A 228,271-nucleotide genomic window follows, 5' to 3' on the forward strand; every position below is an offset into this window, starting at 1 on the left:
GGTCGATCTGGTGGGCGAGGACGTACGGGGCGGTCGGGGTGAGGAAGGCCCGGTTCTTGAAGGTGAGCCAGCGCAGGTCGCCCTCGCCACCACCGGGCTGGGCGCCGCTGCCGGACCATTCGTAGCGGTGCCCGTTGAACGTCCAGTGGGTGTCCTCTCCGCTCCGGTACGGGGTGGGGCAGTAGCGGAGCTCGAACTCCATGTGCATCGGCAGCCAGGGCTGGCGCCACACTCCGGTGTACTCGGGGACGGGGCCGGCGGTGGCGTCCGGATCGGCCAGGGCGTCGGGCAGGTGCCCGGAGCGGGCGACCTGGTCGAGGAGGGCGAACTCGGCCAGGAGCGCGGTACAGGCCGCCGGAAGGTGGGTGAGGTCGGGCGTGGGCGGCGCGGTGGGCCGGTCGATCCACTGCCCGTCGGCCTTGATGCGGGTGAGCAGTGCGCCCGGGACGCGGCAGGGCAGCGGGGTGTCGCGGGTGAGCGGCTGGGTGGCGCCGGTGTTCCTGATCAGGACCACCGGGTCGGCCGGCCGGTAGTAGGACTCGCGGGCCGTGCGTTCGAGCACGTACTCGGGAGCCAGCCCGAGGGCGGCGGCGTACGCGTCGGCGGCGGCCTGGAGCTCCTCCGGCGTGCTGCCGGTGGGCAGTTCGCCGATGAGGGCTTCCCGCTTCCCCAGGAGTTCGTCGACGCGGGCGGCCAGGCTGCCGGCCCCGTCGGGGTCGAGTTCCGCGTCGGCCCGGGCGTCGAAGCCGTCGGGGCGCCCGGGAGTGAAGGGCGGGAGGGGCTTGTGGCGCAGCCACCAGATGTTCCAGAGCCGTTCCCTGGCCCGGAGCAGGGTGGGGGCGAGGTCGTCGTACTGCTGCTGGATGCGGTTGAGATCGGCCAGCCAGCCCGGCTCGGCGGGCGGCGGCGGAGCCTGCGCGTCGCCGTCGACGGGCCTGGCGGAGATTCGCCAGAGGTGGCCGCCGCTCGAACCGGAGAACCAGGAGTGGTGGGTGATCGCGTCGAGGTCCTCCTCCCCGTCGGCGGCGTCGAGCGTTTCCAGGGTGCCGTGGAAGAGCGAGCGGACGAGGTCGCCGGTGCGCGCGGAGCGGCTCTGGCGGGCCGCCAGTCGCCCGAGGGCCTCGGCGGTGCTGCTGCCGAGGGTCAGCATCTCGCTCAGCTCGATGTTGTCCGGCTTGTCGGAGGGCGGGGTCGCGCCCTCGCGTTCCCAGCACAGGCCGAGCGCGGTGCCGTGGTAGAAGGTCCGGCTCAGGTCGGCTTCCGTGCCCTCGGGGGCGGCCCAGCCGAGCGCGTCGAGCAGGTCCGCGATCCCGTCGGCCTCCGGGGGCAGCAGCCCGGGAATGTCCGCTGCGGCACGGAGGAACTCGGCGTCGCTCCCGTACCAGCCGACGACGAGGTAGCTGAGCGTGGCGTCGGGCGGGTAGTTGTCGAGTTCGCCTCTCAGGTCCTGGAGGGTGTCGTGGAGCGAGAACACGTCCTTGTTGTACGGCTGGTAGGCCGCGAAACCGGGGAGGCCCGGCCCGACCGCGGTCAGGTGCGGAGGCTGGGCGGGCGGTTCGCTCCACGGCCCGTCTGCGAGGTCGTGGCGTCGGCCCAGGAAGGTCAGGCGCAGCGGCTCGCCGGGCCGGGATTCGGGGTCCGGGTGGGGGTTGGTGCCGTACACCGGGTTGCCGTCGGCGTCCTCGACCGGGCGGCTCTCCAGGTAGTCGCTGTGCACGATCCAGCCCGCGACGGAGGGCTCCGCCGCCCCGGGAGCCGTGGCGTAGCGGACCACCAGCCAGCGGTCGGGGACCAACGGGAACGTGGTCTCACCGGTGTCCTGATCGACGTACCCGTCGGTCAGGACCTCGGGCAGCTGCCAGTGGACGTAGACGCCCTCGCTCTCCGGCCCCATCGTCTCGGTGCCGACGCCGGGCGGTGGTTCGGCGCCGGCGCCTTCGTCGGTCATGGCGGTGAAGTTCGGCGTCCAACGGTTGAAGGTCTCCGCCGTGCGGGTGAGCCGGTTGACGACGAGGGCGTTCACCTGGACAGGGACGACGAGGTCGGTGGTGGTCATCGGAGGGTCTCCGTCCGGGCGTGGTCGGCGGCGGGGCTGGTGATCTCCTGCTGCAGTGGCGCGTTGACGAGCTCGATGGCGAGCTGCCCCGGGTCGAGGTCGTCGCCGACCCCGAGCGTCCGGGCGAGCGGCGCGACGAGTCCGCCCTCGCCGAACAGCCGGAGCACGGCCGGGCCGTCCTCCGGGCCGGGGCGGAGGTGGAGTCCGGTGACCGTGCCCTCGCCGTCGGCCGGATAGAAGGTCTCCAGCGGCGTGCCGAGACCGGGGCCCGGGGTCAGGTCACGCAGGCTGATGCGGTCTCCCGCGTCGATCCCGTAGTGGATGCCCTGGCCCGGTTCGCGCAGGACGACCTTGTCGGGCACGCCGTCCCAGAGCACCATCATGATCCGGGGGCCGGGCCGGGCCCGGCGCAGCTCGGTCAGCGTCCGTTCGCCGAGACTGGCGGTGATCACGATGTCCGGCCAGGCGGGGATCAGAGCGGAGTGGATGAGCATCCCGGCCGCCGCCGTGGCGGCGGGGAACCGCCGGCGGGCGGCCCGGGCGAGCTCCGGGGCGAGCTGCGCGTCGAGGGAGGTGTGGACCGCCACGTCCGCGGCGCCCGCGACGAGGGCGTCGATCCAGCCCGGGTCGATGCGGAACATGCGCAGGGATTCGGGCGGCAGCATGCGCGGGTCGGGGACCAGGTGGTTGAACGGGACTCCCTGGAGCAGGCCGAGGCGGGCCTGCCAGGCGGCGATGGTCTCGGCATTGCGGTCCGCGGTCTCTCGCAGCACCGCAGCACTGCCCGCGTGACCCAGCAGCGCCCGCATCCCGCTCCTGGTACGAGGGGCGGCGGCGGCCCGGCGGCCTCCCCCGTCCGGGAGTTGCGCGCCGGCCAGGCCGTCCACGAGGGTGCGGCGGAAGTCGGCGGCGGCCAGCTCGCGCAGCGGGCCCAGTGCGGGCGGGCCGTCCTGGCGGCCGTCCGGCAGGGCCCGCGCACCGCACATCAGAGCCGAGGCCTGGTTGGCGAGTTCGCGGCGGGCCCGGGTGACCGCGGTGGTGTAGTCGGGGTCGGCCAGGCCGATGGTCCTGCCCAGGGTCCAGGCGGCGGCGTGGCTGACGTCGAAGAGACCGTGCTCCGGGTCGTAGATCAGGGCGTGGTCGGAAGTGGTGTGCGGGCCTTCGGGCCGGTCGGCGGACAGGTCGTGGGCCGTGACGGGGGTGCCCGGGCCGCGGTACCAGCCGTACGTCAGCTCACCGGACAGCAGGCGGTGCGGCACGGCGACGTACCCGAGCCGAAGTCGCTCGTACGCGGTGCGCGCGGCGGGGTCCGAACCGCTCGGAGGGGCGGCGGGGAGGCGCAGGGCCAGTCGCTCGGGGTCGGGGTCGGCCGGATCGTCCGGCCCGACGAGGTGCTGGAGCAGGGCCCCGGGGTCGGACGCGGGGCCGTCGCTGCTGGTGAACGTCCAATGGTGGAGGGAGGCGAGGCGGACGGCCGTGGTGCCGGGCGGCAGGGTGCCCGACAGGCGGCCCTCGAAGCCCTCGAAGGAGACGAGGTGGGCGACGTAGTCCCCGGGCGTACGGGGGAACCGGTTGGCGGTGACGACCGCGTACTCGCCGGGGGCGATCACCTCGCCGTCCGCGCGGGCCGCACTCGCCGCCGCGACCTTGCGGACGTGGGCGAGGTAGTACATCTCGTCGTCGTGCGGAGCGACGGCCGTGAAGAGCTCGGCCGGCACGTCGATCGTGGAGCACTGGCCCGCGGCCTCGGAGTCGGACACGCTGCCGTCGGGCAGGTCCGGGCCGATGACGCCCGGTTCGGCCGGGCGGCGGAGCTCGGCCACGGTGCGCAGGACGGTCGCGCCGGCCGCTCCGGGGTCGTCGGGCAGCTCGTCGGCGCCGAAGACCAGCAGGGCCACCCACGGCGGACGGGCCTCAGGCCCGCTGCGGGTGCCCGCCTGGTTGCGCTCCCACGGCAGCGTGGGCCGGTTGAAGGTGATGTGCGCCAGGGTCCGGCCGTACGAGGACCGGCTTCCGGGCGGCGGGTACAGCGCGTGCACGGTCGGCCGGGCGAGGACGAACCGGGCGGCCCGGATCTCGAAGGTCTCCTCGGTGGTGGGCAGCCGTTCCGGGGTGTCGAGCTCCCCGCCCGCGTCGGTGAGCGTGTGGTGCACCTTCACCCGGTATCGGCCCGGGGTGGCCCGGGGGATGAGGTGGTCGATGAAATTGACGCGGAGCGTGGGCTCGCTGGGCACGGTGGGCACGGTGGTGGTCACCTCGTCGCAGTGGTGGTCAGGGGCGGGCTGGTGAGACTGCGTCCGGCCAGCCCGGCGTAGCCGGTGAGCGGGCTGTCCGTGTCCGCGCCGGTTCCCGCGCCGAAACGGGCCAGGGCCTCCAGCACTCTGCTGCGTCGTTCGGCGGCATCCTGGTCCGCGACGGTGCGTTCGATGAGGGCGATGCTGTCCGGGTCGGCGGTGGGCTGCGGTCCGGCGGGGTCCGCGTCCCGCAGCGGCATGTCCCCGTCCGGGAGGCCTTCGTACGCCAGGGCTTCGGAGGTGACCGGTCCGGTGTCGGTGCCGGGGTCGGGCTTGGGCAGGGTGATCCGAAGGCCGGTGAACCGGCCTTCGAGCAGCCGGTCGCCCTTGAGGGCGTCACCGGGCTTGGCCAGCGGCTCGCCCCACAGGCCGGGGGCGACGGCGGCCGTGATCTCGGCGAGTTCCCACCAGTGGCCGGTCGGGTGGAAGGGCTCTTCGTCCTTGGTGAGGGTGACGTGGTGTTCGGAGCGGACACCGGTCCGGTCCATGGGGCGGATGTCGATCAGGCCGTGCTCCGACTCCTTCCACAGGACGCCGTTGACGTAGATGTGGGAGGCGGGGATCCCGGCCTCGGTGCTGAAGCTGAACCCGGAACACGAGACGAGCACCGGGGCCTTCGCGGCCGCCCGGAAGACCGCCTCCGCCTCGTCGACATCCGCGAGCAGCCCTTCGTGCGGGGTGATCTTGACGGGTGCGGGGATCTGCGTGCGGAACTCGGGCCAGTCCACGCTCGGGGCCTGGTCCCGGGTAGACCCGAATCCGAAGCTGAACGAGATGAACCAGAGTTTGACGGTGGCCCGGCCGCCGAAAGGCGGCAGCCACAGGTGCAGGCCCACGCCGACCTCGACCGAGATGCGCACCCTGAAGAACGCCACCTTGACGGTGGCGGCCACGCCGATGCTGATCCCGAGGGAGACGTCCATGTGGAAGGGCTTCCACTGGACCAGCACGTCGAGGTGGGCCGTGAACCAGGCCGAGAAGATCCCCCTGTCGTAGACGGCAGCCAGCCGGCCGCCGAACATGAGGGCCGCGGGGGTGACGGCCGCATACGCCTCGGCGCGCACGGTGATGTCGCTCGCCGGGGACCAGACGAATCCGAGCCGCTGGGGGCGCGGATAGTGGACGGGGACGTTGAAGTCGGGGTGGTAGCCGCCGAGGCTGACGACGAAGTCCCCGGCCCTGGAGCCGCCCGTCCACGCGTACACGGCGATGCCGCCGGTCAGCATGATGGACGGGTCGAGCACGTAGCTGCCGGGCAGGAGGGCCACGTCCATCGAGAGCCGGTGCTCGTCCGAGGCGTAGGCCAGGCTCAGCCCGATGTTGACCTTCGCGATGACGCGGGCGGCGGGGTTGGCCGTGCGGGGCAGGGTCACCGAGGTGCGGCCCAGCAGCATCACCTTGACCGAGTCGCCGAACTCGATCACCGCGAGGGCCTTGCTGTCGATGAAGCCGAAGCTGGTGAACTTCACCCCGGCGGCGATCCAGTGGTTCCCCTGGTCGGGGCGGATCCAGCCCGTGGGCCCCGTCAGTGCCTTGAGCGCGTCCTCCGGCGTGTACGGTTCGGGCGCCGGCATGCCGGGCAGCGCCTGCGCCGCGTCCAGCCGTGCCACCAGGGGGAATTCGGCGATTTCGGTGCCCGTGGGGACCTTCTTGAAGGAGCTGTTGACGCCGAATCCGGCGGAGAACCCGGTGACGGTGAACGGCGGCGGACCGAACAGCGCGGCTCCGCCGGCCAGGGAGGCCTCGCCGTAGAGGAATACGGAGTGCCAGCCCTCGGTGCTCCTTGCCCAGACGGCCTGGGCGCCGATCTCCACCGCCATCGCCCGGACCAGGACCAGTCCGGCGAGCTCGAAGTCGAGTGAGGGGTCGTCGGGTTGACGGTTGTGCAGGCCACCGCTGAGGGCGATCAGGCCGCTCGCGGCGGTGGCCTCGACGGTCATACCGTGGAGGAACGGCAGGAGCGGGAAGCCCCCGCTCATCCCGACGTAGAAGCCGAGCCCGGCGACGTCCCAGACCAGCGGGCCGACGGTGGCGGTGCCTTCGAACGAGACCAGCAGGCCCTTCTTGAAGTCGTAGGTGAGGACGATGCGCTGGATGTGGACCGGCCCGAGGGTCTTGTCCAGCTCGAAGGTGTGCTGGAGCTTCCACTTGCGCTGCTCGGACTCGTCCGCCGGCTTGTCCTTGGGCGGGACGCTGATGACCACGGCGGGAGCCGGCGCGCCCATGACCGAGAGGTACACGGAGGCGTTGACGCCCTTGGTCAGGGGCACCCCTGCCGCCTCGTTGGGGGCAGGGAGTTGCTGGACCGGGCCGAGGTTGTACTCGGTGATGACCTGGTTGATCTTCCGGGCGTCCTCGGCGGAGAGCTCGACGGAGACGTAGATGATCTGGAGGGCCGGCAGGGACACCAGTCCGGGCCCGATCATGGGACCGACCAGAGGCAGTCCCGATGAGCTCCAGTCGGTACGGGCGCGCAGCAGGGCGACCGTGCTGGCCTTCGGTTTCCCCTCCTCGTTCTGGTGCCCGAGCACGGTGGTGCGCAGCAGCAGTACCTCGACGGGCTCCGGGCCGGTTCCCCGGTCGATCGGGGCTACGGCGGTGACCATCATGTTGTCGGTCTTGCCCATGGGGTGGCGGTGCAGCCGGACTTCCTCCAGCCAGTCGACGAGCGGGCCGGGCAGCTCCACGCCGTGCTCGCCGAGTGCCTCCAGGAGCGGAGCCACCAGCGGACGCTGGCTCTCGACCGCCCCGGCCGCGCCGATGGAGTCCTTGCGGAGCTCCGCGCGGAACTCCACGGACTGCTCGACGGCGCTGCCGAGATGGAACGCCGCCCAGGGGCCCGGGTAGGGGCACTGTCCGGCCTGCGCGCCGTCCGGGCCCGCGGCCAGGAGGATGCGCAGGCCGCGCCCGCGCGCGGACAGTTCGGTGAGGTCGACGCGCGCCACCGCGGTCTGGAGCAGCCATGTGGCGGGGGTGGCCTCGAAGACCAGGCCTGTGACCGTACCTCCGGCGGCGATGAACCGTGCCGTGGCCGGCATCTCCTCCCCGGCCAGGGTCACCCTGCCGGTGACGGTGAGCGCGGACTGGTCCGCGGTGGCCCCGGTCAGGACCAGTTGCCGCTCGGGCAGATGCTCGAAGGTGGTCGACTCGTCGCTCCACCCGAGCCTTCCGGTGTCGAGCTCGAAGCCGCCCGACGCCCCGGTGGGGAAGAGAGCGCGCAGTTCATCGACTGTCAGTGCCATGGGTACCCCTGCATGTGGACACATCGTCACCGGCTGGTGAGGGTGACATTAGGGCCACTCAGAGTGACGAACGCCCGTTTGGTGGCGGATTGATCGATATCGGGTCACCTTGGCCGGAAGTTCACAGGATGGATCGATTCTTCCACCCCCTTTTTCCGCAATGCCCGAGATGTTCCGTCTTGTTCGAGCCTTTCCGGGATCACGCTGTCCGGGAGCGGGCCCGTGGGGCGGGGCGCCCCGCTCCCCGTGTCATGCGCGCCCGTCGGGCCATCTGGCCGAATTGCGCTGCGGCATCCGATAAGACCTGACTTGGGGTCGGTACGGGCCGTTGACGTGGTCGATCGAGCCGTAGCGGGCGGCGTTGGAGTCCGTGCGGGTGACCGCTCCGGGGTTGCCGTTCGGCTCACGCAGGATGTTGCGCGGGATGCCCTGGTAGGTCCAGGGAATGCCGCGCGTGGACATGACCGTGAGCGCCTGGTGTCAGGAACAACCGGAGGGTTCCCAACGGCCCCTTCGGCGTCAGCGTGCGAACTTTGCGATGGCCGCCGGGGTGACGGGGGTGAAGAAATTGACGAGGTTGCCGTCGGGGTCGCGGAACAGCAACGACCGGTTGCCCCAGGGCATCGTGGTGGGCTCGTTGACGAAGTCGGTGACGAAGCCGGCCAGGTTCTGGTGAACGCGGTCCACGTCGTCGACGAGGAACTCGGTGATCACGCTGTGGTTGTCCGCCGGCCGGGCAGAGCCCGGGGCGAACAGCGGGACGGTGCGGGTGCCGGCGATCGCGAGGGTGGCGCCCGCGGTCCGGAGTTCGGCGAAGTCCTCGGTGGCCCACGTCGCCCGCGCGCCGGTGGCTCGCTCGTAGAAGTCGACGAGGCGTGCGACGTCGCTGGTGATGATGCGGATCGAGACGAAGTCCATGGGAATCTCCTTGGCTGTACTGGAGGCGTGCTCGTCGCAGGCTAGGAGAAATAGAGGACAGAATCGGTCCTGTATTCGCGTTAGGCTGCCACCATGCCTCGACCGACCGGCCGCGTGCTGACACTCCTGGAGCTGCTGCAGTCGGGCGGCACCCGGACGGTGGCCGAACTCGCCGACCGGCTCGGCGTCGAAGGGCGCACCGTGCGCCGGTACGTGGACCAGCTGATCGACCTCGACGTGCCCGTGGAATCGGTGCGCGGCCGCTACGGCGGGTACCGGCTGGCTCCTGGGTCCGCCTTGCCTCCGCTCATGCTCAGCGACGACGAGGCGCTGGCCGTGCTCCTCGGCCTGGTCGCGGGCCGCCGAGCAGGATTGACGACGACGGAGCGCACGGCGAGCGAGACGGCGTCGGCGAAGATCCGGCGGGTGCTGCCCAAGCGCATCGCCCGTCGGCTCGACACCCTCCTGGAAGCTCTCGCCTTCACGGATCAGCCCGGCGAGTTCGACAGCCCGGACGCCGGGGTCCTGCTCACGATCGCCGATGCGGTGCGCCACCACCGGCCGGTCTCGATCCGGTACGCCGACCGTGACGGACGGCGCAGTGAACGCACGCTGCACGCGTACGGGATCGTCACCCATGCGGGCCGGTGGTACGTCACGGGCAAGGACGCCCGGATCGGCGAGGACCGGACCTTCCGGCTCGATCGCATCGCAGACGCGCGGACCCTGCCCGGCTCGTTCGAAGCGCCAGTGGGTCCCGGTCCGGCACAGCGCGTGGTGTCAGGGTTCGCCACGGCCGGATACCGGCATGAGGTGACCTTGCGGATCCACGGGACAGCCGAGCAGATCCGCGCCCACCTTCCGGCAAGCGTCGCGAGCCTGGAGGAGCACGAGTCCGCGGCCGGCGAGGACCGCGAGACCGAGCGCTGGTTGCGCGTCGAACTGCGGGCGGAGCGGCTCGACTGGTTGCCCCCGGTACTCGCCTCACTCGACCGGCCGTTCGTCATCGAGCGCCCCGGTGAACTCCGCGACCTCGTCATCGCGCTCGCCGATCGCCTCACGTCGTACGCCGCCGAGCCTGACCGCGAGGAACCGATGTCATGACGAGCTGCCCGAAGCGCCACGCGCACTGATCACATGTGCCGTGTGGCCGACTTCTTCCGGTCGATCGCCCGACGGCCTGCCGTCCCGGTCCCCGACCGGCGGGGCTCGCCTCCGCCAGGGGCGGCATTCGCGAACGACCACGGACGCTTGGAACTACTCGACGGCGCCAACCTGGTCCAGCTGTTCAAGACTGGGCTCAGCTGCTGATGGCCGCGCGCAGCGTGACGAGCGGGCCTTCGGCCGAACCGAGGCTGCTGTGGAGTGCCTCTGCTCGCCCTCGGGGCCCTGGTACTGGCTGCCGCCTCCGCGGTGCTGGTGTCCGCCCGCCACCGCTGACCGTGCTCTGCATGGCCGGGGCGTCCGGCAGCGGCCCCGTCCTTGCCTGTGCTGCCGGGGTCCGGCATGACCCACTGACGTCAGGGGCTGGGGTCGTAGTGGTAGCGGTTGGTTCCCCACCGGCTGCGTGTGAAGACCGGCTCGTCGTCGTAACCGCATGGTTGGTTCCTTCCGTCAGGTGGTTTACGCGAGGGAGAAGTAGCGGAGCCAGATGTAGAGGGCCGCGATCGCGGTGGTGACGGCGGTGACGATCAGGCCGTACTTGGTGAACTGCCAGAAGGTGATGGGCCGGCGGTTGCGTTCCGCGATGCCGAGGACGACGACGTTGGCGGAGGCGCCGATCGCGGTGGCGTTGCCCCCTAGGTCGGCTCCCAGGGCGAGGGCCCACCACATGACGTGGTCGCTGTCACCGCCCATGGACTGGACGAGGTCGCTGGTGATCGGGGCCATGGTCGCCACGTAGGGGATGTTGTCGACGACGCCGGAGAGCACGGTGGAGGCGCCGAGCATCAGCATCGAGCCGCCGAGCTCCTGGCCGCCGATCGCGCTCGCGAGCGCATGGGAGACCTCTTTGACGACACCGGTGTCGATGAGGCCGCCGATCATGATGAACAGGCCGGCGAAGAAGGCGAGGGTGGGCCACTCGACCTCGGCCAGGACCTCATTGGTCTCCACCGTCGAGATCGCGACGAGGAGGCCCGCCCCGAGGAGGGCGACGATGCTCGGCTCGTAGTGCAGGACCGGATGCAGGACGAACCCGGCGACGACCAGAGCCAGGACGGCCAGGCCCTGGACGAGCAGGCGCGGGTTCTTGATGGCCTCCTTCTCCTCCAGGGCCATGATCTCGGCGGCGCGGTCCTCGTCGTAGACGAAGGACTTGCGGAACATCCACCGGCACAGGCCGACGAGTACGGCCACCAGCACGACGCACAGCGGCGCGAGGTGGACGAGGAAGTCGTTGAAGGTCAGCCCCGCCCGGCTGGCGATGATGATGTTCGGCGGGTCCCCGACCAAGGTGGAGGCGCCGCCGATATTGGAGGCCAGCACCTCCGCGATCAGGAACGGGGCCGCGGGCAGGTTCAGGCGTTCGCAGACCAGCAGGGTCACCGGGGCGACGAGCAGCACGGTGGTCACGTTGTCGAGGAGCGCCGATGCGATCGAGGTGATGACGATGAGCATGACCATGACCCGGAACGGCCGGGCCCTGGCCTTCTTGACCGACCAGATGGCCAGGTACTCGAACATGCCGGTCTTCTTCAGCACGCCGACGATCATCATCATGCCCAGGAGCAGGAAGATGACGTTCCAGTCGATGCCGGAGTCCTCGGAGTAGAACGCCGAGATGTCGTCGGTCGCCCCGATCAGCAGCATCAGGCCGGCGCCGCCCAGGGCGGCGGCGACCCGGTGGATCCGCTCACTGATGATCAGGGCGTAGGTGCCGATGAAGACGGCGATCGCCGCCCAGCTGTGCCAGTCGCTCACGAGTCTCCAGTCAAAGGGGTCAGGGTGTCGGCGGGGTGACGTCGAGAAGCCGGTCCAGGAGATGGGCGGCGGTGATCACCCCGAGCAGGCGGGTGCCGCCAGGGTTCTGTTCGACGACCGCCACCAGGGGGCTTCGCCGCCCAGCCATGAGGGCCGCGACCTCCAGCGCGGTGTCGTCCGGGCTCGCGATCGGGGGCGGGGTCGCCTTGCTGGGGAGGCAGTCACCGACGGTCCGTCCGCGCAGGGCCGCGCAAAGCCGGTCGGCGTGCTTCTCGTCGATGACCGCCGCGAGGGTGGGGTCCTCCAGGACGTACTCGGGCACCAGCATCTTGATCATCTGGGAGGCGGGCAGGATAGCCGCCGGGACGCCGCCACCGTCCAGGACCAGCAGGCCGGGCAGACGGTGTTCGGCCATCAGCCGGGCCGCCGCGAGGGCCTCGGTGTCGGTGGTGACCGTCTCGTACTGGATGGCCAGGTCACGTGCGCGCATGAACGGTTCCGTTCGCCTCGGGAGTGGTGTGGTGCCCAGCCTGGTCCGCGTCCGGGATGCCGACCAGGTCATTGACATGGAACATACGGGCCACCGGAACATCCGTACTGCTGTGCGCGATGATCGAGAACCCGATGCACACCGCGATCAGCGTGTACGCCTGTTCGGCCTGCGGGATCCCCGACTGGAGCACCAGCAGCCCGTACACCACCGAGGCGAAGCCCTTCGGCCCGAACCAGGCCGCGGCCAGCTTCTCCCGGCGGTCGAAGTGCGTTCCGATGAGCGACAGCAGCAGCGACGCCGGCCGGATCAGGACGATCGCCAGCACCACGGCCGCGTAGCCGCCGAGCGACAGGTCACCGAACAGCTGCGGTGTGAGCAGCGCGCCGAAGACGAGCAGGGCCGCGAACTTCGCCAGCTCGGCGAGAGCCTCCCCGAGCGGCTCGAACGCCTGCTTGGACGCGGGCGATACGGAGGCCAGCACCGCGCCCGCCGAGAACGCGGCGAGATAGGGGTTGGCGTGGGTGAGGTGGCAGGCCGCGTAGAGGATCACGCCGGTCGCCAGCGGCAGCAGCGGCTGGAGCTTGGGCTCGGCGCCCAGCAGCCGGAACCGCACGAGGCCGCTGACCAGCAACGGCAGTACGACACCGAAGGCGAGGCCAAGAGCCAGCTCCAGCGCGATCTTCGACGCCGATGCCTCGGCCGAGCCCTTGGCCGGGCCGGCGGCCGCGATCAGGAGCAGGACGACGGGCAGGGCGAGGCCGTCGTTGATACCGCTCTCCACGTTCAGCAGCTGCCGCAGCCGGGCCGGCACCTCCTTCCGGCCGACGATCGCCGAGGCGAACACCGGGTCGGTGGGCGCGAGGACGGCACCGACGAGGAAGGAGGTCGTCCAGTCCAGCCCCACCAGGTAGTGGGTGACCAGCGCCATGAACACGAACGCCAGCGGCATCCCCAGCCCCAGAGCGCGCGCCGGGTTCTGCCAGGCGCGGCGCAGGGCGGGGAAAGAGACGTGCATACCGTCGGTGAACAGCACCGCGAACAGCGCGAGGTCGGCCGTGACGGCGACGATGTGGCTGTCCGGAGTGATGTGGATCAGACCGAGGAACCCGTCACTGACGAGCGCGCCACCGACGAGGAAGAGGAACGAGGTCGAGAGAACCGTGCGGGCAGCCAGCCCGGACAGCAGCACCGCGACCAGCAGTGCCACACCGAAAACCACGACGAGAACCATGGCGAACGCCCCCTGGTGGGAAAAGAGACTTGTCCCTTGTTCGCCGACCAGGCTTCCCGGCACACCGCAACCGACCTTATACGTTCTTGACACGCCATTGACAGGACGTTGATGCACGGAATCGGCGTCCCTTCCCTGCCGGTACCCGGCAACGGGACCCCCCGGAGCACGGCCGCTGGGGGCGTCACAGCTGTTTGTCGGGCCAGTCCAGCAGCCGGGCGCCGATGACGGCGGTCTGGAGGGTGTATCGGTGCACCGGTTCGGTGGGGCTCGCCCCGGTGAGCTGGTGGATGCGCTCCAGGCGGTAGGTGAAGGCCCGCACGCTCAGGCTCAGCCTGCGCGCTGCCTCCGCCGCGTTGCAGCCGGAGTCGAAGTACGCGATCAGCGTCTCCAGCATCGGCTGCGCGCCGCCCCGGGCCTGACGGAGCGGTCCCAGGGTGCTGAGGACGAGGTCGGCCATGGCCTGCCGGTCCCGGGTGAGGACGGGGAAGACCAGCAGGTCGGCCGCGCGCAGGACGGGATCGCCGAGGTTCATCCGCTCGGCCAGGTCGAGTGCGTTCAGCGCCTCCTCGTAGGAGTGGACGACACCGCCGGCGCCCGGCTGGGGGCGGCCGATGGCCACCCTTCCGCCCTGGGTCGCCGCGTGCGCCTGTTCGGCGAAGTACATGAGGACGTCGTCCTGTTCCGCCGGCGCGACGCAGATCAGCCGCCCGTCCTTGGTGGTGAGCAGGATCCGGCGGTTCCCGAAGCGGCCGACGAGCGCCCGCTCCACACTTTGTACTGCCGGGTGAGTGTCGTCGTAGGCCCGTGGTCCCTCGGCCACCGCGACCGTGTGGGCGTGGGACAGCAGCAGTCCGAACCGTTCGGCGCGCTCCGCGAGGTGTCCCGGGTCGCTGCGCCCGTGGAGGAGGTCGTCGATGAACTCACGGCGTGCTGCCTCCTCCTGGCGTACGGCGAGGAGCTGCGCCCGCTCGTACCCTTCGGCGAGGGCGTCGATGACCTGCTCGACGGCGGACAGCAGGCGGTCGAAGGAGGTGCGTGGCAGGTCGGGGCAGGCGGTTCGGGTCGTGGCCAGATGGGCGCGGACCAGGGCGCGCAGTCCGAATCCCGCCTCTGCGGCCCGCTCGCCGACGGCACGGCTCGACTGCAGTTCCTCACGGGTGAGCCGGCGCCCGGTGGCACAGACTTCGGCCAGGATCCGGTCGTAGCCGTCGAGATACTCCTCGGGTATGTCCCGGCCTGCCACGTGTTCTCCTGAATCTTGATGTGCTGATGGCGTCTTCTTGACGCACGGGCGTCAAGGGTGGCAGACGGGTGCCGTCAGCCGTTACCCGGCATCAAGAGCCCATAAAGATTGCCGCCTTCCGGCAATGCGAACAGGCGTGCCCTCTTGCCAGGATGGGTGCGGGGGGACACGGGGGATGGTCCCGGTGCCGGGAAGCGGAAACGCGCCCGGCGCCGTGACCCACCCGGCACCCCGGCCCGACAGGCGGCCGAGGACGAAGGGGGGGCACCAGTGGGCGAGTTCGTCGATGCCGCCCTGGGATTCCCCGCCGGGATGTTCACCGTCGCGCTGGCCGTGGTCGTCGTGTACTGGCTGATCGTCCTGTGCGGCTTCGTCGAGCACGACGCGTGGGAGTCCGACGCCGGGTCCTCCGCTCTCGGGACGCTGGGCGTCCCGCTCACCGTCTCCGCCTCGGTGCTGATCGCCGTCGCCTGGTTCACCAGCCTCGCCGGAACCGTGCTGTCCGACCGCCTGGGACTCGGCGGTGGCTCCGCCCTCGTCCTGCTCGCTCTCGCGCTGCTCGCCGCCCGTGCGGCCACGGGTCTGCTAGGACGTCCGCTACGCCGTGTGTTCGAGCCCGATGATCCGCCGCCTTCGCGACAGGACTTCATCGGACAGATCGCTGTGATCCGCACCGGCCGGGTGGACGCCCGCTTCGGGCAGGCCGAGGTGGCCGCCGCCGACGGCTCGACGGCCCTCGTGCAGGTCCGCCAGACCGGCTCCGATCCGCTCACCCACGGCAGTTCCGGCCTGCTCTACGCATACGACGAGAGCGGCGAGTTCTTCTGGGTCGCACCGTTCGACGCGGCGCTCGATCCCCGCGCCGCCGGCTGAACATCGGCCCGCTGCGCCCTCTTTCCGCACGTCAGTGCACCTTCATCGCAAGGAATTCACCATGGATGCCATCACTTTGGGCATCGGCGTGCTCATCGCCGTTGTCCTGCTCATCGCGGTCGCGTTGCTCTTCATCGTCAGCCGGCTCTTCCGCAAGGTCGAGCAGGGCAAAGCGTTGATCGTCTCGAAGATGCGGAAGGTCGATGTGACCTTCACCGGGCAGGTCGTGCTGCCCGTCCTGCACAAGGCCGAGATCATGGACATCTCGGTGAAGACCATCGACATCAGCCGGACCGGCCGTGACGGCCTGATCTGCCAGGACAACATCCGCGCCGACATCCGGATCTCGTTCTTCGTCCGCGTCAACAAGACCGTCGAGGACGTGATCAAGGTCGCCCAGGCGATCGGCACCCAGCGGGCCAGCGACAAGGCCACGCTCCAGGAGCTGTTCAACGCCAAGTTCTCCGAGGCGCTGAAAACCGTCGGCAAGCAGCTCGACTTCGCCGACCTGTACACCAAGCGCGACGAGTTCCGGGACCGGATCATCCAGGTCATCGGCACCGATCTGAACGGCTACAGCCTGGAGGACGCGGCGATCGACTACCTGGAGCAGACCCCGCTGAGCCAGCTGGACGCGGCGAACATCCTGGACGCGCAGGGCATCCGGAAGATCACCGAGCTGACGGCCATCGAGCACGTGCGCACCAACGAGTTCCAGCGCACGGAGGAGAAGGAGATCACCCGCCAGAACGTCGACGCCCGCGAGGCCATCCTGGAACTGGAGCGCCGGCAGGCCGACGCCGAGATCAAGCAGCGCCGGGAGATCGAGACCGTGCGGGCCAAGGAGGAGGCCGAGACGGCGCGCGTGCAGGAGGAGGAGCGGCTGCGCGCGCAGAGCGCCTTCCTCAAGACGGAGGAACAGCTCGGCATCCAGCGCGAGAACCAGGCCCGCGAGGTCGCGGTGGCGGAGAAGAACCGGGAGCGGGTCATCGCCATCGAGAGCGAGCGGATCGAGAAGGACCGCCAGCTGGAGGTGATCGCCCGGGAGAGGGAGACCGCGCTGACCCGGATCTCCGCCGAGAAGGAGGTCGAGGCCGAGCGCCGCGACATCGCCGAGGTCATCCGCGAACGGGTCGCGGTGGACCGTACGGTCGCCGAACAGGAGGAGTCGATCAAGCGGCTCCGCACCGTCGAGGAGGCCGAGCGCAGCCGGCAGGCGGTCGTCATCGCCGCCGAGGCGGAGGCGCAGGAGCGGCTCGTCAAGGACATCAAGGCCGCGGAAGCCGCCGAACAGGCCGCCGTCCACCGGGCGGCCGAGGAGGTCACCCTCGCCGAGGCCCGGGTCAAGGCCGCCGACCTCGACGCCCGCGCCAAGCTGAGGCTCGCCGAGGGCATCCAGGCCGAGACCGCGGCGCCCGGGCTGGCCGCGGTGCAGGTACGGGAGAAGGAGGCCGACGCCATCGAGAAGACCGGACGGGCGGAAGCCGGAGCCACCGAGGCGCGGCTGCGGGCGCAGGCCGAGGGCACGAAGGCCCGGGCGAGCGCCGAGGCGGCGATGATCGGCGAGAAGCTGAGGGCCGAGGCAGCGGGGCTCACCGAGAAGGCCGCCGCGATGGCCGCGCTGGACGAGGCCTCGCGCGGGCACGAGGAGTTCCGCCTGCGGCTGGAGGCGGAGAAGGAGATCCGGCTCGCCGCTCTGGACATGCGGCGGCAGGTCGCCGAGGCGCAGGCCACTGTGCTGGCAACGGGCCTGGAAAGCGCCGACATCAGCATCATCGGTGGCGAGTCGGCGTTCTTCGACCGGATCGTCGGGGCGATGTCGATGGGCCGTGCCGTGGACGGGTTCATGGACAACTCGCAGACCGCCCGGACCCTGGCCGGGCCCTGGATGGACGGCTCCGGCGCCTTCACGGAGGACCTCACGAAGGTCCTGGGCTCGGTGTCCACGTCCGACGTGCAGAACCTGACCGTCTCGGCCCTGCTGATGAAACTCATGCCGGCCGGATCGGGACAGCTGGACGAGCTGATGGCCAAGGCCCGCCGGCTCGGCCTGGCCGACCTTCCACTGAGCGAACTCGCCGGGCCCAAGGGCGCCGTCCTCAACGGCGCTGCCACGAACTGACCGCCACGGGGGTGCGGTCAACGGTTGCGGAGCCGCCGAGGAAGGGATGGCGGCTCCGCAACCGCACACCATCTCGTGCACGAGGGAGCTGGAGCAGATGACGACGGGCTTGGACGCGGGGACGTACGAGGTGCTGCGCGACCGGCTGGCGGCGCAGGCCGGCGAGCTGGCGCGGCGCGCGGAGGCCCTCAACACCGCCCGGGTCGCAGAGTTCGGCGGAGCCGGGCTCACGCTCTCGGGCTCCGAGCGCATCCGCACCGAGCACAGCCGTGTACCCCGCGACATCGTCGCCGTCGGGGACGTCGTGCTCTTCGGTTACAGCGGCGCGACCGGCCGGGGGCGCGAGTTGTGCGTCGGGGACGTGCTCGCCCTGTACGACCGCGACCTGAACCCGCTCCCGGACGGCGCAGTGCCGGGCCTCCTCGACGACCCCGGCTTCATCAGGGAGTTCGGGGCGCTGCACCGCTACTACCAGGGCGCGCGGCTGCTCCGGCTCCGCCGCGTCGACGGCAGGCTGCTGGCCGTCTTCCAGACCGGAGAGCAGGCCGAGGACATCCGCGTCCTGCGCTGGTCCCTCACCCCGGCCGGCGAGGCGCGGTTCCTGGACGCCCGGGGCGAGCGCGACCACGTCTTCCCGCCCGCTCACGACGTCGAGTGGCGAGAGACCACCCGGGACGACCACGTCCTGGGCCGCCACCCCCACACCTCCATCGACGGACGGCTCTTCGTCTCCACGGCCGGCGGCGCACTCACCGTCAAGACCGACAACGACACCGAGACCGGCGAGGGCATCCACCGCGAGCCGGTCGACGAGCCCCTCCAGTCCCTCGCCGACGCCGAGATCGCCCATGCCGGCGTGGGCGCGCTGATCCTGCTCCGGATCCGCCCCTACAAGGAGGAGACCAGGCGGCACCTGGTCTTCAACACCGTCACGAACACCGTCGTCCGCCTCGATGCCATCGGACAGTCCTGCCGGCGGCTCCCGGACGACGAGGGCATCGTCTTCCCCGGCGGCTACTGCCTCGCCTCGGGCACGCTCAAAACCTTCGACTCCATCGGCACGGACACGACGGACCTGGCATTCGAGAGGGCCGTGCGCTCTCCCAACGGAGAGGACGTCCTCTTCACCTTCCACGCCCGCACCGACGGGCGCCGCCTGCTGCTCTCCTACAACCTGATCCGCAAGGAGGTCGCCGCCCCGATCTCCTGCCACGGCCACGCCCTGTTCGACGACGGCACCCTGGTCGTCCTGCGCACCGAGGCCGCCGAGCCCGCCCGTACGCACCCCGTGCAGATCTGGCGCACCCCCTACACCTCCGACACCCATGTCTCCTCCTCGGGAAGCGGCCCGCTCGCCCGCATCGGCAACGCCGACCTGGTCAGGGGCATCGCCGACTGCCTGTCCATCGCCCGGCAGGCCAGAGAGACCGGAGCCGCGCCCTCCGGGGCGGTGTACGAGACGCTCCTCGCCGCCTGCGTCCGGGCCGCCGACCGGTTCCCCTGGCTCGGCGACGCCGAGACCGGTGATCTGCACGGCCCCCTGGACGAGGTCCGGTCCACCGCCGCGCAGGTGTTGGACGAATTCGAGAGTGTCCAAGACCTCACCCGGCAGGCTGCCGAAGCCCTCGCCGAATCCGCCCAGTCGATCGCCCGGATGATCCGTCGTATCCGCGGCGAGGCTCCGGCCACCGCAGAGGAGTGGATCGACCGCATCACCGAACTGCGCCGGGCACAGGGGCATTTGATCACTCTCAAGGAGATGCGGTACGCGGACACCGACGGGATCCAGGCACTGGCCGCGAACGTAGGGGGCGACATCGCCGCCGCGGCCCGGCGCGCCGTCGCCTTCCTGCACCGCGAGGACGCCTTCACCGCCTACCACGCCGAGGCCGAACAGCTCACCACCGACGCCGGGGCCATCACCACCGTCGCCGAGACCGCCCCCATCGAGAAGCGGCTGGATGAGCGGACCTTCGGTCTCCAGACCCTCGCCGAGATCGTCGCAGGCCTGGACATCGGTGACGCGACCGTACGCACCACCATCCTGGAGCGGACCGCCGAGGTCCTCGGGTCCGTGAACCGGGCCCGCGCCACGCTCGCCGCCCGGCGCCGAGAACTCCTCGACCGCGAAGGCCGGGCCGAGTTCGCGGCCGAGTTCGCGCTCCTGGGCCAGGCCGTCACAGGTGCCCTGGCCGCAGCCGCCACGCCCGAGGACTGCGAGGCCCAGCTCGCCCGGCTGCTGCTCCAACTGGAGAACATGGAGGCGCGTTTCGCCGAACATGACGGATTCCTCGCCGAGATCGGCGAGAAGCGGACCGAGGTCCACGACGCGTTCTCCTCGCGCCGGCAGACCCTCCGGGATGCCCGCGCCCGGCGCGCCGAAGCCCTGGCCGACTCCGCGCGCCGGGTCCTGGAGACGGTCACACGCCGGGCATCGGGGCTGGAGAGCCGGGACGCCATCAACACCTACTTCGCCTCCGACCCGATGGCGACCAAGGTCCGCCGCACCGCCGACGAGCTGCGGCAGCTCGGCGATCCGGTCCGGGCGGAGGAACTGGAAGGCCGCCTGTCGGCCGCCCGCCAGGAGGCCGGACGGGCCCTGCGCGACCGGGGCGAGCTGTTCGCGGACGGCGGCGACACGATCCGCCTGGGCCGCCACCGCTTCGCCGTCACCCGCCAGGCGCCCGAGCTGACCCTCGTACCGCACCAGGACGGCCTGGCCTTCGCCCTGACGGGCACCGACTACCGCCGCCCGGTCACCGACCCGGAGTTCGCCGCCACCCGGCCGTACTGGGACCGGCAGTTGCCGTCCGAGTCCCCGCAGGTGTACCGGGCCGAGTACCTGGCCGCACGGCTGCTGGCCCAGTACGGCGCCGATGCACTCGGCGCCGCCGACCTGCCCGCGCTCGTACGGCAGGCCGCCGGAGCCGCGTACGACGAAGGCTACGCGCGGGGAGTCCACGACCACGACGCCACCGCGATCCTGGGCGTGCTGCTGCGGCTCCGCGAGAGCGCCGGAATGCTGCGCTACCCACCCCGCGAGCGTGCGGCGGCCACCCTGTTCTGGGCACACGGCACGACGGAGGGCTTCCGTGACACGTTCGCCCGTCGGGCGGTGTCCCTGGCGACGGCCCGCGAGACCTTCGGGCTCGCCCCCGCCATCGACGGACTGCTGGCCGAACTCGCTTGCGAGGTCGGGCGGTTCACCGAAGGGGTGGTAGACGACGGCCGCGCCGCCGAGTACCTCTTCGAGGAATTGGTCTCCGGTCCCGCCGGATTCGCGGTGTCCGCCCCGGCCCGTACCCTTCTGGAGAAGTTCCACCGCAGCGTAGGAGCATCCCCGTACGACCAGGACCTGGCCGTTCTCCCCGACCTGGCCGTACGCCGGCACCTCGTCGAGGGCTGGCTCACCTCCTACGCGGCGGCCTGCGGCGAGGACGTCGACGCGGGCGACATCGCCGAGGCCGCCGCCGTCGAACTGTGCTCCTCCCTGGAGCGCTACGACGCCACCGGCGCAACCACGGCGACCGTCACCGGGCTGCTCGGCACCCATCCGCGGATCACCGGTCGCTCCCTGAACCTACGGCTGGACGAATTCCTCTCCCGCACCGCCGACTTCGCGGCCGGGGCCGTCCCGGGCTTCCGCACGTACCAGCAGCGCCGCGGCGCCCTCCTCGTGTCGATGCGCGCACAACTGCGCGTCGACGCGTACCGGCCCCGGGCCATGTCCTCCTTCGTCCGCAACCGGCTCGTCGACGAGGTCTACCTTCCGCTCATCGGTGACAACCTCGCCAAGCAGCTGGGTGTGGCCGGGGATGCCGAGCGAACCGACAGCAGCGGCTTGCTCCTGCTCCTCTCCCCGCCCGGCTACGGCAAGACCACACTCCTGGAATACGTCGCCGAGCGCCTGGGGTTGCTCCTGGTCAAGGTGGACGGACCGGCCCTCGGGCACCGCACCACCTCCCTCGACCCGGCCGAGGCCCCGGATGCCGCCGCCCGCCGCGAACTCGAGAAGATCGGCTTCGCACTCGCAGCCGGCAACAACGTCCTGCTCTGCCTCGACGACATCCAGCACACCTCGCCGGAGCTGCTCCAGAAGTTCGTCCCGCTGTGCGACGCCACCCGCACCCTGGACGGGCGCGACCTGCGCGGAAAGCGGTTCGCCGTCTGCATGGCAGGCAACCCGTACACCGAATCGGGGCAACGCTTCCGCATCCCCGACATGCTCGCGAACCGCGCCGACGTCTGGAACCTGGGCGACGTACTGACCGGCAAGGAGGACGCCTTCGCCCTCAGCTTCGTCGAGAACGCACTCACCTCCAACCCGGTCCTCGCCCCGCTCGCCGCACGGGACCGCGCCGACCTGGAGCTGCTCGTACGCCTCGCCGCCGGCGACCCCACTGCTCGCCGCGACCGTCTCACCCACCCGTACGCCACGGCCGAACTGGACCGGATCCTCACCGTCCTGCGCCACCTGCTCACCGTCCGGCAGACCGTCCTCGCGGTCAACGACTCCTACATGGCCTCCGCGGCCCGGACCGACGAGAGCCGTACCGAGCCGCCCTTCCGGCTCCAGGGCTCCTACCGGAACATGAACAAGATCGCGGCTCGCATCTCCCCGGCGATGAACGAAGCCGAACTGGCCGCGCTGGTCGACGACCACTACACGTCGGAGGCCCAGACCCTCACCACCGGAACCGAGGCCAACCTCCTCAAGCTCGCCTCCCTCCGCGGCACCCTCACCGACGTCCAGAAGAGCCGCTGGGCCGAGATCACCGCCTCGTACGTCCGTGCCCAGGCCCTCGGCGGCTCCGGAGACGACCCCCTGAGCCGGGCGGTGGCCGCCCTCGGCCTGCTCGCCGACCGGGTGGCCGCCGTGGAGAGCGCCATCACCCGCGCCACGGACCCCGGCCCCCTGCCCGTTCGCCCGAACGGCAGGCACGCGGCCCGCGAGGAGTGAGACGCATCGGGCGCCGGAGTGCACCGGCCGCCCGGTCGGCCACCAGGTTGTCTTCCGTGATGACCGGCTGCGGCCGGAAAGAGCAGGGCGACGGGTTCGGTCAGCGCGATCTGCAGGCCCGGCAGCGGACCGGTCCGTGACCGGTGGTCGTGCCGGGCTGGGGGCCGACCGTGAAGGCCGCACCGTCGACCGCTGGGTCCGGCTGCTCTGCGGACAGCGGGCGAGCGGGCGGTGATGGGGGGCTTCCCGTCAGCCTCGGCTGGGCCTACTCGAACGGAAGCGCCGTGACAACATCCCTCCGCTCAGCAGCGCGGCCAGGCTCGCGGCGGCGGCCCCCGATGTGCCCTCCGTGCCGGTGTGGGCGAGGGCGTCGTCGCCGTGCCGCGGGACGTTGGTGGAGACCGGCCTCGGCAGGGAGCGGAGCGTGGGAGGCACGTGTGGCCGGGAGCGGACGGGAGGCTTCGAGCGCACCGACGGAGTGGTCTGCGTGGGCGGCTGCTGGGTGGGCTGCTCGGCCGGTGCGGGTCGGCCAAGCTCCTCGGGATGGTCGCCAGGGTTGTTCGCGGTCTGATTTCCGAAGGCGGGACTACCCACACCCACCACACTCACGGTGTTCCCGCTGGCGTTCACGGGCAAATGGACCGGAAGCCGGATGCCGTTGCCGGTGACAACGCCCGGCGAGTCCGTCGCACTGCCGTCGGCCGTCGCCTGCCGCGGAGCCGGGGGCCGGTCGTTCCCGTGGGCATGGTCGCCAGCGTTGGCGCATCGGTTACCGATGGCGGGGTTGAGCAGCCCGACCACGTTCACGGTGTTCCCGCACGCGCTCACGGGGAGGTACACCGGCAACTGGATGCCGTCGCCGGAGATCAGCCCGGGGGAGTCGGCAGTCGAACCGTCCGTTGTGGAGTCGGCGTGCACCGACCCGGCCATGGCCATCACACCGGAGGCGGCTGCGACAGCGATCAGACTGTTTCGGTTGGCCCGTCTCATCGGTCTCCTGCTCTTTCAGACATGGTTGCGGGCGCCTGCCCGCACCTCGTGAAACGCAGGCCTGAGTTACTGGGTTACGGCACGTCAGCCTTTCGCCAGTTCGGGCCACGCTGGGTGACAGCTGACGAGTAGGGCGCTGCGAGTCCCCGTGTCAGAGCGGCGGATCTCCGGTGCCGCCGCCTGTCCGGTTGTTTGCGTGCGGGGCGACGCCTGCTGCCCGGGCGGTGCGAAGCTCCCGTTCACCAGCCCGGTTCCGAGGCCGGCCTGCTCCCCCTGCGAAGCGCCGTCCTGGCCTCTGGCCCGCACGTGATCCCCCAGGCAGCCGAGCATCCGGCCGTCCTGAAGACCTGCCTCACCCCGGGGCGGCTCCACGGCACGTGGCTGACCGTGCTGCCGGTCCAGGACAACGTGCTCGTCACCCGAAACTGGGGCCACCGCGTGCGTCGAGGACACCGCGCCGGTCCTTGGTGGCGTCCGGTCTCCCATCCGATCGCTCGCCCATGGCGCCGCCCCAAGTCGGTGGACCTCCCGGAGAGGACCGGTCGGCCGGGGCACTGCGGCGTCAGCCGACGGGGACCACGGCGACCGGTGCGGCGCAGTGGTGGATCACCGCGTGCGCGACGTGGCCGATATGCGGGCCGAGCGGTGCCTTGCGCTTCCGGCGTCCGACGACCAGGAGCTCCGCTCCCTTCGAGGCCTCCACGAGGTGGTGTCCGGCGGTGCCGACGAGGGCCTGCTCGGTGACGTGAACGTCTGGATACATGGCGCGCCAGGGCCGTACCGCCTGTGCCAGCTCATGGGCGACCCGCTGTCCCATCAGCTCGCCGATGCCCTGGTCGGCCACGGCCGCGTAGGCGTAGAAGCCCGGCAGAGTCCAGCAGTTCAGGACCCGGAGCATCCCGCCCCGGCGTGCTGCTTCGCCGAACGCGAAGGCGAGCACCGGCTCGTTCGGGTGGCCGAGGTCGACGCCGACGAGGACCTCGCCGAAGGAGGCCTCGGTGGTCCCCTCGGCGGTCCCCACGTCGTGGGCATCCGAGTCTTCGGCCCGTACGAGGACCACCGGTCGCCGGGACGTCCCGACGACGGCCAGCGACACCGAGCCGATCAGGAAGCCGACCACCCCGCCGAGGCCACGGGAGCCGAGCACCATCAGGTCCGAATCGTTCGCTGCCGCGCTCAGCAGGTCGGCGGCACGTCCCCGCTCGTGTTCGGTGGTCACCTCCAGCACTGGATGGTCCTTCCGTGCCTGCGCTGCGACGTCGCGGAGCAGGCCGGCGGACCGTTCGGCATGGTGGGCGGCGAACTCGTACGGGATCGCCGGTGCGACGGGCCATTCCTCCACGTGGATCAGCCGCAACGGCACCTCACGTCGTACGGCCTCCCGAGCGGCCCAGACGGCCGCCGCAAGGCTCTCCTGAGAGCCGTCGACGCCGACGGTGACCTGAGCAGTCATCGTATGCCTCCTCGATGCGCCGGTCGCGTCCACGAAAGACGCGTCTTCAAGCGTCGCGTTCCGCCTGTCGGGGGGTGAGGGGCCGACCGGGTCCGATCGGGGCCCGAAGGGCCCATGCCCCGGGCCGGCCGACGATCCACAGTGGCGGCAGTGAGCCGAAGGCGGATGCCGGGCCATGACGGCACGGCCCCCGGAACTGCCGGTGGGGCGCCTGGCCGGGCTTCTCGCAGTTGCCTCGTACTGCACGGTTCACGACACGCTCCACCGGCCGCCGGAGATCGGCATCGAGCTGGAGCCGTAAGCAGCCGACCGCCCACTGTCCGGCTTCGTCTGTGCGCTGTCGACGTGTTTCGGGAGGATCCATGAACCGGCATCCGGGGAAGGAAGCGCGCGGAGCACCGGCAGCGGGTCCACGGACAGCGGGTCCACGGCCGGGAGCCATGCTGGTCCTGGCCACCACCGGGTTCGGGCTCTGTTTCTGGGCATGGGCGCTGCTGTCACCACTGGGGCCCATGCTCCGGGAGGACCTGGGCCTCAGCGCCTTCCAGCAGGCCTTGGTCGTTGCGGTGCCGGTGATCGTCGGTTCGCTCGGCCGCATTCCGGTCGGGTCGCTCACCGACCGGTGGGGTGCCCGCATGATGTTCCCCGCGGTCGCGGCCCTGACCATCCTGCCCGTGCTCTACCTGGGCCACGCCGCCGACTCGCTGCCAGAGGTGCTGGCCGGCGGGTTCTTGCTGGGGCTGGGCGGGACGGCGTTCGCCGTCGGGGTGCCGTTCGTGAACGCCTGGTATCCGGCCGAGCGCCGCGGTGCGGCCCTCGGGCTCTTCGGAATCGGCACGGGCGGGACGGCCTTGTCCGCCTTCACGACGGTGCAGCTCGCCGATGCGGCGGGGCGGAGCATGCCCTTCGACGTGGTCGCCGGCTGTCTGGCGGTCTATGCCGTGGTGGCGCGCCTCCTGCTGCGCGACAGGCCCGACCGGCCGGTGGCGTCCGGCTCGCTGCTTTCACGGACCGCGCTGGCGCTGCGGACGACCGATACCTGGCAGCTGGCCTTCCTGTACGCCGTCTCGTTCGGCGGGTTCGTCGCGTTCAGCGTCTACCTCCCCACCTACCTGACCACCGCGTACGATCTCGGGCGCGCAGACGCTGCCGTTCGGACGGCGGGATTCGTGGTCCTCGCCGTGGCGATGCGCCCCGTCGGCGGCTGGCTCTCGGACCGGTGGCAGCCCGTGCCGGTGCTCATCGGCTCTTACACGTGCGTCTGCGCGTTCGCACTCGTCGCCGCCGCCGAATTCGGCCTGGTGCCGGTCGGGACGATCGCCTTCCTCGGGCTGGCGGCCGGACTGGGCGCCGGGTCGGGGGCGGTCTTCGCCCTCGTCGCCCGACTGGTGCGACCCGAGCGCGTCGGCTCCGTGACCGGCGTGGTCGGCGCCGCGGGCGGGCTCGGAGGGTTCTTCCCGCCCCTCGTGATGGGGCTGATCGCGGGCGCCGTCGGCGACTACACCTGGGGTTCGTGCTCCTCGCGGCCACCACCGCGACGGCCGGCGCCCTGACGGCCACCGTCGTCCGCCGGCGCGCCCGCGCGGAGGCGACCACTGACAAGAAGCGAACATGACCAAGCCGACATCTTCGCCGCGCCGGCCCCTGCGGCCGGCGGCTGCCGGCCTTCTGCGGCATGCGTGTCACCAAGTGCTCCTTGTTGCGAAGAGGGGAGTGCGCGCACCGCACGTCGAGCCCTCGCGTGGTCTGTCGCCGCTCCCCGCGCGACGCCTTGCCATGAGGTCGCCGCCGTCCCCTGGTCGGACGGCGATCCGCGCGGCAGGTATCTGGTCCGGGCCTCGACTTCCGACTCGGGGGGGCAGGCAGATGGTCAATCAACTCCAGGGCTCTCAGGCGCGGCTGATGTGTGATCACGGCCCGTCGGCCTTGCATGGTGCTGCCGGGATCGCGCCTGGCCGTACCGCAGGCAGGGTGCTCGAGCGGCGGTGGTCTTCTGTTCCTGGAACTCGCGGAAGGCGGCGAAGGTGCGCGGTCCGTAGACCGTGCCCGGCCCGCCGTTCATCAAGATGGCGACACCCATCGCCTCGGCTGTCTCCTGCTGGGCGGCACCGTGCCACGGCGGCCTGGGCGTGATGGGCGATGCAGCCGCCGCACTCCTTGCTCACCGAGATGGCCAGCGCGACCTGTGCGCCGTACGACACGGTGCATCTCCCTCATGGTGGCGGCCGGCACAGTTCCGTAACGGTTCCCGTACAGGGCCGACGGCCGGTCCGTGCCTCCACCGTTGCGCCGCATCCCGCCGGGAGCAGGTTCGACGCGGCTCCCAGGGGGCAGTCCGTCGTGGCGTTCCGTGCGGCGGGCCTCGGGTGCCGACGGCGGTCAGCTCTGCGCGGCATCCCCACGGCTCACGTACTGCCTTCTGCGACGGCGGCGAGTGCGGCGTCGAGGCGGCGCGCCGCCTCGTCCGCGACGGGGGCCATGGCCTCGAGGCCGGTGAGAGTGACCATGGTGGCGGGGTCGATCGCCTGCACGATCACCTGTCGCCGTCGGAGCGGACCACGACGTTGCAGGGCAGCAGCAGTCCGATCGAGCGGTCGGCGTCCAGTGCCTGACGGGCGAGTGGGGGGTTGCACGCTCCGAGGATCAGGTACGGCTCCATGTCGTGGCCGAGTTTCGCCTTGAGCGTGGCCTGGACGTCGATCTCGGTCAGGATGCCGAAGCCCTGGTCGGCGAGGGCGCGCCGGACGGTCTCCACCGTCCCGTCGAAGGTTCCGGCGACCTTGATGGTGCGGTCGTAGTGCATGTCTGGACCTCACTTCTCGGATGGCGACAGCGTCGGCACACGGCCGACCCGGTCGCCGCGGTGCTGCAGGTCGGCCCAAGGGCGGGCCGCGAACAGCATGATGTCCCGACGCGCCCGTCCGGAGGCGGACGACAGGCGCTGAGAGACCGTTCGGTCCTTCGGGCCGACCTCGTGATGACGCGCCGGGCGTCGGTTTCACTCTGCCGTTCGGGTGGCGGCCTGCCGGTGGAGGTCGTCCAGGGAATCCCAGTCCGGTTCACGTAGGGCACCGCGTCCAGCAACCACGGAGCGGGCGCGCGGACACCTCTACGGGTTCCACCAGCCGACCGGCACCGCAGCCTTCGAGCTCGGCGACGCGGTCAGGCGCCTGCGGGAGGCGGGGCACGAGGAACAGGCCGATCGGGCGGAGCGTGAAATCGTGGGCCGTCATCCCGGGCCACTGGACGTTCCAGATCGTCGAGGCCTGCAACTCCACCCATTACCAGCCCTTCGTTCGCGGTGGAACGGGACGTCGTCGACGAGGTCGGCGGTGGGCGGACCCACCTTCCTGGAGGCCCGCCTCAAAACGATCCGCCGAACTCCCCACCATCCGGACACCGCAACGCCCCCTCGTGAAGGACGGCCCGCCTCGGCTCAGGGTGTGGCGTGCGCTCCGACGGCCTGTCGGTAGGCCACGTGTCCGCCCAGCGCACCGCTGACGGCTACGGCAGCCATCCCACCCAGGGCCCACACCCGACCCCTCGCCGAGCGGCCGCGGAGCCGCGCGCCCAATGAGGCGGTGTAGCAGGCCACCGCAGCGACGTTGGAGGCCGCGTGGACCAGCCCGACCCGTGCCTGCTCGGGCGGCAGGTCCGCCCAATCCACCCAGCCGGTCACCGCTGCCGGGACGACGCCGGCCAGTCCGACGGCGGTCAGAGTGGTCGACGCGTGGTGCGTGCCGGGCACGTAGTCGAGTACCGAGGCCGACAGCCAGCAGCCGATGGGCACCTGGACGAGTACGGGGTGCACGGGGTGGCCCAGATGTCTGCCGCGCAGCAGATCGCGCATGCCACCCAGGGGGAGTGAGCGGATTCCCCGCTGCAGCACCCTGATGGCAGGGTCGGTCACCGTTGTCCGTTCGAGGCGGTCCAAGGTCTTCAGCCAGCATGCCGAGGCGGTGTCGAGGGCCGCGGCCGGCCCGGCCGCGGGCGGGGTGTCGGGGGTGTGTTGGTTCATACACGACGCCTACCCGCTGTCCCGCAGCTGTCCCGCCCTCGCCTCGACTGCACCCGAACGACAGGCCCCCCACATGGGGGAGTCGCGGTCTCCGTCACCGTCCTGATCCGGCTGGTCCGCAGTCCGGCACCAGCCTGCCCAGCGCTCTTCGTCATGAGCATGACGATCGAGCAGCAGAGGCGGGTCGTTGACGACTCGAGGATCCATTGGTCTCGCGCGCTTCGAAGGAGAGTGCGGAGCGGGTCCACGAGGAAAGGCTGTGGCGGCGTGCCGTGCCGTCTTCGCCCTGGCCCTGCCGGCGGGGGCGGCAGCCCTCCCTCTCACTGGCACTCCCGCTTCCGGGGCGTACACACCCGCACCGACGAAAGTCTCCAGGGTCGCCTACAGGCCCGTCGGGCTCACCCTGGCCTGCCGCCTGAGTGTTTCGACAGCAGTCACGCGCGGCTCCTACGCGCGGGACTGTAAATCGTTCGGCTCTGAACCCGGAGACGGTGGTGACGCCGAGCGGCCATCCATGATCACGGTCGGGCGATGGACGTCAACTGGTGGCTACGGTGTTTTCAGGTCTGTCCGCGGTGGTCATCGAGGATGTGACGGATGGCGGTTTGGCCCGCGCCTACATGCAACCCGAGACCCGCACCCGCCCGGCTCTCTCCTCACTCCTCCTGGACCGGTTGCTCGTCTTCACCCCGAAGAAGTGAGACACCGACCGTGGCCGTGGCCGCACCGGGCATGAGAACAGGGCCTCTTGGAAGCTCGAAGGGCATCAGCGCCAACGGGTCTTCCAGGAGGCGCTGTTGCCGCCCACGACCGGAATGGGACTGGCTGTCGGCACCCTGGTCGGCACGCGTCAGCGCTGATCGTAGCCATGGGCACCGTACAGGCGGACGAAGTGGGCCGGGGTGACCGTCGCGCGGTGCACCAGGCCGTGGGCCCGCCGCTCGTAGAGCTCGACGCGTTCCCGTCCGCCCGGGCCGATGGGCTGGACGAGCCGGCCGCCGGTCCGCAGCTGTGCGACCAGCGGCTCCGGCACCTCGGGGTAGGCCGCGCAGACGATGACGGCGTCATACGGAGCACGGGCCGGCACCCCGAGGGTCCCGTCGCCGAGGACGATCGCGGCGTTCTCCACACCGTGCAGGGCGAGTCGGCGACGGGCCTCCTCGACCAGATCCGGTCGGCGTTCGACGCTGACCACATACGCGGCGAGGCGGGTCAGCAGCGCGGTCTGCCAGCCGTAGCCGGTGCCGATCTCCAGGATGCGTTCGTCTCCGGTGAGGCCGAGTGCGGAGACCATCATGGCGACCAGCGAGGGCTGGGTGGTCACCTGGCCGTGCGGCAGCGGTACGGGAGTGTCCCTGTAGGCGGACGCCACGTGCTCGGCGGGGACGAACTCCGCCCGTGGTGTGACCCGGAAGGCTTGGAGCAGCCGTTCGTCCGTGACCCCTGCGGCCCGTGCCGCTCGGACCAGATCCTCGGGAGAGGACTCGTGCCCCATGACCCGGACCAGCGTCTAGGCGAGGCCGGCGATCAGCAGGAGCACGGCCGAGCCGGTCAACGGTACGGGGCAGATCTTGAACCAGACGACGCTCGTGCGGGCGCCGGGAAGAGCCGTCAGCACCGCGAGGACGAGCAACGCTCCCGCGACGACCCGGTAGGTCCGGTCGGCGGTGGACGTTCCGCCGCAGACCGCGGCGACGACGACCAACGCGGCGAAGGACCACATGGTCACCGCCTCGGCCAGCCATTCCTGGACCAGGTCCCCGAATCCGGCGACGACGGCCCGGGTCGGGATCGCATGCGAAACCCCCCACAGCCCGACCAGGCCCGCGGCGGTGTACGCGAGAACGCCTTCCATGCTCCCAGGGTCCGCTCGCGGCCCGGCCTGCGCCACTCACCCTGCGACCGGGCAGGCCCCGAAGGGTCCGTTCGTCCCGGCCTTGGACCGTTCGGGCCCAGCGGCGGCCCGCCCCGCAGGAGAAGACTGGTCGAGAGGGCCGAACCCGAGCCGGGGCACCCCCTGACCCGAGGCGCATTCGCAGGGAATCGGCACCCGGCGAGTGGCACGGCGGCCCGGATGAAACGAGTAACGATCACAGCGGAAGGGCCCGTCGGCGTCGGGGGACCGGCGTCACCGGGCCCGCCGACCACGGGAGTGCGTCATGGGAACCACGACGTCGGTCAGCGACGACACACTGAGGAGACTGTGCGAGACCCGCGGGCCGACGGCATCGGTGTATCTGCGGCTCGAGCCGCGTCCGCAGCGGGAGGACGACGCCAGGCTGCGCTGGCGCGCGCTTGCCCGCAGCCTGGCGGACCTCGGTGCCGACGAGGACACCATCGCCGTACTGACACGGAGCGTCGACGAGGCGCTCCCCGGAACCGGGACGCTGGCGGCCTTCGCGGCCGGCGGCGAGCTCCGCTACTCCACGATCCTTTCCGGTGGCCGGGACGCCGACATCGGCATCCACGCACCCCTGCCGCATCTGGCGCCGCTCCTGGAGTGGCGCCAGGAGCACCCGGCCCGCGTCCTCGCCGTGGTCGACCGCACCGGTGCCGACCTGGAGGCGTACCCCGGAGGGGACACCGAGCCGGTACGGCACACCGTGACCGGCCCCGACGACGAAATAGAGCGCAACGCGCCCGGCGGAATGTCCCAGGGCCGCTTCCAGCGCAGGGCGGAGGACTCCTGGGAGCACAACGCCGTACGAGCGGCAGAGGCCCTGACTCGTGCCGTGTCGCGGGTCTCAGCCCGTCTGGTGCTGCTCGCCGGAGACGTGCGGGCGCTCCAGCTCCTCACCAAGCACCTTCCCGACCTCGTCCGGCGTCAGGTCTCCGTACGCAATGTGAGCGGCGGACGCACACCGGACGGATCCACTCGGATCCGGCAGGAGCAGATCGAGGCCGAGACCCACCGCGCGGCGGAGGAACAGACGAGGGAGCTGCTGCGACGGTTCGCCGAGGAGCGTGCTCCGCGAGGGCGGGCCGTCGAGGGCGTGCACTCCACGCTGGGCGCGCTCTCCGAGGGCCGCGTCGAGACCCTCGTGCTCGTCGACGAGCCGGACGACCGGCGAACGGCGTGGTTCGGCCCGGCCGCTTCCGACGTGTCGGACCGTCGCCCCACGCCCTCCCGCGCCGCCGGCCCCGTGATCCGCGGCCCGCTGGCCGATGTGGCGGTCCGGTCGGCCGTGCTGTCCGGGGCGGACGTACGCGTCCTGCGTCCCGGTTCCGTCGGCGCTCCGGGCCACGGCATCGGGGCACTGTGCCGGAGCGTATGACAGCCGCTCGGCATCGCCGACTCCTTCTCGCAGCGGAGGCCATCATGAAACGAACGCCGTCACAACCCCTCGTGGACGTACAGGTGGAGACCCGGGGTGGTGTGTCCGCGGAGGACACCGCCTACGCTCGGGACAAGGTGCGGGCCGTCTTCGGCCAGGCACCGGGGCCCGTGCTCTTCGCCCGGCTGAGGCTGACCCGGTTCGCGAACCCGGCGATGGAGCGCCCCGTGATGGCCCAGGCCAATCTGGACGTCAACGGCAGGCCCGCCCGCGCACACGTGGCGGGCGTCAGTGCCACGGAGGCGGCTGATCTCCTGCGCGACCGGCTCGAAGCCGTACTTGCCCGTATGGCGGAGCACTGGGAGGCCCGGCGCAGCCGGGCACATCCGCCGGGTGCCGCCCACGCGTGGCGGCACGGCGACGAGCCCACCCACCGGCCGGGCTACTTCCCGCGCCCGGTCGAGGAACGGGAGGTCGTCCGGCACAAGGCGTTCGCACTCGCCTTCGAATCGCCCGACGAGGCGGCCGACGACCTGGAGACGCTGGACTACGGCTTCCAGCTGTTCACCGACGCCGGATCGGGTGAGGACAGCGTCCTGTACCGCTCCGACCCGGAGGGATACCGGCTGGCGCAGGTGCATCCGCGCCCGGAGCTGATCGGTCCGGTGGCGGTGCCGCTGACCGTCAGCCAGGCGGCCGCCCCTCGCATGACCGTGGCGGCGGCGAAGGAGCGCCTGGGCGTCACCGGCTGGCCGTTCGTGTTCTTCGCCGACGCCGGCACCGGCCGCGGGAACGTGCTCTACCACCGCTACGACGGTCACTACGGCCTCATCACCCCCATCGCCCCCACCGCTCCCGCGCCGTCGTCCGCAGCGACCTGAGCCGGACGGGCCGCACGGCCGTCCCGGGCCGGGACGGCACGACCCCATCTGGAGGCACCGCCATGAACCAGCACGAGAAGTCCGCAGCGGGTGCCGAAGCCCGCAGGGCCCTGCCCCGGCACGCCTGGCGGCCCGACGAACCGCAGCGGCAGGACGCCCTCATGCGCTATCTCGGCGCGCTCGCGACCGTGTCCGCCGAAATGACGCAGCGGCCCGCCGCCCAGACACCCCGGCCCGCCCCGCCCGCGCCCTTCCTGGTGTGCGACCTGATGGCCACCTCCCCGCCATCGGTCGCCCCCGACACCGGTCTCCCCGGCATCGCCCGGGCGCTCTCGGAGCACGGCACGGGGTCACTCCCCGTCGTCGACACCGACGGCCGGGTCGTGGGCGTGGTGTCCGAGGCCGATCTCCTCGCAGTGGTCGCCGCGCGGACACATCGGACCGGCGCCGCGAGCAGGGTGCGGGAGGCCCGGCCGACGGCCGAGCCTGGTGGGGAGAAGGCCGAGACCCTGATGACCAGTCCCGCCATTACCGTCCAGCCGGACACCGCAGTCTCCGAGGCCGCCTGGCTGGTTGCTCTGGCCCGTCTCAAGCGCGTTCCTGTGGCGGAGCCGGACGGGCGGCTCGTGGGCACCGTGAGCCGGCACACGCTGCTGGATGCCCTGCTCAGGGACGACGCGGCCATCCTGGAGGGTGTGCGGGGGCGCATCCGGCAGGCGTTTCCCGGGGCGGCCGACACGGTGCGGGTCACCGTGGAGGACGGGGTGGTCCGCCTGTGTGGTGAGGTGGCGGGTGACGAAGCAGCGCGGCTGCTCGCCGAGGTGAAAGGACTCGAACCGGTCACCGATGTCATCGACGAGCTGACCGTACGCGACCGCTGAGCGCGCCCGCCGACGGAGCACCGCGTCCTGCCGCTCGGCCCGCCGGGCCGGGGGAGCCGTCCGATCGCGTCGGTCCGTGCGGCCCGGCCTGTGAGACCGAGGAGGCCGTCGTGGAAGAGCAGCAGGAAGTCCTGGCGCGTACGGTCGCAGCCGTGATGCGCCCCGCCCCGGTCAGCGTCGATGTCGGCGAAACCGCGCTGGTGGCATGGGAACTGTTGCAGCGGTCGGGGTCCCGCCACCTTCCGGTCGTGCGTCCGGACGGTCGCTGCGCCGGCTTGCTGGACCGGGCTGATGTGGCGGTCGCCTGCGCAGCGCCTGCTGTTGCGTTGTCCGCCCTGCGGGTGGACGACCTCCTTCGAGGTCACGGGACGGCGCTCGTCCACGCGGAGCAGAGCGTCCGCCACGCGGTCGACCTCATGGCGTGCACCGAAGCCGACGCCCTTCCGGTGCTGGCCGAGGACGGGAGGCTTGCCGGGCTGCTGACCGCGGTCGACATCGTCGCGGCCCTCGCCGGCCGTCTGGTTCGGGAGAAGCCCGAGCACCGGCCGCCGCAGGTCCCCACGGTGCTGCCCGGGCTGCCGCCACGGCGCGGTGACCGGGGCACGGCCTTTCCCTGACAGCCGGACGCGGCGCGCGAGCGAGGCAGGTGTGTGATGGGAGCGGACGGCGCTGCCGGAGGCAGCGGCTATCGAGGTGTTCCGCATACGGCTGATCTGCGGGTGGAGGCGTGGGCCTCCACGCGCGAGGAGTGCCTGGCGCAGGTGGTGCGGGGCGCCTGCGCGTCCTTCCTGGACCTGGCGGGGGCGGTCGGAGACCACGAGCGGGACGTCGTGGTGCGGGCGCAGCGGGACGAGGATCTGCTGGTCGGCCTGCTGGAGGAGGTCGTGTACTGGCTCGACACCGAGGGCGAGGTCCCGGTCGAGGTCGAGCTGACCCCGGTCGACGGCGGCGTGCGTGGCGTTCTGCACATGGCCGAGGCCGGTTCGCTCCCGGTGACGGGCGCCGCGCCGAAGGCCGTCACGCTGCATGATCTGGTCATGGTCTGCGGGCCGGAGGGCTGGACGTGTTCGGTGACGCTCGATGTGTGACTCCCGCAAGCGAAGGTGTCGCCGCCCTGCCTCAGCGGGCCCGGTCCTTGCGGAGGAACCGGCGCAGCCGTCGCAGTGGCCAGGTGTTGATCACGTCGTCGGAGGTGAGCCATCCGCGTTGCGCCGTGCCGACGCCGTGGCGGACGTACGCGAGCTGGGGGAGCGAGTAGGCGTCGGTGTCGACGGCGAACTTCACCCCGTGGCGTCTGGCGCGGAGGGTGTCCTCGTCGCCCAGGTCGGGGCGGTCGGGCTGGGCGTCGATCTCCGGGGCGGTGCCGGTGCGTGCGCAGCAGGCGAACACCTCGTCGAGGTCGGGGTCGAGCCCGGGCCGTTTGCCGATCAGGCGGGCGGTGGGGTGGCCGCTGACGTTGACGTGGGGGTTCTCGCAGGCGCGTACGATCCGCCGGGTCATCGCCGTGCTGCCCAGGCCGAAGTGGGAGTGCACCGGGGCCACGCAGAGGTCGAAGCCCTGGAGGGACGCGTCGGGCCAGTCCACCTCCTCGTCCGCGTTAGGCCGGACCACGTCCGTCGGTCCGGGAACCGGGTGCTCGGCGTGCTCTCCGGCGCGCGAGGCCGTGGCGCCGAGGGTCTACTGGAAGGCATGGGGCCCGGAGAGGGATGACGGGCATGGACATCAGCTTGGTGCAGGAGTCACCGTTCCGGTTCCGCATCGAGCGGCAGGATCCTATGCGCGTTCCCGGCGTCGTGTTCGCGACACGGGAGCTCCTGCCGCAGGCCGTCGGGGACAAGGCGCTCGAACAGGTCGCGAACGTGGCGACCCTGCCCGGTATCGTCCATGCCTCGTACGCCATGCCGGACGTGCACTGGGGTTACGGCTTCCCGATCGGGGGCGTGGCGGCCACGGACATCGACGCCGGCGGGGTGATCTCGCCGGGCGGGGTCGGGTTCGACATCTCCTGCGGGGTCCGGCTGCTGGCCGCCGGCATCGACCGGGACCCGCTGGCCCCCCGGATGCGGCGTTTGATGGACGTCCTCGGCGACACCGTCCCGCGCGGCCTGGGGCCCGGCGGGCTGTGGAAGCTGTCCGGACGCCCCCAGCTGGAGGAACTCATGGCCGCCGGCGCCGCCTATGCCGTGGAGCACGGCCGGGGCGTGCCCCGTGATCTGGAGCGCTGTGAGGACGGCGGGACGCTGGCAGGGGCGGATCCGTCACAGGTCGGCCAACGGGCCGTGGACCGCGGGCTCCGACAGGTGGGCAGCCTGGGGTCGGCCAACCACTTCCTGGAGGTGCAGGCGGTGGACCGTGTCTACGACGCCGGGACCGCGGCTGCCTTCGGCCTGCATCCGGGCCAGGTGTGCGTCATGATCCACTGTGGTTCGCGCGGTCTGGGCCACCAGGTGTGCAGCGACCATGTCAAGGTCATGGACCGGTCTCTGCGCACCTACGGCATCCAACTGCCGGACCGGCAGCTGGCCTGCGCGCCGGCCGTCTCCGTGCCGGGCCGAGACTACCTGGGGGCGATGGCAGCCGCCGCCAACTACGGACGCGCGAATCGGCAGTTGCTCACCGAGGCGGCACGGCACGCCTTCGCCGTCGCCGCCGGGGCTAGTCTGGACCTGGTCTACGACGTCTCCCACAACATGGCGAAGATCGAGACCCATGACGTGGACGGCGTACGCCGACGGCTGTGTGTCCACCGCAAAGGCGCCACGCGGGCCCTGCCCCCCGGTCACCCGGACCTTCCGGGCGATCTCGCGGAGGCCGGACAGCCGGTCCTGGTGCCAGGCACCATGGGGACCGCTTCGTACGTGATGGCAGGCACCGTCGGCAACAGTGCCTTCTGGTCTTCTGCACACGGTGCCGGACGCGTCTGGAGCCGTCACCAGGCGCTGCGCCGGGTCCGAGGCGAGCAGCTGCACGAGGAGCTGGAATCCCACGGCATCGCGGTCCGCCCGGCTTCCTGGCGGGCGCTCGCCGAAGAAGCCCCGGACGCCTACAAGGACGTCGACGCCGTGGCCGCCGTCACGGAGGCCGCGGGACTCGCCCGGCTGGTCGCCCGCCTGGTACCGCTCGGAGTCGTCAAGGGATGAACGAGCCGGGACCCGCCCACGGGCGGGCCCCGTGTGGTCGGACACCGGTGACGACCCGGAGCCGGTCCCGTGGCCGACCGCGTCGCGGGCGGCGTGCCTCGACGACGTCCTTGCCACGGCAGACGACGTCGGATCGCTCGTCCGGCGGCGTCCTTCAACCGCCGGCTCCCAGCCCTTGGGACAGAAGCAGCTCGTGCGCCAGCCGGGCACCGCGAGCCGCCTGCTTCTCCCTCTCGGTGTCCAGTGAGGGGATGTCTTCCAACCCTTCGGCCAGTGCTCTGACGGCCTGGGCGAGGATCTGCACCTGGGCTTCGAGGGTGCGCAGCCGTTCGTGCTCGTTCGGGGCGATGTTCTCGGTCATGACGGGTCGCCTTCCTGAAGGGGGAGAGGAGAGCAGCCGCCGGACCCTCCGGCGGCGCGGCGTTCACGGGCGGGCGATTCTGCCTGCTCGGCGCCCCGGGGCCGGTCTTCTCAGTCATGGGGGACGACGGCGACGGGGCAGCGGGCGTGGTGCAGGGCGGCCTGGGTCACCGGGCCGAGGCGCGGGGCGAGGGGGGGACGGTGCTTGCGCCGGCCGACGACGAGCAGCTCGGCCCCTTCGGCGGCGCGCACGACGGCCTCGGCGGGGCTTTGGAGTCGGACGCCGTCGGCGACCTCCACCCCGGGGAAGCGTTCGCGCCAGGGGCGGAGAACCTGCCCCAGCCGGCTCTGCGCGTCGTCCGTGATCTCCTTCGTCACGTCGTGGTCCACGCCCCACGGGGTGCGCGCATGGATCGGCAGGCTCCGGCCGTGGATGGGACGGAGGGGGATGCCGCGCGCTGCGGCGGCGTCGAAGGCGAAGGCGAGCAGGTCGTCGCACGGGCCGTGCAGTTTCAGTGCGACGACGACGCCGCCCCGAGCGGGTGACGGTGCCTTCTCCCGGGCCGTGGCACGGACCAGGACCACGGGTCGCTCGGCCCGTGCCACGACGGCTGTGCTCACGGAGCCCAGGAAGTAGCTCTCGGCGGGAGCCAGGCCAAGTGAGCCGAGCACCGTCAGCTCGGACTCCGATGCCGCCTTGACCAGGGCGTTCTGCGCGTCGTCGGCGACCAGGCTGCCGACGATCACGAGGCCCGGGTGGCGTGCCTGGAGTTCCGCCTGCGTGTGGTGCACGAGGCGCCTCGCCCAGTAGTTCTGGTCGATGTCTGCGGGGACACGGGCTGGTTCGGGCGCCAGCATGGGCCAGGCGTGCACCAGGCGGAGCGCGACGTTGCGACGCCCGGCCTCGTCGGCGGCCCAGCGGGCGGCCGCCATGCTCTGGGGTGAGCCGTCGAGGCCGACCGTGACGACTGGCTCCATGGCGACTGCCTCCGTCTCGTATGACGCCGTGATGGACCTGCGGACGCCGGCACCTGCCGGCCGAGGCGCGCCGCGTCCTCTCCGAGGAGTACCTCAGATCGTCCTGGCGCGCATGCGGGCCGCCAGGTGCGCCGGCAGGGAATCCGTTCGCCAGTGCGGAGGATCTGAACGCACCGGGCTCGTCGCGGAGTCGGGGATCCTCTGCATGGAGGGGGAGGACGAGCCCGTCGGGCTTCAGCGGCTGGCGCGGGCGATGGAGCAGGCGCGGGAGGCCGCCGGCTTCTTGACTGCCTATCCGGCGCTTGCCGATCTGCTCGGGGAGCGCCATCGCATCGTCGCCAACGACTGGCAGTCGGCGGGGTTGCTGGCCGACCTCGAGTCCGAGCGGAACGCCCCCGCCTACCTCTTCTCGGCGTCCGAGCCCCTCGACCGGGCGGCGGACCTCCTCGCGGAGTCGGCGACGCTCGTGCGCGACAACGAACGCCGGTGGCGCGTATTCGGTGCTCGCGTCCGTCGGTTGCGGTCCGACCGAAGCGGCTGCGTCGGAACCGTCGCACCGCACATCCGTCGGGCCGCCAGGTGTGGGTCGGCGCGAGTCAGCGTGCCTCGCTGCCGGCGGAGGTCTGCTCTTGTTCTCCCACCTCGCGCTCCCGGTTCTGCGCGTCGGGGAGGTCACGGGCGGAGTGCCAGGAGACAACCTGACCGGACGCTTCCCACGATCCGGTGCAGGCTGCACGGGGACCAGTGCCGAGCGGTCCCCTTCTACGGCTGTCGGCCTCCTGATCTGCCTCCGGGCCTTGGGGCCGGTACGCCGTTTGCCTCGCGGCACAGGACCTCGTCCTGCGAGCAGGGCAGGCTGGCCCTGGAGACGCCCGAAGAGGAAGCGGGGCACCCGTGAAGCCGCTCGCCGACACGACGGTCATCGGGATCGGCAACGAGTTCCGCCACGATGACGGGGTGGGGTGGGCCGCCATCGCGTTGCTGCGGCTGCGCGAAGCGCAGCGGCCTCTCCCGTCCGGCACCGAGCTCGTACAGTGCGACGGAGACCCCGGCCGGCTGATCAGCCTGTGGGAAGGCAAGGTCCTCACCTTCATCGTCGACGCATGTTTCCCACCTGCGGCGGAGCCCGGGCGCGTACACCGGTGGTGTGTGGCTCCCGGCGCGACGCCGCAGCCGGCTGCCGCAGGCAGGCAGAGCACTCACGGGCTCGGGCTGGCCGAAGCCCTGTACCTCGCCGACCGCGTCGGGCGCGGCCCCGGCCGTCTCATCGTGTACGCGGTCGAGGGGGCGGACCGCTCGCTGGGCACCGGGCTCACGCCGGCGGTGGCGGCCGCCCTGCCGCTTCTGGCCTTGCGTATCGAGGCGGACATCCGCAGCACGGCGGGCGGACTCGCCGGGCCGGGTTCGAACCCTGGAGCGCGCAGGTCTGGCATGCTGCCGGAGCCAGGCACGTGGAGACCGAGAGGTGCACCATGACCGACGCTGCGGATGCCGGAGCCGTCCTCGACCACCAGGCCGAGGCGGTCCTCGACCGCGAGGGTCTGGACGTGCTCGTGCGCGTTCTGAAGCGGCGCGGCCGGACGGTCATCGGCCCGACCGTGCGCGACGGCGCGATCGTCCTCGACGAGCTGGACTCCGCAGATGCACTCCCCTACGGGTGGGGGGTCGAACTGGAGGCGGGGCGGTACAGGCTCCGCCGCCGCGAGGACGGGGCGGCCTTCGCGCACAGCGCGGGGCCCCAGTCATGGAAGCCGTTCCTCCATCCGGGGCGAGTCCGTCAGTGGTCCGCGGACCGCGGCCCGGACGGTGCTCCCGTTGTACGGGAGGAGGAGCAGGGAGGCATTTCGTACGCGTTCCTCGGCGTGCGGCCCTGCGATCTGCGTGCCATTCAGATCCTGGACCGGGTGATGAGCGGCGGCAGGTACCGGGATCCCACCTACCTCGCCCGGCGGACGGGTGCCTTCGTGATCGCGGCCGAGTGCACCGAGCCGGGTGCCACCTGCTTCTGCGTCTCGATGGGCAGCGGGCCGGCCGCCGACGCCGGGTACGACCTCGCTCTCACCGAGGTCGTGGACGACGCCGGCCACCGCTTCCTGTGCCGGAGCGGGAGCGAGGAGGGAGCCGCGGTCCTCGCGGAACTGCCCGGGCGGAGCCCCGATGGCTCCACCCGAGCGGCTGCGACCCAGGCCGTGGCCGCCGCCGCCGAACGCATGGGCCGCTCCATGCCGACGGTGGACCTGCGCACGCTGATGCGGGACAGCCTGGAAGCGGAGCGCTGGGACGACGTCACCTCCCGGTGCCTCAGCTGTGGCAACTGCACCATGGTCTGCCCCACCTGCTTCTGCACCACCACGGAGGACGTCACCGACCTGACCGGCGATCACGCCGAGCGCTGGCGCCTCTGGGACTCCTGCTACGACCTGGACTTCTCGCTCCTCCACGGCGGTCCTGTCCGGTCCACCCCGCGCAGCCGGTACCGCCAGTGGCTCACCCACAAGCTGGGGACCTGGCACGACCAGTTCGACAGTTCCGGTTGTGTCGGATGCGGCCGGTGCATCGTGTGGTGCCCCACGGGCATCGACCTCACTGAGGAAGCCCACGCCCTGCACCAGGAGGCCGCGCAGCGGGAGAACACGCCGTGAGCCCGGACCCCGGTGGGCCTGTCGGCGAGGGCGTGCTCGCCGCTCTGGCGGCGGAGCACCGTGGGAGGCTGATGGCCCTCGCCCGGGACGTCGCCCTTCCGGGCGGCACGCGGATCTTCGAGGAAGGGGAGGAAGCCGACCGCTTCTGGATCATCCGCTCGGGAACGGTCGCGCTCGACATCCACATGCCCGGTCGGGGGCGCGTGGTCATCGAGACCATCGGTGCGGGCAGCCTGCTCGGCTGGTCATGGCTGTGCCCACCCCGGCAGTGGCACCTGGCCGCCGAGACCCGGGAGTCCGTACGGGCTTGGGAGTTCGATGCCGCTGCCGTCCACGACCTGTGCGTCGAGGACACCGCGCTGGGCCTGTCGCTGGTCACCGCCGTCGCCGAGAGCATCGGCGACCGGCTCCGAGCCACGCGCACCCGGTTGCTCGACCTCTACGGGCCGCCGGGAGCGCCGGGGAGCGGAGCAGCACCATGACGCCCGCACCGCTGCCCTATCGCGTAGTGGACCGCCATGACGAGACGCACGACACGGTCACGCTCGTACTGGAGCCTTCCGGGGAGGCCCTGAGCCCCTTCGCAACGGGCCAGTTCGCGATGCTGCACGCGTTCGGTGTCGGCGAGATCCCGGTGTCCGTGTCCCGGCTCGCAGACAGGCACCGGCTGACGCACACGATTCGCGCCGTCGGGGCCGTCTCCCGCGCCTTGTGCGGCCTGCGGACCGGCGGGTGGGTCGGCGTGCGCGGCCCCTTCGGTACCGGCTGGGACACGGCAGCCGCTCACGGCAACGACCTGCTCGTCATCGCCGGCGGCATCGGGCTCGCGCCGCTGCGTCCCCTCCTCGACACCGTTCTGGCCGAGCCCCGCGCCTTCGGGAGACTGAACGTCCTCGCGGGTGCCCGGACCCCCGCCGATCTGCTCTACACAGATGAGTTCCCCGCCTGGGACAAGCCGTTCGGCGCCGTCACGGTCGACCGGCCGTCCGGCGGCTGGACCGGCCGGGTCGGAGTCGTCACCACGCTGCTCCGCGAAGCCCGGTTCACACCGCCGGACACGGTCGCCTTCGTCTGCGGTCCCGAGGTGATGATGCGCGCGACCGCACGGGCACTGATCCACCAAGGGGTACGTCCCGACCGCATCCAGGTCTCCCTCGAACGCAACATGCGCTGCGCCACCGGCCACTGTGGCCACTGCCAGCTCGGGCCTCTCCTTCTCTGCCGCGACGGCCCGGTCGTCGGCTACCACCAGGCCGAGCCCCTGCTCACCGTCCGGGAACTATGAGATGAGCCCCCCCACCCCGGCCCGCCCCCGCCTCGGCGTGTTCAAGTTCGCCTCCTGCGACGGCTGCCAGCTCACCCTCCTCGACTGCGAGGACGAACTGCTCGGCATCGCCGCCGAGCTGGAGATCGCCCACTTCCCGGAAGCGTCCAGCGGTTCCGCGCCCGGCCCGTACGACCTCGTCCTCGTCGAAGGCTCGGTCAGCACACCCGAGCACGTGGAGCGCATCCGGCGCATCCGCGCCGATGCCCGCCACCTCGTCACCATCGGCGCCTGCGCCACGGCCGGCGGCGTGCAGGCACTGCGGAACCACGCCGATGTCGATGGGTACCTGGCCACCGTTTACGCCCGCCCCGAATACATCGAGACCCTCGCGACCTCCACACCGATCTCCGCCCACGTACCCGTCGACTTCGAACTGCGCGGCTGTCCCATCGACCGCGGTCAGCTCCTCGAGGTCATCACCGCATTCCTCACCGGACGCAAACCCGCCATCCCCAACCACAGCGTCTGCTTCTCCTGCAAGCGGCGCGGCAACGTCTGTGTCACCGTCGCCCACGGCACCCCCTGCCTCGGCCCCGTCACCCACGCGGGCTGCGGAGCCCTGTGCCCGACCTACGGGCGCGGCTGCTACGGCTGCTTCGGCCCGGCCGGCACCACGAACCTTCCCGCGCTGGTCCCCCTCATGCAGCGGGACGGGATGAGCGAGGAGGACATCGGCAGGTACCTGCACACCTTCAACGTGACCGCCTTCACCGCCGTGGAGGAGCAAGAGCAGCCCGGTACGACCGACGCGGAAGGCCTCGGATGACCGACCCCACGCCCCGGACCCAGGAGCTGCGCATCCCCTCCCTCGCCCGTGTCGAGGGCGAGACCGCGCTGCACCTGCGTATCCACCACGGCACCGTCATCGAGGCGCGGCTCAAGATCTACGAACCACCACGGTTCTTCGAAGCCTTCCTCCGGGGCAGGGCCCACACAGAGCCACCCGACCTCACCTCGCGCATCTGCGGGATCTGTCCCGTCGCCTACCAGCTGAGTGCCTGCCGTGCCCTCGAGGACGCGTGCGGCGTTGTCGTCGACGGGCAACCGGCCGCCCTGCGCCGCCTGCTGTACTGCGGCGAATGGATCGAGAGCCAGACGCTGCACATCCACATGCTGCACGCACCGGACTTCCTCGGCGAAGACGACGTGATCGGCCTGTCCCGCTCCCATCTGGAGCACGTCAAGCGTGGACTGCGCCTGAAACAGGCCGGCAATGCCGTGGTCGAACTGCTCGGGGGCCGGGCGATCCACCCCGTCAATGTCCGGCTCGGCGGCTTCCACCGCGCGCCGACGCGCGCCGAGCTCCGCCCCTTGGAAGAACGGCTGCGCACCGCCCTCGACGACGCCTGGGACACGGTGCGCTGGGTCGCCGGTTTCGAATTCCCGGACGCCGAGTGCGACGCAGACCTGCTCGCCCTCGCCGAGACCGGCACCTACGCCATCGAGTCCGGCGTTCCCACCGTGCTTCCGTACGACGCTGGGCTCCCCCCGTACAGCTTTCCCCTGCGGGACTTCGCCGCACACGTGGCCGAGGAGCAGGTTCCCCACTCCACGGCCCTCCACTCCCGGCTGGACGGCCGAAGGCATCTCACCGGCTCCCTCGCCCGCTGGGCGGTCAGCGGCCACCTGCTGTCCCCGCTGGCCCTGCAAGCGGCACGGGAGGCCGGGCTGGGCGACCCCCCGTCGCGCGCGGGTACCGGGCGGGGAGAGGTCTGCCGCAACCCGTACCGAAGCATCCTCGTCCGCGCGGTGGAAGTCCTGTACGCGGTGGAAGAGGCCCTCCGGATCATCGCGGAGTACGAGCGTCCAGCCTGCTCGTACGCAGAGGTGCCGGCCCGGGCCGGCACCGGGCACGGTGCCACGGAGGCGCCACGCGGCCTGCTCTACCACCGATACGCGCTGAACGGTAGGGGCCTTGTCACCGACGCCTGCATCGTTCCGCCGACGGCCCAGAACCAGGGCGCCATCGAGGAGGACCTGCGTCGACTGGTCCAGGCCGGGCTCGACCAGGGGCAGGGCTCCGAGGCCGAACTCACCCGGCTGTGCGAGCGGGCCGTCCGCAACCACGACCCGTGCATCTCCTGTTCGGCCCACTTCCTGGAACTGGACATCGAGCGCACCCACTGATCACGCCGGGCGAGACCGGTTGTTCCGGGCGGATCGACGACCGCTCCGCACGGTGCCGTCGCTCCCCGCGTTGCGGGGGCTCCGAGTGCTGCTCGGATGACATGCGGCCGTGCGCCCGGCGCGTTGGCGCAGTTGCTCCGGGGGTACCGCTTACGGTCGCTGCACGGATACCGGCGCGAGCGCGGAGACGGCACGGCTCCCGGCCGGTCGGACGGACACCTCACCGCCATTCCAGTCATCTAGCAGACGGAGCAGTCGGCATGGAGCCAGTCGTCACCGTAGGCCTCGACGGCTCACCCGAGAGCCTTGCCGCCGCGCGCTGGGCCGGCGATGAAGCCGCCCGTCGCAGACTCACGCTGCGGCTGTTGCACGCGTGGCCCCTCCTGGCGCCGGAACCGGACCACGCTCCCGCCGAGATGGATCAGAACTACTGGGCGAAGCGGATCGTGCACAACGTGAAGGCCGAGCTCCAGGCGCGCCACCCGGGCCTCGTCATCGTCGGCAACCTGGTCGCCGAGGATGCCCAGGAGGCACTGCTGAAAGCGGCCGCGGAGTCCGAGATGACCGTGCTCGGTTCGCGGGGGATGGAACTCGTCGAGAGCTACTTCCTGGGGGACATCAGCATGCCCGTCGTGGCACGGGCCGAGCGGCCGGTGGTCCTGGTACGTGCAGGGACGCGCGAAGAGGGGGCGTCGTCCGCTCCGGATGTCCCGGGCGCCGTAGTGCTGGCACTGAGACTGCACGGTCCGTGCGACGAACTGCTCGCATTCTCCTTCGCCGCCGCTGCGGCACGGGACGTTCCCCTGCACGCCGTCCACGGCCGAAGCATGCCCCTGCACGCTCATGCTCCCTGGGGCATGGACCACGATGTGACCGAGAAGATCAGGCGGGAAGCGCAGGGGCTCCTGAGTGACGTTCTCCGCCCCTGGCGTGAGAAGTTCCCCAGCGTGGAGGTAACTCCCGGTGTCGGTCTTGAAAGCCCTGCCAAGGTCGTGGTCCGTGCCGCCGAGGGTGCGGGACTTCTGGTCGTCGGCCGACGCAGGCATCGCCCCGCCCTGGCTCCCCCATTGGGTTCCGTGGCCACCGCCGCCATCCATCACGCACGCTGCCCCGTCGCCGTCATTCCCCATGACTGAGCCGGGCCACCCCGAGGAGTCGACGGCCTCGGCGCACCGGGCCGACGCGTCCGTGCTCCGGACCGGCATCGGCCTCGGTGTTCCGCCGCTCCCGCGGGCAGAGGTGTGCGAGACCCACACGGCCGTGGTGTTCTTCGTCGGTGACCGCGCCTACAAGGTCAAGAAGCCTGTCGACCTGGGCTTCCTCGACTACACGACCACGGCCGCCCGGAGGACCGCGTGCGAACAGGAAGTCGCTCTCAACCGCCGCTTCGCCCCTGACGTCTACCTGGGGCTGGGGGAATTCCGCTGCCCGGACGCGGACACGCCCGAACCGCTCGTGGTGATGCGCCGCATGCCGACGGAACGACGCCTGTCCCTGCTCGTGAGCCAAGGCGCCGACGTCGACGACGCTCTGCGGGCGGTTGCGCGCCTCCTCGCCTCCCGTCACGCGGACGCGCCCCGAGGCCCGGACATCGACGAGCACGGCAGGCGGGACGCGCTGTCCGCCCGCTGGGAAGCGAGCTTCACACAGGTCAGGGAACTGACCGACGACGTGCAGCTGCTCGACGGGGTGGAGGAGACCGAGCGCTTGGTGCGGCGCTATCTCGCCGGCCGCGAGGAACTCTTCGACGCGCGTATCGAGCAGGGGCGGGTGGTTGACGGCCACGGCGACCTGCTCGCCCAGGACATCTTCTGTCTCGACGACGGACCCCGCGTCCTGGACTGCCTGGAGTTCGACGACCGCCTTCGCTCCGTCGACGGTCTGGACGACGCGGCCTTTCTCGCCATGGACCTGGAGCAGACGGGTGCCCCGGAGGCCGCGGCGTTCTTCCTGGCCCAGTACGGCGAGTATTCCGGCGACCCCGCACCGCCGTCCCTGTGGCACCACTACGTCGCCTACCGCGCGTTCGTCCGTGCCAAGGTGTCCCTGATCCAGGCAGCTCAAGGCGCCCGCGGCGCGGAAATGGCAGCGCGGCGACTGGTCACCACGACGCTGCACCACCTGCGCACCTCCGCTGTCGGCCTGACCCTCGTCGGTGGCCTCCCGGGCAGCGGAAAGTCCACCCTCTCCGGCGCACTGGCCGATCGCCTGGGCGTCACGCTGCTCAGCAGCGACCGTCTTCGCAAGGAACTGGCAGGCATGCCGGCGGAGGAATCCGCAGCCGCCGGTTATGGAGAAGGGCTGTACACACCCGAGTGGACCGCGAGGACGTACGCGGCGCTGCTCGACCGGGCGTCCGCCCTCCTGTCCCGCGGCGAGTCCGTCGTCCTCGACGCCACCTGGTCCGATGCCGGACAGCGTGAAGCCGCCCTGCGCATGGCCGAACGCGCCAGTGCCGACCTGGTCGCCCTGTACTGCCAGGCTCCGGGAGACGTGTCGGCAGCGCGCCTGACGACCCGCGCCCCCGGAGCGTCCGACGCCACCCCCGAGGTGGCCACGGTCATGGCAGCCGCCGAGCCGCCATGGGAGGAGGCCGTCCCCATCGACACCGGCGGCCTGTTGGAGGCCGCGGTCAGCCAGGCGATGGCCGCCGTACGCCCCTACGGATCCGGCAGGACCCCGGTCTTCCGCCGCCCCTACATGGAACCGGGCTGAGACCGCGCCCACCTCGACGAATGTCCTGGCGAGGTCCTGACATCTGTTATGAGGCGGTGGCCGGCACCTTGGCGAGCGGGCGCCGGGGGTTGTGCATGGAAGGACCCATGGCAGCGTCCTCGATGAGCGGAACTGCCAGGTCCGGAAACGGTGCGTTCGTGAGACTCGCCTGCCTGCGCCGTGCGGTTCATTCGTGGGCGACGACGGCGACCGGCGCGACCGCATGGTGCATCACGGCGTGTGTGACGGGGCCGATGTGAGTGCCGAAGGCGGAGTGGCGGATACGGCGGCCGACGACGACAAGGGCGGCGGCGGAAGCCGCGTCGAGGATCTGAATCGCCGACTGGCCCACCGTGGCCCGGGAGTCGACCTGCAGTGCAGGGTACTTCTCGTGCCAGGGGCTGATCATCTCGTCCAGTGCGGTGGTGATGCCGTGGGCCATTTCCTGCTGGACCCCGGGGTCAAGAGTCGGCGCGTAGCTGAGGATGGGCGGTGGCGACCAGCCGTGGATGATCACGAGCGGGCAGCGGCGGTGGGCGGCCTCCTCGAAGGCGAAGGCGAGCAGCTTGTCACAGGGCTGGTGGATGTCCACGCCGACCACGACGGGTCCTCGGTCGCGGGTACCGTCCGGCGGATTGCCCGTGTGGTCCACGGACCGGACCAGCACGACGGGCCGCACTGCCTCGATGATGGTGGAGGCGCCGGTGGATCCGACGAGAAACCCCCTGATGCCACCGAGTGCGCGCGAGCCGAGCACGAGCATGTCGGAGTCCTCGGCGGCGCGGGTGAGGGCCAGGGCGGGCAGCCCGCCCACTCGGCGGGTATCGATCTTCAGCGACGGATGTGCCCTGTGTGTTTCCTCCGCCGTGTCGCGGAGGACGGCTTCAGCCCACTGCCGGCGTCCCTCGGTGGTGGTGACCGGAAGGGGAGGATTCTCCAGCCATTCCTCGGCGTGGACCAGGTCCAGGGAGGCGCCGCGAAGCTCCGCCTCATGGGCTGCCCAGCGGGCAGCCGCCGCACTTTCCGGGGACCCGTCGAGGCCGACGGTCACTCGGTTCGCCATGGTCTCCATCTCCTTCGTCGTGGATCGGCTCTTGTCCCGCTCACTCCAGACTGACGGCCCGTCTCCGGTGCGGGGCGAGAGGTCCGGGACTGATCGACCGGGGTCGGTCACGTCAGGCGGCCAGTCGGCCGTCCGGCGTCCGACAGAACTCGGTAGGCCTTCCGCCGGCTCCCGCGGCGCACAGAGGGCACGTCCCCATGGTCTCGCGTCGACGAGCGCGGCACTGGGCCCCGGCTGGACTGCTGCGGGCGAGGCCGTGCGCCGCGGCCGCCCCCTGCGCATCGTCCACGGTGCCGACACCGACGGCCGGGCCCTGTACCTGTCGGCGGAGACCATCGAGAGGCTCCGTGCCGCGGGCCGGGAACTCCTGGACGACAGCGCCGACACCGTCGCCGGCCTGCACCGGGCCGGAGGCCTGCACGGCACGGTCGTCGTGGGAAACCGGGGGCCTGGGCGGCTTCAACTCGCTCATGCTCCGGTCCGTCGGCAACGTGGTACCCATGCCGACGGTGTGGACGAGGTCGCCGGCCGGCACGTGGAAACACTGCTCGCCCTCACGGACACGACCTGCGCGGAGTTCCCCGACCTGACCGTCGAGAACGATGCGGAGAAGGGCATCTCCGTGGCCGGCGTTCTCGTCGAGGCGTCCCGCCACGCCGACCTGCTGGTCATGGGCGGCCGCCGGGCCCCCACCCCGCTCGGACTCCGGCCCTGCCTCGGGCGGGCTACGCGCAGCCTGCTGCACCACGCCCAGTGCCCGGTCCTGCTCGTTCGCAGGTTCGGCAGCGACTTCGGGAGCACGTCATCGACCGCCACCCGGGAGCAGGCCCGTGACATGACCGGCATGCAGGACCACCGGGACTTCGACCGGAGCGCGGCGTCTTGACAGCGTTCGGTCCCGACGCCCACGTCCGCCACCTGCACCACACCGCGCACCACTGAGCGGAGCGCCCACCTCCTGCCGGGACTACCATGGAGAAGGGCCGCCGACCCCCTCACCGCTGCCACCGGCCGGAGGTGGACATGAGCGCAGGCGACCGGCCTGCCGAACCGGGCCTGCCCCGGCTGCGCCTGGACGAGCTCCTCGACGAGCTCCAGGTACGGATCGAGGAGGTACGCGGGGCCCGCGACCGGCTCAACGGCCTCCTGGAAGCCGTCATGTCCGTCGGCCGGGAACTGGATCTGCCCCAGGTGCTGCGGGGCATCGTCGAGGCCGCGGTCGTTCTCGTGGACGCGGAGTACGGCGCCCTCGGCGTGATCGGCGACGACAAGAAGCTCGCCGAATTCCTGCCCGTCGGCATCAGCGACGAACTCCGTGCCCAGATCGGCGACCTGCCGTCCGGCCACGGCATCCTTGGCGAGCTCATCCGCTACCCCCAGGCCCTGCGCCTGCCGGAGCTGTCCGAGCACCCCGCCTCGTACGGCTTCCCGGACCACCACCCGCCGATGCACTCCTTCCTCGGCGTGCCCATCCGGGTCCGCGAAGAGGTCTTCGGCAACCTCTACCTCACCGAGAAGCGAGGCCGCGCCGGCTTCGACCCGGAGGACGAGGCCGTGCTGTCCACCCTCGCGGTGGCCGCCGGTATTGCCATCGAGAACGCCCGCCTCTTCGAGGAGGTGCGCCTGCGCGAGCGCTGGCTCGAGGCCAGCGCGGACATCACCAGCGCCCTGCTGTCCGGAACCCCTCAGGACGAGGTCCTCCAGGGCATGCTGGAGCGCGCCAAGGACATCACCGGTGCCGACATGGGCGTCTTCTACCTCCTGGGTCCCGGCGGCGAGCTGCGCGGCTCCCTGGCCCTCGGGGAAGGCGCCGAAGCACACCGGGGGATCGTCCTGCCCAGCACCCGCGGCACCCTGGCCGAGGCGGCGCTCGCCCGCGATGGCCTGATCACGGTGACGGACATCGCGACGGACGGGCGGGTCACCGCGCAGTCCGAACGCTGGAAGGGCTTCGGCCCCGCCGTCGCCGTCACGGTCGGCACGAAGGAGAAGCTCAGCGGCGTCCTGATGCTCGCCCGCCGGCAAGCGCGTCCCGTGTTCGCGCCCTCGGAGGTCGCAGCGCTCCCTGGCTTCGCCGGCCAGGCGGCCCTGGCCCTGGAGCTGGCGGACCGGCGGCGCGACGCCGAGCAGATGAGCATGCTGGAGGACCACGACCGCATTGCCCGCGACCTCCACGACCTCGCCATCCAGCGCCTCTTCGCCACAGGCATGACCCTGCAGAGCGCCCGGCGCTTCGTCGACCACCCCGAAGCCTCCGAACGGCTCGCCCGCGCCGTCGACGACCTCGACGCCACCATCAAGATCATCCGCTCCACCATCTTCGGACTGCGTGAGCACGAAACCCCGGCCATGGGCTCCAAGCTCCGTGCCCGCGCCGTCCAGACCCTGGACGAGGCAGCGGCCGGTCTCGGCTTCGCCCCGGCCCTGCGGATGGAAGGCCTCATCGACACCGACGTCCCGCCGGCCGTCGCCGACGAGGCCTTGGCCGTACTCGGCGAAGCACTCACCAACGTCGGCCGTCACGCTGCGGCCGCCCGCGCGGAGGTCCTGATCACCGCCGCGGACGGAGTCCTCACCGTCGCGGTGACGGATGACGGCACCGGCATGCCCGAGGGCGGCCGACGCAGTGGCCTGCGCAACCTGAGCGAGCGCGCGCAGAAGCTGGGCGGGCGGATGACCGTCGCCTCCCCGGGCCCCGGCGAGCACGGCACCCGCCTGGAATGGCAAGTACCGCTGGCTCCCTCGACGCCGTGAACGGCGGCCCGGCACCAGGGCCGGTCGGGGCGGTGGTGGGACCGTCCGGCGCTGGTGGCCGGCACGTAGCGCGACGCGCCCGCCATGATCGCGGCCGGCAGTGCGTCCTCGTCGTCGAACGGCGTCGGCATCAGGCAGGCCGGCCCGGCATGTGGGACCGTAGCTCCCGGCAGACGATGATGCCGTCGCCGTCGGGCAGCCGCACGTCCAGCACGGCGACGTCCGGCCGCAGCGCCGGCCCGCGGGCCGGCGCCTGCTCGGCCGTGCCCGCCTCACCCACCACGATGATGTCCGGTTAGGCGTCCAGGAGGTCCCTCAGTCCGCGCCGGTACCACCTCGTGGTCGTCGAGGAGGAACACCTTGATCGGCGCCTCGCGTGCGGCATTCGGATCGTCGGACATGGTCGCGCCCCTGGTTCGGTCCGGGTTGTGCGCTCTCATCCGGGCTATCCCGGGTCCGGCGGCGGACGCCGAGACGGGGCGCGCTCCGCCCGTCGGCGTCGGCCCGGCCCCTACCGGCGCGGCCCCGGGTGGGCGGTGGCGGAGAAGCCGTCGTGCCAGGCGGCGCGTGCGCCGGAGTCGCCGATCCGGCAGACCTGCACGACCGTGCCCGCACCGATCAGCAGAGCCAGCACGACCGCCACCGCGCGCAGCGGCGTGGACCGGGCCCACCGGGCCGCCGCCGGGGCCGGCGGGGTGGCGGAGGCGCGCCGCTGCACCCACCAGACGGCCGTGGCCAGGACGAAGAGGGCCAGGACCCAGGGCAGGAGCCCGTCGCCGAGCTCGGCGTGGCGGCGGATCAGCGGATCGCGCTCGATGTGGTGCTCCAGCCACTCGCCCGCCTGCGTCGTCAGCGGCACGCTGACCAGGACCGCCAGCGCGAGGGCCGGCAGCGCGGGACCGGCCCGGTGGGCGGCGCGGGGGAAGCAGGTGCACACGATCAGGGCGAGGGCGGCCAGGGGGGCCAGGACCACGACGACGTGCACCAGGAGGATGTGGGCGGGGAGACCGTTGATCAGGCCGAGTCCCATGGTGCTCCTTCGGAGGATGCGGTGAGCGGGCGGGGTTCGGGCGGCAGCCTCACAGCCGAACCTCTGCGTACCTTCTGAAAACGGCCCCGCACACGCACTGGGCGGCGACTCAGAGGAAACTCAAAGGTGGGGCCGTGCCCGGCCGGGGCACGCGCCGGGAGATGCTGGAGGGGCCATGGAAGAGCCCCGCACGACATCGCCCCTGCGCCGCCCGGACGGCGAACCGGTCCGGATCCTCGTCGTCGACGACGAGCCCGACGTGACCGACGTCCTCGCCTGCGCGCTGACGGCCGAGGGCTGGGAGGTCCGTACGGCGGCGGACGGCGCCGCAGCGGTCGCGGCCGGCCTGGACTTCCGGCCCGACGCCGTGGTCCTGGACCGGATGCTGCCCGACCTCGACGGCGTGCAGGTGCTCCGTGCCCTGCGGCGGGACGCACCCCGGGTGGGCGTGCTCTTCCTGACCGCGCGGGACGCCGTCGAGGACCGGATCGCCGGTATCACGGCCGGCGGAGACGACTACGTCACCAAGCCGTACAGCCTGGAGGAGGTCCTGGCCCGGCTGCGCGGCCTGCTGCGGCGGGCCGGGATGCTCGCCGAGTCCGACGGGGTGCACCGGCTGACCGTCGGTGACCTCAGCATGGACGAGGAAGCGCGGGAGGTCACCCGCGGCGGGATCGTGATCGGCCTGTCGCGGACCGAGTTCGAGCTGTTGCGCTTCCTGATGCGCAACCCGCGCCGGGTGTTGTCCAAGGCCCAGATCCTGGACCGGGTGTGGGCCTACGACTTCGGCGGGCGCGCGCACGTCGTCGAGCTCTACATCAGCTACCTGCGCAAGAAGATCGACGCCGGGCGGCCCCCGATGATCCACACGGTCCGCGGCCTCGGGTACGTGCTGAAGCCGGGCGGCACCCCGTGAGACGCCTTGCGCCCCGCACCCTGCGCGGCCAGCTCACCGCCGGGCTGGTCGCGCTCCTCGCTCTGGCCTGCCTGGCTGTCGGCTTCACCACCGCCGTGGCCCTGCGCGGGTTCCTGACCGGACGGCTGGACGAGCAGCTCACCGCGTCCCAGGGCAGGTTCGCCGCCAGCCTGGAGCACGAGGCCGTACCCGACGCCGACAACCGCCCCGACACCCGTGGTCAGGCTGACGGGACCTTCGGCGCACGCCTCCTGAACGGCGCCGTCACCCAGGCCGCCGTCGTCGACGACGCGGCCGACCGCACCCTGATCCTCACCCCCGACGACCGCCGCGCCCTCGCCCGCACCCCCGTCGACGGCCGCGGACACTCCCTCCGCCTCTCCGGCCCCGGCCGCTACCGCGTCACGGCCGTACGGGGCGACGACGGGGACGTCCTGGTGACCGGACTGCCCCTGCATCCGCTGGAAGAGACCGTCCACCGCGTCGAGGCGGTCGAGGCCGCCCTGTTCGGCACGGCCCTGGCGCTCACCGGCATCGCGGCCGCCGCCTGGGTACGGATCTCCCTGAGACCGCTGCGCCGGGTCACCGCCCGGGCCGCGGAGGTTGCGGAGCTGCCCCTTGCGAGCGGCGAGGTCGCCATGCCGAGCCCGCTGCCCGACACCGACCCGCGCACGGAGGTCGGCCAGGTCGGCAGCGCCCTCAACCGCATGCTCGGCCACGTCGAGGACGCCCTCGGCCGCCGTCACGCCAGCGAGGAGCGCCTGCGCCACTTCGCCGCCGACGCCAGCCACGAACTGCGCACCCCGGTCGCGAACATCCGAGGCCACGCCGAACTCGCCCTGCGCCACCGGGGCCCCGTACCCGGCGACGTCCGGCACGCCCTGGAACGCATCGAGGCGGAGTCGCAGCGCATGACCTCGCTCGTCGACGACCTCCTCCTGCTCGCCCGGCTGGACGCCGGGCGGCCGCTCGAACGCGCGGCGGTCGACCTCACCCTGCTCATCCTCGACGCGACGGCCGACGCCCGGGCCGCCGGCCCGGGCCACCACTGGCGTCTCGACCTCCCCGAAGAACCGGTCGTCGTCACCGGCGACGCCCGCGGTCTCCAGCAGGCCGTCGGCAACCTCCTCGCCAACGCCCGCACGCACACCCCGCCCGGCACCGAGGTGACCGTCACGCTCGCTACCGGACCGGGAAGGGTGACCGTGACCGTAACGGACGACGGGCCCGGCATCCCCGACGAACTCCAGCCCGAGGTCTTCGGCCGCTTCGTCCGGGCCGACCACTCCCGCTCCCGGGCGACCGGCAGCACCGGCCTCGGCCTCGCGATCGTCCACGCCGTCGCCGCGGCACACGGCGGAACCGCCACCGTCACCAGCCGCCCCGGGCACACCCGGTTCCGCCTGACACTCCCTCTCGCCTAAACGGGTGCGTCGACGGTGCTGTCCAGCTCCGTCCGGACGTCCACGACCCCCTCGACCGCGCGGATCGCCCGCGCGAGCAGGGGTGCCAGGGCACGGTCCCGTACCCGGACCCCGTGAAGCACCTGCACGAAGCTGCCCAGCACGACCGGCTCGCCACCTCGGGACCGTACGCGCGGGTGCGCCACCCCCAGTACGACGGCCTGCTTCTGCTCATGACCGGCTTCCTGCTCCAGTGGCCGACCGTCCCGACCCTGGTGTTCCCGGTCCTGGTGCTGCCGGGCAAGGCCGGACGCCGGAGAATGGAAGACGCGGGGTCTGCCGTGTGACCTGCGGCGGAGGAGGCTTCGCCGACGGCGGAGCTGTCCGATCCCTCGCGTCACGCGCGTGACCAGAGGAAAGGCAGTCCCCATGACCAGCATCGCCAACCGCATCGCCACACTCTTCCGGACCAAGGCGAACACAGCGCTGGACCGGGCGGAGGATCCCCGCGAGGTCCTCGACTACTCCTATGAGCAGCAGCTTCAGATGCTGCAGCGGGTACGGCGCGGGGTTGCCGACGTCGCGACCAGCCGTAAGCGCGTCGAACTCCAGGTGACCCAGTTGCAGCAGGCCACGCGGAAGCTCCGGACGCAGGCACAGCAGGCCCTCGCGGCGGGGCGGGAGGACCTCGCCCGGGAGGCGCTGACGCGCCATACGGGGGTCGCTGCGCAGATCACCGACCTGGAGGGCCAGCTGACCTCGCTGCGGGAGCAGGAGGAGAAGCTGACCCTGGCCGCACAGCGGCTCGAGACGAGGGTGGACGCGTTCCGCACCCGCAAGGAGACGATCAAGGCAAGCTACACGGCTGCCGAGGCCCAGACCCGTATCACCGAGGCCGTCACGGGCATCGGTGAGGAGATGGGCGATGTGGGCCTGGCCATGCAGCGCGCCCAGGACAAGACCGAGCAACTCCAGGCTCGTGCCGGCGCGCTGGACGAGCTGATCGCCTCCGGTGCGCTGGAGGACGCCACCCTGCCGGCCGGGCGTGACGCCATCCAGGCCGAACTGGACCGGGTGAGCGGGGGTGGCGAGGTGGAGGCGGAGCTGGCCCGGATGAAGGCGCAGCTGCCCGCCTCCTCCGCCCCGCCCGCGGTGGAGGGCCCCGCTGCGTCGAAGGACCAGCCGGACCGGGAGGCGACGTCATGATCATGCGGATCCTCGGCGAAGGCCAGTACGAGATCGCCGACGAGCACCTGGGCAAGCTCAACGAGCTGGACTCCACTCTTCAGGCTGCCGTCGACGCGGACGACGAGACCGCCTTCGCGAGCGCCCTCTCGGCCTTGCTGGACGCTGTTCGCACATTCGGCGCGTCTTTGCCGGACGACACCATCACCCCGTCCGACCTCGTGGTGCCGGACATGGGCACCAGCTTGGCGCAGGTGCGCGAACTGCTCTCCGGCGAGGGCCTGATTCCGGGGTGACGGCCATGCGCAGCCGTTTCGAGCCCGACCGGCAGCTGACCGTCCGCATGGCGGTCACGATGTTCCTGCTGGGGCTGGTGTACGTGGCGTTCATCGCCACGTTGATCGTGCTGCTCAAGTCGACCGTCCTGGTCGTCGTCATCGCCGCCGCACTGCTGGGGGTCCAGTTCTGGTACTCGGACCGGATCGCCCTGTACGCGATGCGAGGGCAGATCGTCACGGCAGAGGAGCAGCCCGAGCTGCACGGGGTCATCGACCGGCTGTGCGCCACGGCCGACATGCCCAAGCCGCAGGTTGCCGTCTCGCACATGGACCTGCCCAACGCGTTCGCGACCGGGCGCAACGCCGACCACGCCGTGGTCTGCGTGACCACCGGCCTCATGCGCCGCCTGGAAACCGAGGAACTCGAAGGCGTCCTCGCCCACGAACTCTCCCACGTCGCCCACCGCGACGTCGCGGTGATCACCATCGCCTCCTTCCTGGGCGTCATCGCCGGACTCGTCGTCCGCTTCGCCTTCTACTCCCAGATGTTCGGCGGACGCGACCAGCGTGACCAGAACACCGCCGTCGCATTCATCGCCGTCATGGCGGTCTCCGCCCTCGTGTACGCCGTCAGTTTCCTGCTCATCCGGGCCCTGTCCCGCTATCGCGAACTGGCCGCCGACCGGGCGGCGGCCATGCTGACCGCCAAGCCGTCCGTGCTGGCCTCGGCACTGACCAAGGTCAGCGGCGACATCGCACGCATCCCCACCGAGGACCTGCGTACCGCCCAGGCGTTCAACGCCTTCTTCTTCGCCCCGGCCCTCGGTCCCGGCACGGCGGTGGCGAACCTGTTCTCCACCCACCCGAGCCTGGAACGCCGGCTCGAGGCCCTCGCCGAGATCGCAGCCGAGCTGGGTGGACCAGGCGGCGGGACACCGTAAGAGGGAGCTGAGGCCCCATGGGTTTCTGGGACACGCTGCTCGGGCGGTCCAAGCCGGTCAGACCCGACCTGGACCAGCTTTTCGGCCTGCCCTCGGCGGCCATCACCCTCCAGGCGGCCATCGGCTTCACACCGACCGGAGCCGGCTCGGTCTGCTTCGCCTCGATCGAGGGCGGCGCCTTCACCCGGGTACAGCAAGAGGTACGGGCCCTGCTGGAGGCGGACTCCGAACGCGGCGGCGCACCGGTGGAGTTCAGCCGTGACGGTTACGGCTATTCATGGCTGCTCTCCCGCCGTGCCCCGGACGACCTGCCCGCGCTGGTGGGGGACCTGCACGCGGTCAACACCGCGTTGCAGGACAGCGGCTTCGGCCCGCAGCTCCTGTGCTCCCTGGTCTCTTTCCGCGACGCCGAGCTGCGCCCCCTCGCCCTCGTCTACCTCTACAAGCGCGGCACCTTCTACCCCTTCGCGCCACAGTCCGGCGAGAGACGCGACAACCCCCTGGAACTCCAGGTCAAGGCCGTGATCAAGGACGACCTGCGCATCGAGGAAGAGCTGGGCCGCTGGTTCCCGCTGTGGGGAGCCCCCGGCCTGTGAAAGGGCCGACGGCGTCATCCGAGCCCGGGAAGCGGCACGTGACAGGAGCCGACGGGCCGCACGCTCCGGCGGCGGTGCCGGCCGGCACGGGCCTGACGAAGACGTACCGGCACAGCTTCCGCCCGGGCCGTCGGCCGGCTCCGGTGCTGCGCGGAGCGGACCTCGAACCGACGGCCGGTGAGGTGGTCGGCCTGGTCGGAGAAGGCAGCTCCGGCCAGAGCACCCTGATGCAGCTCCTGAGGGACAGCTCGCGGGCGTCATCGCCATGATCGAGGCCGGTCGTGACTGCAAGGACGTCGTCACGCAGCTCGCGGCAGTCTCCCGTGCCCTCGACCGGGCTGGCTTCAAGATCGTCGCGAGCGGCATGCGCCAGTGCCACCCCGGCCACCCCGACGAGCACCTGTCCTTCCTGCTCCCCGACGGCGCCCGAGGTGCTCGCCGACCACGGCGCCCGGCCGGCGCCGCTGACCGACCCGGACGTCCACGACCTGGTGGGCGCGCCGATGCGCCCCGCTAGTGAGCGCTTCGACGGGCGAGTGGCTGACCAGGAGCCGAGGCGTACTGCAGTTGCCGCGCCGAGCCGCGAGAGCGACGCTCGAACGTATGGGCAGGAATGGTCTCAAACGTGGGCTGACTTCATTCGGTACGGTGACTTGCGCACTGGCCGGTTACGTACTGCTCGTACGGCCACGGCTGCTGACCTGGGGCGCTACCCCCGACGAAGTCGCGCGCACCTACCCAGGTGACGACCTCATCCCCGATGCCGGCAGCTCGTCGATCATGGCGACGACGCTGCCCGCGCCTCCCGAAGAAGTCTGGCCCTGGCTGGTCCAGATGGGCTGTAATCGCGGCGGCTGGTACAGCTGGGACCGGCTGGACAACGGCGGACGGCCGAGCGCACGCCGTATCGTCCCCGACTGGCAGAGCCTGGAGGAGGGGCAACGTCTCAATGCGGTGTCCAGTGGCCACTCCTGGTTCACCGTGGCCCTCCTCGTACCGGACCGAACCCTGGTGCTCCGCTCAGACGTGGAGCTGCGTTCCGGCCGGAGCTTCGACATCCGGTCCGAACCCCTGCCCAGGGCGTACGTCGATTCGTTGTGGGGCTTTCACCTCGGGCCGGCTCCCGGAGGCCAAACCCGCCTCGTGGTCCGGGGACGAGGCCGAAGCCGGCCACGGCCGTTCACCCGGTCCGCTGACCTGCTGTTCTGGGAGCCCGCTCACTTCATCATGCAGACCCGCCAGTTCCATAACCTGCGCGAACGGGTCACTACGCGCGCGTGACACAGCCCTGTCCGTGCTCGTCCCCGCGGGGATGGTGCGAGGGGCCGCACGCGTGGCTCGCGCCAGCGGGGCATTTCGTGCAGTCTGCTGCACACTATTGGCATGGCCGAGGACGAGGCGCAGCTCAGCCCTCCTGAGTCGCTGCTGCGGTTGATCGACAACCTCGCGCGGTTCCACCGCCAGCACGAGGAGTATTACTCGCAGGCACCTTTGCAGCAGGCCGGCGATCTGCAGGAGCGGTCCCGGGTGCTGAAGGCGCTGGCTGACCGCTGGAGCGTGGTCGGAGTACGCGAGCAAGCCCCGTCGGTCGCGTTCGCCGGCGCGGAGGACCTCAATGCTCCAGGACTCGTCGCGGAGTCGGGCGTCCTTTTCATGGAAGGGGAGGGCGAACCAGCAGAACTGCAGAGGATGAGGCGTGAAGTCGGGCTGCTGGCGGATGATGTGGAGCAGACGGGGGACTGGCTCGCCAACGCGATGGAGCAGGCATGGGGCCTTGCGGGGGCCTTGGCCGCCTACCCCGCGCTGGCCGACCTGCTGGGGGAGCGGCACCGGATCATTGCCAATGATTGGCAGTCGGCCGCTCTGCAGTCTCTGATCTCGCGGCTGCTGCGACGCGCACTTGACCTGCTGGCCCGTGTCGATTTCGCACCGGCGGCACTGCGGGCCGACCTGCGAGGCGCACGTGAAGCCCCCGCCTACCTGTATTCGGCTTCCGAGCTGCTGGACCGGGCGGCGGATCTGATGCTGGAGTCGGCAACACTGGTGCATGACAACGAGCGCCGGTGGCGTATCTTCCGTGCCCGAGTTCGGGAGTTGGAGTCGGCGTAGGCAGGTCAGGATCCGTCGTTTGCGTCGGCGTCGCGGCCGCGGACGACGTCGACTGCCGCCCGGGGTGGCTGTTCGGCGAGCCGCCGTACCCTCGGCGGGGCCCGCTGGTAGGCAGGCTTCCAGCGGTGGTGCGCCCTCTGCCTGTGGGGACGAAGGGACGTGTGCAGTCCCGGCGGAGCTGGGCGGCGTGACGTCCGCCCAGCTACTGGAGGCCGGACAGTCAGGAGGGATGCGGGATGACCTGGGCGACGACCGTCTTGGGTGTGGCGCTGGTGCTGATCGCTCTGCGGGACGTGTTCCACACCCTGTGGCACCCTACGCGCCACGGTGGCCTGAGCCGTGTGATCATGACCGCCCTGTGGCGCCTGTCGAAACTGTCTGCCAGGCACCGGGCCGCCGGGCTCGCCGCACCGGTCGGCATGGCGGCAGTTGTCGCCACATGGGCCTTGACGACCGTCGTGGGCTGGGCCCTCGTCTACTGGCCCCACATGCCGCACGCCTTCACCTACGCGCCCGGCCTGAAGCCGGCCGATCATGCGGGTTTCCCGGATGCGGTCTACGTGTCCCTGGTCCACATCTCGACCCTGGGGCTGGGTGACATCGCGCCGGCTGTGGGCTGGCTGCGGATCGTCGCGCCCATGGAAGCCCTGGTCGGCTTCGCCCTGCTGAGCGCGACGGTGGCCTGGACGCTGGGAATCTTCCCGGCTCTGGCACGCCGCCGCGCTCTCGCGCTGCGGATCTCACACCTCGTCCGTACCCGTCCGACCACGGAGCAGCTGGATGCCGACGCAGGCGCTGCGATTCTCGACAGCTTGGCAGCAGACGTGTCCGTGATCTCCGTGGACTTCCTGCAATATGCCGAGTCCTATTACTTTCAGGACGGCGACGACCACATCTCGCTCGCAGGCCAGGTCACGGGCGCCGTCAATCTGGCGGACCAGGCATCGGTCGCCCGCCATCCCGACGTGAGGATGTCGGCAGCCGTCCTCCGCGCCGCCCTGGACGACCTCGCCGTCATCCTGGACGACCGGTTCCTGCGGACCAGGGGGAGCACACGCCAGGTCTTCGGCGAGTTCGCCCGCGATCACGGCCGTCCCGAGCCCGCTTGTTGATGCATGTCGGCGTGCCGTCGGCCGGGTCAGGCGGCGGGCTGGGGCCGGCGCAGTTCTGCCTGGCCGAAGAGGAGGGCGTAGCCGTCGGGGAGTTGGGTGAGGATGCGGGCGATTAGGTCGGGGCCTGCCAGGCGTGTGACGACGGCGAGTACGGCGCCGGTGTCCCAGCGGGCGGTGGCGGGGGTGGCGCCGGTGCGGGCGGCCAGGTCCTTGATGAAGCCCCAGCCGGTAAGGTGTTCGGTGTCGGGGATCTGGGCGGTCAGGGTGAGGGCGGCTTCGAAGGGCAGGCGCTGGGCGAGGTCGACGCGTTCGTCGCCGGTGAGCTGGCGGCCGAGGGCGGCCAGGACCTGGTGGACGGCCTCTGCGGCGCGCTCGCGGGTGGGGTAGGCGCCCTCGTAGCGCACGCGTTCCAGCATCTGGTCGAACGTCATGACGGGCCGGGACGGGTTCGCTCGAGGCTGGTCGTACACGACTGCGGTTGCCTTTCTGTGCGAAGGATCCGGCGTCGGGCCGGTAAGTGTTCAGGTGGGTTCGGGGTGGCCGAAGAGGAGGTCGTAGCCGGGTGGGAGCTGGAGCAGGATCTCGCGGGTGAGGGCGTCGCCGGCGGCGTCGGCCGCGGTGGACAGGACCGCGCTGATGTCCCACAGGGCCGTCTTCTCGGTGGCGCCTTCGATCCAGGCCGCGGTCGCGCGGACGAACCGCTGCGGTGACAGAGGTTCCGCGGCCTGCAGGGGGTTCAGGAGGATCAGGGCGTAGGTCTCGGGGAGCCGGGCGGCCAGCTCGGCCCGCACGGTGCCGACCAGGTGTGCTCCCAGCAGGGCCAGGACGACGCGGGCGGCCCGTTCGGCCTCTTCGGCGGTTCGGTACTCGCCGCGTTCTTGGACACGGGCCAGGAACGACTCCCTGCGCATCGACATCGACATCACCTCCGGGACGGGGTGAGGAAGATCCAGGGGGGCGGAGGGCGGGTGCCGGAGGGGGATCGGGTCTTCCCGCCCTCCGCGTCCGGCTGGTGCGGGTGGTTCAGCCGGAGATCTGCTTGCGGCCGGACTCGCCGATGCTGATCTTGCGGGGCTTGGCGCGCTCGGCGATCGGGATGCGCAGGGTGAGGACGCCCGCCTCGTAGTCGGCCTCGATGCGCTCGGTGTCGAGGGTGTCGGCCAGCATGACCTGGCGGGAGAAGACGCCCAGCGGCCGCTCGGAGAGTTCCATCTGCACGCTGTCGGCCTTCGCAGCCGGGCGGCGCTCGGCCTTGACGGTCAGCATGTTCCGCTCGACGTCGATGTCGATCGCCTCGGTGCTCACACCGGGAAGGTCGAAGGCGATCACGTACGCGTCGCCCTCGCGGTAGGCGTCCATCGGCATGACGGACGGCTTCGACCAGGTCCCCGACGTACCCGACAGCTGCTGGACGATCCGGTCCATCTCGCGGAACGGGTCGGTGCGCATCAACATCGCGAAACACCTCCAGTTGGTTCAGGCAGAAACTGCCAATGCGCTTCAACGTGCTCCCGTTGTAACATGTCATCGGAACGATGACAAGCAGGGTGTCACCCGAACGATGACTTAGTGACGGAGAGAGCATGAACGATCCCACCCGGCCGGCCGCACCCCCTTCCTTCACCGCCACGACCACAGCACTGGAGACCATCGGCCAGGCCCTGAAGGACGCCGCCCGGCATCCCGTCGCAGCCGCGACGCCGGCCCTCACCACGCCGGACCCCGATCCCGGGCCGCACACCGCCCTGGCCGCACTGACTGCGCTGCGCGAAATCCGTGAGCAGCTCGCCGGCTGGGAGAGCGGCCTCATCGAAACCGCCCGGGGCCGGGGCGCGAGCTGGGCCGACCTCGCCGCGCCCCTCGGAGTGGCCAGCCGCCAGGCCGCCGAACGCCGCTACCTGCGCCTGCGCCCCGGCACCGCCGGCAGCACCGGCGAGCAGCGGGTCCAGGCAACCCGCGACTCACGCGCCGCCGAACGCACCGTCACCACCTGGGCCCGCGACAACGCAGCCGACCTCCGCCGCCTCGCCGGACAGGTCACCTCCCTCGCCGGCCTGCCCGCCACCGCCCAGAGTGCAGTCGGCGACCTGAACACGGCCCTCGCCGACAACGACGCCGCCCGCCTCGTCCAGCCCCTCACCGACAGCCGCCCCCACCTCCAGCGCCCCGAAGACGCCGAGCTCGCCGACCGCATCGACGCCATGACCCGCCACACCGAGCAACTCCGCCAGGACAGCCACGACCAACGCAACAACTGAACACGGGCCGGCGAGCACTCCCGCCCGTTCTGGGTCCGCCGGGCCGGGCGCCGGGCCGGCCCGAGCCATCAAGCGCCGATGTCGGCGGCTCGTGCGGGCGCGGGAGTCCCGGCCATCCGTGACCGGGTTCCAGGGAGTGCCCTCATCGGGGTGGAGGCCGCGTCCGGGGGCCGGAGTGCAACCCGGAGGAGGGAGGCTCCGACCTGGGGTTCCAGCCACTTGGCGGGGTGCATCCGACGATCGTCGGATGGCCGAGGGGAGGCGTGGGCCTCAAGGCTGGTGGCATGACACGGCGTGCGCACGAGAAGGATCCCGAGACCTTCAGCCGGCTTCCGGCCTGAGCAGGGGGTCGTGGGAACGCCGGGCGGCGCGGGAGCGCGCTCTGGGAGTTCCTCGGCATGGTGCTGGCGGCGAGCGGCCTCTGTCTGGCCGTCGTCAGCCCTGACCTCCGCGAAGCCGTGGTTCACACGCTCGCCGGGCTGGTCCGCTGAGCCGAGCGTCACGGCCCCGTGCGGGCCGACGCCCGCCGCCCCGCGGAGCGCGTGCCCCCTTGGGCCGTCGACGCGGGCCTCGTCGCGCTCGCCGTGCTCGACGCCTGGATCAACCTCTACGACGAGGGAACCCCCCTCGTGTGGGCTTGCGTCGCCCTCGGCAGCGCAGCGCTGTTCCTGCGCAGGCGCTTGCCGTCTTCCTGCCGACACTGCCCATGACCGTATTCATGGACGTCGCGGTTGCGCCGATCACCGCCCTGTACACGCTGGCCGCGTCCACCCGCAATCGCCCGCTGCTGGCCGGCTGCGCCCGAAGAGGCCAAGGAACACGAACGCGCCCTGCACGCCCAGAGCGTCCTCGCCCGTGAACGGGCCCGGCCGGCCCGCGAGATGCACGACGTCGTCTCCCACCAGGTCGGCCTCATCGCCGTACAGGCCGGCGCCCTGCAGGTCGCCGCCAAGGATCCCGACGCCCGCGAAGCCGCCCGCACCATCCGCTCCCTGAGCGTGGACACCCTCGACGAACTCCGCCACATGGTCACCCTGCTGCGTGCCTCCGGCGGCAGGGAAACCGAGCTCGCCCCCCAGCCAACCCTCGCCGATCTCCAGCAGCTGATCGCCAACAGCGGCATCGAGACGACCCTGACCGGACAGCTTCCGGCCGACATCAGCACCACCGCCCGACGCGCCGTCTCCCACACGATCCAGGAAGCACTCACCAACGTGCGCAAGCACGCCCCCGGAGCCCGCGCCGACGTACGCCTGTGGCACGACGCGCACCACTTCGGCGTCACCGTCACCAACGCCGCCCCCCACCCGCCCCACCGTTGCCCTGCCCAGCGCCCGGCACGGCCTCATCGGCCTGAAGGAACGCGCCGAACTGCTCCACGGCACCCTCACCACCGGACCCACCCCACAGGGGGGATACAGGACCGAACTACGAGCCCCCACCCGGCCCGCCTGAACCCGGCCCGCCCTTGACCAAGGGCTTCACGATCCGGGCGCGGCGATGGTCTCCTCGTAGGTCAGGCGGGCCCGCCAGCCGCTGACGTGGTCGTCCGGCATGGACGCCAGACGGGCTATCTCCGCGTCGCTCCGCCCGTCGGACCAGGCCAGGATCCGTGTCACGGTGCGGTTCCGCGCGGCGCGGAAGTCCTTGAGCATGTTCTCGAGGCGTTCGACTTCGTCGGCTTCGCGGACGAGCTGCAGATCGACGGCGGAGCGTTCCTCGGCACGCAGCCGCCGCAGGTAGGCGTCCAGGCCTGTCAGGACCAGCCCCTCCTCGTGCGCGGCGTTCTGGAACCCCTCGGCCAGGGCCGCCAGGACGCAGTCGGACACGTCGGCGAGCGTGGCACCGAGGGGCTTGGCCGCCTCCCAGGTGCCTCTGCCCGCCTCCGTCATCTCCAGCCAGACGCGCGCGTCGGTCGGCGTACGGTCGCCGCACGCCTGGGCCCGGTAGGAGTACAGGGCGGCACGGTGGCCGTAGAAGGTGAAACCGTCCTCGATCCGGCGGTCGCCGGCGCGGCACATCCGTCCCGGTACACCGCCGTAGCCGGTGTCAGGACGGTAGTCGGCGTACGCGTCGAGTTCCGCGTCCGTGGCCACTGCCCAGGAGGGGTCGCACAGGTCGGGGTTCATGGCGAGGAACGCGCCGACCTCTACGCGCCATCCAGGGGTCGGGGTGGTCCGCAGCCCGGGGGAGACGAGCCTTCCGGAGGGATCGAAGGTGTGGGTCGCGGCCTGCGCGATGTCGTCCCAGGCGGTGGCGGCCTCAGCCGACCATTCCAGTTCACCGTCCGGCCCGACCCGGTGGATCGAGTCCACGAGCCGCTGCACACCGGGCAGTATGCGCAGCGCGAGTTCGTGCAGCTCTTCGGCGGTGAAGAAGCGCCAGGAGCAGCCGCGCACTTCGTCATGGGTCAGGTGGTCCAGCAGCTGCACCACGATTCCGGGGGCCGGGACGGCGCCGTCGCCAAGCACCTGGCGGGGAGGGCCGGGGAGCCGGCCGGCGAGGTCCTCTGCCGGGGCCCGCCAGTCGGTGTCGCCGAACCAGACGGCGCCGTCGCCCGCGTCCACTGCCAGCCACTGGCGGTAGCCCGCTCCCGGGCCGTAGCGCTGTTCCTGCTGCTCGGCGTGCTCGTCGTGCCATACGTACTCGGCCGGAGGCGGGTCCAGCTGCACGGCCATGAAGGCGTCGTCGGGGCGGTAGCCGGGGAGGACGCGGGCCGTTCCCGGCGTGCTGTCGTCGGCGGTCATGAGGGGTTTCCTCTCGGTGGAGGGCCAATCGCCGCAAACGTAGTGCGCACGCCACAAGATAGTTCAACTTTCAGCCATTGTGACCGGTGGCCGATCCTGCCGGAGATCCTGACGCGGCGGTGAGGTCTACGCGCGTCCGGCCGGCGCCAAGGTTGGCCGTATTGCGCACGGCCCCCACGATCCGGGGCGGTGCGCGGGCCAGCGTGCCGAGGGGAGCGGCCGAGCCGCGCGCCGCGCGGGGTGTCGATTGCGCAGGTGGCGCACGCTCCAGCCGGTTTCTGCCGCTTCCATGGCGAACGCCGGACGGTTCCGGCCGTCGGACGGAAGGTGCGCATGGTGCGAAGCTCGCCGGGCCGGGCTTTCCCGACACGGATGTCTTGACACCTTCTGGTGCAGGCCGCAAGATCGCAGCGTGAACCTGTCAGACAGCCAGACAGGTGGCCAGGGGCCGCGGCGCGTCAGCGCCATGGAAGCGGTCTTCGGCCACCTGCGCAGCGCCATCGAGCGCGGTGAGTACGCAGTGGGTGACAAGCTCCCCTCCGAAGCGGAGTTGTGCCGGACCCTGGAGGTCAGCCGGCCCGTGCTGCGGGAGGCACTCAGGGCCCTGCAGGCCATGGGCCTGACCGTCTCCAAGACCGGCAAGGGCACCTTCGTCCTGGCCAACACGGTCGAGGACCCCACGTTCGGCGACTACGCCGCCAGCGACCTGCTGGAGGTGCGCCGGCACGTCGAGATCCCGGTCGCCGGGTACGCCGCGCTGCGCCGCACCCCGGAGGACCTGGACCATCTGCGTCATCTGCTGGACCGGATGGAGCGGGAGACCGACACGACCGCGTGGGTGGCGATGGACACCGTCTTCCACCTGGCGGTTGCCGAGGCCTCCCGCAACCCCGTCTTCCGCCGCGTCATCGAGGAGATCCGCGACGCACTGGCGCGTCAGTCGGCCTTCCTCAACGAACTGGGCGGCCGGCGCGAGCAGTCCAACTGCGAGCACCGGGCGATCCTCGAGGCGCTGGTCGACGGTTCCGAGCACGACGCGGTGGAGGCCATGTCCCACCACCTCCTGCGGGTCGAGACGACCCTCACCGACATCGTGCGCCCGCAGCGCACGGCCCCACCTACGGAAGGCAGACCCGAGGCGTGAGCGAGCAGTTCCTCAAAGACGAGAAGCGCCCCACGACCCGTCACGTCGACGCCGGGGACACCGGCTACAGCAAGTCCTTGAAACCCCGGCACGTCAACATGATCGCCATCGGAGGTGCAATAGGCACCGGGCTCTTCCTCGGCGCCGGCGGACGCCTCGCCGACGCCGGACCCTCCCTGTTCGTCGCCTACGCCGTCTGCGGGATCTTCGCGTTCCTCGTCGTGCGCGCGCTCGGCGAGCTCGTCCTGTACCGGCCCTCCTCCGGCGCCTTCGTCTCCTACGCCCGGGAGTTCCTCGGGGAGAAGGGCGCCTACACCGCGGGCTGGATGTACTTCCTCAACTGGGCGACCACCGGCATCGCCGACATCACCGCCGTCGCCACCTACACCCACTACTGGCACCTGTTCTCCGACGTCCCGCAGTGGGTGATCGCCCTCATAGCCCTGGCCGTGGTCCTGACCGTGAACCTCATCTCGGTGCGGATCTTCGGCGAACTGGAGTTCTGGTTCGCCATCGTCAAGGTCAGTGCCCTGGTCGTCTTCATGGGGATCGCGATCTTCCTCCTGGCGACCCGGCACCCCGTCGACGGCACCGTCCCCGGCCCTGCGCTGATCACCGACAACGGCGGGATCTTCCCCAACGGCCTGTTGCCCATGCTGCTGATCATCCAGGGCGTCGTCTTCGCCTACGCCTCCGTCGAGCTGGTCGGCGTCACGGCCGGTGAGACCGAGAACCCCGAGCAGATCATGCCCAAGGCGATCAACTCGATCATGTGGCGCGTGGGCCTCTTCTACGTCGGCTCGGTCGTCCTGCTGTCGATGCTGATGCCCTGGAGCAGCTACAGCGCCGGCCAGAGCCCGTTCGTCACCGTGCTCTCCCACATCGGCGTCCCGGCGGCCGGCGACGTGATGAACCTGGTCGTCCTCACCGCCGCCATGTCCTCGCTCAACTCCGGCCTCTACTCCACCGGCCGCATCCTGCGCTCGATGGCCGTCAACGGCTCCGCCCCGCGCTTCACCGCCCGGCTGAGCCGCACCCAGGTGCCCTACGGCGGCATCCTGCTCACCAGCGGCATGTGCGTCCTGGGCGTCGGGCTCAACTTCGTGGTCCCGGCGGACGCGTTCGAGATCGTCCTCAACCTCGCCGCGATCGGCATCCTCGCCACCTGGGGGATGATCATGGTCTGCCACCTCCTCTTCTGGCGCAAGACCCGTGACGGTGAACTGACCCGCCCCGCCTACCGCCTGCCCGGCTCTCCCTGGACCGAACTCGTGACGCTGGCCTTCCTCGCCTCCGTCCTGGTCCTCATGTACGCCGACGGAGGGGCCGCGCGCACCACCGTGCTCTGCGTGCCGCTGATCGCCGCGGTGCTGGTCGCCGGCTGGTACGCGGTCCGCGGCCGCGTGGCCCAGGCCGCCGCGACGAACGACGGCTGAGCCGGAGGCCGGCCCCGCCCTCCCGCCAGGGCGGGGCCGCCGCCTGCCACCGGTCCGAAGCAACCCACCACCGAACGAGGCAGTGATGCGCAGCCCTCTCCTCGCGGACGCCCCCGCGATCCGTGAACCCCGACACGCCCCGGTCGCCCACGTCACCCGGGGCGGCATGGTCGAGGGAATCCACTACGGCTCCGTCGTCGTCCTCGACGGCGACGGCGGCGTCCGGTCGGGCATCGGCGACATCGAGGCCGCCTGCTACCCGCGCTCAGCGCTCAAGCCCGTCCAGGCCGTCGCCATGGTGCGGGCCGGGCTGCCCCTCGACGGCGCCCTCCTCTCCCTCGCGATGGGCAGCCACTCCGGAGAGGAGCGCCACCTCACCGGCACCCGGCGGATCCTCGAACTGGCCGGCGTCACCGAGGACGGCCTGCGCAACGTTCCCGACCTGCCGTACGCCCCGCGGGTACGGGACACCTGGGTCCGCGAGGGCCGCGGGCCTTCCCCGCTCGCCCAGAACTGCTCCGGCAAGCACGCGGCGATGCTGTACCTGTGCAAGCTGTCCGGCTGGCCCCTGGAGACCTACCTCGACCCGGCCCACCCGCTCCAGAGGGCGATCTCCGAGACCGTGGAGGAACTCACCGGACAGCGCATCGCCAACGTCACCGTCGACGGCTGCGGATCCCCGCTGTTCTCGGTCTCCCTGCACGGCCTCGCCCGCGCCGCCGCCAGGATCGCCACGGCCGCTCCGGACACCGCCGAGCGCCGGGTCGCGGACGCGCTGCGCGCCCACCCGGAGATGGCCTCGGGCACCGGGCGGGACACGGCCGAACTGATGCGCGCGGTGCCCGGGCTGCTGGCGAAGGACGGCTTCGAGGGCGTCCAGGTGGCCGCACTGCCCGACGGCCGGGCCATCGCGGTGAAGATCGCCGACGGGGCGGACCGGGCGCGCATCCCGGTGGCGGCCGCCGCCCTCGCACTTGCCGGGGTCGACCCGCGGCTGCTCGCCCGGTTCGCGGGCGAGCCGATGACGGGCGGCGGCCGGCCGGTCGGCCGCATCCGGCCGGTGGCGCTGGACCCGAGCTCCGTGCCCGTCCCCACCTGACCCGACCGGCTCCAGACCCCTGACCCCACCCACTCCAGAAGAGGACCGCACGACCATGACCGCCGCCACCCGCAGCGAACACGACCTGCTCGGAGACCGCGAGGTCCCCGTGGACGCCTACTGGGGCGTCCACACCCTACGCGCCACCGAGAACTTCCCGATCACGGGCACACCCATCTCCGCCTACCCGCACCTGGTCGACGCCCTCGCCGCCGTCAAGGAGGCCGCCGCCCTCGCCAACGAGGAACTCGGCCTGCTGGAGCCCGCGAAGGCCGCCGCGATCGTCACCGCCTGCCAGGAGATCCGCGGCGGGAAGCTGCACGACCAGTTCGTCGTCGACGTCATCCAGGGCGGCGCCGGCACCTCGACCAACATGAACGCCAACGAGGTCGTCGCCAACCGGGCGTTGGAGCTGCTGGGCCACGCCAGGGGCGCGTACCGGCACCTGCACCCCAACGAGGACGTCAACCTCGGTCAGTCCACCAACGACGTCTACCCCACCGCCGTCCGGATCGCCACCGTCTCCGCGGTGCACGGCCTGCTCGACGCCATGGCCGTCCTCCAGGAGGCCTTCGCCCGCAAGGCCCTCGAGTTCCGCGACGTCCTGAAGATGGGCCGCACCCAGCTGCAGGACGCCGTGCCGATGACGCTCGGGCAGGAGTTCTCCGCCTTCGCGGTCATGCTCGACGAGGACCGCAGCCGGCTCGCGGAGGCCCTGGAACTGATCCACGAGATCAACCTCGGCGCGACCGCGATCGGCACGGGCCTCAACGCCCCCGCCGGGTACGCCGAATCGGCCCGCCGCCACCTCGCCGACATCACCGGGATGCCGCTGGTCACCGCGGCCAACCTGATCGAAGCCACGCAGGACTGCGGTGCGTTCGTCCAGATGTCCGGCGTGCTCAAGCGTATCGCCGTCAAGCTGTCCAAGACCTGCAACGACCTGCGCCTGCTGTCCTCCGGACCGCGCGCGGGCCTCGGCGAGATCAACCTGCCGCCGGTCCAGGCGGGTTCGAGCATCATGCCCGGCAAGGTGAACCCGGTGATCCCCGAGGTCGTCAACCAGGTCGCCTTCGAGGTGATCGGCAACGACGTCACCATCACCATGGCCGCCGAAGCGGGGCAGCTCCAGCTCAACGCCTTCGAGCCGGTCATCCTGCACTCGTTGTCGGAGTCCATCACGCACCTGCGCGCTGCCTGCCTCACCCTCGCGGAGCGCTGCGTGGCCGGCATCACCGCCAACACCGAGATGCTGCGCGCGACCGTCGAGAACTCCATCGGCCTGGTGACCGCCCTGAACCCGCACATCGGGTACACGGCCGCCACTGACATCGCCAAGGAGGCCCTCGCCAGTGGCCGGGGCGTGGCCGAGCTCGTCCTGGAGAGGGGCCTGCTCCCGGCCGAGACGCTCGCCGCCCTGCTGCGGCCCGAGGTGATCGCGGGAACCGGCGCGGCCGGGGCCTGACAGGACGGCCGCCGCCCAGGCGGCCGTCGGCGCCGGGTCCGCACCGGACCGGCGCCCCGATGGGGTGGATGAGCGTCCCGTGATGCCCGGCCGGACCCCCTCGCGTTCCGGCCGGGCTAACGGTGGTGCGGAGGGTGGGGCGGCGGTGGCGGGACGGTGGCCGTGCCCGGCGCCGTCTCCGGCCAGACCAGCAGGACCGGGCACGGGGCGTGGTCGACGACGAAACGGCTTCTGGGGCCGAGACTGTGCGGTCCGAGGTGGGTGCGGTCGCCGTCGCGGGCGAGGACGAGCAGGTCAGCGCCTTCGGCGGCGGCCACGACCTCGCGTTCGACACGGCCCGAGCGTTCCTGCCGGGTGCACGGGCGTCCCAGCCTCTCGGCCGCACCGGCCAGGAGCCGTTCGCCCGCCGCAGCGGCCAGGTGCTCCACCCGTGTGCCCGGATCGCGGTCGGGGCGTGCACGGCCCAGCAGACCGGCGTAGGCGCCGTGCGCGGCGCCCGGCACCTCGGGGCCGGCCACGTGCAGCAGCACCACGTCGGCGTCCTGGGGCGCGTGGGCGCGCGCGGCGTCGACACAGGCGGGCCAGGTGCCCTCGACGATCCAGACGATGACGGTCACCGTGTTCAGCCTCCGATCGTGTGGAGTGACACCCACAGTGCCACCACCGAGAGCAGCAGGGCGGCCGGCGTGGCCAGCAGGCCGAGCCGGGTGAACTCTCCCAGTTGCACGTCAGTGCCGTGTTCGCGCACGACACGCCGCCACAGCAGCGTGGCCAGGGACCCGGCGTACGTGAGGTTCGGGCCGATGTTCACGCCGAGGAGCACGGCCAGGACCGCGCCCGGGCCGGTGGGGGCGGTCAGCGGCAGCAGCACCAGGACGGCGGGCAGGTTGTTGATGACGTTCGCGAGTACGGCCGCCAGTGCTGCGACGGCGAGGAGGGCTGCCAGGCCGGAGCCGGCCGGGATCACGCGGCCCAGTGCGTCCGCGAGGCCGTTGTCCACCACCGCCCGGACGACGACGCCCAGCGCCAGCACGAAGACGCAGAACGGCAGGGCCGCGGCCCGCACGATCGCCACGGGGGTGGTGCGCCGCCGGGCCAGGGCGCGGGCCGCCAGGACGGCCGCACCCGCGGCCGCTGCCCAAGCCGGGTCGATGCCCAACACCGAGGCCAGCAGGAAGCCCACCAGCGTGCCCACCACCGTGAGCAGGGCGAACAGCGGAAGTTCGGGCGGCTCGGCGGCGGGCGGGGCGTCGGCGCCCGCGTCCAGGTCGGTGGCGAAGAAGCGCCGGATCACCACGTACTCGGCCCCGATGGCGGCCAGCCAGGGCAGCGCCATCAACGCGGCGAACCGGGTGAAGGTCAGGCCACTGGCGGCGAATGCCAGCAGGTTGGTGAGGTTGGACACCGGCAGCAGCAGCGAGGCCGTGTTCGACAGGTGGGTGCAGGCGTACACGTGCGGCTTGGCACGGGCGCCCAGCCGGGCAGCGGTGGCGAAGACCACCGGAGTCAGCAGTACCACCGTGGCGTCGAGGCTGAGGACCGCGGTGATGAGGGAGGCCATCACGAAGACGAGGACCAGCAGGCGGCGGGGCCGGCCCTCCGCCCGGCGCGCCATCCAGGCGCCGCAGGCGTGGAAGAGTCCCTCGTCGTCGCACAGCTGGGCCAGGATCAGGACGGCCGCGAGGAAGCCGATCACCGGGCCCAGCCTGGCGGTCTCGGCCGCGGCGTGGTCGAGGGAGATCGCTCCCGTGGCGATGACCACTCCGGCGGCGGGGACCGCCACGACCGCCTCGGGCCAGCCCCAGGGCCTGATCACCGCGCAGGCCAGGACGGTGAGGAGGAGGACGACGGACAGTGCTTCTGCGAGCGAGGAGTTCAGGGTCGGAGCCTTTCGGGTGCGGTCCCGGCGCGGAGGGACGAGTTCGTTGTACAGCCTCACGCACTCCCGCACGCGTACCGTCGCCACCGTGGCCGGCGCGGACGCCGAACCCGCGAAGCCCGATTCCGCGCCGGCGCTGCGGCAGGTGTCGACTCGTGCGCACGCCCGCGGCCGGTCACGAGCGGTGTGTGCGTGGACGGTCGCCCGCCGGCGCTGGACGGCCTCGGGTTCGGCACTGGGCGAGCCCGGTGTGCTCGGCCCCACCTGCTGTCCGTGCGTGCCGACCCGGAGGCCGCGACTCCGGATGGCTGCGGGCGCGGCGCCTCATCGTGCCGGGGTGAAGCCGCCCCAGACCGAGAGGGCGCCGCGCGGACCGGTTGCGTCGACGCGGTAGCCGTCGCGTCCGGTCTCGCGCTCGCCGGCGGCGTGGTTGTACTGGCCGGCGAAGACGTGCTGTCCGGCCGGGACCGTACGGCCCGGCTTGAGGATCCAGCGGTAGACCACGACTCCGCCTTCCTGCTGCACGGTGACGGTGAAGTCGTCGGCGGGCAGCGTCCGCCAGTTGCCGGTGCTCTGCACTCCGGCCGTCTGCGTGATGCGCAGCTCCACGGTGAGTGCGGTGAGCGGCTGGGCGGTCCTGAGGGTGATGTTGCTCTGCGCCCAGTAGGTGTTGCTGCCCGCGTCCAAGGAGCCGGCCGACCACAGAGGCCCGTCCTGTACGTGTGCGCTGCCGGGCCGGGCCGGGCCCGTGCTCCCCGATGCCTCCGGGCCGGCGCTCGTCGAGGACGAGCGGTCCGGCACGGTCGGGCCGCCGGTGGTGGGCGCCGGCGGCGTCGCGTGGGGCGTCCAGGGCGCGGACGGCGCGGACGGCGCAGCGGGGGCGGCCGGGACGTCCGGCCGGGCCGGCGGCGATTGGACGATGGAGGCGACGGCGAAACCACCGCCCGCCAGAATGCCGGCCGCGGCGAGGGAGGCGAGCGCCACCCTGGGCCAGGGCCTCGCGCCGGACGACTCGCCGTGGCGGTCGGGGGCTGCGGACATGCCGCGTTCCACGCGTGCCAGGATCCGGGCGCGGTCGGGCTGGTGGGCCTCGGCGGCTGTGCGCAGCCGTCCGCTGAGCTCCTCGTTCATCGGCTCCTCCTCCCCGCCAGCAGTTCCCCGGCTGCTGCCGTGGTGCCCAGCATCCGTTCCAGTTCGGCCATCCCCTTCGAGGTCTGGCTCTTCACCGTACCGACCGATATTCCGAGCGCCAGAGCGGTGTCCTTCTCCGAGAGGTCGAAGGCGTGCCGCAGGACCACGCACGTCCGCTTACGGAACGGCAACCGGGCGAGAGCCGTGCGTACGTCCACCACGGCGGCCACGTCCGGGCCGCCCGACGCCTCCGCACCGCGGGACCAGAACAGGGCGATCCGGCGGCGCTCGCGGACCGCGCTGCGGATCCGTGACCGCGCCAGGTTGGCGACCACGCCACGCGCGTAGGCGAGCGGGTGCTCGGCCTGGCGCATCCGGTCCCAGCGCTGCCACAGTGCGATCAGGGCGTCCGCGGCCAGATCGTCGGCACCGTCCGTCTCGCCCGTCAGGAGATGGGCGAACCGGGAGAGTTCGGCGTAGTGGCGTTCGAAGAAGTCGTGGAACTCCGCGGACGCGTCATCGAGGACCATGTCCGTCGCTCGCCCCCTTCGAAAATGTGTGCGTTAACATTCGGTCGGCAGCGTACCAGCGCCCGGTCGATCCACGCGCCTCGATGCGCCGCGCCCCGGGTCACTCACCCGGCCGCGGTGCGGTTTCAGTGCGGGGCGAACTGGACCCGGGTCGGTTGTGCGACGTCCGGCAGCAGTGCGGTCCCGTCGACCGTCAGCTGCTCTCCGTAGATGTCGGTGATCCTCATCGCGCCGCCGCACCCGCTGCCGTCGGCGGAGAGGAAGTAGTTGTAGTCGGTACGGGGCAGCCTTCGCCAGCCCTTGGCGGTGCGCACCTCCAGTCGTGCGACCGGATTCCGGTGGTCGATCACCTGGATGCCGCACCAGTGGGGGCTTGACCCGGTCTTGTACCGGATGGAGAGCGTGCCGGACGTGCGGGGGCTGAGCAGGCTCCAGGTGATCGGGATACGGCCGAGCCGGGGATCGGCCAGTTTCGCGAAAGCCTGTTCGCTGAGGTCCAGTTGTCCGGGTGCGCAGGGCAGTGGGCACTCGTTGGTGATCCGGACCGTGATCGAGGCGCCGCTCGCGGCGCGTACACGTACGTACGCACCGCACGCCCTGGACGACTCGTAGTCGGTGGTGTTCATCGCCGCGATCATGAGGTCGTTGCTCGGGCCGAACAGACAGGCGCCGTCGCCGTCTCCGGCAGCGTAGGCGGTGGCGACGCCCTTGTATGTGGTCCCGGGCTGGATGCGCCCTGCCGACGGTGCCGGGACGGACGCCGCCGGTGGGGTCTCCTTCGCCGAAGGCCGGGGCGCCGCCGCGGTGGTCGCCCCGACGGCCGCCGTCGGGATCGCCGCGCTGTGCGAGCCGTCCGCCGGGGGCGGAGGGCCCGTCGGGGCCGGGGGAGTGGCTCCCGCCAGGGTGGCAGCAGGGGCCGCCATGCCGGCCCGGCCCCGGGCCCCGGCCTCGTCCTCGGGGCTGGGGAGCATGGCTGTCACCAGGCAGAAGAGGGCGCCCGCGGCGGTCAGCAGCACCGCCGTTCCCCTCATCAGCCTGTGTCTACGCCTGCGCTGCCGCGCGACCTGCCGTGCAGTCTGCATGTCCGTCCGTTCGAAGATCCGAGTCGAGGTGCACTGCCCGGTCGCCGCAGGACGCGAAAAGGTTGCCGCCGGATCCGCCACCGAGCGGCCCACAGCTCGGCAGCGGCCCGTGCCGCGGTGTTCGGCGAGGCAGCCGGCCAACGCCTCCTGCAACTGGACGGTGAGCGAATCGAGATCGGGGCCCGCGTCCTGGACCATCGGAACGTCGGCAGGCGAGGCACCCCTCCTCGTCGGCGGCGGGCCGGGCCGAGGAGGGGCCGGGTCAGGCTCCGGCCTTGCGCTTGTTGTAGACGTCGAAGCCGACGGCCGCCAGCAGGACCAGGCCCTTGATCACCTGCTGGTAGTCGGTACCCACGCCCACCAGCGACATGCCGTTGTTCAGCACGCCCAGCACCAGACCGCCGGTGAGCGCACCGAGGACGGTTCCCACACCGCCGCTCGCGGAGGCGCCGCCGATGAACGCGGCGGCGATCGCCTCCAGCTCGAAGTTGATGCCGGCCTGCGGCGTACCGGCGTTGAGCCGCGCGGCGAAGACCAGCCCGGCCAGGGCCGCCAGGACGCCCATGTTCACGAAGGCGAGGAAGACGACCCGCTTGCTCTTCACCCCGGACAGCCTCGCCGCCGCCTCGTTGCCGCCGATGGCGTAGGTGTGCCGGCCGAGGACCGAGTTGCGCATCACGTATCCGAAGCCGACCAGCAGGACGCCGAGGATCAGCAGGACGATCGGCACCCCGTGGTAGCTGGCCAGCAACAGCGTGAAGGCCACCACGGCCGCGGTGATCGCGCCGAGCTTCACCAGGAACAGCCCGGCCGGGAGCGGTTCCAGCCCGTACGAGGCCGCCCGCCGCCGTCCGCGCACCTCCTGCAGGATCGCTACGGCCAGCACCGAGAGGCCCAGCACCAGGGTGAGGTTGTGGTAGTCGGTGTGCGGGCCGACCGCGGGGAGGAAGCCGCTGCTGATGTTCTGGAAGCCCTTGGGGAACGGCGCCACCGACTGCCCCTGCAGGAGGATCTGGGTCCCACCGCGGAACAGCAGCATGCCGGCCAGCGTGACGATGAACGAGGGGATCCCGAGATAGGCGATCCAGAACCCCTGCCAGGCTCCGGCGAGGGCCCCGATCAGCAGCGCGACCACCAGCGCCACGGGCCACGGCATCTTGTGCTCGACCATCATCACCGCCGCGGCCGCCCCGACGAAGGCGGCGAGCGACCCGACCGACAGGTCGATGTGCCCGGCGATGATGACGATCATCATGCCGATGGCCAGGATGAGGATGTAGCCGTTCTGCTGGATCAGATTGGTGATGTTGAGCGGCTGGAGCAGGATGCCGTCCGTCCAGAACTGGAACAGCAGCACGATCAGCGCCAGCGCGACCAGCATCCCGTACTGGCGCAGGTTGCCGCGCAGCGCCCGGGCCAGTACGGCACCGGCTGATGATCGTCGGCCGGTTTCCGGGGTACTGGGCGCGGTCTTCGGGGTGGTCTCGATCTGGGCCATGCCTCACACCTGCTTGTCGGGGTATGCCGCGCTCATGGTCATGAGCCGCATGAGGGATTCCTGGGTGGCCTCGGCGCGGGTCGCCTCACCGGTGATCCGGCCTTCGGCCATGGTGTAGATCCGGTCGCACAGGCCCAGGAGTTCGGGGAGCTCGGAGGAGATGACGAGTACCGCCTTGCCCTGGGCCGCGAGTTCGGCGATGACGGTGTAGATCTCCGCCTTGGCGCCGATGTCGATGCCCCGGGTGGGTTCGTCGAGGATCAGCACCTCCGGATCGGCGAAGATCCACTTGCTGAGGACGACCTTCTGCTGGTTGCCGCCACTGAGCTTGCCGGTCTCCGCGAACACCGAGGGGGCCTTGATGTTCATCGTCCGCCGGTACGTTTCGGCGATCCGCGTCTCCTCGTGCCGGTCGACCCAGCCCCGCCGGGCCACCTTGCCCAGGGCGCTCAGCGAGATGTTCCGGCTGATGTCGTCGCCCAGATTGAGGCCGAGCTGCTTGCGGTCCTCGGTCACGTACGCGATGCCGTGCCCGATCGCCTCCGGAACCGTCCGGGTGCGGATCTCCCGGCCGTGCAGCCGCACCCGGCCGCCGGTCCACCGTCCGTACGAGCGGCCGAAGACGCTCATGGCCAGCTCGGTGCGGCCGGCGCCCATGAGGCCGGCGACGCCGACGATCTCACCACGACGGACGTTCAGCGAGGCGCCGTCGACCACCCGGCGCCGGTGGTCGATGGGGTGTCGGACGCTCCAGTCATCGATTTCGAAGGCGACCTCGCCGATCTGCGGGGCGCGCTCGGGGTAGCGGTGTTCCAGGTCGCGGCCGACCATGCCGCGGATGATCCGCTCTTCGGAGATGCCGTCGGAACCGATGGCGATGGTCTCGATGGTCCGCCCGTCGCGCAGGATGGTGACGGCGTCGGCGACCCGGGCGATCTCGTTCAGCTTGTGCGAGATGAGGATGCAGGAGATGCCCTGGGCCTTGAGTTCGAGGATCAGGTCGAGCAGCTTGCGGCTGTCCTCGTCGTTCAGGGCGGCCGTCGGCTCGTCCAGGATGAGCAGCTTGACCTTCTTGGCGAGCGCCTTGGCGATCTCGACCAACTGCTGTTTACCCACGCCGAGGTCGGCGATCCTGGTGTGCGGGCTCTCGTCGAGTCCGACCTGCCGGATCAGCGCCGCGGCGTGCGTCAGCGTCCGGTGCCAGCTGATGACACCCCGGGTGGCGTGCTCGTTGCCGAGGAAGATGTTCTCGGCGATGGACAGATACGGGACCAGCGCGAGTTCCTGGTGGATGATGACGATGCCGCGCTGCTCGCTGGCCCGGATGTCCCGGAAGCGGCAGGGTTCGCCCTCGAACCGGATCTCGCCTTCGTAGCTGCCGTGCGGGTGGACGCCGCTGAGTACCTTCATCAGGGTGGACTTGCCGGCGCCGTTCTCACCGCAGACGGCGTGCACCTCCCCCGTGCCGACGGTCAGGTTGACCTCGGAGAGAGCCGTGACACCGGGAAACGTCTTGCTGATCGACCGCATTTCGAGAACGGGTCGGGCCATGGTTGTGCTTCCGTATCGTCGGGGCGGTGCGGTGCCGGGCGGTCTCCCGGGCGCCGCACCGCCGGTTGGGCGTCACCGGACCCGTGGGACGGGCTCCGTGGGCTACTTGAGCTGGTCGGCGGTGTACTGGCCGCTGTCCACCAGGACCTTCCGGTAGTTCTCCTTGTCGACGCTGACCGGCTGGAGCAGCTGCGCCGGTACGGTCTTGACGCCGTTGTCGTACTGACTGGTGTCGTTGACCTCGGGCTTGCCGCCGGTCAGCAGTGCGTCACCCATCTGGACCGCGGCCTTGGCCAGTTGGCGGGTGTCCTTGTAGACGGTCTGGGTCTGCTCGCCCGCGATGATCGACTTCACCGAGGCCAGCTCGCCGTCCTGGCCCGTGACGACGGGAAGCGGCTGGCCGGCGCCGTAGCCGACGCCCTTGAGCGAGGAGATGATGCCGATCGAGATGCCGTCGTACGGCGAGAGCACCGCGTCGACGCGGGCGGCGGTGTACGACTTGCTCAGCAGGTTGTCCATCCGGGACTGGGCGAGACCGCCGTCCCAGCGCAGGGTGGCGATCTGGTTCAAGGAGGTCTGGCCGCTCTGCACGACCAGCTTCTTGTCGTCGATGTACGGCTTCAGGACGCTCATCGCACCGTTGTAGAAGAACGCGGCGTTGTTGTCGTCCGGTGAGCCGGCGAACAGCTCGATGTTGAAGGGACCCTTGCCGTCCTTGAGGCCGAGTTTGTCGACGATGTAACTGCCCTGCAGGACACCGACCTTGTAGTTGTCGAAGGTCGCGTAGTAGTCGACGTTCTTCGTGCCGCGGATCAGCCGGTCGTAGGAGATGACGGGGACGTGGGCGTCGGCGGCCTTCTGCAGCACATTGGTGAGCGAGGAGCCGTCGATGGCGGCGATCACCAGCAGCTTGGCCCCCTTGGTGATCATGTTCTCCACCTGGGAGACCTGGTTCTCCACGACGTTGTCGCCGTACTGGAGGTCGGTCTTGTAGCCCTTGGCCTGAAACTCCTTGACCATGTTGTTGCCGTCGTTGATCCAGCGCTCCGACGACTTGGTCGGCATCGCGATGCCGATGAGGCCCCCTTCGGCGTCTTTGCCGGCCCCGCCGTCGCCCGCTCCGTTGGCGCTCTGGCCGCAGGCTGCCAGCGACAGCGTGAGACCGAAGGCGACGAGGCCCGCTGAAAGCTTCCGCACAGTTCCTCCAGTGATGTTCCGCGACCGGCACAGTGCGACCCGGCTGGGTGACCGGAAGCGGTCGAGCGGAGCCGGCCGGGATTCGTCTTCTCGCGCTGTGTGAAGTCGGGCGTCGCAGCGGCTCCGGCCTGGCGATACCTGAGTGTTAACGCTCACAAGTGTGCCGTCAAGGGTCTGTTCGGATCACCGTCGGCTTGACGGCGGCGGAGGCGATCGGCCCCCTCGGCGAGGGCACCTGCGCATCGGGCACGGAACGGGTACGTCGACCACGAGCGGCTTCTGCCGCCTCGGGCGAGGCGTTTGGTCCGCGAGTACCGGATCGCGGTCGTGGGCCGCACGCCGTGGCGGCCGATCGCCGCCGCGGCGGCGAACGCGGTACCGCCGCCGCGTCCGCTCGTCCGCCAACGTTCACGCAGCCCTCCTCGGCGGCCGGTGGCGTACCGTAGCCGGAGTCGAGGAGGGAAGTGCGAGTGGGAAACGACAGTGGCGGGACCGAGCGGCGCCACCCCGTGATGGCGGACGTGGCCAAATTGGCCGGCGTGTCCCACCAGACGGTGTCCCGGGTGCTCAACGGCGCCCCGCACGTGCGGCCCGGGACCCGGGAGCGGGTGCTCGCCGCCATCCGTGAGCTGGACTACCGGCCCAACTCCGCTGCCCGCGCCCTGGTCACCCGCCGCTCGCAGACTCTCGGCGTGGTCAGCTTCGAATCGACCCTGTACGGTCCCGCCTCGATGCTGCACGGCATCGAACAGGCTGCGCGCAGTGCGGGGTATTTCGTCAGCGTGACAAGTCTGCGCTCCCTGGACGGCCGCTCGGTTCAGGAGGCTGTCGACCGCCTGCGCGACCAGGGCGTGGAAGGCGTCGTCGTGATCGCGCCCCAGATCTCCGCCGTCAGCGCGGTGGCCAAGCTCTCCAGCTCCGTGCCGGTCGTCGCGGTCGGACCGGGCAGCCAGTCGCGGGTTCCGATGGTCTCGGTGGACAACCGGTCCGGCGCCGAAGCGGCCACCAGGCACCTGCTCGATCTGGGCCACCGCACCGTGCACCACCTGGCCGGCCCGGCCGGCTGGCTGGAGAGCCGGGACCGCCAGGAGGGCTGGCGCGGTGCGCTGGAGGCTGCCGGAGCCCCCGTGCCGCGTGTCGAGCCCGGCGACTGGAGCGCGCGCGCCGGCTACCAGGCGGGCTTGCGGATCGCCGAACTGGGCGACGTCACCGCCGTCTTCTGCGCCAACGACCACATGGCGCTCGGCCTGCTGCGCGCCCTGCACGAGGCCGGCCGCTCGATCCCGGGCGACATCAGTGTGGTCGGCTTCGACGACATTCCCGAGGCCGCCTACTTCACCCCGCCCCTGACCACCGTGCGGCAGGACTTCGGCGAGCTCGGCCGCCGGGCCCTGGAACTGCTCGTCGAGGAACTGGAGGGCGTCGCGCAGACCCGTGCTCACGTGCGGATTCCTCCCGAGATGGTGCTGCGTCGCAGCGCGGGTCCCGCCACCCGCCGTTGAGCCGGCGCCGGCCGACCCGGGGCCGGCCGCCCCGGCGGCCCGTGCTCACCGCCGCCTCGGACGCACTCACCGGAGCGCCCCCGCAGGCCTCCCCCTTGACAGGGGCGCATTGTTAACGCTAACAATCTCTCGGAGCGATGTTCCCCTTCAACTCCGCTGGAACGCATGCCGGTTGCCGGTGCGAAGGATGAGAAAGTGACCTTGATCCCTGCCGTCCGGGGCTCGGACAGGTACGTCATCGGCACCGCCGCCGGCTTCACCGCAGGTACGGTCCAGCCGGTGGCCGCCGGCAGTGCCGACGCATACGTGCCCGCGGTGGCCGCCCGGCACCTTGGGAACGGCCGACTCCCCGCCCTCACGGGCACCTCCACCTGCCACGTCGTCAACGGCCCGTCGGCGGGCACGGCCTGGTGGCGCTCGACCGGATGGACGGAAACCGCTCCGCCCCGGTCGGCCACCACCGCCCGTACGGCGGGCGTCGCTCCCCTCCCCGCCGCGTTGAACGGAGTAGTCGCGTGTCGCGAGATGCACTCGTATCCCATGGTGAAGTGACGGTGGCCCAGGAGACTGCCGCAGAGCTCCCGGACGGGCGGCGCATCACCCGCTGGACGTTCAGCTCCCCGCAGGGCGTGGCGGCGGAGGTGCTCAGCCTGGGAGCCCGCTTGCAGGCCCTGCACGCGCCGGACCGGAACGGGAGGCGTGCCAACGTCGTCCTGGGCTGCGAGAGCACAGCGGATCTGCTGGGGGAGGCTGCCTACTTCGGCGCGACGGTCGGCCGCTACGCCAATCGGATCGCCGGCGGAACGCTGACCCTCGACGGCACGACGCACCGGCTGGCCACCCAGCAGGACGGCCACACCCTGCACGGCGGACCGGACGGCTTCGCCACTCGCCTCTGGGACGGCGTGCCGGTTCGCGTGGGCCGGCGGGCCGGCGTCCGCTTCCGTATGGACAGCCCCGACGGCGACCAGGGATTCCCCGGCGCCCTCACGGCCGAGGTCACCTACCTGCTCGGCCCCGACGGCGAACTCTCCCTCGCCTACCGCGCGACCACGGACGCCCCGACGGTCGTCAACCTCACCAACCACATGTATGTCAACCTGGCCGGCGAGGGTTGCGGGACGGTGCTCGGCCACCTGCTGCGTGTCGAGGCCGCCCGTTACACCCCCGTGGACGCGGAGCTGATACCGCTCGGTCCGGCCGAGTCCGTCACCGGCACGCCCTTCGACCTCCGCGAGCCCCGGACGATCGGTGCCCGCATCACCGAGGAACACCCGCAGATCCGCCGGGCCGGCGATGGCTTCGACCACAACTGGGTGCTCGACGGCACCGGTCTCAGGCGGGCCGCCGTCCTGAGCCACCCCGCCAGCGGCCGCCGCGTCGAATGCATGACCACGGAGCCGGGGCTCCAGGTCTACACCGGCAACCACTTCGACGGGTCGCTGACCGGCCGCTCCGGTCGCCCGTATTTCGCGTACGCGGGCATCGCGCTGGAGACCCAGCGCTTTCCGGACTCGCCCAACCGGCCCGAGTATCCCTCCAGCCAACTGCGCCCGGGGGAGGAGTACCGCTCGATGACGGTGTACCGCTTCTCGGTCGAGTAAGGACAGCTGCCCCTCGACCGCTGACGCCGCCCGGGAAGTTCCGGGCCGTCGCGGTGACCGACGCGGGCAGGGTGAGACCGGCGGCCCGTCCGGGGGGCGGGCCGCCACCCCACCCCACCCCACCCCACCCCCCACCTGTGCCCTTACCGGCGGGGGCAACGCTCCCTGGGCCCGCCGAGCTCAGCACCAGCTGAGCACCATCGAGGTCGACGACGTGCGCTTCCCCGGCTGGAAGGGCGAGCCGGGGGCCGCCTGGCTGCTGCGCCCGCGCAACACGGCAGGCTGCGCGCGACTCGTCGTCGACAGCCGGGGCCAGGGCCACGACACACCGGACCGGGGCGTGGGCGACGGCCCGCAGTGGGCCGAGGGCTTCATGACCCGCGGCATCGACTCTCCCGACCACTACTGCCGGCGATGGGTCACCGACGCCGGACCGTGGAACGCCACGGCCCGGCTCATCGACCCACCGGCTCAGCGGGCGCCGAGGAGGTGTTCGAGGGCGAGCTGGTCGAGTTGTTCGAAGGCCATGCCGCGGCGGGCGGCGGCCTCGACGTCGAACTCGTCGAAGGCGGACCTGTCGGCGAGGAGAGCGGCCAGGCCGTCCTCGGCGGTGGGGAGGGCGAGTTCGGGCAGCCGGGAGGCGGCGAGCGCGGCCCGGACCTCCGGATCGGACCGGAAGGCGCGGGAACGCTCGGCCAGAAGCAGGTAGTTGCGCATGCAGGCGGCCGCCGAGGCCCAGACCCCGCCGGAATCCTCGGTGCGCGGCGGCTTGAAGTCGAAGTGGCGGGGGCCGTCGTAGCCGGCCGACTCCAGCAGGTCGACCAGCCAGAAGGCCTGGCGCAAGTCACCCGCGCCGAAACGCAGGTCCTGGTCGTACTTGATGCCGGACTGGCCGTTGAGGTCGATGTGGAACAGCTTGCCGTGCCACAGGGCCTGGGCGATGCCGTGCGGGAAGTTCAGCCCGGCCATCTGCTCGTGGCCGACCTCCGGGTTGAGGCCGACCCGCTCGGGCCGGTCCAACTCGTTGATGAACGCCAGGGCGTGGCCGATGGTGGGCAGCAGGATGTCACCGCGCGGCTCGTTGGGCTTGGGTTCGATCGCGAAGCGCAGGTCGTAGCCCTGGCTGGCGACGTACTCGCCCAGCAGGTCGAAGGCCTCCTTCAGCCGGTCGAGGGCGGTGCGCACGTCCTTGGCCGCGCCCGACTCGGCGCCCTCGCGGCCGCCCCATGCGACGTAGACCGAGGCGCCGAGTTCCACGGCCAGGTCGATGTTGCGGATCGTCTTGCGCAGCGCGTACCGGCGGACGTCCCGGTCGTTGGCGGTGAAGGCACCGTCCTTGAAGACGGGGTGGGTGAAGAGGTTGGTGGTGGCCATCGGCACCTTCAACCCGGCCGTGTCGAGTGCGGTCCGGAAGCGCTTGACCGCCTGGTCGCGTGCGGTGTCGCCGGCCGCGAAGGGGATCAGGTCGTCGTCGTGGAACGTGACGCCGTAGGCGCCGAGCCCGGCCAGCCGCTCCACGGTCCGGGCCGGGTCGAGGGCGGGCCGGGTGGCGTCGCCGAAGGGGTCCCGCCCCTGCCAGCCGACGGTCCACAGGCCGAAGGTGAACCTGTGCGCGGGAGTGGGGACGAGCGGGTCGCTGGTCATGGGGCGCTCCGGATCCGGGCCGAGGGCTATTTGTAATGACGGAAAACAAATTAGTATGCGGAGACGCCAGAAGGAACCCCACCGGAGGAACGCATGGCTGCTCAGCGTGTCGTGATCGGCGTGGACAGCTCGACCCAGTCCACCAAGGCCCTCGCCGTCGATCTGGAGACCGGCGCCGTTCTGGGCGAGGGCCGCGCCGCGCACGCCGTCAGCGCGGGCGCCGGACGCGAGAGCGACCCCGAAGAGTGGTGGCGGGCGCTGGGCGCGGCCGTGGCGGGCACCGGCTGGGCGGACCGCGTCGCCGCATGCTCGGTCGCCGGCCAGCAGCACGGCCTGGTCACCCTCGACCCGGCCGGCCGGCCGGTGCGCCCGGCGCTGCTGTGGAACGACGTCCGCTCCGCGCCGCAGGCCACCGGACTCGCAGCCGCCTTCGGCGCGGCAGAGCTCGCCCGCCGCACAGGCAGCGTCCCGACGGCCGCCTTCACCTCCGCCAAGTGGGCCTGGCTGCGCGCGAACGAGCCCGCCGCCGCCGACCGCGTCACCGCGGTCCGGCTTCCCCACGACTTCCTGACGGAGCGGCTGACCGGCGAGGCGGTGACGGACCGCGGTGACGCGTCGGGAACCGGCTGGTGGGGCCCGGACGGCTACGACCGGGAGGTCCTCGCCCGGATCGGACTCGACTCCGGGCTGCTGCCGCAGGTCCTCCCGCCGGGCGCCCGGGCGGGCCTCGTCCGCGCCGGCATGCCCCTGCGCGAGGGCGCGCTGGTGGCCACCGGGACCGGGGACAACATGGCCGCCGCCCTCGGGCTGGGCCTGACCCCCGGACGCCCGGTGCTGAGCCTCGGTACCTCCGGCACCGTCTACGCCGTCGGCCGGACGCGGCCCGCCGACCCGAGCGGAACCGTGGCCGGCTTCGCCGACGCGCTCGGCGGTTGGCTGCCGCTCGCCTGCACGCTCAATTGCACCCTCGCCGTCGACCGCTTCGCCGCCCTCGTCGGCCGCGACCGCGAGGCCGTCGAACAGGGCGGCACGGTGGTGGTGCTTCCCTACCTCGACGGCGAGCGCACCCCGGACCTCCCGGGCGCCTCCGGCCTGGTCCACGGTCTGCGTCACGACACCACACCGGGACAGCTGCTGCAGGCCGCCTACGACGGCGCCGCCCACGCCCTGCTCACGGCGCTGGGCGGCGTACTGCTCGCCGGAGGCGAGGACCCCGCCCCCGGCGAACCCCTGCTGCTGATCGGCGGCGGAGCCCGCGGCGCGGCCTGGCAGCGGACCGTCCTGCGGCTGTCCGGCCGGGCGGTCCAGGTGCCCGCGGCCCGGGAACTGGTCGCGCTCGGGGCCGCCGCCCAGGCCGCCGCCCTGCTCACCGGTGAGCCGGCCGACGCCGTCGCCCGGCGCTGGCGGACCGCCGAGGGCCGGGTCCTGGAGCCCGTACCCCGGGACGACGACACGCTCGGACGGATCACCAGTACGCTGCGGCGGGCGCGGGCGCTGCAGGAGGTGTCGCCGGAAGAACGATAGGAGGGCCGGCTTCGATGGCGGGGATCGGCAGGGTGGGCGGGGGCGTGGAGGACGCGCCCGCCTCGCAGCAGGGGATGCGTCGGCAGAACCTCGCGGTGGTGATCGGCGCGGTCGCCGCGCACGGTCCGCTCTCCCGGGCGGACGTCGCCGGGCGCACGGGCCTGACCAGGCCGGCCGTCTCCTCCATGGTCGACGAGCTCATCGGCCGCGGCGCGCTGACCGAGACGGAGACCGCGCCCAGCGGACGCGTCGGCCGCCCCGGGCGGGCCCTGGCCCTGAACGACCGGGGTCCCGCCGGCCTCGGCCTGGAGATCGGCGTCACCCATCTCGCCGCGTGCGTCGTGGACCTGCGCGGCGAACCCCGGGTGTGGCGCCGCGTGGAGCGGGCCAACGCGGGCCGGCCGGCCGGGCAGGTACTGGCCGAGGCCGCCGCGCTGGGCTCCGACGCGGAGTCCGAGGCCGCCGCACTCGGCCTGCGTGTCGAAGGCCGCGTCCTGGCCGTGCCGGGAGTGGTGCCGAACGCCCCGGGCGGACTGGTCGAGAACGCCCCCAACCTCGGCTGGCGGGCCGTCCGACCCGCCGACCACTGGCCGGACCCCGCCGCCGTGCCCGAGCCGGAGAACGAGGCCAACCTCGGGGCGCTGGCCGAGCAGTGGCACCGGGGACACCCCGCCGAGACCTTCGTCCACGTCTCCGCCGAGGCCGGAATCGGCGCCGCCCTGGTCATCGGCGGGCAGCTGTTCCGGGGCGCCCGCGGTTTCGCGGGCGAACTGGGCCACCTGCCCGTCCACCCGGAGGGCGCACCGTGTCCCTGCGGGGCACGCGGCTGCCTGGAGCAGTACGCGGGTGAAGCGGCCGTACTGCGCGAGGCAGGGCTGGGAGGCGCCGGCGACCCGGTGGCCCTGCTGGCCGAGCGTGCAGCCGCGGGGGACGCGGCGACCCTGCACGCCCTGGACCGCGCCGGCCGGGCCCTGGGCCTCGCCCTCGCCTCGGCGGTGAACCTCATCGACCCGGACGGCCTCGTGTTGGGGGGCGCCTACGCCGAACTCGCCGACTGGCTCCTCCCGCCGGTACGCGCCGAACTCGCCGCCCGGGTCACCGTCCGGCCCTGGACCCCGGAGGCGGTACGGCCCTCCGCCCTGGGGCGGCGCGGACCGGTGCTGGGCGCGGCATGGTCGACCGTCCGGCAGATCATCGCCGATCCCACCCGCCTGCCGGCCCGCTAGCGCCGCGACCGCGCGGGTCCGCCGCGCGTCCGCCGGGCGGGTGGCCGCCCGGTGCGGCGGGCCGCTCCGGTCGCACCGGTTCACAGTCCCTGTGCCAGCCGGTAGTACGCCTGGTTCCAGCGGAGATCGCGCCGGAACTGCTTCGGGGTGGTGGTCCCGTCGATGAGGGCGAGTTCCATCCGGAGCATCTCCGCCAGGTCGTCGAGGTGGTCGGAGGTGAGGGCGGTACTGAGGACGGTGTGGTGCGGTCCTCCGGCCGTCAGCCAGGATTCGGTGGAGGTCCGCAGGTCGGGGCGGGGCCGCCAGACCGCGCGGGCAACGGGCAGGGCAGGCAGGGGGTGGGGGGGTGCCACCACGTCGATGTCGTTGGCGATCAGGCGGAAGCGGTCGCCGAGGTCCGCGAGGCCGACCACCACGGCCGGACCGGGGGCTGCGTCGAACACCAGGCGCACCGGGTCCTCCCGCCCGCCGATGCCGAGGGGATGGATCTCGCACCTCGGCCTGGCGGACGCGATGGTGGGACAGACTTCGAGCATGTGCGCGCCGAGGATGAGCTCGTTTCCGGGTGTCAGGTCGTAGGTGTAGTCCTCCATGAAGGAGGTGCCGCCCGGGAGGCCGGCGGCGGCGGCCTTGAGGGCGCGCAGCAGGACGGCGGTCTTCCAGTCGCCCTCTCCTCCGAAGCCGTATCCCTGGGCCATGAGCCGCTGGACCGCGATGCCGGGCAGCTGGCGCAGTCCGCCCAGGTCCTCGAAGTTGGTGGTGAAGGCGCCGAAGCCGCCCGCTCCGAGGAAGGTCCGCAGGCCGGCTTCGATGCGGGCCGCGTAACGCAGGGCGTCGTGCCGGTCGCCGCCCGGCCGGAGTTCCGGCGCCAGGTCGTACAGGTCCTGGTACGCCTCGACGAGGGAAGCCACCTCGGTCCCGTCCGCGCTGTCGACGACCTCCACCAGGTCGCCCACGCCGTACGTGTTGACGGAGACGCCGAAGCGCAGCTGGGCCTCGACCTTGTCGCCCTCGGTGACGGCCACGTCGCGCATGTTGTCGCCGAAGCGGGCGACCTTGAGGGTGGCCAGTTCGGAGCGTGCGGCGGCCGCCCGCGCCCAGACCTCGACGCGTGCGGTCGTCGCCGGATCGGTGACGTGTCCGGCCACGGTCTTGCGGGGGACGCCGACACGGGCCTGGATGTGCCCGAACTCGCGGTCTCCGTGAGCGGCTTGGTTGAGGTTCATGAAGTCCATGTCGATGGTGTCCCAGGGCAGGGCCACGTTCGACTGGGTGTGGAGGTGCAGCAAGGGCTTGCGCAGCGCGTCCAGTCCGGCGATCCACATCTTGGCCGGCGAGAAGGTGTGCATCCAGGCGATGAGCCCGATGCACCGGTCGTCGGTGTTGGCGTCGAGGCACACCCGGCGGATGGCGTCGGCGTCGGTCAGTACCGGCTTCCACGCCACTCGCGCGGGCATGCCGGAGGCGTCGGCCAGCGCGCCGGCGAGCTGCCGCGACTGTTCGGCGACCTGCTTCAGCGTCTCCTCCCCGTACAGACCCTGGCTGCCGGTGAGGAACCAGATCTCCTGGGCGGGGGATGTTCGGCTGGGCACATGGACTCCTGAAGGTGACGTCCCGCGGCGGGCCGGCGGGAGGGAGGGGAAGCGGGAAGGGGGGACGGGCGTCAGCCCGCCGTGCGGGCCGTATCGCGGATGCGCCTCAGGCGGTGCAGCGGGCCGCCGGCGGCGAAGTGGTCGTGCAGGAGCCGGTACTCGGCGAAGAGGGCGTCGTAGGCGTCGGCTCGGGAGGCGTCGGGCGTGAAGACGGCAGGCCGTCGGCGGCCCATGGCCGCCGTGGCCCTGCGCACGTCGGTGTGCGCGCCGGCGGCCACGGCGGCGTGGATGGCCGACCCGAGGGCGGGTCCCTGGTCGGACGCGGCGAGGGAGACCGGGCGGCGCAGCACGTCGGAGTAGATCTGCATCAGGAGTTCGTTCTTGGCCAGTCCGCCGGCAACGATGAACTCGTGCACCGGGACGCCGCCCTTCTCGAGGGCCTCCACGATGACGCGGGTTCCGAACGCGGTTGCCTCGAGCAGCGCACGGTAGACGTCCTCGGGACGGGTCGCGAGGGTGAGCCCCACGACGACTCCGGAGAGGTGGTGGTCGACGAGGACGGAACGGTTGCCGTTCAGCCAGTCGAGGGCGACCAGTCCATGGCCGCCGACCGGCTGCAGGGCGGCTTTCCGGGTCAGCAGGGTGTGGAGGTCCTCGCCGCGGTCGGCGGCCTCGGCGAGGTAGTCCGGCGGGACGCCCTGGTCCAGTACCCAGGCGAAGATGTCGCCGACCGCGCTCTGACCGGCCTCGTATCCGTAGGCTCCTTCGACGATCCCGCCGTGGACGACACCGCAGATGCCGGGGACGTCGGCGAGGACGGGAGCGTTCACGACGTGGCAGGTGGAGGTGCCCATGATGGCGAGCAGTTGACCGTCCTCGACGGCCCGGGCCGCCGCTGCGGTGACATGGGCGTCGACGTTGCCCGCGGCAACGGCGATGCCGGGGCGCAGCCCCGTCCAGGCCGCCGCCTCCGTGCTGAGCGAGCCCACGCGTGAGCCCAGCGCGGAGAGGGGGTATTCGAGGCGGGTACGTGCGAAGTCGGCGAACCGGGGGTTCAGCGCGGCCAGGTACTCCTCGCTCGGGTAGGCGCCGTCCTGGTGGATGCCCTTGTATCCGGCGGTGCAGGCGTTGCGGGACTCGGCTCCGGTGAGCTGCCACACGATCCAGTCGGCGGCCTCGATCCACCGCGCGCAGCTTTCGTAGACGAGCGGATCCTCCTCCAGGACCTGGAGGGCCTTCGCGAACTGCCATTCCGCGGAGATCCGGCCGCCGTAGCGGGTGATCCATCGTTCTCCGCGGGCGTGGGCGAGTTCGTTGATGCGGTCGGCGTGGGGCTGGGCCGCGTGGTGCTTCCAGAGTTTGGGCCACGCGTGCGGCCGTCCGGCGAGCTCCGTCTCGGCGAGGGGAGTCCCGTCGGCCAGCGTGGGCAGGACGGTGCAGGCGGTGAAGTCGGTGGCGATGCCGATCACCGCGGCAGGATCGACTCCGGCCGCCGCCACGGCCTCCGGGACGGCGTGACGCAGTACGTCCCGCCAGTCCTGCGGGTGTTGCAGGGCCCAGTCCGGAGGCAGTTGGGCACCGCCGTGCGGCAGGTGCCGGTCGATGACGCCGTGCCGGTAGGCGTGGACCGCCGCGGCCAGCTCCTGACCGTCGCGGACCCGCACCACCACGGCGCGGCCCGACAGGGTGCCGAAGTCCACGCCGACCGTGTACTGCTCCGATTCCTCGGAAGGCGGGGTGGGCGCGTGGGGAGGGGGTGACGTCAACGGAGTGCCTTTCGAAGGAGCCGTGGGGTGGTGGGCGGCGCGGCCCGGCAGCCGGAGATGCCGTCCCGGCAGTTCCGGCGGCCGGCGGAGGCCCGCCGCCAAGGCATTGTGAGCGCTAACAATGTCGATGGGCAAGAGCTCTGCGTGGATCATGTGGGGAGGTCACCCGATGTGGCGGCCTTCGTATACGGGGGCTCGACCCGATCTGGCTTCGATCCGCCGCTGGTTGATGCATCCGGTCGGGATGGCGAAGTCGGCGGTCTCGCGAACGGGTGAAGTGGGCCAAGTCGCCGCGCGCGGCGCGCGGTAACGGACAGGTAACGCACACAAGGGGGTTGAGAACCAGGCTTGTTAACGCTCACAATGCGACGGCGCCCCCTCCCGAGGGCAACCGTCTCCTGTCGACCCCGGCTCCGAAGCTCGGCTCCGACCCGGCCCCGCCCCTGCCCCCCCCGGCACAGCCCGGCCCCGGCCGTGCGGAGCTCTTCCGTACATCCGAAAGGACACCCGTCATGGCTCGCAGAGCAGCTCTCGTCCTCACCGCCGCCCTCCTCGCCTCCTCCGCGCTGACCGCCTGCTCCACCGAGGGCCCCGCCTCCGCCCCGGCCTCCGGGGCCAAGGCGCACTCCGGCGGCACGATCACCATGGGCTTCGCCCAGGTGGGCGCCGAGAGCGGTTGGCGCACCGCCAACACCAAGTCCGTCCAGGAGGCGGCGAAGAAGGCCGGGATCGAGCTCAAGTTCTCCGACGCGCAGCAGAAGCAGGAGAACCAGATCAAGGCGATCCGCACCTTCATCCAGCAGAGGGTCGATGTGATCGCCTTCTCGCCGGTCGTGGAGTCCGGCTGGGACACGGTGCTGAAGGAGGCCAAGGACGCGGGCATCCCGGTCATCCTCACCGACCGCGCCGTGGACACCAAGGACACCTCCCTCTACAAGACCTTCCTGGGCTCGGACTTCGTCAAGGAGGGCAAGTCCGCGGGCGAGTGGCTGACCAGCGCGTACGCCAACGAGCAGGGTCCGGTCAACATCGTCGAGCTCCAGGGCACCACGGGCTCCGCACCCGCCAACGACCGCAAGGCCGGCTTCGCCGACGCCATCCGCGCCGACGGCAAGTTCAAGATCGTGGCCTCGCAGTCGGGCGACTTCACCCGGGCCAAGGGCAAGGAGGTCATGCAGGCGTTCCTGAAGTCGCAGAAGGACATCGACGTCCTCTACGCCCACAACGACGACATGGCGCTCGGCGCCATCCAGGCCATCGAGGAGTCCGGCAAGAAGCCCGGTACGGACATCAAGGTGATCTCGGTGGACGGAATCAAGGACGCCTTCGTCGCGATGACCGAGGGCAAGATCAACGTCGTGGTGGAGTGCAACCCGCTGCTCGGCGACCAGCTGATGGAGCTGGCCAAGAAGGTCGTCGCAGGGGAGAGCGTGCCGACCCGGGTCGAGACCCAGGAGGGTGTCTTCCCGCAGGACAAGGCCGCGGCCGCGCTGCCTTCGCGGAACTACTGACGCGGCCGGCCGGTGCCGCGGGAGGCCCGGCCCGGGTCCTCCTCAGGATCTTGCGGGGGCCCGCGATCCCCGGCACCGCCAGTCCGCTCCACCACCCCATCCACGAGAGGAGGGCGGATGGCATCCCCGTCCACCCCGCGGCCCACGGACTCCGGCGACCCGCGGCCGGTCCTGGAGGCCCAGGGCATCCGCAAGCAGTTCCCGGGCGTGCTCGCCCTCGACGGAGTCGCCCTGCGGCTCTTCCCCGGTGAGGTGCACGCCCTGATGGGCGAGAACGGCGCCGGGAAGTCCACCTTGATCAAGGTGCTCACCGGTGTCCACCCCGCCGACGGCGGCACCATCCTCGTCGACGGCCGGCCCCACGCGTTCGCGGACCCCCTCCAGGCGCAGCGGGCCGGAATCAGCACCGTCTACCAGGAGGTCAATCTCTGCCCGAACATCTCGGTCGCCGAGAACATCCTCATCGGGCGCGAACCGCGCCGGTTCGGTCTCATCCACTGGTCCGCGCTGCGGCAGCGGGCGACTGAGCTGCTGACGGAACTGGACCTCGACCTGGACGTCACCGGTCTGCTCGGTTCGCACTCCCTGGCCGTTCAGCAACTGGTCGCCATCGTCCGGGCGGTGGACGTCTCGGCGAAGGTGCTGGTGCTGGACGAACCCACCTCCAGCCTGGACCGCGAGGAGGTCGCCCAGCTCTTCACGCTGGTGCGGCGCCTGCGTGACCGCGGTGTGGCCATCCTGTTCGTCACGCACTTCCTCGACCAGGTATTCGATGTCTGCGACCGCGTCACCATCCTGCGCAACGGCCGGCTGGAAGGCGAGTACCCCATCGGCGAACTCACTCCGGTGACGCTGGTACAGCGAATGATCGGCGGAGAGCTGGCCACCCTCGACCAGTTGTCCGACCGTGCGCGCGAGGAAGCGGCCGAACGGGCGGCCAGTGAGCCGTTCCTCCAGGCGCGACGACTGACCCGCGCGGGCTCGATCGAACCGTACGACCTCGACATCCATGCCGGTGAGGTCATCGGACTGGCCGGCCTCCTGGGCTCGGGCCGCACCGAGGTGGCGCGCCTCCTGTTCGGAGCGGACGGCGCGGACTCCGGAGAAGTGAGCATCGAGGGCAGGACGGTACTCCTGCGCACCCCGCGCCACGCCATCGCCCGGGGCATCGCGTTCTGCTCCGAGAACCGCAAGTCCGAGGGACTGGTGGGAGACCTCACGGTCCGCGAGAACATCGTCCTCGCCCTGCAGGCCGCCCGCGGCTGGACCAGGCCGCTGACCCGGGCGAAACAGGACGAACTGGCACGGCACTGGATCGGAACCCTGGACATCCGCCCCGCCGACCCCGAAGCGCAGGTGCGCCACCTCAGCGGAGGCAACCAGCAGAAGGTCCTCCTCGCGCGGTGGCTGCTGACCGCACCCCGGCTCCTGATCCTCGACGAACCCACCCGGGGCATCGACATCGGGGCCAAGGCGGAGATCCAGAAACTCGTGGCCCGTCAGGCGGGCGACGGCACCGCCGTGCTGTTCATCTCGGCGGAAATCGAAGAGGTCCTGCGCCTGAGCCACCGCATCGCCGTGCTCCGCGACCACCGGATGGTGGCCACCCTCACGAACGACGACACCGTCACGCCCGAACGCATCCTCACGACCATCGCCACCGGAACGGACTCATGACCACCCAGCCTGCCCAGCCCAAGGCGGTCGGCGGAGCCGGGAGACGCCTGGCGGGCCACCGCCTGCTGTGGCCCACGCTCATCCTGCTCGCGCTGCTCCTCGGCAACCTCGCGTTCCACCACGACTTCCTCACCGTCCGCGTACGCGACGGCCACCTCTACGGCAGCCTGATCGACATCCTCCAGTTCGGCGCGCCCCTCACCCTCGTGGCGCTCGGCATGACCCTCGTCATCGCCACCCGGGGCATCGACCTCTCCGTGGGTTCGACCGTCGCCATCGCCGGCGCCCTCGCCTGCGGGCACATCTCCACCGCCGAACGTCCCGGCAGCGTCGCCACCGTGCTCGCAGCGGTCGCCCTCGCGCTCGGCGTCGCCCTCGTACTGGGCCTCGCCAACGGGTTCCTGGTGTCCGGGCTGGGGGTGCAGCCCATCGTGGCCACCCTGATCCTCATGGTCGCGGGCCGCGGCGTCGCCCAGCTGATCACCGGCGGCCAGATCATCACGGTGACCAGCGCCCCCTACAAGATGATCGGCGGCGGCTACTGGCTGACCTTCCCGTTCGCCGTCCTCCTGGCCGCCGCCCTCGTCGCGCTCACCGGTTTCGTCACCCGTCGCAGCGCACTCGGCATGCTGATCGAGTCCGTGGGCGGCAACCCCGCCGCCAGCCGCCTGGTCGGCATCCGCGCGGGCGGTCTGCTCGCCCTGGTCTACGTCTTCAGCGCGCTGTGCGCCGCGGTCGCCGGGCTGATGATCAGCTCCAACGTCTCCAGCGCCGACGGCAACAACGCCGGCCTGTGGATCGAACTCGACGCGATCCTCGCCGTGGTCGTCGGCGGCACGGCCCTGACCGGAGGACGCTTCTCCCTCGGCGGCACCGTCCTGGGCGCCCTGATCATCCAGACCCTGTCCACCACCGTCTACACCCTCGGCGTCCCACCCGAGACCACCCTCGTCTTCAAGGCCTTCGTGGTCATCGTCGTCTGCCTCGTCCAGTCCCCGGTCTTCCGGGCCAAGGTCCTGCGCCGCCGCAGGGCGACCACACCCCGATCCCACACCACGCCGGGCGCCGCCCCGCAGGAGCAGGAGGTACGCGCATGAGCACCGGCATCGCGAGCGCCGCCGCTGCGCTCACCCGCCCCCTCGCCACCGTGTCCCCGCGCACCCGCACCCGTATCCCACTGATCGTCACGGCCGTCCTGCTGGTCGTCATGTTCAGCGTCGGGTCGGTGCGCTACGAGGGCTTCCTCTCCGCGCAAGTCGTGCTCAACCTGCTGATCGACAACGGATTCCTCCTCGTCGTCGCGGTCGGGGCGACCTTCGTCATCCTCACCGGCGGCATCGATCTGTCCGTCGGCTCCATGGTGGCCCTGTCGACCACGCTCACCGCCTGGCTGGTCGAGTCGCACGGCTGGCCCCTGGCCGCCGTCATCCCGCTGGTCCTGCTGGTCGGCGCCGCGAGCGGGACGTTCATGGGCTGGATCATCCACACCTTCGAGATCCAGCCGTTCATCGTCACCCTGGCCGGCATGTTCCTCGCCCGCGGGCTCTGCTACACCATCAGCACCGAGTCCATCACGATCAGCGACCCCACCACGGCGGCAATCGCGCAGACCCGGCTGTACGGCCCGGGAGGACTGTTCGTCTCGATCCCGGTGGTCATCGCCCTGGCCGTGCTGCTGGCCGCCTTCGTCGTACTGCACCACACGGGCTTCGGCCGCAGCGTGTACGCGCTGGGCGGCAACGAGGCCTCCGCACGCCTGATGGGTCTTCCCGTGGGCTCCACCAAGATCGCCGTATACGCCGTCAGCGGTCTGTGCTCCGCACTCGGCGGCCTGCTGCTGACCTTCTACATGCTCTCCGGCTACGCCCTCCACGCCATGGGCATGGAACTCGACGCGATCGCCGCCACCGTGATCGGCGGCACGCTGCTGACCGGAGGTTCCGGCTTCGTCCTGGGCACCGCCCTCGGCGTGCTCGTCCTCGGCATGATCCAGACGGTCGTGAACTTCCAGGGCACGCTCAGCTCCTGGTGGACCCGGATCGTCATCGGCGCCCTGCTGCTCGTGTTCATCGTGCTGCAGCGTCTGATGAGCGGCCGGCGCCCCGCCGCCGACTGAGTCCGGCTCCGCAGCCCGTCAGCCCGTTCCACCGCGCTCGCATGCTGCCCGCACGGCTTGCTCGCCACCCAGGAGACCGGGCACACGCTGCACGGCGGTCCCGACGGGGTCGACCAGCGCCTGTGGCGGTGCGAACCCTTCCACTCCGTGCACCGCACGGGTGTCAGCCTGTTCCTACGCAGCCCCGACGGTGACCGGCTACGCGGGGGTCGTGCTGGAAACCCGGCACGTCGCGGACTCGCCGGGCCGCCCCGACTGCCCGACGGTCCTCCTGCGCCCGGGCGAGCTGTACCGGTCGACGACGATCCACAGCTGTATCCGTCGGGTGTGGCGGTTCGTGATCGTCTCAAGGAGCTCACGCCGGGGGATGAGGAGGTGTTGCGTCTGGTCGGCGCACACATGAGTGCGCTGGCTTCCCGTGATCTGAAGGCGCGCTGTGCTGATGGTCTGGAGCATTCCGCCCAGTCGTGGGCGATGCGTAAGCGGGAGCTGACGTCGGTGTCGTCGTCGCGGTGGGCAGGTGCGGTCACGAAGGCGACGCACGATCAATGGGCGCTCGCCCGTCGTGGCCAGGCCGCGCACATCCAGAGTCTGGAAGCCGGGGTCAAGACCGTCGAGTACCGGTTGTCCCTGCCGGTCGGGACGAAGGGCAGCAAACGCGGCCCCGGTGGTTACCGGTCGAGGGCTGAGTGGTTCGCGAAGTCGCGTCGTCTGTGTGTCCTGGAGGACCGGCTTGCCGCTGTACGCGGCGACCGTGAGGCCGGTCGGGTGGGGTCGTGCGGGGCGGCAAACGCCTGCTGAACACCCGCCACAACCTCACCGAGGCCCAGTTGACCGAGGCGGAGTGGCGTGAGAGGTGGGAGGCGGAGCGCTGGTTCCTGACCGCTGGCGGCGAATCCGGGAAGCGTTGGGGGAAGAGGTGTGGTCGGTGTGGACATGAACGCCGACCACCTCGCCGCCTGGCAGCTCGATGCCCATGGCAACCCCATGGGCGATCCCTGGCGCTTCTTCTACGACCTTTCCGGCACCGCGCCACACCGCGACGCCCAGGTACGCCATGCCCTTACCCGGCTGGTCAACTGGGCCCGGCGCGTGGGTGTGACGGCGGTCGCGATCGAGGACCTGGACTTCACGGCGGAGAAGACCCGCGAGAAGCACGGCCGCAAGCGCCGGTTCCGGCAGCTGATCTCCGGGATGCCCACCGGCAGACTCCGCGCCCGGATCGTCTCCATGGCGGCCGAAGCCGGACTCGCGATCGTTGCGGTCGACCCGGCGTACACCAGTGTGTGGGGTGCGCAGCACTGGCAGAAGCCCCTCACCAGCCAGACCAGGAAGATCAGCCGTCACGACGCCGCGAGCATCGCGATCGGCAGGCGCGCCCCGGGACACTCGATCCGGCGACGGACGGCACCGCCCCGCGACGACCAGAGTGATCGTCGCGGGCATCGGACCGCCCAGGCCCGACCGAGTAACCCAGGACGTGAGGAAACCCGCCCCCGCATCCCCGGACCACGCACACGATGCGCGCCGCCCGGACGCGGAGCGAAAGCGGGCGACCAGCGTGCCCAATACCGTTCGGGACACGCGGCTGAGTATGGGTCCTGGCAACAGGACTCACTACCGCTCAGTCTCTAGGAACGGTCATTCGCCGGGTGGAGCGATCCTGCGGGCCGTACTGGCGCGCACGATGAGCTCGGGCGCCACCACCAGGTGCGTCGACTCGTCGGTCCGGCCTTCGATGTGGTCCAGGAGCAAGCCGATGCTGTCGCGGCCGAGCGAGGCGAAGTCCTGACGGATCGTCGTCAGCGGGGGTGGGAAGAACTCCGCCTCGGGGATGTCGTCGAAGCCGGCCACCGCCACGTCCTCCGGTGTGCGCAGGCCCGCTTCCCGCAAGGCCCTCAGGACACCGAGGGCCATCTGGTCGTTGGCGACGAACACCGCGGTGAGGCCCGCTTCCTGCCCTCGTGCCGCCCGTACCCGACCCGCGAGCTGCTGACCGGCCTGGTACCCCGACAGCGGACTCCAGTCGCCGCGCAGCAGGGGCGGCACCTCGGCGCCGGCATCGCGCAGCGCCTCCTCCCACCCCTGCGTGCGGGCCTCGCTCTCGAGCCAGTCGGGAGGGCCTGCGACATGCCACACGGTGGAGTGGCCCGAGGCGAGGAGGTGTTCCGTGATCAGGCGGGCACCGAGGTTCTGGTCCAGCGACACCCCCGGCAGGTCCAGGGTGTGGCCGCCTTCCACGGTGACCACCGGGCAGGGTGCTTCCAATGCCGCCAGGGCTCTGACAGCGGCGCGCTGGGGAGTGACGGCGACGATCCCCTCCACGCCCCACCCGGCGAGGTGCTGCATGGCCTCGGCGAGGGCCGTCTGCGTGGCCGTCCGAAGCGTGACGGCGGAGGTCAGGTAGCCCCGGTCCCGAGCCGCCTCCTGAACTCCCGCCACGGTGCTGGCGGGCCCGTGCAGAGTGGTGTTCACCGCGATGACGCCCAGTGTGTGGGTCCGGCGCGTGGCCAGAGCACGGGCCGCCGAGTTGCGGCGGTACCCCAGCTGCTCGATGACCTGCGTCACCGCGGCCCGGGTCTTGGCGCTCACGTTCGGGTGGTCGCTGAGCACCCGTGAAACGGTCTGATGGGACACACCGGCGACGCGCGCGACGTCCGTCATCGTGGGCGCGCGCGAGACGTCTGGGAGCTGGGTCAACTCTCTTCCTTTCCTCATCGAGCGGCCTTCCTTGAAGGTATCGAACCCGCCCCGGCCCGCCACGTCTCGGACCGACCGGGAGATTGTCGACGAGCCATCGATGTTGGCGTTCACATTATGCAGCGTTGCCAGCAGGATGTGGGCAGGAATCCTCTCGCATGTCTTGAGATTGAAGGGTGTTAGCGCTCACAATTTGACGGGGCTGCCGTGATGGCGCAACCGCGATGCCTGGTGTGCGGCCCCCGATCGGTCCAGCCCACTCGTGGGCGACCGCGGGGCCTGCCGGACGCCGGTCCCGGGAAACCGCCGCCCATGTCGAAGAGACGGTGAGAGTGTAGTGAGCGAGACGAGCCTCAAGGACCTCCGTCGCGAGGTGCTCGCGGCCAACCTGCGTATCCCGGAGGCCGGGCTGGCCACCCTCACCTGGGGAAACGTCAGCGGAGTGGATCGAGGCGCCGGCGTCTTCGTCATCAAGCCGTCCGGGGTCTCCTACGCCGACCTCACCGAGGAGGACCTGGTGGTGGTGGCGCTGGAGGACGGGCGGGTCGTCGACGGGCACCTCAGGCCGTCCACCGACACCGAAACCCATCGGTGCCTCTACCGGGCCTTCCCCTCCATCGGTGGTGTCACCCACACGCACTCGGCGCATGCGGTCGCCTTCGCCCAGGCGCGCCGCCCGATCCCGGTCCTCGGCACGACCCACGCCGACACCTTCAACGGGCCCGTCCCCGTGACGGCGGACCTCACCGCCGAGCAGTGCGCGCAGGACTACGAGTACAACACCGGACAGGTGATCGTCGCCCGGCTGGACGGCGACCCCCGTCGGGCCGACGAGGTCCCCGGAGCGCTCGTCTCACGACACGGCCCCTTCACCTGGGGCGCCACCGCGAAGGCTGCGCTGGAGAACGCCATCGTCTGCGAGGCCGTGGCGGAGATGGCGCTGCACACGCTGGCCCTGGGGTCCCGCCTCGGGAGCACCTCCGAGCCGCCGAAGCACCTGCTGGAGCGGCACTTCACACGCAAGCACGGACCGGACGCCTATTACGGCAACGTCCCTCACGCCCCGGGCACCTGAGGCCGCGCCGCCCCGGGACGACACGCGAGTCGTACCGGGGCGGCGCCCAGGGGATCTCCACGGTGGGGGCCGGACGGTGAAGGCGGGTCGGCCGGGGCTCACCGCCACCACGGCGGCGGCCCGGGACCACCGGCGATGGCCCGGGACCGCACCGTGGTCCTTCAGTGGTTCAGGTGCGGGTCCAGCGCTGGTTACTGCCGTTCGAGCAGGAGTAGAGCTGGATCATGGTGCCGTTGGCGGTGCCGTTGCCGGTCGCGTCGAGGCAGAGGCCGGACTGGACCCCGACGACGGATCCGTCGGAGTTGAGGCGCCATTTCTGGTTGTCGCCGCCCCAGCAGCTGTAGATCTGGACTTTGGCGCCGTTGCCGGCGCCGGCGGCGTCCAGGCACTTGTTGCCGTAGACCCTGAGCTCGCCTCCGGCGGTGTACGACCACTGCTGGTTGGCGCGGTTGTTGCAGTCCCACAGGTTGACCTGGGTCCCGTCGGTGGTGACGGCACCGGGTACGTCCAGGCAGCGTCCTGACCCGACGCCCTTGATCTGTCCGGAACCGGGCGAAGGGGTGGGAGTGGGGGTGGAGGAGCCGGCGTTGAGTGCGCCCAGCACGGAGGTGTAGGCGGGCTTCTTGCTGCCGTTGCCGTCGAACAACAGCGGCGATTGCTCCGATCGCCAGGAGTCGGTGTCGCGTACACCCCAGACGGTGATGCCGAGGCAGCGCGGGACGGCCAGGCAGTCGTTGGTCACGTTGGCGTAGGTCGTGGCCGAGGCGCCCTGGATGTCGAGTTCGGTGACGGCCACATCGACGCCGAGGGCGGCGAAGCTCTGCAGGGTGGTGCGGAAGTTGCCGTTGTAGGGGCTGTCGTTGTTGAAGTGCGACTGGAAGCCGACGCAGTCGATCGGCACGCCGCGCTGCTTGAAGTCGCGGACCATGGCGTACACGGCCTGGGTCTTGGCCCAGGTCCAGTTCTCTACGTTGTAGTCGTTGTAGCAGAGCTTGGCGGCCGGGTCGGCGGCGCGTGCGGTGCGGAAGGCGACCTCGATCCAGTCATTGCCGGTGCGCTGCAGGTTGGAGTCGCGCCGGGCTCCCGAACTGCCGTCGGCGAAGGCCTCGTTCACCACGTCCCATTGGGCGATCTTGCCTTTGTAGTGGGCCATGACGCCGTTGATGTGGTTGGTCATCGCCTGGCGCAACGCGCTGCCGCCGAGGTTCTGCATCCAGCCGGGCTGCTGGGAGTGCCAGGCCAGGGTGTGGCCGCGTACCTGCTTGCCGTTCTGCACCGCCCAGTTGTAGACGCGGTCACCGGCGGCGAAATTGAACTGGCCCTGTTGGGGCTCGGTGGCGTCGATCTTCATCTCGTTCTCGGGCGTCACCGAGTTGAACTCGCGGCCCGCGATCGTCGTGTACGCCGAGTCGCCCAGCCTTCCCGAGGCGATGGCCGTGCCGAAGTAGCGGCCGCTCTGTGCCGCCGCGCCACCGAGCGTGCTCTCGGCGGCGTGTGAGGTCAGTGGCGCCACCAGCGCGGCAGCCGAACCGAGGACGCCGACGACCAGGGCCGTACGCAGACCGCCGGTCTTCCGGCGGACGGTGGATGGGGGAATGGCATGTGAGCCCATGAAAGAGCCTCCAGGACAGAAAGAAGAAAGGATGGGAGCGCGGCAGAGTGCATCCGCGTGAATGACGCGCGTCCAGCGAAAAAGGTGACGCTCACCACCGGGACGGAGAAATCGAGGGCCGGTACCCTGGCGCCCGGACACGGAAAGGCGGACCACCCCGGGCCTCAGTCTGGAAACCCTGCCGAAACAAGTCAAGAGTTTCGAAAGGGTTTCGAGAATGCGCGCCTCTCTTGTCGGCTCAATTTCCGCTTTCCAATGAGTCATCGCCATCGAAAACATTTCGATGGCGATGACTCATCGATCATCCGCGATTTCCTGGCAGCCCGTTGAACTCCAGTGCGGGATCGGCGTTCCGGACGAGGGACGTGGCCTGTTCCGGCCACCACACCCCGGCCGCGGGATCGACGATGCCGTACTCCGGGTCGATGGTGCCGCCCGGGATGCCGCGGTTGCACTGGCCGTCGGACTGGCCGACGGTCTTGATCCACAGATAGGCGTCGACGAGCGCGATACGGGTGTTCGCGGTCGGACGCGCGCCGATGCCGCGACCGGGAGCGTTGCACCAGGTCTGCGGGTCGCCGGTGTACTTGCCCGCGGGCGGGGTCCAGGCGCCCCGGCCGTTGCGGCTGGTGTCGACGACGAGGTGGGTGAGCTCCTGCGCGGGCGGGGCGCCGACGTTCTGCTGGAACCACAGGTCGGTCCAATGCCACGTGGACGGATCGTCCACGTTCACGGAGTTCCCCGGCTGCCCGTCGTTCGGTGCTGAAGGGGAGTAGTACTGGCTCGCGCACCACTCGGGGTGCCCCTCGGCCCGGTCCGGGCCCTTGGTGGCGAACCAGAGGCACTGGGAGACCCAGGTGCCGTAACGGGTGGACAAGTCCGTGGCCAGATGGTTGGAGACGTTCAGCGAGAAGCCCTGGGCGCGGGCGACACCGGCCTGGAGGAGGCGTTGTGCGATGTCGCCGACGCTGCGCCAGTGGCTGTTGCCGGCGTCCAGGTAGACGACGCTGTTCGGCTGCCGCTCCAGGACGTCGATCGCATGGTTGAGGTCGGCGAAGCGTCCGGTGGTGATCGCGCCGGTGGGGTCGCTGCCGGGACCGCAGTCGGAGGGGAGGTTGGCCAGCCCGTCCGGTTCGAGGACGACGACGGCCTTGCTGCGGCCGAGCCCCCGGGCGAAGGCGCTGATCCAGGCCTGGTACTCGGCGTCCGACTGGGCACCGCCGGAGGAGTACTGGGAGCAGTCGCGCAGCGGGATGTTGTAGGCCACCAGGACGGGCACCGTCAGGGTTCGCTCGGCGCGGCGTACCAGGTCGCGTACGCGGGACTCGACCTGCTGCGGGGTGCCGTCGGTGAACCAGGCGGCCTCCGGCCAACTGGCCAGCTTCGCCATGGAAGCGGCGCCGTCGAAGTCCCCGTGGAGCAGATCGGTGACGGCCTGGTGGGCCGCGTCACCGTCGGGATCGACGTAGAAGCGGGTGTTCGCGGGAAGCGTGTGGGAGGCCGGCACGGAGCTCGCCTCGGCAGGGGCCGGGGCGACGGCGCCGAGGAGCAGCGTGAGTGCGCTCGCTGCCAGGAGCAATCGGTGCAGGGGTCTGCGCACGGGTTTCCTCCGGTAGGGGTTCGGCCTGCGGCGAGCGGGGAGGGGTCAGTAGCCGTAGATCATCTTGTAGGCGACCTCCGGCAGGAACTGCCCGGCCGAGGAACCGGCCCCGACACCGCAGTTGCCGTCGGACTCGCCGGGGAGCTTGATCCACAGCAGCATCTCGGCGCCGCCTGCGCCGCGCCGGCTCGGAGTACCGATCCGGCGGCCCGCGGGGTTGCACCACTGGCCGTCGGAGCCGTTGCCGTTGCGGCTGGTGTCGACGACGAACGGCTTGGTGTAGCCGTAGGAGCCCAGGGCGGAGTTGACCGCGTTGCCGTAGGACGTGTTCTGGTCGGTGGTGAAGTAGTTGGAGACGTTCAGCACGAAGCCGCGAGCCCCGCCGACACCGGCGGCGGCGAGCTGCCGCGCCATGGTCGGGGCGTCGATCCAGCCGGGGTTCCCGGCGTCGAGGTAGACCCAGGTATGGGGTGCCTTGGCCTTGAACTGGGCGACGGCGTTCTTCAGCATGGCGTTGCGCTCGGCGATCTGATCGGCCGTCATGCAGCTCTCGTGGCCGAGCGCGTCGGGTTCGAGGACGACGACGGACGGGCGGTTGCCGATGCCACTGGCGAAGGCGGCGATCCAGGCGTCGTACGCGGCGCGGCTCCCGGCGCCGCCGCCGGAGTGACCGGCGCAGATGTCCCGGTTGGGGATGTTGTACGCGACCAGGATCGGCAGCTTGTCGTAGGAGTCCGCGCGGCCGACGTAGGCGCCGGCGGCCGTGCCGATGTCGCCGCTCCAGTTGCCGAACCAGCGGGCCGCCGGGGTGTGGGCGATGGACGTCCGGATCGCCGGCGCCCGCCCGTCGCCGGGGTTCGCGTCGGCCCACCGCAGGGCGGAGTTGTCGGGGTCGGCGTAGAAGCCGCTGGTCATGGTGGTCGGGTCGGCGGCGTACGCCGGGCCGGCCTCGATCAGGGCGGAACCGGTGGTGAGGACACCGGCCAGCAGGGCCGATGCGGCTCGGACGGACTTGCGCATGATGCTTCCTCCGGGAGGTGGGGAAGGTGTGGAAGCGCTTCCAGTTTTCGGGACGGGTCGGACCGCGCTGATGGGATGATTGGGTTCGCCGCCAGGGCGTGTCAAGAGGTTGAACGCGAAACTGCCGCCGTCGCCGTCATGGCGTGATTGGTTGGAAGCGCTACCGAATCGAGACCGAGTGTGCGACCCGTACGCAGGTCCGAACTCGGTGTCGTGCGTGGAATCATGGCCGCTGTTCGCCGTCCGCGTGAGCACGAGGAGCAGTTCTCCCATGGAACCGTCACCCAAGCGCATGCCGACTCTCGACGAGGTGGCCGCACGAGCCGGTGTCTCGCGCACGGCGGCCTCCCGTGTGATCAACAATGCCCCGCACGTGAGCCGCGCCAAGCGGGAGGCGGTCCAACGGGCGGTGCGCGAGCTGGGTTTCGTGCCCAATCCGACCGCGCAGGCCCTGGCGACCCGCAAGGTCGGAGCGGTGGTGCTGGCCGTCTCCAGCGACGAGCCGGCCCTGTTCGCCGACCCGTTCTTCGCGGAGGTCGTCGTCGGCGTCAGCGCGGCGCTGGAGCAGACCGAACTCGAACTGGTCCTGGTGCTGGCCAACACCCCTCGCGGACGGGAGAGGTTCGAGCGGTTGCTGCGCTCCCGCCGGGCCGACGGCGTCATGCTGATGGCGCTGCGCGGCGACGATCCCCTGGGACGCCTGTGCGACGAGGTCGATCTCCCCGTGGTCTTCGGCGGACTTCCGCTCGCCGGGGAGCCCACATGGTACGTGGACGCCGACAACCGGGGCGGTGCCCGGCTGGCCGCCGAGCACTTCGCGCGTACGGGCCGCCGACGGCCCGTCATGATCACCGGGCAGGTGGATGCCAGGGCCTCCGTCGCGCGGGAACAGGGGTTCACCGACGGTCTGACCCTGTCCGGTCTGCCGCTGCTCGGGGTCGAGCCCGGACAGTTCACCGAGGACGGCGGCGCCGGGGCGATGGAGCGACTGCTCCGGGCGCACCCCGACCCCGACGCGGTGTTCGCGGCCTCCGACGCGATGGCCATCGGCGCCCTGCGCACCCTGCGGGAACGGGGGCTCCGGGTGCCCGAGGACGTCGCGGTGATCGGCTTCGACGACCTGGCGAGCGCCCGGCACACCAGCCCGCCGCTGACCACGGTCCATCAGCCGGTACGGGCCCTGGGGCAGGAGATGGCCAGGATGCTGATCCGTGCCATCGAAGGACACCGCCCCAGCCCGCTGATCCTCCCGACCCGCCTGACCGTCCGCGAGTCCGCCCCCGATCTGCCCGCGCCGGCCTGAACGGCGGGCGGGACCGGGGGTCTGGCCGCCGGCTCACCGACACCGGCGTCCCGGCGGTTCCCGGCGGCTCGCGTACGTGATGCCGAACCACGTGAAGTGCGCTTGGCCGGCGGAGGGGCGGCCGCTGGAGGTGGCGTAGAGGCCGAGCTGGACGCTGGTGAACAGCGGTACGAGGAAGGTGGCTTCGACGGTGGTCAGGTCCTGCCAGGTGCCGCCGGGTGCCGCGTGGGCGAAGGTGTGGCTGAAGCCCCGGATGCGGACCCCCAGGCGAACGGGGCCCGGGGGGACGGGAGTGCGGGCGAGGACCTCGGGCCCGCGGCGGAGGCTCAGTCCTTCCGTGGTGCGAAGGAAGAGAAGGTGGCTGTCGTCGTCCAGGACCACGGCGAGGCCCGCCTGTTCGCCCGGTGCGGCGGGGGTGAAGTGCAGTTCGGTGGAGACGTCGCAGTCGGGCTGTTCCTGGGGGCGGGCCAGGAGGGACGGGGTGGTGCGCTCGCCGAGGCGTTCGGGGCGGAGCCGGAGGCGGAGTCCGTCGCCGGTGGTCCAGAACCGCACGGGTGGGGTGCGCAGGGTGCTCCAGTCGGCGGAGAGGGTGGCGAAGTCGTCGTGGAGCGGGTGGCGGAGGTCGGTGTGGACGACGGGGGAGAAGACCGGCCAGCCCTCCTCCCAGGTGATCCGGCTGAGGAAGGTCTCGCGGCCGAGGGCGGAGCCCGGGCGGACGCCCAGGAGGACGGCCCGCCATTCGCCGTACGGGGTCTGGACGAGGTCGGCGTGACCGGTACAGGTGACGGGGCCCTCGGCGGGTGGTAGCACCGGGTTGCCGGGGGCTCCCTCGTACGGGCCGGTCACGTGGTCGGCGCGGGCGGCCACCACGCTGTGGTCCACATCGGTGCCGCCCTCGGCGGTGAGCAGGAGATAGGTGCCGTCGATCTTGTAGAGGTGCGGGGCTTCCGACCATCGCGCGCCGGGGTGGCTCCCCGACCACAGGACGTGCTCCGGTCCCGTGAGCCGTCGTTCGCGGGGAAGGTATTCGCGCATCCAGATCTCGGTGCGGCCGGCGCCCTCGTCCACCACGCGCGCGGCGGTGAACCAGGCCCGGCCGTCGCCGTCGCCGTCGCCGCCGTTGCCGTCCGGCCCGTCGTCGAAGAACAGCGACGGGTCGAAGCCCTCGCCGTCCAGCCACTGCGGCTCCGACCACGGCCCCGCCGGATCGGTCGCCGTGACGACGAAATGGCCGGGGCCGTCCATCAGGGTGCAGACGAGATGGAAGACCCCGGCGTGGTGCCGGATCGTCGGTGCGAACAGACCCCGTGAGGGCTCGCACCCGTCGAGGTCGAGCTGGGACTCCCGGTCGAGGGCGGAGCCGATGCGCCGCCAGTTCACGAGATCGCGGCTGTGGAACACGGGAAGGCCCGGGAACCATTCGAAGCTGGACGTCACCAGGTAGTAGTCCGCTCCCACTCGACAGACGGACGGGTCGGGCCGGAACCCGGGCAGCACGGGATCACCGGAGACGGGATCATCGAACAACGTGGTCATGGAACCGGGACGATCTCGGCCGGGACGGACAGCACCCGGTCGGCCCCGGGGTGACGTACCGGGCCCTCCAGAGTGAAGGAGCCCTGCAGTGGAAGATCGCTGCTGGACCGTCCGACGGCCACGCCGATCTCGCCGGGCTCCACTCTCCTGCGCAGGTCGAGCCCCGTGAAGGAGGTCCGGTCGGCATGGACGGAGAAAGTGATCCGGGCGGCCCCGCCGGGCTGCAGTCCGACCCTGGCGAATCCCGCGAGCCACCGCTGCGGCCGGACGACGGACGCCACGGGGTCGGTGAGGTACAGCTGGACCACCTCGGTCCCGGCCACCCCGCCGACGTTGCGTACGGTGACCGAAACGGCGACGGTCCCGTCCGTCGCGGCGACGGGATCCACCGAGAGCTCCGAGCAGGTGAAGCTGGTCCAGCTCAGCCCGTGGCCGAAGGGGAACAGCGGGGTCGGGTCCACCGAGCTCCAGTCGGTGTGCCCGCCGAGCCTGGCGTGCAGGTAGGTGCCGGGCTGCCCGCCGACCTGGCGGGGGATGGAGACGGGCAGCCGACCGGACGGTTCCGCGGCCCCGCTGATGATCCGGGCCAGCGCCGTCCCGCCCTCCTCGCCGGGGAAGAAGACCTGTACCACGGCCGATGCGCGCTCGGCCAGCGTGCCGAGCGCGTAGGGCCGTCCGGAGACGAGGACCAGGACGGTCGGCACCCCCGAGTCCAGGACGGCGCAGGCGAGTGCGGCCTGGTCGCCGGGCAGGTCGAGGGTCTCGGCGTCGCAGCCCTCCCCGGAGGTGCCCCGGCCGAACATGCCGGCCCGGTCCCCGAGCACCAGCACGTTCACGTCCGGCTCGTCCTCGGTGACCGTGAACCCGGCAGCGGTGAGCGCCTCGCCGAGCGTCGGGATCTCCAGCCCGAGGTCGCCGGGCAGCGCGACGTGGTTGGGGAAGGAATAGCAGCCGAGGAAGGACCGGGGGTCGTCGGCGTACGGCCCGCTGACCGCGACACGGCACGGCCGCAGCGGCAGGGTGCCGTCGTTGGCGAGCAGCACGGTGGACCGTTCGGCCAGGAGCCTGGCCAGTGCCCGGTTCTCCGGCGGGTCGAGGTCGACCGGCTCGGGCTTGAGGGGTTCCCAGTCGGGGTCGAGCAGGCCGAGTTCGGCCTTCTGCAGCAGGACCCGTGCCGCGGCCCGGTCGATGAGCTCCTCGGACAGGCTTCCCGACCGCACCAGTTCGGTGAGCGGCTCGCCGTAGCAGCGGGCCGTGGGCAGCTCGACATCGATTCCGGCGGTCAGCGCCAGGGCGCCGGCCGCGCCGCGCGATCCGGTGACCCCGTGCCGGGTCTCCAGGAAGGAGACGGCGTAGTAGTCGGCGACGACCACACCGGTGAAACCGAGCTCACCTCTGAGCAGCTCGGTCAGCAGCCGTTCGTCGGCTGCCACCGGGACGCCGTCCACGTCGGTGTAACTGTTCATCACCGACCGGGCGCCTCCCTCGCGCAGTGCCCGTACGAAAGGCTCGACCAGCACGTCCATGAATTCGCGCGGCCCCGAGGAGACGGGGGCCATGTTCCGGCCGCCGCGCGAGGCCGAGTACCCGGCGAAGTGCTTGAGGGTCGCCACGATCCCGGCGCCCTCCAAGCCCTGCACGTAGGCCGTGCCGATCGCTCCGACGAGGTAGGGATCCTCGCCGATGCATTCCTCGGTCCTGCCCCACCGGTAGTCGCGGACGACGTCGAGCACCGGAGCCAGCCCTTGGTGGACGCCGACCCGCCGCATCCCCGCGCCGATGGCGGCGGCCATCTCGCGCACGAGCCCGGGATCGAAGGACGCGCCCCAGGCCGGCGGCCCGGGGAAGACCGTCGCCCCCGACGTCATGAACCCGGTCAGGCACTCCTCGTGAGCGACCGCCGGGATCCCGAACCGGCCGGATCCGGTCACCTGCCGCTGGAGCGAGGCGAGCCGCTCCATCCCGGCTTCGGCGGTGATCGGCGCCGTGCCGAACACCCGGGTGAGCTGGCCGAGCCCGTGGGCGACGATGTCGTCGAGGCCGGGCGCGGACTCCCCGGAATCGTCCTCCATCGGCGCGACCGGTGTCCCCGGATCCGAGGGCAGCGCCCAGAAGCCGGCGAGCTGGCCCGCCTTCTCCTCCAGCGTCATCCGTTCCAGCAGATCGGCGACTCGCACGGACACGGGCAGGAGGGGGTCACGCCAGGGCTCGGTCAAGGAGTTCTCCCTAGATCGCGGGGCGGGGCGGTGGAGAGCCGGACCTTGAGCTCGGTCGAGAGCTCCATCCGGGGGCTGACCAGGGGCTGGCCGTCCAGGAGCTGGAAGAGCGTGCGGGCGGCGAGCCGGCCCATCTCCTCCAGCGGCTGGCGCACGGTCGTCAGCGGCGGTGACAGCCATTCGCACATCGGCAGGTCGTCGAAACCGACCACGCTGAGGTCCTGCGGGATGCTCAGGCCGCCCTGCCGGGCGGCTTCGTAGACGCCCATCGCCTGCTGGTCGCTACCGGCGAAGACGGCGGTCGGCGGCTCGGGGAGGGCGAGCAGTTCACGGGCGTGCTGGAACCCGCCCTCGTGCTGGAAGTCGCCGAACCGGATCAGGTCGCGGTCGACCTCGATCCCGGCCCGCTCCAGCGCGGCCCGGTACCCGTCGATGCGGGCCTGGCTGCAGAGCATCTCCTTGCGCCCGCCGATCGTGGCGATCCGGCGGTGCCCCAGCTCCAGCAGGTGCTCGGTGGCGGCGAGGCCGCCCGCCCAGTTGGTCGCGCCGATGCTCGGCACACCATTGCCCGGGAGGTCGATCGGGTCGATGACGACCAGCGCCACTCCGGCCTGTTCGATCTGGGCGAACTGGGCCTGGGTCACCGAGGCGGTGACGAGGATGACGCCGTCGCTGTGGTGAAGGACCGGCAGCGCGGCCCAGCTCGACGGCGTCGCCTCGCCCGGCGGGACCAGCGACACGACGGTGCCGACGCTCCGCTGGGCGCATTCGGCCTCGACGCCGCGCAGTATCTCCACCGCCCATGCGCTGTCCAGACCGCCGATGATCAGGTCGACCAGGCCCGACCTGCGGGCCCTGCCCTGCCGGCCGGGGTGCAGGTAGTTGTGGGAACGCAGCAGGCTCTCGATCCGTTCGCGTGTCGCGGGTGCGACATCGGAGCGACCGTTGATCACCTTGGACACGGTGGCCTGGGAGACCCCTGCCTCCGCGGCGATGACGGCCAGGGTCGGACGCTGCTCGCTCAACTTCGCTCCTCCGCGCGGACGCCGTGGGATGGCGACACATATCGCAAACTTTCGAAGAGTCTCCGGTTGGCGTGACCTGGTTGTCAAGCCTCCAACAGCGCTGCTGCCAACGGAAATTCGGTGAGAAGGCTTGACCGGTGGGCTCCGCGTTCCTAGTTTGTGGCAGCACGAATTCGAGAATGTTACGAAACATTTTCGAAGTCGAACCGGCATTCCTCACCCCGGAGGTCCCATGGCCAGCACACCACCGAGTCGACGAAGCTTCCTGGCGCTCTCGGGCCTGACCGCTCTGTCCGTCTCGTTGACCGCGGCCTGCGGCGGCGGGAACTCCGGCTCGGGGCCGGAGGCCGATGGCGACGTGACCTTCGCGTGGTGGAACATCGCCACGACGGAACCGGGCAAGTCCCTCTTCCCGCAGATCTCCTCGGCGTTCACGGCCGCCCACCCGAACATCACGATCAAGACGACCTCGTTGGAGAACGACGCGTTCAAGTCCAAGCTCACGGCCACCACTTCGTCGGGCAGACTCCCCGACGTCTTCCAGACCTGGGGCGGCGGCGTTCTGCGGCAGCAGGTCGACGCGGGGCTGGTCGAGGACCTCACCGACGCGTTCGGCTGGGCGTCCGACCTCACCCCGGTCTCGCTGCAGGCCTATCAGTTCGAGGGCCGGACCTACGGGGTGCCCTACGACGTCGGCATGGTCGGCTTCTGGTACAACAGGAAGCTCTTCGCCCAAGCGGGGATCACCACTCCGCCGGCCACCTGGGCCGAGCTCCTCGAAGACGTCAAGAAGCTCAAGGCGGCGGGCATCACTCCGATCGCCCTCGCGGGCAAGGAGAAATGGCCGGGCCACTACTACTGGGCCTACCTCGCGATGCGCGTCGCAGGCCTCCCCGCGATGCAGCAGGCCGCGACCACCAAGGACTTCACCGGCACCGGCTTCGTCCGGGCGGGCACCCACCTCAAGGAACTGGTCGACCTCCAGCCGTTCCAGACGGGTTTCCTCGGCGCCGGCTACTCCACCCCCGGCGGCCAGGCCGCGACCATGGGCAACGGCAAGGCCGCCATGGAGCTGATGGGGCAGTGGGGGCCGTCGGTCCAGAAGGACGCGGGCGCCGACCTCGGAGCGGACCTGGGCTTCTTCCCCTTCCCGACGGTCGACGGCGGCGTCGGCCGGGCCACCGACGTGTTCGGCGGTGGCGGTGGCTTCGCGCTGCGCAAGGGCGCGCCGAAGGAGGCGCTGGAGTTCCTGAAGTTCTTCGTCCTGGAGAACGAGTCCAAGCTGTTGGCCTCCAACGGCTACCTGCCGGTGGTCAAGGGCGCGGAGAGCCAGCTCGCCGACGCCAACAGGAAGGTGGTGGCCGACAGCCTGGTCGAGGCGACGGGCTTCCAGCTCTACCTCGACCAGGCCTACCCGCCGGCGGTCGGCCAGGAAGTCAACGACAGCGTCGCCGACCTCATCGCCGGCAAGAAGACGCCCGAACAGGTCACCAAGTCGATCACCGAGGCTGCGAAGGGTGCCTAGCTCCGTGTCCACGCTGACCGAGGAGCGGACACGGGACGCCCTTCCGGTGGGCCCGCCCGCCCCTGCACGCTCGCTCCTGCGAGGGTTGCACAGCTGGGCGTCGGTCGCCTGGTTCCTCGTCCCGGCTCTGGCCCTCTTCCTCGTCTTCGTCCTCGCCCCGATCGCCGTCGCCGTCTGCACCGGCTTCTTCAAGTGGAGCGGGACCGGCCCGATGGACGACTTCGTGGGCATCGGGAACTACGTCAGGCTGTTGGACGACCAGGTATTCCTCGGCGATCTCGGGCACGGGCTGTACCTGATCGTCCTGTCGGTCACGGTGCAGTTGCCGTTCGCGCTGTTCACCGCCGTCCTGCTCAACCAGAGGCTGCGCGGCCGGGCCGTCTACCGGATGCTGTTCTTCGCGCCGTACATCCTGTCCGAGGTGGTCACGGCGGTCCTCTTCACGATGATCTTCCTTCCCGGTGCCGGCATGGCCGACCACCTCGCCGGTGCCCTCGGCCTGGAGGGCCTGCGGGGGAAGTGGCTCGCCGATCCCTCCACGGTCATGCCGACCCTGTTCGTGGTCATGACCTGGAAGTACTTCGGCTTCCACATGATGCTCTTCCTCGCCGGACTGCAAGGCATCCCGGGCGAGATCCTCGAGGCCGCGTCCATCGACGGCGCCGGCGTCTGGCAGCGCTTCCGGCACGTGACGCTGCCGCTGCTCGGCCCGACGATCCGGATCAGCGCCTTCCTTTCGGTCATCGGGGCCATCCAGCTCTTCGACCTCGTCTGGGTGATGACCGCGGGCGGGCCCAACCACTCCTCCGAGACGATGGCGATCTCGGTGTTCCAGTTCGGGTTCAAGCGCTACCAGGTCGGCTACGCCAGTGCGATCAGCGTGGTGCTGTTCATGATCAGTCTGGTCTTCTCCCTCTTCTACCAGCGCTACGTGCTCCGCCGCGACCTGGTCGGGGCCGTCACCCCGGGAGGTGGCCGATGAACGCCCGCAGGACGGCACGAGGCCTGTCGCTGCACGCCGTGGTCTGGCTGATCGGCGCGTTCGTCGTCGTGCCGCTCGTCTACGCGGTGATCTCCGGGTTCAAGAGCACCGGCGAGCTGACGACCAACCCGTTCGGGCTGCCCGCGCACTGGAAGACCGGCAACTACACCGGCATTCTCGGCGACGGAATGTTCTGGCGGCAGATCGCCAACAGCGCGGGCATCGCGATCGGCACGACGTGCTGCACGGTGGCGGCGTCCGCGATGGCGGCGTTCGCGCTGGCCCGCTACGCCTTCCGGGGCAGGGAGCTGTTCTACGCGCTGTTCACGATCGGGCTCATGTTCCCGTTCGCGGTGGCCGTCCTGCCGTTGTTCCTGCTGCTGCGGACCTTCGGCCTGCTCGACAACCCGCTCGGAGTGATCCTCCCGCAGGCGGCCTTCGGGCTCCCCGTGACGATCATCATTCTGCGGGGCTTCTTCCGGACCATCCCGGCGGAGGTCGAGGAGGCGGCCGTCATGGACGGCTGCGGCAAGTTCCGCTTCTTCTGGACGATCCTGCTGCCGATGGCGCGTCCGGCGCTCGGCACGGTGTCGGTGCTGGCGATCGTCGCGAGCTGGAACAACTTCTTCCTGCCGCTGCTGGTGTTCAACGACCCGAAATGGCAGACGATCCCGGTCGGGGTCCAGCAGTTCCAGGGCCAGTACTCGACCGACTACGCGCTCGTCCTCGCGTACATCGTGCTCGCGATGGTCCCCGCCCTCGCGTTCTACGCCGTCGCCGAGCGGCAGCTGATCGGCGGCCTTACGGCGGGCGCCACCAAGGGCTGACCCGTCCCGCGCGACCTCCACCCCCGAGGAGACGTTGTGAAACGCCTGACCGCACTGACATCCCCATTTTTGTTAGCGCTAACAATACAGGGTGGCCGCCTGATGCGCGGCCGCCTTCACACCCATCCCCTCCCCGACCGCCCGACGCGGCCGCTCCGCGGTCCGTCGGGGTCACCTCACCCCCACCCCCCGAAGGAGCTCTCCTGATGTGGCTTCGCCATCCGTCCCCGGTCCACCTGGGACGACGCCTGCTCGCAGTCCTCGCGCCCTTGCTGCTCCTGGCGACCTTCCTTGACGTCCAGCCCGCCGGCGCGGCGCCGATCATCGACACCAACGCCTCGTACGCGCTGGTCAACCGCAACAGCGGCAAGGCCCTGGACGTCTACAACCTGGCGACCGGCGACGGCGCCCGCATCACCCAGTGGACCAGGAACGATCAGGACCAGCAGCAGTGGCAGTTCGTCGACTCCGGCGGCGGTTACTACCGCATCAAGTCCCGCCACTCCGGCAAGGTGCTGGACGTCCAGAACGGCTCCGCCGCCAACGGCGCCCCGATCGTCCAGTGGGCCGACGCGAACGGGACCAACCAGCAGTGGCGGCTTTCCGACAGTTCGGACGGCCACGTGAGGTTCATCGCGCGCCACAGCAACAAGGCCCTGGAAGTACAAGGCGGCTCCACCGCCGACAACGCGAACATCGTCCAGTACGACGACTGGGGCGGCAGCAACCAGCAGTGGCGGCTCGTCAAGGTCGGTGCCGGCAACCCGGGCCCGTGCGGTCTTCCGTCGACGTACCGCTGGACCTCAACGGGCGCGCTGGCGCAGCCCAAGCCGGGGTGGGTCTCGCTCAAGGACTTCACCGTCGTCCCCTACAACGGCAGGCAACTCGTCTACGCCACGACCCACGATACGGGGAACAACTGGGGCTCGATGAACTTCAGCCCGTTCACCAACTGGTCGGAGATGGCCTCGGCCAGCCAGAACACGATGTCGACCGGCACCGTCGCGCCGACGCTGCTCTACTTCGCGCCGAAGAACATCTGGGTGCTCACCTACCAGTGGGGTGCGACCGCGTTCTCCTACCGGACGTCGAGCGACCCCACCAACCCCAACGGCTGGTCATCACCGCACGAGCTCTTCTCCGGAAGCATCGGCGCCGGAGCAGCACCCATAGACCAGACGCTCATCGGTGACGACCAGAACATGTACCTGTTCTTCGCCGGTGACAACGGCAAGATCTACCGGGCGGGCATGCCGCTCGGGAACTTCCCGGGCAGCTTCGGCTCCTCGTACACGACGGTCATGAGTGACACGGTGAAGAACCTGTTCGAGGCGCCGCAGGTCTACAAGGTCAAGGGTCAGAACCAGTACCTCATGATCGTCGAGGCGCGGGGTGCGAACGAGCAGCGCTACTTCCGCTCGTTCACGGCCTCCAGCCTGAACGGTTCGTGGACCCCGCAGGCCGCCACCGAGAGCAGCCCCTTCGCCGGCAAGGCCAACAGCGGCGCCGCTTGGACCAACGACATCAGCCATGGCGAACTGATCCGCACCGGCGCCGATCAGACGATGACCGTCGATCCCTGCAATCTTCAGCTGCTCTACCAGGGACGCAGCCCCAGCTCCGACGGCGTCGACTACGGCCTCCTGCCCTACCGGCCGGGCCTGCTGACACTGCAGCGGTGAGAACGGACAGGAACCCCAGCCGGCGCACGGCTGGGGTTCCTCGGCGACGGTGAACCGGTCAGGTCACCGCTGCAGGGTGAGGAGAGCCGGCCGGTACGGCAGTCGGTCGTAGGGGCCGTCGGCGGCGGGGGACTTGCCCTGGTAGAGGAACTGCAGGTTGCAGGGGTCGACGGTCATGGTCTGGTCGGGGTTCTCGCGGACCAGGTCACCGTGGCTGATGTCGTTGGTCCAGGTGGCACCGCTGTTGGCCTTGCCCGCGAAGGGGTTGCTCTCGGTCGCGGCCTGGGGCGTCCATGAGCCGTTCAGGCTGGTGGCCGTGAACGAGCGGAAGTAGCGCCCGTTCGCACCCCTCGCCTCGACGATCATGAGGTACTGGTTCTGGCCCTTGACCTTGTAGACCTGCGGGGCCTCGAACAGGTTGTCCGGCGTGTCGCTCATGACCGTCGTGTACGAGGAGCCGAAGTTGCCCGGGAAGTTCCCGATCGGCATGCTCGCCCGGTAGATCTTGCCGTTGTCCCCGGCGAAGAACAGGTACATGTTCTGGTCGTCAGCGATCAGGGTCTGGTCGATCGGGCCGGTGGGGGAGTCGGTACGGGGGATGCTTCCGGTGAACAGCGGCTGCGCCGCGGACCAGCCGTTGGGGTTGGCCGGGTCGCTCGACGTGCGGTAGATGAAGGGCCATGCGCCCCACTGGTAGGCCAGCACCCAGATCTTCTTGGGCGCGAAGTAGAACAGTGTGGGCGCCACCGCGGTCTGACTCATGCCGGACTGGCCGGCCGACGCCATGTCCGACCAGTTCGTGAAGGGACCGAACATCATCGAGCCGTACGACGATCCCGAAAAGTTGGACCCGTAGACCAGGTGCTTGCCGTTGTACGTCACGCTGGTGAAGTCCTTCAGCGAGGCCCACCCGTTCGCCGGCTGCGCCAGCGCACCCGTCGACGTCCACCGGTACCTTGACGGAAGAGCACACGTGCCGCCCGTCGGCGCAGGCGTCGTCGGGGCAGGCGTCCCCGACAGGCCGGTCCACTTCTGGTTGCCGCCGGACCAGCAGGCGTACAGCTGGATCTTGGTGCGGTTGGCGGTGGCCGCGCCGACGGCGTCGAGGCACAGCCCCGACTGGACGCCGGCGATCGTGCCGTTGGTGTTGATGTTCCACTGCTGGCCGGCGCCGCCGTTGCAGTCCTCGATGACCACCGCGGTGCCGTTGCCGGTACCCCTGGCGTCCAGGCACTTGTTGCCGTAGATCATCAGCTGCTTGCCGGAGGTGTAGGTCCAGCGCTGGTTGGTCCGTCCGTGGCAGTCCCACAGCTGCGCCTGGGTGCCGCTGTCGGTGGTGGAACCGTTGATGTCGATACAGCGACCGGAGGCGACGCCCTTGATCGCTCCCGTACCGGTCCCGCCGGCGGCGGCGGTCTTGAGGGCGTTCACGACGGCGGTGTGGGCGGCCTTGGGCTTGCCTTCGTTGTCGAACAGCAGCGGGCTTTCGCCTCTGCGCCAGGAGTCGCTGTCACGGATGCCCCATACCGTGATGCCGCTGCACCGGGCGACGGACAGACAGGCCTTGACCGTGTTGGCGTAGTGGGTGGGCGACGCCTGGGCGATGTCCAGCTCGGTGATCTGGACGTCGACGCCCAGGGCGGCGAAGTTGGACAGGGTGGTCTGGAAGCCGGCCGGCGGCCCGCCGGTGCCGAAGTGGCTCTGGAACCCGACGCAGTCGATCGGCACGCCACGCGACGTGAAGTCCCTGACCATGTTGTAGACGCCCTGGGTCTTGGCGTCCGACCAGTTCTCGATGTTGTAGTCGTTGTAGCAGAGCTTGGCCGAGGGGTCGGCCGCCCGGGCGGTGCGGAACGCTTCCTCGATGAAGCCGTTGCCCAGCACGTTCTGGAACACCGAGCTCCTGTGCTGGGTGGAGCCGTCGGCGAACGCCTCGTTGACCACGTCCCAGGCGTAGACCTTTCCTTTGTAGTGGGTCATCAAGGTGGTGATGTGGTGGTTCATCACGCCACGCAGCGTGTTCGCGTCGCCGATGGAGCTGACCCAGGACGGGAGCTGCGAGTGCCAGACCGCGGTGTGGCCGCGCAGGCGCTGGCCGTGGGCCGTGGCACGGTTGACGATCTGATCGGCGGGGCCGAAGGTGAAGTTGCCGCGGGAGGGTTCGACGGCGTCCCACTTCATCTCGTTCTCCGGGGTGATCATGTTGAACTCCCGGTCCGAGATGGCGGCGTACGTCGAGTCGCCCAGCCTCCCGGCAGCCACGGCCGTGCCGAAGTACCTGCCCGAGGGGGTCGCCTGCGTACCCAGGCTCGCCGCTCCGGCAGACTCGGGGAGAAGCGTCAGGACGCCGGCCAGCAGCGTCGCGGCCGACAGGCCTATCGTCAGGGTCCGGCCGCGCCGGCCGAGCCGGTGCAGGCCCTTCGTGATTCTCCTCGGGGACCGCAGGTCGCCTTGGGAGCCGTGATCGTGGGCGCGTCGGCCCGTGCGGCCTGATCTGTGTCGGGTCATGGGAGGCGCTTTCTTCAGCAGATGCATCGACGGGGAAGTGGGGGAACCTTCCACGCCGGCACACGTGGTGAACGGCGGGAAGAACACCCCACGAAGTGGAGGCCCCCGAACTCGTGGTCGCGTAACGAAAAAGTCGCGCCGCACCGACGATTTCCCGGTGATGGATCTCGCAGGGAAAAAGCGTTATGCCGGGCCCTGCGGCCTGGTCGGCCCGTGCGTCACCCTGGACATCGGTGGCGAAGACACCGTGCGGGATCACCGGCTGTCACGGCGCGACCCGGTCCGGAATGCCCAGGGAGCGGTGTTCAGCCGAGGCCCCCGCGCACGATGAAGGAAGCCTGGTCGGCGAAGGCCCGTGTGCCGTCGGAGCCATCGAGCCAGATGCCACCGTCACGGTGGCGGATGACCGATCCGGGATAGTTGTACGCGTGCAGGGTCACCGACCCGGCGGCCGATCCGGCGCGTGCACAGAAAGTGGCGTCCTCACGGAACAGTTCGCTGCCGTCATCGGTGCTCATCCGAAGCCGCAGTTCACGATGGCGCAGATAGCGGCCGTCGGCGGCGCGGAAGGTCACGCACCGCGCGTCGGCCAGCCCCCGGAGGACGGTGAACGTGGCCCGCTGCCGTGCCTGCCCGCTGCTGGACGCCGGGACCCGGCCGAGCGTCGCGAAGTCGCCCGCGTACGCCAGGTACAGGGCGGGTTCGTCCACGGCCTCCAGTGTCCGTGCGCCCAGCGGAACAGCGCCTGCGTCGGCGGACGGATTCACCGGGGACGGTTCGGCCGGCGTGGTGGTGCTCGACGGGATCGGCGTGGGGGTGCCGACTGTGGGAGCGGCCATGACGCCGGGCGCCCGATGCGCCGGTTCGGGCCAGGCCGCGTAGGTGGCGGCCCCGGCGACGAGCACCGCGCCGGTGGCGAGGCCCGCCAGCTGATGAGCGGTCACCGCAGGGAGTTTGGCGATCAGCGAACTGTACAGACTGCCTCCACCCGTCGCCGTGCCCAGGGCGACGGGTGCCATGGCCGGCCCGGCGGCGCTCGCGGCCGCACCTGACAGAAGGCCCTTGGCGGCCAGGGCGGCGACGAGTCCGGCCGGGACGGCCAGCGGCGCGAGGCTGAGGAGCAGGAGTTCAGCAGGGACCCGCTGCGTGGTCGTCGCCATGCAGACCTGGCAGTCGCGGGTGTGCCGTGCGATCCGCTTCCGCCACACCGATGTACGAAGCCCGTCCCAGCCGACGACGGTCTCACCCAACTGCGGACAGCGCGGGTGGGCCTCCAGCGCGGCGACGATCGTCCGGCTCAGGTCCAGCTGCTCGCGCATCCGTTGCAGGCGTACCCCGACGTGGGCGACGGTGAGCCCCGTCGCGGCGGCGATGTCGTCGCGGCTCAGCAGTCCGGCGCACTCCTGCCACCACAGCGACAGCAGCACCTGATGGTCCGCGTCGAGCCACCGGCCGGCCTCGACGACCTGGCGGCGCTCGTCCGACGCATGCAGCCGCAGGATCGTGATGTCCTCAAGTCCGGCGCCGGCGTCCGGTATCCGCAGTGCCTCGTCGATGACCGTTGTCCGGCCGGCGAAGGCGCGTTGTCGGTGCCAATGGGTATTGATCTGACGGAGCGTGATCGACACCAGCCAGGACCGGAAGCTCTCCGGCGCACGCAGGGCAGGCAGGTCGCGCACCACGCGCAGCAGGGTTTCCTGGACGACGTCGTCGACGTCGGCCTGGCCGTTCAGCGCTCGCCGGACGATGTTGTAGAGCAACGGCAGGTACGCGGCGATCAGTTCCTCGCGCGCCCGATCGTCACCGGCCCGCGCCGCGACAACCAGCCCCGTGTGATCCGTTTCCATGAGACCCATTCCCACCTCCCTCAGGCGAGCGATCCGCCCGAGTGCGGCGCAACACCTTGACGTCGGCAAGGGTATGCGGGCGAAACCCGTGCCTTGGGCCGGGGTTGACGCCCGCGTTCCAGCCGTCGCACCGGCCGTCGGGCCCGGCCGCTGATCAACGCCCACCCCCGCTCCGAAGTGATCTGTGGAAGTTCCCGGATCGAGGCAACCCTTTGCGGGGCCTGTGACCACAAGGAGTCGGATCCGGCCGTCCCTAGCCGGATCCACCTTTCCTCCGGTGGCATGCAAGGAGAACAACCCCATGAAGAACCCCACGAACGGCGGGCGCCGCGGGCGTCACCGCCGTCGCTGGACCGCGACCGGTCTGCTGCTCGGTGCGCCCGCCGTCCTCGTGCCGTATCTCCTGTTCGTGCAGGAGGACTCGCAGGCCGCCACGGTCGACGGCGATGCCTACTACCGGCTGGTTTCCGTACGCAGCGGCAAGGCGCTGGACGTCAACGCCTTCTCCACCGCCGACGGCACCCGCATCCAGCAGTGGACCGACCAGAACACCGCCAACCAGCAGTGGAAGCTTCGATCCGCTGGGGACGGCTACTACGAGCTGGTGAACCGCAACAGCGGCAAAGTACTGGGCATAGCGGGTGATTCGACCGCTCCGGCGGCCGCCGCCGAGCAGCAGACCGACAGCTCCTCCAGCTCGCAGGAATGGCGGATCGACGACGTGAGCGGTTCCGACGCCGTCGTCCTCACCTCCCGCAGGAGCGGCCAGGTCCTGGACGTCTCCGGTGGCTCCACGGCCGACGGCGCGGCAGTCATCCAGTACCGCGGCCACGGCGGCACCAACCAGCAGTGGAAGCTGGTGAGGACGGCCGAGAGCCAGGCGCCCGGATCCGGACCGTACACATGGCGAAACGCCCAGGTGGTGGGCGGCGGTTACGTCACCGGGCTGGTGTTCAACCCGCGGGAGAAAGGCCTGCTGTACGCGCGAACCGACATGGGCGGCGCCTACCGCTGGGACACCGGAGCCGAGCAGTGGATCCCGCTGACCGACTGGCTCGGCGAGAAGGACTGGAACCTGCTGGGCATCGATTCGCTGGCCACCGACCCCGTCGACCCCGACCGGCTCTACCTCGGAGCGGGCACTTACACCAACGAGTGGGCCGGCAACGGCGCGATCCTGCGCTCCACCGACCGGGGCCGCACCTTCAAGCGCACCGATCTGCCCTTCAAGCTGGGCGCCAACGAGCCCGGCCGCGGCGCGGGCGAACGGCTCGTGATCAACCCCTCGGACCCCGGTACCCTGCTGCTGGGCACCCGCAAGAACGGCCTGTGGCGCAGCACCGACCACGGCGCGACCTGGAATCAGGTCTCCTCGTTCCCCGTCAAGGACGGGGCGAGCAGCGGAGCGGGCATCTCCTTCGTGACGTACGGCCCGGCCGGCAGCAACACGGTCTACGTCGGCGTCAACGACAGGTCCACCTCGCTGTACCGCTCCACCGACGGCGGCAGCAGCTGGCAGGCCGTCTCCGGGCAGCCCACCGGCCAGATGCCGCAGCACGGCGTGGTCTCCGGTGACGGCTCGCTCTACCTGTCCTACAGCAACAGCATCGGCCCCATGGACGCGACGGCGGGCTCGGTGTGGAAGTACACGCCGTCCGGCGGGGCGTGGAAGAACATCTCCCCGTCCCAGGGCAACTACGGGTTCTCCGGTCTGGCCGTCGACCCGCAGAAGCCGTCGACGGTGATGGTCACCACCCTCGACCGCTGGTGGCCCGAGGACGAGGTCTACCGGACCACCGACGGCGGTGCGACCTGGAAGGCACTGGCCGACAAGTCGGTGCGGGAGGCCTCCGGCGCTCCTTACGTCGGCACCCACACCGGGCACTGGATGACGGCCCTGGCCATCGATCCCTTCAGCTCCGGGCACGTGCTGTACGGCACCGGCAACGGCATCTGGCGCAGCAAGGACGCCAACGCCACCGACAGCGGCGGCACCAGCCACTGGACCGCGGGGGCCCGCGGGCTGGAGGAGACCGCGCTGATGGACGCGATCGCCCCTCCCGGCGGCGCCAGCGTCGTCACCGCCATGGGCGACCAAGGCGGATTCCGCCACGACTCCCTGACCGAGGTGTCCGCCGGGCGGCTGAAGAGCCCGATGATGAGCAACAGCACCGACATCGACTTCGCCCAGTCCAACCCCTCGATGATGGTCCGCGTCGGCAGTGGCGGCGAGCAGGACGGTGCCTACTCCACCGACGGCGGCAGCACCTGGAACGGTTTCAAGGCAGAGCCGGTGGCCGGCGCCCGGGACGGCCATGTCGCGCTCTCGGCGGACGGCTCCACCATCGTCTGGACCCAGGCCGGCCAGTCCCCGTACCGCTCGACCGACAAGGGGGCGAGCTGGTCGAAGGTCAGCGGCCTGGGCACCGACGCCGTGGTCGTCGCCGACCGCTCCTTGGCCAAGACCTTCTACTCCCTGGCCGACGGCAAGCTCTACGCCAGCACCGACGGCGGCGCGACCTTCACCGCCCGCGTCGGCAGCCTGCCCTCCGGCCGGCTCACGGCCGTCCCCGGCGTCGCCGGCGACCTGTGGATCTCCGGCCACGGCAAGGGCCTGCTGCACTCCACCGACGGCGGCCACACCTTCACCACGCTCACCACGGTGCAGTCCGCCTCCGCCCTCGGCTTCGGCAAGGCCGCACCGGGCGCCTCCTACCAGGCCCTGTACCTGATCGGCACGGTCAAGGACGTCACCGGCGTCTTCCGCTCCACCGACAAGGGCGCCACCTGGCTCCGCGTCAACGACGACGCCCACCAGTGGGGCAGCATCGGCGGCACCGGCGTCATCACCGGCGACCCCGACGTCTTCGGCCGCGTATACGTCGGCACCAACGGACGCGGCCTGCAGTACGGCGACCCGTCCTGACCCGACGCACGGGCGGGGCCGCAGGCTCAACGCCGCGGCCCCGCCACGGTCGAGGGACTCAGACACTGCCGGCGGTCCGCACCTGCGAGCGGAGGGATCGGGCCACGTCCACGTCGAAGGGTTCGGTGCTGGGGGTGAGCATCGCTGCGGCGGCTGTGGCCACTCCCAGCGCGCAGGCACTGACGGGGTCGTCACCGGCGGCCAGCCGTGTGGTGAGGGCAGCGACCATGCTGTCTCCCGCCCCTGCATCGCTCAGGGGCTCGCCGGGCAGCGGCGGCACGTAGAGCTCGGTGTGGCCGTGGCTGGTCGAGCACAGCGCGCCCAGTGCTCCGAGGGTGGTGACGGCGACCTCGGCGGCCCCCGTGGTGAGCAGGTGCTCGTTGAGTGCCCGGGCGTCGTCGAAGCTGTTGACGGGGCGGCCGGTCAGGCTCTCGGCCTCTGTCCGGTTGCACCGGAACAGGAACACACCCTCCGCGAGCGCTGCCGGGAGCGCCGGCCCGGAGGTGTCCAGGATCAGCCGGGCTCCGGCTGCCCTGACACGGCGGGCGACGGCCGCGTAATAGGCGTCGTGCAAGCCGCCGGGCAGGCTGCCGCTGGCCACGACGTACGCGCGACTGCCGATGAGCTGCTCCAGCACTTCCAGGCACCGCTCTCCCTCGCGCTGGTGCAATCGCGGACCCGGCGGTACGACGTGGTAACTGCGACGTGATCCGGTCTCGAACAGCACGAGTGCTTCGCGGCTGTCGTCGTCGATGCCGACGGCGACGTGGTCGATGCCCTCTTCGTCCAGCAACCGGTTGAGGCGCAGGCCGACCTCACCTCCCGCGGTGTGGAGGGCGGTGGCCCGTGCTCCGAACCGCGCGATGTGACGGGCGACGTTGATCCCGCCGCCCCCGACGGCGACCGACCTGACGCGTGCACGGTTCTTGCCGGTGACCTCCAGGTGTTCGACCTCCCAGCAGAGGTCGATGGTCGGATTCATCGTCAGGGTGACGATTTCCGGGCCGGCGGTTCGCTCCGGCCTTCCGACACCGTCGGCCGTCCCGGCGGTTGAGGGGTCCGGTGCCGCAGCTGTGCTCATGGCGGTGTCCTGGTGTTCATGGTTCGGTGTGCGCCGTCAGCCGGGAGCGGACGTCGACGACGCCCTCGACGGACCGGGCCAGGCGCTCGGCCAGGGGGATCAGGTGATCGTCCCGGACGCTGCCCGTCAGAGTGGCGATGCCGTGAGTGACGGTGACGGTGACCCCCTTGTGCGAGAGCGGGAAGAGGCGTTCGACGACGCTCTGGCGGATGTCTTCGGTGAGTTCGTCGTCGCTGCGGAGGAACACCTTGAGGAGGTCGGCGCGGCTGACGATGCCCTTGAGGGTGCCGTCGGCGTCGACGACCGGGAGGCGCTTGATGCGCCGGTCGGCCATGAGGCGGGCGGCCCGGGGGAGGGTGGCGTCGGGGCGGATCGTGACGGCGGGGGTGGTCATGAGGGCTTCGGCGCGGGTGGAGCCGGCCTTGGCGGTGTCGCCGAGGCGGCGCATCTGTTCGATCATCCCGGGGCGGTGTTCGTGGAACTCCTCCTTGGGCAGGAGGTCGGCCTCGGAGACGACGCCGACGACGTGGCCCTCGCCTTCGATGACGGGGAGGGCCGTCACCTTCCAGCGTTCCATGGCGGCGGCGATGTCCTTGAAGCCGGTGTCGGGAGTGACGGCGATGACTTTGGTGGTCATCACGTCGGCGACGGTGTACGGGGTGGAGGTCATGGCGGGTCCTCAGCGGGCGTAGGCGAGCGGGGTTCCGCTGCCGTGAGGGGCGAACAGGTCGAGGAGCCGGGTGCGGGCGGAGTCGAGCCGGTCGGCGATGACGCCCGCGACGGCGGTGGAGACGGACCGGCCGACGGCCGAGTCCTCGCTGCACAGCTCCCGTACGGCGGCGGCGTCGAACTCGAGGGCGCGGACCTCGCGGGTGGCGGTGGCGCCCAGGTGCCAGGTGTAGGGGCGGAACATCCAGGACCAGCCGAGCAGCTCTCCGTAGCCGAGGGTGTCGATGACGGCGTTCTTGCGGCCCGGCACGTGGGTGTCGAGGTCGACCGTGCCGCATTCGATGATCCAGAACTTTTCTGCCCGCTGGTGTTCCCGGAAGATGCGGGTGCCGGCCGGGAACGTGACCTGGTGGGAGTGGGCGAGCAGGGCCTCGCGGGCTTGCGGAGTCATCTGTTCGAGGATGCTGTGCATGGTGCTCATGGTGTGCCTCCAGCCCTTCCCCTTCACCGTGCGCCGGGTGCTGTGGGGGCCGGGAGGGCCGCGCGGTGCAGACCGTGGGACCGTCCGGCCCACGTCAGCGGACCAGGACGGCCTCGCCCGGCTTCGGTACGACGGCCGTCCAGCCCAGCTCGCGGTCGATGCGGTCCCGCAGGGTTTCGGATGCGGTTTCCTCACCGTGGACGAGGTAGGTGGTGTGCGGGGCCGGTGCGGTGCGCAGCCAGTCGATGACCTGGCCGGCGTCGGCGTGGGCGGAGAAGTGCGGTACGTCGGCGACCTCGGCGCGTACGGGGACGTACTCGCCGAACATCTTCAGTACCCGTGCGCCGTCCACGAGGTCCCGGGAGCGGGTGCCGGCGGCGGCGAAGCCGACGATGACGACGGCGTTGCGGGGGTCGGGCAGGGTGCGGTGGAGGTGGTGCAGGACGCGGCCGCCGGTGGCCATGCCGGCGGAGGAGACGATGACCGCCGGGCCGGTGGTGTTGTTGATGTCGATCGATTCCTGGACGGTGCGTGCGGCAAGGAACGGCTCCGGGCTGATCGAGGCCTCGCCGGCGGCGACGATTTCGGGGCGCAGTTCGGGGGCGTGGGACCGGACGGCGTCGCGGTAGACGTCGAGACTTGCCAGGGCCATGGGGCTGTCGACGTAGACGGGTACGTGGCGGGGCAGGGTGCCGTCGGCGCGCAGGGCGGCGAGTTCGTGCAGGACGACCTCGGTGCGGTCGATGGCGAAGGCCGGGATGACGACGGTGCCGCCGCGGGAGAGCGCCCGGGTGATGACGGAGGCGAACTCTCGTTTGGCGGTCTCGTGGTCGTGGCGCCGGTTGCCGTAGGTGGATTCCATGAGCAGGACGTCGGCCCCCGAGAAGGGTTCGGGCGGCAGGAGGAGCGGGTGGCCGGGGCGGCCGAGGTCGCCGCTGACGGCGAGGGTGTGGCCGTCCTCCAGGGTCAGGTGGACCCAGGCGGAGCCGAGGATGTGGCCGCCGTGGTGGAGGGTGAGCTTCGTCCCGGCCATGATCTCGACCTCGCTCCCGACGGGGACCGGGTCGAAGAACTTCACGGTGTGGTCGACGTCGTCATCGTCGTAGAGCGGCTTGGCAGGCCGGTGCTTGGACCAGCCGTGCCGGTTGGCGTGCTCGGCGGCCTCCATCTGCAGCTTCGCGCTGTCGCGGAGCACGATCTCGGCGAGGCGGGCCGTGGGAGCGCTGCTCAGGATCGGACCCCGGAAGCCGTGCCGGACCAGGCGCGGCAGATATCCGCAGTGGTCCAGGTGCGCGTGGGTGACGACGACGGCGCGGATGTCCCGGGCGTCGCAGGGCAGCTTGTCCCAGTTGCGGCGGCGCAGGTCCGCGACACCCTGGAAGAGTCCGCAGTCGACGAGGATCCGGGCGTGGTCGCTCTCGACCAGGAACTTGCTGCCCGTGACCGTCCTGACACCACCGAGGAACCTCAGCAGGGCCGGGCGGGGAGATGAAGACGGGGCCGGCTGGGACATGGCAGCGGCCCTCCTTTCGCGGAAGGGTGCCGGCTTCCACCGTGGCATCCGCCCTGATGCGCCGACGAGACCCGACCGGTCCCCTCGGTAGGGGCCGACCGGCCCAAGCGCTGTGGAGGGGCGGGGGCGCAGCCTGACTGTGACCCCATACCGCCCAGCACAGAGAGGCCGCGACCATGAAGGCACTCGTCTTCGAAGGACCGGGGCGGACTTCCTGGCAGGACGTCCCGGACCCTGCGATCAAGGATGCCGCCGACGCGATCGTCAGGGTCGACGCCGTCACCATCTGCGGCACCGACCTGCACATCATCAAGGGCGACGTCCCCGAGGTCACCCCAGGTCGCGTACTCGGCCACGAGGCCGTCGGCACCGTCGTCGAAACCGGTGGCGACGTCCGCAGCGTCCGCCCCGGAGACCGCGTCCTGATCTCCTGCATCTCCGCCTGCGGCCGCTGCCGCTTCTGCCGCGAGGGCCGCTACGGGCAGTGCCGTGGGGGCGGGGGCTGGGTCCTGGGCCACACCATCGACGGAACCCAGGCCGAGTACGTCCGCGTCCCGTTCGCCGACCTCTCCGTCCACCCGCTTCCCAGCGCTGTGAGCAGCGACGAAGCGGTCCTGCTCGCCGACATCTTCCCGACCGCCTACGAGGTCGGCGTCCTCAACGGCAACGTGCGCCCCGGTGACACGGTCGTCGTGGTCGGTGCCGGGCCCATCGGTCTCGCGGCCATCGCCACCGCTTCGCTCTACAGCCCCGGCCGGATCATCGCCGCGGACCTCGCAGCCTCCCGCCTGGCGGCCGCACGCGACCTCGGAGCCGACGCGACCGCGAGCGCGCAGGAGGAGCCCGAGCGACTGGTCGAGGACCTGACCGACGGGCTCGGCGCGGACGTGGCCATCGAAGCGGTGGGCATGCCCGAAACGTTCGAGATGTGCACCCGCATGGTCCGCCCCGGGGGACGCGTCGCCAACATCGGTGTCCACGGCAAGCCCGCCACCCTGCACCTCGAAGACCTGTGGATCAAGGACGTCACCATCACCACCGGCCTCGTCGACACCTCCACCACCCCCATGCTGCTGCGCATGATGGCCGCCGGCCGCCTCCCCGGTGCCGCGATGGTCACCCACCGCTTCGAACTGGACCAGATGGAAGAGGCGTACGAGGTCTTCTCCCGCGCCGGAGACACCGGCGCCCTCAAGGTCGTGCTCGGCGGCCCGCAGCCCGACACGGTCGCCGTACCGCCGCAGGAGCAATGAGCGCAGTGAACAGGACACAGAGCATGCACCCGCGCGAGACCGCCGAGACTGCCGGACGCACCGATCTGGGCCGCCGCCTGGCAGCTCGCCGGATCGCCCTCGGCCTGAGCCGTGAGGAACTGGGCCGGCGGTGCGGCGCGGACGGCAACTACATCGCCTACCTGGAAGAGCACGCGGCCGCTCCGGCGATCAGCACGCTCGTCCGCGTCGCGGACGAGCTCGGCGTGACGGTCGACGATCTGACCGGGGCGAGCGCAGGCCGTGCCCCCGGCCGCTCCACCGCTCGCCGCGACACCGCACTCGTGCCCCTGGAGGAGGACGAGTGCCGAGAGCTGCTGGGCACGCACGGAGTGGGACGTATCGCCGTGTTCACTCCCGACGGTCCGGCCGTTCTTCCGGTCAACTACCTGATCGCAGGCCCCGGCATAGCGTTCCGCACCGCCGTGGAAGCCCTCGCGGCGAGAGCGGCGGGCACAGAGGTCGCTTTCGAGATCGACAACATCGACGACGTCACCGCCGGCGGCTGGAGCGTCCTGGCCGTGGGCGAGCTGGAAGCCGTCACAGATGCGGAGGAGATCCATCACCTGACCGCCACGGCCAGGTCCCAGCCCTGGGCCGGCGGCCCGCGAACCCACTGGATGAAGATCACTCCCATCCGGCTGACCGGCCGTCGCGTGATCCACGAGTCATGAGCGAACACGAGTCATGAGCGATGGGCGAGCGGTCGTCTTCGACACCGACGGGGTCCTCCCGGCCACGGCGGTACGCCATGCTTCCGCCTGGAAGCAGGCCTTCGACGGCTGCCTGGCCCGATGGCACCCGACCCACGCCGGGAGACAGCTCTTCCTCGAAGCCGTAGGCCGACTCGGCTCGGCTCCGGCGCGGGCCGCCGTCGTGGAGGACGCCCTGGGACAGACCGCCGCACTCGAAGCGAGCCGGCCGTGAACGCCCCATGGCACTGGGAGTACCACCGCTACGACCCCAAGACCGAGCGGCTGGTCGAGTCCCTGTGCACCCTCGGCAACGGGCGCTTCGCCACCCGGGGATCAGCCCCTGAGAACGACGCGGACGAGGTCCACTACCCGGCCACGTACCTCGGCGGCTGCTATGACCGGCTCACCTCCGTGGTCGCAGGCCGGAAGATCTCCAACGAGGACATGGTCCGTCTGCCGGACTGGACCGCCCTGCGCTACCGCTGCCTGCCCGACGACGCCGAGCCCGGCGACTGGCTCACCCCGGACCACCCCACTCTGCGCCATTTCCGCGTCTCACTGGACCTGCGTTCCGGGACGCTGACCCGCCGCATGCTCTTCCACGACGCCGAAGGCCGCCGTCTGGGCGTCACCCACACCCGGCTCGTCCACATCGGCGATCCGTACCTCGCCGCGCAGCGCACCGTCCTGAGTGCCTACGGCTGGCAGGGCAGGATCCAGATCGAGGCCGTACTGGAGGGAGCTGTCGCCAACACGGGCGTGGACCGGTACCGCGCCCTGGCGGGGCGACACCTCGTCGAACACCAGGCCGGCGTGGAGGGGGAAGGCATTGCGTGGCTGTCCTGCAACACCGCCACCTCGCGGCTGCGGATCGGGCTCGCCGTACGCACCTCGGCACGGCCTCTCACTCCTGTCGGCAGGGCCTGCACGAGCACCACCGCCCGTCAGACGTTCATCCTGCCGATCAGACGCGCGGAGCCGGCGGTGGTCGTGAAGACCGCAGCCCTGTTCACCTCCCTCGACCGGCCTTGGGAGGATCCTGTGAAGAGCAGCATCGCGCATGCCCGACACGCCCCGGAGTTCCCTGCCCTGCTGCAGTCCCACAAGGCGACGTGGCAGCGGGTCTGGAGCGAGGGCGAACTGAAGACGCCGGGTGAAACGGGGCGGGTCCTCCGCCTCCACGCCTTCCACGTCCTCCAGACGCTCTCGCCGCACACCGCGGAACTCGACGTCGGCGTACCAGCCCGTGGTCTGCACGGGGAGGCCTACCGGGGGCACGTCTTCTGGGACGAGCTGTTCGTCCTGCCCTACCTGGGATTGCACTTCCCCGAAACCGCCCGCGCGCTGCTGATGTACCGACACCGACGGCTTCCCGCGGCCCGGAACGCGGCACGTGCCGTTGGGGCCAGGGGGGCGATGTTCCCCTGGCAGAGCGGCGGTTCAGGCACCGAGGAGACGCAGCGGCTTCACCTCAACCCCCGCTCCGGCCGCTGGCTCCCCGATCACTCCCGCCTCCAGCACCACGTCGGGTCGGCCATCGCCTGGAATGTCTGTCAGTACGGTCTCGCCAGCGGAGACACCGGCTTCATGCACGGGCCCGGCGCCGAACTCCTGTTGCACATAGCCGACTTCTGGGCCAGTGTCGCCAAGTGGGACGCGGATCTTGCCCGTTATCGGATCCGCGGTGTCGTAGGACCGGACGAGTACCACGACGCCTACCCGGACACTGCCACGCCCGGCATCGACGACAACGCCTACACCAACGTCACCGCTGCCTGGGTACTGGCCCGCGCTCTGGACCTCTACAGGGAACTCCCTGCATCCCGAGGCCCTGAACTGCTCGCCCAGCTCGGCCTCGCGGCGGACGACCTCGGTCACTGGGAGGACATCTCCCACCGTATGTACGTGCCCTTCCACCGGGGTGTGATCAGCCAGTTCCACGGCTACGGCGATCTCGCCGAGCTCGACTGGGACAAGTACCGCGCCCGCTACCACGACATCCGCCGCCTGGACCGCATCCTGGAGGCCGAAGGCGACACGCCCAACCGCTACAAGGCGTCCAAGCAGGCCGACACCCTCATGCTCGGCTTCCTCTTCCGCCCCGCGCAACTCACCCGGCTGTTCACCCGGCTCGGCTACGGCTTCGACGACGAGCTGTGGGCGAGGACGACGGCGTACTACCTGCGGCGGACCTGCCACGGCTCCACGCTCAGCAGCCTCGTCCACGGCTGGGTGCTCGCCCGGCAGATGGGCCCGGACGCCTGGCGCTACTGCGAGAACGCCCTGCTCAGCGACATCACCGACGCTCAGGGCGGCACCACCGGGGAAGGGATTCACCTGGGTGCCATGGCCGGCACCCTCGACCTCGTCGAACGCGGAATCGCAGGCCTGGATCCCGGCTCCGACGGCCTGCACATCGACCCCGTTCCCCTGTCTCAGATTCCCCGCTCCGCATTCTCGATCTCATACCTCGGGCACCGGGACGTACGCATCTGGTTCAGGCCGGGCCGTCTGGGCATCCGCGTGCCGCCGTCGCCCCTCGGGCCGGTGGCCCTGGTCCTTCCCGGTGACCGACGGGAGCGGGTCGGTGCAGGAGAGGAGAGGTGGTTCCGCTTGCCGATGGGCTGAGACGGCCAGGCGGGACGTACCTGCGCAAACGGCTACGGCGGGCGCCTCGCATGGCGGTGGACACTCATCTCGCACACGCTGAAGGTATGTCTCGGAAGGGGTGAAGGGCATGGACACGCAGCATGAGGCTCCGCGGATCGTCGTGGGCATCGATGGATCGCCCTCGTCCCAGACCGCCCTGCGCTGGGCGGTGCGCTACGCCGGTCTCGTCGGCGGAAGGGTGGAGGCGGTCACGGCCTGGGAGATCCCGGGCGAAGCGTCATGGTCGGCTCCGGCAGTGGACGCGACGTTCGACGAGGAGGAGGCCGAGAAGCTGCTGGTCGATGAGGTCCGCACCGTACTCGGTGACGGGGGGACCTCCTCGGTGCACGAGCGCTTGGTACACGGCCACCCGGTCGACGTCCTCGTGGACGCGGCTCAAGGTGCCGACATGCTGGTCGTGGGCAGCCGCGGACGCGGCGGTTTCCGCCGGGCACTCCTCGGCTCGGTGAGCCAGCAGCTGGCGCTCCACGCCCCGTGTCCGGTGACGATCGTCCGACCGGACGTAGCCGTGGAATGAGCCGTGCCAGGTGCCGCTTCGCTTGCCGGTCCGGCACAGAGTGAGGTGACGAGCGCGGAGCGCCGGTCGGAATCGATCGGCGCTCTCCTTCGTGATCGCCCGTGTCCCCTCACCCGCCCAGCCGTCTCCGGGGAGCGCAGCCACCATGTGATCCGTTCTCTGGGCCGATCGGCCCCGCACACGAGCGGACCACTCGGCCCCGTGTGACTGGCCCCCTCGGCACTGCGGCCCACCCCCGTCCCGGCGTGATCGTGGAACCCGGACGCCACACCGGCGCCGCTTCCCCCAAGAGGGTGACCACGATGCAGCGCATACGGATCCAGACCCGGCCGAAGCAGCCCCACAAGCCCGCCCTGCTGGACCTGCGCACGCCGTCCGGCCGCCCCCTGCCGTACTGAACCGCAGCCGGCGCACAGGCCACGGAGGACGTCATGGGACACACGCGACGTGTCATACCGTTCACCCAGCTCGGCCGCGGCGACCTCGGCCGCGTCGGAGGCAAGAACGCCTCGCTGGGCGAGCTCACCGTTCGGCTGGCCTCGGCCGGCGTGACCGTACCGCCCGGCTTCGCCACGACCGCCGACGCCTACGGGGAGCTGCTCGACCGGCATGAGCTGCGCATCCGCATCGAGGAGCAGCTCGACCGCTACCGCGACGGCGTCGCGCTCGAGGACGTCGGTGCCGCCATCCGTTCGCTGATCATGGCCGTGCCGCTCCCCGAGGCACTGCGCAGCGAGATCACCGCCGCGTACGAGGCTCTCGGACGAGAGCTGGGCCGGACCGCACCGGAGGTCGCCGTGCGCAGCTCCGCCACGGCCGAGGACCTGCCGGAGGCCAGCTTCGCCGGTCAGCAGGAGACGTTCCTGAACGTGCGCGGCACCGAGCAGCTGCTCCGGTCCGTACACCGCTGCTTCGCGTCCCTCTACACCGACCGGGCCATCGACTACCGCGAGCGCATGGGCTTCGACCATCTGGGCGTCGCCCTCTCCGTCGGCGTCCAGGCCATGGTCCGTTCCGACCTCGCAGGCGCCGGGGTGATCTTCACCCTCGACCCGGAGACCGGCTTCCCCGAGGTCGTCGTGATCAGCGCGGCCTGGGGGCTGGGGGAGACCGTCGTCAGCGGGCAGACCGACCCCGACGAGTACACCGTGTTCAAGCCTTCCCTGAAGGACCCGGCCCTTGACCCCGTCATCGACGTCCGGATCGGGGCCAAGCGCCGCAAGGCCGTCTACGCGGAAGGCGGGCTCACCGACACCGTCGACACCACCACCGAGGAGCGCGACCGCCGCGTCCTGACCGACACCGAGGCACGGCAGCTGGCCGCGTGGGCCGTGGCGGTCGAGGAGCACTACGGGTGCCCGATGGACCTGGAGTGGGCGAAGGACGGCATCACCGGCGAGCTGGCGATCGTCCAGGCCCGCCCCGAGACCGTGCAGTCCCGCCGCCGGACCACGACCCTGCGCCGCTGCCGCCTCACCGGCATGCCCGGCGAGCTGCTCGCGGAGGGCATCGCGGTCGGCGAGGCCATCGGCGCCGGCCCCGTGTGCCGCCTGGACACCCCCGTCGACCTGGAACGCTTCCCCACCGGCGCCGTACTGGTCACCTCGATCACGGACCCCGACTGGGAACCGATCATGAAGAGGGCCGCCGCGATCGTCACCGACCACGGGGGCCGCACTTCCCACGCGGCGATCGTCAGCCGGGAGCTCGGAGTCCCCGCCGTCGTCGGTACCGGCGGCGCCACCCAGGCACTCCCGGACGGCCGCCCGGTCACCGTCTCGTGCACCGAGGGCAGCCGCGGCCGCGTGTACGCGGGCCTGGTGCCGTTCGAGGAGACCGAGACCGACCTCACCGCCCTGCCCGCCACCCGCACCCGGGTGATGCTCAACCTCGCCGACCCCTCGGCGGCGTTCCGCTGGTGGCGGCTGCCGGCCGACGGCGTCGGACTGGCCCGCCTGGAGTTCATCGTCGCCCACCAGGTCAAGGTCCACCCCATGGCCCTGGTCCACCCCGAACGCCTGGACGCGGCCGACCGCTGCGCCGTCGACCAGCTCACCGAGGGCCACCTCGACCCCACCACGTACTTCACCGACCGCCTCGCGTACGGCATCGCCCGCATCGCCGCCTCCCGGTGGCCCGATCCGGTGATCGTCCGTACCAGCGACTTCAAGACCAACGAGTACGCCAAACTCCTCGGCGGCCGGCCCTTCGAGCCGGTCGAGGCCAACCCGATGATCGGATGGCGGGGCGCCAGCCGCTACTACAGCGACGGCTACCGCGAAGGCTTCGCCCTCGAATGCCGGGCCCTGCGCCGGGTGCGTGACGAGATGGGCCTGACCAACGTCATCGTCATGATCCCCTTCTGCCGTACCCTGCTCGAGGCCGACAAGGTCCTCGACGTCATGGCCGCCGAAGGGCTCCGGCGGGGTGGGAACGGGCTCAAGGTCTACGTGATGGCCGAGATTCCCGCCAACGTCCTGCTCGCCCAGGACTTCGCCGAGCGTTTCGACGGCTTCTCCATCGGCAGCAACGACCTGACCCAGCTCACCCTGGGCGTCGACCGGGATTCCGAGGCCCTCGCCGACGTCTTCGACGAGAACGACCCGGCCGTCACCAGCCTGATCCGAATACTCGTTCCGCGGGCGCAGGCCGTCGGACGGCCCGTGGGGTTGTGCGGGCAGCGCCCCAGCGACGACCCCGCCTTCGCCGCCTTCCTCGTGGGCATCGGGATCGACTCGATCTCCGTCGCCCCGGACAGCTTCCCGGCCGTCAAGCAGCACGTGGCAGCAGGCGAGGAGCAGCGCTACGGCAGGGACCGAATGGCCCCTGCCGGGATCCGTCCGGCCCATGCGGAACCTCCGTCGGCCGCGTGACAGTGACATCAGCCCCACGAGGACGAGACAAGGAGTCCCGTCATGACCACCAAGAAGGTCCTGGTCGCCTACGGGACCAAGCACGGAGCCACTGCCGGTATCGCCGAGCAGATCGGCAAGACCCTCCGTGAGGACGGCCTCGACGCCGTCGTCCTGCCCGCAGGCCGCGTCGATGACGTCCGCGGCTACGACGCCGTGGTGCTCGGTGGCGCCCTGTACGCCGGCCACTGGAGCGGCAAGGCCGCGCGGTGCGCCGACCGCAACGCCGAGTCGCTCCGGCACCGCCCGGTCTGGCTGTTCAGCAGCGGCCCCCTCGACCGTTCCGCCGAGGAACGCGACATCCCCCCGGTGCCCGCCGTCGCCCGCCGGATGCAGCTCATCGGCGCGCGGGAGCACAAGACGTTCGGCGGCAGTGTCACGGCCCGCACCCCCGGACTCCTCGCACGCTCGATGCTCCGCCAGGGCAAGGGCGGTGACTTCCGCGCTCCCGGGCGCGTCCAGTCCTGGGCCCACCACATCAGCGCCGAGCTCGCCGCCGCTTGAAAACCGGGTGGACGGGCCGACACGGACGCAGCGCGGAGGCGCGTCATGGACGACCGGACGAGGGGACCGGGGAACAACCCGCTTCGGCGGAAAGCCGACCGCACCCGTACCCGTCTGCACGCGGCCTTCGCCGTGGCCTGCCTCATCGCCGTGTTCTGCGGTGTTGCCGTCGGACGGTCCGCCTGGACCGACAGCAGCCGTGCCGCCGAGTCGGTCGCCCGCCATCGGCACGACATCCAAGCCGTCACGGTCGGCCGGACCACCTACCGGGCCGGTGACGGGCCGAGCGGGACACGCGTCACCGTTGCCCCCGCCACGTGGCGCTATCCCGTTGACCGTGCGCACACGGGCACCCTTCCCGTCCCCGTCGGCACGCGCGAGGGGGACACTGTCCGCGTCTGGGTCGACGACTCCGGAAACGCAGCCGACGAGCCACCTGAAACGATCGAAATCGGGCTGGACGCGTTCGGCCTCGGAATGGGGGCCCTCACCGGGATCCTGCTCGCCTCAGGTCTCCTGGTCCGCATCGGGCTCCGGATCGTCGACGCACGCAGCTCCCGCGCCTGGGAGGCCGAATGGGAGGGCGTCGAACCCCTGTGGTCCGGGCGCCTGAGGCCCGGTCAGGGAGCAGACGATGACTGACAGCGCAGTGGACCGGGACCTCACGCCGGATTTCACCCCGGATCCGCTCGAGCCCCTGGCGCTGCTCCGCCGCGAGCTGCACACCGGCCCGCTGGGTCTGTCGAGCCGGGAGGCGGAACGGCGCCTGGCGGTCTACGGGCCCAACGAGGTCCGGCCGACGGCCCGGCCGAGCATCCTGCGGGAACTCCTGAGGCAGCTGGTACACCCCTTGGCCCTGCTCCTGTGGGCGGCGGCCGCCCTCGCCTTCATCGCGGCCATCGACGTGCTCGGCTGGGCGATCGTCGCCGTCGTCCTGGTCAACGCAGGCTTCGCCCTCGTCCAGGAACGGCAGGCAGAAAGGGCCGTCGAAACCCTGGCCCGCTACCTTCCCGCACAGGCCCAGGTGATCCGTGACGGGCAGCCGCAGCACGTCCCCGCCCGTGATCTGGTCCCCGGGGACCTCATCGTCCTCGAGGAAGGCGACCGGATCCCCGCGGACGCCCGCCTGACCGAGGGAGGCATCGAGGCCGACCTGTCCATGCTCACCGGCGAGTCCACCCCGGTCGAACGCCTGGCCGGTCCGGGACTGCAGGCGGTACCGGTGCTCCAGGAACCCAATCTCGTGTTCAGCGGCACCAGCGCCACCGAGGGACAGGCACAGGCGGTCGTCTTCGCCACCGGCGACCACACGGAACTCGGCCGGATCGCCGCCCTCAGCCAGCGCACCCCTCGAGAGCCGAGCCCGCTGGAGAAGCAGGTCAAGAAGGTCGCCTGGCTGATCGCGGCGGTCGCGGTCGCGATGGGGGCGGTGTTCCTGGTGACCGGTGTGGCGGTGGGCCTGCCGGTGACCGATTCGCTGATGTTCGCCATCGGCCTGCTCGTGGCCAACGTGCCCGAGGGTCTGCTGCCCACGATCACCCTCGCCCTCGCGGTCGGGGTACGGGTGCTGGCCCGGCAGGGCGCGGTGATCAAGCGGCTGAGCGCCGTGGAGACCCTCGGTTCCACGAACGTGATCTGCACCGACAAGACCGGCACCCTCACACGGAACGAGATGCGCCTGCACGGCTTCTGGACGCCCGGGAACCTCTCGGAGGCCGGGCCCTGGAGCACCGAGCTGATCCACGCAGCGGCCCTGTGCACCACCGTGACCCGCGAGACGGACGGTCGGCTGCACGGAGATCCGACCGAGCTCGCACTGGCCGAAGGAGCTGCTGAACAGGCCGTGCCCGTCGCCCCGGCCGACCGCGATGCCCACCGCCGGGCCTGCTTCCGCTTCGATCCCCGCCTCCGCTTGATGTCAGTGGTCCAGGTGACGGACCACGACCGCCTCCGCGTGATCACCAAGGGCGCTCCGGAGGCAGTCCTGTCCCTGCTGACAGGCGGCGAGCCGGCCCGCGAGGCGCAAGCGGCTGCCGACGCGCTGGCGGCGGACGGCATGCGGGTGCTGGCCGTCGCCGTGCGCGACCTGCCCGCCGGTACCGAGCCCCCGGTGCGGCGCCAGCAGGCCGAGCGGGACCTGCACCTGCTCGGGCTGGTCGGCCTCTACGATCCGCCGCGCCCGGAGGTCGCGGCCGCGGTCCGGCGCTGCCACGAGGCAGGGGTGACCGTGCACGTCGTCACCGGTGACAGCGGAGCCACGGCTGCCTCGATCGCCCGTGCCGTCGGCATCGGCGTGCCGAAGCTGCGGGTGATCACCCAGTCCGAGGCGGTCGACGACCACCACCTCGACCACCTGCTCCGGCAAGGGGACACCGAGATCGTCTTCGCGCGCTCCTCGCCGGAGACGAAGCTGAAGGTGGCCGACGCCCTGAGGAGCCACGGGCAGATCGTGGCCATGACCGGCGACGGCGTGAACGACGCTCCCGCCCTGCACCGCGCTCACATCGGCGTGGCCATGGGACGCTCGGGCACCGACGTGGCCCGCGAGGCATCGACCATGGTCCTGACGGACGACAACTTCGCCACCATCGTCACGGCGATCGAATCCGGACGCCGCGTCTACGACAACGTCCGCAAGTTCATCGTCTACATCTTCGCCCACCTCACCCCCGAAGTCGTGCCCTTCCTCGTCTTCGCCCTCTCCGCCGGCACCGTCCCCCTGCCGCTGACAGTCCTGCAGATCCTCGCCATCGACCTCGGCACCGAGACCCTCCCGGCCCTCGCCCTCGGCCGCGAGCGCGCCGAACCGGGCATCATGTCCAAACCGCCCCGCCCCAGCACCCAGGGCGTGATCAACAAGGACATGCTCATCCGCAGCTGGGGCTGGCTCGGCTCCGTCTCCGCCGCTCTGGTCATGACCGCCTTCTTCTACGTCCTCTACCGGGCCGGCTGGCACCCCGGCGACCCCACCGGACCGGGCGCCCCGCTCCACCACGCCTACCTGACGGCGACCACCGCCACCTTCGCCGGCATCGTCACCTGCCAGGTCGGCACCGCCTTCGCCGCCCGCACCGACCACGCGGCCCTGCGCGACATCGGCTTCTTCACCAACCCCCTGCTGCTCGCCGGGATCGCCTTCGAACTCGCCTTCACCGCAGCCCTCGTCTACGCACCCCCGCTGCAGCACCTCTTCGGCACCGCGGCCCTGCCCCTGGACGTCGTCCTCCTCATCGCGGCCTTCCCGCCGCTGGTCTGGGGAACGGACGAAATCCGCCGCTCGGTCCGCCGCCGACGCCACCGCGCCTGAATCCACCGGAGGAACACCATGTCGCACATCACGGAATGGAAGACCCGCACCTACCTGTTCGAGGAGGACCGCACGACCAACGTCCGCATCGAACTGGACACCGGCACCACGAAGCTCACCGGTCACGGCACCGCCCGCTGCAACCCCACCGACGCGGACGTTCCGGAGATCGGTGACGAACTCGCCGCGGCCCGGGCCATGGAAGACCTCGGCGCGCAGCTGAAGCTCCTCGCCTTCGGTGACATGGAGGACGCCGGAGCCCGCCCGCGAGCGGGAACGCCTTGGGCTGTCGCGTCGGACTGAAGCCATGGGCGACGAGTCGGGGAACCGGTCTTGTCCGTGCCTCCTCAGTCGTGTGCGACGACGGCGACCGGGGAGGCCGCATGGTGCATCACCGCGTGGGTGATGGGGCCGATGTGAGTGCCGAGTGCCGAGCGGCGGATACGCCGGCCCACGACGACGAGGGCCGCCCCTGACGCCGCCTCCAGGATCTGGACGGCCGGCCGGCCGATGACGGCGCGTGCGTCGACCGTGAGCCGGGGATACTTCAGCTGCCAGGGGCTCAGCCGTTCCAAGAGCGTCGCCTGCAGCCCGTCGGCGATCTCTCTCTCGACGCCTGGATCGAAGGCGGGAGCGTAGGCGAACACGGGCGGTGGTGACCAGCCGTGGATGACGACGAGCGGGCAGGACCGCCGGTGCGCTTCCTCGCAGGCGAAGGCGATCAGCCGGTCGCACGTGCTGCGGAGGTCCACAGCGAGGACCACAGGCCCGTCTTCTACCCCCTGCCCGGCTGTACTGCCAGGATCTGCGGCCGCGCGGACGAGGACGACGGGAGTCTCCGTCCGGGGAATGGTGTCGGCGCCGGTGGAACCGACGAAGAACCCGGCGACCGCGCCGAACCGGCGTGAGCCGAGCACGAGGAGGTCCGCCTCCGCTGCGGCTGCCGCCAGGGCGTCGGACACCGCGCGCCCGTCGATACGGTGGGTGCGGATGGCCAGGGCGGGGTGCGCAGCTGCCAGTCGTTGTCGGGTGCCGGCGAGGAGGTCGTCGGTCCAGCGTCTACGGGCTTCGGGAAGCGGCGCGGCGAAGGGGGCGTACTCCGGCCAGTCCTCTGCATGGAGGAGATCGAGTTCGGCGCCGCGCAGTTCGGCTTCCTGGGCCGCCCAGTCGGCGGCGCTGACGTCTGCGCCCGATCCGTCCAGGCCCACGATGACCTTGTTCGGCATGGTCTTCCTCCTCGGACGGGACGCGACTGTTCCCGGGTCCTGCTGCGTGCCGGACGCCCCGGTAGGCCCGTCCGGTCCTACCGGGGACGGACCGGCCCCTGCCGGCGGTCAGCGGTGGCCGGGGCGCGGACGAGTCTGTTGTCGACGTCTACGACGCCGTCGACGCTTTGGCAGAGCCGGACGATCACGGGCAGGAGCTCGGGACGGGACACCGTGCCGCTGAGCGTCACCAGCCCGTCGTCCACCACGACGGAGATCGAGGACGGAGCGATGCCCAGGGTCCGGGTGAGGAGGTCTTCCACGATTTCCTCCTGGATGGCGTGGTCCTGGCGGAGGAAGAGCCCGATCAGATCACTCCGGCTGAGTACGCCGCTCACTCGTCCGTCCTCGTCGACGACCGGCAGGCGTTTGACTCCGTGCCGCTGCATCACCCGTGCCGCACGGACCACGCTCCAGTCGGGGCGGGCCGTGACGGCGGGGCTCGTCATGAGGTCCCCGGCGGTCGGCGAAGCCCCCGCGGTGCGGCGGCGCAGGAGATCGGCTTCGGACACGACGCCGACGGGGCGCCCGGTCTCGTCGACGACGGGCACGGCGGTGATGTCGAACTCCTGCAGGAGCCGGGCGATTTCCTTGAACGCCGTGGCGGGGCGGACCGTTATGGCGGTGGGCGTCATCAGCTCTGCAACGCTGCGGTGCCTCATGAGGGCCTTCCCTCAGGCAGCTACGGGGACCGTGAAGTCGGCTTTGACGTCGACGACTCCCGGTACGGTGCCGGCGGCGCGCACCACCACGTCCTCCAGCGTGGGATCCGTCAGGGAGCCGTGCAGGTAGACGACGCCGCTCGCGACGTGGACGTGGATCTCGGCCGAGCCGCGTGGGACGAGCCGGTACGTGATCAGTTCACGGACCTCGGCTGCGATGTCGGCGCCAGGCCGGAGGTACACCTTCAGCAGGTCGCCGCGGCTGACGACGCCGATCAGGCGGCCGTCGCCGTCGACCACGGGCAGGCGCTTGAGGTGGCGGCGTGCCATCAGACGCGCCGCGGCCGGGATCGTGGCGTCCTTCGTCACCGTCACGGCCGGACGCGTCATCAGCCGCCCCGCGGTCGTCGCACGGTCAGGATCGGTACCCGTGCCGTTGAGCAGCAGGTCGGCTTCCGAGACGACACCGGTCACCCGTCCGTCGTCGGCCAGCACGGGGAGGGCGCTGACGTTCCACATCCGCATCGTTTCCACGATGTCCTTGAACGCGGTGTCGTGGCCGACGGAGATCACGGCGTGGACCATGACGTCGTCGACGGCGCGCAGGTGGTTCATGGCCTCTCCTCTGCGGTCGGTCCGCGGAAGGTCCGGACTCCTCAGGCGTGGGCGATGACGGCCACGGGCGCTGCCGCGTGGTGCAGTACCGCCTGGGCGACGGGCCCGAGGTGTACGCCGAGCGGCGAGCGGCGGAGGTGGCGGCCGACCACGACCAGTCCCGCTCCTCGGGAGGCCTGGACGAGCCGCTCACCTGCGGCTCCCATGAACACGTTGGTGGTGACCCGCACGTCCGGAAACTTGTGCCGCCAGGGCAGCAGCATGTCGTCGAGCATGTGTGTGACGCTCCATCCGATGTCCCGTTCGTTGTCCGGGTCGAAGAGGGGGACGTACGCGTAGGCGGGCGGCATCTTCCAGCCGTGTACGGCTCGCAGCGGGCATCCGCGTCGTTCCGCCTCTTCGAAGGCGAAGGCGAGCAACCGGTCGCCCGCCTCGTGGATGTCGACGCCGACGACCACCTCGGCGGCGGTGTCGGTGCCGGGGCCGTCCGGGTCGTCGGCGACGCGGACGAGGACGACCGGGGTGTCGGTGGCGACCACGGTGGACAGCGCCACCGAGCCGATGAGGAAGCCCACGAGGCCGCCCAGGCCGCGTGAGCCCAGGACCAGCAGTGCGGCGTCGGCGGCCTCGGCGGCGAGGGCGGCCGCCGGTCGGCCCGTGGGGCAGCGGCTCGTGATCTCCAGGTGCGGATGGTGCCGGTGCAGTTCCTGCGCCGTTTCGGTCAGGGCCCGGTCCGCCCACCGGTCCACATCCTGTTTATCCTGTTTGCCCAGGCCGGGGAGGACCGGGTCCAGTGGCCAGTCGACGGCGTGGACGAGCCGCAGGGGCACCTGCCGCAGGACGGCCTCCTGCGCCGCCCAACGGGCGGCCGCCCGGCTCTCGGCCGAACCGTCGACCCCGACTGCTACGTGGTTCTTCACGATGACCAGCTCCCTCGTGCGGTGGCGCGGCGTCACCACGGCATCGCGTGACGAGCGGAGCCGGACCGGGTGATCGCCGGGTCTTCGGCACGAGCGGTGACGTGCGAGGCGACGGCCACGACTCCGTCGACCCGTTCGACGAGGGCCTGGAGGACGTGCAGCTGGCTCTGCCGTTGCACGATGCCCTCCAGGGCGACGATGCCGTCCACGACATGCACTTCGACGTCGCCCACCGGCACCCCCACGACGTCCCTGAGGACGTCCTGCACGCGTCGGCGAATCTCCGCATCGGGGCGCACGAACATGCGCAGCAGGTCACGGCGGGTGACGATGCCGACGAGCCGGTCCTCCACGTCCACGACGGGCAGGCGCTCGATGCCACGCAGCGTCATCAGCCGGGCGGCGTCAGCTGCGGTCTCCTCGGCACGTACGGTGATGGCGGGCGCGGACATGAGGGCGCCCGCTGCGGGAGGCGGCGCCGGTGTACCGGTCCCCGGGCCGGGGCGGGACGGTGGTGCCGCACAGGCCAGCAGATCGGTCTGGGAGACGACTCCCACGACGCGGTCCTCGTCGTCCAGGACGGGTACTCCGGAGATGTCGTGCTGGGCGAGGAGCTTCGCGATGTCCTTGAACGGGGTGCCGGGAGCCACCGAGACGATCTCGTCGGTCATCAGGTCGGCAACCTTGATGTGCTTCATGAGACCCTCCTGCCGTCCGGGTTCGTTGGGAGGCCGAAGCCCTGTGTCCAGGTGCCTTTCACCCTCCGCCGGGAACGAGGGGGAATCGAGGGCCGAACGGTCCCGTCCCGGGGCCGTACGGGCCACTCGGCTGCGGCGGTACGGGCCGGGCCGCCACGATGGGGACCTTTGGTCCCGGGAGCGGTCCCCGTGCGGCCCTCTTCCTGCCGGACCGCCGGTGTCAGCGTGGGTGGTGTCCCCCATCGGCTTCTCGGTTGGGAGTAACCCGTGGAAAGCACCATCCGTACCCCGGACACCAGCTCGGTCATCGTCGGTGTGGACGGTTCGGAGCCGGCACGCCGTGCTGCCCTGTGGGCCGCTGGGGAGGCCGTACGCCGCAGCCGCCCCCTGCACATCGTCTACGGTGCCGACACGGACGGCAGGGCCCTGTACGTGGCGGCGGAGACCATCGAAAGGGTCCGTGCCGCTGGCCGTGAACTCCTGGACGAAACGGCCAAGGCCCTGGCCGCCGAGTATCCCGCTCTGCGGGTGACCACCGAGTTCAGCCGTGCGGACGCCGTCACCAGCCTGCACCGGGCCGGCGGCCTGCACGGCACGATCGTGGTGGGCAACCGCGGTCTGGGCGGCTTCAACTCGCTCATGCTGGGCTCTGTCGGCCTCGACACGGCAGCCGGAGCGCGGACCCCCGTCATCGTGGTCCGCGGCATCGACGGCACGGAGGAACGGGGCACCGTCCTCGCAGCCGTCCGTGACGAGCACGACCTCGTGTGCGCCCAGTACGCCGCCAGGGAGGCCGAGCTGCGCAAGGCGTCGCTGCGGCTGCTGCACGTGTGGAACGTCCTCCAGTCCGTCGGCAGCGTGGTGAGCATGCTCGACGACGTCGACAGGATCGCCGGGGAGCACTCGGCGGTCCTGGAGGCGGTCACGGACACCGTCCACGCGGAGTTCCCCGAGCTGCCGCTCGAGAGCGACGCGGAGAAGAGCGTCTCCGTGGCGGGCGTTCTCGTCGAGGCGTCCCGGCACGCCGACCTGCTCGTCATGGGCGGGCGCAGGGCGCAGGGCGCGCTCGGATTCGGCAGCAACCTGGGCCGCGCCACGCACAGCGTGCTGCACCACGCCCACTGCCCCGTCCTCCTCATCCCCCGCGCCGGAACCGACTTCGGGAGCCGGACATGACCGGCCAGTGGAAAGGCACCCGTGACGTCCTGGTGGGCATCGACCCCGAACGGGAGTGGCACCTCCCCCTGGCATGGGCCGCGGACGAAGCCCACCTGCGCCACCTCCAGGTGCGCCTGGTGCTCGCCGTGCCGTTTCAGCACGACACCCACCACGTCGACGACACCCCGCGGCAGACGGCCCTGCGACGGGCAGGCGCCGAGAGACTCGATCAGGCGCGTGACTGGGTCCGTGACCGTCATCCCGAGTTGGCCGTGACGACTGATCTGCGCGCAGGTTCCCCCACCGAGGTCATCGCCGAATCGGCAGGGAACGTCCGCATGGTCGTGCTCGGCTCGAGGCACCTCGGCCGCATCGCGGAAGTGCTCAGCGCCGGATCGCTCGTGGTCCCGTTGACCGCGCAGGCCCCCTGCCCGGTCGTCGTCGTGGGCGATGCCCCGCACACCACGCAGCAGCCGCCGTACGTCGTCGCCGGCGTGGACGGCAGCGCCGCCTCGGTCACAGCACTTCAGTACGCCCTCGACATGGCCGATCTGCACGGTGCCGCTGTCCGGGCCATCTCCGTGTGGCAGCCGCCGGTCTTCCTGCTCCACGACGAGGAAGTCGCGCTTCAGGCGCAGAGGGCCCTTCTGGCCGAGGCCACTGCGGGGATGCCGGAGAAGTACCCGGACGTGCGCCTCACCCACGAGGTACCGGTCGGCCACCCGGTGGAGGAACTGGCCCGCGCGGCCGAGCACGCCCTGGCCGTCGTCGTGGGCCGCCGAGGCCGCGGCGGGTACACCGGCATGCGTCTCGGTTCCACCGTGCACGGCCTGCTGCACCGCGCCCACTGCCCGGTGATCACCGTTCCGGAGCGATGAGGCAGACATGACCAGCCGTATCACGACCGCAGAGTCCGTCCGGGCCCCGGGCCCACCGGGGCTGGCACAGGACGAAGCGGAACGCCGGCTGGTCCGCTACGGCCGCAACGAGGTGGCACCGCCCCCGCCGACGCCGCTGTACCACCGGGTGCTCGCCCAGCTCCGCGACCCGCTGATCATGGTGCTCCTCGGGGCCGCCCTGCTCACCATCGCCATCGGCGATCACCCGGACGCCGTCGTCATCGGACTGGTGATCGTCGTCAACACCACCGTGGGGGTCGCCCAGGAGGTCCGGGCCGACCGGGCCGTCGCCGCGCTCTCCGCCCTCTCGGCCCCCCACGCCCGCGTGGTGCGCGACGGAGCCGCGCACGAGGTGCCCGCCGCCCTCGTGGTCCCGGGGGACACCCTGCTGCTGGGAGAGGGAGACATCGTCGCCGCGGACGCGGATCTCGGCGAGGCGTCCGCACTCCTGATGGACGAATCCATGCTCACCGGCGAATCGGAACCCGTCGACAAGGCCGCGGGGGAGACGGTGTCCGCCGGAACCGTCGTCGTACGCGGTCGCGGGACCGCCACCGCCACGGCCACCGGGCCGGCGAGTGCCCTCGGCCGCATCGCCGCGCTACTGGACGGCGGCCACGAGCCGACCCCGCTCCAGCGGCGGCTCGCCTCACTCGGGCGCGTCCTCGCCGCCGTCACCATCGCCCTGTGCGCACTGGTCTTCGTCCTGGGCCTGCTGCAGGGCCTGGCGCCCAGCACCATGGCCGTCACGGCCATCAGCCTGGCCGTCGCCGCGGTACCCGAGTCCCTGCCGGCCGTGGTCACGCTCGCCCTCGCCCTCGGGGCCCGCCGGATGGCGGCGCGGGGCGCGCTGGTCCGTCGCCTGCCGGCCGTCGAAACCCTGGGCTCGGTGAGCGTGCTGGCCACCGACAAGACCGGCACCCTCACCGAGGGCCGCATGGTCGTCCAACACCTGTGGACTCCCTCCGGCGACGCCGCCGTATCGGGCAGCGGCTACGAGCCGCACGGGACGCTGACACGCGCGGGACACACGCTGACGCCGGAAGAGCTCCGCCCGCTGCAGGAGCTCCTCACCACGGCGGCCCTGTGCAACGACGCGAGCCTCAAGCCGCCCGGACCCGCTTCGGACGCCTGGAGCGCCGTCGGTGACCCGATGGAGGCCGCCCTCCTGGCAGCCGCCGCCAAAGCAGGTTGTCCCGGCCCGGCCGAGCTGCGCCAGGCCTGTCCGAGGATCGCGGAAGCGCCTTTCGACAGCCTGCGCAAGCGGATGACCACCCTGCACCACCTGCCCGACGGAAACGTGCTGGTCTGCCTCAAAGGGGCACCCGAGGCCGTCCTCACACCCCGGGTGCTCGCCGATCCGGCCGAGCTGCTGGACCGGGCCCGACAGGAGGGCGCCTCACTGGCCGCCCGCGGGTTCCGCGTGCTGGCGGTGGCGGGCGCGGAGCGGCTCCTGTGGGACATGCCTGCCGTCGAGGCGGAGCAGGAACTGCTGCTGCTCGGGTTGATCGCCGTCAGTGACCCGCCGAAAGCCGCCGCTGCCTCGACCCTGGCGGCGTGCCGGGAAGCCGGCATCACCGCGGTCATGATCACCGGCGACCACCCGGCGACGGCGCGCGCGATCGCCGAGCGCACCGGACTCGTACAGGACGGGGAGCCCGGTGAGGTCCTCACCGGCCCCGAGCTGGCCGCCGCGCCGGACACCGACCTCACCGGCGTCCGAGTCTTCGCCCGCACCGACCCGCAACAGAAGCTGGACATCGTCCACGCCTGGCGGGCCCACGGCGCCGTCACCGCCATGACCGGCGACGGAGTCAACGACGGCCCCGCCCTGCGCCAGGCCGACATCGGCGTCGCCATGGGCGCCCGCGGCACGGAAGTGGCACGCCAGGCCGCCGACCTCGTCCTCACCGACGACGAGCTCGCCACCGTCGTCAAAGCCGTCGAGGAAGGACGCCGCGTCTACGACAACATCCGGCGCTTCCTCGTCTACGCCATGGCCGGCGGCGCCGCCGAGATCCTCGTGATGCTGCTCGGCCCCCTGCTCGGCCTGGCCCTGCCGCTGCGCGCCGGACAGATCCTGTGGATCAACCTCCTCACCCACGGCCTCACCGGTGTGGCCATGGGTGCCGAGCCCGTCGCTCCCGAGGCCATGCGGCGCCCGCCCCGCCCACCGGGCCAGCACATCCTCGCCGCGGGCGTGTGGCAGCGCCTCCTCGTCCTGGCGTCCGCCGTCACGGCAGTCAGTCTGCTGGCCGGCCTCGCCGCCCGCACCGTCGGCCTGCCCTGGCAGAGCGTGCTCTTCCTCGCCCTGCTCGCAGCGCAGCTGGGCGTGGCCCTCGGCCTGCGGGCCCGTCTGATGACCAGGAAGAACCTCTTCCTGCCCGCCTCCGCGGCCGGATCCGCCGTCCTGGCGGTGGCCGCCCTGTACGTCCCCGCGCTGCGATCGCTGCTTGACACCGAGCCCGTCGGCTGGACCGGCATGTGGCTCGCCGCGGCCGCCGCGGTTTCCGCTTTCGCAGTCGCCCGGCTCCTGCGGGGCGCATTCCGTAGAAAGGCAAGGCCATGAACGTCCATGCACCCGAGCACGGATCCGGGATCCACGCCGAGGTCGGCGACCAGATCGTCGTCGGTGGGCCCACCGTGGGCCAGCCAGGCCGGGACGGGGAGGTCGTCGCCCTGCACCACGCCGACGGCACCCCTCCCTATGACGTGCGCTGGTCCGACACGGGCCGTACGACCGTGTTCTTCCCCGGCCCGGACGCCCACGTCCGGCATCTGCACGAAAGGGCGGTCAGTGCTGCCGCCGAAGGAAGCCGCAGGCAGCAGAAATAGCCCGTGGCTGAGCAGGAAGGCTCCTCCGGCCGGGGCTACGGTGGACCCGTGGTCCTCTCACCGTTGCCGTCGGCCGGAGGCGGGACATGAGCGCAGGCGAAGGGCCTGCCCGATCGCGTGTGCCACGATTGCGGCTGGACGAACTGCTCGATGAACTCCAGGTGCGGATCGACGAGGTCAGGGGCACCCGGGACCGGCTGAACGGTCTCCTCGAGGCCGTCATGTCGGTGGGGCGCGAGCTGGATCTGCCCCAGGTGCTGCGCGGCATCGTCGAAGCCGCCGTGGTGCTCGTGGACGCGGAGTACGGGGCGCTCGGCGTGATCGGCGATGACAAGAAGCTCGCCCAGTTCCTGCCGGTCGGCATCAGCGACGAACTCCGTGCGCAGATCGGTGACCTGCCCTCCGGCCACGGCATCCTCGGTGAGCTGATCCGTCACCCGGAGCCCCTGCGCCTGTCCGAACTGTCGGAGCACGAGGCCTCGTACGGATTTCCCGCGCACCACCCGCCGATGCACTCGTTCCTCGGCGTCCCCATCCGGGTCCGGGAGGAGGTCTTCGGCAACCTCTACCTCACCGAGAAGCGCGGCGGCACCGACTTCGACGCCGAGGACGAGGCGGTCCTCTCCACCCTCGCCGTCGCCGCCGGAATCGCCATCGAGAACGCCCGCCTCTACGAGGAGGTCCGAGTGCGCGAACGCTGGCTGGCGGCCGGCTCCGAGATCACCAGCGCCCTGCTCTCCGGCACTCCCGAGGACGAGGTACTCGAAGGGATGCTCGAACGGGCCAAGGACATCACCGGCGCCGACACGGGCGTCTTCTATCTCGTCGGTTCCTCCGGTGAGCTGCGCGGCTCCATCGCCCTCGGGGACGGCGCCGCCGCACACCGCGGGATCGTCCTGCCCAGCACGGCGGGCACCCTGGCCGAAGCCGCCCTGGCCCAGGACGGCCTCATCACCGTCACGGACGTCCAGTGCGACCGGCGGGTCACCGTGCAGCCCGAACGATGGACCGGCTTCGGTCCGGCCGTCGCCGTCACCGTCGGTACCAAGGAGCGGCTGAGCGGGGTCCTGATGCTGGCACGGCGGCACGGCCGACCGGTGTTCGCCCCGGTGGAGATCGCCGCACTGCCCGGATTCGCCGGCCAGGCGGCCCTCGCCCTGGAGCTCGCCGACCGGCGCCGCGACGCCGAGCAGATGAGCATGCTGGAGGACCACGACCGCATCGCCCGCGACCTCCACGACCTCGCCATCCAGCGCCTCTTCGCCACCGGCATGACCCTCCAGAGCGCCCAGCGCTTCGTCGACCACCCCGAAGCCTCCGAACGGCTCGCCCGCGCCGTCGACGACCTCGACACCACCATCAAGATCATCCGCTCTACGATCTTCGGGCTCCGCGAGCACGATGCCGGGACGGGCTCGAAGCTGCGCTCCCGTGTCGTTCAGATCCTGGACGACGCGTCGCCCGGCCTCGGCTTCGCCCCCGCGCTGCGCATGGAAGGATTGATCGACACCGACGTACCACCGGCGGTGGCCGACGAGGCGCTCGCCGTCCTCGGTGAAGCCCTCAGCAACGTCGCCCGACACGCCCGGGCGACACATGCGGAGGTCTCCGTCGTCGCGGGCGACGGGGTGCTGACCCTCACGGTGACCGACGGGGGCGTCGGCATGCCCGAGGGCGGCCGGCGCAGCGGACTGCACAACCTCGCCGAACGAGCAGAGAAGCTCGGCGGCCGCATGGAGGTCACGGCGCGGAGCGACGCCACGCACGGCACCCGCCTGGAGTGGGAGGTGCCCTTGTCCCCGCCGACGCTGTGACCCGTCACCGGCACTCCACGAGCGACGGCGGCAGGTCACACGACCTTCACAGGAAGCGGCCGCTCCCGTGGGGGGCGTACAGGTCGAGCAGGTGGATCCTGGTCGCCTGCAGGCGGTGGGCGAGTACCTGACCGACCCAGTGGCCGATGGCGGAGCCGAAGGCCGGATCCGCGTCCATCAGCATCCGTACGCGCTCCGCGTCGAACTCGTACGCACGTACAGGGGTCATCGCCTCGGCGCCCAGGCGCCAGGCGTAGGGCTTGAACAGCCAGGAACAGCCGACCAGCTCGCCGGCGCCCAGGCTCTCGACGACCGCTGCGCGCCGGCCGGGCACGTGTACGTCCAAGGTCACGGTGCCGGAGTGGACGATCCAGAACTTGTCGGCGTGGCCACCCTCGCGGAAGAGACGGGCCCCTTCGGCGAAGTTCACCTCTCGGGCCATCTCCATCAGGCGCGTGCGGCAGTCGGCCGGCAGCGCCGTGGCGATCCGGGTGGAGGACGGGGTGCTCATGGGACGGCCTCCTGACTTGAGTCCGTCTCCAGACTTGGCGTGCTGTCGGCTTCCCGGCATGGGCCTTGTGGCCCCTTTCCGGGCCCGAACGGCCCATGCCGGAACCGGTGCCGACCGAGAACCTGGGAAGCGGACGGCCCGTTCACGGCCGTCGGCCCCGTCGACCCGGCAGGTGCGGGATGTACTGGAACGGCCACGGCATGGGCGCCTGGGGATGGTTCGCCATGTCACTCACCACGCTCGTCGTCTGGGCTCTGATCGTCGCGGCGGCCGTCCTCGTCGCCCGCGCCTACAGGCGGGAGGGGCCGGACGGGCGTGCAGCCTCTGCCCCGGACGCCGGCCCCGGCCAGGGGGCCGAAGGGCTCCTTGCGGATCGGTTCGCGAGAGGCGAGATCGACGACGAAGAGTACGAGCGGCGGCTCGCGGTGCTGCGCAGCCATGCCCCGAATCCGCCGCTCCCCTGATGACCACCGCGGGCCGAGGCCGGACGGCTTGCGCACCGAATCGAGGGTGCCGACGCCGACACCATCGATCCCGCGACGATGCCATCCGCATCACACCGGCCCTGGTGGCAGGGTTCCGGCTGCGGTGAGTGGCGATCGCATCCGGTCCACACGCGTGCTTGACGTCCAAGCGGGGCTCCACGCGGCACGATGGTGCGGCGAACACCAGCAGCGGAGGCCCGGAGGTGTCCTGTGGACGTGCGGCGGCTGGTCGCGGTCCCGTCGGCTTTCCGAGGCTATCGCCGTGCTTGGCTGCGCAGCGACGCCCTGGCGGGCGTCACGGTCGCCGCCTACCTCGTGCCCCAGGTAATGGCCTATGCGGGTGTGGCCGGCCTGCCCCCGGTCGTCGGCCTGTGGGCGGTCCTGCCCGCCATGCTGCTGTACCCGGTGGGCGGCTCGTCCAGGCTGCTGTCGGTCGGCCCGGAGTCCACCACCGCCCTGATGACCGCCGCCGTCGTGGGCCCGCTCGCAGCCGGAGACCCCGCACGGTACGCGGGTCTCGCCGCAGCCCTGGCCCTGGCGGTGGGACTGCTGTGTCTCGCCGCGTGGGCCGTCCGGCTCGGCTTCCTCGCCGACCTGCTCTCCCGGCCCGTCCTGGTCGGCTACCTGGCCGGAGTCGCCCTCCTCATGGTCGTGGACCAGCTGCCCCGGCTCACCGGGACCGAAGGCGGGGGATCGGGGTTCCTCACCCAGCTCCTCGTCTTCTTCCGGCAGCTTCCCGACGTACACGGGCCCACGGCCGCCCTGTCCGCCGCCTGTCTGCTCCTGCTGTTCACCCTGCCGCATTTCTGGCCCGTCCTGCCCGGCCCTCTCGTCGTGCTCGTGGCGTCCACGCTGGCGGTGGCGGTCTTCGCTCTCGACGGCGGTGCCGGGGTCGAGGTCACCGGCGCCGTCCCGACCGGCCTGCCCCACTTCGAACTGCCCCGCCCCGCCGACCTGGCCCACCTGGTCCTTCCTGCCTTCGGAGTTCTCCTCGTCGGCTATACGGACGTGGTCCTGACCGCCCGGGCGTTCGCCCGGCGCGAGGATCCGTGCGCGCTGGACGCGAACCGGGAGCTGCTGGCCCTCGGCACGGCCAACCTCGGTGCTGGCGTCCTGCAGGGCTTTCCGGTCAGCAGCAGTGCCAGCCGTACCGCGCTCGCCGACTCGGCCGGCGCCCGCACCCAGGTGTACTCCCTCGTCGGGGCCGGATGCGTGGCCGCCGTGCTCCTCTTCCTCGGCCCACTGCTCGCCCACACCCCCACCGCGGCTCTCGGCGCGATCGTCGTCTACGCGGCGGTGCGACTGGTGGAAGTGGCCGAGTTCCGCCGCCTCGCGCACTTCCGGCGCCGTGAGCTCCTGCTGGCCCTCGGCTGCACCACCGGTGTCCTCGCCCTCGGCATCCTGTACGGCGTCCTGGTCGCGGTGGCGCTGTCCGTCCTCGAAGTCCTCGCAAGGGTCGCGCGGCCGCACGACGCCGTCCTCGGCACGGTCGCGGGCCTTGCCGGAATGCATGACGTCGACGACTACCCGGAAGCGCGGACCATTCCCGGCCTGCTGGTCTACCGCTACGACTCCCCGCTGTTCTTCGCGAACGCCGAAGACTTCCGCCGCCGCGCCCTGGGGGCGGTCGACGCACAGACCGACCCGGTTCGATGGTTCGTGCTGAACGCCGAAGCCAACGTCGAGGTCGACATCACCGCTCTCGACGCCGTCGACGCCCTGCGAGCCGAACTCGCCGGGCGGGGCATCGTATTCGCCCTGGCGCGGGTGAAACAGGACCTCCGCGCCCCCCTGGACGCCTACGGCCTGACGGCAGCAGTCGGGCCGGAACACATCTACCCCACCCTGCCCACCGCGGTCGAGGCCTATCGCACCTGGCAGCGCACTGCAGGGGGCGGTTCCACCACGTAGAGGGACCGACCGGCCCATGCGCAGCGACCCGGCTGTGGCACAGGCTGGCTGTAGAGCCAAAAGGAACGGCCGCGTCGCCGGAACGCAGCACGACGCGGCGACCCAGCCGCCTGAGGAGGGCTGACACCATGACCACCGACCTGGGGCGGCGGCTCGCCGCCCGTCGGACTGCGGCCGGAATCAGCCGCGAGGAGCTGGGGGAGCGCTGCGGGGCCGACGCGCACTACATCGCCTCCCTGGAGGACTACGCAGCCCTCCCGACGGTCGCAATACTCGTCCGCCTCGCGGAGGCGCTCGGCACCACCGTCGACGCCCTGGCCGGCACCCCCGGCGCTCACGACCCCGGGCGACCGACCAGGACACCCCGAACCGACGCCCAGCCGGTCGTTCTGGACGAGGACGAGTGCCGACGGCTGCTCGGCAACCGCGGGATCGGCCGGATTGCCGTCTTCACCGCGGACGGCCCCGCCGTCCATCCCGTGAACTACCTGATCGCCGACGACGACATCGTCTTCCGGACCGGGGCCGACACCCTTCCGGCACGGGCCGCCGGCACCGAAGCCGCCTTCGAGGTGGAGCGGATCGACGAGGTGGCGGCGAGGGGATGGAGCGTACTGGCCGTGGGGATGCTCGAGGCGGCCCCTCGCCCCGAGGCACTGGAGCTCCTGGCAGATGCGGCCCACGCCACGCCCTGGGCGGGTGGAGAGCGCACCCACTGGATGAAGCTCGCTCCCCACCGGCTCACGGGCCGGCGGGTGGAGTTCCGTCCGTGACACGGGCGGCACCCGTGTCCCCGCGATCCCTGAGCAGGCGTCCTCGTACTTCCTCCGTCAGGCGGGACCGGAGCTCCGGAGCGGCCGGGGCGGGAGGTCGGGGCTCCGAGCGCGGCGGAGGCACTCGTGCTCCCAGGGTGCGCCGTCCGGCGGCCCCGCGGCCGGGGCCGAATGGTCCCGTGGCTGCCCCGACAGGCCCAAGCGGACCGTGGGCCGGCAGGCGGACAGTGGTGACAGGAACCGCACGAAGGCGCCCGTAGCGCGGCGCCGGAGATTCAGGAGCACCCCATGTCAGGCACGCAGATGGAGCGGAGGCGCAGCCTCTTCCCCGACCTCACCGAATGGTTCGGAGCCGACTTCCCGCGCTTCCCGATGTGGCGGCCGGCCCTCGGCATCCACCCCATCCCGATCGAGGTGACCAGCACCGACGACGCGTACACGCTCCGCGCCGAGATGCCCGGGCTGGACCCCGAGAAGGACGTCGAGATCACCGTCGACGGCGACACCCTCACCGTCAGCGCCGAGCACACCGAGAGCACGGAGGACAAGGACCACTCGGAGTTCCGTTACGGATCCTTCCGCCGCAGCGTCCGCCTGCCCGGCCAGATTCCCTCCGAAGGAGTCGAGGCCTCGTACGAAGACGGCATCCTCACGGTCCGCGTCCCCATGGAGCCCGAGCCTCCCGCAGGCCGGCGCAGCATTCCCGTCAAGCGTCCCCAGGACCCGCAGACGGGTGAGCAGCCATGACCCCCAAGAGGGTGCTGGTCGCATACGGCAGCAGGCACGGCGCGACCGCCGGGATCGCCTCGGAGATCGGCAGGGCCCTCCGCGAGGACGGCCTTGACGCCGTGGTGCTTCCGGCGGACGACGTGGACGACGTCCGGGGCTTCGACGCGGTCGTCCTCGGCGGGTCCCTTTACGCCGGCCGCTGGAGCGGCAAGGCCCTGCACTGCGCCGAACGCAACGAGCGTTACCTCAAGCACCGGCCGGTGTGGCTGTTCAGCAGCGGTCCGGTCGACAGCTCCGCAGAACAGCACGAGATCCCCCCGGTGCCGGCCGTGGCCAAGCAGATGGAACGGCTCGGCGCCCGCGAACACGTCACCTTCGGAGGCAGCATCACCGCGAACACACCGGGAATCATCGCCAAGGCACTGGTACGGCACGGCAAGGGCGGCGACTTCCGCAACTCGGAGCGGATCCAGACCTGGGCCCACCACATCAGCAGCGAACTCGCCACGGCCGCCTGAGCGGCCGGGTCACGGAGCCGACTCGCCGACCTGCGGGCCGGCTCATGCGCGAACAGCCCGTGTTCTGCGAAAGGTCACGCGCGGCCGGCTCGGCGCGGCATCCCCTCACCCGCGATCACCCGGACGGCGGTGACTTTGTACTCCGGGCAGGAGGTGACGGGGTCGGTGTGGCCGGAGGTCAGGCGGTTCACCCCGCTCGCGGGGAAGTGGAACGCACAGAACACCTGGCCCGGTGCGGTCTCCGAGGTGAGCCGGGCCGTGAGGTGGGCGCGGCCGTGACGGCTCTCCACCGCGACGGGCTCGCCGTCGAGGATGCCGAGGCGGCCCGCGTCGTCCGGGTGAAGGTCCAGTTGGTCGACGGGGGCGAGACCGAGATTGCCGCTGCGGCGGGTCATGTTGCCGGAGTTGTAGTGCGCCCAGCGCCGGCCGGTGACGAGGATCAGCGGGTAGTCGTCGTCGGGGGCTTCTCCGGGCGGCAGGTACGGTGCGGCGGCCAGGTGGGCGAGCCCGTCAGGAGTGGCGAAGTGCTCCTGGTACAGCTTCGGCGTGCCGGGTCCGGCGGGGTCCGGGCAGGGCCAGGCCACGGCTCCCTCCCGGTCGAGGCGTTCGTGCGACAGTCCGGCGAAGAGCGGCGCGGTACGGGCGCACTCGGCCAGGGCGGCCGCCGGCGTCGGACAGCCGAGGTCGTGCCCCATGGCTGACGCCACCGCGTGGAGGGCCGCGAAGTCGGTGCGGGCCTGGCCGGGCGGAAGGATCGCGGGCCGGACCCGCTGGAAACGGCGGTCGAAGTTCACGAAGGTGCCGTCCTTCTCCAGCCAGGAAGCCGCCGGCAGGACGAGGTCGGCGTGCCGGGCGGTCCGGGACAGGAACAGCTCGCTGCAGACGACGAACGGGCAGGCCTCCAGGGCCCGTTCCACGTTCCCGGTGTCGGGGTCGGTGGCGCAGACGTCTTCCCCCAGGACCCAGAGCGCCTGCAATGTGCCCGCACGCGCGGCGGCGAACATGTCCGGGATGCGCAGTCCTGGCCGCGCTGGGACGGCCCCGCCCCATACCGCCTCGGCCCGCGCGCGGGCGGCAGGGTCGGTCACCTTGGCGTAGCCGGGCAGGAGGTCGGGGAGGGCGCCCATGTCGGAGGCGCCCTGGACGTTGTTCTGGCCGCGCAGCGGGTTCACCCCGTAGCCGTGATCGGTGCCCACGGCGCCGCGCAGGACGGCGAGGTTGGCCAGGGTGCGGACCCCGTCGGTGCCGTGGAGGTGCTCGGTGACGCCGAGCCCGTAGACGATGGCGGGGTGTCCGGCCCGTCCGTACAGCCGGGCGGCGGTGACGAGGTCCGCCGCGGGCACACCCGTCAGGCGGGCCACCTGCTCGGGGGTGTAAGAGGCGACCAGTTCCGCGAGTTCCGTCACCCCGCCGGCTCGCTCGCGCAGGAACCGGTGATCGACGAGGTCCTCGGCCAGAAGGACATGAGCCAGTCCGTGGAAGAGCGCGACGTTCGTCCCCGGCCTCGGCCGAAGGTGGACGTCGGCGTACCGGGCCAGGCCCACCTCCCGGGGGTCGGCGACCACCAGCCGTGCCCCGCGCAGAGCGCTTTGCAGCAGCCGGGCCCCGACCACCGGGTGGGCCTCGACCGGGTTGGCGCCGACGACGAGCAGGCAGTCGGCCCGGACCACGTCGTCGAACGTGTCGGTGCCGCCGGACAGCCCGAAGGAGGCGACGAGCCCGGCGGCCGAGGGGGCGTGGCACAGGCGGGAGCAGTTGTCGATGTTGTTGGTCCCGACCACGGTGCGCAGGAACTTCTGGAACAGGTAGTTCTCCTCGTTGGTGGCCCGGGCCGAGGAGATGGCGGCGACCGAGTCGGGGCCGTGCCCGGCGATCGCCCCTGCCAGCCGCTGCGCGACGTGTGCGGCGGCGGCGTCCCAGGTCACCGGTTCCAGACGGCCGTCCTCGCACCGCATCAGGGGAGTGGTCAGGCGCTCGCCCGAGACGGCGAACCCGTGCGCGAACCGGCCCTTCACGCACGCGTGCCCGTGGTTGACGGATCCGTCCCGGGCCGGCAGCACGGCCGCGATCGCCCCGTCCCGGACGGCCACGTCCAAAGTGCACCCGACCCCGCAGAATCCGCAGGTCGTTCGGACGACGTCCGGCGCGTCGGCGTCACGGGGGACCACCCGGAGCAGCTCGCCGGACGTCAGGCCGCTGCCCCCTCCCGGATGGGTGACCGCCCCGGTCGGGCAGGTGTCGACGCAGCCACCGCAGGCCACGCAGTCCGATTCCGCCCAGGGCCCGCCCGTACCCGGTGCGACGACGGTGTCCGCGCCGCGTCCGGTGAGGGTGAGCGCGAACGTCCCCTGGACTTCGGCGCACATCCGGACGCACCGTCCGCAGGCGATGCACAGGTCCCGGTCGAGGTGGACGTACGGGTGGGAGTCGTCCCGTTCACCGCCGCCGTCCCCATGTGCGTCCTCCGGGCCGATGCCCAGGTCGCGGCAGACCCGCGCGAGTTCGGACGGCACGCGCGGCCCGAGGGCGTGCGGAGGGAGAGCCGAGACGATCGTCCGTACGGCATCCCGTCGCAGGTCCACGAGTTCGTCGGCGCCGGTCGACACCCGCGTTCCCGCAGCGGCAGGCGTGACGCAGGCGGCGACCAACCGCCCTTCGGCACGCACCAGGCAGGTCCGGCACGAGCCTACCGGGCTCAGCCGGGAATCGGAGCAGAGCGCGGGCAGTTCCACGCCCGCGGCGCCGACGGCGTCGAGCAGCGACGCCCCCTCGGCCACCACCACGATCCGGCCGTCGACTTCGAGCGTGAGCGTGCCGGTCACGGTGCCCACCCCGACGGGAAGCGTTGCCCGTAGGCTCGGGCGAGACTGCGCACGGCCGCGGGCAATCGCCGCCCGAACGCGCACAGGCTCGCCTCCTCCAGAACGCGCGCGAGCCGGACCCAGTCCTCGCCGGGATCGCTACCGGCCGTCGCCAACTCCAGCCCCTGACGGGTGCCGACGCGGCAGGGCGAACAGGCCCCGCAGCTCTCGGCGGCCGCGAACTGCCAGGTATGACGGAGGACATCGGCTGGTTCGAGGGAGTCGTCGAAGGCGACGAGGCCCCCGTGGCCGAGGGCGGCGCCCCGAGCCGCCAGCTCCGTGTCGGCCAGCGGCACGTCGAGGCCGTCCGCGGGCAGGAAACCGCCGAGGGGGCCGCCGATCTGGAGGACGGCCAGCCGCGCCCCGTCCTTCAGCCCGCCGCCGAGCCCGGACACGATGTGCTCCACGGAGGTGCCGAGTTCGACCTCGTAGACGCCCGGCCGCGCGAACCGCTCCGAGAGGCTCACGAGCTTGGTGCCCGGTTCGGAGGGGGTCCCGCGCCGGGCGTACGCGGCGCCGCCCCGGCTCACGATCCAGGGCAGGGCGGCCAGCGTTTCCACGTTGCCGACCACCGTGGGGGCGTCCCACAAGCCCCGTTCGGTAGGGTACGGCGGCCGCGCGCGGGCGCAGCCGCGACCGCCTTCGAGGCTCGCGATCAGCGCGGTCTCCTCACCGGCGACGTACGACCCGTGCCCGGCACACACCTCTACCTGCAGTGCACGGCCCGTGCCGTGCACGTTCTCCCCGAAGTGCCGCTCCGTATAGGCCTGTTCGCACGTGCGGTGAAGGGCTGCGAGGGCCGCGGGGTACTCGGAGCGGACCAGGATCCGCCCCCTGTCCGCTCCGCAGGCGAAGCAGGCCAGTGCCAGGCCGGCGAGGACACGCCGGGGGTGGACTTCCATCAGGAGCCGGTCGGCGTACGAGCCGGGGTCTCCTTCGTCGCCGTTGGCCACCACCACCGTGTCGTCCGAAAGCCGCACCGCCTTCCATTTCGCGGCCACGCCGTACGCGGCCCCACCCCGGCCCCGCAGACCCGATGCCGCTACCTGCTCATGGACGTCCCCGGGGTCCGACGCGGTGACGGTCCGCTTCCAGACCTCCAGAGGGTCCACCACCGCGGGGCCGGAGCCCAGGAGCACCGGGTCACCGGTGGCGTCGGCACGGGGAATGGAGGGGGCAGCGCACGGGGCACGTCCCGCGATCTGGTCGGCCAGGGCGGGGCCCGTGCAGGCCCGGCCGTCGGTCAGGGCAGCCGGTGCCGCGTAGCAATGGCCGAGGCAGCGGACGGCCTGGAGGGAGACGGCCGCGTCGGGTGAGACGCCTCCGGCGCGGAGGCCGAGTTCCTCTTCCACTGCGTCGAGGGGGCGCCCGCCGGTCGCGGCGAAACATGCCGCGCCGGTGCACACGCGGACATGGCGCCGTCCGTGGGGGGCCGCGAGGTCCGCGTAGAACGTGGCTGGGCCGAGGGCCGAGGCGGCGGGCAGACCGAGCCGGGTGGCGACGCCCGGTGACCAGCTCGCGCTGTCGCAGGTGTTCGCCGTCCGGGCCCGCGACAGTTCGTCCAGAAGCCGGTCCCCGGGCCGTCCCCGCCGGGAGGCGACGGCCCGCAACGCGTCGAAGCGACCGGCGCCGGAGGTCTGCCCGCCGTTCATGCCTCCTCCTTGCGCAAAGGAGCGTGCTTCCTACCACCGTGACCCACGGTCCCGTGGAGTGCGAGGGCTGTCCGGGAGTGAAAAGGGACCGTTCGGCCCTGTCGTGCCCCGCCGGGACGTGCTGTGATGAAGGTGACGGAAAGAGTCCCGTGAGGATGCGGAGAAGCGGCTGGCGGCCGTGCACCGCGCAATCAGGATCCGCGAGAAGCGGACGGACTCTTTCCGCTCACTTGTGCGCGCGGGCCGATCTCGTCCCGGGGGCCCGGAGGCTCCTCCAGGACGCTCCAGGCGACCGGGCCGAGCAGGTCCGCCACCCTCCGGAAGACGTCCATCAGCAGATCGTCCACCGTCAGCATGCCTACGACGCGCTGTCCGTCGAGTACGGGCAGGCGTCTGACCCCGCTGTTGCGCAGCATCCGGTACGCGGTGTGGATGTCGTCGCGGACGCCGACGGTGACGGCGGGGGTGCTCATGACCTCCCGCACCGGATCGTCGCGGTCGAGCCCTGAGGCCACCGCGCGTACGGCGATGTCACGATCGGTGACGATGCCGTGCAGGACTCCGCCCTCCGTCACGGCCAGGCAGCCGACGCCGTGGACGCCCATCAGCCGGGCCGCCTCTCCGATGGCCGTCGTGGGGGTGACGGACACCGCGGGTGCGGACATGCATGCGGACACGTTCATCGTCCAGCTCCTTCCAGCCGGATCCCCTGATGCTCACCGTAGGCCCGGGCAGCGGACCGGAGGAGGGCCATGCGGACCCGCAGGGCGGGACCGCATGGCCCTGGGCGGCACTGCCCGAGGAGGGCACCATGACGAGCAGATACCGACCCGCACTCCTGTCGCCGAGGTGATCTGAGATGGCAACCACGACCTGGACCACCACGGGGGTCTTCACGGGACCCGGCGGCGTGCTCACCGATGCAGCCGGAACCCTCACCGGGGAACTGACGGTGCGCACCACGTGGGAGCCGGAGCAGGCACACGTCGCCGTCCAGTACGTGGGCGCGGCGGAGTGGCACGCCCTGGCCGGCAGCCCCGTACCCTGCGCATCGCCCGAAGCCGGCCGCTCGGTCCACCAGAACGCGGTGGAAGCCGTCCGCGCCGGCGGTTCGGCCGCCTTCACCCCTTGGCCGATCGTCCCTCCGGCGCTGCGGAGGGCGGACGGTACGCCGACGTGGGCCGCCGGATGAACGGACGCCGTGAGCCGACCGGTCAGGAGTGACGGGTCGGCTCAGCGGTGTGCATCGACGTCGTCCGTCTCCCAGGAGAGCCGCTCCGTGACCCCGACGACGCCGTCGACGGTACGGCACAGCCGTTCCACGACGGGAATGAGGCTCTTGAAGCGCACCACCCCGTGGAGCGTCACCTGGCCGTTCTCGACGCTGACGGAGACGGCAGAGGGATCCAGATGGAGGGTCCGGTCGAGGACGTCGCCGGTGATCTCGTGCCGGATGGTGTCGTCGTCGCGAAGGAAGATCCGCAGCAGGTCGCCGCGGGTGACGATGCCCACGAGCACGTCGGAGTCGTCGACGACGAGCAGTCGCTTCACCCGCTGGCTCTCCATGAGCCGGGCGGCCTCCGCCACGGTCCAGTCGGGCCGGGCGCAGACGGCCGGCGCCGACATCAGCTCCTCCGCCGTGGTACCGGCGGCCTTGTCGCTCTCCCACGCTTCGGGGCGCGGCAGCGAGTGGAACCAACCTCCCTGGTCGGCGGACTTCGGCAGGAGGTCGCCCTCGGAAATGACGCCGATCGGATGGCCGGCGGCGTCGGTCACCGCCACAGCCGAGACCTTGTGCTCGCCGAGCGTGCGCACGATGTCCTTGAAGGCCGTGTGCCCCGGGACCGTGACGACCTCGTGGGTCATCAGCTCGCCCACTTCCCTGTGCCTCACCGTGATGCTCCTTCCCTTCGTTGCCTGCTTCGGCGCCGCCGTCAGGCCGGCACCCGCGAGTGGAGCGTGGACGTGACGTCCACGACTCCGGGAACGGCGCGCGCGACGCGCACGACTGCGTCGGCCAGTGCCGGATCGGCCACCTCGCCCTCCATCCGTACGACACCGTGGTCGACGTGCACGTGCACGATCGCCGATCCGGAAGGGATCAGCTGCGAGGTGAGCAGGTCCCGCAGTTCCTCGGCGATGTCCGCGTCGGGGCGGAGGTAGATCTTCAGGAGGTCGCCGCGGCTGACGACGCCCACGGGTCTGCCGTCGTCATCGACCACCGGCAGCCGCTTGAAGTGTCCTCTCGCCATCAGACGGGCGGCTCCGGCGATCGTGGCCTGTTTGGGCACGGTCACGGGTGGAACGGTCATCAGCTGCCCGGCGGTCACGTTGTGGGACGCGTCGGTGCCCTCCGCCTTGACCAGGAGATCGGCCTCGGAGACCACGCCGACGACCCTGCCCTCGGCCGAGAGGACGGGCAGGGAGCTGTAACCCCAACGCCGCATGGTCCCGACGATGTCGTGGACCGGTGCCGTGAGGTCGACCGAGACGACGGCGTGCGTCATGACGTCGTTGACGGTGCGCAGGTGGTGCATGACTCCTCCAGCCGCTGGATTCCGTGCCTTCCCAGACTCGCCGTCCACACCCGTGGGGAGTAGGGCCGACCGGGCCCCGGGCAGGGGCTGAGCGGTCCGACTCTCACGTTGTTCACGACAGGTCCCCATGCGTGCCCCGGGTACGGGTGGCCACGTACTCCGCGCAGCTCTCGAGGGTGGTGAGCGACGGATAGTCCTGTTCCGGCAGGGTGAGCCCCGTGCGACCGCTGAGCACTTCGACGAAGTTGAGGAAGTCCAGCGAGTCCATCTCCAGGTGCTCGCGGAAGTTCTCGTGGGGGGACACCGAGGAGAGGTCGGCGCCGGGCACGACCTCCTCGATCACGGCTTTGACCGTCTCGAGGGCTTCGTCGCGGGTCACAGGTCCTCCGGGTGCTGGAGCAGGCGGTCGAGTGCGGTGAGGAAGCGGGAGCCGGTCGCACCGTCGCTGGCCCGGTGGTCGGCGGACAGGGTCGCGGTCACGGTCGGATGGACGGCGAGCATTCCGTCGACCGCGACGGGCCGGTCGGTCACCCGACCGAGGCCCACCATCGCTACCTGGGGCGGGTAGATCACGCCGAAGACCGCCTCGACGCCCTGATCTCCGAGGTTGGTCACCGTGAGCGAAGGGTCCGCCGTCTCCGAGGCGCGGAGCCTGCCGTGCCGCGCCCGGGCGACGAGGTCCTTCAGGGCGGCCATCAGCTCCGGCAGGGGCAAGCGGTCCGCGTCCGCCAGGGCAGGGGCCACCAGGCCGCCCCCGCGCAGCGACACGGCCGTGCCGAGGCGGACGCCGGTGGCGGGCACGAACCGGTCGTCGCTCCAGTGGCCGTTCAGCTCGGGCACCTCACGGGCTGCCAGCGCGACGGCTTTGAGCAGCAGCGCGGCCGGGACGAGACGGTCGGCGACCGGCCGCTCACCGTTCTCGGCACGCATCCATTCCAGAGCCGCGGCGAGGTCGATGACCGTCGACAGGTAATAGTGCGGGATCTCCCGCTTGGCGCGGGTCATCAGCCGGGCGATGGCGAGACGATCCCCGGCGGACGGCGCAGCACGGGTCTCGGTGGTCGCGGGAGGCGGCCCGGCCGGCCCGGCCCGTTCGGTCGGGACGGCAGGAGCGGGCTCCCTGGCTGCGGCTCCAGCGGCGGCGCGGACGTCGTCGGCCTTGATCGCGCCGCGGCTGCCCGTGCCCTCCACGGCGGCCAGATCGACGCCCAGGGACTCGGCGAGACGCCGGGCGAGCGGTGACGCCGTGATCCGCACCGGCGCTGGGTGTGCGGCCCGGGACACGTCCCCGCGGGTGATCCGGCCGCCCCTGCCGCTGCCGTGCACCGCTTGGAGATCCACCCCTTCCTCGGCCGCCTGGTGCCGTACGAGGGGGGTGGCCAGAGCCGGTCCGGTGAGGACCGGTCCGGACGCCGCGGCAGGGGGCCCGGAGACAGTGGGGCTGATGACAGCCAGCGGGGTCCCCACGGGCACCGTCGTGCCCGGATCGACCAGAAGCTCCGTGACGGTGCCGGACTCGAAGCATTCGACCTCGATCGTCGACTTGGCCGTCTCCACGACGGCGACTACGTCGCCCCGCGCGACCTCGGCCCCTGCGGCGACCAGCCACTCGACGAGGGTGCCCTCGTCCATGTCGGCTCCCAGGGACGGCATGGTGAAATCGCCCATGTCAGGCCACCGCCCGGCGGACCGCCGCCACGACGGAGGCGGGCTGGGGCAGGGCGGCCTCCTCCAGCTGCCGGGCGTAGGGGATCGGTACCTCCTGGCTGCACACCCGCTGGACGGGCGCGTCGAGGTCGTAGAAGGACTGCTCCGTGATGCGGGCCGCGATCTCCCCCGAGATGCTGCCGCTGCGCCAGCCCTCGTCGACGATGACGGCCCGGTTGGTGCGCGCGACGGACTCCAGCACCGTGGCGTCGTCCAGGGGCCGCAGGGACCGCAGGTCCACCACCTCCGCGCTGATGCCGTCCTGGGCCAGCTCCTCCGCCGCGGCCAGGGCCTTGGGCAGCGAGCCGCCGTACGTGATCACGGAGACGTCCGTGCCGGACCGGCGGACCGCCGCCGAGTCGAGATCGACGGAATCGATCGTGCCGTCCAGCACGCCCTCCTCGTTGTAGAGGCTCCCGTGCTCGAAGAACACGACGGGGTCGGGGTCGTCGAGGGCCGCGGCCAGCATGTGCCGGGCGTCGTCCACGGTGGCGGGGGTGAGCACCCGGATGCCCGGGATATGGGCGTACCAGCTCTCCAGGCTGTGGGAATGCTGGGCGGCGAGCTGCCTGCCCGCCCCCGTCGTCATACGGATCACGATCGGTACGTTCAGCTGCCCGCCGGACATGTGCAGCAGGGTGGCCGCGTTGTTCATGATCTGGTCGAGGGCGAGCAGGCTGAAGTTCACGGTCATGATCTCGACGACAGGGCGCAGCCCGCCCAGCGCGGCACCGATGCCGGCCCCCACGAAAGCGGATTCCGACAGCGGGGTGTCGCGGATCCGGTCGGGCCCGAACTCCTCCAGCAACCCCAGGCTCACCCCGAAGCAACCGCCGTACCGGCCGACGTCCTCTCCCATGAGGAAGACCCTGTCGTCGCCGCGCAGCGCCTCCCGCAGCCCTTCCCGCAGGGCCTCCCGGTAGGTCGTGCGGGCGGCCGCGGCTCCATCCGCCGACCGGCGCGCGCTCACGTCGCCCTCCCGGGAGTGCTCGTCACGAACCTCAACAGGTCGGTGACGGGTTCGTAGGGGGCGGCCTCCGCGGCGCGTACGGATGCGTCGATCTCGGTGGTCACGTCCTCCTCCAGCTGCTTCATGGCCCTGTCGTCCATGGTTCCGGCGGTACGCATCGTCCTCTCCAGGCCGTCCAGCGGGTCACGCGTCTTCCACTGCGCTATCTCGTCCTTGTTGCGGTACCGGTCCGGGTCGTACATGGAATGGGCGCGGAAGCGGTAGGTCCGTGCCTCCAGGAAGTGCGGGCCGCCGCCCGCCCGGACGGACTCCGCCGCCCGCCGTGCGGCGGCTTCGACGGCCAGCACGTCCATGCCGTCGACCGTCCAGGCGGGCATACCGTACGACGCGGCGCGCATCGCGAGGTTCGTTTGCGCGTGTTCCCGCGCCAGACTGGTCCCCATGGCGTACAGGTTGTTCTCGCAGACCAGCAGGAGGGGCAGCTGCCACAGGGCGGCGAGGTTGGCCGTCTCGTGGAACTCGCCCTCCGCGTAGGCCCCGTCGCCGAAGAAGCAGCACGTCACCCGTTCGGCGCCGCGCATCCGGTCCGCGAGCGCCAGGCCGGCGGCCAGGGGCAGCCCTCCGGCGACGATGGCGTTGCCGCCGTAGAACCGCCGGCCGGCGTCGAACAAGTGCATGGACCCGCCACGGCCACGGCTGCATCCCGTGGCCTTGCCGAACATCTCCGCCATCACGGCGCCGACGGGCACGCCCCGTGCGAGCGCGTGACCGTGCTCGCGGTAGGTGGACACGACGGCGTCCTCCTCGCGGAGGGACTGGCCGACACCGACGGCGACCGCCTCCTCACCGATGTACAGGTGGACGAACCCGCGGATCTTCGCCGCGCTGTAGAGCTCGACGCAACGTTCCTCGAACCGGCGGATCAGCAGCATCTGCCGCAGCAGCTCCAGTTGATGGTCACGTCCGGGGTGGGGATCGCCGTCCTGGGCCGCATGCGGCTGACGACGGCCGCCGGGACGCTTCGGGCCGGGGGCCCTCCTGGTGGTGGCGTTCATGGCCGGGCCTTTCCTCGCGCTGCTCAGGCAGGACTTTCCAGGGTGGACAGATCGCCCTCGGGCAGGCCGAGTTCACGGGCCCGCAGCAGGCGGCGCATCACCTTGCCGCTGCGGGTCTTGGGGAGGTTCTGATCGAAGTCGATCTCACGCGGGGCCACTGCGGGCCCGAGCCGCTGCCGGGCGAACGCGAGCAGTTCGCGCTTCAGCGCGTCCGCCGCCTCATAGCCGGGCCGCAGCGAGACGAAGGCCTTGACCACGGCCCCCACGACCGGGTCCGGGCGGCCGATCACCCCCGCCTCCGCCACGGCCGGATGCTCCATCAGCGCGCTTTCGACTTCGAACGGCCCGATGAGGTGACCGGCGGATTTGATCACGTCGTCGGCACGCCCCACGAACCAGAACCAGCCGTCCTCGTCGCGCTTGGCCAGATCGCCGGTGAGGTACCAGCCGTCGGCGAAGCAGGCCTCGTACCGGGCGCGGTCGTCCAGGTAGCCGCGGAACATCGAGGGCCAGCCCGGCCGGAGTGCCAGTTCACCCTCCACGCCCGGTCGGCCCACCGGGCGCACGTGGCCGTCGGTGACCGCCGCACGGCCGTCCTGCCCGCGCTCCAGGACCGCCGCGTGCACGCCGGGCAGGGGGCGCCCCATGGAGCCGGGGCGGATGTCGCTGGAAGCGTAGTTGGCGATCATGATGGCGCCGGTTTCCGTCTGCCACCAGTTGTCGTGCACGGGGAGGCCCAGGACCTCTTGCCCCCACAGCACGGCTTCGGGGTTGAGCGGCTCGCCGACGCTGGCGATGAAGCGGAGGGCGGAGAGGTCGTACGGGCCGGGAAGGCCACTGCCGCTGCCGCGCGGCGTGGCCCGCATGAGCATCCGGATCGCCGTGGGAGCGGTGTACCAGACCGCGACGTCCTGCGTGTCGAGGATCCGGTACCAGCGGTGCACATCGAACTCGCCCTCGTCCACCACCAGGGTGGCACCGTGTGAGAGAGGGGCGATGATCCCGTACGAGGTGCCAGTCACCCAGCCGGGGTCGGCCGTGCACCAGTACACGTCCTGGGGGCCGAGATCCAGGGCGAAGGACGCAGTGGCATGGTGGGCCACGACCGCGTCGTGGACGTGAACCGCCCCCTTGGGCGTGCCGGTCGTTCCACTCGTGAAGTGGAGCAGGGCCATGTCCTCGGGGTCGGTCGGCGGCACCGTGAACACCGGCGAGGCCTGCGCCATGAGGTGTTCGAGTACGCGGGTGCCCGCCGGAGGGTCGGTGACGGCGCCGACCAGCAGTACGTGCGCCAGGCCGGGAAGCAGCGGTCGGATCGCCTCGACCTTGCGCCGGTACAGGGCCTCGGTGGTCACCAGGACCCGGGCGTCGCCGAGCGCGAGCCGCTGCCGCACCGGTTCCGGGCCGAAGGCCGAGAACAGCGGGCACAGCACACGTCTGGCACGGAGTGTGCCCAGAACGGCGGTGTACAGCTCCCGGCGCCGGCCCAGCAGAGTGAAGACACGCTCCTGAGGGGCCGTCCCCAAGCCGGTGAGGACGTTGGCGAAACGGGACGTGTCGGCGGCGAGGTCCGCGTAGCTCACGCTGGTGACGGAATCGTCGGCGGCGACGCAGCGCAACGCCTCCCACGCGCCGTGGCCGGCCTCGACGTGCCGGTCGACCGCCTCGAATCCCATGTTGAGGCCGCCGCCGTCCGGCAGACCGCTCAGCCACGTCCGGGCCTCGCCCCAGGTGAACGCCGCGCGCGTCCGTTCGTAGTCCGAGAGCCGCCAGGTGTCGTGCGGGTGGCGTTCCTTGGTGATGATCGGGTAGGTCATGACGGCTCCTCGTCCACCACGAGGCCTGATGGCGGTGCGCAACCACCATCCGCCGGATGCGGCGCGTCGGGGGAGGGCCGAACGGGCCCGGGCGGGGACCGCTCGGTCCCGTTCGGTGCCGGCCCGGGTCGGCGCGGAGCGTCACCCGGCTTGACCGGTCAGCTCTTGGAGGGCGACGTGTTGCCGTCGTGCCCCTGCTCGTGGGCCTGTGCGGCGATCACCGCCGCCTGGACCCGGCGTTCGACGCCGAGCTTGCCCAGCAGCCGGGAGATGTGGTTCTTGACGGTCTTCTCGGACAGGTAGAGCCGTTTGGCGATCTGGCGGTTGGTGAGGCCGTCTCCGATCAGTTCCAGGATCGCTCGTTCCCGTTCGGAGAGCGTGGTCAGCCGGGTGTCCTCGGGCAGCCGGGCCGAATCCGGGTCGCGCAACGAGTGCATCAGACGGGCCGTGGTCGCAGGGTCGAGCATCGACTGGCCGGTGGCGACGGTGCGAACCGCGGACACCAGGTCGGAGCCGTTGATCTGTTTGAGCACGTACCCGGCCGCCCCTGCCATGATCGCGTCCAGCAGGGCGTCCTCGTCGTCGAACGACGTCAGCATCAGGCATGCCAGCCCCGGCATTTGGGAGCGCAGCTCCCGGCACACGGTGATGCCGTCGCCGTCGGGCAGACGCACGTCGAGGACCGCGACGTCCGGGCGCAGCGCGGGCCCGCGTGCCAGCGCCTGTTCCGCGGTGGCCGCCTCACCGACGACGGTGATGTCCGCCTCCGCTTCGAGGAGGTCCCGCAGCCCCCGCCGGACCACCTCGTGGTCGTCGAGCAGGAACACCTTGATCGGGACCTCGGAGGAGCCACCTGCTACGTCGGACATGTTCGCCGCCTGATCCGGACTGCGTTACGCATGCTTCCACCCGAATTGTCTCAGCACGGGGCCGGTACGCGCCTGCGAGACACCCCCCCGGGTCGCAGTCGTCACGACGGAAGCGCCGCGCCTGCCTACGCGGTGGCCGAGACCGCGCCGTCGAGTTCCATCCGCACGTCCACGACCCCCTCGACGGCGCTGATGGCGCGCGCGAGCAGCGGTACCAGGGCCCGGTCGTGCAGTCGGCCCCGAAGGGTGACGACCCCGTCCTGCACCGAGAAGTCCAGGGTGAGGCCCGGTGCGAGCTCGGCCAGTACGGCCCGGCGGATCTCCTCCTCCAGTTCCTCGTCGGGGCGCAGGAAGACCTTCAGCAGGTCGCTGCGGCTCACGACGCCTTCCAGCATGCCGACCCCGTTGACCACCGGAAGGCGCTTGACGTGCTTGCGGGCCATGATGCGGGCCGCTTCGGCGATGCCGGCATCCGGGTGGACCGTGATGGCCGGGCTCGTCATCAGCTCCTCGGCGAGTACGCCTCCGGCCTTTGAGGCTTCCTCCAGCTGGTCCGGCAGGCGGGGCTGCTCGCGGCGGAACTCCTCCTTCGGCAGCAGGTCGGCCTCTGAGACGAGCCCCACGACACGGCCCTCGCCTTCCAGCACGGGGACCGCACTCACCTTCCACTCGTGCATCAGCTCGACGATCTCCTTGTACGAAGCCTCACGGCCTATGGCGATGGCCGTGTGCGTCATGACGTCACTGACGGTGTAGCGCGATGCGGGCATGACCGGCTCCTTAGCCGTTGTCCGGGCAGTGTCTGCGCCGCTCCTGACCTCGCGGTCCGGTCGGACCCTTCCATTCGAGCACTCCGGCTCGCGCCGTCCCAGGGCCTGTGGGGCCATGGGGAGGTCCGATCGGCCCATGGGACCGGGGGTGCGGCTTCCACCGCGGGCGGCCGTGACGCTCTGCCCCGGTCGGCCGACCACCGCGCCCCCGGGGCGGATCGCCCCGAGTCGATGCCGATGTGGTCGATGCCCGGGGCCGATGGGGGCAAGCAGGGGACCCGGTCGGCCCCTTCGACGGCAACGTCCGGTGCCTACGCTGGTGATGGTCTGCGAGGCGAGTACGGGAGTCGCCCCCGAGGAGTCGGGCAGTGCGGCACGGCCGGGCCGTCGGCTGAAGCGGCCCGTCGCGGTTGACGGCCCCGGGCCTGCCGCCGGGTGAGGGACCTCGCCCCGCAGGCCTTGAGGCGCCGGTCGTAGCGTCTTCGCCGGACGCCGGAAGGCGCTCGGGGACGGCGTGGGAGGAACCATGACTCCGACATTCGTACTGGGCCGGATCGCGGGAGTCCGGGTGGGTGTGCACTGGAGCATCCTGGCGATCTTCACGCTCATCGCACTGGGTCTGGCGCAGGGGCGACTGCCCGAAGTGTCCCCGGGGCGCGCCTGGTGGGCCTACTGGCTCGTAGGGCTGCTGACCGCGGCCCTCTTCTTCGCGTCCCTGCTCGCCCACGAACTGGCCCACGCGCTGGTGGCCCGGCGCAACGAGGTGGCGGTGGACGGCATCGTTCTGTGGCTTCTGGGCGGGGTGGCCAGGCTCAGAACGGAGGCGTCCACACCCGCCGCCGAGCTGCGCATCGCGGGAGTCGGACCGCTCGTCAGCCTGGGGCTGAGTGCGCTCCTCGCACTTGTGGCGTGGCTGGTCGACAGTACGGCGGGGCGAGGTCTGGTGAGTGAAGCCCTGGTCTGGCTCGCGGTGATCAACCTTCTTCTGGCGCTGTTCAACTCCGTGCCGGCCGCTCCGCTGGACGGAGGCCGGCTGCTGCGGGCCTTCCTCTGGTGGAAGACCGGGGACCGCGCACGGGCCACGGCCGGTGCGACCGCGGCCGGGCGCGGGTTCGGCTGGTTCCTCCTGCTGGCAGGACTGCTGTTGTTCGCGCGCGGCGACCTGGTCGGCGGGCTGTGGCTCGTCATGATCGCCTGGTTCCTGATCGCCGCGGCGACCGCGGAGGGCCGGCAGGCGCAGGTGCGAGCCGTGCTGGCGGGCGTGACCGTGCGGCACGCCATGACGCCCTCCCCGGTCACCGTGTCCGCCGACCTGACCATCGCGGACCTCCTGGCGGATCCCCGCTACCGCTACCGCCACTCGGCCTTCCCCGTCGTCGGCGCTGACGGACGCTCCCCGGAGGGCCTGCTCACGCTCGCCGCGGCAAGCAGGGTGGCCGAGGCGCAGCGCGGGGTGACGACGGTGCACGAGGTCATGGTCCCGCGGTCGGAAGCCGTCGTGGCCCGACCTGACGACCAGCTCGTCGACATGCTGCCGAAGATGCTCTCAGGTGGTACCGGACGGGCCCTCGTCATCGACGACAGCGGCAGCCTGGTCGGCATCGTCGCGTCCTCCGACATCAGCCGCACCGTCTCCTGGCTGATGACTGCCCCCACCGGCAAGCACACTCCTGGCGACAGGGGTCGCAGCGACACCTGGTGAGGCGGCCCCGCACGGACCGTGGGGTGTGAACCCCGCGATCCGGCTCGCCGGGCCATACGGTCCGGCCACCACACTTGATCACATCGCAGGATCGGGCGGGGGAGCCGGACCGCGCTCGCGCCGCTGACCACCGGGACGGAGAATTGGAGGGAAGGACCGGTACAGGACGCGAACGTGATCGAAGCCGTTCGCTGAAGCGGCGGGCCGGATGCACAGCGCAGGCCGCAGGTACTGACCCGGGGAAGGAGGAAGCCGTGGCGACCGCACGAGAAATCATGCACAAGGGTGCGTCCTGCGTGAAGGAAGAGGAGACGCTCATGGACGCGGCGCGTCGCATGAGCGAACTGGGGGTGGGATCACTCCCGATCTGCGGGCCGGACGACCGGCTCCACGGGATCATCACCGACCGCGACATCGTCGTGAAGTGCCTGGCGAAGGGCAAGGATCCCCACCACATGACGGCAGGAATGCTCGCCCAGGGCAAGCCGTACACGGTTGCAGCGGATGCGGACACCGGACAGGTCCTGCAGATCATGCAGGAGCACCGCATCCGACGACTGCCCGTCATCGAAGACCACCGGCTGGTCGGCATGATCAGCGAAGCCGACCTGGCCCGGCACCTCACGGAAGAACAGGTCGGTCATTTCGTCGAGACCGTCTGCACCGCCTCCTGACTGCCGTCGGCGCGGCATACCACGTGACTCGATGGCGAAGACCGCCGTGGCACCTTCCGTTGCCGTAGGCAGGACGCGGGGGCGACGTTCGGCCGTGGAGCAGGAGCCGGATGTGGGTGACAGAGCCCGGGCTGAGATGGGCCCGACCGTCGATGGTGTGGCGCACGTGCTTCAGTTGGCCCATGACGCGTTGCGCCTGGCCACGGCCGTGCTCGTGGGGAGCGGGCCTGGTGCGGAGCGGGAGATGGCCGAGCTCGGAAGGGCCTTGACCGCGCTGCGGAACAGCGCCGACGATCTTGATGTGGCTGATGAGGCTGCAGATCTGCGTTCCGTCCTCACCGGTCTGTACGTCGGTCAGGACGTGGGCCGTATCGGCCTGCTGACCCGCCAGGTGGGCGACATCGCGTGGGAGCGGCGATCGACGCGTCCGCTTCCCGAGGTGGTCCGGCGACCCGTGCGAGACATGGGCGAATCATGTCTCAGGTTGATCGGCCGGACGAGTGACGTCGTCGCACTCGCTGCCCCCCATGCCGTTGTCGGCAGGGAGCTGGCGGACATCAGCCGTCGTCAGGAGGCGTTGAGCCGTCTGCTGCTGGAAGGGGACCTGACGATCGTGGCGGCAGATGCCGTCGATGCGGCAGTGATCGGCCGCTGTTACGAGGAATGTGCTTACCGGGCAGTCGCCGTGGCCCGACAGGCGGCCATGCTCCGGGAGACCGTGCCCGGGCGGTGACCCGTCCGGGTGAAGCGTCAGGGCAGGCCTGCCAAGGAAGTCTGGTCGAGGATCAGTTGCCAGGCGGCTTCGTGCAGGACGAGGCCGCCGTGGGTGACGATCATGGCGGCCAGGACCGGATCGGTCGGGTCGATCTGCAGTGTGCCGTCCCGCACGATGCGCTCGAGCAGTGCCGTGACACTGCGCGCGTACGCCGTGGAAGCGGCTGCGGGGATGTGCTGAAGGAGTCCGCCGGCGCCGATGACGGTGACGCCGGAACCAGCGGTCGACATGCCCTCGGCCCGGACACCCTCGACGACGCCGCCGTCCGGGCCCGCGGCCGTATCGACGGCGACGGATCCCGGACGCATCCCCGCCATCGCTCGGGCGGTCACCCGGACCGGCGCTCGCCGCTCACCTCCGGGCCGAATGGCTGCGACGACGATGTCGACGTCCCTGAGCAGGAAGGGGTGAACCGGCGCGCCCCCAGGGTCGTCGACGGCGCGGACCCGGGCGCCGAGGCGGCGGAGGGTTTCGGCCGCCTGTCGTGCGGCGGCACCCGACCCGATCACGCAGGCCCGCGCCGCGCCGGGCGAGCCGGGCTCCGGCGCGGCCGACAGGGGGCGTCCGAAGCGGTCGGCTGCGAGGAGTGCCGCCTGATGGCCGATGAGCCGGTCCTGAGAGGCGGCAGCGTCCATCGAGCGGGCCGCCGGCAGCGTGGCCGGTGCGAGATCGAGACCGACGGTGGTGAGCCCCTCGTCCGCCCACCGCCGGACCTGGAAGGGAATGCTCAGCGGGTCCAGGAGCGCGACCAGCACCTGCCCCTGCCGGAACCGGCCGCCCGCCGGGACGACCGGCGGCCCTATACCGACCAGGATGTCGGCCCGGGCGAAGACCGCATCGCGTGTGGCGATGTCGGCTCCCGCTTCCCGGTAGAGGCGGTCGGGTATCGAGGCGGATGCGCCGGCCCCGGACTCGACGAGCACGTGCAGCCCGAGTGCCCGCGCCGGGCCGACGAGGTCAGGCACCAGCGCGACCCGGTTCTCGTCCGGCGCCGCCTCCCGGCACACGCCCATCGTCAGGTAACTCAACCGGCCACCTCCACGCGAGTTCCACACCCAGTATGGATCTCGGCCCCAGCGAGTCGCGCCGTCACCGGATGAGCTCAGAGGGTCATGCTGAGTGCGCGACGGTGGTCCGGCTCAGGCAGGAAAGGACGGCGTATGGCCCCCGCTACCGGTCTCGGCTGGCAGTTCTGGATCGACCGCGGTGGCACCTTCACCGACATCGTCGCCCGGACCCCGGACGGCCGTCTCCTTTCCCGGAAGCTCTTGTCCGAGAACCCGGCCCGCTATCGCGACGCGGCCGTCGCGGGGATCCGCATGCTGCTGAGGCTGGAGCAGGGCGAAGCGATGCCCCGCACCACGATCGACGGGGTGCGGATGGGCACCACTGTGGCCACCAACGCGTTGCTGGAACGCACGGGCGAGCGCACCGCGCTGGTCATCACGCGTGGATTCCGCGATGCTCTGCGCATCGGCTACCAGAACCGTCCCCGCCTCTTCGACCGGGAGATCATCCTCCCGGAGGCCCTGTACGAGCGGGTCATCGAGGTCGTCGAACGCGTCACCGGCGAGGGTACGGTGCTGCATCCGCCCGATCTGGACGGCCTCGCCATCGAGCTGAGCCGTGCGTACGACGACGGCATCCGCGCCGTTGCCGTGGTGTGTCTGCACAGCGCGCTGCATCCAGGGCACGAGAGGGTGATCGGAGAACTGGCCGAGCGCATCGGATTTCCCCAGATCTCGCTGTCGAGCGAGGTGAGCCCCCTGGTGAGGCTGGTACCCCGTGGGGACACCGCGGTCGTCGACGCCTACCTTTCCCCCGTCCTGCGCCGCTACGTCGAGCAGGTAGCAGGCCAGATGGGAGGCGTGCGGCTGATGTTCATGCAGTCCAACGGCGGCCTGGCCCAGGCAGGGCACTTCCGGGGCAAGGACGCCATCCTGTCCGGCCCGGCCGGCGGCATCGTCGGGATGGCGCGGCTGTCGCAGCTGGCCGGCTTCGACAAGGTCATCGGCTTCGACATGGGCGGCACCTCCACCGACGTCTCCCACTTCGCGGGAACCTACGAGCGGGTGTCCACCTCCCCCGTGGCGGGAGTACGCCTCCAGGCCCCCATGCTCGACATCCACACCGTCGCGGCGGGAGGCGGGTCCATCCTGCACTTCGACGGCAGCCGCTACCGCGTCGGCCCCGATTCCGCCGGGGCATCCCCCGGGCCAGCCTGCTACCGCGCGCAGGGTCCGCTGACGGTGACCGACGCCAACGTGATGCTCGGCCGCATCCAGCCGACCTGGTTCCCCAGCGTTTTCGGACCGGACGGAGATCAGCCCATCGACCACGAGGTCGTACGTCGAGGGTTCACCGAACTCGCCGGGGAGATCCGCTCGAGCTCCGGCGACCGGCGGTCACCGGAACAGGTGGCCGAAGGCTTTTTGCAGGTGGCGGTGGCGAACGTGGCGGCCGCCGTCAAGCGGATCTCCGTGCAGCGGGGACACGATGTGACGGGGTACGCACTGACGTCCTTCGGAGGGGCCGGCGGCCAGCACGCGTGCGCCGTCGCCGATGCCCTGGGGATCCGTACCGTCCTCGTACCCCCCATGGCCGGGGTGCTCTCCGCCCTGGGCATCGGCCTCGCCGACACCACCACCTTGCGCGAGCGGTCCGTCGAACTGCCCCTCGCAGAGGCCGGCATGGGACGTCTGCGCCTCGTCGCCGACGAACTGGAGGCCGAAGCACGCGCCGTGCTGCACGACGAGGCTGTCCCCGCCGAACGCGTCCGTGTCACGCACACCGCACGGCTGCGGTACGACGGCACCGATACGACGGTCGCGGTGGCACTCGCCGACGTTCCGGCAATGACCGCGGCATTCGAGGCGAGGCACCGGACGATGTACTCGTTCCTTCTGGACCGCCCTGTCATCGTCGAAGCCGTTTCGGTCGAAGCGACGGGTCTCACCCCGCAACCCGATCTGAGCCGGCTCGCCGAGACCGGCCCGGCCGGCGACGACATGCTCCCGGGCACCGCCCCCCTGTACACGGACGGCACGTGGCGTGACGTGCCCCTGAGGCAGCGTGGACGTCTGCGTCCCGGCACCCTCGTGACCGGCCCCGCTGTGATCACCGAGCCCCACGCGACGACGGTGGTGGACTTCGGCTGGCAGGCGACCGTTACCGACGCCGGACATCTGCTCGTCGAACGCGCGACCGCGCCGACCGAGGCTGACGTGGGGACCACGGCGGACCCCGTCATGCTGGAGATCTTCAACAACCTTTTCGTGTCGATCGCCGACCAGATGGGAGCACGGCTGGCTTCGACGGCCCAGTCCGTCAACATCAAGGAGCGGCTTGACTTCTCCTGCGCGCTGTTCGACCCGGACGGCAACCTGGTCGCCAACGCACCGCACATCCCGGTGCACCTCGGTTCCATGGGTACCGCGGTCAGGGAGGTCCTCCGCCGCCGGTCCGGGACGATGCGGCCCGGTGAGGCCTACGCGGTCAACGACCCCTACCACGGTGGCACCCACCTGCCCGACGTCACCGTGGTGACCCCGGTCTTCGACGAGCGGGGCGAGGTTCCCGGAGCGGAGATCCTGTTCTTCGTCGCCTCACGCGGCCATCATGCGGAGATCGGTGGACTGACTCCCGGATCGATGCCCGCGAACAGCCGGGAAATCGACGAGGAGGGCGTCCTGTTCGACAACTGGCTGCTCGTCGAGGGCGGCCGGCTGCGGGAGGCCGAGACCCTCGAACTCCTGGCCCGGGCGCCCTACCCGTCGCGCGACCCCGCAACCAACCTGGCCGACCTGAGGGCCCAGATCGCGGCCAACCGCAAGGGCGTCGAGGAAGTCGGCAAGATGATCGACCACTTCGGTCTGGACGTGGTGGCGGCGTACATGCGTCACGTCCAGGACAACGCGGAGGAGGCCGTCCGCAGGGCGGTCGTGACCCTCGATGACGGCGCATACCGCTACGAGACGGACTCCGGGGCGGTCATCTGCGTCCGGGTGACGGTGGATCGGCAGGAACGGTCGGCGACGATCGACTTCACGGGCACGTCCGCCCAGTTGAGCACCAACTTCAACGCACCCACGGCCGTGGTGAATGCCGCCGTGCTCTACGTCTTCCGCACCCTGCTCGCCGAGGACATCCCGCTCAACGACGGCTGCCTCAGACCCCTGCGGATCATCGTCCCGCCCGGTTCCATGCTCGCGCCCGTCCATCCCGCTGCCGTGGTGGCCGGCAACGTCGAGACGTCCCAGGCGATCACAGGGGCCCTCTACGCTGCTCTGGGCTCACAGGCCGAGGGCAGCGGGACCATGAACAACGTGACCTTCGGCAACGAACGGCACCAGTACTACGAAACCGTGGCCTCCGGCTCCGGCGCCGGACCTGGATTCGACGGGGCATCGGCCGTGCAGACCCACATGACCAACTCCCGCCTCACCGACCCCGAAATCCTCGAACTGCGCCTTCCCGTCCTGGTGGAAGGGTTCTCCATCCGTGCCGGCAGCGGCGGCGCAGGACGCTGGCGGGGCGGTGACGGCGCCGTGCGCCGGCTCCGCTTTCGCGAACCGATGACGGTCAGCACCCTGTCCGGCCACCGCAGGGTCCCGCCGTACGGCATGGCCGGAGGTCACCCCGGCGCACTGGGCGCCAACCGGGTGGAGCGAGCCGATGGCAACACCTCGCCGATGGCGGCGTGCGACTCCGTAGCGGTGCTGCCCGGTGACCTGCTGGTCGTCGAAACACCCGGGGGAGGTGGCTACGGCAAACCTGACCAAGCTACCGAACAAGGGCCTCGAGGGCGCAGACCAGGAGGATGAGCATGTTCCCGGAGGCCCGGAGGCCCGGAGGCCCGGAGGCCCGGAGGCCCGGAGGCCCGGAGGCCCGGAGGAGCTGAGCCCTCCCCGTCGGGGGTGCTCCCCGGCGGAGGTCGACGGCAGTCGGGGCCGCTCCGGTGTCGGCCGCGCACCACGGTGGCATGTTCAAGGCCCGCCGGGTAGGCGGAGGCGTTTGAGGGCGAGGGCGTTGACGGCGACGATGACGCTGGAGCCGGACATGGACAGGGCCGCGATCTCGGGGCGGAGGATCAGGCCGGTGGCGGGTTCGAAGACGCCGGCGGCGATCGGCAGGGCGATGGCGTTGTAGCCGATGGCCCAGCCGAGGTTCTGCCGCATTTTGCGCAGGGTGCCCCGGCCGATGCGCAGGGCGGTGGGCACGTCGAGGGGGTCGGAGCGCATCAGGACGAGGTCGGCGGTCTCGATGGCGACGTCGGTGCCGGCTCCGATGGCGATGCCGAGGTCGGCCTGGGCGAGTGCGGGGGCGTCGTTGACGCCGTCGCCGACCATGGCGACCTTGCGGCCGCCGCGCTGGAGCTCGGCGATGGTGGCGGCCTTGTCTCCGGGGAGGACCTCGGCGATGACGGTGTCGATGCCCAGGCGTTGGGCGATCCGTTCGGCGGTGGCCCGGTTGTCGCCGGTGAGCATGACGACCTCGACGCCCAGGGCGTGCAGTTCGCGAACGGCGGCCGCGGAGGTCTCCCGCGGCGCGTCGGCGATGCCGATGAGGGCGGCGGCCCGGCCGTCGATCACGGCGATGACGACGGTTCGGCCGGTGGCGGCGAGCTCGTCCCGCCGGGCTGCCAGTCGGCCGAGGGCCATGCCTTCGCGTTCGGCCAGTCGGCGGTTGCCCACGGCGATCCGGTGGCCGTCCACCACGGCGGTCGCGCCATGGCCGGGCACGTTCTCGAAGTGGCGGGCCTGCTCCGGTGCCACGCCGCGTGACTCGGCGTGGCGTACGACCGCCTTGGCGAGCGGGTGCTCCGATTCCCGCTCGACCGCCGCGACCAGCCGCAGGACCTCGTCCTCCGAGCGGCCCGGTGTGGTGATCACCTCGGTGACCTCGGGTTCGCCCCTGGTGAGGGTGCCGGTCTTGTCCATGACCACGGTCCGGATCCCCGCGGACGCCTCCAGCGCCATGGCGTTCTTGAACAGGACCCCCCGCTTGGCGCCCAGCCCGGTGCCGACCATGATCGCGGTGGGGGTGGCGAGGCCCAGCGCGTCGGGGCAGGTGATCACGACGACCGTGATGGCGAACAGCATGGCCTCGCCGAAGGGCCGGTCGGAGGCCAGCAGCCAGACGGCGAGGGTGAGCGCGCCGCCGACGAGGGCGACGAAGACCAGCCAGAACGCTGCCCGGTCGGCGAGCCGCTGGCCCGGAGCCTTGGAGTTCTGTGCCTCCTGGACCAGCTTGACGATCTGGGCCAGGGCCGTGTCCGCGCCCACCTTGGCCGCCCGTACCCGCAAGGTGCCGTTGGCGTTGAGGGTGGCACCGACCACGGCGGAGCCGGGCGCCTTGTGGACCGGCAGGCTCTCCCCGGTCACGGTCGACTCGTCGACCTCGCTCTCGCCGTCCTCCACGACCCCGTCCGCGGCGATCTTCGTACCGGGCCGCACGAGCAGGAGGTCGCCGACGGCGACCTCGGCGGTGGCGACCTCGACCGGTTCGCCGTCCCGCAGCACGACGGCCTTGGGCGGGGCGAGGTCCAGCAGGGTGCGGATGGCGTCGTTGGCGCCGCCGCGGGCGCGCATCTCGAACCAGTGGCCGAGGAGCACGAAGGACGCCAGTACGGTGGCGGCCTCGTAGAAGACCTCCCCGCCGCCGGTGAGCGTGACGATCAGCGAATAGAGCCAGCCGGCGCCGACGGCGACCGCCACCAGCACCATCATGTCCAGTGTCCGGGCGCGCAGGGCCCGTACGGCGCCGGTGAAGAAGATCGAGCACGAGTAGAAGACCACCGGCAGGCTGAGCAGGAGCGCCCAGACGTCCTGGCGGAGGCCGAACGGTACGGGCGCGTGCCAGCCGAATACCTCCTCGCCGATGGGCGACCAGATCAGGATCGGTACGGAGAACAGCGCCGCGACGAGGAAGCGGTTGCGCATGTCGGCCACCATCGCCGCCATCGACATCCCCGCATGGCCGCCGTGGCCGTCGTGGTCCGCCGCTCCCGGTGGCGGGCGCGTGTCCTGCGGCCCGTGCCCGGCGTGCGCGGGCGGCCCGGGCTGTACGGCTTCGGCCGAGCTCGCGGGACCGGGTGGGTCGGGCTCCTCCATCGGGTCACAGATTTGGGTCGGCACCGACTGGCCGGCGCAGTGGTAGCCGCACTCGGTCACCCAGCCGCGCAGCTCGGCCAGCGAGGTCCGCCCCGGGTCGAAGACGACCGTGGCCGATTGCGCCACGGGGTTGACCTCTACGTCCAGGACGCCCGGCCGGCGACCGAGCACTGCGGCGACCGTGCTCTGCTGGGTCGCGCGGATCATGCCCCGCACGTCCAGCACCGCCGTGCTGCGCTCCTTGCCCCCACTGCTCGGCTCCAGGTCCTGCCGGTGGCGCATGCCCCTTCACCTCCCAGCTGTGCGGGGGCCCGACCCGACGGGGACGCTTTCCTTCGCCTGACAACAGCCTCTGCCCGGCACGACGCCGCCGCAACGGCAGACGGCCCCATGGCCGCACGGCGGACCGACCTCCGGCTCGGTCGGTGGCGCGGTGTGTTCACGTCGATCCCTTATGGTGCGCGCGGACCGCAGAGCATCCGCCGCGGCCGGGACTGCAAGGAGTGACGAAGTTGAGCAGCACGCCCTCGCCCGCCCCTGGGGCGCCGGAGCAACTCCAGCGGCGTCTCGGGGTGCCGGACGCGGTGATGATCGGGCTGGGGTCGATGATCGGCGCCGGGATCTTCGCCTCCCTGGCCCCCGCCGCCCGCGCCGCCGGCTCCGGCCTGCTCATCGGGCTCGCCTGTGCCGCGGTCGTCGCCTACTGCAATGCCACGTCCTCCGCGCGGCTCGCCGCCCTCTACCCCGCCTCCGGCGGCACCTACGTCTACGGGCGCGAGCGCCTCGGCGACTTCTGGGGCTACCTGGCGGGCTGGGCGTTCGTCGTGGGCAAGACGGCTTCCTGCGCGGCCATGGCCCTGACCGTCGGCTCGTACCTGTGGCCCGGCCAGGCCCACGCCGTCGCGGTCGCCTCCGTGGTGGCGCTGACCGCGGTCAACTACACCGGCGTACAGAAGTCCGCCCTCGTGACACGCGTGATCGTGGCCTTGGTCCTGGCCGTCCTCGCCGCCGTGGTGGTCGCCTCCCTCACCTCCGGCACCGTGGACGCGACCCACCTGGACGTCGGCACGGACGCCACCTTCGGCGGCGTGCTCCAGGCGGCCGGACTGCTGTTCTTCGCGTTCGCCGGTTACGCCCGCATCGCCACTCTCGGCGAGGAGGTCCGCGACCCGGCCCGCACCATTCCCCGCGCCATCCCGATCGCGCTCGGCATCACCCTCGTCGTCTACGCCGTCGTCGCCGTATCCGTCCTGCTGGTCCTCGGCCCCGACGGCCTGGCCGCCGCAGAGGCGCCCTTGACGGACGCCGTCCGGGCAGCGGGGGCCGGCTGGCTGGCACCGGTCGTACGCATCGGCGCGGCGATCGCCGCCCTCGGCTCGCTCCTCGCCCTCATCCTCGGTGTCTCGCGCACCACTCTGGCCATGGCCCGCGACCACCACCTTCCCCACGCCCTGGCTGCCGTTCACCCGAAGTTCAAGGTCCCCCACAGGGCCGAACTCCTCGTCGGCGCCGTCGTCGCCGCGGTGGCCGCGACCGCGGACGTGCGCGGAGCGATCGGGTTCTCCTCCTTCGGTGTCCTCGCCTACTACGCCATCGCCAACGCCTCCGCCCGGACCCTGACCCCGGCCGAAGGCCGCCCCGCCCGGATCATCCCCGTGGTCGGCCTTGTCGGCTGCCTCGTCCTGGCCTTCGCGCTCCCGCTGTCCTCGGTCACCAGCGGAGCAGCCGTACTCGCCGCCGGAGCCACCGCATACGGACTGCGGCGTGCACTGACCCGATAGCGCCACCCCACATGAAAGCGTCGGCAAGCAGCTGCCCCGTCCTGCCCGGCTGGCGACGCGGCTTGAGGCCCCTGATCTCACCCGGCACGATGCCGACCGGGAGTAGGGCACCACGGACCGCCTCGAAGCTCCCCGTACCGGCCCGCAGCCTGGGCAGCGACCCCGGATCGCTCTCCTTCAACCGCCCCGGCGGGGGCGGTCGGGTGGTGGCATGGGTGTGGTCCACATCCTCGGGACGGGAAGTGTGGCGACGGGCACCATGTGCCGTTGACCTGGGCGTTTCTATGGTGTGGCGACACGGAATCGTCCCCGCCCCCAGTCCGGAAGTGGTACTCATGGCCGCCCCTGCCACACCGTCAGCGAGCCCCGGCAACATCAGGAGAATCGTCGCCGCCAGCCTCGTCGGGACCACCATCGAGTGGTACGACTTCTTCCTCTACGGCTCCGCCGCCGCCCTCGTCTTCAACAAGCTCTTCTTCCCCAGCAGCGAACCCCTGGTCGGCACCCTCCTCGCCTTCCTCACCTACGCCATCGGCTTCGCGGCCCGCCCCCTCGGCGGTGTGGTCTTCGGTCACTACGGCGACAAGATCGGCCGCAAGAAGCTCCTCATCATCAGCCTCGTCATGATGGGCGGCGCCACCTTCGCCATGGGCCTGCTGCCCACCCACGCGAGCATCGGCGTCGGCGCGCCGGTCCTGCTCACCCTGCTGCGGCTGATCCAGGGCTTCGCCCTCGGCGGTGAGTGGGGCGGTGCGGTCCTGCTCGTCTCCGAACACGGCGACGACGAGAACCGGGGCTTCTGGGCCTCCTGGCCGCAGGCCGGCGCCCCCGGCGGGAACCTGCTCGCCACCGGTGTCCTCGCGCTGCTGGCCGCCGTCCAGTCCGACGAGGCGTTCCTCGCCTGGGGCTGGCGCATCCCCTTCCTGCTCTCCGGGGTCCTCGTCGTGATCGGCCTGTGGATCCGGGTGTCGGTCGCCGAGTCGCCCGTCTTCCTCGAAGCGCAGGCCAGGGCCGCCGAACAGGCCGCTGCGGGCGCCAAGGAGAAGCTCCCCGTCGCCGAGGTGTTCCGTACGAACTGGCGCGGGGTCCTCACCGCGATCGGCACCCGCCTCGGCGAGAACATCTCGTACTACATCCTCACCGCGTTCCTCCTCGTCTACGTCACCACCCACCTCGGACTGTCGAAGAGCGACGGCCTGAACGCCGTCCTCATCGGCTCCGCCGTCCACTTCGTCACCATCCCGGCCTGGGGCGCGCTCTCCGACCGCATCGGCCGCCGCCCGGTCACCCTGATCGGCTCGGTCGGCATGACCGCATGGGCCTTCGCGTTCTTCGCGATGCTGGACACGAAGTCGTTCCCGGCGATTGCCGCCGCAGTTACGGTCGGACTGCTCTTCCACGGCGCCATGTACGGTCCGCAGGCGGCCTTCATCTCCGAGATGTTCGACACCACCGTCCGCTACTCCGGGGCCTCCATGGGTTCCCAGCTCGCCTCGATCGTCGGCGGCGCCCTCGCCCCGATCGTCGCGGTCGAACTCCTCAAGGAGTACGACGCGTCCCTGCCCGTCTCGCTCTACCTGGCGGCCGCGGTCGTCATCACCACGCTGACCGTCCTCGTCGCCAAGGAGACCCGCGGCCGCAGCCTGGCCCGGAACCACACCGCGGCCGACGCCGCGATCCCCGCCGGCCGCCGGGCCGATCACCGGTCGGCCTCCGCCACCGGATGAGCCGCGCGCCCCTCGCGTCCGCCCGGCACGGGGCGCGATGCGGGGGGCCGGTGCCGTCCCGCACCCGTCCGACCGCACGCGACCACGGAGACCCCCATGCCCAGCACCGTGAAGGATCCCGGCACCGGGCAGCCCTGGTCCGCCCTGCGGCACCTCCTCGACCTCCTCGCACAGGGCGCGCCGCCCGAGCACTTCAACCGCCCCGCCGAGGAGGCCGCGGAGGCGGGCGCGGACGCGGCCGAGTCCGAGGCGATCGCGGAAGCCACCAGGGTGGCACTGCGGATCCGGCGCACCCTCAGCCAGCACCGGCGCCGCGAGGCCGAACTGGCTGCCCTCTTCGACACCGCCGGAGACCTCGCCGCACTCCGGGACCTGGACGCCGTCCTGAGGGCGATCACCCACCGGGCCAAACTCCTCCTGGGCACGGACGTCACGTACCTGTCCCTCAACGACGACGAAGCCGGCGACACCTACATGCGGGTCACCGACGGCTGCGTCTCCGCCGCGTTCCAGCAGGTGCGCCTCGGGATGGGGGAGGGCCTGGGCGGCCTCGTCGCCGAATCCGCCCGCCCCTACACGACCGGCGACTACCGCGACGACACCCGGTTCAAGCACACCGGAACGATCGACAGCGCCGTCATCGAGGAGGGACTGCACGCCATCCTCGGCGTACCGCTGCGCCTGGGCACCCGGGTGATCGGGGTCCTCTACGCCGCGGACCGCACCGCCCGCACCTTCGGCCCCGACGAAGTCGCACTCCTCTCCTCGCTGGCCGACCATGCGGCCATCGCCATCGACAGCGCCCGTCTGATGGACGAGACGCGCACGGCCCTGGTCGACCTCAACGAGGCCTCGCAGACCATCGAGGCGCACAGCGAAGCCGTACGGCGCGCCGAGGACGCCCACGACCGGCTCACCGACCTCGTGCTCCGGGGCGGCGGCATCACCGACGTCGCCACCGCCATCGGCGGCATCCTCGGAGGCGGCACCCTCATCCACGACGCGGACGGAGCCGAACTGGCCCGGGCGGGCGCCGAAGCGCTCCTGCCGCCCCCGCAGGCCGTGGCCGCCTCACGGGCCGGGGGACGCGCCGTGCCCGTGGGCGGAACCTGGGTCTGCGCCGTACTCGCCGGCCACGAACTCCTCGGCAGCATCGCCCTCACGGGCCGGCCCGACCTCGGCGAGGCGGACCGCCGCCTCTTCGAACGCGCCAGCGTCGTCACGGCCCTGCTCCTCCTCCTGCGCCGCTCCGTCGCGGAGACCGAGGACCGCATCCGCGGCGAACTCCTGGGGGACCTCCTCACCCGGGCCGCGGACCCGGGCACCCTCTCGGCCCGCGCCCGGCGGCTCAAGGTCGACCTGGGCCACCCGCACACGGTCTTCGTCCTGCACGCGCCCGCCGTCCCCCGGCCCCGGCTCCTCGCCGCGGCCGCCCGCACCGCCCAGGCCCGCCGCGGACTGGCAGGCACGCACCACGAAGAGGTGGTCCTGGTGTGCCCCACCGACACGCCGAGCGCCTGCGCCGCGCACCTGGCGGAGGAACTGGGCCCGGCCGTCGCCGCACCGGTCACGGTCGCCGCCGCAGGACCGGTCACCGGACCGGAAGGCTTCGCCGACGCCCACGCGGAGGCCCTGCGCTGCCTGTCCGCCCTACGGGCCCTCGGCCACGAGGGGCGCGGGGCGGTCCTTGCCGACCTCGGCTTCGTCGGCGTGCTCCTCGGAGACCAGGCGGACCTGCGCGGCTACATCCGCCAGACCCTCGGCCCGCTCCTCGACTACGACGCCAGACGCGGCACCGACCTCCTGCACACCCTCCGGGTGTACTTCGCCGCCGGGATGAACCAGACGAAGGCCCGCGAGGCGCTGCACGTCCACATCAACACGGTCGTCCAGCGCCTGGACCGCATCGGCCAAGTGCTCGGCCGGGACTGGCAGCGCCCGGAGCGGGCGCTCGAGCTCCAGCTCGCCCTCCGGATCGCCCAGGTGTCCTCCGCCCCCGGCGAGCGTGCCATTCGCCTTCGCCAGTTTGCCTAAAGTGTTTAGGCAAATGCATACTCCTCTTAGGTTGATGGAGGAGGCGGCATGGCAGGGCGGGTGGGGCTGACCCCGGAGCGGCTGGTGCAGGCCGGGGCCGAGCTGGCGGACGAGATCGGCTTCGAGCGGGTGACCCTGTCGGAGCTCGCCCGGCGCTTCGGCGTGAAGGTGGCCAGCCTGTACTCGCACCTGAAGAACTCCCACGACCTGAAGACCCGGATCGCCCTCCTCGCCCTGGAGGAGATGGCCGACCGGGCCGCCGACGCCGTGGCCGGACGGTCGGGCAAGGACGCGCTCGCCGCGTACGCGGGCGTTTTCCGCGGCTACGCCCGGCAGCACCCGGGCCGGTACGCCGCGACCCAGTTCCCCCTCGACACCGAGACCGCCCTGGCCAGTGCCGGCGTACGGCACGCGCGCATGACCCGGGCCATCCTGCGCGGCTACGACCTGGCGGAACCGGAGCAGACCCACGCCGTCCGGCTGCTCGGCAGCCTCTTCCACGGCTACGTCAGCCTGGAGAACGCCGGCGGCTTCAGCCACAGCGACCCCGACAGCCAGGAGAGCTGGGAACGGGCCGTCGACGCCCTCGACTCCCTGCTGCGCAACTGGCCCACCCCCTGACCAGGAGCAGACGATGACCACCGAACCGGACTGGACCACAACCCCGATCACCGCCGATGTGCTGCGCGGCGCCATAGAGCTGGAGCGCACCGCACACGGCCTGCTGCCGCACCGGCTGCCGGCCCGGGCCCGCGCCCAGTGCACCGACGGGCAGCTGGCCATGGCCGAGGCCCAGCCCTCCGGCGTGCGGCTGGCATTCCGTACGGCGGCCACCACCGTCGAGCTCGAATCCCTGCCCACCAAGCGGCTCTACACCGGTGCACCGCCCCGGCCGGACGGCGTGTACGACCTGCTCGTCGACGGCCGCCTCGCCGCGCAGGGCAGCTGCGGCGGCGGCAACGCCCTCGTCATCGACACGAAGGACTGGAGCACGCAATTCCGCCCGGGCGCGCCGGCCGCGGTCCGCTTCACCGACCTGCCCGGCCGCACCAAGGACGTGGAGATCTGGCTGCCGCACGACGAGACCACCGAGCTGGTCGCCCTGCGCACCGACGCCCCCGTGGAGCCGCTGCCCGACCGCGGCAGGCCGGTCTGGCTGCACCACGGCAGCTCGATCAGCCAGGGTTCCAACGCGACGAGCCCCAGCGCCATCTGGCCCGCGCGCGCCGGAGCACTCGCGGGCGCCGAGCTGATCAACCTGGGCTTCGGCGGCAGCGCGCTCCTCGACCCGTTCACGGCCCGCACGATCCGCGACACCCCCGCCGACCTGATCAGCGTCAAGCTGGGCATCAACCTGGTCAACCTCGACCTGATGCGGCTGCGGGCCTTCGGCCCCGCGGTGCACGGCCTCCTCGACACGATCCGCGAGGGGCACCCCACGACGCCGCTGCTCGTCGTCTCACCGATCCTGTGCCCGATGCACGAGGACACCCCGGGCCCCACCGCCGTCGACCCGGCCACCCTCGCCACGGGGCAGGTCACGTTCCGCGCCACGGGCGACCCGGCGGAGGTCGCCGGCGGGAAGCTGACCCTCGGCGTGATCCGCAACGAGCTGGCCCGCATCGTGCGCGAGCGGTCCGCCGACGACGCGAACCTCCACCACCTCGACGGACGGGAGCTGTACGGAACCCCGGACGCGGCCCGACTGCCGCTGCCCGACGACCTCCACCCGGACACCGCCACGCACGCCCTCATCGCCGAGCGCTTCGCGAAGCTGGCCTTCGCGGCGGACGGGCCGTTCTCCGCGCGCCGTTGACCGTGGTGGACTCGGGAAGACGCCGTCACCAAGCTGTGAAACTCCGGCGGGACGATGTGTTCAGCCCAGCGCACCTCGCGCCTCTCACCGGGGGGAACCCATGAGCACCGTCCGCAGAACCGCCGTCCTCCTCGCCGCCGCGTCCGCACTGGCCGCGCTGACGGCCTGCGGGCCCACCGGGGACGACGCGGCGGGCGGGTCCACGCCGCCGCCCGCGAGCCCGACGAAGGCAGCGCCGGCGGCGCCGTCGGCGGCTCCGACGAAGGCCGCGACGCCGGCCAAGCCGAAGCCGAAGCCGACGTCGTCCACCGACCCCGACTACGACGTCTTCCCGTGCAGCACGGCCGACGTGAAGTTCACCGCCACGGTGGCGGACCCCGCGAGCAGCAGCTACCTGCTGAAGGTCACCAACAAGGGCACGAAGCCCTGCAAGGCGCTCGGCCACCCGGTCGTGACCTTCGGCGATCTGGACGGCCACGCCACCGAGCGCGGCAAGGCCCCCGCGATCGAGGACGCGATCCGGCTCGCCCCGGGCGAGACCGCCTACGCCGGACTCATGGGCGGGCCCGACGACGGAAAGGGCAAGACCGTCAACGGCATCTCCCTGACCATGAGCACCGAGTCCGACCTCGAGCAGACGCCCCTCAAGGCCTCCACCCCCGGTCTGTACGTCTCGCCCGACAAGAACTCCGTGACCGCGTGGATGAACAACGCGGAAGACGCGCTCAGCCTGTAGTCCGGGCTCCGCCTACGGCCTGATGTCGTAGAGCAGGTTGAACGGATCCTCCTGCGTGGACCGGGCCACGCTGGTGAATCCCGCTTCGGTGCACAAATCGCGTACGACCGCCTCGGGCATGCCGCAGGTCCCGAGGGCGGCGCCACCGTTCGCGAGCGAGGTGGTCATGCAGTAGAACACGCTGAATCCGTAGTACATCGCGGCGACCGGGCCCACGTTGTCCTCGGGGCGGTCCTTGCAGTTGATCTCGAGCATCAGGTAGTCGCCGTCGTCCTCGACCGCGGCCCTGATGGAGGCGAGGAGCCGCTTCGGCTCCGCCGCGTCGTGGATGACGTCGAAGGTGGTGACCAGGCCGTAACGGCCGGGGATCCCCCGGGCGGCGTCCACCGTCTCGAAGCTCACCCGGTCGGCGACGCCCGCCTCCTCCGCGTTCGCCCGGGCGCGCTCCACCTGGGCCGGGAAGTTGTCGAACCCCGTGAAGCGCGAGCGGGGAAAGGCCTTCGCGAGCACGATCAGGGCACGGCCCGCCCCGCACCCCACGTCCGCGACGTCGATGCCCCGCTCCAGCCGCTCGACGACACGGGGGAAGGTGCTCAGCCAGTCGTCGACCATCACGCTCTCGTACCATCCGCCGGTGAACCGGCTCATGCCGTCCCACAGGGCGTCCGGATAGGCGTCCTGCCCCACGCCGCCCCCGCTCCGGAACGCCTCGGCGAGGCGCTCGTACGGGGCCAGGGCAGCGGGCATGAACTGGTAGACGCCGCCCAGGAACATGGGACCCGACTCGTCGGCCAGGGCGGGCACGTGCTCGGCGGGGAGGAGGAAGCGGCCGGGCTCCGGCTCCTCCAGGTAGCCCGCGGCGGTGAGCCCGCGCAGCCACTCGCGCACGTAGCGCTCGTCGAGGTCCAGCCGGTCCGCGAGTTCCCGGCTGCCGGCCGGGCCGTTGGCCGCGAGGTCCTTGAACAGGCCCAGCCGGTCGCCCAGATGACACAGGCCGACGGTCATCGTCCCGCTGAGGTCCCCGAGTGCCTTCTCCATGAAGGCCCCGGCCTTCGCCTCGTCCCATCCGCCCTGCCCCGCCACGGTGTCCCTCCCGGCCGTCGAGCACGGTCACGGGGTGTGACCGGCCCGGCAAGCGAAGCACCGGCCCGCTCCCTCGCACCGCCGCCACGACCGAAGGGCGCGCCCGGGCCGGCTTCCGTCACCCGATCCGCGTACGCCGGGGGTCGGTACGATGCCCGGTCCGGCCGCCTCCGCCTGACCGCATCCGCGTTCGCCCGACCGCCCGCGTCACCACGTCCCGCGGCGCCTGCGGACCCGTCGCACGGGCCGCAGGCGCCCCGGGGCCGTGACTTTTGTACTGCCGGTGTCCGTACAAGCGCATCTGCCGGGAAGTCCGCCCCGGTCCCTAGCGTGGTGGACATGACGCAGACGACGAAGACACCGCGCACCGCGGCCGGTTCACCGGCGGGAGCGCAGCCCGCGATCCGCTTCCGCGGGGCCGCCAAATCCTTCGGCCCCGTGCACGCCGTCGCCGGCATCGACCTCGACGTACGGCGCGGTGAGACCGTCGCCCTGATCGGCCGCAACGGCGCCGGGAAGTCCACGGCCATCAGCCTGCTGCTCGGCCTGAACGAGCCCGACGCGGGCACGGTGCACCTCTTCGGCCGCACGTTCTGGGAATCCATGCGGGGCTACGCCCGGCGCGGCAACACCGTCCTGTTCTCCACCCACTACCCGGCGGCCTCTGGTTCCCGGTCGGGCTGTTCCCCGAGTGGAGGCGCTCCCTGTCCGAGTTCACCCCGACCCGCCGCTTCGCCGAGATCGGCCGGTCCCTCGCCGCCGGCGCCGCCCCCGGCCTCGCCGCCGTGGTCATCGCGGTGTGGGCCCTGCTGTTCGGCTCGTACGCGGTCCTTTCGTACCGTCGGTCCGCGAGGACGGTGCAGGTCATGGAACGGGGAAGCGGAATGAGCGGCAAGCGGGGGATCGTGTGGGAGCGGAGGCCCGACTGGCAGGCCCGCACGGCGCAATGGCGGGCCGCGGAGAAGACGCGCAGGGCGGGCGCGGCGCCGTCCGCGGAAGGCCACGGCCCTGAGCAGGGCTGCGACGGTGACGACGGCCCCGGCCCGACGCGCGGGCCGCGCGCCTTCACCCTCCTGCCCTGGCTGCTCCTCGGGATGGGAGCGGTCTCCAACGTCATCCACGGCGAGACCCCGAACCCGTGGGTCGGCGCCGTGGGCCTGCTGACCTTCAACTCCCTCTACATCACATTGGTGTTCCGCGCCTTCCACAAGCGGGCGCGGGAGGCGGCCGGCACCCGCTGGTGCCTGGTCGCACTGGGAGTGGTCACCTGCGCCCTTGCCCTCGCGTACGGGGACAACTGGCTGCTGTTCTTCCCGCTGCTGGGGCTTGCCACCGGGGCGGTGCTCCGGGGCCGCAGGCTCGGCCAGGTGATGCTCGGCATCACGGCTCTGGCCGCGGCGGTCTCGGCGCTGCACGAGGGCTGGGACGCCATCGGGATCGTCTACGGAACCCTGCTCTCCGGCATGGTCACCGGGGCCATCCTGGCCCTCGCGGAGACGGTGGGGGAGCTGCGCGAGACGCGGCAGGAACTGGCCAGGGCCGCCGTGGACCAGGAGCGGCTGCGCTTCTCCCGCGACCTGCACGACCTGCTCGGCCACACCCTGTCCGTGATCGTGGTCAAGTCGGAGGCGGCCCGCCGGATCGCGCCCCGCGACATGGAGGCGGCCCTCGAGCAGGTCCGCGACATCGAGTCGGTGGGCCGTCAGGCGCTCACCGAGATCCGCGAGGCCGTGACCGGGTACCGCGAGGCGAGCCTCGCGGCCGAACTCGACCGGGCCCGCGGCGCCCTGACCGCCGCCGGCATCGAGCCCGTCGTACGGCAGTCGGGCCCTCCGCTGCCCCCGCAGGCGGCGGCGCTGCTGGGCTGGGTGGTCCGCGAGGCCGTCACCAACGCCATCCGCCACAGCGGCGCGGCCACCTGCGAGATCGAGGTGACCAGCGGCGCGGAACGGGCCGCCCTGGTGATCACCGACGACGGGGGCGGCGTAGGCTCGACCCCTCCGGGCAGCGGACTGACCGGACTCACGGAACGCCTCGCCGCGGCGGGTGGCACCCTGAGCAGCGGCCCGGCCCCGGGCCGGGGTTTCCGGGTCACCGCCGAGCTCCCGGTGGAGCCGGCCGCGGAAGGGAACGAGGGGGGCCGATGATCAGGATCCTGCTGGCCGAGGACCAGGGCATGATGCGCAGCGCACTGGCCCTGCTGCTCGGGCTGGAGGAGGACATCGAGGTCGTGGCGCAGGTCGCCGCCGGGGACGGGATCGTGACCGCCGCCCTCGAAGCCCGGCCCGACGTGGCCCTGCTCGACATCGAACTGCCCGGCCGCAGCGGCCTCGACGCGGCCGCCGAGCTGCGCACGGCGTGCCCGGAGTGCCGGGTGCTGATCCTGACCACCTTCGGCCGGCCCGGCTACCTGCGGCGGGCGATGGAGGCCGGAGCCGCGGGGTTCCTGGTCAAGGACGGGCCGGTGGAGGAACTGGCCGCCGCGGTACGCCGGGTACTGGCCGGGGAGACCGTGATCGACCCCTCGCTCGCGGCCGCGGCGCTCAGCGCCGGGCCCAGTCCGCTGACCCCGCGCGAGGTCGACGTACTGAACGCCGCCGTCGACGGGGCGACCGTCGCCGACATCGCGGCGAAGGTGTACCTGTCGGAGTCGACGGTGCGCAACTACCTCTCCTCGGCCATCGGCAAGACCGGCACCCGCAACCGCATGGAGGCCGTCCGGGCAGCCCGCCGCCAGGGCTGGCTCTGACGGACGCCACGAGGTCAGCCCGGCCGCCGAGCACGGCTGCTTCCCCGGCCAGGGTGGTCAGGTGGGCGGTCGGCCGGTCGGCCGGTCGGCTGGTCAGCCGGTCGGCGGCGGCGACCCGGCGGGCCCGGAGCCGTAGGGTGCCGCGGTGACGGCGGCCTTCCAGCCCCAGGCCGTGAGCATGCCCGGGGACAGTCCGGTGCACTCCGGGGAGTCCAGGTAGCGCACGGCCTCGTCGAGCCGGGCGTCGTCGACCAGCCCCGTCGCCACCATGGCCGCCCGCGCCCGGCCCCAGGTGTCGGCCCAGAACCTGCTGATCGCGCTCCCGGGCAGGAGCGGGGGTACGTGGATCTCGGCCGCCACCGCCTCCAGCCCGGCGGCCCGCAGCAGCTCTGGCCGGCGGGCCACCTGGGAGACGTCGGTCCCGATGGTCTCGCGCAGCCCCTGCCACATGGCGCGCATGGCGCGGGTGTACGGAGTGTCGGGCGCCGAGTCCGTCGTGAGGTCGACCGCGTCGCTGACCACCAGGACCCCGCCCGGAGCGAGCAGCCCGGCGAGCCGGGAGACCAGCTGCTGCGGGGAGGGCAGGTGCATGAGCACGAAGCGGGCGTGGACCAGTTGGAACAGCCCGGGGGAGAAGCCGTCGGAGGTGATGTCCGCCTGGAGGGTGCTCAGCCCCGGCACGGGGTGCGCGGCGAGGAAGCGTACGTCGCGGTCGACCGCGAGGACCCGGTCCACTCCTGCCTCGCCGAGCAGCCGGCGGGCCACCGTGCCCGTTCCCGCGCCCACCTCAAGGCAGTTCCAGCCGGGCCCCGCTCCCAGGTGCCGCAGCCGGGCCATGGTCGTCTCGTCGTAGACGAGGGCGCCGAGGTCGATCCGGTCGTCCTCGCCCCGTTCCTCGGGGCGGAAGACCTGCTCACCGTAACGGCCCTCGCTCGGGGGCCCAGTACCGGCCATGCGGCCATCGTGACAAGCGGGAACGGAAGCCGCACGTCGTGGGCGCCCGGCGGGTTTTCCGGTCGGGCCACTACTTGCCAAGTTGGAAAGTAGAAGCCATCCTGGACAGGAGGCAGACGGGAAACGGCTGCCCGACCGAGGAGGGGGAAGAGTCATGGACGGAACGGGAAGCGCCGCAGGGGCCCTGGGGCGTGCCGTCGAGCTGGAGAAGGCGGCGCTCCGGCGCAGTGGCTGGTACGGGCGCTACCTCGCGGTGTTCGGCGCCGGCCAGTTGTTCCTGGTGCCGATGGCCCTGCTCTGGCGCGGGCCCGCCGCGGGCGCCGCGTTCGCCGTGGCGCAGGCGCTGATCGTCGGCGGACTGAGCCTGTACGCGGCCCGGCAGCGCGTGATGCGGCGCGGCTTCGGGCTCCGGCACGGAGTGATCATCGGAACCTGGGGCGTGCTCTTCGCCGCGACCGTCGTCCTGGGCGCCAACGTCTTCACCGGCAACGTGGCCTTCGCCGCCGCCGGAGCCCTGGTCTGCGCGCTGCCCGCCGCGATCGGTGCCCGGCTCGAACTGCGGGGGCAGTCGTGACCACCGACCCGGGGTCCGGAACCCATCCCCGGCACGGGCTGGATCCGCTGCTCAACGCCCCGGTCAGGCTGTCCGTGGTCGCGGCCCTGGCGCCGCTGGACAAGGCCGAGTTCGGCTTCCTCCGCGACCTGGTCGAGGTCTCGGACTCGGTCCTCTCCAAGCAGGTCGCGGCCCTCGAGGAAGCCGGCTACGTCGATGTGCACAAGGGCCGCGTCGGCCGCCGCCCGCGAACCTGGCTGTCGCTGAACGCGGAGGGCCGCGCCGTCTACCGGCGCCACCTGGAGGCCCTGCGGGCCATTGCGGCCGACTGGTCGTAGCGCGCACCGTCCGCGCACCGTCCGCGCGCCGTACGTCCGCCCGGATATCCGGAACCCCGGCGCGGGCGCCCGTGCCGCGCGGCAGCCGGACGCCGGATGCCCCGAAGGGCTCCGGCTGCGGCCCGCGCATTCCCGGGCCTACTCGCCGTCGGCCTCGGCCTCGGAGGCGAGCGGAACCTCTCCCTGGGTCTTGCTGAAGCCGAGCGCCTCGGCGATGCGGCCGTCCGTGACGCGCATGACGTTGACCCCGGACACCCACTGGTCGGGGCCGTCGCCGAAGCGGTAGGTCCACAGGATCGTGGCGCGATCGCCGGCGAGGAGCACCTCCTGCGGCGTGAACTGGCTGCTGCGGTCCTCGGCGAGCGCCCCCCACCAGGCCGTACAGGCTTCGCGCCCGACGACCCGTTCCCCGCTCGGCGCCGGCTGGACGCTCTCCATCACGCATTCCTCGGCGATCAGGTCGTGCAGGAGATCGGCCTTGTGCTCGATGAACGCGCGGTTGAAAAGGTCGATGACCTCGGCGGTGCTGCGTACGGACATGACGCCTCCTCGAAAGAGATAGACCGTTCGGTCTACTTCAATAGATAGACCGGTTGATCTATCGTGTCAAGGGCTGGCAGAATCACCCCCATGACCACCACCACCGCAGCCGCCAGGCCCGGCCCCCGGGAACGGCTGCTGCTCGCGGCCCAGGAGCTGACGTACACCCAGGGCGTCGGCGTCGGCGTGGACGCCCTCCTCAAGGCGGCCGGCGTCGCCCGCCGGTCGCTGTACGAGCACTTCGGCGGGAAGGACGGCCTCATCGCCGAGGTGCTGCGCCGCAGCACCGCCGAGGACGAGGCCGAGTACCGGGCGACGATGGCCGCCGCGGGCGAGGACCCCCGGGCCCGGCTCCTCGCTGTCATCGACAGGCTCGGCACGATCGCCTCGGCCCCCGACTTCCACGGCTGCCGCTACCTCGCCGCCGACCTCGCACTCGCCGACCCGGCCCACCCGGGCCACGAGGTCACCCGGGCCTACCGGCGTACCGTCCACGGCCTGTTCAGGGACGAACTTGCCGCCCTCGGCCACGCGCGCCCCGAATTCGCCGCCGACCAGCTGCTCATCCTCGTCGACGGCCTCCTCGCCGCCGGCGCGACGCGCCCCGACATCCGGCCCGCGGCCGCCTCCCGCGAACTCGCCGAGCACATCATCGACTCGGGCCTGGCCCAGCCGTTCCCGCGGACGCCGTGCGCCCCGGTCAGCGGCCGTACGTGCCCGTGCAGAGCTGGGTGATCGCCGGGCTCGTGACACCCTGCGAGGAGCGGCAGAGCTCCGCCATGTCGATGCGGCCGGGTGCCGGCGCGGGACCGCTGCGCCGTGGTGCTGCGGGCTTCGCCCCGGGCGCCCGCCGCTTCGGTTCGGCCTTGGGCTTGGCCCTCGGCTTCGGCTTCGGGGCCGACTCGGTCCGGGGCAGGTGCCCGGACCGCCGGTCGGCGGCCGGGCGGCCGGTGTCGGGCTCCCGGCGCAGTTCGGTCCGCTGCCCGGGTGCGTCCGAGGTGCCGGCCTGCTCCGGCCCGTCCGCCGACGTGACCGGCGCCGGGTCCGCGCTCGCGGGCAGCTGCGTCAGCGGCCAGGCGGCGGCGGGGGTCCCGGCGGGGGAGGTACGGGCCGCCGGCGGTTTGTCGTCGCGGACGCCCGATCCGGAGACGGTGACACAGCCCGATGCGGTCAGGAGGGCGGCGAGGAGGAGGGGAAGGGTCCGGCGGCGCATTCGATCACTGTGTCGTACCCGGGTCCGCTCCCGCGCCGACGGCACGCGGACATGACCCCGACGAGTGATCACCGAGACAGCGGGCGGTGCGACGGCGCGGGCAACCGGAACCCGGGGAGGCGGTCAGTTCTCCAGGCGGACGGGCATCAGGAGCGAGAAGGTCTCCTCCGTGTCGGGCCGGCGGATCGCCAGGGGCGCCGTGGGGGCGGCGAACTCCAGGACCAGCCGGTCCGGGGCTCCGGCGGCGAGGGCGTGCAGCAGGAATTCGCGGTTCAGGGCGACGCGGTCCTGGTCGTCGTCACCGTCCTCGCAGACGGCCACCGTCCCGTCGGCCGTCACCTTGAGCACCGTGAGATCGCAGGACACGCCGTCCTGTTCGCGGACCTCGCTCGCACGGACGGGCCCGGATTCCACCGCCTCCCGGAAGGCCGGGACGTCGACCGGGACCCGGCGCCCGGCCGGCAGGCGCACGAGGCGGCGGTAGTCGGGGAAGCCGTGGTCCAGGCACTGTCCCGCCACTTGACGGCCCCCGGTCTCCAGGGCCACGCGGTCGCCGTCCACGGTCAGTTCGGCGGATGCGCCGTCGCTCAGCAGCGCCCGCATCGCGTCGGCGAGCGGGGACGGCACGACGGCCTGCACCCGCGGCCCGGCGTGACCGGTGGTACCGACCCAGGCCACGGCCATCCGGTACCGGTCGGTGGCGACGACGCGCAGGTCCTCGCCCTCGATGTCGAACAGGACGCCGCCGAGCACCGGAAGCTCCGGATCGGCACTGGCGGCGAAGCGGACCGCGTCCAGTGCGGCCGCCAGCTCGGGTGCGGATACGGCCGGCCGGACGGTCGTGGTACGGGCCGAAGTCATCGGGTTCTCCCTGTGGTCGAGTAGGGCTCGGATCGTGGAGAACTCGGTGCGCGCATCGGACAGCCCGAGCTCGAGACGGCGCAGATGCGCGTCGAGCAGCTTCAGGACCAGGTCGGTGTCGGTACCGGACCAGCCGGCGAGCACCAGCCGGATGTCGGCCAGCGGCATCCCGGCCCGGCGCAGCCGGGCCAGCAGCCGGGACTCGTCGAGCTGCTCGGCGCCGTACCAGCGGTACCCGCTGACCGGATCCACCCAGGCCGGAACCAGCACACCCGCACGGTCGTAGAACCGCAGGGCACTCACCCCGAGCCCGCTCTCCCGGGCCATCTCACCGATACTGCGCATCTCGCTCTCCACACCCGGAACTCTGAGCCCTCCACCAGGTCGAGGGTCAATCCCGGCCGGCCCGGACATCCACTCGACGTCCCCGCTCTGCTGGAAGCGGGTGGGCGTCACACCGGAGGCGGTGGAGTTCGTGCCGGGCCCACACCGCGGTGGACGCCGGGTCACCACTGGGCGAGGAGAGGGGTGTCCGGTCCGTGCTGCCGCCAGGCTTCGGTGAGGCGGGAGAGGCGGGCGGGGGCAGCGATGCCGCGCACGGTGGCGATCTTTCCGCCCGCGAGGTCGAAAGTCACGGAGCCGACGACCTGATCGTCGACCACGGCGAGGACGGCGGGGGTGCCGTTGACGACCGCGTAGTGCATGGCGGGCGTGCCGCCGGCCAGTCGCCGCTTCGCGGGGCTGGGTTTGAATCCGGCCCGTGCGACGGCGGCGACACGCTGCGGAGTGTCGAACCGCAGCAGCTTCTCGGCCAGACCGGCGCCGTCGGAGATCGCGATCACGTCATCGGTGAGCAGCGCCACCAGCCGTTCAGTGCGGCCTGAGGAGGCGGCGGCGAGGAATTCCTCGACGATCCTGCGGGCGGACGCCGCGTCCACCTCGCCGTCGCTGCGGCGGCGGGCGGCGGTGACGCGCTGCCGGGCCCGGTGGAGGTGCTGCTGGCTCGCGGACTCGCTGATGTCGAGGATCCCGGCGATCTCGGCATGGCCGTAGGAGAACGCTTCGCGCAGGACGTAGACGGCCCGCTCGTGGGGTGACAGTCGTTCCATGAGCGTCAGTACGGCCAGGGAGACCGATTCACGCTGCTCGAAGGTGTCGGCGGGGCCGAGCATCGGATCGCCGTCGAGGAGCGGTTCGGGCAGCCAAGCGCCGACGGTGCGTTCACGGCGGGCCTGTGCCGAGCGGAGCCGGTCGAGGCAGAGGTTGGTGACGACCTTGGTCAGCCATGCCTCCGGCACCCTGATCTGCTGCCGGTCGGCGGCCTGCCAGTGCAGGAACGCGTCCTGCACGACGTCCTCGGCGTCGACGGCGGAGCCGAGCAGCCGGTAGGCCAGCGAGGCCAGCCGGCTCCGGCCGGCCTCGAACCGCTCGGTGTCGAAGCGATCAGTGGCGGTACTGTCCACGCGGACCACCCTAGACGATCTTGCGGAAGTGGATGAAGGGGTCAGGCTGCCGCAAGGGCAGCCGGGTCCTCGGCGGCGGCGGAAGCGGCGGAGGGGCGGGTGCGCAACCCGCCGGCAAGGCACAGCACCAGTCCGAGCGTGAGCCAAGCCGCCAGGACGGTGGCGGAGCGGGTGGCGCCGTAACCGTCGAAGAAGGCGCTGGAACGCAGCAGTTGACCGCCCGCCCCGGGCGGTAGCAGTTGACCGAGGGTGCCGGACCAGCCGGGGAGCATCTCGGGTGCGGTCGCGGTGCCCGACAGGGGGTTGCCGATGAGCATCATGGTGGCGGCGCCGAGGCCGAAGCCGATGTACCCGAGCAGTGACTCGAGACCGAGGACGGTCAGGGAAACGGCCGCGACGGTCAGGGCGATGGCGCCGCAGTTGGCCCAGTAGGAGCCGTCGAGTGAGCCGAACCAGAACTGCAGGATCGCCGCCACCGCAAGGCCGCCGGTCACGGCGAAGGCGAGCGCTCCGGTGACGCGGCGGACACTGCCGCGGAGGAGCCTGGGCAGGAGCAGGGCGGCGACCAGGCCGCCCATGACCAACGGCAGGGCTCCGGCGGCCAGTCCGGTGCCGCGAGGGTCGTCGGCCGGCAGTGGGACGAGGTCTCGGGCGGCGGCCGCCGGGCCGGTGTCCTGTGCCTGGACGAGGGCGGTGGCGATGCTGTTCAGGGTCTGCGCCACGGCGGTGCTTGCGGCGGACGCGGTGATGACCTGTGGGGTGCCGGAGCTGAGGTCGATCGCCCCGTACACCTCACGGTCGCGGATCAGTCGCTCGGCGGCGGCGGTGTCGGCGACGTCGGTGACCTCGAAGCCGTCGGGAAAGCGTTGGTCGAGTACGGACGTGATCCGCTCGACGGCGGGGGCGGGCCCGGCGACGGCGATCGGCACGTCATGCACCGATGAGCGTACCGACGGCCAGGCGAAGGCGGTGAGCAGCAGGCTGATGCCCACCGTGAGCAGGGCGACCGCCCTGGCCACCGTCGGCCAGGGCGAGGGCGACACATCGGCTGCGGGCGCGGCCCGAGTGGATCCGACGAGCACGGCTACGCCACCGCCGTCTCGGCGGACGATGCGACCGGCGCGGCAGCCAGGCGGTGCTTGCGCTTGGGCAGGCCGAAGGTCGGGTGGGAGGTGGCCCACAGCGACATCCAGACGATGCCCGCCTTGATCCGCGCGGCCTTCCGGCCACCCGTGAACTTCGGCTTCGGCTGTCCTTCGTCGTCGACCATCTGCAGGATCCCGTCCCGCCGCCCGAGGCTGATGTGGTTGCCCACGTACTCCAGCCCGGTGTGCGCGATCTCGCGGCCGGTCAGGCGTCCCACGAGCGCGGCCACGGCCTGCCGCCCGGTGTAGCCGGCCGAGGCGCAGGACATCGGCAGTGGGCGGCCGTTGTCGCCGATTGCGTGGACGCTGTCGCCGACGGCGTAGACGTTCGGGTGCGAGACCGACCGCATGGTGCGGTCGACCACGATCCGACCGTCCTCGGTGACCTCGATCCCGCCGGTGGCCGCGAGGGGGCTGACCGCGAACCCGGCCGTCCACACGGTCGCGTCGGACGCCAGGACGGTGCCGTCGGCGCACAGCACCCGCGCTGCTTCGACGGCTTCGACATCGGTGTGTTCCCGGACGGTGGTGCCCAGCCGCTCGCACGACCGGCGCAGGTGGCCGCGCGCTCCTGCCGAGAGCCGGGCGCCCAGCTCCCCGCGGGCGACCAGCGCCACCGACAGGCCGGGCCGGGACTCGGCTATCTCGGTGGCGGTCTCGATGCCGGTCAACCCGTCGCCGACGACCACCACACGCCCTCCGTCGCCCAGGCCGGCCAGGCGCTCGCGCAGGCGCAGCGCGGAGGGCCGGGCGGCGACGTCGAACGCGTGCTCGGCGACGCCGGGGACGCCGTGGACATCGCCGTGACTGCCGAGCGCGTAGACAAGCGTGTCGTAGCCGAGCTCGCCGCCACCGTCGGCGTCGGCCACGGCGACGACCTGCCGCTCGGGGTCGACCGCGGTGACACGGGCCAGTCGCAGCCGGACCCCCGTGCCCGCGAAGACGTCGGCAAGCTTCGGGGCCCCGATCTCCTGGCCGGCCGCGAGCTGGTGCAGCCGCAGCCGCTGGACGAAGTCGGGCTCGGCATTGACCACGGTGATCTCGGCATCCTCCGGGGACAGCCGACGGGCCAGGGTCCCGGCCACGTAGGCCCCGGCGTATCCGGCGCCGAGGACGACGATGCGGTGCTGATTCATGTCTCGCTCCTGTCGTTTCGTTCTGCCTGCTCTCGGTGGCTTGAGCGGGGCAGCGCCCCGATTCCTGACAGGAACCGAATGTGACGTGCGTCACGTCGCCCGAGGGGTGTCATCCCGCTGCGCGCGACGCCGGGGCGGCGCAGGTGCGGGCCGAGCTGAAGCAGGTGCAGGGCGAGCATCGAGGTTTCGGCGTGCTCCTTGTCCGGGCCGGTGGCCTGCCAAGGCTTTGGCGAGGCGTGTGTTCGGGTCGCCCGGGAAGGGATGGGCCGATCGTCCGGCCATCGCGGAACGACGTGGAAGTGGAGGTGGGGGACCGGCTGTTCCGACCCCGGGCCGCTCGCGCTCAGGATGTTCACCCCCGAGGCGTCCAAGGCGGTCCGCATGTCCATGCGATCCATGGTGCGACTCTGCCGCATCCCGCGCATTCCGCGCATCCCGCGCACCCCGCAAGATCCCGAAGTCCGGTTAAGCTGCACGGAATCGTCAAGGGGGAGACGTCGAACCATGCTTACGCCGCCATTGCAGCCGGGAGCGCAGCGGGCTGACGGATCATCCGTCCGGATCGGTGCCCTCGTTCCGCTGACCCGGCCCGGCTGGGTCGAGGCGGGCCGGCACCTGCTCGCCGGGCTCGAGCTGGCCGTCCGCGAGGTCGGCGACGCCGGCGGCATCGACGGGAAGCCGCTCGAACTGCTGGTCCGGGATACGGCGGCCGATCCGCAGCGGGCCGCGGAGGCCGTGGACGAGTTGGCGGGCCTGGGCGTGGCCGCCATCGCGGGGGAGTACCACAGCGTCGTCGCGCGCGCCGCTGCCGCCAGGGCCGACGCCCTCGGCGTACCGTTCCTCTGCTCCTCGGCGGTCCTCGACGGCCTCACCGAACAGCCGACGGACTGCGTCGCGCGCCTCGCCCCGGCGCAGTCGCACGGCTGGCGCATCTATGCCGACTTCCTCCTCGATGCGGGCCACACCCGGATCGCCGTGGCGACCGAGCCGGGCGCGTACTGGGCGTCAGGGACCCGCATCCTCCGAGAGCACTTCGCTCCACGCGGCGGCACGGTGATCGAACTCGATGCCCGCGCCCTCGCTCCCACGGCCCTGTGCGACGAACTCGTCGCCCACGACGTGACCGCCGTGCTGCTCCTGGTCGGCTTCCCGGAGCCGGCCGTGCCGATCGTCACGTCCGTCCGCGGCGACCGGCGCCTCGCCGGGATCACGATCGGCGCTCCGGCGGGACAGCCGGAGTTCGCCGAATGGGCGGCGCTGCTGGGCGATGACGGCGCCGCCGTGCCGTTCCTGCGCTATCTGCCCGAGACGCTCACCCCACTCGGTGCCCGAGTCGAGAAGGCGCTGAGCGAGAGCCTGTCCGCGGCGCCCTCCTTCGTCGCCTTCGAGGGCTACGACACCGTCACCGTCCTCGCCGAACTGCTGCGTACCCACGGCACCGGCGGGGTGCGCATCGCCGAGTCCTGGTCGCGCGTCGCGGCCGAGGGAACCCGCGGGCAGATCCGGTTCTCCCGTACGCCGGGGATCAGCGTGTGGCAATGGGCGTGGCCGCCGGTCCAGGTCGTCGACCGGGATCCGGCGGCGCCCGACCGCCTCCGCGTCCTGCGCACCGGGTGACGCAGGGCGCTGATCACCGATCGAGCGCCGCCCCTGATGCTTTCGCCGGTTTCCGCTCTTCACCACCGAGGTACGAGGAGATCCATGGCCGACACCGTCAACTCACTTGCCACCCGTGTCCACGAACTGCTGGTGGCGCTCTTCACCCAGGGTCCCGCCGCGGCGGACCCGACCCGGGACCTGCACGACGTCGTGGCGCGCGGCACTGCGCTCGGCCCCGACGGCATGTGGCTCGCCGCCGCGGGCCAGGTGACGCTCGGCTTCCTGGCCGTCGCACGCGGACAGACGGACCAGGGCATCCATCACCTGGACGCCGCGGTGGCAGGCGGCTACAACGACTGCGTGGCCCTCCACAGCGCCGCGATACGTCCCCTGCACCACGACCCCCGCTTCCAGGCCCTGTACCAGCGGATGCGCATCACGACCGCCGATCTCGACGAGTTCTTCTGGCTGCACCAGGAGATGGCGATCATGACGAGGGAGGTCCAGGACGCGGCCGTCGACAACATCGGCCGCATCGACTCGGGGGTGTCGATGCTGGCGCAGGCCCCCATGCCGACCCGCGAACCCCACACCGCCGGCGTCCTGATCAGCCGCATCGACTTCGCCGCGACCCAGACCGCGCTCCAACGGGCCGTCCTGAAGGCGGAGTTCCAGCGCAGCTCCGGGAACACCAGCCTCAGCCTCATCGACGACTCGTGGGACTACTCCCGTGCCAGGCGCGACGCCCGGCATGCCGACGACCTGGATTCCCGACGCCAACGGGCCGCCGAGGCGCGGGCCTTCGTGGAACGCCCCGGCGCCGGCGCCCTGCTCGTCCCCTGCCCGCCACTGGGCTCGATCACCTTCCCGGGCTGAGGAGGGCCGGACCGGCAGGACGTCGTGTCAGTGGTCCACGGTGACCACGATCTTGCCGAACTGGGTGTTGGATTCCATGTGCCGGTGCGCCCGGACGATGTCCTCCAGCGGGAAGACGCCGTCCACCACCGGCCGCAGGGTCCCGGTGCGCAGGCTGGAGGTGATGAAGGCCGTCGCGCGGTGCATCCGCTGCGGGTTCAGGGCGGGCATGCCCAGGTCGAACCCGGGGTAGGGCGTGGGCCGTCCGCTCTGTGCGCCCCACAGGAACAGGTTCCGCCGGGGGCAACTCCCCGGGCCGGATCGACCACGCCCGGACCGGCGACGGTGTCGAAGACGTACTCGGTGCCCCGCCCGCCCGTCACCTCCAGCAGGCGTCCCGTCATGTCCTCCCCTGCCGAGACGATCACCTCGGCCGCCCCGGCATCCAGCAGCCGTTGCCGCTTGTTGCGGGTACGGGTGACCGCGGCCGGCACGGCACCCACCCGGTTCGCGGTCTGGATGAACCGGGCCTTCCCCGGACTGCTCGACGCCGTCACCCCGCGCCGCCCCGAGGCGGGGTGACCCGCATGGAGACCGGTGGGGCCGGCGCGACCACGGACGAGCTCTTCGCCGGGGCACTGGGCGAAATAGGCGGCGGCGACGGACCCGTGCCCTGTCTCGTGGCCCTGCACAACCGACCGACCAGGGAGGTCTTCGACCGGTCGGTCCGGCTGCTGGCCCGCGAGGACCCGGTGGAGAGGGAGCTCGGCGCGCGGATCCTGCGCGAGCTGGGTCCGTGGGACGGCGAAGGCCGCCGGCCGTTCACCACCGAGACCGTCGATGCCGTGCTGACCGGGATCGGGGACGAGCCCGACCCGTGGGTCCTGCGGTGGATGATCTCCGTACTCGGCTACCACCGCGCCCACGGCGCCCTCGGCCTGGTGCTCGGCCACCAGGCCCACCCGGCGCAGCCCGTACGGTTCGCGGTCGCCGCCGCGCTTCCGGAACTGGCCGATCCCGAGCGGACCGAGAGCCGCGTCGTGGAGGCCCTGCTGCGGCTGGCCGGAGACGGCGACGAAGACGTGCGCTGGTACGCCCTGTACGCGCTGTTCCACGAGACGGCCGGGATCACCGACGCGCAGCGGAGGCGCTGGGCCGTGGACCTGACCGGGCAGGCGGACGCGCAACGCCGCGCGGAACTGGCCCACTTGGCCACGACCCTCGACGAGCACGCCGACCCCGCCCTGCGCGACCTCCTCGGCCGGGCGCGGTGAGCGCTCAGGCGATTCCCACCGTGTAGGCGGCGCGGTAGCCGGCGCCGGCCGGCGCGAGCGCCAGCGTCATGGCCGCGCCGGCGGCCCGGTAGCGGCTGTCCCGGCTGTTGGGATGCTTCGGTGCCGGACGGCGCGCGTAGGGCCGCAGCGCGTACACCTTCAGCAGGATGTCCTCGGGGAAGAAGAACTGGGAGGTCGTCTCGGTGCGCGTGTCCGGGTGCACCTTGAAGTGGATGTGCGGCGCCAGCCCCGCGTACCAGCCGGGCACGATCGTCCGGAACACACAGCGGCCGGAGCCGTCCGTGACCTGGGTGCCGCGCAGGAAGGTGGCGTTGCCGGTCGAGTAGGAGCCCGAGGAGTCGGCGTGCCACACGTCGACGTGGGCGTCCCGCAGCGGCCGGCAGCCCTCCGACACCTTGACCACCGTCAGGTCCAGCTGCAACGGGACTCCGTCCCGGCCCTCGGTGATGTCCGACCGGACCCGGTCCAGGTCCATGTAGTACGGCCCCGCGCCCGCCTCGGTGGCGAGGACGCAGGACGGGGAGCCGGTGGCGCCCGGCGGCCTCGACGGCGCGGCCGACGGCTGCCCTGCCGCACCCCTGGTCCCGGCCGGGCCGCCGCAGGCCGCGGTCAGTGCTGCGGCCCCGGCCGAACCGGCGGCCAGCAGAACCGCGCGACGGCTGGCCCGGGTGGTGTCGTTCCCGGCGTCTTTCGCAGCGTCGTTCTCGCCCATGCGAACCCCTCACACGTACCTCTGGGTGCCGCCACGCGCGGACGGCTGCGCACAGTGACCAACCGTGCCGGACGGCAGGGTTCCCGGTCGGCACCGACACACCCGCCGCTCCGAGCCGTCGCACTCCGTCACCCCCGGCGGGCCGAGCGGCCCGCCCCACGCCCTCGTGGCATGGTGGGAACCCAGTGATCGGAGCGGTGGCCGGCGTGCGGGCAGGTGGACATCATGGACGGACCCGTCATCGACTACCGGGAGGTCTTCCAGGCCCTGCCCGGCGGGGTCGCCCTGCTGACCACCGAGCTCGTCTACGCGGACGCCAACGAGGCCTTCCTCTCCATGGCCGGGCGCACCCGCGAGCAGGTGATCGGCCGCTACCTCTTCGACGTCTTCCCCGACAACCCGAATGACCCCGCCGCGACCGGCATGCGCAACCTGTACGCGTCCCTCCGCCGGGTCGCGGTCACCGGCGAACGCGACACCATGGCGCTGCAGCGCTACGACGTCGAGTACCAGGACCGGCCCGGGGTGTGGGAGGAGCGGTACTGGAGCCCGGTCAACGTCCCCGTCCTGGCCGCCGACGGCTCCGTGGCGCTGCTGCTGCACCGGGTGGAGGAGGTGACGGAGCTCATCCGGGCCCGCGGAGACCGCTCCGGCAGCGATCACGCCTCGGTGCTGGAGGCCGAGCTCTACACCCGTGCCCGGGAGCTGCAGGAAGTCAACGAACGCCTGCGCCGGGCCATCGCCCGCGAACGGGAGGTGGCCCTCCACCTCCAGCAGGCGATGCTCCCCGCACCGCGACCGCTGGCCCACCACCAGGCCGCCGTCCGCTACCGGCCCGCCGTGGGAGCCCTGAACGTGTGCGGCGACTGGTACGACCTCGTGGACCTGGCCGACGGCCACCGCACCGCCGTCGCGGTCGGCGACGTCGTCGGCCACGGGCTGCGGGCGGCCGGTGTGATGGGCCAGCTGCGCAGTGCGCTGTCCGCGGCCTCGCGGGTCGCCGACGGCCCAGCCCAGGCCCTCGAAGTCGTGGGCCTGTACTCGCGTTCCGTCGAAGGGGCCGAATCCACCACCGCCGTGTCGGTCTTCATCGACTGGGACGGCCGCACCCTCGCCTACAGCAGTGCGGGACACCCCCCGCCCGCGCTGTGCCGGCCCGACGGCACCGTCACCTTCCTCGACCAGGCGACCGACCCCCCGCTGGGCGTCCGCCCCGAGCACGTCTCCCGCCCCCAGGCGCAGAGCGCCTTCGCCGACGGATCCGTACTCGTCCTCTACACCGACGGACTGGTGGAACGCCGCCGGGAGGACATCGACACCGGCCTCCAGCGGCTGGCCCGCTCGCTCGCCCGCCACCACACGGCCGACCCCGACACCATCGCCGACGGCCTCCTCGCCGACCTCATCCCGCCCGCCGGAGTCACCGACGACACCGCCCTCATCGTCGTGAGGCTCTGACGGCGGCTACGCTTCCGCCGTGAGCAGCGCGCAGTTGAGCCGCCGACGCGCGGTCGGTGCCGGAGTCGGGGCGATCGCGCTCGCGCTGTCCGGATGCTCGGGACACCCGGCCCCGGCGCGGCGGCTCCGGCTCGCCACCGGGCCGGAGGGCGGCCCGTACAACGCCTTCGGACACGCCCTGGCCCAGGCCGCCGCCGCGGGCGCCGATGCGCCGGACGTCGTGCCGGTGAGCACGTCCGCCAGCGTGGACAACCTGCGGAAGCTGGAGGACGGTTCCGCCGACCTGGCGCTGGCCATGGCGGACGTGGCCGAGGAGGCCGTCCTGGGGCGCGAAGGGTTCTCCCGGCCCGTCGGTGTGACGGCGCTGGCCCGGATCTACGTGAACTACACGCACCTCGTGGTTCCGGCGGCCGGTCCGGTGCGGGCGCTGGGCCGGCTGGCGGGCCGTCCGGTCGCGGCCGGTGCGGCGGGGTCGGGGGTGCAGGTCCTGGCGGGGCGGGTGCTGGCCGCGGCCGGGCTGGGTGACGGCCCGGCCCGGGCCCACGAGCGGCAGCTGGGCCTTGCCGAGTCGGCAGAGGCGCTGCGTACGGGCGCGGTCGACGCGCTGTTCTGGTCCGGCGGTGTGCCCACGCCGGCGCTGTCGGGGCTGGCGAACGAACTCCCCTTGCGGTTCCTGCCGTTGGACGGCTACGTGGCGGCGCTGCGGGAACGCCACGGCCCCGTCTACACGGCGGTCACCCTGCCGGCTCCGGCGTACGGGCTGACGGAGCCGGTGGGAACCATCGGCGTCGGCAACTACCTGCTGGCCCGGGACGACGTACCGGCCGGTGCCGTACGCGCCCTGCTCCAGGTGGTGTTCGACCGCAGGCAGGACCTGCTGCACGAGGTGACGGCGGGAGCGCGCCTGGAGCCGCGGTTCGCGATCTCGACCGGGAAGGTGCCGCTCCATCCGGGCGCGGTCGCGTACTACCGCTCGGTGTACGGCTGACGGTCACGATCGCGGTCGCGAGCGCGGTCACGGGCAGGGGAGCCGGAGCTCGGCGACCAGGCCGTGGGGCGTATTCGCCCCGACGTCGAGCAGGCCGCCGCTGATCCGGGCGATCTCGTCGGCGATGGCCAGTCCGAGCCCGCTGCCCGGAACGTTCTGGTGCTCGGGGGAGCGCGTGAAGCGCCGTACCAGCAGCGTGAGTTGGTCCTCGCGGACGCCCGGGCCGTCGTCGGCGACCCGTACCACGGCCATCCCGTCCGCGCTCCGCGCGGCGGACACCTCGATACGGCCGCCCCGCGGCACGAACTTGACGGCGTTGTCGAGGAGCGCGTCCAGGATGCGGCCGGTGGCGTCCGGCAGGGCGCGTGCGCGCAGGTCCTGCGGCAGCTCCGAGGCCGCCAGTACCAGTCCGGCGCCGCGGAAGACCGGGTCCCACGCCCTCACCCGCTCACGCACGGCCTGCGACACGTCCTGCTCCTTCGGCTCCGCCGCACCGGACTCCACCCGGGCCAGGGCCAGCAGGCCGTCGAGCAGTTCCTCCAGGCGCCCGGCCTCGTCCAGGGCGCGGGTGTGCTCGGCCCGGCCCGGGCCGGGGGCGACGTACGGTTCGACGTTCTCCAGTTGCAGCACCAGGGTGGCCAGCGGATTGCGCAACTGGTGGGAGGCGTCGGCGACGAAGTCGCGCTGGCGGCCGATGGATTCGGAGACGGCCTGCGCCATGCCGTTGAAGTGCTGCCGCAGACGGCGCAGTTCCGGCGGCCCGGTGGCGGAGACGGCCCTTGCCTGGAGGCTGCCCGAGGCCAGGCCCTCCACCGCCCGGTCCAGGTCGAGGAGCGGTCGCATCAGCCAGCGCGAGATGCCCGCCGCGACCAGGGCCGCAGCCGCGAACGCGGCGAGCGCCCCGGCGGCGATGAGCGACCAGCGGACCGTCACGTCCCGGCGGGCGGCGCCGGTGGGCACGGTCAGCAGGACGGCGCCGCTGACCCGCTCGTCCCGGCCCACCGGCTCCGCGAGCACGACGGTCGCCGGGCCCCAGGGGCGAAGGGTGGGGAGCCGGTCGGTGGAACGTCCGGTGAGGGCGCGCCGGCAGGCCTCCGCCGCCGCGGAGGGGAGACCCGGAGCCCCCGGACCGGAACCTGCATCCGCCCCCGCACCTGCCCCCGCTCCGGCACCCGCCCCCGTCCCGGCCTGCGCGGTGGTCGTGCCCGCCGTGTCGATCACGGCCACCTCCGCCCCGTACAGCTCGGCGTACCGGCTGATCTCGGCGGACAGTTCCGACCGGTCGGCGTCGGTGCGCATCCGTTCGGCGAGGTCGGCGAAGCGCACGGCTTCCGAGCGCCGCTGCAGGAGCAGGTGTTCGGTCCGTCCTCGTGCATAGGCGTCGGCCAGGGGGAGGCAGAGCAGCAGCGCCGCGACCCCCATGAGCACCATCAGCACCGCGAGGAGCCTGCGTCTCACCGAACGCCGTCCCGCCCGTCGCGCGACGCGGGGGAGCCGAGCTGGTAGCCGAACCCGCGGACCGTACGCACCAGACCGGAGCGGCCGGTCTTGGCGCGGATGCCCGCCACGTGGACGTCCAGCGAGCGCGAGGCGGCGAGGAACGCGTCCCCCCAGATCCGGTCCAGGATCTCCTCCCGGGAGTGGACCTCGCCGGGCCGCGCGGCCAGCAGGGCCAGCACGTCGAACTCGCGCCGGGTCAGCTGGACTTCCTCACCCGCCACGGTGACCGTGCGGCCCGCCAGGTCGACTTCGACGTCCCCCGTGCACACCGGCCCGCCGTCGGCGGGAGCCGGCGCGGTACCGGCGGAGTGCGACTCCGTGCGGCGGCGCACGGAGTCGATACGGGCCATCAGCTCGGCCATCCGGAACGGCTTGACGACGTAGTCGTCGGCCCCCGCCCGCAGCCCCTGCACGATGTCGCGCTCCTCGCAGCGCGCCGTCACCACGATCAACGGCGCGCCGCAGACCGTGCGCAGCCGCCGCAGGAGCTCTATCCCGTCCAGGTCGGGCAGCCCGAGATCGAGCAGGACGAACTCGGCCTCGCGGACGTGCCGCAGGGCGTCCAGGGCGCGGGCGACCCGGCGGACGGTGTGCCCGCGCTGGGCGAGGGCGGTGCCGAGCGCCTGGGCCATGCGGTCGTCGTCCTCGACGAGAAGCGCGTGCACGAACGGCCTCCTCGCGACCGGCAGCCGGTGACCCGTGACCCGTGGTCCATGACCCGTGACAGGTTACCGCTGTCGATCAGTGCACGGGATCGGCGGCAGCCGCGGCCGGCCGCCGGCCGCCGCCGGACTCGGCACCGGCGCCCGCGTCGGCCTCGGCGCGGCTGAGTACGGCGTTGCGGGTGTCGGGCATCAGGACGTACGTCACGAGGGAGACCAGAGCACACCCGGAGACGTACCAGAAGAACATCGTCTCGTGGCCGCTGTCCTTGAACCACAGCGCCACGTACTCCGCGGTGCCGCCGAAGAGCGCATTGGCGATCGCGTACGGCAGCGCCACGCCCAGGGCGCGCACCCGGGTCGGGAACAACTCGGCCTTCACCGCCGCGTTGATCGAGGTGTACCCGGTGACGATCACCAGAGCGAGCAGCGACAGGCCCAGCGCGGACCAGTACGAGGACGCGGACCCGAGCGCGGTCATGATCGGGTACGTGCCGACGGTGCAGCCCACCGCGAAGGTGATCAGCAGGGGGCGCCGGCCGATCCGGTCCGACAGCATCCCGGCGAACGGCTGCAGTACGGCGAAGAGCGCCAGGGCGGTGAAACTCACCAGCGTGGCCGTCGTCTTCGCCATGCCCGCGCTGCCGACCAGGTACTTGGTGAGGTACGTGGTGTAGGTGTAGTAGGCCACGGTGCCGCCGAGGGTGAGCGCCATGACGAGGCCCGCCTGGCGCCGGTGCTCCCACAGGGCCTTCAGCGTGCCGCGCGTGCTCTCGTCGTGGGCGTCCCCGTCCGACGACTGCTCCTTGAACGCGTCGGTCTCCTGGAGCCGCCGCCGCAGCCAGAAGACGACCACCGCGAACAGCGCCCCGAACACGAAGGGGATGCGCCAGCCCCAGTCGGCCAGCTGGGCCTTGCTGAGCGTGTGCTGCAGGGTGATCAGGATGCCCAGGCCGAGCAGCTGGCCGCAGGTCATCGACACGTACTGGAACGAGGATCCCAGGCCGCGCCGGTTCGGGGCCGACGCCTCGGTGAGATAGGTGGCGCTGGCCGCGTACTCGCCGCCGATGCTCATGCCCTGGAGCAGGCGCGCGAGCAGCAGCACCAGGGCGCCGAAGTAGCCGGCCTGCCCGTAGGTGGGGGCGACGGCGATCATCAGCGCGGCCACCGACATCATGGTGACGGTGAGCGTGAGGGCGCTCTTGCGGCCGTGCCGGTCGGCGGCGCGGCCGAGGATCCAGCCGCCGACGGGGCGCATCAGGAAGCCGACCGCGAAGATCCCCGCCGTGTTCATCAGCTGCGTGGTCGGGTTGTCGCCGGGGAAGAAGGAGTCGGCGAAGTAGATCGCGAAGCTGGCGTAGACGAACCAGTCGTACCACTCCACGAGGTTGCCGAGCGAGCCGCCGACGAGAGCGAGGCGGCGCTTCCTGCGCTCGTCCACGGGCGGTGGTCCGGACAGGGCGGCGGCGGACGAGGACATGGCGGCTCCAGACGGAAGTCCCTGATACGAGAGGCGGAACGCGAAATTCGGGACTTCCCCAGCCCCCCGTGCCGGGGAAGTTCCCAGAGCATGCGTCCGCCGTCGCACCCGTACAAGGTCCGGCAGCCAGATCTAACGTGCCGCTAAGGAAGTACGGGGTGAGGGCCCCCCGGCGGCGGTGCGAGGCGGCGGGCGCCCGCCGCGGGAGTGGCGGTGAGGAGGTGCGGGGGACGGTGGCCCGCTGCGGCGAAGGCGGCCGTGACGTGCTCGCCCACGAAGTCCTCCAGCCCGGCCCGCACCAGGGCGATGACCGAGCCGCCGAAGCCGCCGCCCGTCATCCGCGCACCGAGCGCTCCCGCCTCCAGCGAGGCGGCCACAGCGAGGTCGGTCTCCGGGCAGGAGACGCGGTAGTCGTCGCGGAGCGAGGCATGGCCGGCGGTGAGGATCGGGCCGAGTGCCGCGGCGTTCCCCTCCTGCAGCCGGGCCACGGCCTCGGTGACCCGGGCGTTCTCGGTCACGACATGGCGCACCAGCGGGGCGAGTTCGGCCGGCAGCGACTGCAGGGCCCGGGGGAGTTCCCCGGGCGGCAGGTCGCGCAGGGCCGGCAGGCCGAGCAGCGCGGCCGCCCGTTCGCAGCCCTTGCGCAGCGCCGCGTAGGCCCCGTCGCCGAGGTCGTGGGTCACCCGGGTGTCGATCACCAGCAGCCGCAGACCCTGGCCCCGCAGGTCGAAGGGGACGTGTCCGTGCTGCTCGGGGTGGCGGGCGTCGAGGTGGAGGGCGGCTCCCGCGGTGCTGCAGACGGAGGCCATCTGGTCCATGATCCCGCAGGGCACGCCGACGAAGGCGTTCTCCGCACGCTGGGCGATCCGGGCCAGTTCCGCCCCGGAGAGGCCCAGCCCGTGCAGGGCGTCGTACGCGACGGCGACCGCGCACTCCAGCGCGGCGGAGGAGGAGAGCCCGGCGCCGGTGGGCACCGTGCTGTCGAAGTGGAGGTCCGCGCCCGCAACCGGGTGTCCCGCTTCGGCGAGCGCCCACACCACCCCCGCCGGGTAGGCGGCCCAGCCCGGCACGGCACCGGGGGCCAGCGAAGCCACCTCCAGATCGGTGACCCGGCCGTCTCCCTGCGCGCTGTGCAGCCGCAGCCGCCCGTCCGTGCGGACCCGGGCCGCGAGCAGGGTGCTCTGGGGGAGGGCCATGGGCAGGGCGAACCCGTCGTTGTAGTCGGTGTGTTCGCCGATCAGGTTGACCCGGCCCGGCGCCGCCCAGACCCCGTCCGGGGCACTGCCGAACAGCCGCTCGAAGCCGTCGGCGACGCGCTCCGCGCGGCTGTCGTCGTCCCACTGGCCCGACCGGCTCATGACAGGGCCTCCCGAAGCCGCAGTGCCGCCGCCTCGGGGGCGACGTCGTTGATGAAGGCCTCCGTACCGGACTCCGTCCCGGCGAGGAACTTGAGCTTGTCGGCGGTCCGGCGGACGGTGAACAGCTCCAGGTGCAGGGCCAGTTCCTCCCCGCCGGTACGGGGAGCCTGGTGCCAGGCGGAGACGTACGGGGTGGGCGCGGGAGCCTGCGGCTGCCCGGCCACGGCGAACAGCCGGTCGAAGCGGCGCAGCAGGTCCAGGTAGACGCCGGGGAACTCGGCCCGCTCGGCCTCGGTGAGGCAGGTCAGGTCGGGGACGCGGCGGTGCGGGTAGAGGTGCACCTCGTACGGCCAGCGGGCGGCGTACGGCACGAAGGCGGTCCAGTGCTCCCCGGCCGTCACGACGCGCTCGGTGGCGGCGCGGGCGCGCGCCACCAGGTCCTCGAAGAGGTTGCGCCCGGTGGCGGCGCGATGGGCGGCCGCTGCGGCGGCCATCTTGGCGGCGCGGGGCGTGACGAAGGGGAAGGCGTAGATCTGGCCGTGCGGGTGGCTGAGCGTCACCCCGATCTCGGCCCCGCGGTTCTCGAAGCAGTACACCTGCTCGACCCCCGGGAGGGCGGAGAGCTCCGCGGTGCGGTCCGTCCACGCGTCCAGGACCAGGCGGGCGCCGGCCGGGGCGAGGTCGGCGAACCGGGCGTCGTGGTCCGGGGTGAAGCACACGACCTCGCAGCGTCCCACCGGGGCCGCGAGGGAGGGGAAGCGGTTCTCGAAGACGGCCACTTCGTAGTCGGCGGCGGGGATCTCGCCGAGCCGTCCGTCCCGGGAGGGGCACAGCGGGCACTCCCCGGCGGGCGGGTGGTAGGTGCGGCCCTGCCGGTGGGAGGCGATCGTGATCCAGTCGCCGGTCGCCTCGTCCTGCCGCAGTTCGGGCCGACTGTCCACGGGGTCCAGCGGGCGCAGGTCGGGAGCCTCGCGTACGGCGCCGTGGTCGGTGTCGAAGTAGATCAGTTCGCGGCCGTCCGCGAGTTTCGCGAGTGTTTTCTTCACCCGCCAAGAATAAACAGAACCGAACAGTAGGCACCAGTATGGGGACGTGAACTTCCACATGGTTCAACAGGCTGCCGTGTTATCTTGCTGCTTTCCGACACACAGGCCGAACCCGGGGAGCGACCGTGGCCGAACCGGCAGCCCAGCTGGCCCACCAGCGGCGCGCGCTCATCCTGGACGCGGTCCGGCGCGACGGCGCGGTACGCGTGGCCGACCTCGTCGGGCGGCTCGGCGTCTCGGACATGACGATCCGCCGGGACCTGGACGCCCTGGCCCGGAGCGGCGCCGTGGAGAAGGTCTACGGCGGGGCCGTCGCCGCGGGCGGGGCCAGCGGCCACGAACCCGGATTCGACGCCAAGTCCGATCTGGAGGGCGCCGCGAAGGCGGCCATCGCGGAAGCCGCCGCGACCCTGGTGGAGCCGGGCAGCGTGGTCGCGGTCTCGGGCGGCACCACCGCGCACGCCGTCGCCGCCCGGCTGCTCGGCATCCCGGGGCTCACGATCGTCACCAACTCGCTCCCGGTCGCCGACCTGGTGCGGGCCGCCGGCGGGGAACCGGGGAACGGTGCCCCCGCCCTGCTGCTCACCGGCGGCGCACCCACCCCCTCGGCCGCACTGGTCGGTCCGCTCGCCGACCTGGTGATCGGTTCCCTCCACGTGGACCTGCTCGTCCTCGGCGCCCACGGGGTGAGCGAGGAGGCGGGGCTGACCACCCCCAACCTCATGGAGGCGCAGACCAACCGGGCGCTGGTCGCATCGGCCCGGCGGGTCGCCGTCGTGGCCGACCACAGCAAATGGGGAGTCGTGGGCCTCAGCGGATTCGCTGCGCTGGACCGGGCCGACTGGTTCGTCACCGACGCCGCGATGCCCGCCCCGGCCCGGGCCGTCCTCGCGGACACGGTCGGCGAACTCGTCATCGCCGGCGGGGAGATCTGAGCCCGCCCGCCCCGGTCGCCGGTGCAGCCCGCCTCAGCCCCAGGCGCCGCCCACTTCAGCCCCCGGTGCCGGCCTCCGCCGGCGCAGGGCCCGTGGTGGCCCGGATGACCAGCTCGGGATCGAACAGCAGCTCCCCGGTCGGCACGTCCCGGTTGCCGACCAGCGCCAGCACGCTGCGCCCCACCTCCAGGGCCAGCCGGTCGGCGGGCTGGCGCACCGTGGTCAGGGGCGGATCGGTGAACTCCGTGACGGCCGACCCGTCGTAGCCCACTACCGACACGTCCCCCGGCACGGAGTGGCCCTGGCGGCGGACGCCCCGGATCGCACCGAGGGCCATGTAGTCGCTGGCCGCGACGATCGCGGTGGCGCCCAGGGCGAGCAGCGGCGCGACGGAGGCCTGGCCGCCCTCCACCGTGTAGGACTGCCGGATCACCCAGCGCTCCGGGTCCTCGATCCCCCGCTTGGCCATCGCCTCCAGGAAACCGCGGACCCGGCGGTCGGCGGGCTGGTTGCCGGCCGGGCCCGAGACCATGCCGATCCTGCGGTGGCCCAGCCGGTGGAGGTGGTCGACGGCCAGTTCGGCGGCGAGCGCGTCGTCGGTGGAGTAGACGGGCACGGGCACCCCGTCCGCGAACTCGCCGTTGATCCCGACGTACGGGACCCGGCGCTGGCGCAGCAGTTCGTACGTGTCGGTGTCGGAGCCCTCGACGGTGTTGGACGCGGACAGGAAGACTACGGCCGCGACGCCCTTGTCGACGAGCGCGGAGATGAAGTCCCGCTCCTGCACCCCGCCGGGGAAGGCGGGGCACAGGATCGTCTTGAGCCCGTGCGGGGCCAGGGCCGACTCGATCCGCTCGGCGACATCGGCGAAGAACGGGTTGGACACGAACTCCGTGATCACCGCGACCAGTTGGCCCTGGGTCTGCCGTTCGTAGCCGAGCTCCGCCATGGCCTGCTCGACCGCGTCCCGGGTCTTCTTCGACACGCCCTGGCGTCGGTTGATCACCCGGCTGACGGTCGCCTCGCTGACCTGGGCGAGGGCTGCGACCTCGGTGATACCGACCTTCATCGGGGTCCTTCCGTGATCGTGAGCGCCGCCAGACCTCCGCGCGGCACCGCCAGCGAGTGCGCCCCCTCCGGCAGGAACGGCGGCGGACCGTCCATCATACGGCCGTCGGGTCCGTGGACCGCGCCCCGGATACGGGCCCCGCCGCCCCGCACCTCGACCATCACCCGGTCCCGGTCCGAGCCGTTGACCAGGAGGAAGTGCCGGTACGCGGAGAAGTCCAGCGGGACGACCCGGTCGCCGTGCACGCTGAGCAGGCAGCGCTCCCCGGCGCTCGCCCGAACCAGCGGGTACAGCTCGTCGGGCCGTCCGGGTTCCACCTCCCCGTCGAGCAGCAGCTCGCGGTGCAGCCGCCACTGCCGCAGCCAGAACCCGGTCGCCTCCAGGTGCGCCGCCGGGACGCGGTCGAGCCGTACGGAGATCTGCGGCACCGCGTGCAGCGCCCCGATCAGCTGCCGGGCCACCGCGGCCACGGGCGCGTCCGCCGACCACAGGAGCATGTCGGAGTGGACGGCGCCGCCGACCGCGAGCAGTGCGGTGTCGAGGGTGCGCACCCGGTTGGCGGTCGCGTCCGCCGGGCAGTCGAAGGAGCGCAGCATGTTCCCGAAGGGGGCCATGCCGGGACCCGTGTAGGGCTGGCGCAGTTCCAGCAGCAGGCCCGGGCGTACGGATTCCAGGGCCGCCCGCAGCTCCGTCAGCAGGGCCACCATGGCCGCTCCGAGGTCCCCCGCGCCGTCGCCGGCGTACACCATGGCCTGCTCGAGGAAGTCGAGCTTGAGCCCGTCGAGCCCGTACTCCTCGACCAGCCGGACGCAGAGCCCGACGACGTGCGTACGGACCTCGGGGCGGCGCGGGTCGAGCACGTGCGCGCCGGGCACGGTGGCGGGCGCGGGCGCGTGGGCCGCCCACCGGGCGTGGCAGGCGGCTCCCGGGCCGAGCAGCAGCGGCGCCACCCAGGCCAGGTAGTGCAGGCCGGTGGCCCGTACGCGGGCCACGTGCGCGGCGAAGTCCGGGAACTTGGCCCGGTCGGGCCGCCAGTCCCCGCAGCCGGCGTAGCCGCGCCCGTGGCCCAGCTCCTGCCAGCCGTCGTCGAGGATCAGTGCTCCGCAGCCGAGGCCCGCGGCCAGTTCGGCCTGGGTTTCGACGGCGGCCGCGCTGACGTCCTGGTTGAAGGCGTACCAGGTCGAGTAGACGGGGGTGCGGGCCGCGTCGGGCACCGGCACGGGGTCGAGCGCTGCGCCGAACCAGGCCCGGATCGCCCGCATGGCCTGCGCCACGGAGGGGGAGCGGGGGGCGAGCAGGATCCGGTGGGGGCCCCGTGAGGCGGGCAGGCGGAGGTGGACGACGTGGGTGTCGTTCTCCTCGGAGACGCCGAAGCGCAGGTTCGCCTCGGGGACCGGATCGGCCGCGGCGAAGGTGAGCAGGGTGGCGCCGGAGTGGTCGTAGAGGCATCCGGCGGCGTGCCCGTCGACCAGCGAGACCCGGGAGCGGCCCTCCCAGTCGGCGAGGAGGGTGCGCCGCCAGCCGCCCTGGGGGTGCCAGTATCCGGCGGCGTCACCGAGGGGCACGGAGAAGCGGACCTCGACGGGGGCGCCGTCGGCCCGCACCTCCAGCATGCGCAGGCCGCCGGTGGTCTCACCCAGTGTCCACGCGGGGGCGGCGCCGTGGGCCAGGACGGAGAGCGAGACGCCGTCGAGCAGCGGCTCGAAGCGGGCGGGTGCCAGTCCCGCGGTGGTCACGGCTTCAGGGGCCTGCGCCGGGGCGGTGGTGGTGTGCACGGTCACTCCTTCACGGCGCCGGCGAGCAGGCCGGACACGAACTGGCGCTGAAGCGCCAGGAATACGAGGGCCATCGGGATCGCGGCGGCCGCGGTTCCGGCGAGGATCGCGCCGTAGTCGGTTTCGTCGAGGCCCTGCAGCGAGGCCAGGGCCACCGGCACGGTGAACGAGGCGCTGTCGCGCAGGACGATCAGCGGCCAGACGAAGTCGTTCCACTGGTACAGGAAGAGGAAGATCGCCAGGGCGGCCAGGGCGGGCTTCATCGGCGGGAGCACGACCTTCCAGAACAGCCGCAGTTCGCCGCAGCCGTCCATGCGGCCGGAGTCGAGGAGTTCGTCGGGCAGGGCGGCCATCGACTGGCGCATCAGGAAGATGCCGAACGGCAGGGCCAGGTTGGGCATGATCACGGCCTGGTAGGTGCCCAGCCAGCGCAGCTCGGCCATCATCTGGAAGAGCGGTACCAGGGTGACCTGGGCGGGGACGACGAGCCCGAGCATGAGCAGGCCGAAGAGGGTCTCGCGGCCGCGGAAGCGGAACTTGGCGAAGCCGTACCCGGCCAGGGTGCAGACGGCTCCCGCGCACAGGGTGTAGACGGCTGCGATGAGCACGGAGTTGAGGACCACCCGGCCGAACTGCGCGGTCTCCTGGAGCGTGCGCAGGTTCCCGGCGAGGTGGCCGCCGGGGAGCAGCGGGGGAGGGCTGTCGAAGATCTCGCCGGAGCTGTGCGTGGCGGCGACCACGAGCCAGTAGAAGGGGGCCAGTACGGCGGCGAGCGCGATGGCGAGTCCGGAGGTCAGCAGGATGCTCCTGCCCCGGTGCCGGGCGGCGGTCATTGCTTCTCCCCGAGGAGGCGGAACTGGATCACGCCGAGGATGCCGATGAGGACGGCGAGGGCGTAGGCGATGGCAGAGGCGTATCCGAAGTCGAAGTATTTGAAGGCGTTCTGGTACAGGTACACGCCGACGGTCAGGGTGGCGTTGTCCGGGCCTCCGCCGGTGAGCACGTACGGTTCGTCGAAGATCTGCAGGGTGCCGATGGTGGAGAGCACGGTGGTGAGCAGCAGCGCGGGACGCAGCCCCGGCAGGGTGACGTGCCGGAAGGAGGTCCAGGCGCTTGCCCCGTCCACGGCCGCCGCGTCGTAGAGCTCGGCGGGGACGGACTGCAGGCGGGCGAGCAGGATCACCGCGTTGTAGCCGGTGTAGTGCCAGGTCAGCGCCAGGCCGAGGGAGATCTTCGCCCAGAAGGGGTCGGTCAGCCATGGCACGGGGTCCGCACCGACGAGTCCGAGCAGCCAGTTGACCAGCCCGTAGTCGTGGTTGAGCAGGACCGAGAGCATGATCCCGTAGGCGACGAGTCCGGTGATCATCGGCAGGAAGAAGCCGAGCCGGAAGAGCGTGCGGCCGCGCAGCAGACCGGAGTTGAGCGCCACCGCGATCCCGGTCGCGAGGGCCAGCATCACCGGCACCTGGACGGCGAGGATCACCGCGGTGTTCTTCAGGGCGGTCCGGAACAGCGGATCGCCCAGCAGCCGGGTGTAGTTGTCGGCGCCGACGAACCGCTCGGTCCCGCCGACGGTCTTGTGGAGGCTGATCACGAAGGAGCGGCCGATGGGGTAGATCTTGAACGCGGCGAAGAGCAGCAGCGCGGGCAGTACGAAGAGGTACGGGGCGACGCGCCGGCGCCGCCGGGGCCGGGAGGCCGACCCGGCCGCCCCCGGAGCGGGGACGGCCGGGTCGGCCCGGCCGGTGAGCGTCGCGGTCATCGGGAGACCTTGCGCCCGGTCTGCCGGGAGAGCTGGTCGGCGGCCTCCTTGAGCACCTTCGCCGGGTCGGCCCCGGCCAGCAGGACCTTGGACTGGGCATCGGTGACCAGCTTGAGGGCGCGGGCGTAGTCGGCGGTGTAATTGAACGCGGGCGAGGGGGCCTTGAGCGCCTCCAGGAAGACCTCTCCCTTCTTCTGGCCGCCGAAGAAGGCCGAGGGCTCGTGGAAGACCGCGTCGTCGTACGCCTTCATCAGCGCGGGGGCGATGCCCTTGCCCCGGTAGATCTGCACCTGGGAGGCGGGGCGGGTGAGGACGAACTCGATGAAGGTCCAGGCGGCGGCCTGCTGCTTGCTGCTGCCCGCGACCGCGAGATGGGTGGAGTTGACGGTGGCCGCGGTGGATCCGCCCCGTCGGACCGCCGGGGGAAGCCGGACCTTCCACTTCCCCGCCTCGCCCGGAACCTGCTCCTCGATGATGCCTCCGAACCAGGTGGGCATCGGCAGCACGGCCGCGGTCCCCTCCTTCAGGGAGCTCATCAGGGCGTTCCAGCCGCCGGCGAGATCGCTGACCAGGCCGGCGTCGTTCATCGTCTTGATCAGGGTCATGGCCTTCACGGCCTCCGGGGAGTCGAGCGTGATGTCCCCGGCGAGGTTGAAGTAGAAGGTGCCCTGCAACTGGAGCAGCATCTGGAAGAAGTTGGCGGCGTCGGCCTGGGAGGCGGGCTTGTCGATGCCCAGCAGATGGGCGCCGGTCTTGGACTTGATCTCCTTGCCGGCCTCGATGGTCTCCTCCCAGGTCTGGAGGGCGCCGACGTCCACACCGGCCTTCTCGAAGAGGTCCGCGCGGTAGTAGAAGCCCGCCGAATTCGCCTCCCAGGGAAGGGCGTTGACGCGCTTGCCGTCGGGGGACACGGTCTGCCACATGCCCGGGGCGAAGGAGTCCCGATGGGCGTTCGCGCCGAGCGGGCCGAGGTCGGCGAGGCCGCCGGGGAACTTCTCGACGTAGCCCGGCAGGTAGTCGACGCCGATGTGGAGGACGTCGGCGAGGCCCTGGCCGCCGGCCGCCAGCCCGGTGGTGATCTTGTCCCAGATCGCCGGGTTGCCGATGTCCTCGACCGTCACCTCGATCTCCGGGTACTTCTTGTTGAACTCCGGTACCAGGGCCTTCATCTCGGCGGCCGGCCCCTGCCAGGACCAGACGGCGATCCTGCCCTTGTGCTTCGGCCCGGCGGCGCCGCTCGCACCCGTGTCACCCGTGCCGGAGCAGGCGGTCAGGCCGGTCAGCCCGGCCCCTGCGGCGATCGCGCCGCCCATCCGAAGCACTCTGCGACGTTCCAGTTCCATGCCTGACCCACCCCTGCTCGCACCGTTGCGGAAGCCGAACGGCCAGGACTGTAACCAGCCGTCCTGGTGACTTGCAAGACTTCAATGAAATCTTTCAGTTCGATCAGGCAGTGAATTTTGACAAGAGTCATTGCAATCCATCAAGGGGGGTTGCTAGCGTGCCGCGCGCCCTGCCCCGCGCAGACCGGCGCCCCACCACAACCCGGGAGAACCCGATGACGCGTTCCCGTGTGTCGCTCCTGTCCGCGCTCGCCCTGCTCGCCCCGCTCGCCCCCCTCGCCCTCGGCGGCCCGGCCGCCGCGGCGCCGCCCGGCCCCGCCACCCGACAGCCCGCGCCGGCCGCGCCCGCCCTGCTCACCGTCACCAACCCCGGCTTCGAACAGGGCGCCACGGGCTGGCAGTTCACCTCCGGTACCGGCGTCGCCACGAACTACCCGCACGGCGGGGCGCGGCTCGCCTACCTCGACGGCGGGCCCGGGATGAAGGTGTCCCAGACCGTGACGGCCGCGGGTCGGGGGACGTACGACATATCCGCCTGGATCGCGACGGGCGGTCCCGGCGGCCGCTACGTCGCCCGGGTCAACGGCGCGGTCGCCGCGGAGCAGACCCTGCCGAGCGCCTCCAACTACCGGCGCTACACGCTCGGCCGGATCACCCTCGCCCCCGGTGACAGGCTGGAGATCGCCTTCGAGTCGGGGGAGGCCTGGGTCAACGCCGACGACGTGATGGTCTCGCCCTCCTCACCCGCGGACCCGCGGATCAGCTCCTCCGACCCGAAGATCGTCGAGATGTTCGACTGGTCCAAGCGCAAGGCCAACAGCTGGGTCCACCTGCCCGGCACCCCCGGGCCGCTCAACGTCGACGAGAACCGGACGGGCGGCAGCGGCGCCGGCACCTACGGCGCCTCCTACTGGGCCGGCTACGCCAACCGCAGCGGCTACTACTCGCGCGACATGGCCCACCAGCTGGCCGGCGCGGGAGTGCTCGGCCTGCACGCGGAGAACAAGGCGATGCTCCGCTCCTTCGCCGCGTCGGCCACACCGGCGCACAAGTACTACCCGGCCTGGGCCCTCAACTTCGACACCAGCACCTACCTCTCGATCGACTACAAGAGCCCCTCGAGCTTCGTCCGCGAGGTGCCCGCCACCTTCGAGCTGGTGCAGAAGTCCGAAGAGGCGTACCGCTGGAGCGGCGACCGCTCCTACATCGAGGACCCGGTCCTGTGGGACTTCTACCGTCACGCCACCGACGAGTTCGTCACCCTGCACGACGGCCTCAAGGACAACGGCGCGGTCAAGGTCGCCGAAGGCACCGGCCAGGGCATCTTCCAGGGCACGGCCAGCTACAACGAGCAGAGCGGCGAGCCGCTCGCCGAGGCCGGCGACGCGATCGGCTCCCAGTACCAGGCGTACCTGGCCGTGGCCGCGCTCGCCCGGGCCAAGGGCGACTGCGTCCTCGCCGGCCGCTACGAGGCCAAGGCCCGCGAGCTGAAGACGTACTTCAACACGACCTGGAGCGGGACCGGTTCCGGCGCGGACATGGTGCGCGGCTACACCACGGACGGGCGGGCGCTGACCGGCTGGGGCAAGGAGAACAGCTGGTTCATGCCGATGAAGCAGATCGTCGCACCGGGCGCCCGCCGCGAGGCCTACCTGGACTACATCGACCAGCAGGCCTCGGGCGCGGACCGGCCCACCAACATCGAGGCCCTGACCTACCTACCGGACACCTTCTTCCGGAACAACCGCAACGACACCGCCTGGAAGTGGATGAAGCACGTCTACGACCGCAAGGACATCCAGCACGTGAACACCAAGCAGGGCACCAACGGGGACTACCCCGAGGTCTCCTTCACCCTGATCGGACAGACCGTCGAGGGACTCCTGGGCGTCGTCCCGGACGCGCCCGCGCACGCCCTGAGCACCCAGTCCCGGCTGCCGTCGGACATGGCCTGGCTGGGGATCGAGGACCTGCGGGTCGGCGACTCGGCCTTCTCCCTGCGCCACGACGGGGCGACGAAGTCCACGCTCGCCCACACCTCGGGCAGTTCCGCCTACACCTGGAAGGCCCGGTTCCCCGGCACGTACACCACGGTCACGGTCGACGGGGTGGCCCGGCCGGCCCGCACCGAGGTGGTCGACGGCGTGACCTACACCTACGTCACGCAGCGCGTGTCCCCGGGCCGGACGGTCACCGTCCAGGTCGGCTGAGACCCGGGCGCGGGGGATTGCCGGTGGCGGGCCGGCCGCGGCGGCGGCCGGCCCGCCGCCCCGGTCAGTCCACGAGCACACCGGGGTTGAGGATGCCCCGCGGGTCCAGCGCCCCCTTCGCGGCCCGCAGCGCGAGGGCGAAGGGCTCGGGACGCTGTCGGTCGTAGCCCGGACGGTGGTCGCGGCCGACGGCGTGGTGGTGGGTGACGGTCGCCCCGTACCGGTGCAGGACCTCGACCGACACGGCCTTGAGCTCGTCCCAGAGGGCGTCCTCGGCACCGTCCCGGCCGGCGGCCAGGACGGTGAAGTACGGTGCCGCTCCGTCCGGATAGACGTGCGTCAGGCGGCAGTTGACGGTCGCAGGATGCCCGGTCGCCTTGAGCGCCGCCGCACCGACCTCGGTGCGCACCGCGTCGATCAGGCCGGGGATCCGGTCCCAGGTGGCCGCCGTCTCGAAGGTCTCCGCGACGGCGCCCATCCTGGCCAGACCGTCGCGGAGGTAGGGCATCCGCAGGAAGGCCGAACGCCAGGCTCTCACCGCCGCGTCGCCGCCGGGGCCCTCGCCCGCCGCGGAGGTCCCGGACGTCCCGCCGTACCGGCCGCCGTGCGAGCGGGCCACGTCGACGGCCCGCTCGAGCCGGGCGGTCACCGGTTCGTCCGCCGATTCGAAGCCCAGGACGAGCACCGCGCTGCCGTCGTGCGCAGCGCCCGACAGGGCGGCCTCGCCGGCGTCCAGCAGACGGCAGTTGGCGGGGGAGAGGTCCGACTGCGCGAGGGTGCGCACCGCTCGGAGCGCGTCGTCGAAGCGGGCGAAGGCGACCGCGGCGGACGCCTTGTGGCGGGGCCGCTCCTGCAGCCGGACCCACGCCTCGGTGATCACGCCGAGGGCGCCCTCGGAGCCGAGGAACAGCCGGTCGGGGGAGGGGCCGGCCCCGGAAGCGGGCAGCCGCCAGGAGCTGCTGGTGCCGGCGGGGGTGACCACGCGCATCGACTGCACGAAGTCATCCATGTGCGTCCGGCCGGTGGCGTAGTGGCCGCCCGCGCGGGTGGCGAGCCAGCCGCCCAGGGTGGAGAACTCGAAGCTCTGCGGGAAGTGCCGCAGGGTGAGTCCGTGGGGCCGCAGCTGGTCCTCCAGGCTCGGGCCGAGGGTGCCCGCCTGGATGCGTGCGGCCCGCCCCTCGGTGTCGACCTCCAGGACCCGGCCCATCGCCGTCAGATCGAGGGACATCACCGCCCCGTGGGCGTCACCGCGGTACTCGACGCCCCCGGAGACCGAGGAACCCCCGCCGTACGGGACGACGGCGACCTGCAGCTCACCGGCCCACTCCAGCAGGTCGGCCACCTCCCGGTCGTCCGTCGGGCGGGCGACGAGGTCGGGGATCCGGCCGGGCCGCCCGCGCAGGGCGCGCACCACGTCGCGGTAGGCCTTCCCCATGGCGTGGGCCGCCCGGTCCCCGGGATCGGCGCCGACCAGGTGGGCGAGGCTCCGCGGGGGCTCGACCGAGGGGCTGCCGATGCGAAGGTCGCCGACGCGGGGGACGGGGAGCGGGCGGGCCAGGGTGCCGGGGACCAGGGCGCCCATCGCGGCGCACTCCGCGTCGTCGGGATGCGCGTCCGTCCAGCCCCAGCCCCACCAGGAGCGGGTACGGGACTGCGGCTGCGGGGTGGTGCCGGCCATGGATGCGCTCCAGGGGTCGCAGTAACTTACCTAGGGGTAAATTACCTACTGATAATATCGGCGCATGGCAACCCCTTCCCCGAAGTCCACCTCCGCGAAGGCCGGTACCAAGGGGGTCCCCCGGGAGCACCGCCGACAGCAGATGCTGGACGCCGCCACGCAGGAGTTCGGCACCCGCGGCTACGCGGCCGCCTCGCTCCCCGCGATCGCCGCACGGGTGGGCGTCACCAAGACGCTGCTGCACCAGTACCTCGGCACCAAGGAGGATCTGTACGTCGCCTGCCTGGTGCCCGTCGGGGACCGGCTCCTGGAGGCCGTCCGGACGGCGATGGGCGCCGACGGGGGCGCCGCCCCGGACACGCCGCTGCGCGTGCTGCGCGCCGTCTTCGAGGCCCTCGAAGGGCGGCGGGAGGCGTGGTTCGTGCTGTACGACGCCACGCTGCCGCCCGGCGGCGAGGCCGAGCGACGCGCCTCGGAGTACTGGTCGGCCATCGACCGGCTCGCCGCGGGCGGCACGGCCGAGATGCTGCGCGCGGCGGGATCCGCCGACCCGCTGGACGCCGACGCGCTCAAGTACGTCTGGCGGGACCTGGTGGCCACCCTCGTCCGCTGGTGGGTCAAGCACCCCGAGCAGACGCCGGAGGCCATGACGCAGCGCTGCGCCCGCCTCTTCGCGGCCGCCGCCACGCTCACCACGGGCGGTGACGAAGGCCGGAGCCGCGGGTACTAGCCCTTCTGGGCTTTCTGGGTCTTCTCGGCCATTGCGGCCTGCGAGGCCTTGGCGGCCTTGAGCTTGCGCCACACCGCTTCCAGCGCCTGGAGGTCCTGTTCGTCGAGCAGCTCGGTGAAGACCGGTGCCAGGGCTTCGCGCCGGGTCGCGTCGGCCGCGGCGAACACCGCGCGTCCCGCCTCCGTGAGGGAGACCTCCACCGAGCGGGCGTCACGTGCCGAAGGCGTACGGGCCGCCAGGCCCCGGTTCTGCAGGGCGTCGACGACGCGGGAGACCTGGCTGCGGCTGAGGAGCGTGCTGTTGCCCAGGGTGGATGCGGGCACGGGCTCGGGGCTGGAAGCCAACCACAGCATCACCTCGAACCAGGACACCGGAAGGTCGTGGGCCTTGACCAGGGCCCGGTCCACCCGCTCGGTCAGGGTGGTGCCGGCCCAGACCAGCCCGTAGAAGGCGTAGTCGGCCGTCGGCATCTCGGTTTCGGTGAGCTTCTTCGGCATGTCCGGCAGTCTAGAGCTTGCGTGCACGCGCACATAAATTTATAGTGTGTGTGCACGCACATAAGTCACACTCCGTGAAAGGCGCCGGCCATGTCGACCCACCCCACCACCCCCGACACCTCCCTCCGCACCGTCCTGATCACCGGTACCTCCTCCGGCGTCGGCCTGGCTGCCGCCATTGCCGCCGCCCGGGCCGGATGGCGGACGGTCGCCACCCTCCGTGACACCGGCCGGGCCGACGCCCTGCGCAAGGCCGCGGCCGAGGCGGGCGTCGAACTCGACATCCGGCAGCTCGACGTCGTCGACGAGAGCTCCGTCGCCGCCGCCGTGGCCGGGGTGATCGCCGACTACGGCCGTCTGGACGCGGTCGTGAACAACGCGGGCGCCGGTCACGTCGGCACCCTGGAACTCGAGTCCGTCGCCGACGTGCGCGGGGTCATGGAGGTCAACTTCTTCGGCGTGCTGAACGTCTCCAAGGCCGCCCTGCCGCACCTGCGCGCCACCGGGGGCCGCCTGATCACCGTCACCAGCGTCGGCGGCGTCATCGGCCAGCCCTTCAACGAGGCCTACTGCGCCGCGAAGTTCGCCGTGGAGGGGTACATGGAGAGCCTGGCCCCCGTCGCGGGCGCCGTCGGAGTGAGCGTGTCCGTCATCGAGCCCGGCGCGGTGGCGACGGAGTTCGTCAACAACATCGGACTCGACATCGACGCCCGCATCGCCGCGGCAGGCCCGTACGCCGACGCGATGCGCCACTACATCGAGCGCACGGTCGGCCGGTTCATGGAGGGCGCCCAGACCCCCGCAGGCGCGGCCGAGGCCGTCATGGAGGCGCTGACCGCCGACCGTCCCGCGTTCCGCATCCAGACCTCCGAGTGGGCGCAGGGGTTCACCGGGACCAAGCTCGCCGACCAGGACGGCTCGGCGGTCCTCGGGATGACCGGCTCCTGGGTCTCCTGACCGCGCAACACGGCTCGCGGGGCCGGCCGTGGCGACTTCCGGGGCCGGCCGGGGCGTCTAGGGGGTGTCCGGGGCGGGCCGGGACGTCTTCCAGGCCGGCCGGCCCGGCTTCGGAGGCCGGCCGCCGCCGGGGCCTCCGCGTCGCGGGAGGTCCGGGTCGGGGGGAGACTCGTACGCATGGACGAGTCGCGCAAAGCCTGGGCCATGGTCATCGCCGTCATCACCGTGATCCTGCTGGACCTCGCGGCGATCATCCTGATGAACACCCTCTGACCGGGAAGGCCTGACACCGGCCGTTCGGCGGGCGCTCAGCCCGCCTGGAACGCCTCCGCCGTGGGGGCCATGATCCTCGCCTTCCCCCGGAGTTCCTCGGGAAGATGGGCGCGGTCGTCCTCACGGAAGATCAGCGCGCGGCCGTCCTGCGGCACGATCGAGGCCCCGAGCGCCGCAGCCGGCCGGGCGAGCACGCCGAGCATCGCCCCGCGTGCGAAGTGCGTCGCCGTCAGGCACGGCATCCCGTTCTCGGCCGAGGACTCGTGGTAGAGATCCGCCTCGCCCCCGTCCGCCGCGCGGATCTGCGAGAAGCCCTCTTCCTGACCGCCCGCCACCAGGTAGGGCTCCGTCATCCGACGCAACGTCCCGGCGTCGAGCGGCACGACTTCGCCGTCCACGAACCGGAGCAGGAAGATGCTGTAGCTCACGGACCTACTCTGCCATCTCGTGATCCGCAGGCGAGGCCGGGGCATCCCGGCTCGAGTCCCGCTCGGGAACGGCACAAGTGCTGTTCGTACTGCGGCAGTTCATGGCTGTTCATGCCGGAAAGAGAGGCTGCCCGCACCCTTGCTGCACCGCCCGGGTTCGCGAATGATGCTGCCCGGCGGGTCGGCCGACGGTGGTCGCGATGCACGCGCCATCCCGAAACCGGCCGGCCAGGAGGCACGCCTTGCGGACGAACCGTCACATCCGGAAATCGTTGGCTGTCGTCGGCGCCGCCGTCGCGCTGGTGGTCGCCGTGCCCCAGGTCGCCTTCGCCGCACCGCCCCCGGCCCTGCCCAGCCAGGCCGAGGCGATCGAGCTGACCTTCCAGCCGGCCTACGACTACGACACCGACGGCTGTTACCCGACTCCCGCGATAGGCCCGACCGGAGTCCTCAACGGCGGGCTCAATCCCACCGGCGCCCTCAACGGCAACTGCCGGGATGCCTCGGACCTCGCCAACACCAACGGCTACTCCCGCTGGACCTGCAACAACGGCTGGTGCGCCGTGATCTACGGACTGTACTTCGAGAAGGACCAGGCCATCCCCGGCATCAGCCTCGGCGGCCACCGCCACGACTGGGAGCACGTCGTGGTGTGGATCCAGGGCAACGAGGCCAAATACGTCTCGACCTCCGCCCACGGCGACTTCGTCGTCCACGCACGCGACCAGATCCGCTGGGACGGCACCCACCCCAAGATCGTCTACCACAAGGACGGCGTCGGCACGCACTGCTTCCGCGCGGCGAACAACAACGACGAACCGCCCGAGAACCACCGCCACACCTGGCAGTTCCCCGCACTCGTCGGATGGTCGGGCTATCCGGCCGGGCTGCGGGACAAGCTCAGCCAGGCCGACTTCGGAAGCGCCCACTTCGGCCTGAAGGACGGCGCCTTCGCCGACCACCTGGCGAAGGCCAAGCCGGCGGGCATCCCCTTCAACCCGTACCAGTAGCCCCGTCATGGGCGGCATGACGAACGAATCCCGTGCTCGTTCATTCGGCGCGGCGGCCGCTCGCTATGCCGCCCACCGCCCCTCCTACCCGCCCGAACTCCTGCTCCGCCCCGGCGGTGCGCTCGCGGTCTGGTCGAACGACCCGGACGTCACCGTCGGACGGATCGCGGATCAGCAGGCCCGCATCGAGGAGCGGTTCGGCCCGGGCCGGTACATCAACGAGCGCACCCGCTCGCAGCACGGAGCCCGGTTCGCCCACCGCCGCCTCCCGTGATCGCGCCGCGTTCCCGTCGACACGCATCCGGCCAAACTGTCCACGCACTCCCTCTTCCTCATCGGCAAGCCCGGCACGGACGCCTTCCCCCGCGAGGAACGGGCCCTCCTCAAGGCGCGGTTCCCGGACGGATGGGTGGACGAGCACTACGTGGTCGACGTGAGCGTCGCCGTGTTCGCCGCCGGCACCCCCGGTCAGGAGGGCGCGGTGCCGAACGGGTCGTCGACGACGTAGCGCCACAGCCCGTCCGCACCGCGCCGGGCGAGGTCCGTGGCCGTCCCGGCCAGCCGGACGGCCGCGCCGTCGGGGCCGGTTCCCCCGATGCTCCAGTCGACGATCAGCAGGGCGAGGTCACCCGACGTGTACGTGTGGCGCGGGCGCACTCGGCAGCCGGAGCCGCACTGCCCGGTGGAACTCGCCCTCGCAGCGGTCTCCGGACGCTGGACCACCCTCGTCCTGCGGGAACTGATGGGCGGCCCCCTCTCGTTCGGAGCGCTTTCGGCCCGCCTGCCCGACAACAGCCGTGATCCGGGCCGCGCTCTACAGTGGCCGTGCCAGACGCAGCCGCAGAGGCGGCCCGGACCGAACGAAGGGGTGTGCCGTGCCGGAACGTCACGCGGTGGTCGCCGGAGCAGGCATCGGCGGACTCACGGCCGCCATCGCCCTGCACCGGCGCGGCTGGCACGTCACCGTCTGCGAACGCGCCCCCGAGGCCCCGGTGACCGGTGCCGGCATCGGTCTCGCCCCCAACGCCCTGCGCGCACTCGACACCATCGGCGTCGATGCCGTCCGTGCCACCGGCAGCGCCATACCCGTGACGATGGGCGTACGCCGCTCCGCCGGGCAGTGGCTCACCCGGACCGGCACCGCGGACATGGCGGCCCGCTACGGCATCGCCCCCATCGCCGTCCCCCGCCCGGCCTTCACCGCCGCTCTGGCCGCCGCCCTGCCGCCGGGGACCATCCGCTACGGCACCGCCGTGACCGCCGTCGACGATGCCGGGAACCGCCCGATCGTCCATACGGAGGCCGGACCGGACCTGCCCGCCGATCTGGTCGTCGCCGCCGACGGCATCCACAGCCCGCTTCGCCGCGCGCACTTCCCCGGCCACCCCGGCCTGAAATACCTCGGCGAGACCGCGTGGCGGGCCCTCGTGGACGCCCCGGACCTGCGGATACCGGCCATGAGCGAGACATGGGGGAGGGGGCAGCGGTTCGGCGTGACCCCGCTCTCCGACGGCCGCTACTACCTCTACGCCACCGCCGTCGTCCCGGCCGGCACCCGGTCGGCGGACGCCCGGGCCGAGCTCCGCGAGCGTTTCGGCACGTGGCACGACCCGATTCCGGCCCTGCTGGACCGCGTGGGCCGCCTCGATCCCGCCGACGTCCTGCAGAACGACCTCTACGAACTCGCCGCGCCGCTCCCGCGCCTGCACCACGGCAGGATCGCCTGGCTCGGCGACGCCGCCCACGCCATGGCCCCCAACCTCGGCCAGGGCGGCTGCCAGGCCATCGAGGACGCGGTGGTCCTGGCCCACCTGCTCCCCGCCGGAAGCAGGGTGGACGGCGCGGGCGGCGCCGACGGGGACCGTACGGACAGCGCGGATTGCGTCCCGGCCGCCCTGGCCGCGTACACCGCCGCCCGCCGCGACCGCACCGACGCGGTGCGCCTCCGGGCCCGCCGCGTCGGCCGTCTCGGCGCACTCCGCCACCCGCTCGCCGCGGCGGCCCGAGACCTCGCCGTCCGGGCCACCCCCACGCGCCTGGCCCTGCGCGGCATGGACGACCTCTTCAACGGCTTCCGCCTCCCCGGCTAGACCGCGTCCCTCCGTTTCGGGGGCAAGACCCGGCCGGACTCCGGGCGATCGGCTCAGCCGGCGGAAGCCGTCTCGCGCAGGAAGCCGAGCAGCAGGTCCGTCACGACGGCAGGCCGCTCGAGGCTGGGGAGATGGCCGGCCCAGGGCAGTTCGAGGTGCCGGGCGTCGGACAGCAGCCCCGGCAGCCGGGCCGCGATCTCCCTGAAGTCCGCCACGTCGTGGCCGCCCGAAACGGCGAGGCACGGTGCCTTGACCGCCGACAGGTCGATCTCGACCGCCCGCCGCCCGGCCCCCTCGGGGGCGGCCAGCTGTACGTCGAAGGAAAGGCGCTGCATCACGCGCACCTGCTCCCGTACCCCCTCGTCCGCGTCCGGCCCCAGCCAGGTGTCCAGGTTCAGCTCCACGGCCCCCGCGACGTCCCCGG

The 228,271-nt window shown here is 71.7% G+C and carries 195 protein-coding genes and 9 pseudogenes (2 of these 204 cut by a window edge); 108 read left to right on the forward strand and 96 right to left on the reverse strand.

Going from position 1 to position 228,271, the window contains the following annotated elements; translation table 11 throughout:
* The 5 genes from ACIGFK_RS15680 to ACIGFK_RS15700 form a co-directional block, all read right to left on the reverse strand.
* Window positions 1–2,056, reverse strand: the 5' portion of a protein-coding gene (locus tag ACIGFK_RS15680) for a hypothetical protein (RefSeq protein WP_400052151.1). It extends 1,568 nt beyond the left edge of the window; 2,056 of the gene's 3,624 nt are visible here — the first part of the coding sequence; its start codon is at window positions 2,054–2,056; its stop codon lies beyond the left edge, outside the window.
* Window positions 2,053–4,311 carry a hypothetical protein gene (locus ACIGFK_RS15685; RefSeq protein ID WP_400052152.1) on the reverse strand — a complete coding sequence of 753 codons (2,259 nt, stop codon included), beginning with the start codon at window positions 4,309–4,311 and terminating at the stop codon, window positions 2,053–2,055. Before ACIGFK_RS15685 ends, ACIGFK_RS15680 begins: the two co-directional genes overlap by 4 nt.
* The gene (locus ACIGFK_RS15690; RefSeq protein ID WP_400052153.1) at window positions 4,308–7,592 is read right to left on the reverse strand and encodes a DUF6603 domain-containing protein; all 3,285 of its coding nucleotides are present in this window, start codon (window positions 7,590–7,592) and stop codon (window positions 4,308–4,310) included. The genes ACIGFK_RS15685 and ACIGFK_RS15690 overlap by 4 nt, the downstream gene beginning before the upstream one ends.
* Window positions 7,593–7,841: 249 nt before the next feature.
* Entirely contained in the window at window positions 7,842–8,054 is a 213-nt protein-coding gene (locus tag ACIGFK_RS15695; RefSeq protein ID WP_386462715.1) for a hypothetical protein, read from the reverse strand.
* A 57-nt stretch (window positions 8,055–8,111) separates the two neighbouring features.
* Window positions 8,112–8,510: a VOC family protein gene (locus ACIGFK_RS15700; RefSeq protein WP_376654925.1), complete on the reverse strand. Its 399-nt coding sequence runs from the start codon at window positions 8,508–8,510 to the stop codon at window positions 8,112–8,114.
* 93 nt (window positions 8,511–8,603) lie between these two features.
* Here ACIGFK_RS15700 and ACIGFK_RS15705 point away from each other — a divergent pair, with 93 nt between their 5' ends.
* Window positions 8,604–9,614, forward strand: coding sequence for a helix-turn-helix transcriptional regulator (locus ACIGFK_RS15705; RefSeq protein ID WP_386462718.1), 1,011 nt, complete (start codon window positions 8,604–8,606; stop codon window positions 9,612–9,614).
* A gap of 519 nt (window positions 9,615–10,133) precedes the next feature.
* Here the strand turns inward: ACIGFK_RS15705 and ACIGFK_RS15710 are convergent.
* The 4 genes from ACIGFK_RS15710 to ACIGFK_RS15725 all read right to left on the reverse strand — a co-directional run bounded on the left by ACIGFK_RS15710 (window position 10,134) and on the right by ACIGFK_RS15725 (window position 14,402).
* Entirely contained in the window at window positions 10,134–11,432 is a 1,299-nt protein-coding gene (locus tag ACIGFK_RS15710; protein ID WP_400052156.1) for an SLC13 family permease, read from the reverse strand.
* A gap of 19 nt (window positions 11,433–11,451) precedes the next feature.
* Window positions 11,452–11,922, reverse strand: a complete 471-nt coding sequence (locus ACIGFK_RS15715) for a CBS domain-containing protein (RefSeq protein ID WP_386462724.1) — start codon at window positions 11,920–11,922, stop codon at window positions 11,452–11,454.
* Window positions 11,909–13,156, reverse strand: coding sequence for a cation:proton antiporter (locus tag ACIGFK_RS15720; RefSeq protein ID WP_376654921.1), 1,248 nt, complete (start codon window positions 13,154–13,156; stop codon window positions 11,909–11,911). Before ACIGFK_RS15720 ends, ACIGFK_RS15715 begins: the two co-directional genes overlap by 14 nt.
* A gap of 184 nt (window positions 13,157–13,340) precedes the next feature.
* Window positions 13,341–14,402: a PucR family transcriptional regulator gene (locus tag ACIGFK_RS15725; RefSeq protein WP_376654920.1), complete on the reverse strand. Its 1,062-nt coding sequence runs from the start codon at window positions 14,400–14,402 to the stop codon at window positions 13,341–13,343.
* 270 nt (window positions 14,403–14,672) lie between these two features.
* Between ACIGFK_RS15725 and ACIGFK_RS15730 the strand changes: the two genes are divergently transcribed.
* The 3 genes from ACIGFK_RS15730 to ACIGFK_RS15740 all read left to right on the forward strand — a co-directional run bounded on the left by ACIGFK_RS15730 (window position 14,673) and on the right by ACIGFK_RS15740 (window position 22,357).
* Complete coding sequence (locus ACIGFK_RS15730) at window positions 14,673–15,275, forward strand: hypothetical protein (RefSeq protein WP_386462730.1); 603 nt, start codon at window positions 14,673–14,675, stop codon at window positions 15,273–15,275.
* Window positions 15,276–15,336: 61 nt separating this feature from the next.
* Window positions 15,337–17,397 carry an SPFH domain-containing protein gene (locus ACIGFK_RS15735; protein WP_376654918.1) on the forward strand — a complete coding sequence of 687 codons (2,061 nt, stop codon included), beginning with the start codon at window positions 15,337–15,339 and terminating at the stop codon, window positions 17,395–17,397.
* Window positions 17,398–17,494: 97 nt separating this feature from the next.
* Complete coding sequence (locus ACIGFK_RS15740) at window positions 17,495–22,357, forward strand: DNA repair ATPase (protein ID WP_400052159.1); 4,863 nt, start codon at window positions 17,495–17,497, stop codon at window positions 22,355–22,357.
* A 249-nt stretch (window positions 22,358–22,606) separates the two neighbouring features.
* Here ACIGFK_RS15740 and ACIGFK_RS15745 read toward each other — a convergent pair whose 3' ends face one another.
* Both ACIGFK_RS15745 and ACIGFK_RS15750 read right to left on the reverse strand, forming a co-directional pair.
* Entirely contained in the window at window positions 22,607–23,347 is a 741-nt protein-coding gene (locus tag ACIGFK_RS15745) for a chaplin (RefSeq protein WP_400052161.1), read from the reverse strand.
* A gap of 562 nt (window positions 23,348–23,909) precedes the next feature.
* On the reverse strand, window positions 23,910–24,800 hold the full coding sequence (locus ACIGFK_RS15750; RefSeq protein WP_376654915.1) for a universal stress protein: 891 nt from the start codon (window positions 24,798–24,800) through the stop codon (window positions 23,910–23,912).
* A gap of 175 nt (window positions 24,801–24,975) precedes the next feature.
* On the opposite strand from ACIGFK_RS15750, the gene ACIGFK_RS15755 reads away from it, so the two are divergent.
* Window positions 24,976–25,101: a hypothetical protein gene (locus ACIGFK_RS15755; RefSeq protein WP_400052163.1), complete on the forward strand. Its 126-nt coding sequence runs from the start codon at window positions 24,976–24,978 to the stop codon at window positions 25,099–25,101.
* Window positions 25,102–25,240: 139 nt separating this feature from the next.
* A pseudogene (locus ACIGFK_RS15760) lies at window positions 25,241–26,415 on the forward strand (nitrate/nitrite transporter).
* A 790-nt stretch (window positions 26,416–27,205) separates the two neighbouring features.
* Here the strand turns inward: ACIGFK_RS15760 and ACIGFK_RS15765 are convergent.
* Window positions 27,206–27,603 (reverse strand): annotated as a pseudogene (locus ACIGFK_RS15765) (DUF302 domain-containing protein).
* Between the two features lie 280 nt (window positions 27,604–27,883).
* Between ACIGFK_RS15765 and ACIGFK_RS15770 the strand changes: the two are divergent.
* Window positions 27,884–28,273 (forward strand): annotated as a pseudogene (locus tag ACIGFK_RS15770) (hypothetical protein); the annotation flags it as partial.
* Here the strand turns inward: ACIGFK_RS15770 and ACIGFK_RS15775 are convergent.
* Window positions 28,237–28,818 (reverse strand): DUF2231 domain-containing protein, encoded by a 582-nt coding sequence (locus ACIGFK_RS15775; protein ID WP_376654910.1) that lies wholly within the window; start codon window positions 28,816–28,818, stop codon window positions 28,237–28,239. The pseudogene ACIGFK_RS15770 and the gene ACIGFK_RS15775 sit on opposite strands and share 37 nt — an antisense overlap.
* Window positions 28,819–29,363: 545 nt before the next feature.
* Here ACIGFK_RS15775 and ACIGFK_RS15780 point away from each other — a divergent pair.
* The gene (locus tag ACIGFK_RS15780) at window positions 29,364–29,519 is read left to right on the forward strand and encodes a hypothetical protein (RefSeq protein WP_400052165.1); all 156 of its coding nucleotides are present in this window, start codon (window positions 29,364–29,366) and stop codon (window positions 29,517–29,519) included.
* A gap of 149 nt (window positions 29,520–29,668) precedes the next feature.
* Here the strand turns inward: ACIGFK_RS15780 and ACIGFK_RS15785 are convergent, their stop codons facing one another.
* Both ACIGFK_RS15785 and ACIGFK_RS15790 read right to left on the reverse strand, forming a co-directional pair.
* Window positions 29,669–30,313: a protein-L-isoaspartate(D-aspartate) O-methyltransferase gene (locus tag ACIGFK_RS15785; RefSeq protein WP_400052167.1), complete on the reverse strand. Its 645-nt coding sequence runs from the start codon at window positions 30,311–30,313 to the stop codon at window positions 29,669–29,671.
* A 15-nt stretch (window positions 30,314–30,328) separates the two neighbouring features.
* On the reverse strand, window positions 30,329–30,673 hold the full coding sequence (locus ACIGFK_RS15790) for a hypothetical protein (protein WP_376654894.1): 345 nt from the start codon (window positions 30,671–30,673) through the stop codon (window positions 30,329–30,331).
* Window positions 30,674–30,977: 304 nt separating this feature from the next.
* On the opposite strand from ACIGFK_RS15790, the gene ACIGFK_RS15795 reads away from it, so the two are divergent.
* From ACIGFK_RS15795 to ACIGFK_RS15815, 5 genes are all read left to right on the forward strand, one after another.
* Window positions 30,978–32,093 carry a Vms1/Ankzf1 family peptidyl-tRNA hydrolase gene (locus ACIGFK_RS15795; protein ID WP_376654893.1) on the forward strand — a complete coding sequence of 372 codons (1,116 nt, stop codon included), beginning with the start codon at window positions 30,978–30,980 and terminating at the stop codon, window positions 32,091–32,093.
* Between the two features lie 44 nt (window positions 32,094–32,137).
* Window positions 32,138–32,974 (forward strand): sigma 54 modulation/S30EA ribosomal C-terminal domain-containing protein, encoded by an 837-nt coding sequence (locus ACIGFK_RS15800; RefSeq protein ID WP_376654892.1) that lies wholly within the window; start codon window positions 32,138–32,140, stop codon window positions 32,972–32,974.
* Between the two features lie 62 nt (window positions 32,975–33,036).
* The gene (locus ACIGFK_RS15805) at window positions 33,037–33,855 is read left to right on the forward strand and encodes a CBS domain-containing protein (RefSeq protein WP_376654891.1); all 819 of its coding nucleotides are present in this window, start codon (window positions 33,037–33,039) and stop codon (window positions 33,853–33,855) included.
* Window positions 33,856–33,965: 110 nt separating this feature from the next.
* Window positions 33,966–34,472 carry an HPP family protein gene (locus ACIGFK_RS15810; protein ID WP_376654890.1) on the forward strand — a complete coding sequence of 169 codons (507 nt, stop codon included), beginning with the start codon at window positions 33,966–33,968 and terminating at the stop codon, window positions 34,470–34,472.
* Between the two features lie 36 nt (window positions 34,473–34,508).
* Window positions 34,509–34,943 (forward strand): archease, encoded by a 435-nt coding sequence (locus ACIGFK_RS15815; RefSeq protein WP_376654889.1) that lies wholly within the window; start codon window positions 34,509–34,511, stop codon window positions 34,941–34,943.
* A 31-nt stretch (window positions 34,944–34,974) separates the two neighbouring features.
* Here the strand turns inward: ACIGFK_RS15815 and ACIGFK_RS15820 are convergent.
* Window positions 34,975–35,448: pseudogene (locus ACIGFK_RS15820) on the reverse strand (DNA polymerase/3'-5' exonuclease PolX); the annotation flags it as partial.
* Window positions 35,449–35,570: 122 nt separating this feature from the next.
* Between ACIGFK_RS15820 and ACIGFK_RS15825 the strand changes: the two are divergent.
* Window positions 35,571–36,995, forward strand: coding sequence for an RtcB family protein (locus ACIGFK_RS15825; protein ID WP_376654888.1), 1,425 nt, complete (start codon window positions 35,571–35,573; stop codon window positions 36,993–36,995).
* A gap of 154 nt (window positions 36,996–37,149) precedes the next feature.
* On the opposite strand, the gene ACIGFK_RS15830 is transcribed toward ACIGFK_RS15825, so the two are convergent.
* Together ACIGFK_RS15830 and ACIGFK_RS15835 are read right to left on the reverse strand one after the other, a co-directional pair.
* Entirely contained in the window at window positions 37,150–37,356 is a 207-nt protein-coding gene (locus tag ACIGFK_RS15830; protein WP_376654887.1) for a hypothetical protein, read from the reverse strand.
* Window positions 37,357–37,466: 110 nt separating this feature from the next.
* Complete coding sequence (locus ACIGFK_RS15835) at window positions 37,467–38,333, reverse strand: universal stress protein (protein ID WP_376654886.1); 867 nt, start codon at window positions 38,331–38,333, stop codon at window positions 37,467–37,469.
* An 894-nt stretch (window positions 38,334–39,227) separates the two neighbouring features.
* Between ACIGFK_RS15835 and ACIGFK_RS15840 the strand changes: the two genes are divergently transcribed.
* The 8 genes from ACIGFK_RS15840 (at window position 39,228) to ACIGFK_RS15875 (ending at window position 47,144) form a co-directional block, all read left to right on the forward strand.
* A complete protein-coding gene (locus ACIGFK_RS15840; RefSeq protein ID WP_376654885.1) occupies window positions 39,228–39,809 on the forward strand; it encodes a hydrogenase maturation protease in 582 nt (193 codons plus the stop codon).
* The gene (locus ACIGFK_RS15845) at window positions 39,806–40,975 is read left to right on the forward strand and encodes a 4Fe-4S dicluster domain-containing protein (protein ID WP_376654884.1); all 1,170 of its coding nucleotides are present in this window, start codon (window positions 39,806–39,808) and stop codon (window positions 40,973–40,975) included. The genes ACIGFK_RS15840 and ACIGFK_RS15845 overlap by 4 nt, the downstream gene beginning before the upstream one ends.
* On the forward strand, window positions 40,972–41,457 hold the full coding sequence (locus ACIGFK_RS15850; RefSeq protein ID WP_400052172.1) for a cyclic nucleotide-binding domain-containing protein: 486 nt from the start codon (window positions 40,972–40,974) through the stop codon (window positions 41,455–41,457). The genes ACIGFK_RS15845 and ACIGFK_RS15850 overlap by 4 nt, the downstream gene beginning before the upstream one ends.
* Window positions 41,454–42,260 (forward strand): FAD/NAD(P)-binding protein, encoded by an 807-nt coding sequence (locus tag ACIGFK_RS15855; protein WP_386462796.1) that lies wholly within the window; start codon window positions 41,454–41,456, stop codon window positions 42,258–42,260. The genes ACIGFK_RS15850 and ACIGFK_RS15855 overlap by 4 nt, the downstream gene beginning before the upstream one ends.
* A gap of 1 nt (window position 42,261) precedes the next feature.
* Window positions 42,262–43,068: an oxidoreductase gene (locus ACIGFK_RS15860; RefSeq protein ID WP_376654881.1), complete on the forward strand. Its 807-nt coding sequence runs from the start codon at window positions 42,262–42,264 to the stop codon at window positions 43,066–43,068.
* Window positions 43,065–44,429 carry a Ni/Fe hydrogenase subunit alpha gene (locus ACIGFK_RS15865; protein ID WP_376654880.1) on the forward strand — a complete coding sequence of 455 codons (1,365 nt, stop codon included), beginning with the start codon at window positions 43,065–43,067 and terminating at the stop codon, window positions 44,427–44,429. Before ACIGFK_RS15860 ends, ACIGFK_RS15865 begins: the two co-directional genes overlap by 4 nt.
* Before the next feature lie 260 nt (window positions 44,430–44,689).
* The gene (locus ACIGFK_RS15870) at window positions 44,690–45,565 is read left to right on the forward strand and encodes a universal stress protein (RefSeq protein ID WP_376654879.1); all 876 of its coding nucleotides are present in this window, start codon (window positions 44,690–44,692) and stop codon (window positions 45,563–45,565) included.
* Between the two features lie 103 nt (window positions 45,566–45,668).
* On the forward strand, window positions 45,669–47,144 hold the full coding sequence (locus ACIGFK_RS15875; RefSeq protein ID WP_376654973.1) for an AAA family ATPase: 1,476 nt from the start codon (window positions 45,669–45,671) through the stop codon (window positions 47,142–47,144).
* A 187-nt stretch (window positions 47,145–47,331) separates the two neighbouring features.
* Here the strand turns inward: ACIGFK_RS15875 and ACIGFK_RS15880 are convergent, their stop codons facing one another.
* Window positions 47,332–48,207 carry a universal stress protein gene (locus ACIGFK_RS15880; protein WP_376654878.1) on the reverse strand — a complete coding sequence of 292 codons (876 nt, stop codon included), beginning with the start codon at window positions 48,205–48,207 and terminating at the stop codon, window positions 47,332–47,334.
* 256 nt (window positions 48,208–48,463) lie between these two features.
* Between ACIGFK_RS15880 and ACIGFK_RS15885 the strand changes: the two genes are divergently transcribed.
* Both ACIGFK_RS15885 and ACIGFK_RS15890 read left to right on the forward strand, forming a co-directional pair.
* The gene (locus ACIGFK_RS15885; protein WP_400052175.1) at window positions 48,464–49,093 is read left to right on the forward strand and encodes a universal stress protein; all 630 of its coding nucleotides are present in this window, start codon (window positions 48,464–48,466) and stop codon (window positions 49,091–49,093) included.
* Window positions 49,094–49,230: 137 nt separating this feature from the next.
* On the forward strand, window positions 49,231–50,961 hold the full coding sequence (locus ACIGFK_RS15890; RefSeq protein WP_386462805.1) for a GAF domain-containing protein: 1,731 nt from the start codon (window positions 49,231–49,233) through the stop codon (window positions 50,959–50,961).
* 62 nt (window positions 50,962–51,023) lie between these two features.
* Here ACIGFK_RS15890 and ACIGFK_RS15895 read toward each other — a convergent pair.
* Window positions 51,024–51,362: pseudogene (locus tag ACIGFK_RS15895) on the reverse strand (response regulator transcription factor); the annotation flags it as partial.
* 110 nt (window positions 51,363–51,472) lie between these two features.
* Window positions 51,473–51,991 carry a DUF2231 domain-containing protein gene (locus ACIGFK_RS15900; RefSeq protein ID WP_376654875.1) on the reverse strand — a complete coding sequence of 173 codons (519 nt, stop codon included), beginning with the start codon at window positions 51,989–51,991 and terminating at the stop codon, window positions 51,473–51,475.
* Between the two features lie 175 nt (window positions 51,992–52,166).
* Here ACIGFK_RS15900 and ACIGFK_RS15905 point away from each other — a divergent pair, with 175 nt between their 5' ends.
* Entirely contained in the window at window positions 52,167–52,907 is a 741-nt protein-coding gene (locus tag ACIGFK_RS15905) for a response regulator transcription factor (RefSeq protein ID WP_376654874.1), read from the forward strand.
* Window positions 52,904–54,331, forward strand: coding sequence for an ATP-binding protein (locus tag ACIGFK_RS15910; protein ID WP_386462810.1), 1,428 nt, complete (start codon window positions 52,904–52,906; stop codon window positions 54,329–54,331). Before ACIGFK_RS15905 ends, ACIGFK_RS15910 begins: the two co-directional genes overlap by 4 nt.
* On the opposite strand, the gene ACIGFK_RS15915 is transcribed toward ACIGFK_RS15910, so the two are convergent.
* Window positions 54,328–54,453, reverse strand: coding sequence for a hypothetical protein (locus ACIGFK_RS15915; RefSeq protein WP_400052178.1), 126 nt, complete (start codon window positions 54,451–54,453; stop codon window positions 54,328–54,330). The two genes, ACIGFK_RS15910 and ACIGFK_RS15915, sit on opposite strands and share 4 nt — an antisense overlap.
* On the opposite strand from ACIGFK_RS15915, the gene ACIGFK_RS15920 reads away from it, so the two are divergent.
* From ACIGFK_RS15920 to ACIGFK_RS15965, 10 genes and pseudogenes are all read left to right on the forward strand, one after another.
* Window positions 54,445–54,657: a hypothetical protein gene (locus tag ACIGFK_RS15920; protein ID WP_386462813.1), complete on the forward strand. Its 213-nt coding sequence runs from the start codon at window positions 54,445–54,447 to the stop codon at window positions 54,655–54,657. The two genes, ACIGFK_RS15915 and ACIGFK_RS15920, sit on opposite strands and share 9 nt — an antisense overlap.
* Window positions 54,658–54,739: 82 nt before the next feature.
* A complete protein-coding gene (locus ACIGFK_RS15925) occupies window positions 54,740–55,516 on the forward strand; it encodes a PspA/IM30 family protein (protein WP_386462816.1) in 777 nt (258 codons plus the stop codon).
* A complete protein-coding gene (locus ACIGFK_RS15930; protein WP_400052180.1) occupies window positions 55,513–55,791 on the forward strand; it encodes a hypothetical protein in 279 nt (92 codons plus the stop codon). The genes ACIGFK_RS15925 and ACIGFK_RS15930 overlap by 4 nt, the downstream gene beginning before the upstream one ends.
* 5 nt (window positions 55,792–55,796) lie before the next feature.
* Window positions 55,797–56,714: a zinc metalloprotease HtpX gene (htpX, locus tag ACIGFK_RS15935; protein ID WP_376654868.1), complete on the forward strand. Its 918-nt coding sequence runs from the start codon at window positions 55,797–55,799 to the stop codon at window positions 56,712–56,714.
* Window positions 56,715–56,731: 17 nt separating this feature from the next.
* Window positions 56,732–57,310, forward strand: coding sequence for a hypothetical protein (locus ACIGFK_RS15940; RefSeq protein WP_400052181.1), 579 nt, complete (start codon window positions 56,732–56,734; stop codon window positions 57,308–57,310).
* 38 nt (window positions 57,311–57,348) lie between these two features.
* Window positions 57,349–57,579: a hypothetical protein gene (locus ACIGFK_RS15945; RefSeq protein WP_376654866.1), complete on the forward strand. Its 231-nt coding sequence runs from the start codon at window positions 57,349–57,351 to the stop codon at window positions 57,577–57,579.
* Window positions 57,549–57,827, forward strand: a pseudogene (locus tag ACIGFK_RS15950) (metal-sensitive transcriptional regulator); the annotation flags it as partial. The gene ACIGFK_RS15945 and the pseudogene ACIGFK_RS15950, both read left to right, overlap by 31 nt.
* Window positions 57,828–57,958: 131 nt before the next feature.
* Window positions 57,959–58,591 (forward strand): hypothetical protein, encoded by a 633-nt coding sequence (locus ACIGFK_RS15955; protein WP_376654865.1) that lies wholly within the window; start codon window positions 57,959–57,961, stop codon window positions 58,589–58,591.
* 102 nt (window positions 58,592–58,693) lie between these two features.
* Complete coding sequence (locus ACIGFK_RS15960; protein WP_376654864.1) at window positions 58,694–59,419, forward strand: hypothetical protein; 726 nt, start codon at window positions 58,694–58,696, stop codon at window positions 59,417–59,419.
* A 236-nt stretch (window positions 59,420–59,655) separates the two neighbouring features.
* Window positions 59,656–60,531: a potassium channel family protein gene (locus ACIGFK_RS15965; RefSeq protein WP_376654863.1), complete on the forward strand. Its 876-nt coding sequence runs from the start codon at window positions 59,656–59,658 to the stop codon at window positions 60,529–60,531.
* 26 nt (window positions 60,532–60,557) lie between these two features.
* On the opposite strand, the gene ACIGFK_RS15970 is transcribed toward ACIGFK_RS15965, so the two are convergent.
* The 3 genes from ACIGFK_RS15970 to ACIGFK_RS15980 form a co-directional block, all read right to left on the reverse strand.
* Window positions 60,558–60,962: a DUF2267 domain-containing protein gene (locus ACIGFK_RS15970; protein ID WP_376654862.1), complete on the reverse strand. Its 405-nt coding sequence runs from the start codon at window positions 60,960–60,962 to the stop codon at window positions 60,558–60,560.
* A gap of 90 nt (window positions 60,963–61,052) precedes the next feature.
* Window positions 61,053–61,448 (reverse strand): DUF2267 domain-containing protein, encoded by a 396-nt coding sequence (locus tag ACIGFK_RS15975; RefSeq protein WP_376654861.1) that lies wholly within the window; start codon window positions 61,446–61,448, stop codon window positions 61,053–61,055.
* Window positions 61,449–61,554: 106 nt separating this feature from the next.
* Window positions 61,555–61,986: an Hsp20/alpha crystallin family protein gene (locus ACIGFK_RS15980; protein WP_376654860.1), complete on the reverse strand. Its 432-nt coding sequence runs from the start codon at window positions 61,984–61,986 to the stop codon at window positions 61,555–61,557.
* Window positions 61,987–62,114: 128 nt separating this feature from the next.
* On the opposite strand from ACIGFK_RS15980, the gene ACIGFK_RS15985 reads away from it, so the two are divergent.
* Together ACIGFK_RS15985 and ACIGFK_RS15990 are read left to right on the forward strand one after the other, a co-directional pair.
* Window positions 62,115–62,789 (forward strand): HSP18 transcriptional regulator, encoded by a 675-nt coding sequence (locus tag ACIGFK_RS15985; protein WP_376654859.1) that lies wholly within the window; start codon window positions 62,115–62,117, stop codon window positions 62,787–62,789.
* A gap of 542 nt (window positions 62,790–63,331) precedes the next feature.
* Window positions 63,332–64,244: pseudogene (locus tag ACIGFK_RS15990) on the forward strand (sensor histidine kinase).
* Window positions 64,245–64,270: 26 nt separating this feature from the next.
* Here ACIGFK_RS15990 and ACIGFK_RS15995 read toward each other — a convergent pair.
* A complete protein-coding gene (locus ACIGFK_RS15995; RefSeq protein ID WP_400052184.1) occupies window positions 64,271–65,536 on the reverse strand; it encodes a hypothetical protein in 1,266 nt (421 codons plus the stop codon).
* Window positions 65,537–66,002: 466 nt separating this feature from the next.
* Between ACIGFK_RS15995 and ACIGFK_RS16000 the strand changes: the two genes are divergently transcribed.
* The 4 genes from ACIGFK_RS16000 to aspA all read left to right on the forward strand — a co-directional run bounded on the left by ACIGFK_RS16000 (window position 66,003) and on the right by aspA (window position 70,680).
* Complete coding sequence (locus ACIGFK_RS16000) at window positions 66,003–66,680, forward strand: FadR/GntR family transcriptional regulator (RefSeq protein ID WP_376654972.1); 678 nt, start codon at window positions 66,003–66,005, stop codon at window positions 66,678–66,680.
* The gene (locus ACIGFK_RS16005; RefSeq protein WP_376654857.1) at window positions 66,677–68,116 is read left to right on the forward strand and encodes an amino acid permease; all 1,440 of its coding nucleotides are present in this window, start codon (window positions 66,677–66,679) and stop codon (window positions 68,114–68,116) included. The genes ACIGFK_RS16000 and ACIGFK_RS16005 overlap by 4 nt, the downstream gene beginning before the upstream one ends.
* 85 nt (window positions 68,117–68,201) lie before the next feature.
* Window positions 68,202–69,215 (forward strand): asparaginase, encoded by a 1,014-nt coding sequence (locus ACIGFK_RS16010; protein WP_400052186.1) that lies wholly within the window; start codon window positions 68,202–68,204, stop codon window positions 69,213–69,215.
* 55 nt (window positions 69,216–69,270) lie between these two features.
* Window positions 69,271–70,680, forward strand: coding sequence for an aspartate ammonia-lyase (gene aspA, locus ACIGFK_RS16015; RefSeq protein ID WP_376654855.1), 1,410 nt, complete (start codon window positions 69,271–69,273; stop codon window positions 70,678–70,680).
* A gap of 116 nt (window positions 70,681–70,796) precedes the next feature.
* On the opposite strand, the gene ACIGFK_RS16020 is transcribed toward aspA, so the two are convergent.
* The 8 genes from ACIGFK_RS16020 to chvE form a co-directional block, all read right to left on the reverse strand.
* On the reverse strand, window positions 70,797–71,297 hold the full coding sequence (locus ACIGFK_RS16020) for a universal stress protein (protein ID WP_376654854.1): 501 nt from the start codon (window positions 71,295–71,297) through the stop codon (window positions 70,797–70,799).
* Window positions 71,298–71,302: 5 nt separating this feature from the next.
* On the reverse strand, window positions 71,303–72,559 hold the full coding sequence (locus ACIGFK_RS16025) for an SLC13 family permease (protein WP_376654971.1): 1,257 nt from the start codon (window positions 72,557–72,559) through the stop codon (window positions 71,303–71,305).
* Between the two features lie 324 nt (window positions 72,560–72,883).
* The gene (locus tag ACIGFK_RS16030; protein WP_400052188.1) at window positions 72,884–73,690 is read right to left on the reverse strand and encodes a hypothetical protein; all 807 of its coding nucleotides are present in this window, start codon (window positions 73,688–73,690) and stop codon (window positions 72,884–72,886) included.
* A complete protein-coding gene (locus ACIGFK_RS16035; protein ID WP_376654852.1) occupies window positions 73,687–74,220 on the reverse strand; it encodes a SigE family RNA polymerase sigma factor in 534 nt (177 codons plus the stop codon). Before ACIGFK_RS16035 ends, ACIGFK_RS16030 begins: the two co-directional genes overlap by 4 nt.
* A 125-nt stretch (window positions 74,221–74,345) precedes the next feature.
* Window positions 74,346–75,251 (reverse strand): expansin EXLX1 family cellulose-binding protein, encoded by a 906-nt coding sequence (locus ACIGFK_RS16040; RefSeq protein ID WP_400052189.1) that lies wholly within the window; start codon window positions 75,249–75,251, stop codon window positions 74,346–74,348.
* 313 nt (window positions 75,252–75,564) lie between these two features.
* On the reverse strand, window positions 75,565–76,800 hold the full coding sequence (mmsB, locus tag ACIGFK_RS16045; RefSeq protein WP_386462847.1) for a multiple monosaccharide ABC transporter permease: 1,236 nt from the start codon (window positions 76,798–76,800) through the stop codon (window positions 75,565–75,567).
* Window positions 76,801–76,803: 3 nt separating this feature from the next.
* A complete protein-coding gene (gene mmsA / locus ACIGFK_RS16050; protein ID WP_376654849.1) occupies window positions 76,804–78,351 on the reverse strand; it encodes a multiple monosaccharide ABC transporter ATP-binding protein in 1,548 nt (515 codons plus the stop codon).
* Between the two features lie 102 nt (window positions 78,352–78,453).
* Window positions 78,454–79,548 carry a multiple monosaccharide ABC transporter substrate-binding protein gene (gene chvE, locus ACIGFK_RS16055; RefSeq protein ID WP_376654848.1) on the reverse strand — a complete coding sequence of 365 codons (1,095 nt, stop codon included), beginning with the start codon at window positions 79,546–79,548 and terminating at the stop codon, window positions 78,454–78,456.
* 512 nt (window positions 79,549–80,060) lie between these two features.
* On the opposite strand from chvE, the gene ACIGFK_RS16060 reads away from it, so the two are divergent.
* The 3 genes from ACIGFK_RS16060 (at window position 80,061) to ACIGFK_RS16070 (ending at window position 82,654) form a co-directional block, all read left to right on the forward strand.
* Window positions 80,061–81,050 (forward strand): LacI family DNA-binding transcriptional regulator, encoded by a 990-nt coding sequence (locus ACIGFK_RS16060; RefSeq protein WP_376654970.1) that lies wholly within the window; start codon window positions 80,061–80,063, stop codon window positions 81,048–81,050.
* Window positions 81,051–81,245: 195 nt separating this feature from the next.
* Window positions 81,246–81,602, forward strand: a complete 357-nt coding sequence (locus tag ACIGFK_RS16065) for a hypothetical protein (protein WP_400052191.1) — start codon at window positions 81,246–81,248, stop codon at window positions 81,600–81,602.
* A gap of 2 nt (window positions 81,603–81,604) precedes the next feature.
* Window positions 81,605–82,654: an aldose epimerase family protein gene (locus ACIGFK_RS16070; protein ID WP_376654846.1), complete on the forward strand. Its 1,050-nt coding sequence runs from the start codon at window positions 81,605–81,607 to the stop codon at window positions 82,652–82,654.
* Between the two features lie 471 nt (window positions 82,655–83,125).
* Here the strand turns inward: ACIGFK_RS16070 and xylA are convergent, their stop codons facing one another.
* Window positions 83,126–84,298 carry a xylose isomerase gene (gene xylA, locus ACIGFK_RS16075; RefSeq protein WP_400052193.1) on the reverse strand — a complete coding sequence of 391 codons (1,173 nt, stop codon included), beginning with the start codon at window positions 84,296–84,298 and terminating at the stop codon, window positions 83,126–83,128.
* 93 nt (window positions 84,299–84,391) lie between these two features.
* Between xylA and xylB the strand changes: the two genes are divergently transcribed.
* Together xylB and ACIGFK_RS16085 are read left to right on the forward strand one after the other, a co-directional pair.
* Window positions 84,392–85,822, forward strand: coding sequence for a xylulokinase (gene xylB, locus ACIGFK_RS16080; protein ID WP_400052195.1), 1,431 nt, complete (start codon window positions 84,392–84,394; stop codon window positions 85,820–85,822).
* 14 nt (window positions 85,823–85,836) lie between these two features.
* Window positions 85,837–87,048, forward strand: a complete 1,212-nt coding sequence (locus tag ACIGFK_RS16085; protein WP_376654843.1) for an ROK family protein — start codon at window positions 85,837–85,839, stop codon at window positions 87,046–87,048.
* Window positions 87,049–87,128: 80 nt separating this feature from the next.
* Here ACIGFK_RS16085 and araA read toward each other — a convergent pair whose 3' ends face one another.
* Together araA and araB are read right to left on the reverse strand one after the other, a co-directional pair.
* The gene (araA, locus tag ACIGFK_RS16090; RefSeq protein WP_400052198.1) at window positions 87,129–88,640 is read right to left on the reverse strand and encodes an L-arabinose isomerase; all 1,512 of its coding nucleotides are present in this window, start codon (window positions 88,638–88,640) and stop codon (window positions 87,129–87,131) included.
* Between the two features lie 71 nt (window positions 88,641–88,711).
* Window positions 88,712–90,406, reverse strand: coding sequence for a ribulokinase (araB, locus tag ACIGFK_RS16095; protein ID WP_400052200.1), 1,695 nt, complete (start codon window positions 90,404–90,406; stop codon window positions 88,712–88,714).
* Between the two features lie 512 nt (window positions 90,407–90,918).
* On the opposite strand from araB, the gene ACIGFK_RS16100 reads away from it, so the two are divergent.
* The 5 genes and pseudogenes from ACIGFK_RS16100 to ACIGFK_RS16120 all read left to right on the forward strand — a co-directional run bounded on the left by ACIGFK_RS16100 (window position 90,919) and on the right by ACIGFK_RS16120 (window position 97,345).
* Window positions 90,919–91,917: an ABC transporter substrate-binding protein gene (locus ACIGFK_RS16100; protein ID WP_376654840.1), complete on the forward strand. Its 999-nt coding sequence runs from the start codon at window positions 90,919–90,921 to the stop codon at window positions 91,915–91,917.
* Window positions 91,918–92,034: 117 nt separating this feature from the next.
* The gene (locus ACIGFK_RS16105) at window positions 92,035–93,594 is read left to right on the forward strand and encodes a sugar ABC transporter ATP-binding protein (protein ID WP_400052202.1); all 1,560 of its coding nucleotides are present in this window, start codon (window positions 92,035–92,037) and stop codon (window positions 93,592–93,594) included.
* A complete protein-coding gene (locus ACIGFK_RS16110; RefSeq protein WP_400052204.1) occupies window positions 93,591–94,691 on the forward strand; it encodes an ABC transporter permease in 1,101 nt (366 codons plus the stop codon). Before ACIGFK_RS16105 ends, ACIGFK_RS16110 begins: the two co-directional genes overlap by 4 nt.
* Window positions 94,688–95,710: a galactofuranose ABC transporter, permease protein YjfF gene (yjfF, locus tag ACIGFK_RS16115; RefSeq protein ID WP_376654837.1), complete on the forward strand. Its 1,023-nt coding sequence runs from the start codon at window positions 94,688–94,690 to the stop codon at window positions 95,708–95,710. The genes ACIGFK_RS16110 and yjfF overlap by 4 nt, the downstream gene beginning before the upstream one ends.
* A 312-nt stretch (window positions 95,711–96,022) precedes the next feature.
* Window positions 96,023–97,345, forward strand: a pseudogene (locus ACIGFK_RS16120) (IS200/IS605 family accessory protein TnpB-related protein).
* 6 nt (window positions 97,346–97,351) lie between these two features.
* Here ACIGFK_RS16120 and ACIGFK_RS16125 read toward each other — a convergent pair.
* The gene (locus ACIGFK_RS16125; protein ID WP_376654836.1) at window positions 97,352–98,428 is read right to left on the reverse strand and encodes a LacI family DNA-binding transcriptional regulator; all 1,077 of its coding nucleotides are present in this window, start codon (window positions 98,426–98,428) and stop codon (window positions 97,352–97,354) included.
* Window positions 98,429–98,747: 319 nt separating this feature from the next.
* Here ACIGFK_RS16125 and araD point away from each other — a divergent pair, with 319 nt between their 5' ends.
* Window positions 98,748–99,485: an L-ribulose-5-phosphate 4-epimerase AraD gene (gene araD / locus ACIGFK_RS16130; RefSeq protein WP_376654835.1), complete on the forward strand. Its 738-nt coding sequence runs from the start codon at window positions 98,748–98,750 to the stop codon at window positions 99,483–99,485.
* 169 nt (window positions 99,486–99,654) lie between these two features.
* Here the strand turns inward: araD and ACIGFK_RS16135 are convergent, their stop codons facing one another.
* The 3 genes from ACIGFK_RS16135 to ACIGFK_RS16145 form a co-directional block, all read right to left on the reverse strand.
* The gene (locus ACIGFK_RS16135) at window positions 99,655–101,097 is read right to left on the reverse strand and encodes an endo-1,4-beta-xylanase (protein ID WP_400052206.1); all 1,443 of its coding nucleotides are present in this window, start codon (window positions 101,095–101,097) and stop codon (window positions 99,655–99,657) included.
* Between the two features lie 301 nt (window positions 101,098–101,398).
* Window positions 101,399–102,697 (reverse strand): glycoside hydrolase family 6 protein, encoded by a 1,299-nt coding sequence (locus ACIGFK_RS16140; protein ID WP_400052208.1) that lies wholly within the window; start codon window positions 102,695–102,697, stop codon window positions 101,399–101,401.
* Window positions 102,698–102,742: 45 nt separating this feature from the next.
* Window positions 102,743–103,717, reverse strand: a complete 975-nt coding sequence (locus ACIGFK_RS16145; RefSeq protein WP_400052209.1) for a glycoside hydrolase family 6 protein — start codon at window positions 103,715–103,717, stop codon at window positions 102,743–102,745.
* A 271-nt stretch (window positions 103,718–103,988) separates the two neighbouring features.
* Between ACIGFK_RS16145 and ACIGFK_RS16150 the strand changes: the two genes are divergently transcribed.
* Complete coding sequence (locus tag ACIGFK_RS16150; RefSeq protein WP_376654831.1) at window positions 103,989–105,020, forward strand: LacI family DNA-binding transcriptional regulator; 1,032 nt, start codon at window positions 103,989–103,991, stop codon at window positions 105,018–105,020.
* A gap of 33 nt (window positions 105,021–105,053) precedes the next feature.
* Here the strand turns inward: ACIGFK_RS16150 and ACIGFK_RS16155 are convergent, their stop codons facing one another.
* The 3 genes from ACIGFK_RS16155 to ACIGFK_RS16165 are packed head-to-tail and all read right to left on the reverse strand — an operon-like array spanning window position 105,054 to window position 109,797.
* Window positions 105,054–106,556 (reverse strand): family 43 glycosylhydrolase, encoded by a 1,503-nt coding sequence (locus tag ACIGFK_RS16155; protein WP_400052211.1) that lies wholly within the window; start codon window positions 106,554–106,556, stop codon window positions 105,054–105,056.
* The gene (locus ACIGFK_RS16160) at window positions 106,553–108,772 is read right to left on the reverse strand and encodes a glycoside hydrolase family 3 N-terminal domain-containing protein (RefSeq protein WP_400052212.1); all 2,220 of its coding nucleotides are present in this window, start codon (window positions 108,770–108,772) and stop codon (window positions 106,553–106,555) included. The genes ACIGFK_RS16155 and ACIGFK_RS16160 overlap by 4 nt, the downstream gene beginning before the upstream one ends.
* Complete coding sequence (locus ACIGFK_RS16165) at window positions 108,769–109,797, reverse strand: LacI family DNA-binding transcriptional regulator (protein WP_376654828.1); 1,029 nt, start codon at window positions 109,795–109,797, stop codon at window positions 108,769–108,771. Before ACIGFK_RS16165 ends, ACIGFK_RS16160 begins: the two co-directional genes overlap by 4 nt.
* A 232-nt stretch (window positions 109,798–110,029) precedes the next feature.
* Between ACIGFK_RS16165 and ACIGFK_RS16170 the strand changes: the two genes are divergently transcribed.
* The 4 genes from ACIGFK_RS16170 (at window position 110,030) to ACIGFK_RS16185 (ending at window position 114,813) form a co-directional block, all read left to right on the forward strand.
* A complete protein-coding gene (locus tag ACIGFK_RS16170; protein ID WP_400052214.1) occupies window positions 110,030–111,322 on the forward strand; it encodes an extracellular solute-binding protein in 1,293 nt (430 codons plus the stop codon).
* The gene (locus tag ACIGFK_RS16175) at window positions 111,315–112,304 is read left to right on the forward strand and encodes a carbohydrate ABC transporter permease (protein WP_376654826.1); all 990 of its coding nucleotides are present in this window, start codon (window positions 111,315–111,317) and stop codon (window positions 112,302–112,304) included. Before ACIGFK_RS16170 ends, ACIGFK_RS16175 begins: the two co-directional genes overlap by 8 nt.
* A complete protein-coding gene (locus ACIGFK_RS16180) occupies window positions 112,301–113,131 on the forward strand; it encodes a carbohydrate ABC transporter permease (RefSeq protein WP_400052216.1) in 831 nt (276 codons plus the stop codon). The genes ACIGFK_RS16175 and ACIGFK_RS16180 overlap by 4 nt, the downstream gene beginning before the upstream one ends.
* Before the next feature lie 206 nt (window positions 113,132–113,337).
* Window positions 113,338–114,813, forward strand: a complete 1,476-nt coding sequence (locus ACIGFK_RS16185; protein WP_376654824.1) for a non-reducing end alpha-L-arabinofuranosidase family hydrolase — start codon at window positions 113,338–113,340, stop codon at window positions 114,811–114,813.
* A 63-nt stretch (window positions 114,814–114,876) separates the two neighbouring features.
* Here ACIGFK_RS16185 and ACIGFK_RS16190 read toward each other — a convergent pair whose 3' ends face one another.
* Entirely contained in the window at window positions 114,877–117,321 is a 2,445-nt protein-coding gene (locus ACIGFK_RS16190) for a non-reducing end alpha-L-arabinofuranosidase family hydrolase (RefSeq protein WP_400052218.1), read from the reverse strand.
* A gap of 305 nt (window positions 117,322–117,626) precedes the next feature.
* On the reverse strand, window positions 117,627–119,333 hold the full coding sequence (locus ACIGFK_RS16195; protein ID WP_400052220.1) for a sigma-70 family RNA polymerase sigma factor: 1,707 nt from the start codon (window positions 119,331–119,333) through the stop codon (window positions 117,627–117,629).
* Between the two features lie 136 nt (window positions 119,334–119,469).
* Here ACIGFK_RS16195 and ACIGFK_RS16200 point away from each other — a divergent pair, with 136 nt between their 5' ends.
* Window positions 119,470–122,094, forward strand: coding sequence for an RICIN domain-containing protein (locus ACIGFK_RS16200; protein WP_400052222.1), 2,625 nt, complete (start codon window positions 119,470–119,472; stop codon window positions 122,092–122,094).
* Between the two features lie 58 nt (window positions 122,095–122,152).
* Here ACIGFK_RS16200 and ACIGFK_RS16205 read toward each other — a convergent pair whose 3' ends face one another.
* The 4 genes from ACIGFK_RS16205 to ACIGFK_RS16220 form a co-directional block, all read right to left on the reverse strand.
* Complete coding sequence (locus ACIGFK_RS16205; RefSeq protein WP_400052224.1) at window positions 122,153–123,175, reverse strand: 1-phosphofructokinase family hexose kinase; 1,023 nt, start codon at window positions 123,173–123,175, stop codon at window positions 122,153–122,155.
* Between the two features lie 16 nt (window positions 123,176–123,191).
* Complete coding sequence (locus ACIGFK_RS16210; RefSeq protein ID WP_376655271.1) at window positions 123,192–123,845, reverse strand: CBS domain-containing protein; 654 nt, start codon at window positions 123,843–123,845, stop codon at window positions 123,192–123,194.
* 9 nt (window positions 123,846–123,854) lie between these two features.
* Entirely contained in the window at window positions 123,855–124,325 is a 471-nt protein-coding gene (locus ACIGFK_RS16215) for a cyclic nucleotide-binding domain-containing protein (RefSeq protein ID WP_376655270.1), read from the reverse strand.
* A gap of 94 nt (window positions 124,326–124,419) precedes the next feature.
* A complete protein-coding gene (locus tag ACIGFK_RS16220; protein WP_400052227.1) occupies window positions 124,420–125,838 on the reverse strand; it encodes an MBL fold metallo-hydrolase RNA specificity domain-containing protein in 1,419 nt (472 codons plus the stop codon).
* A gap of 176 nt (window positions 125,839–126,014) precedes the next feature.
* On the opposite strand from ACIGFK_RS16220, the gene ACIGFK_RS16225 reads away from it, so the two are divergent.
* From ACIGFK_RS16225 to ACIGFK_RS16270, 10 genes are all read left to right on the forward strand, one after another.
* A complete protein-coding gene (locus tag ACIGFK_RS16225; protein ID WP_400052229.1) occupies window positions 126,015–127,091 on the forward strand; it encodes a zinc-dependent alcohol dehydrogenase family protein in 1,077 nt (358 codons plus the stop codon).
* On the forward strand, window positions 127,088–127,783 hold the full coding sequence (locus ACIGFK_RS16230; protein WP_400052230.1) for a helix-turn-helix domain-containing protein: 696 nt from the start codon (window positions 127,088–127,090) through the stop codon (window positions 127,781–127,783). Before ACIGFK_RS16225 ends, ACIGFK_RS16230 begins: the two co-directional genes overlap by 4 nt.
* A gap of 13 nt (window positions 127,784–127,796) precedes the next feature.
* Complete coding sequence (locus ACIGFK_RS16235; protein ID WP_376655266.1) at window positions 127,797–128,036, forward strand: hypothetical protein; 240 nt, start codon at window positions 127,797–127,799, stop codon at window positions 128,034–128,036.
* Window positions 128,033–130,432, forward strand: coding sequence for a glycoside hydrolase family 65 protein (locus tag ACIGFK_RS16240; protein ID WP_400052233.1), 2,400 nt, complete (start codon window positions 128,033–128,035; stop codon window positions 130,430–130,432). The genes ACIGFK_RS16235 and ACIGFK_RS16240 overlap by 4 nt, the downstream gene beginning before the upstream one ends.
* A gap of 109 nt (window positions 130,433–130,541) precedes the next feature.
* The gene (locus ACIGFK_RS16245) at window positions 130,542–130,991 is read left to right on the forward strand and encodes a universal stress protein (RefSeq protein ID WP_376655264.1); all 450 of its coding nucleotides are present in this window, start codon (window positions 130,542–130,544) and stop codon (window positions 130,989–130,991) included.
* Window positions 130,992–131,422: 431 nt separating this feature from the next.
* Complete coding sequence (ppsA, locus tag ACIGFK_RS16250; RefSeq protein ID WP_400052235.1) at window positions 131,423–133,864, forward strand: phosphoenolpyruvate synthase; 2,442 nt, start codon at window positions 131,423–131,425, stop codon at window positions 133,862–133,864.
* Window positions 133,865–133,906: 42 nt separating this feature from the next.
* Window positions 133,907–134,407, forward strand: coding sequence for a flavodoxin domain-containing protein (locus tag ACIGFK_RS16255; RefSeq protein WP_376655262.1), 501 nt, complete (start codon window positions 133,907–133,909; stop codon window positions 134,405–134,407).
* Between the two features lie 45 nt (window positions 134,408–134,452).
* Window positions 134,453–135,049, forward strand: a complete 597-nt coding sequence (locus tag ACIGFK_RS16260) for a hypothetical protein (protein ID WP_376655261.1) — start codon at window positions 134,453–134,455, stop codon at window positions 135,047–135,049.
* A complete protein-coding gene (locus tag ACIGFK_RS16265) occupies window positions 135,042–137,714 on the forward strand; it encodes a cation-translocating P-type ATPase (RefSeq protein ID WP_376655260.1) in 2,673 nt (890 codons plus the stop codon). The genes ACIGFK_RS16260 and ACIGFK_RS16265 overlap by 8 nt, the downstream gene beginning before the upstream one ends.
* An 18-nt stretch (window positions 137,715–137,732) precedes the next feature.
* Entirely contained in the window at window positions 137,733–138,017 is a 285-nt protein-coding gene (locus ACIGFK_RS16270; protein ID WP_376655259.1) for a dsRBD fold-containing protein, read from the forward strand.
* Window positions 138,018–138,061: 44 nt separating this feature from the next.
* On the opposite strand, the gene ACIGFK_RS16275 is transcribed toward ACIGFK_RS16270, so the two are convergent.
* The 5 genes from ACIGFK_RS16275 to ACIGFK_RS16295 all read right to left on the reverse strand — a co-directional run bounded on the left by ACIGFK_RS16275 (window position 138,062) and on the right by ACIGFK_RS16295 (window position 141,874).
* On the reverse strand, window positions 138,062–138,940 hold the full coding sequence (locus ACIGFK_RS16275) for a universal stress protein (RefSeq protein ID WP_400052238.1): 879 nt from the start codon (window positions 138,938–138,940) through the stop codon (window positions 138,062–138,064).
* 77 nt (window positions 138,941–139,017) lie between these two features.
* The gene (locus ACIGFK_RS16280) at window positions 139,018–139,641 is read right to left on the reverse strand and encodes a CBS domain-containing protein (protein WP_400052240.1); all 624 of its coding nucleotides are present in this window, start codon (window positions 139,639–139,641) and stop codon (window positions 139,018–139,020) included.
* A gap of 12 nt (window positions 139,642–139,653) precedes the next feature.
* Window positions 139,654–140,256 carry a CBS domain-containing protein gene (locus tag ACIGFK_RS16285; protein WP_400052242.1) on the reverse strand — a complete coding sequence of 201 codons (603 nt, stop codon included), beginning with the start codon at window positions 140,254–140,256 and terminating at the stop codon, window positions 139,654–139,656.
* Between the two features lie 41 nt (window positions 140,257–140,297).
* Entirely contained in the window at window positions 140,298–141,176 is an 879-nt protein-coding gene (locus ACIGFK_RS16290) for a universal stress protein (protein ID WP_376655255.1), read from the reverse strand.
* A 32-nt stretch (window positions 141,177–141,208) separates the two neighbouring features.
* Complete coding sequence (locus tag ACIGFK_RS16295) at window positions 141,209–141,874, reverse strand: CBS domain-containing protein (RefSeq protein WP_376655254.1); 666 nt, start codon at window positions 141,872–141,874, stop codon at window positions 141,209–141,211.
* Between the two features lie 267 nt (window positions 141,875–142,141).
* On the opposite strand from ACIGFK_RS16295, the gene ACIGFK_RS16300 reads away from it, so the two are divergent.
* The 5 genes from ACIGFK_RS16300 (at window position 142,142) to ACIGFK_RS16320 (ending at window position 148,580) form a co-directional block, all read left to right on the forward strand.
* On the forward strand, window positions 142,142–143,050 hold the full coding sequence (locus tag ACIGFK_RS16300) for a universal stress protein (protein WP_400052244.1): 909 nt from the start codon (window positions 142,142–142,144) through the stop codon (window positions 143,048–143,050).
* Window positions 143,047–143,910 (forward strand): universal stress protein, encoded by an 864-nt coding sequence (locus ACIGFK_RS16305; RefSeq protein ID WP_400052246.1) that lies wholly within the window; start codon window positions 143,047–143,049, stop codon window positions 143,908–143,910. Before ACIGFK_RS16300 ends, ACIGFK_RS16305 begins: the two co-directional genes overlap by 4 nt.
* A 7-nt stretch (window positions 143,911–143,917) precedes the next feature.
* A complete protein-coding gene (locus ACIGFK_RS16310; RefSeq protein WP_400052248.1) occupies window positions 143,918–146,500 on the forward strand; it encodes a cation-translocating P-type ATPase in 2,583 nt (860 codons plus the stop codon).
* Window positions 146,497–146,766, forward strand: a complete 270-nt coding sequence (locus ACIGFK_RS16315) for a DUF1918 domain-containing protein (RefSeq protein ID WP_376655250.1) — start codon at window positions 146,497–146,499, stop codon at window positions 146,764–146,766. Before ACIGFK_RS16310 ends, ACIGFK_RS16315 begins: the two co-directional genes overlap by 4 nt.
* 86 nt (window positions 146,767–146,852) lie before the next feature.
* The gene (locus tag ACIGFK_RS16320) at window positions 146,853–148,580 is read left to right on the forward strand and encodes a GAF domain-containing protein (protein ID WP_400052250.1); all 1,728 of its coding nucleotides are present in this window, start codon (window positions 146,853–146,855) and stop codon (window positions 148,578–148,580) included.
* A 46-nt stretch (window positions 148,581–148,626) separates the two neighbouring features.
* On the opposite strand, the gene ACIGFK_RS16325 is transcribed toward ACIGFK_RS16320, so the two are convergent.
* Window positions 148,627–149,091: a Crp/Fnr family transcriptional regulator gene (locus tag ACIGFK_RS16325; RefSeq protein ID WP_376655248.1), complete on the reverse strand. Its 465-nt coding sequence runs from the start codon at window positions 149,089–149,091 to the stop codon at window positions 148,627–148,629.
* 179 nt (window positions 149,092–149,270) lie between these two features.
* Here ACIGFK_RS16325 and ACIGFK_RS16330 point away from each other — a divergent pair, with 179 nt between their 5' ends.
* From ACIGFK_RS16330 to ACIGFK_RS16350, 5 genes are all read left to right on the forward strand, one after another.
* A complete protein-coding gene (locus ACIGFK_RS16330) occupies window positions 149,271–149,555 on the forward strand; it encodes an SHOCT domain-containing protein (RefSeq protein WP_376655247.1) in 285 nt (94 codons plus the stop codon).
* 189 nt (window positions 149,556–149,744) lie between these two features.
* Window positions 149,745–151,487, forward strand: a complete 1,743-nt coding sequence (locus tag ACIGFK_RS16335) for a SulP family inorganic anion transporter (RefSeq protein WP_400052253.1) — start codon at window positions 149,745–149,747, stop codon at window positions 151,485–151,487.
* Window positions 151,488–151,615: 128 nt separating this feature from the next.
* A complete protein-coding gene (locus tag ACIGFK_RS16340; protein ID WP_376655245.1) occupies window positions 151,616–152,260 on the forward strand; it encodes a helix-turn-helix domain-containing protein in 645 nt (214 codons plus the stop codon).
* Between the two features lie 288 nt (window positions 152,261–152,548).
* Entirely contained in the window at window positions 152,549–153,007 is a 459-nt protein-coding gene (locus ACIGFK_RS16345) for an Hsp20/alpha crystallin family protein (RefSeq protein ID WP_376655244.1), read from the forward strand.
* A complete protein-coding gene (locus ACIGFK_RS16350) occupies window positions 153,004–153,507 on the forward strand; it encodes a flavodoxin domain-containing protein (protein ID WP_376655243.1) in 504 nt (167 codons plus the stop codon). Before ACIGFK_RS16345 ends, ACIGFK_RS16350 begins: the two co-directional genes overlap by 4 nt.
* A 74-nt stretch (window positions 153,508–153,581) precedes the next feature.
* Here ACIGFK_RS16350 and fdhF read toward each other — a convergent pair whose 3' ends face one another.
* The 3 genes from fdhF to ACIGFK_RS16365 form a co-directional block, all read right to left on the reverse strand.
* A complete protein-coding gene (gene fdhF, locus ACIGFK_RS16355; protein WP_400052256.1) occupies window positions 153,582–156,329 on the reverse strand; it encodes a formate dehydrogenase subunit alpha in 2,748 nt (915 codons plus the stop codon).
* A complete protein-coding gene (locus ACIGFK_RS16360) occupies window positions 156,326–158,020 on the reverse strand; it encodes an NAD(P)H-dependent oxidoreductase subunit E (protein WP_386462971.1) in 1,695 nt (564 codons plus the stop codon). The genes fdhF and ACIGFK_RS16360 overlap by 4 nt, the downstream gene beginning before the upstream one ends.
* A 191-nt stretch (window positions 158,021–158,211) precedes the next feature.
* Window positions 158,212–158,703, reverse strand: a complete 492-nt coding sequence (locus ACIGFK_RS16365; RefSeq protein ID WP_376655240.1) for a CBS domain-containing protein — start codon at window positions 158,701–158,703, stop codon at window positions 158,212–158,214.
* 176 nt (window positions 158,704–158,879) lie between these two features.
* Here ACIGFK_RS16365 and ACIGFK_RS16370 point away from each other — a divergent pair, with 176 nt between their 5' ends.
* Window positions 158,880–159,212 carry a hypothetical protein gene (locus tag ACIGFK_RS16370; RefSeq protein WP_376655239.1) on the forward strand — a complete coding sequence of 111 codons (333 nt, stop codon included), beginning with the start codon at window positions 158,880–158,882 and terminating at the stop codon, window positions 159,210–159,212.
* 41 nt (window positions 159,213–159,253) lie between these two features.
* On the opposite strand, the gene ACIGFK_RS16375 is transcribed toward ACIGFK_RS16370, so the two are convergent.
* The 9 genes from ACIGFK_RS16375 to ACIGFK_RS16415 all read right to left on the reverse strand — a co-directional run bounded on the left by ACIGFK_RS16375 (window position 159,254) and on the right by ACIGFK_RS16415 (window position 167,745).
* A complete protein-coding gene (locus ACIGFK_RS16375; protein ID WP_376655238.1) occupies window positions 159,254–159,913 on the reverse strand; it encodes a CBS domain-containing protein in 660 nt (219 codons plus the stop codon).
* A 41-nt stretch (window positions 159,914–159,954) separates the two neighbouring features.
* Window positions 159,955–160,557 (reverse strand): CBS domain-containing protein, encoded by a 603-nt coding sequence (locus ACIGFK_RS16380; RefSeq protein ID WP_376655237.1) that lies wholly within the window; start codon window positions 160,555–160,557, stop codon window positions 159,955–159,957.
* Between the two features lie 112 nt (window positions 160,558–160,669).
* On the reverse strand, window positions 160,670–160,936 hold the full coding sequence (locus ACIGFK_RS16385) for an acyl carrier protein (protein WP_376655236.1): 267 nt from the start codon (window positions 160,934–160,936) through the stop codon (window positions 160,670–160,672).
* Window positions 160,933–162,225, reverse strand: coding sequence for a dihydrolipoamide acetyltransferase family protein (locus ACIGFK_RS16390; RefSeq protein ID WP_376655235.1), 1,293 nt, complete (start codon window positions 162,223–162,225; stop codon window positions 160,933–160,935). The genes ACIGFK_RS16385 and ACIGFK_RS16390 overlap by 4 nt, the downstream gene beginning before the upstream one ends.
* A 1-nt stretch (window position 162,226) precedes the next feature.
* On the reverse strand, window positions 162,227–163,234 hold the full coding sequence (locus ACIGFK_RS16395) for an alpha-ketoacid dehydrogenase subunit beta (protein WP_376655234.1): 1,008 nt from the start codon (window positions 163,232–163,234) through the stop codon (window positions 162,227–162,229).
* The gene (pdhA, locus tag ACIGFK_RS16400) at window positions 163,231–164,289 is read right to left on the reverse strand and encodes a pyruvate dehydrogenase (acetyl-transferring) E1 component subunit alpha (protein ID WP_376655233.1); all 1,059 of its coding nucleotides are present in this window, start codon (window positions 164,287–164,289) and stop codon (window positions 163,231–163,233) included. Before pdhA ends, ACIGFK_RS16395 begins: the two co-directional genes overlap by 4 nt.
* Before the next feature lie 23 nt (window positions 164,290–164,312).
* Window positions 164,313–166,106 carry an acetate--CoA ligase gene (acsA, locus tag ACIGFK_RS16405; RefSeq protein WP_376655232.1) on the reverse strand — a complete coding sequence of 598 codons (1,794 nt, stop codon included), beginning with the start codon at window positions 166,104–166,106 and terminating at the stop codon, window positions 164,313–164,315.
* A gap of 158 nt (window positions 166,107–166,264) precedes the next feature.
* Complete coding sequence (locus ACIGFK_RS16410; protein WP_376655231.1) at window positions 166,265–166,975, reverse strand: response regulator; 711 nt, start codon at window positions 166,973–166,975, stop codon at window positions 166,265–166,267.
* A 125-nt stretch (window positions 166,976–167,100) separates the two neighbouring features.
* A complete protein-coding gene (locus ACIGFK_RS16415) occupies window positions 167,101–167,745 on the reverse strand; it encodes a CBS domain-containing protein (RefSeq protein WP_376655230.1) in 645 nt (214 codons plus the stop codon).
* 526 nt (window positions 167,746–168,271) lie between these two features.
* Here ACIGFK_RS16415 and ACIGFK_RS16420 point away from each other — a divergent pair.
* From ACIGFK_RS16420 to ACIGFK_RS16430, 3 genes are all read left to right on the forward strand, one after another.
* Complete coding sequence (locus ACIGFK_RS16420) at window positions 168,272–169,447, forward strand: site-2 protease family protein (RefSeq protein WP_400052262.1); 1,176 nt, start codon at window positions 168,272–168,274, stop codon at window positions 169,445–169,447.
* A gap of 254 nt (window positions 169,448–169,701) precedes the next feature.
* Window positions 169,702–170,121, forward strand: a complete 420-nt coding sequence (locus tag ACIGFK_RS16425) for a CBS domain-containing protein (protein ID WP_386462984.1) — start codon at window positions 169,702–169,704, stop codon at window positions 170,119–170,121.
* Window positions 170,122–170,233: 112 nt separating this feature from the next.
* Complete coding sequence (locus tag ACIGFK_RS16430; RefSeq protein WP_376655227.1) at window positions 170,234–170,854, forward strand: hypothetical protein; 621 nt, start codon at window positions 170,234–170,236, stop codon at window positions 170,852–170,854.
* Window positions 170,855–170,871: 17 nt separating this feature from the next.
* Here ACIGFK_RS16430 and ACIGFK_RS16435 read toward each other — a convergent pair whose 3' ends face one another.
* The gene (locus tag ACIGFK_RS16435) at window positions 170,872–171,924 is read right to left on the reverse strand and encodes a hypothetical protein (protein WP_400052265.1); all 1,053 of its coding nucleotides are present in this window, start codon (window positions 171,922–171,924) and stop codon (window positions 170,872–170,874) included.
* Between the two features lie 132 nt (window positions 171,925–172,056).
* On the opposite strand from ACIGFK_RS16435, the gene ACIGFK_RS16440 reads away from it, so the two are divergent.
* Window positions 172,057–175,719 carry a hydantoinase B/oxoprolinase family protein gene (locus ACIGFK_RS16440; protein ID WP_400052267.1) on the forward strand — a complete coding sequence of 1,221 codons (3,663 nt, stop codon included), beginning with the start codon at window positions 172,057–172,059 and terminating at the stop codon, window positions 175,717–175,719.
* A gap of 162 nt (window positions 175,720–175,881) precedes the next feature.
* Here the strand turns inward: ACIGFK_RS16440 and ACIGFK_RS16445 are convergent, their stop codons facing one another.
* Window positions 175,882–178,290: a heavy metal translocating P-type ATPase gene (locus tag ACIGFK_RS16445; RefSeq protein ID WP_400052269.1), complete on the reverse strand. Its 2,409-nt coding sequence runs from the start codon at window positions 178,288–178,290 to the stop codon at window positions 175,882–175,884.
* A gap of 230 nt (window positions 178,291–178,520) precedes the next feature.
* Between ACIGFK_RS16445 and ACIGFK_RS16450 the strand changes: the two genes are divergently transcribed.
* The 6 genes from ACIGFK_RS16450 to ACIGFK_RS16475 all read left to right on the forward strand — a co-directional run bounded on the left by ACIGFK_RS16450 (window position 178,521) and on the right by ACIGFK_RS16475 (window position 186,102).
* Complete coding sequence (locus ACIGFK_RS16450) at window positions 178,521–179,789, forward strand: APC family permease (protein WP_376655223.1); 1,269 nt, start codon at window positions 178,521–178,523, stop codon at window positions 179,787–179,789.
* A 335-nt stretch (window positions 179,790–180,124) separates the two neighbouring features.
* Window positions 180,125–181,516: an MFS transporter gene (locus tag ACIGFK_RS16455; protein ID WP_376655222.1), complete on the forward strand. Its 1,392-nt coding sequence runs from the start codon at window positions 180,125–180,127 to the stop codon at window positions 181,514–181,516.
* Between the two features lie 96 nt (window positions 181,517–181,612).
* Window positions 181,613–183,550, forward strand: coding sequence for a helix-turn-helix domain-containing protein (locus ACIGFK_RS16460; RefSeq protein WP_400052271.1), 1,938 nt, complete (start codon window positions 181,613–181,615; stop codon window positions 183,548–183,550).
* 48 nt (window positions 183,551–183,598) lie between these two features.
* Complete coding sequence (locus ACIGFK_RS16465) at window positions 183,599–184,171, forward strand: TetR/AcrR family transcriptional regulator (protein ID WP_400052274.1); 573 nt, start codon at window positions 183,599–183,601, stop codon at window positions 184,169–184,171.
* A 13-nt stretch (window positions 184,172–184,184) separates the two neighbouring features.
* On the forward strand, window positions 184,185–185,366 hold the full coding sequence (locus ACIGFK_RS16470) for a GDSL-type esterase/lipase family protein (RefSeq protein ID WP_400052276.1): 1,182 nt from the start codon (window positions 184,185–184,187) through the stop codon (window positions 185,364–185,366).
* Between the two features lie 100 nt (window positions 185,367–185,466).
* Window positions 185,467–186,102, forward strand: a complete 636-nt coding sequence (locus tag ACIGFK_RS16475; RefSeq protein ID WP_400052278.1) for a DUF4232 domain-containing protein — start codon at window positions 185,467–185,469, stop codon at window positions 186,100–186,102.
* Between the two features lie 12 nt (window positions 186,103–186,114).
* On the opposite strand, the gene ACIGFK_RS16480 is transcribed toward ACIGFK_RS16475, so the two are convergent.
* On the reverse strand, window positions 186,115–187,185 hold the full coding sequence (locus tag ACIGFK_RS16480) for a methyltransferase domain-containing protein (protein WP_376655217.1): 1,071 nt from the start codon (window positions 187,183–187,185) through the stop codon (window positions 186,115–186,117).
* 402 nt (window positions 187,186–187,587) lie between these two features.
* On the opposite strand from ACIGFK_RS16480, the pseudogene ACIGFK_RS16485 reads away from it, so the two are divergent.
* The 3 genes and pseudogenes from ACIGFK_RS16485 to ACIGFK_RS16495 all read left to right on the forward strand — a co-directional run.
* A pseudogene (locus tag ACIGFK_RS16485) lies at window positions 187,588–187,839 on the forward strand (ATP-binding cassette domain-containing protein); the annotation flags it as partial.
* Between the two features lie 230 nt (window positions 187,840–188,069).
* Window positions 188,070–189,332, forward strand: coding sequence for a sensor histidine kinase (locus ACIGFK_RS16490; protein ID WP_400052280.1), 1,263 nt, complete (start codon window positions 188,070–188,072; stop codon window positions 189,330–189,332).
* Window positions 189,329–189,934 carry a response regulator gene (locus tag ACIGFK_RS16495; RefSeq protein ID WP_386463007.1) on the forward strand — a complete coding sequence of 202 codons (606 nt, stop codon included), beginning with the start codon at window positions 189,329–189,331 and terminating at the stop codon, window positions 189,932–189,934. The genes ACIGFK_RS16490 and ACIGFK_RS16495 overlap by 4 nt, the downstream gene beginning before the upstream one ends.
* 93 nt (window positions 189,935–190,027) lie before the next feature.
* Here ACIGFK_RS16495 and ACIGFK_RS16500 read toward each other — a convergent pair whose 3' ends face one another.
* Entirely contained in the window at window positions 190,028–190,888 is an 861-nt protein-coding gene (locus ACIGFK_RS16500; RefSeq protein ID WP_400052282.1) for a class I SAM-dependent methyltransferase, read from the reverse strand.
* A gap of 154 nt (window positions 190,889–191,042) precedes the next feature.
* On the opposite strand from ACIGFK_RS16500, the gene ACIGFK_RS16505 reads away from it, so the two are divergent.
* On the forward strand, window positions 191,043–191,462 hold the full coding sequence (locus ACIGFK_RS16505; protein ID WP_386463013.1) for a hypothetical protein: 420 nt from the start codon (window positions 191,043–191,045) through the stop codon (window positions 191,460–191,462).
* Window positions 191,459–191,779, forward strand: coding sequence for a winged helix-turn-helix domain-containing protein (locus tag ACIGFK_RS16510; RefSeq protein WP_386463016.1), 321 nt, complete (start codon window positions 191,459–191,461; stop codon window positions 191,777–191,779). The genes ACIGFK_RS16505 and ACIGFK_RS16510 overlap by 4 nt, the downstream gene beginning before the upstream one ends.
* A 138-nt stretch (window positions 191,780–191,917) precedes the next feature.
* On the opposite strand, the gene ACIGFK_RS16515 is transcribed toward ACIGFK_RS16510, so the two are convergent.
* Window positions 191,918–192,319, reverse strand: a complete 402-nt coding sequence (locus tag ACIGFK_RS16515; RefSeq protein WP_386463019.1) for a nuclear transport factor 2 family protein — start codon at window positions 192,317–192,319, stop codon at window positions 191,918–191,920.
* A 90-nt stretch (window positions 192,320–192,409) separates the two neighbouring features.
* On the opposite strand from ACIGFK_RS16515, the gene ACIGFK_RS16520 reads away from it, so the two are divergent.
* The gene (locus ACIGFK_RS16520) at window positions 192,410–193,054 is read left to right on the forward strand and encodes a TetR/AcrR family transcriptional regulator (protein ID WP_376655210.1); all 645 of its coding nucleotides are present in this window, start codon (window positions 192,410–192,412) and stop codon (window positions 193,052–193,054) included.
* Here ACIGFK_RS16520 and ACIGFK_RS16525 read toward each other — a convergent pair.
* The 5 genes from ACIGFK_RS16525 to ACIGFK_RS16545 form a co-directional block, all read right to left on the reverse strand.
* Window positions 193,020–193,532: a hypothetical protein gene (locus ACIGFK_RS16525; RefSeq protein ID WP_400052286.1), complete on the reverse strand. Its 513-nt coding sequence runs from the start codon at window positions 193,530–193,532 to the stop codon at window positions 193,020–193,022. The genes ACIGFK_RS16520 and ACIGFK_RS16525 overlap by 35 nt on opposite strands.
* A gap of 123 nt (window positions 193,533–193,655) precedes the next feature.
* Entirely contained in the window at window positions 193,656–194,738 is a 1,083-nt protein-coding gene (locus ACIGFK_RS16530; RefSeq protein WP_400052288.1) for a MerR family transcriptional regulator, read from the reverse strand.
* A 161-nt stretch (window positions 194,739–194,899) separates the two neighbouring features.
* Window positions 194,900–195,856 carry a sigma-70 family RNA polymerase sigma factor gene (locus ACIGFK_RS16535; RefSeq protein ID WP_400052290.1) on the reverse strand — a complete coding sequence of 319 codons (957 nt, stop codon included), beginning with the start codon at window positions 195,854–195,856 and terminating at the stop codon, window positions 194,900–194,902.
* A 41-nt stretch (window positions 195,857–195,897) separates the two neighbouring features.
* Window positions 195,898–196,938: an ABC transporter permease gene (locus ACIGFK_RS16540; RefSeq protein WP_376655206.1), complete on the reverse strand. Its 1,041-nt coding sequence runs from the start codon at window positions 196,936–196,938 to the stop codon at window positions 195,898–195,900.
* Window positions 196,939–196,940: 2 nt separating this feature from the next.
* Complete coding sequence (locus ACIGFK_RS16545; protein ID WP_376655205.1) at window positions 196,941–198,137, reverse strand: NAD(P)/FAD-dependent oxidoreductase; 1,197 nt, start codon at window positions 198,135–198,137, stop codon at window positions 196,941–196,943.
* Window positions 198,138–198,641: 504 nt separating this feature from the next.
* Here ACIGFK_RS16545 and ACIGFK_RS16550 point away from each other — a divergent pair.
* Both ACIGFK_RS16550 and ACIGFK_RS16555 read left to right on the forward strand, forming a co-directional pair.
* Window positions 198,642–199,754, forward strand: coding sequence for an ABC transporter substrate-binding protein (locus ACIGFK_RS16550; protein WP_400052293.1), 1,113 nt, complete (start codon window positions 198,642–198,644; stop codon window positions 199,752–199,754).
* A gap of 84 nt (window positions 199,755–199,838) precedes the next feature.
* Window positions 199,839–200,612, forward strand: coding sequence for a hypothetical protein (locus ACIGFK_RS16555; protein WP_400052295.1), 774 nt, complete (start codon window positions 199,839–199,841; stop codon window positions 200,610–200,612).
* A gap of 27 nt (window positions 200,613–200,639) precedes the next feature.
* Here the strand turns inward: ACIGFK_RS16555 and ACIGFK_RS16560 are convergent, their stop codons facing one another.
* Both ACIGFK_RS16560 and ACIGFK_RS16565 read right to left on the reverse strand, forming a co-directional pair.
* Entirely contained in the window at window positions 200,640–200,822 is a 183-nt protein-coding gene (locus ACIGFK_RS16560; protein ID WP_400052297.1) for a zinc-binding dehydrogenase, read from the reverse strand.
* On the reverse strand, window positions 200,810–201,283 hold the full coding sequence (locus ACIGFK_RS16565) for a zinc-binding dehydrogenase (protein ID WP_400052299.1): 474 nt from the start codon (window positions 201,281–201,283) through the stop codon (window positions 200,810–200,812). The genes ACIGFK_RS16560 and ACIGFK_RS16565 overlap by 13 nt, the downstream gene beginning before the upstream one ends.
* Between ACIGFK_RS16565 and ACIGFK_RS16570 the strand changes: the two genes are divergently transcribed.
* Entirely contained in the window at window positions 201,179–201,865 is a 687-nt protein-coding gene (locus ACIGFK_RS16570) for a hypothetical protein (protein WP_400052380.1), read from the forward strand. The genes ACIGFK_RS16565 and ACIGFK_RS16570 overlap by 105 nt on opposite strands.
* Window positions 201,866–201,869: 4 nt before the next feature.
* Here ACIGFK_RS16570 and ACIGFK_RS16575 read toward each other — a convergent pair whose 3' ends face one another.
* Window positions 201,870–202,598 (reverse strand): intradiol ring-cleavage dioxygenase, encoded by a 729-nt coding sequence (locus ACIGFK_RS16575; protein WP_376655199.1) that lies wholly within the window; start codon window positions 202,596–202,598, stop codon window positions 201,870–201,872.
* 225 nt (window positions 202,599–202,823) lie between these two features.
* Here ACIGFK_RS16575 and ACIGFK_RS16580 point away from each other — a divergent pair, with 225 nt between their 5' ends.
* Both ACIGFK_RS16580 and ACIGFK_RS16585 read left to right on the forward strand, forming a co-directional pair.
* On the forward strand, window positions 202,824–204,056 hold the full coding sequence (locus ACIGFK_RS16580) for a PP2C family protein-serine/threonine phosphatase (RefSeq protein WP_386463052.1): 1,233 nt from the start codon (window positions 202,824–202,826) through the stop codon (window positions 204,054–204,056).
* Window positions 204,057–204,075: 19 nt separating this feature from the next.
* The gene (locus ACIGFK_RS16585) at window positions 204,076–205,044 is read left to right on the forward strand and encodes a TAXI family TRAP transporter solute-binding subunit (protein ID WP_386463055.1); all 969 of its coding nucleotides are present in this window, start codon (window positions 204,076–204,078) and stop codon (window positions 205,042–205,044) included.
* Between the two features lie 27 nt (window positions 205,045–205,071).
* On the opposite strand, the gene ACIGFK_RS16590 is transcribed toward ACIGFK_RS16585, so the two are convergent.
* The 5 genes from ACIGFK_RS16590 to galT all read right to left on the reverse strand — a co-directional run bounded on the left by ACIGFK_RS16590 (window position 205,072) and on the right by galT (window position 211,090).
* Window positions 205,072–206,502 carry an ATP-binding protein gene (locus ACIGFK_RS16590; protein ID WP_400052303.1) on the reverse strand — a complete coding sequence of 477 codons (1,431 nt, stop codon included), beginning with the start codon at window positions 206,500–206,502 and terminating at the stop codon, window positions 205,072–205,074.
* A complete protein-coding gene (locus tag ACIGFK_RS16595; RefSeq protein ID WP_400052305.1) occupies window positions 206,499–207,209 on the reverse strand; it encodes a response regulator transcription factor in 711 nt (236 codons plus the stop codon). The genes ACIGFK_RS16590 and ACIGFK_RS16595 overlap by 4 nt, the downstream gene beginning before the upstream one ends.
* Before the next feature lie 76 nt (window positions 207,210–207,285).
* Window positions 207,286–208,686 carry an MFS transporter gene (locus tag ACIGFK_RS16600; protein WP_376655194.1) on the reverse strand — a complete coding sequence of 467 codons (1,401 nt, stop codon included), beginning with the start codon at window positions 208,684–208,686 and terminating at the stop codon, window positions 207,286–207,288.
* Window positions 208,687–208,829: 143 nt separating this feature from the next.
* Complete coding sequence (gene galK / locus ACIGFK_RS16605) at window positions 208,830–210,044, reverse strand: galactokinase (protein WP_400052307.1); 1,215 nt, start codon at window positions 210,042–210,044, stop codon at window positions 208,830–208,832.
* Complete coding sequence (gene galT, locus ACIGFK_RS16610; protein WP_400052309.1) at window positions 210,041–211,090, reverse strand: galactose-1-phosphate uridylyltransferase; 1,050 nt, start codon at window positions 211,088–211,090, stop codon at window positions 210,041–210,043. The genes galK and galT overlap by 4 nt, the downstream gene beginning before the upstream one ends.
* A 125-nt stretch (window positions 211,091–211,215) precedes the next feature.
* Between galT and ACIGFK_RS16615 the strand changes: the two genes are divergently transcribed.
* Window positions 211,216–212,025: a DeoR/GlpR family DNA-binding transcription regulator gene (locus tag ACIGFK_RS16615; protein ID WP_376655191.1), complete on the forward strand. Its 810-nt coding sequence runs from the start codon at window positions 211,216–211,218 to the stop codon at window positions 212,023–212,025.
* A 55-nt stretch (window positions 212,026–212,080) separates the two neighbouring features.
* Here the strand turns inward: ACIGFK_RS16615 and ACIGFK_RS16620 are convergent, their stop codons facing one another.
* From ACIGFK_RS16620 to ACIGFK_RS16640, 5 genes are read right to left on the reverse strand one after another with little or no spacing between them, the layout of a single operon-like run.
* Entirely contained in the window at window positions 212,081–213,094 is a 1,014-nt protein-coding gene (locus ACIGFK_RS16620) for a LacI family DNA-binding transcriptional regulator (RefSeq protein ID WP_386463072.1), read from the reverse strand.
* Entirely contained in the window at window positions 213,091–214,869 is a 1,779-nt protein-coding gene (locus ACIGFK_RS16625) for a glycoside hydrolase family 36 protein (protein ID WP_376655189.1), read from the reverse strand. Before ACIGFK_RS16625 ends, ACIGFK_RS16620 begins: the two co-directional genes overlap by 4 nt.
* A 2-nt stretch (window positions 214,870–214,871) precedes the next feature.
* The gene (locus ACIGFK_RS16630; RefSeq protein ID WP_400052312.1) at window positions 214,872–215,702 is read right to left on the reverse strand and encodes a carbohydrate ABC transporter permease; all 831 of its coding nucleotides are present in this window, start codon (window positions 215,700–215,702) and stop codon (window positions 214,872–214,874) included.
* Window positions 215,699–216,631: a carbohydrate ABC transporter permease gene (locus tag ACIGFK_RS16635; RefSeq protein WP_400052314.1), complete on the reverse strand. Its 933-nt coding sequence runs from the start codon at window positions 216,629–216,631 to the stop codon at window positions 215,699–215,701. The genes ACIGFK_RS16630 and ACIGFK_RS16635 overlap by 4 nt, the downstream gene beginning before the upstream one ends.
* A complete protein-coding gene (locus ACIGFK_RS16640) occupies window positions 216,628–217,974 on the reverse strand; it encodes an ABC transporter substrate-binding protein (RefSeq protein ID WP_400052316.1) in 1,347 nt (448 codons plus the stop codon). Before ACIGFK_RS16640 ends, ACIGFK_RS16635 begins: the two co-directional genes overlap by 4 nt.
* Window positions 217,975–218,189: 215 nt before the next feature.
* On the opposite strand from ACIGFK_RS16640, the gene ACIGFK_RS16645 reads away from it, so the two are divergent.
* The gene (locus ACIGFK_RS16645; protein WP_400052318.1) at window positions 218,190–220,184 is read left to right on the forward strand and encodes a hypothetical protein; all 1,995 of its coding nucleotides are present in this window, start codon (window positions 218,190–218,192) and stop codon (window positions 220,182–220,184) included.
* Between the two features lie 64 nt (window positions 220,185–220,248).
* Here the strand turns inward: ACIGFK_RS16645 and ACIGFK_RS16650 are convergent, their stop codons facing one another.
* A complete protein-coding gene (locus ACIGFK_RS16650) occupies window positions 220,249–221,862 on the reverse strand; it encodes an FAD-binding oxidoreductase (RefSeq protein ID WP_400052320.1) in 1,614 nt (537 codons plus the stop codon).
* Between the two features lie 64 nt (window positions 221,863–221,926).
* Here ACIGFK_RS16650 and ACIGFK_RS16655 point away from each other — a divergent pair, with 64 nt between their 5' ends.
* On the forward strand, window positions 221,927–222,592 hold the full coding sequence (locus ACIGFK_RS16655) for a TetR/AcrR family transcriptional regulator (RefSeq protein ID WP_386473661.1): 666 nt from the start codon (window positions 221,927–221,929) through the stop codon (window positions 222,590–222,592).
* Here the strand turns inward: ACIGFK_RS16655 and ACIGFK_RS16660 are convergent.
* Window positions 222,589–223,089: a MarR family winged helix-turn-helix transcriptional regulator gene (locus ACIGFK_RS16660; protein WP_376661574.1), complete on the reverse strand. Its 501-nt coding sequence runs from the start codon at window positions 223,087–223,089 to the stop codon at window positions 222,589–222,591. The two genes, ACIGFK_RS16655 and ACIGFK_RS16660, sit on opposite strands and share 4 nt — an antisense overlap.
* Window positions 223,090–223,179: 90 nt before the next feature.
* On the opposite strand from ACIGFK_RS16660, the gene ACIGFK_RS16665 reads away from it, so the two are divergent.
* Window positions 223,180–224,046, forward strand: a complete 867-nt coding sequence (locus ACIGFK_RS16665; protein ID WP_400052323.1) for an SDR family NAD(P)-dependent oxidoreductase — start codon at window positions 223,180–223,182, stop codon at window positions 224,044–224,046.
* Window positions 224,047–224,354: 308 nt separating this feature from the next.
* Here the strand turns inward: ACIGFK_RS16665 and ACIGFK_RS16670 are convergent, their stop codons facing one another.
* Entirely contained in the window at window positions 224,355–224,747 is a 393-nt protein-coding gene (locus ACIGFK_RS16670; RefSeq protein ID WP_376661576.1) for a hypothetical protein, read from the reverse strand.
* A 242-nt stretch (window positions 224,748–224,989) separates the two neighbouring features.
* Between ACIGFK_RS16670 and ACIGFK_RS16675 the strand changes: the two genes are divergently transcribed.
* Window positions 224,990–225,757, forward strand: a complete 768-nt coding sequence (locus ACIGFK_RS16675) for an NPP1 family protein (protein ID WP_386473670.1) — start codon at window positions 224,990–224,992, stop codon at window positions 225,755–225,757.
* A gap of 16 nt (window positions 225,758–225,773) precedes the next feature.
* Window positions 225,774–226,031, forward strand: a complete 258-nt coding sequence (locus ACIGFK_RS16680) for a hypothetical protein (RefSeq protein ID WP_400052325.1) — start codon at window positions 225,774–225,776, stop codon at window positions 226,029–226,031.
* A 194-nt stretch (window positions 226,032–226,225) separates the two neighbouring features.
* Here ACIGFK_RS16680 and ACIGFK_RS16685 read toward each other — a convergent pair whose 3' ends face one another.
* Window positions 226,226–226,414 (reverse strand): YybH family protein, encoded by a 189-nt coding sequence (locus tag ACIGFK_RS16685; protein ID WP_376661579.1) that lies wholly within the window; start codon window positions 226,412–226,414, stop codon window positions 226,226–226,228.
* A 218-nt stretch (window positions 226,415–226,632) separates the two neighbouring features.
* Between ACIGFK_RS16685 and ACIGFK_RS16690 the strand changes: the two genes are divergently transcribed.
* Window positions 226,633–227,847: an FAD-dependent monooxygenase gene (locus ACIGFK_RS16690; protein WP_400052328.1), complete on the forward strand. Its 1,215-nt coding sequence runs from the start codon at window positions 226,633–226,635 to the stop codon at window positions 227,845–227,847.
* A 53-nt stretch (window positions 227,848–227,900) separates the two neighbouring features.
* Here ACIGFK_RS16690 and ACIGFK_RS16695 read toward each other — a convergent pair whose 3' ends face one another.
* Window positions 227,901–228,271, reverse strand: the final stretch of a protein-coding gene (locus ACIGFK_RS16695) for an alpha/beta fold hydrolase (protein ID WP_386473679.1). It continues 394 nt past the right edge of the window; 371 of the gene's 765 nt are visible here — the last part of the coding sequence; the start codon falls outside the window, past its right edge; the stop codon is at window positions 227,901–227,903.

The sequence above is a fragment of the Streptomyces sp. NPDC085524 genome (genome assembly GCF_044541755.1).
Taxonomy (GTDB): Bacteria; Actinomycetota; Actinomycetes; order Streptomycetales; family Streptomycetaceae; genus Streptomyces.

Bases quoted from the DNA above. Each gene is read 5' to 3' on its own strand.
- ACIGFK_RS16205 (WP_400052224.1), bottom strand. From the start codon at position 123,175: ATGAGCACAGCTGCGGCACCGGACCCCTCAACCGCCGGGACGGCCGAC.
- ACIGFK_RS16315 (WP_376655250.1), top strand. From the start codon at position 146,497: ATGAACGTCCATGCACCCGAGCACGGATCCGGGATCCACGCCGAGGTC.
- ACIGFK_RS16085 (WP_376654843.1), top strand. From the start codon at position 85,837: ATGGCGGGGATCGGCAGGGTGGGCGGGGGCGTGGAGGACGCGCCCGCC.
- ACIGFK_RS15975 (WP_376654861.1), bottom strand. From the start codon at position 61,448: ATGTCGATGCGCAGGGAGTCGTTCCTGGCCCGTGTCCAAGAACGCGGC.
- ACIGFK_RS15835 (WP_376654886.1), bottom strand. From the start codon at position 38,333: ATGGAGCCAGTCGTCACGGTCGGCCTCGACGGCTCACCCCAGAGCATG.
- ACIGFK_RS15800 (WP_376654892.1), top strand. From the start codon at position 32,138: ATGAAACGAACGCCGTCACAACCCCTCGTGGACGTACAGGTGGAGACC.
- ACIGFK_RS16295 (WP_376655254.1), bottom strand. From the start codon at position 141,874: ATGAAGCACATCAAGGTTGCCGACCTGATGACCGACGAGATCGTCTCG.
- xylB (WP_400052195.1), top strand. From the start codon at position 84,392: ATGGCTGCTCAGCGTGTCGTGATCGGCGTGGACAGCTCGACCCAGTCC.
- ACIGFK_RS16135 (WP_400052206.1), bottom strand. From the start codon at position 101,097: ATGGGCTCACATGCCATTCCCCCATCCACCGTCCGCCGGAAGACCGGC.
- ACIGFK_RS16630 (WP_400052312.1), bottom strand. From the start codon at position 215,702: ATGACCGCCGCCCGGCACCGGGGCAGGAGCATCCTGCTGACCTCCGGA.
- ACIGFK_RS16620 (WP_386463072.1), bottom strand. From the start codon at position 213,094: ATGAAGGTCGGTATCACCGAGGTCGCAGCCCTCGCCCAGGTCAGCGAG.
- ACIGFK_RS16110 (WP_400052204.1), top strand. From the start codon at position 93,591: ATGACCACCCAGCCTGCCCAGCCCAAGGCGGTCGGCGGAGCCGGGAGA.
- ACIGFK_RS16390 (WP_376655235.1), bottom strand. From the start codon at position 162,225: ATGGGCGATTTCACCATGCCGTCCCTGGGAGCCGACATGGACGAGGGC.
- ACIGFK_RS16220 (WP_400052227.1), bottom strand. From the start codon at position 125,838: ATGTCCCAGCCGGCCCCGTCTTCATCTCCCCGCCCGGCCCTGCTGAGG.
- ACIGFK_RS16010 (WP_400052186.1), top strand. From the start codon at position 68,202: ATGCGCAGCCCTCTCCTCGCGGACGCCCCCGCGATCCGTGAACCCCGA.
- ACIGFK_RS15825 (WP_376654888.1), top strand. From the start codon at position 35,571: ATGGACATCAGCTTGGTGCAGGAGTCACCGTTCCGGTTCCGCATCGAG.
- ACIGFK_RS15775 (WP_376654910.1), bottom strand. From the start codon at position 28,818: ATGAACCAACACACCCCCGACACCCCGCCCGCGGCCGGGCCGGCCGCG.
- ACIGFK_RS15930 (WP_400052180.1), top strand. From the start codon at position 55,513: ATGATCATGCGGATCCTCGGCGAAGGCCAGTACGAGATCGCCGACGAG.
- ACIGFK_RS15980 (WP_376654860.1), bottom strand. From the start codon at position 61,986: ATGTTGATGCGCACCGACCCGTTCCGCGAGATGGACCGGATCGTCCAG.
- ACIGFK_RS16575 (WP_376655199.1), bottom strand. From the start codon at position 202,598: ATGGGCGAGAACGACGCTGCGAAAGACGCCGGGAACGACACCACCCGG.
- ACIGFK_RS16320 (WP_400052250.1), top strand. From the start codon at position 146,853: ATGAGCGCAGGCGAAGGGCCTGCCCGATCGCGTGTGCCACGATTGCGG.
- ACIGFK_RS15830 (WP_376654887.1), bottom strand. From the start codon at position 37,356: ATGACCGAGAACATCGCCCCGAACGAGCACGAACGGCTGCGCACCCTC.
- mmsA (WP_376654849.1), bottom strand. From the start codon at position 78,351: ATGGCCCGACCCGTTCTCGAAATGCGGTCGATCAGCAAGACGTTTCCC.
- ACIGFK_RS16260 (WP_376655261.1), top strand. From the start codon at position 134,453: ATGGACGACCGGACGAGGGGACCGGGGAACAACCCGCTTCGGCGGAAA.
- ACIGFK_RS15695 (WP_386462715.1), bottom strand. From the start codon at position 8,054: ATGTCCACGCGCGGCATTCCCTGGACCTACCAGGGCATCCCGCGCAAC.
- acsA (WP_376655232.1), bottom strand. From the start codon at position 166,106: ATGACCTACCCGATCATCACCAAGGAACGCCACCCGCACGACACCTGG.
- ACIGFK_RS16560 (WP_400052297.1), bottom strand. From the start codon at position 200,822: ATGCCCGCCCTGAACCCGCAGCGGATGCACCGCGCGACGGCCTTCATC.
- ACIGFK_RS15965 (WP_376654863.1), top strand. From the start codon at position 59,656: ATGACCTGGGCGACGACCGTCTTGGGTGTGGCGCTGGTGCTGATCGCT.
- ACIGFK_RS16665 (WP_400052323.1), top strand. From the start codon at position 223,180: ATGTCGACCCACCCCACCACCCCCGACACCTCCCTCCGCACCGTCCTG.
- ACIGFK_RS16190 (WP_400052218.1), bottom strand. From the start codon at position 117,321: ATGACCCGACACAGATCAGGCCGCACGGGCCGACGCGCCCACGATCAC.
- ACIGFK_RS16340 (WP_376655245.1), top strand. From the start codon at position 151,616: ATGACCACCGACCTGGGGCGGCGGCTCGCCGCCCGTCGGACTGCGGCC.
- ACIGFK_RS16420 (WP_400052262.1), top strand. From the start codon at position 168,272: ATGACTCCGACATTCGTACTGGGCCGGATCGCGGGAGTCCGGGTGGGT.
- ACIGFK_RS15715 (WP_386462724.1), bottom strand. From the start codon at position 11,922: ATGCGCGCACGTGACCTGGCCATCCAGTACGAGACGGTCACCACCGAC.
- ACIGFK_RS15750 (WP_376654915.1), bottom strand. From the start codon at position 24,800: ATGACTGCTCAGGTCACCGTCGGCGTCGACGGCTCTCAGGAGAGCCTT.
- ACIGFK_RS16170 (WP_400052214.1), top strand. From the start codon at position 110,030: ATGGCCAGCACACCACCGAGTCGACGAAGCTTCCTGGCGCTCTCGGGC.
- ACIGFK_RS16265 (WP_376655260.1), top strand. From the start codon at position 135,042: ATGACTGACAGCGCAGTGGACCGGGACCTCACGCCGGATTTCACCCCG.
- ACIGFK_RS16505 (WP_386463013.1), top strand. From the start codon at position 191,043: ATGGACGGAACGGGAAGCGCCGCAGGGGCCCTGGGGCGTGCCGTCGAG.
- ACIGFK_RS16475 (WP_400052278.1), top strand. From the start codon at position 185,467: ATGAGCACCGTCCGCAGAACCGCCGTCCTCCTCGCCGCCGCGTCCGCA.
- ACIGFK_RS16490 (WP_400052280.1), top strand. From the start codon at position 188,070: ATGAGCGGCAAGCGGGGGATCGTGTGGGAGCGGAGGCCCGACTGGCAG.
- ACIGFK_RS16210 (WP_376655271.1), bottom strand. From the start codon at position 123,845: ATGACCTCCACCCCGTACACCGTCGCCGACGTGATGACCACCAAAGTC.
- ACIGFK_RS16370 (WP_376655239.1), top strand. From the start codon at position 158,880: ATGGCAACCACGACCTGGACCACCACGGGGGTCTTCACGGGACCCGGC.
- ACIGFK_RS16660 (WP_376661574.1), bottom strand. From the start codon at position 223,089: ATGCCGAAGAAGCTCACCGAAACCGAGATGCCGACGGCCGACTACGCC.
- ACIGFK_RS16325 (WP_376655248.1), bottom strand. From the start codon at position 149,091: ATGAGCACCCCGTCCTCCACCCGGATCGCCACGGCGCTGCCGGCCGAC.
- ACIGFK_RS15970 (WP_376654862.1), bottom strand. From the start codon at position 60,962: ATGACGTTCGACCAGATGCTGGAACGCGTGCGCTACGAGGGCGCCTAC.
- ACIGFK_RS16245 (WP_376655264.1), top strand. From the start codon at position 130,542: ATGGACACGCAGCATGAGGCTCCGCGGATCGTCGTGGGCATCGATGGA.
- ACIGFK_RS16600 (WP_376655194.1), bottom strand. From the start codon at position 208,686: ATGTCCTCGTCCGCCGCCGCCCTGTCCGGACCACCGCCCGTGGACGAG.
- ACIGFK_RS16180 (WP_400052216.1), top strand. From the start codon at position 112,301: ATGAACGCCCGCAGGACGGCACGAGGCCTGTCGCTGCACGCCGTGGTC.
- ACIGFK_RS16500 (WP_400052282.1), bottom strand. From the start codon at position 190,888: ATGGCCGGTACTGGGCCCCCGAGCGAGGGCCGTTACGGTGAGCAGGTC.
- mmsB (WP_386462847.1), bottom strand. From the start codon at position 76,800: ATGGCCCAGATCGAGACCACCCCGAAGACCGCGCCCAGTACCCCGGAA.
- ACIGFK_RS15905 (WP_376654874.1), top strand. From the start codon at position 52,167: ATGGAAGAGCCCCGCACGACATCGCCCCTGCGCCGCCCGGACGGCGAA.
- ACIGFK_RS16580 (WP_386463052.1), top strand. From the start codon at position 202,824: ATGGACGGACCCGTCATCGACTACCGGGAGGTCTTCCAGGCCCTGCCC.
- ACIGFK_RS15690 (WP_400052153.1), bottom strand. From the start codon at position 7,592: ATGGCACTGACAGTCGATGAACTGCGCGCTCTCTTCCCCACCGGGGCG.
- ACIGFK_RS16155 (WP_400052211.1), bottom strand. From the start codon at position 106,556: ATGACCACGTTGTTCGATGATCCCGTCTCCGGTGATCCCGTGCTGCCC.
- ACIGFK_RS15805 (WP_376654891.1), top strand. From the start codon at position 33,037: ATGAACCAGCACGAGAAGTCCGCAGCGGGTGCCGAAGCCCGCAGGGCC.
- ACIGFK_RS15865 (WP_376654880.1), top strand. From the start codon at position 43,065: ATGACCGACCCCACGCCCCGGACCCAGGAGCTGCGCATCCCCTCCCTC.
- ACIGFK_RS16550 (WP_400052293.1), top strand. From the start codon at position 198,642: ATGCTTACGCCGCCATTGCAGCCGGGAGCGCAGCGGGCTGACGGATCA.
- ACIGFK_RS15735 (WP_376654918.1), top strand. From the start codon at position 15,337: ATGGATGCCATCACTTTGGGCATCGGCGTGCTCATCGCCGTTGTCCTG.
- ACIGFK_RS16460 (WP_400052271.1), top strand. From the start codon at position 181,613: ATGCCCAGCACCGTGAAGGATCCCGGCACCGGGCAGCCCTGGTCCGCC.
- pdhA (WP_376655233.1), bottom strand. From the start codon at position 164,289: ATGAACGCCACCACCAGGAGGGCCCCCGGCCCGAAGCGTCCCGGCGGC.
- ACIGFK_RS15940 (WP_400052181.1), top strand. From the start codon at position 56,732: ATGGGTTTCTGGGACACGCTGCTCGGGCGGTCCAAGCCGGTCAGACCC.
- aspA (WP_376654855.1), top strand. From the start codon at position 69,271: ATGACCGCCGCCACCCGCAGCGAACACGACCTGCTCGGAGACCGCGAG.
- ACIGFK_RS16060 (WP_376654970.1), top strand. From the start codon at position 80,061: ATGGCGGACGTGGCCAAATTGGCCGGCGTGTCCCACCAGACGGTGTCC.
- ACIGFK_RS16470 (WP_400052276.1), top strand. From the start codon at position 184,185: ATGACCACCGAACCGGACTGGACCACAACCCCGATCACCGCCGATGTG.
- ACIGFK_RS16225 (WP_400052229.1), top strand. From the start codon at position 126,015: ATGAAGGCACTCGTCTTCGAAGGACCGGGGCGGACTTCCTGGCAGGAC.
- ACIGFK_RS16330 (WP_376655247.1), top strand. From the start codon at position 149,271: ATGTACTGGAACGGCCACGGCATGGGCGCCTGGGGATGGTTCGCCATG.
- ACIGFK_RS15785 (WP_400052167.1), bottom strand. From the start codon at position 30,313: ATGGGGCACGAGTCCTCTCCCGAGGATCTGGTCCGAGCGGCACGGGCC.
- ACIGFK_RS16440 (WP_400052267.1), top strand. From the start codon at position 172,057: ATGGCCCCCGCTACCGGTCTCGGCTGGCAGTTCTGGATCGACCGCGGT.
- ACIGFK_RS15815 (WP_376654889.1), top strand. From the start codon at position 34,509: ATGGGAGCGGACGGCGCTGCCGGAGGCAGCGGCTATCGAGGTGTTCCG.
- ACIGFK_RS15700 (WP_376654925.1), bottom strand. From the start codon at position 8,510: ATGGACTTCGTCTCGATCCGCATCATCACCAGCGACGTCGCACGCCTC.
- ACIGFK_RS15960 (WP_376654864.1), top strand. From the start codon at position 58,694: ATGGCCGAGGACGAGGCGCAGCTCAGCCCTCCTGAGTCGCTGCTGCGG.
- ACIGFK_RS16150 (WP_376654831.1), top strand. From the start codon at position 103,989: ATGGAACCGTCACCCAAGCGCATGCCGACTCTCGACGAGGTGGCCGCA.
- ACIGFK_RS15720 (WP_376654921.1), bottom strand. From the start codon at position 13,156: ATGGTTCTCGTCGTGGTTTTCGGTGTGGCACTGCTGGTCGCGGTGCTG.
- ACIGFK_RS16635 (WP_400052314.1), bottom strand. From the start codon at position 216,631: ATGACCGCGACGCTCACCGGCCGGGCCGACCCGGCCGTCCCCGCTCCG.
- ACIGFK_RS15790 (WP_376654894.1), bottom strand. From the start codon at position 30,673: ATGGAAGGCGTTCTCGCGTACACCGCCGCGGGCCTGGTCGGGCTGTGG.
- ACIGFK_RS15745 (WP_400052161.1), bottom strand. From the start codon at position 23,347: ATGAGACGGGCCAACCGAAACAGTCTGATCGCTGTCGCAGCCGCCTCC.
- ACIGFK_RS16645 (WP_400052318.1), top strand. From the start codon at position 218,190: ATGACGCGTTCCCGTGTGTCGCTCCTGTCCGCGCTCGCCCTGCTCGCC.
- ACIGFK_RS16555 (WP_400052295.1), top strand. From the start codon at position 199,839: ATGGCCGACACCGTCAACTCACTTGCCACCCGTGTCCACGAACTGCTG.
- ACIGFK_RS16525 (WP_400052286.1), bottom strand. From the start codon at position 193,532: ATGCGCCGCCGGACCCTTCCCCTCCTCCTCGCCGCCCTCCTGACCGCA.
- ACIGFK_RS16515 (WP_386463019.1), bottom strand. From the start codon at position 192,319: ATGTCCGTACGCAGCACCGCCGAGGTCATCGACCTTTTCAACCGCGCG.
- ACIGFK_RS16035 (WP_376654852.1), bottom strand. From the start codon at position 74,220: ATGGTCCTCGATGACGCGTCCGCGGAGTTCCACGACTTCTTCGAACGC.
- ACIGFK_RS15985 (WP_376654859.1), top strand. From the start codon at position 62,115: ATGAACGATCCCACCCGGCCGGCCGCACCCCCTTCCTTCACCGCCACG.
- ACIGFK_RS16270 (WP_376655259.1), top strand. From the start codon at position 137,733: ATGTCGCACATCACGGAATGGAAGACCCGCACCTACCTGTTCGAGGAG.
- ACIGFK_RS16000 (WP_376654972.1), top strand. From the start codon at position 66,003: ATGGAAGCGGTCTTCGGCCACCTGCGCAGCGCCATCGAGCGCGGTGAG.
- ACIGFK_RS16465 (WP_400052274.1), top strand. From the start codon at position 183,599: ATGGCAGGGCGGGTGGGGCTGACCCCGGAGCGGCTGGTGCAGGCCGGG.
- ACIGFK_RS16350 (WP_376655243.1), top strand. From the start codon at position 153,004: ATGACCCCCAAGAGGGTGCTGGTCGCATACGGCAGCAGGCACGGCGCG.
- ACIGFK_RS16275 (WP_400052238.1), bottom strand. From the start codon at position 138,940: ATGCCGAACAAGGTCATCGTGGGCCTGGACGGATCGGGCGCAGACGTC.
- ACIGFK_RS16255 (WP_376655262.1), top strand. From the start codon at position 133,907: ATGACCACCAAGAAGGTCCTGGTCGCCTACGGGACCAAGCACGGAGCC.
- ACIGFK_RS16215 (WP_376655270.1), bottom strand. From the start codon at position 124,325: ATGAGCACCATGCACAGCATCCTCGAACAGATGACTCCGCAAGCCCGC.
- ACIGFK_RS16200 (WP_400052222.1), top strand. From the start codon at position 119,470: ATGAAGAACCCCACGAACGGCGGGCGCCGCGGGCGTCACCGCCGTCGC.
- ACIGFK_RS16335 (WP_400052253.1), top strand. From the start codon at position 149,745: ATGGTGCGGCGAACACCAGCAGCGGAGGCCCGGAGGTGTCCTGTGGAC.
- ACIGFK_RS16030 (WP_400052188.1), bottom strand. From the start codon at position 73,690: ATGAACGAGGAGCTCAGCGGACGGCTGCGCACAGCCGCCGAGGCCCAC.
- htpX (WP_376654868.1), top strand. From the start codon at position 55,797: ATGCGCAGCCGTTTCGAGCCCGACCGGCAGCTGACCGTCCGCATGGCG.
- ACIGFK_RS16310 (WP_400052248.1), top strand. From the start codon at position 143,918: ATGACCAGCCGTATCACGACCGCAGAGTCCGTCCGGGCCCCGGGCCCA.
- yjfF (WP_376654837.1), top strand. From the start codon at position 94,688: ATGAGCACCGGCATCGCGAGCGCCGCCGCTGCGCTCACCCGCCCCCTC.
- ACIGFK_RS15900 (WP_376654875.1), bottom strand. From the start codon at position 51,991: ATGGGACTCGGCCTGATCAACGGTCTCCCCGCCCACATCCTCCTGGTG.
- ACIGFK_RS16495 (WP_386463007.1), top strand. From the start codon at position 189,329: ATGATCAGGATCCTGCTGGCCGAGGACCAGGGCATGATGCGCAGCGCA.
- ACIGFK_RS15795 (WP_376654893.1), top strand. From the start codon at position 30,978: ATGGGAACCACGACGTCGGTCAGCGACGACACACTGAGGAGACTGTGC.
- ACIGFK_RS16680 (WP_400052325.1), top strand. From the start codon at position 225,774: ATGACGAACGAATCCCGTGCTCGTTCATTCGGCGCGGCGGCCGCTCGC.
- ACIGFK_RS16365 (WP_376655240.1), bottom strand. From the start codon at position 158,703: ATGAACGTGTCCGCATGCATGTCCGCACCCGCGGTGTCCGTCACCCCC.
- ACIGFK_RS15740 (WP_400052159.1), top strand. From the start codon at position 17,495: ATGACGACGGGCTTGGACGCGGGGACGTACGAGGTGCTGCGCGACCGG.
- ACIGFK_RS16145 (WP_400052209.1), bottom strand. From the start codon at position 103,717: ATGCGCAAGTCCGTCCGAGCCGCATCGGCCCTGCTGGCCGGTGTCCTC.
- ACIGFK_RS15890 (WP_386462805.1), top strand. From the start codon at position 49,231: ATGAGCGCAGGCGACCGGCCTGCCGAACCGGGCCTGCCCCGGCTGCGC.
- ACIGFK_RS16105 (WP_400052202.1), top strand. From the start codon at position 92,035: ATGGCATCCCCGTCCACCCCGCGGCCCACGGACTCCGGCGACCCGCGG.
- ACIGFK_RS16185 (WP_376654824.1), top strand. From the start codon at position 113,338: ATGTGGCTTCGCCATCCGTCCCCGGTCCACCTGGGACGACGCCTGCTC.
- ppsA (WP_400052235.1), top strand. From the start codon at position 131,423: ATGGGACACACGCGACGTGTCATACCGTTCACCCAGCTCGGCCGCGGC.
- ACIGFK_RS15925 (WP_386462816.1), top strand. From the start codon at position 54,740: ATGACCAGCATCGCCAACCGCATCGCCACACTCTTCCGGACCAAGGCG.
- ACIGFK_RS15860 (WP_376654881.1), top strand. From the start codon at position 42,262: ATGAGCCCCCCCACCCCGGCCCGCCCCCGCCTCGGCGTGTTCAAGTTC.
- ACIGFK_RS16380 (WP_376655237.1), bottom strand. From the start codon at position 160,557: ATGCACCACCTGCGCACCGTCAACGACGTCATGACGCACGCCGTCGTC.
- ACIGFK_RS16520 (WP_376655210.1), top strand. From the start codon at position 192,410: ATGACCACCACCACCGCAGCCGCCAGGCCCGGCCCCCGGGAACGGCTG.
- ACIGFK_RS16410 (WP_376655231.1), bottom strand. From the start codon at position 166,975: ATGTCCGACGTAGCAGGTGGCTCCTCCGAGGTCCCGATCAAGGTGTTC.
- ACIGFK_RS16655 (WP_386473661.1), top strand. From the start codon at position 221,927: ATGGCAACCCCTTCCCCGAAGTCCACCTCCGCGAAGGCCGGTACCAAG.
- ACIGFK_RS16530 (WP_400052288.1), bottom strand. From the start codon at position 194,738: ATGCGCAGTATCGGTGAGATGGCCCGGGAGAGCGGGCTCGGGGTGAGT.
- ACIGFK_RS15855 (WP_386462796.1), top strand. From the start codon at position 41,454: ATGACGCCCGCACCGCTGCCCTATCGCGTAGTGGACCGCCATGACGAG.
- ACIGFK_RS16455 (WP_376655222.1), top strand. From the start codon at position 180,125: ATGGCCGCCCCTGCCACACCGTCAGCGAGCCCCGGCAACATCAGGAGA.
- ACIGFK_RS16345 (WP_376655244.1), top strand. From the start codon at position 152,549: ATGTCAGGCACGCAGATGGAGCGGAGGCGCAGCCTCTTCCCCGACCTC.
- ACIGFK_RS16545 (WP_376655205.1), bottom strand. From the start codon at position 198,137: ATGAATCAGCACCGCATCGTCGTCCTCGGCGCCGGATACGCCGGGGCC.
- ACIGFK_RS16230 (WP_400052230.1), top strand. From the start codon at position 127,088: ATGAGCGCAGTGAACAGGACACAGAGCATGCACCCGCGCGAGACCGCC.
- ACIGFK_RS16280 (WP_400052240.1), bottom strand. From the start codon at position 139,641: ATGAGGCACCGCAGCGTTGCAGAGCTGATGACGCCCACCGCCATAACG.
- ACIGFK_RS15880 (WP_376654878.1), bottom strand. From the start codon at position 48,207: ATGGCGAACCGAGTGACCGTCGGCCTCGACGGGTCCCCGGAAAGTGCG.
- ACIGFK_RS16415 (WP_376655230.1), bottom strand. From the start codon at position 167,745: ATGCCCGCATCGCGCTACACCGTCAGTGACGTCATGACGCACACGGCC.
- ACIGFK_RS15995 (WP_400052184.1), bottom strand. From the start codon at position 65,536: ATGACCGCCGACGACAGCACGCCGGGAACGGCCCGCGTCCTCCCCGGC.
- ACIGFK_RS16100 (WP_376654840.1), top strand. From the start codon at position 90,919: ATGGCTCGCAGAGCAGCTCTCGTCCTCACCGCCGCCCTCCTCGCCTCC.
- ACIGFK_RS16040 (WP_400052189.1), bottom strand. From the start codon at position 75,251: ATGAGGGGAACGGCGGTGCTGCTGACCGCCGCGGGCGCCCTCTTCTGC.
- ACIGFK_RS16640 (WP_400052316.1), bottom strand. From the start codon at position 217,974: ATGGAACTGGAACGTCGCAGAGTGCTTCGGATGGGCGGCGCGATCGCC.
- ACIGFK_RS16570 (WP_400052380.1), top strand. From the start codon at position 201,179: ATGGAGACCGGTGGGGCCGGCGCGACCACGGACGAGCTCTTCGCCGGG.
- ACIGFK_RS16360 (WP_386462971.1), bottom strand. From the start codon at position 158,020: ATGAACGGCGGGCAGACCTCCGGCGCCGGTCGCTTCGACGCGTTGCGG.
- ACIGFK_RS16235 (WP_376655266.1), top strand. From the start codon at position 127,797: ATGAGCGATGGGCGAGCGGTCGTCTTCGACACCGACGGGGTCCTCCCG.
- ACIGFK_RS16125 (WP_376654836.1), bottom strand. From the start codon at position 98,428: ATGAGGAAAGGAAGAGAGTTGACCCAGCTCCCAGACGTCTCGCGCGCG.
- xylA (WP_400052193.1), bottom strand. From the start codon at position 84,298: ATGACCAGCGACCCGCTCGTCCCCACTCCCGCGCACAGGTTCACCTTC.
- ACIGFK_RS16650 (WP_400052320.1), bottom strand. From the start codon at position 221,862: ATGGCCGGCACCACCCCGCAGCCGCAGTCCCGTACCCGCTCCTGGTGG.
- ACIGFK_RS16305 (WP_400052246.1), top strand. From the start codon at position 143,047: ATGACCGGCCAGTGGAAAGGCACCCGTGACGTCCTGGTGGGCATCGAC.
- ACIGFK_RS15845 (WP_376654884.1), top strand. From the start codon at position 39,806: ATGACCGACGCTGCGGATGCCGGAGCCGTCCTCGACCACCAGGCCGAG.
- galK (WP_400052307.1), bottom strand. From the start codon at position 210,044: ATGAGCCGGTCGGGCCAGTGGGACGACGACAGCCGCGCGGAGCGCGTC.
- ACIGFK_RS15755 (WP_400052163.1), top strand. From the start codon at position 24,976: ATGACGGCACGGCCCCCGGAACTGCCGGTGGGGCGCCTGGCCGGGCTT.
- ACIGFK_RS16285 (WP_400052242.1), bottom strand. From the start codon at position 140,256: ATGAACCACCTGCGCGCCGTCGACGACGTCATGGTCCACGCCGTGATC.
- ACIGFK_RS16445 (WP_400052269.1), bottom strand. From the start codon at position 178,290: ATGCGCCACCGGCAGGACCTGGAGCCGAGCAGTGGGGGCAAGGAGCGC.
- ACIGFK_RS15870 (WP_376654879.1), top strand. From the start codon at position 44,690: ATGGAGCCAGTCGTCACCGTAGGCCTCGACGGCTCACCCGAGAGCCTT.
- ACIGFK_RS15705 (WP_386462718.1), top strand. From the start codon at position 8,604: ATGCCTCGACCGACCGGCCGCGTGCTGACACTCCTGGAGCTGCTGCAG.